Origin of the sequence: Nocardioides sp. P86, assembly GCF_023712465.1 — a bacterium.
Classification (GTDB): Bacteria; Actinomycetota; Actinomycetes; order Propionibacteriales; family Nocardioidaceae; genus Nocardioides; species Nocardioides kribbensis.
Map to the genome: position 1 here is coordinate 1,143,982 of NZ_JAMAYE010000001.1, position 225,374 is coordinate 1,369,355.

The following is a 225,374-nucleotide window of genomic DNA, read 5'->3' on the forward strand; positions in this document are numbered from 1 at the left end:
GCCCTGTCGTCGTGGGTCGAGCGCACCTCCTACGAGGCGGCGGCCGCGGTGATCGCGGTGTCGGCCGCGATGCGCGAGGACGTGCTGCGCTCCTACCCCGCCGTCGACCCCGACCGCGTGCACACCGTGCACAACGGCATCGACACCGACCTGTGGTCGCCCGTGCACGCCCCCGACCGGGTGCGGGCCCAGGGCGTCGACCCCGACCGGCCCTCGGTCGTCTTCGTCGGCCGGATCACCCGGCAGAAGGGGCTGCCGCTCTTCCTGCGCGCGGTGGCGCAGCTGCCGCCCGAGGTGCAGATCGTGCTGTGCGCCGGGGCCCCCGACACCCCGGAGATCCAGGCCGAGGTCGAGACGCTGGTGGCCGGCCTGGCCGCCGAGCGCGACGGCGTGGTCTGGATTCGCGAGATGCTGCCGCGCGCCGACGTGGTCGCGCTGCTCAGCGCCGCCACCGCCTTCGCGTGCCCCTCGATCTACGAGCCGCTGGGCATCGTCAACCTCGAGGCGATGGCCTGCGAGACCGCGGTGGTGGCCACCGCGACCGGCGGCATCCCCGAGGTCGTCGTCGACGGCGCCGGCCCCGACGCCACGGGCCGGCTCGTGCCGATCGAGCAGGCCACCGACGGCACCGGCACGCCCCTCGACCCCGACCGCTACGTCGCCGACTTCGCCGCGGCGCTCGTCGAGGTCGTCTCCGACCCCGACCGGGCCGCCGCGATGGGGCGCGCGGGCCGGCAGCGGGCCATCGAGTCCTTCAGCTGGGGCGCCATCGCGGCCCGCACGGTGGAGGTCTACCGCTCGGTGCTTTGAGCGGCCGAGGCCTCACCAGCCAGCCGCCCCCGCGCGGTACTGCACCGGCCAGTCGACGCCCTCCCCCGGCTCGACGCCGAGCTCGTGGGCCGCGCGCAGCGGCCAGTGCGGGTCGCGCAGCAGCTCGCGGGCCAGCAGCACCACGTCGGCGGAGCCCTCGGCGATGACGTCGTTGGCCTGCTTGGGCTCGGTGATCAGGCCCACCGCACCCGAGGCGATGCCGGCCTCGGCGCGGATCCGGGCCGCGAACGGCACCTGGTAGCCCGGCTCCACCGGGATGTCGACGCGCAGGTTGCCCCCCGAGGAGGTGTCGACCAGGTCGACGCCCGCCTCGCGCAGCAGCCCCGCGAGGCGCACCGAGGAGTCGGCGTCCCAGCCGCCCTCGGCCCAGTCGGTCGCGGAGATCCGCACCAGCAGCGGCACGTCCTCGCCGACGGCCGCGCGGACCCGACGCACGACGTCGAGCAGGAGCCGGGCGCGGTGCTCGAAGGGGCCGCCGTACTCGTCGTCGCGGTGGTTGGAGAGCGGGGAGAGGAACTCGTGGAGCAGGTAGCCGTGGGCGGCGTGGACCTCGACGACGTCGAAGCCGGCCTCGACGGCGCGCACCGCGGCGGCCCCGAAGGCCTCCACGACCTGCTCGATCTCGGCGACCGTCAGCGCGCGCGGGTCGCGCAGGCCCGGGAAGGCCTCGGCCGACGGGCCGACCGGCTCCCAGCCGCCCTCGGCGTCGGAGGCCACCTGGCCCTCGGCCCAGGGGCTGGCCGCGGAGGCCTTGCGCCCGGCGTGGGCGAGCTGGACCGCCGCCGTGGCTCCCTGGCCGTGCACGAAGTCGACGACGCGGCGCCAGGCGTCGCGCTGGGCGTCGTCCCAGATGCCGGCGTCCTGCGGGGTGATGCGACCCTCGGGCACCACGGCCGCGGCCTCGGTCATGACCAGGCCGGCGCCGCCGCGGGCGAAGGAGCCGAGGTGCACCAGGTGCCAGTCGTCGGGCAGGCCGTCGACGGAGGAGTACTGGCACATCGGCGCCACCCAGACCCGGTTGCGCACGGTGACGCCGCGCAGGGTGATCGGGGTGAACAGCTCGGAGGTGGGCACGGGGGGACGCTCCTGGGATCGGTGACGGGGGTACGTCGGGCCAACCCCGGGAGCGTCCCGGGTGTTCCGTGCGGGTCAGTCGCGGGTGGCGCCCAGCGACTCCCAGTAGCGGTTCAGGGCGCCGTTGGTCTTCACGAACCACACGATCGGGCCCACGAGGATGAACATGCCGGGGAAGTACCACAGGCCGGTGAGCCCGCTGACCGGCGGCTCCTGGCCGCGACGCTTGTAGAGCCCGCCGACCTCGCTGGCGGTGAGGTAGGGCATCACGAACCCGACGAAGAGGGCCAGGATCAGGCCCACGCCGCCGCCGACGCCCTGGCCGCTGTGCTGCTTCATCTCCTCGTGGGTCTTGAAGTACCAGTAGAGGGAGTAGATGCCGAAGGTCACGATGGCCAGCACGATGCAGACGCCGGTGCCGCGGACCTTGCCGAGGGGCGCGCCGCCCGGGGCGCCGTAGGCGGCGGGCGCGCCGTAGCCGCCGTACGGCGAGGGCGGCTGCGCGCCGTAGGACGAGGGCGAGCCGGCCGGCGGCGGGGGGCGGTAGCCCTCGGGCGGCGGGGGCGGGGCTGAGGGGGTGCTGTCGCTCATCGGGGATCCTCGTGACCGGGGGCTGGCCCGCGGCGTGGCGCCGCGGGCTGGACGGTCGCAACGTACCGACGCCGCGACGCTCCGTGCGCCGTTCGGCGACACCGACGCCGCGAACGGCTCGACCGCACCCCGCCCACCTCTCCCGGATGACCCGTCCGGGCCATCCGGGCATGGCCCGTCCGGGCCATGCCGCCCGCCTGACGGCCCGTTCTGCAGCCGATCCCTCCGCCTCGGCGCGTCGCGGCCGAAGATCACCGTGTCGCCCCCCTCGACACCCCCCTGCACCCCCCGCCGCACCACCCCACGGATGAGGACCCCCCGCCTCGTGAGTGCCACCTACGCCCCCGGCCGCTACGCCCGCACGCCCGTCCTGGGCGCCGGCGCCCGCCACCTGGTCACCCGCTTCTCCTACGGCGTCACGCCCGAGCTCACCGCCGAGGTCAAGGCCGCCGGCGGCGGGATGGCGTGGTTCCGCGACCAGCTCGCCAGCGCCGACTCCGCCCGCGCCGAGGCCCTCGCCGACTGGTGGCCCGACCTCCACCGCGGACCCGCCGACCTCTGGCAGCGCCAGATCACCGACGTCCGCGGCACGTGGGAGGTCATGTACGACTACGCGCGCCGGGTGATGGCGCGGCGCATCACCTCGCGCCAGCAGGTGCTCGAGGTCATGACGGAGTTCTGGGAGGGCCACCTCCACGTGCCGGCGATCGGCGACGCGCAGGCGGTGTGGCGCGCGCCGTACGGCGAGATCATGCGGCGCCACGCGCTCGGGCGCTTCGACGAGATGCTGGTCGAGGCGATCACCCACCCCTCGATGCTGATCTTCCTCGACGGCGCGACCTCCACCAAGGCCCACCCCAACGAGAACCTCGGCCGCGAGCTGCTCGAGCTGCACACCGTCGGGGTCGGCAACTACACCGAGGACGACGTCAAGGCCTCCGCGCGGATCCTCACCGGCTACCGCGTCGACCTGTGGCGCACCTGGGCCGCCACCTACCGCCCCGAGGACCACTGGACCGGGCCGGTGCAGGTGGCGGGCTTCAGCCACGACAACGCCGCCGCCGACGGGCGCGAGGTCGTGCGGGCCTACCTGGTGCACCTGGCCCACCACCCCGCCACGGCCCGGCGCATCGCGCGCAAGCTGGCGCTGCGCTTCGTCAGCGACACCCCCAGCGACGCGCTGGTGGAGAGGCTCGCCGCGACCTACCTGGCCAACGACACCGCCATCAAGCCGGTGCTGATGAAGCTGGTCAACAGCCGCGAGTTCCGCACCTCGCGGCGCACCAAGCTGCGCGACCCCGCCGAGGACGTCGTCGCGACCTACCGCGCCCTCGGCCTGCCCCTCGAGCCGCCCAGCGACGGCGAGGCCGCCGCCAACGCGATGATCTGGCAGTCGGAGACCATCGGGCTCAAGCCCTTCGCCTGGCCCCGCCCCGACGGGCAGCCGCTCACCAACGCCGCCTGGGACTCCCCGGCCCGCGCCCTGGCCTCGATGGCCATGCACTGGTCGATGTCGGGCGGGTGGTGGCCCGAGCACGGCACGACCTACAAGAAGCCCACCGAGTGGGTGCCGGAGTTCCCGATCGTCTTCCGCGACCTGGTCGACCACATGGCCCGCCGCGTGCACGCCCGTCCGTCCTCCGCCTCGCTCCTCCAGGGCGCGTGCACGGCGACCGGCATCGCCCCCGACGCCACCATCACCGCCGACCACGCGCTGATGAAGTGGCACTTCCCGCGCCTGCTCGCTGCTCTGCTCGACCACCCCGACCACTACCTCCGGTGAGCGTGACGACGATGACGACCTCTGCTGCCCGCACCGCCTCCCGCACCGGCGACCCGTGCGGGTGCCCCGACTACGCCGCCGCCACCGCGCTCTCGCGCCGCGGCTTCCTGCGCGGGCTGGGGCTCACGGGCGCGGCGTACGCCGTGGGCTCGGCGATGGTCACCTACGGCGCCGCGCCGGCCATGGCCGCCGGGGTCGCGCCGGCGCCGAACGGCTCGGTGCTGGTCGTGCTGTCGATGCGCGGTGCCGCCGACGGGCTCTCCCTCGTCGTGCCCCACGGCGACCCGGCCTACTACGCCGCGCGCCCCCGCATCGCCGTGCCCGCGGCCAAGCTGCTGGGCAAGGACGCCTTCTTCGGGCTGCACCCCAACCTCGCGCCCCTGCTGCCGATGTGGCAGTCGGGAGAGCTCGCCGCCGTGCACGCGACCGGCATGGCCGTGGCCAACCGGTCGCACTTCGCGGCCATGGAGCTGGTCGAGGACGCCAACCCGGGCTCGAGCGTGCGCAGCGGCTGGCTCAACCGCCTGCTCGGCGGCCTCGACGGCGACTCGCCGCTCCAGGGCGTCAGCATCGGCTCCTCCTCCCCGCCGGCCTCGCTCTACGGCGAGCAGCCGATCATGTCGCTGCGCAACATCTCCGACGCCGTCGTCGCCGGCAACGACCAGTGGGACACCGACCAGGCCCGGTTGCGCTCGCTGTCGCAGATGTGGGGCTCCTCCACCGCCCCGATGGCCCGTGGCATGCGCTCGGCGATGGCGGCCGTGGCCGACCTCGGCCCCGTGCGCGCCGAGCCGGAGAACCGCGCGGCCTACCCCGACAGCGACCTGGGCCGGGCGCTGGCCGCCGTCGCCCGCACCATCCGCGGCGACGTCGGCGTCTCCCTGGTGACCGTCGACCAGGGCGAGTGGGACATGCACGCCGACCTCGGCACCCTCGACTGGGGCGCGATGAAGTACAACGCCAACGACCTGGCCACCGCGATCGCCGCCTTCTTCGCCGACCTCGGCTCGATGCGCGAGCGGGTCACCCTGCTGACCATCTCGGAGTTCGGCCGACGGGTGTCGGAGAACTCCAACTACGGCCTCGACCACGGCTGGGGCAACGTCATGTTCCTCGCCGGTGCCGGGGTCAAGGGCGGGCGCTACTACGGCCGCTGGCCCGGTCTGGAGAACTCTCTCGACGCCGACCTCACCGTCACCACCGACTTCCGCTCGGTGCTCTCCGAGGTCGTCCTGTCGCGCACCGACGCCTCCGCCGCCCAGGTCTTCCCCGGCTTCACCCCCGAGCCGGTCGGGGTGATGGTCGGGCGCTGACCGGGCTAGCGAGGGGCGGTCGCCGCGAACACTGTCCGCGGAGCCGCCGGACCTGCCACAGTGACGCCATGCGACCCGAGGGCACACCGGAGCTCAACGTGCTCGGGGGCGAGCTCGAGCCCTGCGGCACGGATCCGATGACCGGCTTCCACCGCGACGGCACGTGCACCTGCGGCCCGGCCGACGTGGGCCTGCACGCGGTGTGCACGGTGATGACCGAGGAGTTCCTCGCCCACCAGCGCTCGGTCGGCAACGACCTGGCCACCCCGCGCCCCGAGTGGGGCTTCCCGGGGCTGCACCCCGGCGACCGCTGGTGCGTGGTGGCCGTGCGCTGGCTCCAGGCGCTCCACGACGGCGTCGCGGCCCCCGTCGTGCTCGCCGCGACCAGCGAGCGGGCCCTCGAGATCATCCCCCTCGACGCGCTGCGCTCGCAGTCGGTCGACGTGCCGGCCGACCCCGGCGACCTCGTCTGACCCCTCCCGCGGGGTTTTCCACAGATCGGCGACCGGGGCTGTCGCGGCGCTCCCCCTCGGGTCAGGGTGGTCCTACGACGACCTCTCGGGAGATCCGATGCCCCTCGACGCCCCCGCCGGCACCACCGGCCCCGCCGGCACGCTGGCCCTCGATCACGCGGCCACCGACGCCGCGGTCGCCGACCTGCGCGACACCGCCGCCGACCTCGCCCGCTCGCGGGCCCGCCTCGGCCGCGAGGTCGACGTCCTCCTCGACGCCGTGTGGCGCGGCCGGGCCGCCGACTCCTTCGCGGTCGCCTGGGCCGACTGGGCCGGGGCCGCCGACGCGGTCGTCGCGGCCCTCGACGAGACCGCCGACCGGATCGCGCGGCACCACCGCGACGTGACCGACCTCGACGTCGGTGTGGCCGACGGACTCGCCGCGCTGGCGGCCCGGCTCGACGGGAGCGGCGTCGGAGGCTCCCGGTGAGCGGCTTCCGGGTCGACCTCGCGGAGCTCCAGCGGGTCGTCGACGCGGCCGGTGCGACCCAGCGCGAGCTCGACGCGGCGCTCGACCGCGTCACAGCCCGGGTGGCGCGGCTGGACGCCACGTGGACGGGCGCCGCCGCCGACGCGCACGACCAGGCGCATGCGCGCTGGGCCGCGGCGTACGACGAGATGCGGGGGGCGCTCGCCGACCTGCGCACGGCCGCGGGCGTGGCCCACGACCGCTACGAGGCGGCGGTCGCCTCCAACCTCGCGGCCTGGGGGGCCGTGCGGTGAGGATCGACGTCGACGGCGCGGGCTTCCTCACCGCCGAGCGCGCCCTGGCCACCGGCAACCACCGCTGCGCGGAGCACCTCGACGACCTCACCGACGCCCTCGCCGGTCTCGGCGGCATGGCCGGCGACGACGCCACGTCCGCCGACTTCGCGGCGGCCTACGACACCGCGGCCGCCGAGGTCGTCGCCGGGCTCGGCGACTGCGTGACGGCCCTGGCCTGCCTGGGTCGGCTCACCGCGACGTCACGCGCCGAGCACGAGCGGGCCGAGGCCGGGGCCGTGCTCCGCGGTGTGGTGGTGCCGGGGTCGGTCGTCGCGCCCGACGGCGAGGTCTCCCCCGCCGGCGGGCCGGGCGACCTGGGCTGGGTCGGCGCGATGCCCTCCCCGCCGCCCACCGCCCTCGGCGGCGACTGGTCGGCCGTCCCCACGGGGCTGGGCTGGGTGATCGACCTGATCCAGGGCTTCGCGTGGCCCAGCGCCGACGTCGGCGAGCTGCGCGCCGCGGGCGCCACGTGGGTCGACTGCGCGCGCGCCGTCGCCGACCTGACCGCCGACTGCGACGCCGCGGTCCGGGGCCTCGGGGGCGAGCTGTCCCCCGAGATCCCGCTCGCCGTCGACGCCTGCCAGGAGGTCTCCGACCAGCTCGCCGCGATCGCCGAGGAGGCCTACGGCCTGGGCCGAGCCTGCGAGCAGTACGCCGACCAGGTCGAGTCCCACCGGGCCGAGGTCGTCGCCCTCGTCGTGCAGCTGCTGGCCGAGACCGTCGTCATCCAGGGCGCCGGCATGCTCCTCAACTCCGTCACCGGCGGAGGCGGCACCGTCGGCGCCACCGCCCTCACCGGCACCCGCGTCGCCGCCATCACCCCCGACGTCCTCGCCGTGGCGGCCCGGCTGCGGGCCGCCAACGAGGTGCTCGCCGCCTCCGTGCGCAACGCCGCCGTCCGCGTCACCATCGCCCGCGGCCGGCTGGAGAAGTTCCGCTACGCCCGCTCCGGTGGGCTCTCCGACGAGGCGGGACAGATCCGGGTCATCGCCCCCAGGCCCTGGGACCCCGGCCCAGGGTGGCTGCGCACGCACGAGGTGCGCGGGTCGCACACGATCGAGCGGCACGTGGGCCGCTCGACCGACTGGCTCCAAGGACGACTTGACCGCGAACCGACACGCTCCATGGTCGGGTCCTTCGACGACCTTCCCACGGCCGAGGCGATCCTCCACCGGGTCCTGTCGAAGCACAGCGCCTCGATCGACGATTGGCTCCGCGGTAGCGACGCCACATGGACCTACCGAGGCGTGATGGACGATGTCAGCGGGACGGTCCTGCACCGCGGGGGGCTCCTGGAACGAGTCAGGGGACTCCGGATCGTCCTGCGTCGGGACCCAGAGATGCCTCAGGGTTTTCGTATCCTGACCGCCTTCCCCGAGCCCTGAGAGGCCGCCGCATGCACCCTGCTGTGCCCACCCTGTCCGAGTTCGTAGCTGGCTTCCTGCACCAGGACTGGCCCGATGACTTCGCGACGGTCGACGACGTCGCCCGTGAGTACCTGGCGTTGGAGCCGCACAAGGCGAGCACCCTTGCCAGGGACGTTCGGGCCCTTCTCGACGGCGACCACTCCGAGGACGACCTCCGCCGCATCCTCGAAGGGCTCGGTTCTCAGTACTGGCCCCCGGGCGATGGCATCACGCATCGGGAGTACCTCCAGGGCCTGTTGGGTATCGCCGAAACAGGCGGGCCCGCCAGCAGGGAGTGACAGGGATGCTCGTGGACACAGCAGATCTGCCGACACTGCGAGCCTGCTTCGCCACCTACCTCTACCAGTCCTGGCGCCAGGAGTTCGCCCACGTCGACGACGCCGTCCGGGCCTTCCTCGGTGACGCACCAGGGCGAGCCGCCGCGCTCGCGGACGAGGTACAGGTCCTCCTTGCGGCCACCACTGATGAGGCCGAGTTGGACGCATGGTCGACGGCCGCGGGGGCCGACTACCTCCCCTCCGACGACGGCCGGACATTCCGGGGCTGGCTGGAAGCCGTCGCCGTCACCGCTCGTGGTTTCACACTCCGGCGCCCCCCTCCCCCGGGCTGGGCCTCCCGTCCACCGGTCCGCCGCACCCTAGCGGCGTCGAGGAGGACCGATGAGCGCGCTCGAGCTGCTCGGCGGGGCGTACTTTTACCAGACCTGGAGCTATGACTACCCGACGCCGGAGGCGGTGGTCGCTCACTTCCTCGACGACGAACCCGAGTCCGTGGTCGAGCTGCTGACAGAGGTCGACCGACTCATCGCCTCCGACCTGAGCGAGAGTCAGCTCGACGACGTCCTGGACAAGGCCGGCTTCTGCTACTCGCCACGTCTGGACGGGCGGACCAACCGCGGCTGGCTAAAGGTCGTCGCCGCGATGTCGGCCCGCCGCGTCCTCCGGCTGCCGCCCGAGCACGACTGAGGGGCTCGGCCCCTCGAGGAGCGGTCAGGAGGTCGGCGTCGGTGTGGGGACGGCGCTGGGGGTCGGGGTCGTGGAGGGCACCGTGGTCGGCTCCTCGGTCGGCTCGTCGGTGGGCTCCTCCGTCGGCTCGTCGGTGGCCTCGTCGCTCGGCTCGGCGGTCGGGTCTTCGGTGGGCTCGGCCGTGGGGTCGGCGGTGGGGGTGGAGGCGCCGGACGGGTCGCTGCCCTGGCCGGGGTCCCGGGTGGGCTCGTCGTCGCCGGAGGACGAGCCGCCCGTGAGGCGGGAGATCGTGGTGCCGCCGTCGCGGTCGCTGCCGCCGGTGTAGCTGGAGACCGAGCGTCCCGAGACCACCTCGAAGAGCGACAGCGCCACCATGACGACCAGGAACATGCCGGCGGCCAGGATCGCGATCCGCTTCCACGGCAGGCCGGCGAGCCGGTCGCGCCAGCCGGTGCGCGACTCCAGCACGGCCTCGTCGAGGCCGGCCTTGGCCTCGGCGAGTTTCTCGTCGGCGTGGCCCAGGTGGGCCTCGACGGCCGCGGTGTCGGCGTCGCTGCGCCCGGCGCGGCGTACCTCCGCCTGCGCGATGCCGACCTTCGACAGGGCCGCTTCCTGGGCCTTCGCGGCCGCGGCGCGGCTGCGGGCCAGACCCTCGGAGTAGAGGGCGGTGCCCACGGTCGCGGCCACGGAGCCGACCGCGGCGCCGATGAGGGTGCCGGCGGCACCCAGGGTCGAGAGCAGCACCGCGGAGGACACTGCGGCGAGCGCACCGGCGGCGGTCTTCAGCCAGTCGATGTCGAGCTTCTGGGGTGTGGGGGTCTCGTCAGCCATACGTCTCCCAGTATGGAGCCGACGTCGCGACGCCCAACCCCGTGCGCTGTGTCGATCGACACGGGGGCCCGGCGCAGCCCGGGCGCGTCGCGCCGGTGGCCCGGGGTCAGGCGCAGGTCACGCAGGTCCGTGCCGTGGGCCGTACGGCGAGCCGCTCGGCCGGGATCTCGCTGCCGCAGCGCTCGCAGCGGCCGTAGTCGCCGGCGGCCTCGCGGGCCAGGGCGGCGTCGACCTCGTCGAGGTGGTGGCGCGCCTGCCTGGCCAACGCGTCGACCTGGGAGCGCTCGAAGGCGATCGTGGCGCCCTCGGGGTCGTGCTCGTCGTCGGCGTTGGTGTCGCGGGAGGCCTCGACCACACCGCGGTGGTCGCCCTCGAGGTCGCGCAGACGCGAGGCCACCCGCTCCCGCTCGGCCAGCAGCCGCTCGCGCGGGCCGCTCACCGGGCGGCGTCCGTGCGTGGCTGCAGGCTCTTCCCGTCACCGCGCGGGTCGGTCCCACGCTCGACCCGCGCGAGGTGCACCAGGATCAGCACCGAGGAGACCGCGGCCCAGACGCACCACAGCGAGGCGAAGGCGTCGGCGTAGGCGTAGCCGACGACGAGCAGGCCGACGAGGTTGGCCAGGCCGAAGACTGTGATCCAGCGGTGGCCGGCCAGGACGCAGGCGCCGACCACGGCCACGATGTAGAGGCCGGTGGAGATCTCGGGCTCGCCGAGGCCGACGTAGTAGACGATCGCGTGGTCGCGCACCGTGGTCCGCACCCCGCCCGTCCACAGGTGCCAGGCCATGTAGGCGCCGACGGCTCCCCCGAGCGCCACGAAGGGCGCGACGAGACCCCGCCGGTCGGGCCGGGCGACCAGGAGCACCGCCAGCGGGAGGTAGAGCGGCAGGAAGGGCAGGGCGAAGACGACGTAGGCCAGCGCGGCGCGGTGGGCGGTGGTGTCGGAGACCAGCCCGTCAGCACCGGCCCAGACCAGGGCCTCCACCAGCTGGTGGGCCGCGAAGAGCACCGGCAGCGCGGCCAGCGGCAGCTCGCGGGGCGCGCGCACCTCGCGCAGGGTCAGGGCGCCGAGGGGCAGGACGACGGCGCCGGCGACGAGGTCGGCCTGGAGGGAGAAGCACACGCGACCAGTGGAGCACCCGGGCCGCGCCGTGGTGCTCACCCGGGGGGAGACCGGCGCGGCGACCGGGGCGGCGACCGGGGCGGCGAGCGCCGCCGGGTCAGACCGACTCGACCCAGGCGAAGGGCACGCGCAGCACCGCCCGGCCGGCGCGCAGGTGGTAGCTCGTGCGGCCGACCTTCACCACGACGCCGACCCGGCCGTGGTGCTCCCCCGCGACCGTGACCCGCACCCGGGAGCCGACCGGCAGCCGGGTGGGTCGACCGCCCGTGCGCAGCAGGGCCAGCTCGGCCTCGTAGTTGGGGTGGTGCACCGCCGGGCGGCCGTGGTGGGTCCAGGTCAGCACGTGGGCGAGGTCGAAGCGGCGTGAGCAGCGCCCGCAGGTCATCACCCGCTCGGGGCGGCGGTGGCGCCCCGAGGTGTGTCCCGCCGCGCACACCCCGAGCCAGGCCGGCTCGACGCCCGGGGCGTCGGCGGGCACGCAGCGACGCCCCGAGGAGCCCAGCGCGAGGGCGGTGCGGCGCCAGGTCTCGTCGTGACCGTGGCGCGGGCCCACCAGCGCGTGGGCGATCTCGTGGAGGATCGTGTCGCGGACCTCGGCCTCGGAGTGCAGCACCGTCAGCGGGGCGCTGAGCCCGATCACCCGCGGCCCGAAGCGGCACACCCCGGCCCGACGCTTGGCGGAGTCGAGCTCCACGCTCCACCCCGGCGGCCCGTGTCGCTCGAGCAGGTGCTCGGCGAGGGCGAAGGCGTCGCTCAGGTCCATGGCAGGACCGTACGTCGCGACGCCGACAGGCGGGCGGGGCGATCCACAGGACACCGGCGACCCGGGGGACCTGCCGGCGCCGGCAGGGCCGGACCACGCGCACCACGGTTTCGCTAGCGAAACAGGCTCAGTCGGCTCGTTCGGCCCCGTCGGCTCGCTCGGCCCCGCCGGCCTGGGCCAGCCGCTCGTGCAGCCGGGCGCGGACCTCGTCGGCGCCGAGGGTCGACCGGCGCCGCTGGTCGCGCGCGACGACCACCCCGGTGGCCGCGACCCCGGCGAGCCCGGCGACGCCGAGCAGCCTCCACACCTTCGTCGACCTCATCGAGCAGACTCCTCCTCATGTCCTCGCCGTCCGCCCCGCTGTCCCTCGACGAGGCCGTGGACCTCACGCGCACCGGCGACCTGTGGCTCTTCCGCGGGCGCTCCACCGCCGACCACGCTATCCGGGTGCTGACCAACGCGCCGGTCAACCACGTCGGCATGGCGGTCGTGCTCGACGACCTGCCACCGCTGATGTGGCACGCCGAGCTGGGCAAGGGCCTGCGCGACGTGTGGACCGGGCAGCACCAGCGCGGGGTGCAGCTGCACGACCTGCGCGAGGCGGTGCAGCAGTGGTGCGGGCGCTACGAGCAGCGCGCCTGGCTGCGCCAGCTCGACACCGCGGTGACCCGCGAGATGGAGGACGCCGTGCTGCGCACGGTCGCCCGCCTCGACGGCACGCCGTTCCCCTCGACGGTCGCGCTGGCCGGGCGCTGGGCGCGGGGCCGGATCCGGCGGGCCGCCCCGGCCGAGCTGACCTACTGCGCCGAGGTGGTCGCCGCCACCTACACCGCGATGGGGCTGCTCGACGACGACCGCCCCACGAACTTCTACGACCCGGGCATGTTCTGGTCGGGCGACGAGATGGGGCTGCTGCGCGGCGCGCGGCTCGGCGACGAGATCGCCGTCGCCGTGCCCTGAGCGGCGCTCCGCCGCGCGGCGGGGTCAGTCCAGGGCGTCGGCGGGCAGCTCGGCGCCGCGATCGGTGAGCTGCCACACGCCCGGGCGGGGGGCCACCAGGAAGCCGTCGTCGGCGAGCTCCTTGCGCGCCCACCGCACGGCGGTGCGCCAGCGCACCTCGCCGGTGGGGCCGACCTCGCGGTCGCCCTCGCGCAGCACCTCGGCCATGCGCTCCTCGAGCTCGAGCATCACCAGCTCGGCCTCGCGCTCCCCGCCGACCTCCTGGAGCACCCGGATGATGTAGGGCTTGAAGTCGTCCTGGTGGGTGCGGCGCCGCGGCTTGGCCGGTGCGGCGGCCGGCTTGGAGGAGCCCGGCACCCGCGCGGTGGACCCCGAGGGCGCCGCCGTGCTGCGGCGGCGCACCGGTGTCGCCTGGGGTGGCGCCACGGGCTCGGGGGGACGCTTCGGCATCCCGTGCACACAGGTGCTCAGCGGCAGGTCACACAGCTCGCAGTAGTCCTCGGCCACGCCCCGACCGTACGTCGTGCCCGCCGCTCCCGGCCACACGGGGCCGGGGAGGGGTCACCAGCGGTGGTGCACCTGGGCGCGGAAGCGCGCGTCGTAGAGGTCGCGGACGCCCTCGAGCAGGGCGGGGGCCAGCGGCGGCAGCGCGCCGGCGGCGGCGTTGGCCCGGGCCTGCCCGGGGTTGCGGGCGCCGGGGATCACGGTGGTGACACCGGGCTGCTGCCAGACCCAGGCCAGGGCGACCTGGGCGGGCGTGGCGCCCTCGGGGCCGTGCTCGGCGACCAGGGCGGAGAACTCCTGGGCGGCCCGCACGCCGGTGGCGAAGTCGACCCCGGAGAAGGTCTCACCGACGTCGAAGGCGCTGCCGTCACGGTTGTAGGTGCGGTGGTCGTCGGCGGCGAAGGTGGTGGTCTCGTCGTAGGTCCCGCTGAGCAGGCCCGAGGCCAGCGGCACGCGCGCCAAGATGCCGACGCCGGCCTCCTCCGCGGCGGGCAGCACGGCGTCGAGCGGCTTGAGCCGGAAGGCGTTGAGGATGATCTGCACGCTGGCCACGTGGGGGCGCGCGATGGCGTCGAGGGCCTGGTCGGTGGTCTCGACGCTCAGGCCGTAGGCGGCGATCGCCCCGTCGGCGACGAGGGTGTCGAGGGCCTCGTAGGTGGCGTCGGCGGTCACGGTGGCCGACGGCGGGCAGTGCAGCTGCACCAGGTCGAGCCGGTCGACGCCGAGGTTGCGGCGCGAGCGGTCGACCCAGCCGCGGAAGTGCTCGAGGGTGTAGCTCTCCGGCACCTGCTCGGCGCGGCGGCCCATCTTGGTGGCCACGGTGAGCGCGGCGTCGGGGTGGTCGGCCACGAAGCGGCCGATGACCTGCTCGCTGCGGCCGTCGCCGTAGACGTCGGCGGTGTCGAACAGCGTCACCCCGGCCTCCAGGGAGGTCTCGAGCACGGCGCGGGCGTCGTGCTCGCTCACCTCGCCCCAGTCGGCGCCGAGCTGCCAGGTGCCGAGTCCGACGGTGGAGACGTCACGGCCGGTGCGGCCCAGGGTGCGGTGGTCCATGGCCGCGACTCTAGCCACGCCGGCCCACGCCCCCGACCCGTCGGCGACCCGTCGGTGACCCGTCAGCGGCGCTCGAGCAGCACCATCACCTCGTGGTGGGTGGTCTGGGGGAACATGTCGAACAACCGCGCCCGGCGCGGGGCGAAGGACGGCAGCGCGGCCAGGTCGCGGGCCAGCGAGACGGCGTTGCAGCTGGAGTAGACGACGTGGCCGACCCCGGAGCCCTCCAGCCACGCGCACAGCTCGGGCCCGACGCCGCGCCGCGGCGGGTTGAGCACCACCAGCTCGGGGCCGGCCTCCTGCGCCTGCGCCCACGTCGTGGCGTCGGCGGCCTCGAAGCGCAGGCCCGGCAGCCGGGCGTCCTCGGCGGTGGCGCGGGCGGCGGCGACCGCCTCCTCGCTGACCTCCACCCCGGTGACCAGGCGCCCGGGGGCCGCGACGTGCAGCGCGAAGCCGCCGACCCCGCAGTAGAGGTCCCACACCGAGGCCGGGGCGACCTCCTCGACCCAGTCGCGGCCCTGGCGGTAGAGCGCGGCCGCGACCTCGGTGTTGGTCTGGAAGAAGCCCTGGGGCCGCAGCCGCAGGGTGAGCCCGTTGACCCGCATCGCCAGCGTCTCGCGCGGGCTCAGCGCGATCTCGCGCTCGCCCTCCAGCACGGCCTTGTGCTCGGGCTGCACGTTGGCCGAGACCACCACCAGCTCGGGCAGCGCGGCGTGGAGGGCCGGGAGGTGCTTGCGGATCCGGGTGACCGGCTCGGTGGAGCGCAGCACGAAGCGCACCATGAGCTCACCGTCGGGCGAGCGGGTCACGAGCAGGTGCTTGAGCTCGCCGCGCCGCGTCGCGAGGTCGTACGGCGCCACCGCGGCGCGGGTGACGAAGTCGGCCAGGGCGGGCAGGGCGGCGGCCAGGCCGGGCTCGTGCAGGCCGCAGTCGCGCAGGTCGACGCCGGCCCCCGACGGGTCGAGGATCCCCAGCGTCGGGGCCTCGAGCGTGCCGGCGACCACCATCTTGGCCTTGTTGCGGAAGCCCTCCTCGCGACTGCGGTGGGGCTCCAGCCACGTCAGGTCGGGCCACGCGGCCAACAGCCCGCGGCAGTGACGCTGCTTGGCGGCGACCTGGTCGTCGTAGGACTGACCCATCCAGGCGCACGAGCGGCAGCGACCCGCGTCGAAGTGGTGGCACTGCACGGGGCGAGGCTACGGGCCGGGCCCGCAGGGGTCAGCGCTGGGCGGGCTGCCGGGTGGGCTGCTGGCTGGGCTGCTGGGTGGGCTCCTGGGACGTCTCCTGGCCGGGAGCCACCGTGACCGTGGTCGGCTCGGAGACGCTGCCCTCGGCCAGGGGCCGGTCGGCGAAGCGCCAGCGGTAGGTCGTGGTCTGCTCCGGGGCGACGGTGACCGTGGCGTCGACGGCCTCGGCGGGGACGACCTGCACGGTCTCCCAGCCGCCGGCGACCTGGCGCTCGAGCACGAGCGTGCCGCGCACGACCTGCTCGCCGGAGCCGTCGCGCAGGACGCCGGTGAGCACCGTGCCCCTCGGGGTGGGGCGAGCGGCCATGACGGTCGTGGTGGTGAGGCCCTCGAGGTCGTAGGTGGTCGTGCCGGTGGCGTCGCCGACGCGCAGCGCGTCGAGGGCGAAGCGGTTGCCGTCGCAGCCGAAGCCGACCGTGCGGAAGCCGGGCCCGTCGCCGCGCTCGGCGATCATCGCCGCGAGCGTCGAGGGGGCGGCGGTGGCGCCGCCGACGGCGCGGCGGGTGGCCATGTCGTAGCGCGACCAGGTGTAGGTGAGGCCGGTGGTCTCCACGCTGGTCCACGCCCCGGCGGGCGCCGAGACGTCGGCGCGGCCGAACCAGTAGGTGGTGGTGCCGAAGTCGGCGGGCTCCTGGTAGCCCACCCACGCGACGCCCGCGGCGCCGCGCGGCGCCTGCACCGAGAGTCCGGAGGTCGTGGTCGAGGCCATCGAGCGGGCGTAGCTCAGCGAGCCCAGCGCCGTGCCGCCGGCGAGGTCGTAGCGCAGGCTCCGCTCGCCCGCGGGCGCCTGGTCGGGGCCCAGCCCGACGAACGGCTGCGGCACCTCGGCCGTGCGCTCGTAGAGCCGCGCGCACCCGACGTACGACAGCTCGATCGGGCCGCCCACGGGCAGGTCGGTGCCGCGCACCACGACGGTGGCGTCGCCCGCGGCGGAGGCCGGGGAGGAGAGCGAGGGCACCAGGAGCGCGCCCAGCACGCCGAGGACCACTCCGGACCTGACCAGCACCTGCCGCACCTGCTGCCTCCGCGCACACGAGACCGAGAGCCGGGTGGGGGTGCCCGGTCCTCGGAGTCTAGGGCGGTGCACCCCCCGCGTCTGCGGGAGCCGGCGAACTGATGCCCACATCTGGGGAAACACCCCCCTCCGGGCGAGCGCCGGAGGGGGGTGCGTCGCGGACGAGTGGCCCCGACTGGTGGGCCGGGACGGGCCTGCCGGGCTCAGCGCACCCGGCCGAAGAACCGCTGGTCGGTCCAGATCTTCGTGCGCTCGACGTCGGCCTCGGAGTTGGCGGCGTTCCACATGTAGCCGTCGCCGGCGTAGATGCCGACGTGGTAGACCCCGCCGCCGTCGTAGAAGAAGACCAGGTCGCCGGGGCGGGCCTCGGCGGGGGTGACGCGCTGGGTGCGGTCGACCTGGGCCGCCGAGGAGTGCGGCAGCGCCTCGCCGACGGCGTTGCGGAAGACGAACTGCGTGAAGCCCGAGCAGTCGAAGGCGTCGGGCCCGGCGGCGCCGTAGCGGTAGACGTCGTCGGCCTGGGCGCGGGCCACGCCCAGGATCCGCTCCGCACGGGTCGGGCCGTCGTCACGGCGGGCGTCGGCGGTCCGGGTGGTCCCGGTGGCCTCAGTGGTCTGGGCGGCCTGGGTGGTCTGGCGCTCGGCCGGTGCCGCCTCCGCGGCGCGGGCGGTGTCGAGGGTGAGCCCGGTGCCGAGCACCGTGCTGGTGGCCATGGCGGCGACGAGGGTCGCCCCGAGGGTGCGCATGCGGGTGTGGGTCATCGGTGGTCCTCAGGCATCGCCTGCGGAAGGGGTCCTGTCGGGTTCGGGCGCCTGTGCCCGGCCGGCGCTCCCTCGCGGTCGCTCCGGCTCCACCCCGAGCCGCGGCCTGCGCCGCGGCGTCCTGCTCGGGTCTCCCGCGCCCGTCACTGCGTGCTGCTGGGGTCACCCCGGCGCCGTGACGGGCCTCGGCTCGGGCCGGGTGCCTCCGGTGTGCCGGAGGAGGCACCGAGGCTGCCACGGCCCCCCGGGTGCCGATCAAGCCGACACCCGGTGACCCTTCTCACCGCCGCCCGGCGTCACGCCGATGACTCCACGGGACACCGCCGGTCTGCACACCCGCACACCGGTCGTGCCACCGCCCGACCGCCGCCGACCCGAGGAGCCCCGATGCCGGTCCTGCTGAACCCCTACCTCCACCTCCACGGCACCGCCCGCGAGGCGATGACCCACTACCAGTCGCTCTTCGGCGGCGAGCTCGACGTGATGACCTTCGCGCAGATGGGCGAGCAGGGCGAGCACGCCGACCAGGTCATGCACGCCATGCTGCGCGGCGAGCACGGCGTCACGCTGATGGCCGCCGACGTCCCGCCGGGCATGACCGTGACCCCCGGCGACACCGTGACCCTCAGCCTGAGCGGCGACGACGAGCCCCGGCTGCGCGGATGGTTCGAGGCGCTGGCCGAGGGCGGCCAGGTGCACGTGCCGCTGGAGCGGCAGGTGTGGGGCGACGTCTTCGGCCAGTGCGCCGACCGCTTCGGCGTCACGTGGCTGGTCAACATCGCGGCCCCGGCCTGATCCGGCGCGGCACGACGTACGCCGCTAGCGCTGCGGCTCGAGATCGCGGCTGAACAGCACCGCGCCGGACTGGTCGCGCAGGCTCATGGTCAGCAGCCCGGCGCGGTCGATCGCGGCGTGGCCGAAGAACTGGTTGCCCGCCCGCGGCGACTCCCCCGGCGTGCCCGCGACCTTGCTGAAGACCACCTCGGGCCCGAAGGTGCCGTCGAGGTCGTTGGGTCCGAAGGTGCCCGAGGCGATCGGCCCGGCCACGAACTCCCAGAAGGGGTCGAAGTCGGTGAAGCCAGCGCGTGCCGGGTCGTAGTGGTGGGCCGCGCAGTAGTGCACGTCGGCGGTGATCCACACGGTGTTGCGCACGCCGTGGCGCTTGAAGGCGCTGAGCACCTCGGCGATCTCCTGCTCCTTGCCGAGCGGGGCGCCGCGATCGCGGTTGGCCAGGCCCTCCTGGGCGCTGCCGTCGGGCACGACGAGCCCGATCGGCAGGTCGGCGGAGATCACCTTCCAGGTCGCGGTCGAGCGGCGCACCTCTCGCACCAGCCAGTCGAGCTGCTCGCGGCCCAGGACGCTGGTGCGCTCCTGCTCGAGGCCGGGGGTGTTGGGGTCCTTGAAGGTGCGCATGTCGAGGCAGAAGACGTCGAGGTGGGCCCCGCGCGAGACCTTGCGGTAGATCCGGGCCTCCGCGAAGCCGCTGCCGCGTCCGTGGGCGCGGGGGTCGGCGATCGGCTGCCACTCCTGCCAGGCGCGCCGGGCGCGGGCGGCGAGCACGTCGACGCGACGCTCGGCGGTGTAGCGCTCGTCGGTGAGCACCTCGCCGGGCCACCAGTTGTTGGTGGTCTCGTGGTCGTCCCACTGCGCGACGACGGGGGTGTCGGCGTAGAAGGCGCGCACGTTGTCGTCCATGAGGTTGTAGCGGTGGCGTCCGCGGAACTCCGCGAGGGTCTCGGCGACCTTGGTCACCTCGGGGATGACCAGGTTGCGCCAGACCTGCCCGTCGGGCTCGACGACCTCCGCGGCGATCGGGCCGTCGGAGTAGACGGTGTCGCCGGCGTGGACGAAGAGGTCGGGACGCGTGGCGTGCATCGCGGCGTAGCCCCGCAGCCCGCCGAGGTCGGGGTTGATCCCCCAGCCCTGGCCGCAGGTGTCGCCGGTCCACACGAAGCTGGTGGCCGCCGGGCGCAGCGACGAGGTCGAGAACCGCGCGACCCGGGCCTCGCCGCGCCGGCCCTGCTCGTCCTCGAAGGCCAGCTCCGCCTCCCACTCCCGGCCCGGGGCGAGCCCGTCGAGGGCGATCTTGGCGGTCAGGTCGGAGGCGTCGGTTGCCCAGGGACCGCGGACGACACGGCGTCGTCGACCGCTGCGCAGGTGGGCCACGAGCCGCCCGCGCCCGCTCGAGCGCGCCCACAGCACGGCGGCGCGCGGGGTGACGTCGCCGCTCTGCACGCCCGAGGGCAGCGTCAGGCGCCGCGTCACCAGCCCACCGGCCGACGCGGCCTGCCGCACCTGCGGCGAGGTGGCCGCCACCCCGCTCGTGGCGCCCAGCGTGGTCAGCGCACCGGCGGTGAGCGCGCCCGCACGCAGCACCGCGCGGCGGCCCACCGGCGAGGGGGTGGCGCCGCCGGCGGGGCTGGCGGCGGGGCTGGCGGCGGAGCTGCTGGCGGGGCTGGCGGCGGGGCGTCCGAGATCGGTCATGCCCCGAGGCCACACCACCGAGGTGGCGCGGGGTGGTCCTGCGGGTGAACCTCGCCGGTCGCCTCGGGAAGGCGTCCGGCACACCGGTGCGTCGGCCGGCGCATTCGGTGCGGCTGGCGTCCTCGCCGTACAGTCGAGGGTGAGGGAGCCGGGGCACGGCGCCGCGCGACCACGCCCGACACGTGCCAGCTCCAGTACGGACGTCATGAGCCTCGAGACGACGACCCCTGCCAGCCCGACCGACGTGGAGCCCGACGAGGCCCTCGAGGACGACCGCGACGAGACGGAGACCCCGGACCCGGAGGAGAGCTCCGAGCCGGAGGCGCCCGCCGAGCCCGTGACCGCCGCCGAGGGCGAGGACGTCTGGGTCGCCGCCGCGCGCCCGGTGCTGACCGAGGTGGCCGGCACCTACCACGGCCTGATCACCCACACCGAGTTCGCCGGGCGGCTGCAGGCCGACACCGGCGTGCGCACCCGCAGCAACCCCAGCAACTGGATCGGGCGCGTGCTGGCCCGCGTCGCGGCCGAGGTCCACGCCGCCGGCGAGCCCCCGCTGACCGCCCTGGTGGTCCACGGCGTGCACGGCACCGTCGGCGAGGCCTACGACGAGGTGCTGCGCCTGCAGGACGCCGACCCGATCAGCGACCCGCTGGCCCGCGAGAAGCACGCCGCCCTGGCCCGCATGGAGTGCTACCGCTGGGCCGACGCCACCCTCCCGGCCGACGGCGGCAACGCCGCGCTCTCCCCGCGCTACGACATGGTCGTCACCCGCGAGCGGAAGAAGAACCGCGAGGAGGCGCAGCCCGACATCTGCCCCACCTGCTTCATGGCCATCCCGCCCACCGGCGAGTGCGACAACTGCGCCTGAGCACCACCCCGGCGTGGTCCGCCGGCGCCCGCGGGTCTGCTCAGATCCAGTCTGCTCAGATCCAGCGGCGCCGGCGGAAGACCACGTAGAGCACGACGCTGACCATGAACATCATGACCACGGCCATCGGGTAGCCGAAGCGCCAGTGCAGCTCGGGCATCGAGTCGAAGTTCATGCCGTAGACCGTGCCGACCAGGGTCGGCGCGAAGAGGATCGCGGCCCACGCCGAGATCCGCTTGACCTCCTCGTTCTGGGAGATGCTGACCTCGCTGAGGTTCTTCATCTCCTCGTTCTGCTGCTGGGCCACGAGGGTGGCGTTGACGGTGAGGATGTCACGCAGCAGCTGGCGCAGGCCGTCGACCTTCTCGGTGACGGTGACGAGGTGGTCCTCGACGTCGCGCAGGTAGCGCTGGAGCTCCTCGTCGGTGCGGTACTTCGCGAAGCCCATGGTCAGGCGCCGCACGACGGTGAGCAGCGGGCCGGTGGCCCGCTGGAACTCGATGACCTCGCGGGTCAGCTCGTAGATGCGCCGCGAGACGCCCGGGTCGCCGGTGAAGACCTGCACCTCGATCTCGTCGATGTCGTTCTCCAAGCCAGCGACGACCGGGGCGTAGCCGTCGACGACCCGGTCGAGGATGGCGTAGAGGATCGCCTCCGGTCCCAGCCGCAGCAGGTCGGGGTTGCTCTCCAGGCGCCGGCGCACGGCGGCCAGGTCGGGGGCCTCGCTGTGGCGCACGTTGACCACGAAGTCGGGGCCGACGAAGACGTGCACCTCGCCGAACTCCACCTCCTCCGTGGCGTCGACGTACCTCGCGGCGCGCAGGACGACGAAGAGGGTGTCGTCGTAGCGCTCCAGCTTGGGCCGCTGGTGGGCGAGGATCGCGTCCTCCAGCGCCAGCTCGTGCAGGTCGAACTCCTCGGCCAGCGAGGCCAGGTCGTGCTGGTCGGGGCGGTAGAGACCGATCCAGGCGATGGCGCCGTCGTCGGGGGCCTCGTCGCCGCGCTCGCGCAGGCAGCGGTAGGTGTCGGCGAGGCTGCTCAGCGACTCGACGCGGTCGCCGTCGACGTAGACCGCGGCGTCGACGAGGGTCTCGTGGCCCACCCGCGTGCTGTCGGGGGCCGCCGCGGCGGCGGGCGCGGCGGGCGCGGGGTGGGGCGCACGACGACGGCCGGCGAGGTGGCGCAGGGGCAGGAACGGGCGCTCGGACATGACGGGAGACTCCTCCGCGGACGGGCTGCGCCGGGCGGTGGGCGCGGCGGGCGGGGCTGCCTCAGGCAGCGGGACGGGGACGACTGGGAGGTTCACCGCTCACGGCGACCACCTCCCCCGTCCGTCTGCGCCACGCCCGTGGCTCGTCTGTCTCGGCGTCCACGATAGGCCGCGGCGCGGCTGTGCGGAAACCGCCGCGGCCGCTCCCGCACGCCACGCGGGGCCGGTCGGACGGTGTTCGTCCGGCCGGCCCCGTGCGGTCGTGCGCCGTTCACCCGCGGGTCTGCGGGGCGGCCTCCCCGGGTCAGCCCTGGGGGGTGTAGATGAGCTTCTTGTTGACGAACTCGTCGATGCCGTAGGGGCCGAGCTCGCGGCCCACGCCGGAGCGCTTGGTGCCGCCGAAGGGCAGGTCGGCGGCCGTGCCCTGCGCGCTGTTGATCCACACCATGCCGGTGTCGAGCTGGTCGGCGACCTGCTGGGCCTTCTCGACGTCGTCGCTCCACACCACCCCGCCGAGGCCGAAGGAGGAGGCGTTGGCCAGCTCGATGGCCTCCGCGGCGTCGGCCACGCGGTAGACGACGGCGGCGGGTCCGAAGAGCTCCTCGCCGTAGGCCCGCATGTCGGGGGTGACGTCGGTGAGCACGGTGGCCTCGACGAAGGAGCCCGGGCGGTCGACGCGGTTGCCACCGGTGCGCACGGTGGCACCCTTGGCCTTGGCGTCCTCGAGCTGCTCGACCAGGGTCTGCGCGGCGCCCTCCGAGGACAGCGGACCGAAGCCGGTGCCGTCCTCGAACGGGTCGCCCGGCTGCAGGGCCGACATCCTCTGCGTGAACTGCTCGACGAAGTCGTCGTAGAGGTCGTCGACGACGATCATGCGCTTGGCGGCGTTGCAGGCCTGGCCGGCGTTGCCCATGCGTCCGCGCACGGCGGTCTTGACCGCCGCACCGAGGTCGGAGGCGTCGAGCACGATGAAGGGGTCGGAGCCGCCGAGCTCGAGCACGACCTTCTTCAGGTTGCGGCCCGCGACCTCGGCCACCGCGGCGCCGGCGCGCTCGCTGCCGGTGACCGAGACGCCCACGACGCGGGGGTCGGCGATGATGTCGGCGGCCTGGTCGTTGGTGGCGAAGAGGTTGATGTAGGCGTCGGCCGGCAGGCCGGCGTCGTGGAAGATCTGCTCGATGGCCAGCGCCGACTCCGGGCACTGGGGGGCGTGCTTGAGCAGGATGGTGTTGCCGATCATCAGGTTGGGCGCGGCGAACCGGGCCACCTGGTAGTACGGGAAGTTCCACGGCATGATCCCCAGCAGAGCTCCCACGGCCTCCTTGCGCACGACCGCGTTGCCGCCCATCGACGGGCTCAGCGGCTCGTCGGCCAGCAGGCCCGGGCCCTCGTCGGCGTAGTAGCGGAAGATCGAGGCGACCAGCTGCAGCTCGCCCTTGCCCTCGCGCAGCGGCTTGCCCATCTCGCGGGCGATGATCGCGGCGAGGTCGTCGATGCGCTCGTCGAAGAGGTCGGCCACCTTGTGCAGCACCGCGGTGCGCTCGGACTTGTCGGTGGTGCGCCACTGGCCGTACGCCGCGTGCGAGCGCGCCAGCGCGTCCTGCACCTCGGCATCGGTCGCCGTCGGGTACTCCTTCTCGACCTCGCCCGTCGACGGGTTGACCACCTGGTAGTCGCTCATCTCGCGTCCTCTCCGTGCCGCCGGCGATCACGCCGCACCCTCGTTGGTGCCGCGCTCACCGGCCTTCTCGACGGTAGTCCGCGCGGAGCACGGCGCAAGGGCCCGTCGGGGTGGTCGCAGCCACGACCCCGGGCCCGCCGGCGCGCCGCGTCGCCGGCCCCTCTCAGTCGCTGGGACGGGAGCGCTGCGTCGGCTGCACCGCGTCGGCACCGCCCCGGGCCGCACCCGCCCCGGCACCGTCGGGCCCGCCGCCGGACCGACCGCCCGTCGTCCCGGTGCGGCTGCGGTCCGGGGCCGACGGCTCGTCGGCGTCGCCTGCAGACGAGAGGTAGACCCCGCCCAGGGCCCCGACGACCAGGGTCGCCGCCAGGGCGGCCAGCGAACGGCGGGGACCCGACGGGCCGGGGCGCGGCGGCGCCGTCGTCCTGCCCGGGCCGGGAGTCCGGGCGGGCGGCTGCTTGCGGCGCACGGCCGACCCCCCGGCTCCGAGCGACACGGGCCCACGTGAGACAGACTCGGTCGACACGGGCGCGTGCGACGCGGGCCCGGTCGCTCGTGGCATGGCGCGCAACGCGTCCCAGATCTGGCGGAGCTGCTCGCGCTCGAGCACGGTCGGTCGTGAGAGGAGCATCTCGGTGAGCGTCGAGGTCGAGCAGACCATGACGTCGCGGGCCCAGCCCTCGACCCGCTCCTCGCGGACGAAGCACAGCACCGGCACGGCCAGCTGCGAGCTGACGTGCGGTGTGGCCAGACTGACGGCGATGGCCGCCTCGGCGGCAGCGGCGACCTCCCGCTCGCGCTTCCACCCGCCCTGCCGCAGGACGTCGTCACGCACCTCGACCACCCCCGACCAGTTCTTGGTGTCGATGACGAAGACCCCGCCCGGGCCGAGGACCACGTGGTCGACGTTGGCGAGCTTGCGACCCGGCCACCGGATGTCGTGGAACGCCGTCCACTCCGCCGGGAGCGTCGCGAGCACGTCGGCGGTGGCGCGCTCACCGGCGGCGCCGCGCTCCCACCTCTCCGCGGCGCGCTCGAGTCGGGCGATCTTCTCCCGGTGGCGGCGGGCCACGGCCTCGGCCGACTCCCCGGCGGACGGGTCGGTCATGGTGCTCCCTCGTGGCCTGCGCGGCCGTCGACGTCAAGGTAAAGACGTCATCGGCAGCCGCTCAGCAGGGTTGAGGAACCGCAGGCGCCGCATCGGCGGGGCGTCACCTCGGGCCGCCTCAGGCCCAGCGCGCCTCCTCCCCCGGGTCGAACAGCTCGAGCCCGGGCTCGTCGTCGGGCAGCAACGAGAGCTGGCGCTCGCGCCTCCGGGCCACCACGGGACGCGGCGGGGCGGGCTCCCGCTCGCGGGACTGACGCCACACCACCAGGCGCAGCGCAGCGCGCAGGCCGGCGAGCAGCTCCTCGACGTCCACGCCGGTCACGTCGAGGTGGCCGGCACGCACACCCACGAGGTGGGCCACGATGAGGCGCCGGTCGTGGTCGAACAGCTCGGCCACCAGCTCCGGGGCGAGCCGGGCGTCGGCCATGAGCTCGACCACGGCGGCCAGGGGCGTGGCCTCCGCGAGGTCGACGGCTCCGGGCCCGAGGCGGGCCAGGCGCTCGAAGGCCGCCGTGCGGGCCGCCGGCGCCGGCTCCGTCGGCGGCTGGAGGTAGCGCCGGCCACCGAGCCGCGCCACCGTGTCGCGCGCGGCCTCGTCGATCTCCTGCATGATCCGCGACAGCACGACCCGCAGCTGCATGGGCGCGAAGGGCAGGGCGTGCAGGTCGTGGCCGAACTCGATCTCGCCCTCCACCGCCCGCAGCTGGAGGAACGGCATGCGCGCCGCGAGCAGGGCGACCTCGCGCAGCGCTGCAGCGTGGTCGGGCAGGTCGACGGCCAGCCACCCGAAGAGGCGCACCACCGGCACGTCGTCGAGGACCCGCACGAACACCGTCGACAGGCCGACCCGGACCGGCACGTCGCCGTCCTCGTCGCGCTCGAGCTCCTCGCCCTCCGACAGCTCCAGGAGCACCTCGTCGACCATCTCCTGCAGGTGCTCGACACCCTCGGGCATCGTGGCCAGCGGCGCCGGGGACGTCCGTGTCGGCTCCTGCCCGCCCTCCGACCGGAGGCCCCGGAGGTCGAGATCGGTCGCGAGGAACGCCGGGTCAGGACAACCGAGGACCTCCGTGAGCGCGAGCACGGCCAGCGCCGCCAGCTCGTCGGCCCTCGCTCGCGGGCGGTCGAGGACCCCCAGGACCGCGGCGTCGGGCTCCTCGCCCGGCTCCGCGGCGGGGTCGAGCCACCCGAGGTCGAGCAGACCCCGGCGGAGGGCCGCGTCGGCGCCTGCACCCGCCACCACCTCCGCCCGCACCATGCCCGCACCCCACCCGGTCAGCCTGACGCCCGGCCTCTGGCCCGTGTCCGTGTCCACGACCTCGACCCCGAGGGACACCACCTCGCCGTCCCCGAGCTCGGCCAGCCGGTCGCCCAGTCGCCGGCGGAGCTCCCGCCACGATCCCGTCAGCTGCGTCACCGCACGCCCCGTCCCCGTCGCGCCGCGACCCGGTGCCGCTGCGATGCCCGTCACGCTAGGGGCGACCACCGACAGTCGGGGCCTGCTCGGTCCGGCGGCGTGGCAGGCTCTGGCACGGCCGCCTCCGTGTGACGTGGCCGCGGCCACCGACCCGGGGGTCGACCCCGACCCGAGGAGACCCCCATGGCCCTGGAGCACGGTGAGCGACCACTCGAGGAGGGCATCCGCACCGACCTGCGCGAGGCGCTGGACTACGGCACCTACCTCGACCTCGACCGGCTGCTCTCCGCGCAGCACCCGGTCAGCGACCCGGTCCACCCCGACGAGCTGCTCTTCATCGTCCAGCACCAGACCACCGAGCTGTGGTTCAAGCTCGTCCTCCACGAGCTGCGCGGCGTGCGCGGCTACCTCGAGGCCGACGACGTCGACCGGGCCCGCAAGGCGCTGGCCCGGGTCAAGCACATCTTCCGCACCCTCACCGAGCAGTGGTCGGTGCTGGCCACGCTCACCCCCAGCGAGTACGGCGGGTTCCGCGACGCCCTCGGCCCCTCGTCGGGCTTCCAGTCTCACCAGTACCGCGGGGTGGAGTTCATCCTCGGCAACAAGAACGCCCGCATGCTCGGTGTCTTCGACGCCAAGCCGGCCGTGCGCGCCGAGCTGCAGGACCTGCTCGACACCCCCACCGTCTACGACGCCCTCCTGGCCTTCCTGGCCCGTCACGGCCACGACGTGCCCGCCGACGTCCTGGGCCGCGACGTCCGTGAGGCCTGGGTCGAGCGGCCCGACCTCGTGCCGGTGCTCGCCGCCCTCTACGACGACCCACGCACCCACTGGGAGGGCTACGCGATCTGCGAGGACCTCGTCGACCTCGAGGACGCCTTCCAGCTCTGGCGCTTCCGCCACCTGCGCACCGTGCAGCGCACCATCGGCTTCAAGACCGGCACCGGCGGCAGCTCCGGCGTCGGCTTCCTCCAGCGCGCGCTGGAGCTCACGTTCTTCCCCGAGCTGTACTCCGTGCGCACTGGCATCGGCGGCGGCCCGTCGTGACGTCGCCGCGGCCGCTCCTCGCTGCGGTGTGGGTGGTCACCGGCAGCCTCGGTGGCTACCTGATGATCGACTGGGGTCCCACGTGTGACACCGCCTGGGCCGGCACCTACGCGCCGCTCACCGGGTGGGCAGCGCGCGTGTGCGACGGAGCGTTCCCCTTCACGCCCACCGTGCTCGCCTTCACCACCACCGGCTTCCTGGCCCTCGCCCTGATCGTCCAGCGGCCGGCCGGGAGCCGCGGCACCACGGCCCTCGGCCTCATGGTGGCGGCCCTGCCGCTCGTGACCACCCTGTCCCTGTGGGGGCTCGCCCAGGTCCCGTGACGGTCGGGATTGCTGGGGACGGCTCGGTCGCTGCCTGGACTGCGCGAGCCCATCGTCACCGCACAGCAGCTGGGCCTCGTCTGGTCCGCAACGGCCACCGGCCCGGTCCCTGTGTGCTGGAGGGATCGAGCCGGTGGCGATGCTGGAGGCGTCACGAGGTCTTGGGCGAAGGGCCCCTGTCCCCCCGCATTTCGATCCCCTCGCATGCACCTAGTATCCCCGGTCTCGGGCGGATCGCAGCCCAGACCTGCCGGCCCGACAGCGAGTGGGAGTGATCCCCCGGAAGCAACAGCGAACGGAGCATGGGTGCAACCCTCGAGGAAACCTCGGCCAGTCCTGCACCGGACAGGAGAGTTGATGTCCCCGGCCGGGCGAGCCGTCAGCCTGGCGGTTCCCAACGACCGCGGGCAGGGGACGACCGCGTGGGGACAGGGGTAGACCCCCGGTAGACGCAGCCGCTCAGGTTCGGGCGTGCCGCTCGGCGGCCTCGACTGCGTTTCGGAACAGCATGGCGATCGTTGTCGGGCCGACTCCGCCGACCCGCGGCGTGATAGCACCGGCAACGGCCTCGCAGGACTCGTCGACATCGGGCAGTAGACGTCGCCCTTTATAGCGCACGCCCGCGCCGACGACCGTGACGCCGGGGGTCAGGTGTTCGGGCCGGATCATGCCGGGAACGCCCGCGGCGGCGACGACGATGCTGGCGCGGCGGGTGTACTCGGCCCAGTCGGGTACACCGGTGTGCACGACGGTGACTGCGGCGTTCGCGGCGTCCCGCTTCTGGGAGAGCAACAGCGCCAACGGACGACCGATGGTGGCACCGCGTCCGACGATGCAGACGTCTTGGCCAGCGACAGGGATCTCGTAGTGGGCCAGCAGCGCCTCGATACCAGCCGGTGTGCAGGCGACGGGCGCGGGCAGCCCCAGGGCGAGACGTCCGACGTTGACTGGCTGCATCCCGTCGACGTCCTTGTCGGGGTCGACCGTCGCGAGCGCCGCGTCGTAGTCGATGTGCCGGGGCGCAGGGTGCTGGAAGAGCATGGCGTCCACCGCCGTGTCGGCATTGAACTCCGAGATCACCGCGAGCACGTCGGCCTGGGTCGCGCTGCTCGGTAGGTGCACATGTGGAGAGGTGAAGCCCAGCTCGGCGGCCTTCTCCTGCTTCATCCGAATGTACCCAGCGCTAGCTGGGTCGTCACCGACGAGCAACGTGGCCAGGCCGGGGACGTGGCCAGCAGCGACCAGTACCGCGGCGCGGGCACGGACGTCGGCGAGCACGGCGTCGGCGACGGGGGCTCCGGGCATCATGAGTGCTGACACAGGTCCTCATGATGCCTGGTGGCCCCCCGGCGGCAGTCGTTGGCTCGTGGTGACGCCCGCTCATCAGAATGTCCGGGCGTTCCCACGTTCCGGGAACGCGGTGAACGCGGTTCCAGATCTCACTAGCGGGGAAGTCGTGTGCGGCCGCGTTCCCGCAGGTCACCGCGTTTCGGCGCTTCGCCGCAGCGAACTAGCCGAAACCGGCGGGCAATCGTGACAGGTCGATGAGCCGGGACGTGGTCCCTTTTGCGCCGGTCCAGGGGACGCTCGCCGAGAGCCCGCTCGGCGATGTCGAGGTCTAGGGCCGCGAGCGGTTGCCGGACCTTGACCTCGTGTGCCACGGGATCTCCCCCCGCGACGAACGGTGACCCTGATGAGGAGTCGAACTCGTCAAGATCACCGTAGTTGCGGGGGATCACATCCGGACTACCCAGATGCGGCGTGCCGCCTGTCGAAGTCGGATCAGGGCTGGAGGCGCCAAAGTCTCCGAGGCAGCAGTCGACGCCATCCGAAGCGATACATGATGGCACGTTCCAGCTTGGCGACGTGCGGCCACTGGTCCCCCGGTCCCCAGCCGTTGAGGTTCATCCCGGAGGCGGCTGTGATGGGCGGCTGGTTCCACGCGTCCCCCGTCGCCTGCTTCACCGTTGCGTCGACGGCGGCGAGCGCCTGCTCGAACATGTCCCCGAGGTCCCCGTGCTCGGAGGCCACCCAGGTCCGGCACGCAGCCAACTGCTCCTGCAGGTCATGGCCCCGCTCCACCAGCGCGGCGAGCACGGCAGGGTCATCGGAGACCCGGCGCCGGACCCGGTACGGGTACTCCCCACGCGAGATGAGCGACCGGACTGCGTTCGCGTACCCCTCGCGACGAGCGGTCGCGGCGGCCCGCAGATTCCCGAGCACGCTGGTGATGAGCCCAGCAAGGACGGATGAGCCGAGCAAGGTGATGACGACGAGGAGCCACACGCTCGTCGAGGGGTCTTCACTCCCGGGCGCTGCGGGTGCCCCGCCGGCCTCAGCCACGTGGGTGACGACCTCGGCGGCCAACAGGTGAATGGTCAGGACGCCCATCGTCGCTCCTCCTCGCGCATGAAGGCGCTCCGGATGGGGTGCGCGCCGTTGACAGGCTCAGCGTGCGGGGCGTCCTCGACCGGCCACTGACCCTCGCGGCGGTAGTACTCCTCGAAGAGCAGGTGGCGATGCACACGGGTGACGTACTGCTCCAGGCCGTCGTCCCACTCCCATCGCAGCGCCCGGGGGTCCTTCGGGTACCACAGGCACAGGTCGCCGGCGAGCTTCCCGAACCGGGGCCCGAGCGGGGACGGGTTGCGGTGGTGCCAGGTGCGGTCCGGCCCGAGTGGGAACGCGTAGATGGCGCCGTCAGGTCGGACGCTTACCCGGCCGCGCTCGACGCCGTAGCCGGCCACTCCCAGCTCGGGCAGGGGCGCGAACGTGAGGTCGATGACCAGGCCGCCGTACCGAGGCTCACGAAGGTCGTCGACGGTCACGCCGAACACCTCGTCCTGGAGAACCCGGCGCACGCGCGCCGGGTCGTCCAGGACGTCGCTCAGCGCGAGGGCCACGTGCCCGGCAGGCCGAAGACCGAGCCCTGGCCACCGTCCGGTCCGCGGGTCCAGGAGCGGCCCGGGGCCGCGGCCTGCTGCGCGACCGTCGTGGTGCTCGGACGTCCCGCACTCGACACGCTGCCGGCCGCGAAGGCGGTCATCACGTCGAGGACGGGGCGGATCGGCGCGTCGGGGAACGCGTCCCCGAACAGGGAGTGCCACACGCTGATGGCGCCGTCCATGTCGCCGGCACGCTCGAGCCGGAGCGCCTCGGACGCCTTGCGGGAGGCCTCGGCGTACACCCGGGCAGCGGTCTCCCGCTCCTCGTCGGTCCACTTGATGGTGACGTCGTCCTCTCCGGCCGGCTCAAGAACCGGACCCTTGACGCCGTCCTTGGCGTACGCCAGGACGGCAGCCACCGCGTCCTTGTCGAGCATCTTGCGGCCGACGACTGCGTACGCGAGCGACTCCACGACGATGCCGGAGACGAAGTCGAGCTCCTCGTGGTGCTTCGTGAACGCCTTGACCTCGCGGACCTGGTGGACGAACCGGCCGTCCGTGGCCTGGTTCCGGTCAGAGACACGCTTCAGCTGGATGCGCGTGTTGCTCTGCTCCCAGGTCCCCTCGAAGCGGTCACCGATGAGGACGTAGTCGTTGTCGGTGTCGAAGGCCGGCACGAGGTCGATGGTGAAGTCGACGTCGCTGAGCGTCAGCCGCAGCGCCTTGCCGGACGGCTCGTCACCCACGTCGAACTGGACGTCGGGCCACCGGTCCACGATGGGCGCCTTGAACGACTCCATGGCCCTGCCCGGGCCGTCGGGGCCGCGCAGCTGCTCCCACAGGTAGGGGGGCAGCAGGCACACGATGTCGACGTCCTTTAGCGGCTTCAGCATCGTCTTGCGGGCGAACGACCCCTGCAGGAAGCTGCCCGCGATGAGCCCGGCCTTGGTGAGGTCGTCGCGGATGGTGTTGTGCAGCGTCTGCGCCTTCTGGCGCACGAACGGGTCGAGGTTGAGGTTCTCGTCGAGCTTGATGAACGAGTTGTCCACGGTCCGCTTCATGCGGGCCTCCTAGAGGTTGAAGAGAGTGGTCGTGCCGGACGGCACGGCCGTGGTGGCGGCCCTCCCCGTAGGGAGGGCCGCCGAGAGTCACTTCCGCTTCGGCGTCTGCGACAACGCGCTGGCGGCAGCCGACTTCGCGGCCTTGCCCGCCTTCGGGTTGCTCAGCACCTTGCTGGCAGCCGACGCAGCCTTCGCGCTCGTCTGCCTCGTGTTCCTCTTGGTCATCTCTCTCTTCACCCCCGCCCCTGATGCCGTATGGACAAGCCGGCACCGGGGGTGGTCACATACGGGTGAACGCCCCGCACTCGGCCACTCGGTCGGTGCCCCCGAGGCCCGGTCTGCCAGGACCGGGCCTCGAGTTCTTGTGTGGGCCTCGATGGCCCGCGTGCAGTTGATCACCTCGCACCGACGCTGAACCGTCGGCGAGAGCTTCGTGGGCCAGCGCGATGCGACGACGCAGGCCGCGGCACGAGAGCGGATAGCGCTCGACAGGTGCCAGACGTGGGGCCGGCCCGGCTCCCCACACTGCGGGAGGCCGGGCCGGTCAAGGTTGGGGATGAGTCGGATCGGATCAGCGCCGTCGTTCGAGGCAGCATCCAGCGCCGAGGCGTCGCCCTGGTTCGTGTGCTGGGTCTGGCTGATCACGATGTTCCTCTTCCACCTGGGGTCGTTGACGGAGGTTCGCGGGCCAGTCGGCGACTGGCCCAACCAAGTTCGACCCCGGGGATGCGGTGTCCCACTGTCGGGGAGCTAGCCCCCCAAGGGGGACACCGCATCTTGGTTAGTTCAAGGCAGTTCTCACTTCCTGTTCGAGCAGATCCGGCCCCCGCAGGGGACACGGAACCCTCGGTTGATTTCAGCTGCAGCCGGAGGTGCTGCCGCAGCCCTCGCAGACGTAGCAGGAGCCTGCGGGGCGCATCTTGGTGCCGCAGGTGAAGCACAGCGGGGAGTCGATCGCGGTGCCGGTGATCTTCTCCATCAGCTCGGCGGAGGTGTGGGCCTCCTTGGCCGGCTGGGCCGGGACCTCGCGCTGCGAGGCGCCCTCGGTGTCGTGGGTGACGACACCCTCGACGGTCTCGGGCTCGGCGACCGGCGCCGAGGCGACCGGCTCGTCGATGAGCTCCGCGGCGCCGCCGGTCTCGACGACGGGCTCGTAGGAGCCGGTCTCGAGGTAGCGCTGACGCTCGTCGGCGGAGTAGATCCCCATGGCCTGGCGCTGCTCGAAGGGCAGGTAGTCCAGGGCCAGGCGGCGGAAGATGTAGTCCATGATCGACTGGCTCATCCGCACGTCGGGGTCGTCGGTGAGGCCGGCGGGCTCGAAGCGCAGGTTGGTGAACTTCGAGACGTAGGTCTCCAGCGGCACGCCGTACTGCAGGCCGATGCTGACCGCGATCGAGAACGCGTCCATGACGCCGGCCAGGGTCGAGCCCTGCTTGCCGAGCTTGAGGAAGATCTCGCCGAGCTCGCCGTCGGCGTGCGCACCCGAGGTCATGTAGCCCTCGGCGCCACCCACGGTGAAGGAGGTGGTGCGCGAGACGCGCGACTTGGGCAGGCGCTTGCGGGTCGGGGCGTAGACGACCTTCTCGACGACCTTGGTCTCGACCGGGGCGGCGTCGGCGCTCTTGTTGGAGTCGGTGCCCTTGTTGTCGCCCTTGCCGCTCGACATGGGCTGGCCGACCTTGCAGTTGTCGCGGTAGACCGCGGTGGCCTTGAGGCCGAGCTTCCAGGACTGGAAGTAGACGTCCTCGATCTCCTCGACCGTGGCGGTCTCGGGGAGGTTGACGGTCTTGGAGATCGCACCGGAGAGGAACGGCTGGCAGGCCGCCATCATCCGCACGTGGCCCATCGGGGCCAGGGCGCGGGCGCCCATGGCGGTGTCGAAGACCTCGTAGTGCTCCTGGCGCAGACCCGGGGCGTCGATGACGTGGCCCTCGGCGGCGATGTGGTCGACGATCGCCTCGACCTGCTCGGGCTGGTAGCCCATCTTGCGCAGGGCGCGCGGGATGGTCTGGTTGACGATCTGCATGGAGCCGCCACCGACGAGCTTCTTGAACTTCACCAGCGAGAAGTCGGGCTCGATGCCGGTGGTGTCGCAGTCCATCATGAAGCCGATGGTGCCGGTGGGCGCGAGCACCGAGGCCTGCGCGTTGCGGAAGCCGTGCTTCGCGCCGAGCTCCTGCACCTGGGCCCACGCGGCCGTGGCCAGCTTGTGGACCTGCTCGTCGGCGATGTGGACCGGGCGCACCGTGTCGTTGGCGGCCTGGTGCTTGCGCATGACGCGCTTGTGGGCGTCGGCGTTGCGGGCGTAGCCGGTGTAGGGGCCCACGACGCCGGCGATCTCGGCCGAGCGCTTGTAGGAGGTGCCGGTCATCAGCGAGGTGATGGTGGCGGCCATGGCGCGGCCGCCGTCGGAGTCGTAGCCCAGGCCCATGGCCATGAGCAGCGCGCCGAGGTTGGCGTAGCCGATGCCGAGCTGGCGGTAGTCGCGGGTGGTCTGGCCGATCGACTCGGTCGGGAAGTCGGCGAAGCAGATGGAGATGTCCATCGCGGTGATGATGAACTCCACGGCCTTCGCGAACAGCGCGCCGTCGAAGGTGTCGTCGTCCTTGAGGAACTTCAGCAGGTTGAGGCTGGCGAGGTTGCACGAGGAGTTGTCGAGCGACATGTACTCCGAGCAGGGGTTGGACGCGGTGATGCGGCCGGTCTCGGGGTTGGTGTGCCAGTCGTTGATGGTGTCGTCGTACTGCATGCCCGGGTCGGCGCACTCCCACGCGGCGGTGGCGATCTTGCGCCACAGGTCGCGGGCGTCGACGGTCTCGATGACCGAGCCGTCCTTGCGCGAGCGCAGGCCGAAGTCGGTGCCGTTCTCGACCGCGCGCATGAACTCGTCGGAGACGCGCACGGAGTTGTTGGCGTTCTGGTACTGCACCGAGGTGATGTCGTCGCCGCCGAGGTCCATGTCGAAGCCGGCGTCGCGCAGGGCGCGGATCTTGTCCTCCTCGCGCGCCTTGGTCGCCACGAACTCCTCGATGTCGGGGTGGTCGACGTCGAGCACGACCATCTTCGCCGCGCGGCGCGTGGCACCGCCGGACTTGATGGTGCCGGCGGAGGCGTCGGCGCCGCGCATGAAGGAGACGGGGCCCGAGGCGGTGCCGCCGGAGGAGAGCAGCTCCTTGGAGGAGCGGATGCGGGAGAGGTTGAGGCCGGCGCCGGAGCCGCCCTTGAAGATGAAGCCCTCCTCCTTGTACCAGTTCAGGATCGAGTCCATGGAGTCGTCGACCGAGAGGATGAAGCAGGCCGAGACCTGCTGCGGGGAGGGCGTGCCGACGTTGAACCACACCGGGGAGTTGAACGAGAAGTACTGGTGCACCAGCAGCCAGGTCAGCTCGTGCTCGAAGACCTCGGCGTCGGCCGGGGACGCGAAGTAGCCGTTGTCCTCGCCGCCCTTGCGGTAGGTCTTCACGACCCGGTCGACGAGCTCGCGCAGGCTCTGCTCGCGGGTGTCGGAGCCGACGGCGCCGCGGAAGTACTTGGTGGTGACGATCGTGGAGGCGTTGACCGACCAGAAGTCGGGGAACTCCACGTTCTTCTGCTCGAAGACGGTGGCGCCTGTCTTCCAGTTGGTCTGGACGACGTCGCGGCGCTCCCAGGTGATCTCGTCGTAGGGGTGCACGCCGGCGGTGCTGAACGTGCGCTCGAAGGTCAGGCCCTTGCCCGCCGCCGAGGCGCCGGTCTGGGCCCCGCTCATCGTCTCCGTCATGTGCTGCTCTCCCTGTGTCGCGTGCTTGCTGGTCGTTGTGGTGCGTGGTCGGGCTCGTGTCGATGGTCGCGCTGACCACCGACACTCGGCGGGCGGACCGGCGTGGGGGTCGGTCCGGTGGGGAGGAGGTGGTGCGCCCGGCAGGCAGCTTCCCCACTGCCTGCCGGGCGGTCTGGGTCAGCCCGTGGTGGGCTGGGGGTCGCGCCCCTCGACCAGCTCGGTGAGCTGCTCGGCGCGGTGGGTGCGCAGCTGGGCGATCTCGGCCTCGAAGTCCTCGGCGGACTCGAAGGCCTTGTAGACGCTGGCGAAGCGGAGGTAGGCCACCTCGTCGAGCTCGCGCAGCGGCGCGAGGATGGCCAGCCCCACCTCGTGGGCGGGGACCTCGGCCTGGCCGAGGCCGCGCAGGGCGTCCTCGACGGCCTGGCCGAGGCAGGCCAGGTCGTCCTCGGTGACCGGCCGGCCCTTGCAGGCCTTGCGGGCACCGGCGACGGCCTTCTCGCGGTGGAACGGCTCGGTCGCGCCGGAGCGCTTCACCACGGCGAGCGGCATGAGCTCGACGGTGGTGAACCGCTCCTTGCACGCCAGGCACTGCCGACGCCGGCGCACCGAGCCGCCGTCGTCGCCGACCCGCGAGTCGAGGACCTTGGTGTCGGCGTGGTGGCAGAACGGGCAGTGCACGACAGGTCTCCTCTCGGACGGGTCGAACGGACGGTGCGGGACGGCTGCGGGAGCGTGGCGGCGCGCCTGTGACACCCTCGTCGGATGGCCAGGAGCTGTGGATAAAACGCCCGGTCATGTGGAGAACACCGGGCCTGTTGTGAACCATCCACCCTGGCGCTGTGCACTAGATGTGGATAACTACATCCGTGTAAGTACTAGATGTAGGGGAACCGTACGCCCGTCGCGCACACCGCGCAACCTGTTCGGCGTGTCCCGCCGGGTCGCGTCGGGGGCTCCGCCAAACCCGCAGGTCAGCGGGGTGCGACGGTGACCGCACGGTGGCCGTACCGACCGCGGTCCGGGCGTGTCGCGGCTCCACGGGGCTCGATCGGGCTCCCCGTCCTGCCGCATGGGGTGAGCCGGTCGGCGCCCCGCTCGGCCTAGCGTCCGTGCCATGAGCGAGACGATGCGAGCCATGGTGGTCAAGGCCAAGAGCCAGGAGTTCACCCTCGAGGAGCGCCCGGTGCCGACCCCGGGACCCGGCGAGGCCGTGGTGAAGGTCGCCGCCTGCGGCGTCTGCCACAGCGACATGTTCGCCCGCGAGGGCGTCTACCCCGGCGTCAGCTTCCCCGTGGTGCCCGGCCACGAGGTCGCCGGCTCCGTGCACAGCCTGGGCGAGGGCGTGCAGGGCTGGCGCGAGGGCCAGCGCGTCGGCGTCGGCTGGTACGGCGGAGCCTGCGGCTGGTGCCGCCCCTGCCGGATGGGCGCGCTGATCGCCTGCGAGAACACCCAGATCCCCGGCGTCCAGCGCGACGGCGGCTACGCCGACTACGTGCTGGTGCCCGCCGCGGCCATGGCCGCCATGCCCGAGGAGCTCGCCCCCGAGCTCGCCGCCCCCCTGATGTGCGCAGGCGTCACGACCTACAACGGCCTGCGCCGCACGGGCGCGCGCCCCGGCGACCTGGTCGCCGTGCTCGGCGTCGGCGGCCTGGGCCACCTCGGCGTGCAGTACGCCGCCAAGATGGGCTTCCGCGTCGCCGCCATCGCCCGCGGCACCGAGAAGGCCGACCTCGCCCTGGGCCTGGGCGCGCACACCTACATCGACTCCACTGCCACCGACCCCGGCGAGGAGCTGGCCAAGCTCGGCGGCGCCCGCGTCGTGCTCTCCACCGTCACCAACGGCGACGCCGTCGCCTCGACCATCCCCGGCCTGGGCGTCGACGGCGAGCTGGTCGTGGTCGGTGCGGCCGAGCAGCCGATCCCCGTGCCGGCCGCCGCCCTCATCCCGATCAACGGCTCCGTGGCCGGTCACGCCTCGGGTACTGCGGCCGACAGCGAGGACACCCTGAACTTCAGCGCCCTCACCGGCGTCGAGGCGCAGATCGAGACCATGCCGCTGGAGCAGGCGAACGAGGCCTACGCCCGGATGATGGCCGGCGACGCCCGCTTCCGGATGGTGCTCACCGTCGGCTGACGACTCAGGCGCGACCGGCCAGCTGGGCCAGCTCGCGCCACCACGCGACGCGCGTGGGCCGACCGTCGTAGTCACGACGATGGTTGGCCCCGCTCGTCCCGGGCAGCACGAAGACCTGCGCGGTCCCGACGTACCAGTCGTGGGCGCCGAGACGGGGGTGCGCGCGTCGACCCAGCGCACGCGCGGCCTCGTGGGCGACACCCTTGCTGGTGAAGGCCAGCCAGTCGGGCCGCCAGCGCTCCACCTTGGCGACGAGCTCGTCGACCTCGACCCACCGCGGGTCCCAGTGGCCGACCAGGTCGGTCAGGCCGAGACCGAGGGTGGCCACTTCACGGTCCTCCTCCGGGCGCAACCGACGCGGCGAGAGACCGGACAGGTGCATCGACTCCCAGAAGGAGTTGCCGGGCGAGTCGTAGTAGTGCTCCCGGGTGCGGGTCGAGTCGGCGCCGGCCAGGCCGCAGAACACGATCGCCGGCTCCGTGGCCACGATGTCGGGGAGGACCTCCATGCCCCCACCGTGCCAGCCACCGGGTCAGGGCACCGGGTCAGGGCTTCGGGTCGACGGGCGCGACGCGATGGTGGTGTCGCGCTGCGAAGTCCCTGCCGATCGGACAGAATGAGCCCGTGGCGACAGCGGGCAAGCGAGCGGGCTCGCGCAAGGGCACCCGGGCGCCCCGCCAGCTGCGCCCGCGCCTGCTGGCGCTGGCCCTGGCCGTGACGGCGGCCGTCGTGGCCTGGGGCTACCTCGTCTACGCCGCGATCGACTTCGGCACCGCCGCCCGCGACGGCGACTCCGGCTCGTGGGCGTTCCTCGCCCTGGCCTCGGTCGGAGCGGTGGCGTGCCTCTTCGTGGGCCTCCTGCTGGTGGCACGCCTGCTCCGCGAGCTCGGCATCACCACCGCACCGACCGGTGCCGCCCCGGACGGCAGCGGCGGCGAGGACCTCGAGCCGGCCGCGCCCCGCCCGCCCGGCGGGCGCCGCGCCGCGCGCTGACCGGCCGGCAGCACCCCTGGACGGCAGAGGAGGGCGGGCCCGGTGGGGCCCGCCCTCCTGCACTTTCCCCGCTGCTCACCGGCCGGGGTCGAGGCGACCGGTGATGTCGATGGGGGCGCCGACGACGGCGCCCGAGGTCACGCCAGCGGGATGCGCAGACGCTGGCCCGCGGCGACCATGCCGCCGTCGAGGTCGTTGAGCTGCTGGATCTCGGCGATGGTCGAGCGCACGTCACCGTCGTCGGCGACGTCGGCCGCGATGTCCCACAGCGTCTCGCCGGTGCCGACCACGATCACCTCGGTGGGCTGCGCCTGGGAGGTGGCCACCGACCCGGCGGCCAACCACACGCCGACGGCGAGGATGGCCAGGAGCGAGAGCGTGAACACCACGAGTCGCCCACGCCGGGTCAGCCGCACGTGGTGCGTGGCGACACGGGATGCGGCGGGGTGCTGGATCGTGGTGCTCATGGGGACCTCCTGGGGAAGGGGGCGGTCAGCCGTGGGGTGGAGCTCGAGGTGGACGAGGTGATGTCTAGTGGTGACCACCGACAGTCCTGGAGGACCGCCGTCGCGCACCGGCTCGACCACACGTTCGATCGAACATGTGTACGACGTTAGATCACGCGTTCGAACAGCACAAGGGGTCGAGCGAACATCTGTTCGACCGCCGGCCCGACACGGAGGCCCGGACCTGCTGCCCTGGAGCGGCGCGGACGGTCCGACACGCCGTTCGAACAGGTGTTTGAAACCCTCGGGGCCTCCTGGCATGGTGAGCACATCGCCCGACCGGGCGACCAGCGACACCGATCGGTGGCACCGACCAGCGGAGAGGCAGACGATGGCGACCAAGGACACCCGGGGGCGGACCGGGGGCGGTCCCACGCAGGGCCCGACCGGCGGCACGGCGGACGGCACGGTGACCGAGCTGCCCGACGGCGCGCCCAACGCCACCGGCCTCACGCCGCGGCAGCTGCGGGTGCTGGCCACCATCCGCGACGCGATCGAGAAGCGCGGCTACCCGCCGAGCATGCGCGAGATCGGCAACGCGGTCGGCCTCACCAGCACCTCGAGCGTCGCCCATCAGCTCAAGGTGCTCGAGGAGAAGGGCTTCCTCAAGCGCGACCCCAACCGCCCCCGGGCGCTGGAGGTCTTCCTGCCCGAGGTGATGGCCGCACGCCGGTCGATCTCGGCGGCCGAGGAGAGCGGCTACGACGAGACCGGGGTCGGCGACTCCGTGCCGGCCGCCACCTACGTCCCGGTCGTCGGCCGGATCGCGGCCGGCGGCCCGATCCTGGCCGAGGAGCAGGTGCAGGACGTCTTCCCCCTGCCCAAGCAGCTCGTCGGCGAGGGGCAGCTCTTCCTGCTCGAGGTCGTGGGCGACTCGATGATCGACGCGGCGATCTGCAGCGGCGACTACGTCGTCATCCGCAAGGAGCAGACCGCCGACAACGGCACCATCGTCGCCGCCCTCATCGACGGCGAGGCGACCGTGAAGACCCTGCAGCGCAAGAACGGCCAGGTCTGGCTGATGCCGCACAACGAGGCCTACGACCCGATCGACGGCACCCACGCCACGATCCTGGGCGTCGTCACCGCCGTCCTGCGCAGCGTCTAGCCCGAGGCGCACCCACCCGGGACACCCGGCGCCGGCCCGTCCTCCCCCACGGAGGGCGGGCCGGCGTGCGTGTCGGCGACCCGTGAGAGCCTGGACGGACAGCCGGAACCCTCGACCCACTGGAGTGCCCGACGTGCGCCTTCGTCCCCTGTCCGCCCTGCTCCTCGCGGGCGCCCTGTGCGTCCCGGTCCTGCCCGGCACGGCCGTCGCAGCCCCCCAGGTCGACCTCCCCGGGGTGCCCGGGCTCCCGGGGATGCCTGGACTGCCGGGCCCGGACGAGACCGGGACGCCGGACGAGCAGGCCCTCGCGGCCCTCCAGGTGGTCGAGACGCTGGTCGACCCGGCGACCAGCCCCGCGGAGGCCCAGCAGACCCTGGCGCAGGCCGGCGAGGCCGACCTCACGGGTGCGCTGCGCGACCTCGCGCTGAGCATGGACGCCCTCTCCCCCGACGACCGCGCGGAGGCCGCGGCCTACCTCGCCCGGCCGACCGACAGGCGCGGTGACGGCTACCTCGACTACGAGGGCGACGCCGTGCGGCGCATCTGCACCGACGACCTGTGCGTGCACTACGTCGTCGGCGGCGCCTCGGGCAACAACGTGCCGGCCAAGGACGCGAGCGGGGGCGCCGGTGGTGCGGGCAACGGCGTCCCGGACTACGTCGACTTCGCACTCTCGACGCTCCAGGACGTGCACGACACCTACGCCGGCGCGGGCTACCGCACGCCGCTGCCCGACGGCGCCAAGGGCGGCGACGCCCGCACCGACGTCTACCTGGGCGACGTCGGCAGCATGGGCTTCTACGGCTACTGCACCTCCGACGACGACGTGCCCGACGACGCGCGCGACGTGCCCGCCTACTGCGTGCTCGACAACGACTACCGCACCGGGCAGTTCCCCACGAACCTGCCGACCGAGAACCTCCAGGTGACCGCGGCGCACGAGTACTTCCACGCCGTCCAGTACGCCTACGACGCCGGCGAGGACGGCTGGCTCATCGAGGCCACCGCCACCTGGGCCGAGGACGAGCTCTTCGACTCCGTCGACGACAACGTGCAGTACCTCGCCGACAGCCCGCTCTCCCACCCGCGGCAGTCGATGGACCGCGACGAGGACCTCGCGGTCTACGGCGACTGGATCTTCTTCCGCCACCTCACCGAGCGCCACCCCGCCGCGGTCGGCGGACTGCCCGTGCTGGTGCGCACGATCTGGGAGCGCGCCGGCGCCGCCGCCGGCGACCGTGACGAGTACTCCACCCAGGCCGTCGAGCAGGTGCTGCGCCGCCAGCACGACGTGTCCCTGAGCGAGTCCTTCGCCCGCTTCGCCGACGCCAACCTGCGTCCCGGCCGCGCCTACGCCGAGGGCAGGGCGCAGTCCTACCCCAAGACCCCGCTGTGGAAGCGCACGACCCTGACGGGCTCGAAGCGCTCCGTGGGCGCCCAGCGGGTCTACCTCGACCACCTCAGCAGCGCCAGCCAGCGCTTCACCCCGGGCGCCGGCCTCGGGGGCGGCTGGCGGCTGCGGCTGTCCCTCGACCTGCCGTCACCGACGCGCGGCTCTGCGGCGGTCGTCACCGTCGTGCCCACCTCCGGCACCCCCTCCACCCGGGTCCTGCGGCTCGACCGCGCCGGCGACGCCGTCACCCGGGTCGGCTTCTCCTCGGCCCGCACCTCCTACGTCGAGGTCACGCTGGTCAACGGCAGCGCCCGCTACCGCAACTGCAGCAACGGCGGGACGAGCACGTGGCCCTGCGGTGGTCGCCCGGTCGACGACGGGCTCCGCTTCACCCTCACCGGGAGGGCCGTCCCTGCCGGGTGACGGGACCGCGCCCGGCAGGTGAACGATCGGTGCGGGTAGCCGCGAGGCCGTCACGGCGCCGCCACCGCGTCGTTGAACGAGACGTGACCACGAGCGAGACCACCCCGCAGTCCTCCCCCGTGCCTGACTCGACCGGCCCGGCCCCGCGCCGGCGTACGGTCCTGGCCGGGGGCGCGGTCGGCGTCGGCGCCCTCGGCCTGCGCGTCGGCGCCGACCGCGCCACCGCGGCCCCCTCGCGGCCCGCGGCGCGCCGCGCCCGCGTCTTCCGCCACGGGGTCGCCTCCGGCGACCCGCTGCCCGACGCCGTGGTGCTGTGGACCCGGGTCACCCCGACCCCGGGCAGCACCCCCGGCTCGGGCCGGGGCCCCTCCGTCGAGGTGGTCTGGGAGGTCGCCACCGACCCCCGCTTCCGCCGCGTGGTGCGCCGCGGACGTGTGCGCACCGGGCCCAGCCGCGACCACACCGTCAAGGTCGACGCCACCGGCCTGCGCCCGGCGACCGACTACTACTACCGCTTCCGCCTCGACGGCCAGGCCAGTCGCACCGGTCGCACCCGCACCGCTCCCGCGCCCCAGGCCTCCCCCGACCACCTCCGCTTCGGCGTGGTGTCGTGCGCCAACCTCCAGGCCGGCTTCTTCTCCGCCTACCGCGGGCTCGCCGCGCGCGAGGACCTGCACGCGATCGTGCACCTCGGCGACTACCTCTACGAGTACGGCCCCGGTGAGTACGGCATGGGCGCGGACAACGTCGACGTGCGCCGCCACGTGCCCGACCACGAGATGGTCTCGCTGGCCGACTACCGCCAACGCCACGCGCAGTACAAGCAGGACCCCGACCTCCAGGACGCCCACGCCCGCTACGCCTGGATCGTCACCTGGGACGACCACGAGGTCACCAACGACCAGTGGCGGGGCGGGGCGGAGAACCACACCCCCGGCACCGGCGAGGGCGGTGAGGGCGACTACCGGCGCCGGCGGGCCCGCGCCCACCGCGCCTACGACGAGTGGATGCCCGTGCGCCTGGACGGCACGGCCGCGCTGGGCGACGGCGCCCGGCTCTTCCGGCGGCTGCGCTTCGGCACGCTGCTGGAGATCAGCATGCTCGACCTGCGCACCTACCGGGACCAGCAGGTGGCCACGCCGGCGGTCGACCCGGCCGTGAGCGACCCCGACCGCACGATCACGGGCGCGCGCCAGATGGCCTGGCTCAAGGACTCCCTCAGCCGCGACCACCGGCCGCAGTGGAAGGTCATCGGCAACCCGGTGATGATCGCGCCAGTGACCTTCGCCGACCTGCCCGACGCGCTGGTCCAGCCGGTCAACGACGTGACGGGGCTGCTGCCCGGCGACGGTGCGCCCTACAACGTCGACCAGTGGGACGGCTACACCGCCGACCGCCGTGAGGTGCTGACCCACCTCGACGACCACCAGGTGAAGGACACCGTGTTCCTCACCGGCGACATCCACTCCGCCTGGGCCTGCGAGCTGCCGCTCGACACCTCCACCTACCCGGTGGTCGGCGACTCCCTGGGTGTGGAGTTCGTGTGCACCTCGGTGACCTCCAACAACCTCAAGGACATCACCGGCACCCCGCCGGACACCACCTCCACCCTGGTCGAGCAGGTCATCCTGGCCAACAACCGCCACATCAAGTACCTCGACTTCGACGACCACGGCTTCTCGGTCCTCGACGTCACCCCCGCCCGCGCCCAGATGGACTGGTACGTCATCGGGGCCCGCGACGACCGCGACACCGCGATCACCTGGTCGGTCTCCTTCGCCACCGCCGCCGGCACCAGCCGGATCGAGCAGGTCGACGCCCCCGTCGGGGGTGACGCCTGATGTGCACACCCACCCCCCACGCCGACCACCACGACAGCCACGAGGAGCGCCCCTTCGCCCGCGGCCTCGGCGAGCTGCGCACCGGTCGGCGTACGGCGATCACGGCCGGCGCCGCCGGACTGCTCTTCTCCACCCTCGCCGGCACGCAGGTCGCCCGGGCCGCCGGCGGGGCCGACACCCGCAGGCGGGCCTACGTGCTCGTCGTCGACGGCTGCCGGCCCGAGGAGATCGACAGCGGCCTGACCCCGAACCTCCACGCCCTGCGCGGCGGCGGACTGCGCTTCCCGCGCGCCTCCTCGATGCCGGTCATGGAGACCATCCCCAACCACGTGATGATGATGACCGGCCAGCGCCCCGACCGCACCGGCGTGCCGGCCAACGCGATCCTCGACCGCGAGCTCGGCGCGATCCGCAACATGGACCGCGCCAGCGACATCAAGGTGCCGACGGTGATCGAGCGGCTCAACCGCCGCGGCCTGCGCACGGGCATGGTGCTGTCGAAGGAATACCTCTACGGCGTCTTCGGCGAGCGCGCCACCCACCGCTGGGAGCCGATGCCGATCGTCCCGGTGGCCGGCTACGCCCCCGACGTCTTCACCATGCAGGCCACGCTCGCGATGCTGGAGGAGTTCGACCCGCACCTGGTCTTCGTCAACCTCGGCGACATCGACCGCTTCGGCCACTCCGACCTCACCGGCACGACCCTCCAGCTCGCGCGCCGCACCGCACTGGCGGCCACCGACGCCCTGGTCGGTCGGTTCGTCGAGGAGCTCAAGAGCTCGGGCCGCTGGGAGCACTCGATGCTCGTGGTGCTCGCCGACCACTCGATGGACTGGTCGCTGCCCACCCAGGTCGTCTCGCTGCAGGCCCCGCTCGAGGCCGACCCCCTCCTCGCCGGCAACGTCGTCATCGCCGACAACGGCGGCGCCGACCTCGTCTACTGGACCGGCCCGTCGAGCCGGCGCGCCGAGGCCGTACGCCGCATCCGCGCGATCGCGGAGGAGACCGAGGGCGTGCTGAGGGCGTGGGACCGCCGCGCCGAGTGGCTGCGCCTGGGTCCCGAGGCCGGCGACGTCGTGGTCTTCTGCCGGGCGGGGTGGCGCTTCAGCGACCCCGACCCGCTGACCTCCAACCCGATCCCGGGCAACCACGGCCACCCGGCCACCCGGGCCATCCCGTTCTTCCTCGCCGGCGGCCACCCGCGGGTGCCGCGGGGGAAGGCGTCCTCGGCCCACGCCCGCACCCTCGACGTGGCCCCCACCGTGGCGTCGTTCTTCGGGCTGCCGTCGGGCGCGGCGCTCTACGAGGGTCGCGCCCGGATCTGAGCCCTCAGCCGGCGGCGAGGCGCGCGAGGGCCTTGCGGACCACGGCCGGGTCGGTCGTGGTCCACATCGGCGGCAGGCTGGCCTTGAGGAAGCCGCCGTAGCGGGCGGTGGCCAGCCGGGGGTCGAGCACGGCCACGACGCCGCGGTCGCTGGTGGTGCGGATCAGCCGGCCGGCGCCCTGGGCCATGAGCAGGGCGGCGTGGGTGGCGGCGACCTGCATGAAGCCGTTGCCGCCGGCCTTGTCGGCGGCGCGCTGCCGGGCGCTCATCAGCGGGTCGTCGGGCCGCGGGAAGGGGATCCGGTCGATGAGCACGAGCTGGCAGGTCTCGCCGGGCACGTCGAGGCCCTGCCACAGCGTGAGCGTGCCGAAGAGGCAGGTGTGGGGGTCGGAGACGAACTGCTTGGCCAGCTCGGGCAGCTGGGCGTCGCCCTGCGCCAGCGTGGTCAGGTGCGGCAGCCGCTCGCGCACCGCCTCGGCCGCGGCCTCGGCGGCCCGGCGGCTGGAGAAGAGCCCGAGGGTGCGGCCGTCGGCGGCGTCGACGAGGTCGACGATCTCGTCGAGCTGGGCCTGCGCGAGACCGTCGCGCCCCGGGGGCGGCAGGTGGCGGGCGACGTAGAGGATCGCCTGCTGGCCGTAGTCGAAGGGGCTGCCGACGTCGATGCCGCGCCAGGGCAGCGCTCCCGAGCCGGTGACGTCGCTGCCGACGTCGACGCGCTCGGAGGGCTTGAGGCCCACGCCGGTCGCGACGTTGTTGAAGTCGCCGCCGAGCATGAGGGTGGCGCTGGTGAAGACCACCGTCTTCTCCGAGAGCAGCTTGTCACGCATCGGGCCCCACACCTGCAGCGGCGCGACGTGGAGCCGCGGAGGGATGCGGGAGGCGCCGGCCTGGCCGCCCTCATTGAGCCAGAGCACGTCGTGCTCGGAGAGACCCGCCATCCGCTCGGCGGTGGTGAAGACCTCCTGCACCGAGCCACGGGCCTGCGCGCGCCCGGCGTCGCCGCCCTCGCCGGCCTCCTTCTGCTCGCGGGGGTAGGCCGACAGGCAGGTGCGCGCGGCGTCGCGCACCAGCTCGAGGGCGTCGCCGAGCCGCTGCGGCAGCTGCTCGAAGCGCCCCGGGGTGGAGGCGTCCATGGCGTCGCGCAGCGCGCCGGCGGCGTCGGCGAGGTCGTCGGCCTCGCTGCCGTCGACCCAGCGCTGGGAGCGGCGCGCGGCGCGCTCGACGTCGCCGACGGCCAGCTCGTCGGTGGCGGCCTGGGTGACCCGGGCGGTGAGCTCGTGGGCCTCGTCGATGACCACCGCGTCGTAGTCGGGGATCATCGGCACGCCCTCGATGGCGTCGATGGCCAGCAGCGAGTGGTTGGTGACGATGAGGTGGGAGCGCTGGGCCTTCTCGCGCGCGAGCTCGACGAAGCACTCCTGGCCGAAGGGGCACTTGCTGGCGCCCAGGCAGTCGCGGTGGCCGACGCTGACCTGGCGCCACTCGCGGTCGGTGTGGCGCGGCGCGGCGTCGCGCTCGCCCGACCCGCCCTGCTCGGCCTCCTCCTCGGCCCAGGCCCGCAGCTCGAGCACCTTCTGGCCCATCGAGCCCTCGGGCATCTGCACGAGCGCGCCCTGGTCGTCGGGCACCCCCTCGCGGATGCGGTGGAGGCAGGCGTAGTTGGAGCGGCCCTTAAGCACGGCGTAGGAGGTGTCGACGCCGGGCTGGTCCTTGACCGCCTCGACCAGGCGGGGCAGGTCGCGCTCCACGAGCTGGTGCTGCAGGGCCAGGGTGGCGGTGGCGACGACCACCCGGCCGTCGTGGACCAGGGACGGCACGAGGTAGCCCAGCGACTTGCCGGTGCCGGTGCCGGCCTGGACGAGCAGGTGCTCCTCCGACTCCAGCGCGCGCGAGACGGCCTCGGCCATCTGCACCTGACCCGCCCGCTCCTGCCCGCCGAGCGCGGCCACGGCCGCCGACAGCACCCGGGTGACCGCGCGGGCGTCGCCGGGGCTCGCGGCGGGCGCCGCGGGGGCGGTCTGGCTGGGGGCGGGGGTCTGCGGCACCAGAGAACCCTAACCGCGCTCGCCGACAGCCCGACGGGCCCCGAGCGGCACCGGTGGAGAACCCCCGTCGGGCCGGGGCCGCACCGGCGCCGCACCACCTAGGCTGCCGAGGTGGACACCCTCACCGACACCCTGACGCTGGCCGACGGCCGCACCCTGGAGCACCTCACCGGCGGCGACCCCGACGGCTTCCCGTGGCTCTACCACTCCGGCTCCCCCAGCGCGGCCGTCGCCTACGCCCCCGTCGACGAGGCCGCGCGCCGGGCGGGGCTGCGCCTGATCACCTTCTCCCGGGCCGGCTACGGCGGCTCGAGCCCCCGGCGTCCCGAGCAGGGCCCGCCGCGCATGGCCGACGACGTCGCCGACGCCGTCGAGCTGCTCGAGCACCTCGGCGTCGACGAGCTGGTGACCCTCGGCTGGTCGGGCGGCGGGCCGCGCGCCCTGGCCACCGCGGCGCTGCTGCCCGGGCGCTGCCGGGCCGCGGCCACCCTGGCCGGGGTGGCGCCGCACGACGGCGCGGGGCTCGACTGGTCGGCGGGCATGGCCCCGGAGAACGTCGCGGAGTACACCGCGGCCGCCGCGGGGCCCGAGGCCTACGCCGCCTACCTCGAGCGCGAGTTCCTGCCGGTGCTCCAGGCCTCCCCCGCCGACCTCACCGAGGCCATGGGCGGTCTGCTCACCCCCGTCGACCAGGCGGCCCTCGACGACACCTACGCCGAGTGGCTGGCCGAGACCTTCCGCCGCGCCGGTGCCCAGGGCGTGGTCGGGGTGCGCGACGACGGCCTGGCCTGCGTCGCGCCGTGGGGCTTCGACCTGGCCTCGATCACCGTGCCGGTGGCGGTCTGGCAGGGCCGCGAGGACGCGATGGTCCCCTACTCCCACGGCGCGTGGCTGGCCGAGCACGTGCCCGGGGCGCGGGCGCACCTGTTCGACGACGAGGGCCACCTGTCGCTGGTGGCGCGCCTCGACGAGGTGCTGGCCGACCTCACCGGGCTGGCTGGCCTGCGCTGAGCGCCGCGGCGACGTGGTCGCCGAAGACCCGGTGGCCCTCGGGCGTGAGGTGCAGCCGGTCCGGCAGGTAGGTCAGGTCGAGCCCCGAGGTGGCGACGTACGCCGCTCCGTGGGCGCGGGCCAGCTCGCCCAGCAGCGCGTCGACGCGGGGCACCGCGGCGGCGCGCTCGGGCGCGAGCGGCGGGCCGACCACGACCACGCGGTGGCCCTCGAGACCGGCCAGGAGCCGCTCGAAGCCGGCCGCGATCTCGCCCGAGGGCTGGTCGACGTCGTTGAGGCCGCCCTCGAGCACCACGACGGCGTCGTCGGCGCCGGCGGGGTCGTCGGCGGCGAGGCGGGCCAGCGCCTCGGGGGCGCGGCGGTCGTAGGCGACCCGGGCGCCGCAGGAGGAGGCACCGGGGCTGAAGCCGGAGCCGGAGAAGCCCGCCACGTGCACCTCGCCGGGCAGCCGGGCGGGCCACGACGTGGTGAGGTCGTCGAGGCCGAGACCGGCGGAGTAGGAGTCACCCACGACGAGCACCGGCGCGCCGCTGCCGGAGACGGCCGCGGCGCGGGCGGCCGACTGCGCGGCGAAGGTCTCGCAGCGCGAGGCGCCCTCACCGGTCGCGCCGGCCCCCAGCCACAGCGGCAGCGTCGCCACGACGGCGCCGAGCCCGGCCACGCCGGCGAGCAGGCGCCGACGGCGCGTCTCGAGGATCCCCACGCGACCAGGGTGCGGCACGACCCGGGGGCCGCGCAGCACATCGGGCCCGGTCGTTACCCGATCGTGGCGGTGCCGACGCCCGCGTCGAGGAGGTAGGGCGCGAGCTCGCCGGCCAGCGCCTCGGTCGCGCGGCCGCGCACGAGGGACCCGTCGGCGGTGTGCTCGATGCTGTCGATCTCGCCCTCCTGGTGCAGCCGGTTGACCAGGTCGCCCCGGTCATAGGGCAGCAGCGCCTCGAAGGCGACCTCCGGGTGGGGCAGCTCGGCCTCGATCACGGCCAGGGCCTCGGCGATGCCCTCGCCGGTGCGGGCGGAGACGACCACGGAGTGGGGCTCACGGGCCCGCAGCCGGGCGATGACCATGGGGTCGGCCGCGTCGACCTTGTTGATGACCACCAGCTCGGGCACGTCGCCGGCGTCGATCTCGGCCAGCACCTCCCGCACGGCGGCCAGCTGGCCCTCGGGGTCGGGGTGGGAGCCGTCAACGACGTGGAGCAGCAGGTCGGCGTCGGCCACCTCCTCCAGCGTGGAGCGGAAGGACTCGACCAGCTGGTGGGGCAGGTGGCGCACGAAGCCGACGGTGTCGCTCATCGTGTAGACGCGACCGTCGGAGGTGGTGGTGCGGCGCGTGGTCGGGTCGAGGGTGGCGAAGAGGGAGTCCTCGACGAGCACGCCGGCGCTGGTGAGCCGGTTGAGCAGGGAGGACTTGCCGGCGTTGGTGTAGCCGGCGATCGCGACCGCGGGGATCTGGTGGCGCTTGCGGTCGGCCCGCTTGGTGTCGCGGGTGCCCTTCATCTCCTTGAGCTCGCGGCGCAGCTTGGCGATCTTGGTGTTGATGCGGCGGCGGTCGGTCTCGATCTTGGTCTCACCCGGACCGCGACCACCGATGCCGGCGCCGGCGGCGACCCGGCCACCGGCCTGGCGCGAGAGGTTGCCACCCCAGCCGCGCAGGCGCTGCTTCATGTAGTTGAGCTGGGCCAGCTCGGTCTGGGCCTGGCCCTCCTTGGACTTCGCGTGCTGGGCGAAGATGTCGAGGATCAGCGCCGTGCGGTCGACGACCTTGACCTTGAGCCGGTCCTCGAGGTTCCTCAGCTGGCTGGGGGCCAGCTCGCCGTCGCAGATGACGGTGTCGGCGCCGGTGGCCGCGACGATCTCCTTGAGGCCCTCCACCTTGCCACGACCGACGTACGTCGCCGGGTCGGGCGACTGGCGACGCTGGTAGATCGCGTCGAGGACCTCCGAGCCCGCGGTCTCGGCCAGCAGCGCCAGCTCGGCCATGGAGTTCTCGGCGTCCTGCGTGGTGCCCTCGGTCCACACCCCGACCAGCACGACGCGCTCGAGGCGCAGCTGGCGGTACTCGACCTCGCTGATGTCCTCGAGCTCGGTGCGCAGGCTGGCCACGCGGCGCAGCTGGTGACGCTCGGCGAGGTCCATGGCGCCCGTGGTGGGGTCGTCCTCCGGGTCGGGCCCGTCGGCGGCGTAGCCCGACTCGACGTCGGGGTCCTCCCAGTCGGCCGTCTCGGCCAGCGCGGAGTCGAGCCCGGAGTCGAGCCCGGAATCGAGGCGGGGCGCGAGGTCGGAGTCGAGGGTGAGGTCGTGTGCGTGGGTCATATGCCTCCAGGGTAGGTGTGGGGGAACAACACCGCGAGCGGGTTTACTCCCCCGGCCGCGCCGGATCCGCCCACCGGCGCCCGCGCTGCGCGATCATCGGCGGGTGCCCCACCCGACCGCTGCCGGCCCCGGTGCCGCGAGCCGCCCCGACGCCCCGGGCGCTCCCGGCGTCACCCGGCTGCCCTCCCACGGACCCGCCCTCGACACCGCCCTCGACGCGCTGCTCACGGGCCTGCGCGAGCGTGGGGCGCGGATGCTCGGCCTCACCGGCGCGCCCGGGGCCGGCAAGTCGACCTTCGCCGCGCTGCTGGCGGCGCGCTCGGGCGCGGCGGTCGTGCCGATGGACGGCTTCCACCTCGCCGACGTCGAGCTGCGGCGCCGCGGGCTCCTCGCGCGCAAGGGCGCACCGGAGACCTTCGACCCCGAGGGCTGCGCGGCGCTGCTGACCCGGGTGCGCGGCCGGGAGTCGCTGGTGATGGCACCGGCCTTCGAGCGCGGCTTGGAGCAGCCGCTGGCCGGCGCGCTGCCGGTGCCCGGCGGCGTCGACCTCGTGGTCGTCGAGGGCAACTACCTGCTGCTCGACGGGGCCTGGGCCCGGGTGCACGACCAGCTCGACGCGGTGTGGCACCTGCGCGTCGCAGAGCCGCTGCGGCTCGCGCGCCTGGTGGCGCGTCACGAGGAGTTCGGCAAGTCGCCCGCCGAGGCGCGGGCGTGGGTCGACCGGGTCGACGGGCCCAACGCCCGGCTCGTGGAGGCCGCCGCGTCCCGCGCCGACCTCGTGCTGGACCTCAGCGACCTGCGGCTCGGCTGAGCGGCCGCACCGGGCCGGTCAGGCGGTGACCCACTCCTCGCCGGCGAGGACCTGGGCGACGGGCGGGTCGAGGCGCACGGCGTCGGCGCCGAGCAGGGAGGCGACGCTGAACTGCGCGGCGTAGCCATCGAAGTCCCCGCCGTGGCGCAGCATCGCGTGCTTGCCCTCCGGCACCCGGATGAAGCCCACGTCGGTGGAAGCGGCGATGCGACGGGCGACGGCCTCGGCGTGCGAGGGCTGGGCGATGCGGTCCTGCTGGCCGTGCACCACCAGCACGCGGCGCCCCGGCAGCGGCACGCCGTCGGTCGGGTAGACCCACGGGTTGAGGGCCACCACGCTCACCACGCCGTCCTGCGCGCCGCCGAGGAGGGCGGCACGGCCGCCGAGGGAGTGACCGACCAGGCCGACCGGCAGGTCGCCGTACTGCTCGCGCAGCCGGGCCATCGCCCAGCGCAGGTCGTCGAGGGGGGTGTGGTCGGCGGCCCAGCCCCGGTGGCTGTTGAGCAGTCGTACGACGGCCAGGCGTCGGCCGCCCGCGCGAGCCACCCGCCGCGCGGTCGGCACCATGCGCAGCACCGAGAGCTGGGTGGGGCTGACCCGCGGGTCGCCCTGCCGGTTGGCGCCGCCGTGGAGCACGACCACGACGCCCTCGGGGTCGCGGGGGGCGTGGGTCGCCACGAGGCGGGGGGCGGCTTCCAGGGGACCGGTCACCGCCCCAGTCTCCCGGGAGCGCTCGAGCCGCGCCCCACCCCGCCGGCCGAGGGAGGGCCGCCGCAGCGGCCCGGGAGCGTCACTTCGGAGGCATCCGGATGCCACCGTCGACGCGGATGACCTCGGCGTTCATGTAGGAGTTCGTGATCGTCTCGACCACCATGCTGGCCAGCTCCTCGGGGCGACCCAGGCGGTGCGGGAAGAGCACGCTCTGGCCCAGCTTGGCCTTGAACGCCTCGGCGTCCTCGCCCTCGCCGTAGATCGGGGTGTCGACCAGGCCCGGCGCGATGGTGTTGAGACGGATGCCGGAGGCCGAGAGGTCGCGCGCCACGGGCAGGGTCATGCCGACCACGCCGCCCTTGGAGGAGGAGTAGGCCGCCTGGCCGATCTGGCCGTCGAAGGCCGCGACGCTGGTCAGGTTGGCGATGGCGCCGCGGCAGCCGTCGGCGTCGGGCTCGTTGCGGCTCATCGCCGTGGCGGCGATCCGGGTCATGTCGAAGGTGCCGATGAGGTTGATCGCGATGACGCGGGTGTAGGCCTCGAGGTCGTGGGCGGAGTCGAACTCCCCGTCGCGACCGATCGTGCGCTGCGCCCAGCCGATGCCGGCGGAGTTGACCACCGCGCGCAGCGGCGCGATCTGCGCCGCGGCGGTGACGGCGGCCTTGATCTGCTCGGTGTCGGTGACGTCGACCTGGGCGAAGACGCCCCCGATCTCGTGGGCCAGGGCCTCGCCCTTGTCGGCCTGGAGGTCGGCGACCACGACGACCGCGCCCTTGGCGGCGAGCTGGCGGGCGGCGGCCGCGCCGATGCCCGACGCCCCGCCCGTGACGATGGCACTGCATCCGTTGATATCCATGGCCGCGAGCATAGTGGGCGCGGAGTACCCGCTCCCACCTCCTGGTACTCCCGCGACAGCGCCGCTGTCACGGTCGGCGCGGGTGCTACAGCGCGGTGGTGCCGCGGGCGACCACGACGGCCGGGCCGGTCATCAGCACGCGGTCCTGCGGGGTCCAGGCGATCGTGAGCGTGCCGCCCGGCAGGTCCACGCGGTACTCCGCACCGTTGGCCGGCCCGAGCCCGTCGGCCTCGGCCGCCGCCACCATGACCGCGCAGGCCCCGGTGCCGCACGAGCGGGTCTCGCCGGAGCCGCGCTCGTGCACCCGCATCGCGACGTGCCGCTCCCCCCGTCGTACGACGAACTCCACGTTGACGCCCGCGGGGTAGACCGCGGGGTCGTGCCCGGGGGCCTCGCGCAGGGCCCCGACGGGCCCGGTGGGGGCGAGGTCGTCGACGAAGGCCACCGCGTGGGGGTTGCCCATGTCGACGTGACGCGCCGGCCAGCGGGTCGCGCCGACGGTGACCTCCGTGTGGCCGAGCAGGGCCGGCGGGCCCATGTCGACGGTGACCAGGTCGCCCTCGAGCCGGATGGTCTTGACCCCGTCGCGCGTGGCCACCGGGAGGGGGCGCGCCGGGTCGGCGAGGCCCTCCTCGACCAGGTGGCGGGCGAAGACCCGGATGCCGTTGCCGCACATCTCCGAGACCGACCCGTCGGCGTTGCGGTAGTCCATGAACCACTCCGGGGAGCCCTCCGGTGCGGGCGAGCCGGGGCCGGCCACCCCGCCGTCGAGGGCCGCCGTGCGCACGACGCGCAGCACGCCGTCGCCCCCGATGCCCGCGCGGCGGTCGCACAGCGCCCTGACCCTGGCGGGGTCGAGGTCGCCGTGGACCGTGCCGTCGTGGTCGGGCAGGAGCACGAAGTCGTTCTCGGTGCCGTGCCCCTTGAGGAAGGGGTAGGGCGTGCGGTGCGTGGGCATGGGTCGATCCTCCCGCTCAGCCGGTCGGGTCGAGGACCCGGGCCGAGCCCCCGCCGCGGCGCTCCGGCTCCGCGACGGCGGTGAGCCGCCTGCGGGGGCCGAACTCGATCGCGGTGAGGGCGCCGATCTCGGCCTGCGAGGTGAAGGCGTCGCCGGCGGGCTGGAGGTCGTGGCCGTAGGCCTCCAGGGCGGCGCCGTAGAGGTCGATGAACCCGGGCTCGGCGCTGACGGCGGGGGTGTTGCGCTGGGAGCCGCGCGGGTCGGCGACGACCTCGGTGATCGGCAGGCTGCGGTCGAGGTAGCCCACGATGCTCTGCAGCACCGTGGTGATGATCGTCGACCCGCCGGGCGAGCCGATCGCCAGGACCGGCACGGTGCGCTCCCCCGCGCCGTCGCCGACCTGCTCGGTGATGATCGTGGGCGCCATGGAGCTGCGCGGGCGCTTGCCGGGCTGGAGCCGGTTGGGGTCGGTGCGGTCGAACTCGAGGCTGAAGTCGGTGAGCTCGTTGTTGAGCAGGAAGCCGCGCCCGGGCACGACGATGCCCGACCCGCCGGTCTGCTCGATGGTGAGGGTGTAGGAGACGACGTCGCCCCAGCGGTCGGCGGTGGTGAGGTGGGTGGTCTCGACGTTCTCGTGGTCCTCCGCGACCGCCCCGGCGCGGGCGGTGTCGCAGTCGGCCCCGGTGGCGTCGAGGTCGCCCGCGGCCACGGGCTTCGTCGCGGCGCGGTCGGGGTCGATCAGGCAGGCCCGGGAGGCCGCGAACCCCTCCGAGAGCAGCCGCCGGCGGGGCACGTCGACGAAGGCGGGGTCGCCGACGTACTCCGCGCGGTCGGCGAAGGCCAGGGCGCTGGCCTCGAGGTAGTGGTGGAGCACGTCGACGTCGTCGAGCTCCGGCAGGGGGAACCGCTCGAGCACCTGGAGCGCTTCGCCGACGGTCGTGCCGCCGCTGGAGGACCCGGCCATGCCCCACACGTCGTAGCCGCGGTAGTCGACGCGGGTCGGGGCCCGGTCGACCGCGCGGTAGGCGGCGAGGTCGCGGCGCTGGAGGTGCCCGCGGGGCACCGGCAGGTCGGTCGAGGCCGTGACCGGTGGGCGCCGCGCGGCGCGCACGACGTCGCCGGCCAGGTCGCCGCGGTAGAACTCCCGGGGGCCGCGCCGGCCGACGAGGTCGTAGGTGGCGGCCAGGTCGGGGTTGCGGAAGGTCGAGCCCACGGCCGGGACCTCGCCCCCGGGCAGGAAGAGCCGCCGGGTGGACCGGAAGGCCGAGAAGCGCTCGACGTTGTCCTCGGTCTGGTCGGCGAAGGTCTGGTCGACCTCGAAGCCGGTGCGGGCCAGCCGGGCGGCCGGCCTCAGCGCGCGGCGCAGCGGCACGCTGCCCCACCGCTCGAGGGCCCGCTCCCAGGTGGCGAGGGTGCCGGGCGTGCCGACCGAGACGCCGCTGGTCACCAGGTCGGGGGTGAACGGGTAGGGCTCACCGGTCCCGGGGTCGAGGAAGGCGTCGCGCGGGATCGACAGCGGGGCGGTCTCGCGCCCGTCGACGGTGGACACCTTCCCGGTGCGCCCGTCGAGGTGCACGAAGTAGCCCCCGCCGCCGATGCCGGCGCTGTAGGGCTCGGTCACGCCCAGCGCCGCCGCCGTGGCGACGGCGGCGTCGACGGCGTTGCCGCCGCGCTTGAGCACGGCCATGCCGACGCGGGTGGCGTAGGGGTCGACCGAGGTGACGGCGCCCCCGGTGCCGACCGCGGTGGCCTGCTTGGGCGGCACCCCGGCGCGGGCGGCGGGCGCGTCGGCCGGTCCGACCACGCCGACGGGGCCGACGGGGCCGACGGGGCCGACGGGGCCGACGTCCGAGCCGGTGTCGGGGGCGTCGGGCGCGGCGAGGGCCGGCGCGGCCACCAGGGCGCAGGAGAGCGCCGCGACCGCGGCGGCCAGGCGGGAGGGACGGGGCGGGCGGGGGCGTCGCATCACGGGGCTCCGAGAGGTGGGGTGGTCGGCGGCGGCCCGGGGGCGGCCTGCGGGTGCCGCCCATCCTGCACCAGGTCGCCGACCGACGGCAGGCCTCACCGGCCCGCGGTGGCGACCCCTCGGCGCGGCCTCAGCCGCGCGGGCCCACCACGTCGTAGGTCGCGCAGAGCAGGTCGCCGTTGCGGGCCAGGTCGACCAGCCTGAGGTCGAAGGGACGGGGGAAGAGCGGGCGCCCCGCCCCCAGCGTGACCGGCGCGATCGAGACCACCAGGCGGTCGAGGTGGCCGGCCAGCGCCCACTGCGCCGCCAGGTCGCCGCCGCCGACGACCCACACGTCGCCCCCGGCCGCTCCCGCCACGACCTCGGGCCAGACCTCCTCCACCCCGCCGCCGACGAACCGGACGTCGCCCTCGGCCTCGGGGAAGGTGCGGTGGGTGAAGACCCAGCACGGGATGTCGTAGCCCCACGGCTCGCCGGTGGCGGCGGCGTGGTCGAGCAGCCACTGGTAGGTGGTCGCGCCCATCACCATCGCCCCGATGCCGGCGATGAAGCCGGTGTAGCCCATGGGCCCGTCGGCGTCGGTGTCCTGGGTGAAGAGCCAGTCCAGGGAGTCGTGCTCGTCGGCGAGGAAGCCGTCGAGCGTGGTCGCGGTGTAGTAGGTCACCCGGGTCACGGGGTCGATCCTGCCCCGTCCACGGCGCGGTGCACGGCCTCCAGCGCGCGGTCGAGCCGCTCCGGGTCGTCGTGGCGCACCCAGACGACCCGGGGGTCCTTGCGGAACCACCCGTCCTGGCGCCGCGCGAAGCGCCGCGTCGCGCTCACGGTGCGCTCGCGCGCCTCCTCGAGCCCCAGCTCCCCGGCGAGGTACGCCGCGACCTCGCGGTAGCCGATGGCCCGCACCGCCGTGCGCCCCTCCGCCAGGCCCTCGCCCAGCAGCCGCTCCACCTCGGCCACCAGGCCGCCGGCGAACATCGCGTCGACCCGCTGCTCGATGCGGGCGTCGAGGGTCGGCCGGTCGATGTCCACGCCCACCTGCACGGTCGCGGGCCCGACGTACTCCAGGCGGGGCAGGGAGGCGCTGTAGGGGCGACCGGTGAGCTCGACCACCTCGAGCGCGCGCACCGTGCGCCGACCGTTCTCGACCAGGATGCGGGAGGCGGCCTCCGGGTCGACGGCGGCGAGACGGGCGTGCATCGCCGCCGGCCCGACCTCGGCCAGCTCCGCCTCCAGCCGCGAGCGCAGCGCCTCGTCGGTGCCCGGGAAGTCGAAGCGGTCGAGCACGGCGCGGGTGTAGAGCGCCGAGCCGCCCACCAGCACCGGCACGCGGCGCCGCCCACGGAGGTCGTCGACCACGTCGCGGGCCCACCGCTGGAACTGCGCGACGCTGGCCGACCCGCGCACGTCGAGCACGTCGAGCAGGTGGTGCGGCACACCCCGGCGCTCCCCGACGGGGAGCTTGGCCGTGCCGACGTCCATGCCGCGGTAGACCTGCATGGCGTCGGTGTTGACCACCTCGCCGCCCAGCGCCTCGGCCAGGTCGAGCGACAGCGCGGTCTTGCCCGAGGCCGTCGCCCCGACGACCGCCACCACGGGCACGGGTCCGCACACCCCCTCGGGCGTCCCGTCGGCGCTGGTCATGTCGTTAGTGTGGCAAGCACGGACCGCCCCCGCGGCGACCACCCGGCACGACGCGACATCCCAGCCATCCCGAGGCGACACAGGAGACGACATGGGCCTCTTCGACAAGGCCAGGCTCGACAAGGTCAAGCGCCAGGTCAGCGACGCCGTCGACAAGCACGGCGACAAGATCTCCGGTGGCATCGACAAGGCCGCCGCGGCCGCCGACAAGCGCACCGGCGGCAAGCACAGCGACAAGATCGCCAAGGGCGTGGCCAAGGCCAAGGACGGCCTCGACAAGCTCGACGGCAAGAACGACGACTTCCGCGACGGGCCCGCCGGCCCCGCGGGTCCGACCGGGCCCACCGGCCCCGCAGGAGGCCCCCGATGAGCCAGCCCGTGCCCGAGGAGCGCAACGACGCCTACGACCTCACCGAGGAGCCGCCCGGGGAGCACTCCAGCGACCTGCCCGGCGGCGGCGACGGCGACCAGGCCGCCGAGGCCGCCCAGGAGGAGAACGCCGAGACCTCCCTGGACCAGCCGTCCCAGTGACCACCGCCTCCACCCCGGCCGGCCGCACCCCCCAGGAGCTCGGTCGCTTCGTGGTCGTCCCGGCGGCCTACGTCTTCCTCACCCGCGACGGGGCCCACGGCACCGAGGTGCTGCTGCAGCTGCGCCGGGGCACCGGCTACATGGACGACCACTGGGCTGCGGCCGCCGCCGGCCACGTGGAGCAGGGCGAGACGGCCTACGCCGCCGCCCAGCGCGAGGCCACCGAGGAGCTCGGCGTGAGCGGCCTCGACCTCACCTTCGTCACCGCGATGCACCGCACGCGCGGCGGGGAGCCGATCGACGAGCGCATCGACTTCTTCTTCACCGCGCGCGCCTGGACCGGGGAGCCGCGCGTCGTCGAGCCCGAGAAGTGCGCCGGCCTGCGCTGGGTGGGTCTCGGCGAGCTCGGCGAGCTGCCGCAGCCCGTGGTGCCCCACGAGCGGGCCGTGCTCTCGGCCCTCGGCGCCGGCACGACCACGCCGTACTCGACCTTCGGCTTCTGACGCAGCCGGCGGACCCTCCGCCGCAGCACTCCACCCGACCCCCGCACACCCGACCCCCGACACCCAGGAGGCCCCGATGAGCGAGACCCCCCAGGACCAGACCGACGAGAACACCGCGCAGGACCAGGGCGACCTGGGCCCCATGCCGGAGCCCTCGATCGAGCCCGGCGAGCCCAACCCCGGCGGCGCCGACGCCCTCGACACCGGCGAGCAGGAGGTCATCGTGCCCGACCTCCCCCCGGAGTCGAACCCGGCCACCGAGGACTCCCCCGTGGCCACCCGCGAGCGCGAGGACACCAGCACCAAGGCCACCCGCTCCCCCGGCGGCGAGGACGAGGGTCCCGACGCCGACGACGAGGACGCCCCCGTCTGAGCGTCGCTCCCGCCGGACGTCGCCGGAGACGAACGGGCACAGTGCCGATCAGCCCGGCCCGCACGGTGGTCGACCCGCGACGTCGCGCGGGTCAGGGACGGTTCGGCACCCCGGGCACAGGCACTGTGCCCGTTCGGCTACCCCGCCCGCCGGCGCTGGAGCGGGTCAGCCGCAGGCGTTGACGGGCGGCAGCGGGGCCGGCACGCCGACGCCCGGCATGCCGAGCCCCACGCCGGCGCTCGCGGCGGGGGCGGCGGTGCGGGCCTCCCACGCGTCGCCCGACCGGGTGCGTCGCGAGCCGAGCACGCGGTCGGCGACCAGGTGGTGCGGAGCGGCGTGGGTGATCTCCACCGTGACCCGGTCGCCGGGGCGCACGCGCTCCTCGGGGGCGGCGAAGTGCACGAGACGGTTGTCGGGCGCCCGGCCCGACAGGCGCAGCGTCTCGGCGTCCTTGCGGCCCTCGCCCTCGGCCACCATCAGCTCGACGGTGCGCCCCACGAGGGCCTTGTTCTCCTCCCAGGCGATCTCGTCGACCAGGGCGGCCAGGCGCTGGTAGCGCTCCTTGACGACCGCGGGCGGCACCTGGTCGGGCAGCGTCGCGGCGGGGGTGCCGGGGCGCTTGGAGTACTGGAAGGTGAAGGCGCTGGCGAAGCGCGACTCGCGGACCACGCGCAGCGTCTCGGCGAAGTCGTCCTCGGTCTCCCCGGGGAAGCCGACGATGATGTCGGTGGTGATCGCGGCGTCGGGGATCGCGGCACGCACCCGCTCGATGATCCCGAGGAACTTCGCCGAGCGGTAGGAGCGGCGCATGTCCCTGAGCACCTTGTCGGAGCCCGACTGCAGCGGCATGTGCAGCGAGGGCATGACGTTGGGGGTCTCGGCCATCGCCTCGATGACGTCGTCGGTGAACTCCGCGGGGTGCGGCGAGGTGAAGCGGACCCGCTCGAGCCCCTCGATGCTCCCGCAGGCGCGCAGCAGCTGGGAGAAGGCCTGCCGGTCGCCGAACTCCACGCCGTAGGCGTTGACGTTCTGCCCCAGCAGGGTGATCTCGCTGACGCCCTCGGCCACCAGCGCCTCGATCTCGGCCAGGATCTCCCCGGGGCGGCGGTCCCGCTCCTTGCCGCGCAGCGCGGGCACGATGCAGAAGGTGCAGGTGTTGTTGCAGCCCACCGACACGCTCACCCAGGCGGCGTACGCCGACTCCCGCCTGGTCGGCAGCGTGGAGGGGAAGACGTCGAGCGACTCCAGGATCTCGACCTGTGCCTCCTCCTGCACCCGCGCCCGCTCCAGCAGCACCGGGAGCGAGCCGATGTTGTGGGTGCCGAAGACGACGTCGACGTAGGGCGCGCGCTCGGTGATCGTCGAGCGGTCCTTCTGCGCCAGGCAGCCGCCGACGGCGATCTGCATGCCGGGGTGGCGGGCCTTGACCGAGGCGAGGTGGCCCAGGTTGCCGTAGAGCTTGTTGTCGGCGTTCTCCCGCACGGCGCAGGTGTTGAAGACCACCACGTCGGGCACGGCCTCCGCGGTGGTGCCGGCCTCGCCGGCCCCGGGGCGGGCGAAGGGGGCGTAGCCCGCGTCCTCCAGCAGGCCGGTGAGCCGCTCGGAGTCGTGGACGTTCATCTGGCACCCGTAGGTGCGGACCTCGTAGGTGCGGGTGGCCGTCGCGACGTCGGCCGCGGCCTCGGCGGACTTCTCGGTGGCGGGAACGGTCTCGGGGGCAGCAGTCATGGCCGTCCCAGGGTACGGCGGCACCGTGGCGCCCACCCAACGCGCGCCGCGGCCCCGGGCCCGGCCCCGGCCCGGCCGCCGAGTCAGGAGGCGCGGGCGGGCTTGGGGGTGACCCAGAGCCGGATGACGCCCTCGATGACGACGGTGCCGTCGTCGCGCACCCCGCGCACCCGCACGGGCACCTCGCCCCCGGCGGCGGGCAGCGTCTCGGAGGACCACTGCTCGGGGTCGGTCTCGGCGATGCAGGTGATGTCGCTGGTCGCCTTGGCGGTGTAGCGGACCTCCATGCCCTGGGGGATCCAGCGCTTGTCGGAGGGGATCGAGGCCTCGGCCAGGGCACCCATGGCCGCCTCGAGGCCGTTGCACAGCGCGATGGCGTGCACGGTGCCGATGTGGTTGTGCACGGCGCGACGCTTCGGGATCACGAGCTCGGCGCGGTGGGGCTCCAGCACGGTGAAGCGTGGGCGGATCGAGGCGAAGTAGGGCGCCTTCTGACCGAAGAGGACCGAGAACACCCGGGTGCCGACGCTCCGGCCGATCACGGGGAGGTTGCTGGTGGTGCGCCACAGGGAGAGGACCTGACTCATGGGCCGCACATTACTCGACGGTAACTTCTGCCGCCAGCACCTGTCCCACCGCCCGCGCGGCACGTCCGGGACCGCCGCACCGCAGGTCTCGACCGGTCGGACCGGGAGGCCCCGCCGGTGCTACCGTCGACCGCACCGGCCGGGTCGTGCCCCCACCGCGCCCCGGCACCACGGCCGTCACGGCCGGCGCCGGCGGCGCCGCACGTGGACGGCCCCTCGGGACGGGCTCCCCCCGCCTGGCCCGAGGGGTCGCCCTCGGGCGGCGCTGCCGTCCAGCCCCGGACCCCGGCCAGGCGCCCGGTCAGATCCCCGGTCCGACCCCTCAGTCCGGCCCCGGGGCGAGCAGCTCGACGCGGTTGCCCGCGGCGTCCCTGACGTGCAGGCGCAGGTAGCCGGGGAAGGTGCCGCGCTCGCTGCGGTCGACCTCCAGGCCCAGCGCGGCGACCCGGTCGGCGGCGCCCTCGAGGGCCGCCTCGTCGTCGAGCAGCAGCGCCGGGTGGGCGCGGCGGGCGGGCACCATGTCGGCCTCGGCGCCCACGTGCACCTCGGCGACGACCCGGCCCTGCTCGTCGTAGGAGCGGAACCACGCCCCACCCCGCGCCCGCAGCGCCGGCGGCTTCTCGACCTCGACCAGCCCCAGCGCCCCGACCCAGAGTCGGCGCGCGTCGTCCTCGCCCCCGGGCGGGCACGACACCTGCACGTGGTGGAGCCGGGCGCTCACCGCCGGGCCTCCGGCACCCGCGCGACGGCGAAGACCCGACGGAAGGGCAGCAGCACCGACCCGTCGGCGCGACGGGGGTAGGCGCGGGCCAGGCGACGGCGCAGCTCGGCCTCGAAGTCGGGGCGCAGCGCGTCGGGCAGGGCCTGGAGGGTCGGTCGCGCGCCCGTGCCGGAGATCCAGGTGAAGACGGGGTCCTCGCCGGTGAGCACGTGCACGTAGGTGGTCTCCCACGCGTCGACGTCGACGCAGCCGGCCGCGACCAGCGCGTCGAGGTAGGCGACGGCGTCGTGGCTGGCGGGCGAGGAGACCCCCGCGGTGTGGGCGGCGTACGGCGCCTCCGCGGCGAGCTCGCGGCGCAGCTCGTGGCTGGGCTCGCCGGTGTTGCCCGGCACCTGCATGGCGAACCAGCCGCCCGGGCGCACGCGCGCGACCAGGCGCGGCAGCAGCTCGAGGTGGCCCGGCAGCCACTGGAGCGTGGCGTTGGTCAGCAGCACGTCGACCTGCTCCTCGGCGCGCTCGGCCCAGTCGCGCAGGTCGCCGACCTCGTAGTCGACCGGCCCGCCCCGCTCGCGGGCCGCGGCGACCATCTCGGCGCTGCTGTCGAGGCCGCGCACGGTGGCGTCGGGCCAGCGCCGGGCGAGCAGCTCGGTGAGGTTGCCCGGGCCGCAGCCCAGGTCGAGCACGTCGGCGGGGGCGAGGTCGGGGGTGGTGGCGCCGACGCGGGCGAGCAGCTCCACGAAGGGACGACCGCGCTGGTCGGCGTAGGTGAGGTAGCGCTCGGGGTCCCAGGTCAGGTCGTGCACGTCGTCCTCGCTCCGTCGGGTCGTCACGCGTGAGAAGTGTCTTGACGTCAAGACACTAACACCTCTTGACGTCAAGATTCTCGATGTGGCCTAGGCTGGCCCCATGCGGGACGAGGTCGACGAGCTGATCGAGGCGTGGGCGCGCGAGCGCTCCGACCTCGACCTCGCCCCGGTGGCCGTCTTCAGCCGGATCTCCCGCCTCGCCCGCCACCTCGACCTGGCCCGCCGCGAGGCCTTCACCGCCGCCGACGTGGAGTCGTGGGAGTTCGACGTCCTGGCCGCGCTGCGTCGCGCCGGCGCCCCCTACGAGCTCTCCCCCGGGCGGCTGCTGCGCGAGACCCTCGTGACCAGCGGCACCATGACCAACCGGGTCGACCGGCTCGCCGCCCGCGGCTTCGTGGAGCGCTCCCCCGACCCCGACGACCGGCGTGGGGTCATCGTGCGACTCACCCCGCAGGGGAAGACGGCGGTCGACGAGGCCTTCGGGGCGCTCATCGCCGCCGAGCACGCGCTGCTGGTCGACCTCCCGGTGCGCGAGCGCGAGCAGCTGGCCCGCCTGCTGCGCACCCTGCTCGTGCCCTTCTCCTGACCCGCGCCCGTCCGCGCGCGGACCGGCCCGCGTCAGGCGGCGACCGACGGCTCGGGCCGCTGCGGCGCGACCGGGGCCGCGGGCCCGGTCACCGGGGCCTCGGCCGCCGGGACAGCGACGGGCTCGACCTGGTCGGCCGGCCCGGCCAGGGCGGCGGCGACCGAGGCCCGGCCCAGCGCGATGTGCTCCTCGGTGCGGCGGAAGTCGTGCATCCTCACGCCCAGGTCGGGGGCGGTCAGGTGGTGCACCTCGACGTCGCCGAGGTCGACCGCGGGGCGCACCCGCAACGACTCCGCGAGCCCGGCCAGCAGGGCGTCGAGCGGAGAGCGCACCCGCTCGATGCGGGTCGGGACCGTGGCGTCGAGCACCCAGACCCGGGTCGGCGCCAGCGCGCGGGCGCCGGCGACGGGCACGAGGTCGGCGAGGCCGCCGTCGACGTGAGGCACCTGCCAGCCCGAGGTCGGGTCGGCGAGGCGCACCGGGTCGAAGACACCGGGCAGCGCGGTCGAGGCGAGCAGCACGTCGAGGAGGTCGCCGCGGTCGTGGTAGACCGCCACCCCGCTGTCGAGGCGCGTGGTGACCACCCGCACCGGCACCGGCAGGTCCTCCAGCCTCACGTACGGCGCCCAGCGCCGCACCAGCCGCGCGACCCCGTCGGCGGCGCAGAGCGGGGCCGGGTGTCGCGCGAGGTGTCCCCGACGGGTCCCGTGGCTGACCGCGAAGACCTCACGCGTGTCGATGCCGCGCCAGCGTCGCGCCAGCTGCTCGCCCGCGTCGGGTCCGTCGTGGCTGCCCAGGAAGGTCGCGTTGAGGGCGCCCACCGAGGTGCCGACGTAGGCGGCGGGGCGCACGCCCGACTCGAGCAGCGCCTGCACCATGCCGACCTGCACGGCGCCCCGCGAGGCACCACCGGAGAGCACGAGCACGTCGCGGTGACGGGTGGTCGCCATCGGGCCTCCTCGCGGTCGGGGGTACACCGTCCTCATCGGCGTACCCCCATGAGACCTGAGTGACGCACCTCACGCCAGGAAAATCGGGGCCCGGTCACCCTCCCGGGGGAGAGGGCCACGCGGGTGGCTACTCCAGCACCTCGGCGGCCTCGAGCCACTCCAGCTCGAGCTCGTCGCGCTCGTCGGCCAGCACGGCGAGCTCGGCGCCCAGGTCGGCCAGGCGGGCGTAGTCCTGGGCGTGCTCGACCACCTGGGCGTTGAGGGCGGCCTCCTGCTCGGCGATGCGGGCCAGGCGCTTCTCGATCCGGGCCACCGCCTTGCGGGCGGCGCGCTCCTCGGCCGAGCCCGCCTTGGCGCGGGTGGAGGACGCCGCCGCCGGAGGGGCGCCCGCCGGGGACGCTGCAGCAGCCGCGGCGGTGGCGGCCGTCGCCGCGGCCTCGCTCGTGGTGGGGGTCGTGGAGACCGCGAGGGCCGCGGTGCGCCGCTCGAGGTACTCGTCGACGCCGCGCGGCAGCATCGCGATCTGGCCGTCGCCGAGCAGGGCCCACACCGAGTCGGTGACCCGCTCGAGGAAGTAGCGGTCGTGGGAGACCACGACGAGGGTGCCGGGCCATCCGTCGAGGAAGTCCTCGAGCACGTTGAGGGTGTCGATGTCGAGGTCGTTGGTGGGCTCGTCGAGCAGCAGCACGTTGGGCTCGGTCAGCAGCAGCCGCAGCAGCTGGAAGCGGCGGCGCTCCCCACCGGAGAGGTCGCCGATGCGGGTGGTGAGCTTGTCACCGGTGAAGCCGAAGCGCTCGAGCAGCGAGGTCGCGGTCAGCTCCACCCCGTCGAGGGTCTTGCTGACGCGCCGGATCGACTCCAGCGTGGGTAGCACGCGACCGTCGGGGTCGAGGTCGTCGAGCTGCTGGGTGAGGTGCTGCAGCGCGACCGTGCGGCCGTGCTTGACCTTGCCCGAGGCCGGGGCCAGCGCGCCGGAGAGCAGCGAGAGCACGGAGGTCTTGCCGGCGCCGTTGACGCCGACGATCCCGACGCGGTCCCCCGGGCCCAGGCGCCAGGTGGCGTGGTGGAGCAGACGTCGCTCGCCGCGCACGAGGTCGACGTCCTCGAGGTCGACGACGTCCTTGCCCAGGCGCTGGGTCGCGAAGCGCTGCAGCTCGAGCCGGTCGCGCGGCGGCGGCACGTCCTCGATGAGGGCGTTGGCGGCGTCGATGCGGAACTTCGGCTTCGAGGTGCGCGCCGGCGGGCCGCGGCGCAGCCAGGCCAGCTCCTTGCGGGCCAGGTTGGAGCGACGGGTCTCGGCGGCGGCCGCCTGGCGGGAGCGCTCGGCCTTGGCCAGCACGAAGGAGGCGTAGCCGCCCTCGTAGGCGTCGACCTGGCCGTCGTGGACCTCCCAGGTCCACTGGCACACCTCGTCGAGGAACCAGCGGTCGTGGGTCACCACGACCATGGCCGAGCTGCGCTGCACCAGGTGGGCGGCCAGCCAGGCCACGGCCTCGACGTCGAGGTGGTTGGTGGGCTCGTCGAGCACGACCAGGTCGTGCTCGCCCAGCAGCAGGGCGGCCAGCGAGCAGCGGCGGCGCTCCCCACCGGACAGGCCCGCGACCGAGCGGTCGAGGGTGACGCCCGCCAGCAGCACCTCGACCACCTCGCGGGTGCGGGAGTCGGCGGCCCACTCGTGGTCGGAGCGCCCGCCCAGCACGGCCTCGCGCACGGTGTGGGTGTCGAGCAGCTCGTCACCCTGGTGGAGGTAGCCCACCAGCAGCCCGCGCTGGCGCGACACGCGACCGGTGTCGGGCTCCTCGAGGCCGGTCATGACCTCGAGCAGCGTGGTCTTGCCGTCGCCGTTGCGGCCCACGATGCCGATGCGCTCGCCGGCGCCGATGCCGAGCGAGACGTCGGTGAGCAGGGGCCGCACGCCGTAGGACTTCGAGACGCGCTCGAGGTTGAGGAGGTTGGGCATGTCAGGCGTATTCGACCACGTGGGCGCCGGCGACCGGACCGGGGGCCGCCAGCACGGACTCGTGACCCAGCGCGGTGAGGCCGGCGGTGACCTCCTGGGCGTGGGGCATCCCGTCGCACAGCATGAGGACCGTGGGCCCGGAGCCGGAGAGCAGCGAGGCCAGTGCACCGACCGAGGCGCCTGCCTCGAAGACCGCGGCCAGGTCGGGCCGCAGGTCGAGCGCGGGCGCCTGCAGGTCGTTGGCGAGGGTCTGGGCCAGGCGGCCGGGGTCGCCCTGGCCGAGCGCGACCCGCAGCGCGCCGGGCACCTCGGGCGCCGGCAGGCGCAGGCCGTCGAGCCTCTCGTCGAAGCGCCGGTAGACCTCGGGGGTGGAGAGGCCGCGGTCGCTGAGCACCGCCACCCACCACCAGGCACCGGCGTCGTCGACCGCGCTGACCTGCTCCCCGTGGCCCTCGCCGAGGGCCGTGCCGCCCAGGAGGGCGAAGGGCACGTCGCTGCCCAGCCGGCCGGCCACCTCCAGCAGGTCGTCGTCGGGGGTCTGCAGGTCCCAGAGCCGGTCGAGAGCCACCAGGGTGGCCGCCGCGTCGGCCGAGCCGCCCGCCATGCCCCCGGCCACCGGGATGCCCTTGTGGATCTCGATGCGTGCGGCCCGCTCGAGGCCGTGGTGGGCCAGCAGGGCGCGCCCGGCGCGCACGGTGAGGTTGTCGTCGTCGGCGGGCACGTCGAGCACGCGCACGTGGCGCTCGCCCCGCACCTCCACGGCCCACGAGGGAGCGTCGTGCACGGTGACGTCGTCGTAGAGGCCGATGGCCTGGTAGACCGTGGCGAGCGGGTGGAAGCCGTCGGCGCCGAGCGAGCCGACGCCGAGGTGGAGGTTGATCTTCGCGGGGGCCCGCACCGTGACGCTCACGCCGGCGCCTCCCCCGGGCCCGAGCCGACGGAGCCGTCAGCGCCGGGCCCGGCGACGGCCCCGAGGGCCTCGGCGATCCGCACGAAGTCGGTGACGCGCAGCGACTCACCGCGAGCCATCGGGTCGACCCCCGCGGCCTCGAGCGCGGCGGTCGCGGCCTCCGCTGAGCCGGCCAGGCCCCGCAGGACACCGCGCAGGGCCTTGCGACGCTGGGCGAAGGCGGCGTCGACCACGGCGAAGACCTCGGCGCGGGTCGCGGTGGTGGCGGGCGGCTCGCGGCGGGTCCAGGCCACCAGCCCGGAGTCGACGTTGGGCGCGGGCCAGAACACGTTGCGGCCCACGGAGCCGGCGCGGCGCACGTCGGCGTACCACGCCGCCTTGACCGAGGGCACGCCGTAGACCTTCGAGCCGGGCTCGGCGGCGAGCCGGTCGGCGACCTCGGCCTGCACCATGACCAGGCCGCGCTCCAGGCTGGGCAGCAGCCCGAGCAGGTGCAGCAGCACCGGCACCGAGACGTTGTAGGGCAGGTTGGCCACCAGGGCGGTCGGCGGCGGCCCGGGGATCTCCGCGACGCGCATGGCGTCGGCGAGCACGACCTCGAAGCGGTCGGCCCGGCCGGGCGCGAACTCCTCGATCGTGGCGGGCAGGCGACCGGCCAGCAGGGGGTCGACCTCCACGGCCACGACCCGGCCCGCGGTCTCCAGCAGGGCCAGCGTGAGCGAGCCGAGGCCGGGGCCGACCTCGAGCACCGTGTCGGCGGCGGTGACCTCGGCCGCGCGCACGATGCGACGCACGGTGTTGGCGTCGATGACGAAGTTCTGGCCGCGCTGCTTGGTGGGGCGCAGGTCGAGCTCGGCCGCCAGCAGACGCACCTCCGCCGGCCCGAGCAGTCGTGGGACCGCGGGACCGGCGGGGGGGTGGGACATGCGGGTCAGCGTAGTGCCAGCACTCAGGTCGGCAGGCCGAGGGACGCCGCGCAGCCCGGCCAGGCGCCGTAGCCGCCGGAGGCGTCGCGCACCTTGGTGGCGATGGCGATCTGGGTCTCGCGCGAGGCGCTGCTCGGCAGACCGGTGCCGCCGTAGGCCTGCCAGGTGCCGAGGCTGAACTGGAGGCCGCCGTAGTAGCCGTTGCCGGTGTTGATGGCCCAGTTGCCGCCCGACTCGCACTGGGCGAGGCTGTCCCACACGGTGCCGCCGTCGCTGTAGACGGGGGCGGCGGGCTCGGGCTCCGGGGCGGGGCGCTCCTTCGTGCCGACCGCGACGACGCGGTCGACCGGCGCCGAGGTGAGGGTGCTGCGCACGAGCTTGCGGGCCACGACCTCGCCGTTGCGGATGGTCACGGCGTAGGTGGCGTTGCGGCTGCCGGCGCGGCCCTCGCGGACCACCGAGGTCTGGTCGTCGTAGAGCGAGGAGTCGGAGCGCTCGACGGTGCCGAAGGGCAGGCTCTCGCCCTTGACCGTGCGCTCGACACGTCGGATGTCGGTGAAGACGAGCTTGTCGCCGTCCTCGAGCGCGGTGTCGAGGGAGGGACGGACCTTGTCGCTCCGGTCGACCTCGACGCCGAGCTCGTCGAGGGCGTCCTCGACGGTGAGCGCGGTGATCTCGCGCTCCACCGGCTTCTTGCCGGCCAGCGCCAGCGTGAGGCGCTTGGGCGTGACCACCTCGAGCGAGGCGCCGCTGCGGTCGATGAAGCCGCCGCGGCTCAGCGACAGGTCGGCGTCGGTGAACCCGCGGCCGATCTGGTCCAGGGCCCCGGCGACGTCGGTGGCGGTGACCCAGTAGGTCTCCTCCTCGCCGTCGACGCTCACCTCGAGCGGGCGGCCGAAGCGCACGCTGATCGCGCTGCCGTCCTCGACGGACTCCCCGAGGTCGGGGGCGACCTCGTCGTGCTGGCCCACCTCGATGCCCTCGGCCTCGAGGACCTCGCCGACGGTGCCGGCGCGCGAGGTGATCTCGCGCTCCTGGCCGTCGAGCGAGACCGTCACCGACTTGCCGAGGGAGGCGTAGCCGAGGGTCGTGCCGGCCACGGCCAGCACCACCACGGCGGTGAGTCCGACGACCAGGGCGCGGCTGCGCCCTGCTGCGGCGATGAGGGCGCCCACACGGTGGGCGAGGCTGCTCGTCTGCTGGGAAGGCACACTGCTCCGAACGTCGTGCTCTCCGGTTCTCGGGAGGCCCGGCCTGCTCCCGCGCGCCACTCCCGCGCGGCGGCGAGAGGGGTGCGGGGGCGCTGCCCGCGCTCGCTGTGCGAGCGTCGGAGGCCCGGCCGGATCGGTCCCGATCCCGGCGGTCTGTGCTCCAGAGGACCAGCCGGCACGGGGGTCACGCAAACCCGTCGGGCGGATCTTGCGGAAAACGTGAGCAGGCTCTCCCCGGGTCGGGGCCCGGGTAGGGACCGGTCTCAGCCCGCCTCACCAGGCAGAACGCCGTGACCCGCCCGGTGGGGCGGGGCGGAAGGTAAAAACGCTCACCAGGAGCCGCCGAAGGCGGCCTCGGTGGCCGCGTCGAGCGCCGCGCAGAGCTGCTCGAGGTCGTCGCCGCGCACCTGCGCCATCGTCCGCACGGTCAGCGGCACGAGGTAGGAGGCGTTGGGTCGACCCCGCCACGGCGTCGGGGTGAGGAAGGGCGCGTCGGTCTCCACCAGGAGGCGGTCGCGCGGCACCACGACGAGCGCCTCGCGCAGCGCGTCGGCGTTCTTGAACGTCACGGTGCCGGCGAAGCTCAGGTGGGCGCCGCGGTCGAGGCAGGCCCGGGCGAAGGCGGCGTCGCCGGAGAAGCAGTGCATCACCCAGCGCTCCGGCACCCCCTCGGAGTCGAGCACGTCGAGGACGGCCTGGTGGGCGTCGCGGTCGTGGATGACCAGGGTCTTGTCGAGCCGCTTGGCCAGGTCGACGTGACGGCGGAAGGACTCCTCCTGGGCCGCCCGGCCGTCCTCGCCGGTGCGGAAGAAGTCGAGGCCCGTCTCCCCCACCGCGCGGACCTTGTCGTGGGCCCGCGCCAGCTCCTCGATCTCGGCGAGGGCCTCCTCCAGGCGCCCCTCCGCGGCCAGGCGCGGGGCCTCGTTGGGGTGCAGCGCGACGCCGGCGACGAGCGCGTCGTGCGCGGCGGCGGCCTCCACCGCCCAGCGGGCACCGGGCAGGTCGCAGCCGATCTGCACGATGCGCGTCACGCCCACCTCCGCGGCCGCGGCCAGGGCGTCGGCGGTGGAGAGCCAGTCGTCGCCCTCGCCCGCGTCGGCGATGTCGAGGTGGCAGTGGTTGTCGACCACCGGGTGCGGCAGCGGGTCGGGAGCCGGCGGCCGCTCGCGGTTGCGCCGGCTGCCCCGCTCGTCGACCGCGGCCCGGGCACGGGTGGGGCCCGCCGGCCCCGCCGCGGGGTCGGGCCCGGTCACGAGGCCTCGGCGCGCGCCAGGATCGCGGCCGCGGCGGGCTCCGGGGCCTGCGTCGGGATCCAGTGGGTGACCCCCGGCATCACGACCAGGCGGTAGGGCGCGTCGACGTGGCGACCGCAGCGCTCGACCGCGCCGCGGTCGATGAAGGAGTCGCCGTCGCTCCACACCATCGTGGTCGGCACGGTGACCTGCTGCCGGGCGGCGTCGCGGTCGGTCCAGGGCAGCGCGCGGTACCACGCCAGGCCCCCGGGCAGGGCGCCGTCGTCGAGGATCTCGCGGCGGAAGCGGGCCACCTCGTCGGCGCTCATCCCCCCGCGGCGCAGCAGCCGCTCGAACGTGCCGCGTCCCGCCAGCCACTCCGCACCGCCCGGGAGCTGGAAGGCCCCGACGTACCAGCTGCGCAGGCCCTGGCGCGAGGAGACGAGCGAGGAGACGAAGGCAGCGGGGTGGGGCACGGAGAAGGCGGTGAGCGAGCGCACCAGGTCGGGGCGGGTCGTGGCGACGTGCCAGGCCACGATGGCGCCCCAGTCGTGGCCGACGACGTGGACCTTGCTCTCCTGGCCGCGCACGCCGCCGGGCCCGGGCTCGCCCACCAGCAGGTCGAGCAGGGCGGTGACGTCGGCGGAGAGCTCGGCGACGCGGTAGGCGCGGCGGCCGCGGGGACGGGCGCGCGGGGAGTAGCCGCGCTGGTCGAGGGCGAAGGTGCGCAGGCCCTGCGCGTGCAGCAGCGGAGCCACCGAGCGCCAGCAGGTGGCGCGCTCGGGGAAGCCGTGCAGCAGCACGACGGGGTCGCCGTCGAGGGGGCCCTCGTCGAGGACGTCGAGCACCAGCCCGTCGCGGTGGACCTCGGTGACGCGGTCGGGGTGGCGGGTGCTCACCGGACCCCACCCCCGGCGGGTCCGTGCTGCTCCCCGGACCGCTCCCCGGTCTGCTGGGGGACCTGCTTGTGGACGAGGTCGTAGACCTCGCGCTTGGGCACTCCGGCCATGCGGGCCACCTCCACGATCGCCTCCTTGCGGCGGGTGCCGCCGGCCTCGAGGTCCGCCACGGCGGCCCGCAGGCTGGCGGGGTCGTTGTCGACGGCCATGGTGACAGCCGCCCCCGACACCACGATCGTCACCTCGCCCCGCACGCCCTCGGCGGCCCAGGTCACCAGCTCGCCGAGCGGCCCGCGCCGGACCTCCTCGTGGGTCTTCGTCAGCTCGCGACACACCGCGCCGGCGCGGTCCTCGCCCCAGGCCTGCGCCATCGCGGCGAGCGCGGCCTCGGTGCGGTGGGGGGCCTCGAAGAACACCATCGTGCGCTCCTCGGCGGCCAGCGAGGCCAGGCGACGGGCCCGCTCGCCGGCCTTGCGCGGCAGGAAGCCCTCGAAGCAGAACCGGTCGACCGGCAGCCCGCTCACCGCGAGCGCGGTGAGCACGGCGCTCGGTCCCGGCACGGCGGTCACGAGGACCCCGGCCTCCACGGCGGCCGCCACGAGGCGGTAGCCCGGGTCGGAGACGCTCGGCATGCCCGCGTCGGTCACCAGCAGCACGCGGTCGCCGGCCAGCAGGCTCTCGAGCAGCGCGGGGGTGCGGGCGCTCTCGTTGCCCTCGAAGTACGACACGACGCGCCCGGTCACCGTCACCCCGAGGTCGGTGGTGAGGCGCCGCAGCCGGCGGGTGTCCTCCGCGGCGACGACGTCGGCGTCGGCCAGCTCCTGCGACAGCCGGGGCGGGGCGTCGGCGACGCGACCGATCGGGGTCGCGGCCAGCACGAGCACTCCCGGCTCCCCCGGCTCCCGGGGCGGCCCGGTGCGGGCGGGGTCGGGGGCGGCAGGCATGGGCCGATCATGCCCGATCCCGCACCCCGTCGCGGTCGCCCCTCGGCCCCGAAGCCCCACGGCGCCGGGGTGGCGCCCCGTAGAGTCCACCCCCGTGACGACCACGCAGGCGCCGCACCCGGGAGCGGCACGCGGGCTCTCCGGCACCGCGGCGGGCGAGACCCTCCCGACCGCGTGGCAGCGGGCCAGGGGCCGGCTGGGCGTCGAGGACCCCTTCATCGGCTGGTCGGCCGCGCTGGGCCTCGCCCTGCTCGCTCTCGTGCTGCGGCTGTGGCGCCTGGGCGAGCCGAAGGTCTTCGAGTTCGACGAGACCTACTACGCCAAGGACGCCTGGTCGCTGGTCAACCACGGCTACGTCCGCGAGTACGTCGACGGTGCCGACGAGAAGATCCTCGCCGGCACGACCACGGGGGTGTGGAAGGGCGATCCGTCGATGATCGTGCACCCCGAGGTCGGCAAGTGGCTGATCGGGCTGGGCGAGAAGGTCTTCGGCATGGAGCCCTTCGGCTGGCGGGTCGCCTCGGCCGTCGTGGGCGCCCTCATGGTGCTCGTGATGTGCCGCCTGGCGCGACGGGTCACCGGGTCGACCGTGCTCGGTCTGGTCGCGGGGCTGCTGCTGATGCTCGACGGGCTGCAGTTCGTGCTGTCGCGCCTGGCGCTCCTGGACATCTTCCTGGCCTTCTTCACCCTCTGCGCGGTGGCGTGCCTGGTCAACGACCGCGACTGGCACCGCGCCCGCATGGCCCGCCTGCAGCCCGTGCCGCTCACCGGGGGGTGGGGACCCGTGCGCGGGCTGCTGCTGCGCCCGTGGCTGCTGCTGGGCGGGATCTGCTTCGGCCTGGCGATCGGCACCAAGTGGACCGCGCTCTACCCCCTCGCCGCACTCGGCGTCCTGGTGTGGCTGTGGAGCAGCGGGGCGCGGCGCTCCTTCGGCGTGCGCGCGGCCGTGCTCCGCTCGGCGGTGGTCGACGGCCTGCCGGCCTTCGTGCAGCTGGTCGGCGTCGCCGCGGTGGTCTACGTCGGCACGTGGGGCGGGTGGCTGGTGCACGCCGGGCAGTACGAGGAGGCGCTCTCCTCCACGCAGTACACGCAGTTCACCGGCCAGGGCCACTGCGAGGGCGACTCCTTCGTCTCCGACGACCCCGACCCCGACGCGCGCTGGCCCACCGCCACCGAGCCCGACGCCTCCGGCCCGGCCGAGGTCGTGCAGTCGCTGCGCTCGCTCTGGTACTACCACCAGGACGTCTACACCTTCCACACCAACTTCCTCGACTGCTCCACCCACAGCTACGCCTCGAAGCCCGCGGGGTGGCTGCTGCTCAACCGCTCGGTCGGCGTGGCCGCCGACACCGGCATCCAGCCCGGCACGCGCGGCTGCACCGCCCCGGAGGGCAGCGACTGCCTGCGTCAGGTGCTCCTGCTGGGCACCCCGACGATCTGGTGGGCCGGCATCCTGGCCCTGGTGTTCTCGGCCGCGATGTGGCTCGGGGCCCGCGACTGGCGCCACGGCCTCGCCGTGGTCGGCGTGGCCTCGACCTGGCTGCCGTGGCTGGCTTACGACGACCGGCCGATCTTCTCCTTCTACGCCATCGTCACCCTGCCCTTCATCGTCCTGTCGTTGACGCTGGCCATCGGGGCGCTGGTCGGCCGGCGGCGCGGCCCCTCCACCCGCCGCACCGTCGGCGTCGTCGTCGCCGGGGCCTTCCTCGTGCTGACCCTGGTCAACTTCGCGTGGTTCTGGCCGATCTGGACCAACGGGCTGCTCACCAACGGCGAGTGGCTGGACCGGATGTGGTTCGCCCGCTGGATCTGAGGTCGGGCCGGCCACGGTGGCCGGCGACGCCTAGGCTGCCCGTCATGAGCGCCTTCACCCCCGGCTGGGACAGCCTGCCCGAGCCGCTGCTGGCCTTCTGGACCGAGCGCCACCTGTGCACGCTGACCACCCTGCGGCCCGACGGGCGCCCGCACGTCGTGCCGGTGGGGGTCGCGCTCGACCCGGAGCGCGCCTGTGCGTGGGTGATCACCTCGGTGACCAGCCGCAAGGCGCTCAACCTCGCCGACCCGGCCGGCTCCCGGCTGGTGGCCGCCTGCCAGGTCGACGGCGCGCGGTGGTCGACCGTGGAGGGCACCGCCGAGGTGGTCGACGACCGCGAGCAGGTCGCCCGGGCCGAGGAGCGGTACGCCGCGCGCTACCGCCAGCCGCGGGAGAACCCCGCCCGCGTGGCCCTGCGGATCGAGGTCGCCCGCTTCGTCTTCGGCCCCGGCCTGCTGCGCGCCGCCTGACCCGGGCGCCGCCGCGCCGAGGGTCCCCCGCCCGGCTCACCGAGCGCGCGGCGGTTAGCGTGGTGGCCAGTGAGCCCGTCCCCCGCGCGCGCAACGCACCTGCGCACCGACGTCCAGGGACTGCGTGCCGTCGCGGTCGTCACCGTCGTCCTGGGCCACCTCGGCCTCGGCCCCCTCACCGGGGGGTTCGTCGGCGTCGACGTGTTCTTCGTCGTCTCGGGCTTCCTCATCACCCAGCTCATGCTGCGCGAGGTCGCCCGCACGGGCGGCCTCTCGCTCACCGACTTCTACGCCCGCCGCGCCCGACGGATCCTGCCGGCGGCATCGCTGGTCCTGGTGGCCACCGCGGTCGCCTCGGCGCTGTGGCTGGGCCCGCTGCGCGCCCCCGAGGCGTTCGTCGACGTCGTGTGGGCCGCGGCCTTCGCGGCCAACGTCCGCTTCGCCGAGCGCGGCACCGACTACTTCGCGCTGGACCTCTCCCCCTCGCCGGTCCAGCACTACTGGTCGCTGGCGGTCGAGGAGCAGTTCTACGTCGTGTGGCCGCTGCTGCTGCTCGCCGTCGTGCTCCTGGCCCGGCGCCGGCACCGGGCCCGTGCCTCCGACCGGGCCGCCGGGCCCGACCAGCCCGCCCAGCCCGCCCAGCCGGTGCCGCTGGGAGCGCTGGCCGGTGTGCTGGTGGTCGTGGCCGCCGCCAGCCTGGCCTGGTCGGCGCACCGCACGGGCGAGACCCCGACGGCGGCGTACTTCTCGAGCCTCACCCGCGCGTGGGAGCTGGCTCTGGGGGCGCTCGGTGCGGTGGCCGTCGCCGCCTGGCCCGCGAGGCGCACCCTGCCCCGCGCGGTCGTCGAGCCGCTGGCGCTGGCCGGGCTGGCCGCCGTCGGCTGGGCCTGCCTGCGGCTGACGCCGGCCACCCCCTTCCCCGGCACCGCCGCGCTGGTGCCCGTGCTCGGCACCCTCGCGGTGCTGCTCGCCGGCGCGACGGCCACGCGCTCCCTGGTCGACCGGGCGCTGTCGCTGCGTGCGCTGCAGCTGCTCGGCGGCTGGTCGTACTCGATCTACCTGTGGCACTGGCCGCTCGTCGTCATCCCCTCCGTGCACGTCGACCGGGCGCTCACGCTCGGCGAGAAGATCGCCCTGGCCGGGCTCACCCTGCTGCTCGCCGCGCTCACCACGCGCCTCGTCGAGGACCCCGTACGCCGCGCCCGCGGCCTCGCGCTGCCGTGGCGCGGGCTGGTGCTCTACCCCACCACGCTGGCCCTCGTCGTGTCCTCGGCGGTGGCCGCCGGCGCCTACGTGCAGCGCACGCAGGGCGAGGTCGGCCGCGGCGCGGCGATCACGCTGCCCGACGACTGGCGGCGCGAGCTCGGCACCGACGACCCGGCCACCGCCCTGGTGCGCGCCTCGGCGCGGGCCAGCCGTGAGGGGCGCGCCGTGCCGCGTCGCCTCAGTCCCCCGCTGACCCGCCTGCTCGACTCCACCGCCGACCTCGCCGGCTGCGACTACCGCGACGACACCAACCGCGAGCTGTGTCCCCGCGGCGACCAGGACGCCGAGCGCACCGTGGTGCTGCTGGGCGACTCCCACGCCCGCCACTGGATCCCGGCGCTCGAGCCGATCGCGGAGCAGGCCGGCTACCGCGCCTACTACCTGGCCAAGCCCCAGTGCGTGCCGTGGCTGGTGACCTCGCTGCGCGGCGGCACCACGGAGCCCTTCACCGCCTGCGACGACTTCAAGCGCTGGGCGCTGGAGCAGGTCGAGCGGCTCCGGCCCGACCTCGTGGTCGTCTCGAGCTCACCGGGCACCAGCAGGGGCGTGCTCGTCGACGGCGAGGTGGTCGACGACCCCGAGGAGACCGCCCGCGCGGTGCGCCGCGGCACGACCGCCCTGCTGGAACGACTCGACGCCGCGGCGGGGCGGACGGTGCTGCTGGCCGACGTGCCGATCCTGGCCGACGACCCGGGGCCGTGCCTGTCCTCGCGCCCGCGGTCGCTGCGGGCCTGCCTGACCCACGAGCGTCCCGACCACCGCGCCGCGGCCGCCGCACAGGTGCGGGCGGCGGACGCCGTCGGTGTCGCTTCGGTGCGCACGCGGCAGTGGTTCTGCGCGGGCGACGACTGCCCCGCCGTGGTCGGCTCGACCGTGCCCTACCGCGACGGCGGGCACGTCACCACGCAGTACGCCGAGCAGCTGGCCCGCCCGCTGGGGTTGTCGCTGGGCCTGCTCAGGCGCAGGAGTTCGCGAAGCGCACCAGGTCGAAGGCGCTGTAGTGCGACGGGTCGTCGTGGGGGCCCTGCACCGGCCGCACCGTGACCTCGGCGCCGGCCTCGCGCAGCCGCCCCGCCATGACCTCGGTGTTGTCCTCGAAGGGCACGTAGGGGTCGACGGGCGAGGCGACGAAGCGGTAGCGCACGTCGGCGGGGAAGCGCGAGGCGTTGTCCACGGGGTTGCGGACGAAGGGCCACGGCTCGCCGTCGTAGGCGGCGCGGATGAAGCCGTCGGCGCCCGGCACGTTGCCCATCGTGCGCATGTCGACGGCGGCCTTCACGCCGTACCAGCACGGCGGCGACTCGATGCCGTGCACGACGGCGTTGAGCGAGGTGGTGGCGCCCATCGAGGTGCCGATGAAGAGCTTGACCTCCGCGCCGCCCTGCTCCTCGGCCCACGCGATGAGGCGCTCGGTGTCCTCGGTGGAGGCGGGGTTGCCCCAGGCCTCCCGGTGGAAGAGGGACGAGGCGACCACCCAGCCGTCGCGCCGCAGCGCGTCGAGCCACGGACCGTCCATCTTGTCGTTGACGTTGCCGCCCTGGCCGTGGAAGAAGACGGCCACGCCCTTGGGCTCGTCGGTGGGCGGCAGGTTGAGGCGCACCGGCTGTCCCGCCAGCACCGAGGTGACCTGCTCGCCGGGGTGCTCGCCGCTGGCCCCGGTCGTGGCGAGCACGAGCCCCAGGGCGAGGACCCCGGCGAGCACGGCCTGGGCCACGCGCTTGGGCACCGACGAGCGACGCCGAGGGGCTCCGGGGATCGTCGACGGCGAGGTCATGGCGTCGATTATCAACCGCGGCGGGCCGTTTCCCACATCGATCCGGCAGATCGGTGGCAGCGTTCCTGTCGACCCCACCGGTCCGGCGCCGCGGATCGAGACCGGATCGTGATGGCCGCCCGCTGGGATCCGCGGGTCCAGGGGCGGGTCGCCGGGTAGGAAGGGAGGCGTCGACGCGGGAGCTGCTCGGAGCCCCCGCACGGGCCGAGGAACGGCGGTGGCGGATGCTCTCGCGACGCACGCGCACCCAGGTGCCGGCCCTCGTGCTCGCACTCGCCGCGGCGCTCGCCGGGTGCGCACCGGCGGGTGAGGAGGGCGCGGCCGGCGACCTGACGGTGCCGGTCGGAGCCCCGACCTACGACGTCGCCGCGCCGGCGTGGGCCGTCGGCCGGTCGCTGCACGTGGGTGACGTCGAGCTCGACGTGCGCCCCGCGCCCGAGGCGTTCGTGGTGACGACCGCCGGCGTCTACTACCTGGCCCGCGGCACGCTGTGGTTCACCGACGGCGCCGACCCCGTGGCGGTCGCGGAGGTGGACACCGACCGGCTGGCCCTGTCCACCGACGGGCGGCACCTGGGCCTGCTCGACCGGGTGCACGGGCCCACCGACGCGGCCGGCGTCGCGGCGGCGGTCGCCGTCGTGCTCGACGTGACCACCGGCAAGGAGGTGCTGCGGACCCGTCCCGCGCGGCCCACGGTCGACGTCGCCGCGCTCTACGCCGCGCAGCCCCCGACGTTCGTCGGGTTCGACGAGGACGCCGCCTACGTCGCCGACCCCCTGGTCGAGGGCGTCACCCGGCTGCCGCTCGACGGCGGGCCGGGCGGGCCGGCCCCCGACGACCTGCGGGTGGACCGCTCCCTGGGCTCCGAGGTCGACGTCGTGCGGACGACGGCGGGCCACCTGAGGCTGGCCCGCGACGGTGAGCGGCCCGACGCCCGCGCCCTGCTGTCGCCGGCCGGCGACCTGATCCACCCCCTGGGCGCAGCGACCCCGCCCCGGGCCTACGACGCCGCCTCGGGGGTGCCGGTGCGCTTCGACCCGGGCGAGCGGTGGTTCCAGCTCGGCGGCTGGATCGACCAGGACACCTACTACGGCGCGGCGAGCGCCGACGGCTCCTCGGCCGGGCCCAGCGGGCGCACCGTGGTCGTCGCCTGCGACGTCAGGGCACCGCGGTGCCGACCGGTCAGCGCGGAGTTCCAGCTGCCGACCGGCCCGGAGCTGGTCTTCGGCACCGGCAGCCCCGCGACCGCTCGCTGAGCCGTCCCGGGGCCGCGCCCCGGGACGACTCTCAGCCGCGCGCCTGGAGCGCCTCGGTCAGGAGCGCCACCAGCGCCTCGAGCTGCACGTCGACCGAGCTGGACACCTCGTCGTCGGAGCCGTCGAGCGCCCGGGCGGCCAGGCCGGCCTTGCTGTCGATGAGCTCGGCGACCTTGGTGTCGATGGTCTGCGCCGCGATGATCCGCCACGCCGTCACCGGCTCGGCCTGGCCGATGCGGTGGATCCGGTCGATGGCCTGGGTCTGCTCCGCGTCGGTCCACGACAGCTCGGCGAGCACCAGGTTGGAGGCCACCTGGAGGTTGAGCCCCACGCCGGCCGCCATCAGCGAGCAGACGACGATCTGGACGTCGGGGTCCTCCACGAAGGCGTCGATGTTCTTCTGCCGCACGCGCGGGGTCTGGTCGCCGCGGATCGAGGCGTAGCTGATGCCCCGCTTGGCGAAGGTCTCCTCCGCGACGTCCATGACGTCGAGGTGCTTGGCGAAGAAGACGACCTTGCCGACGTTGCGCGCCAGCTGCGCGGCGTAGTCGGCCGCGAGACCGGCCTTGGCCTGGCCGATGCGCCGCATCATCGAGAACACGTTCTCGTCGGTCTTCGTGGTCGTGGTGTCCTCGCGCTCCCACGTCGCGACCCGGCGCACCAGCTCGTGGTCGATGCCGGCCACGGTGCGGCCCGAGGTGCGGGTGGCCAGCGCGGTGTCGTAGCGCGCGACCATGCGGCGGGCCAGCTCGCGCTCGGCCTCGCGGATGGAGCGGCCGATCTCGTCGTCGAGCTCGACGGGCAGGTCGGCGACGCGACGTGCGGGGATGTCGGAGGCCACGTCGACCTTGCGGCGCCGCACGATGCCCATGTCGACGACGGCCGCGCGGGCCGCGGGGTAGAACGCCGGGTCGGCCGGGGTCATCCCGGTCTCCTCCAGCTTCTCCATCAGCCGGGCGCGCGGGGTCTTGTCGTCGGTCCAGCCGAGGAACTGCCAGATGGCGCGGAAGTCCTCGATGTCGTTGATCAGCGGCGTGCCGGTGAGCGCCATCAGCAGCGGCCGGGCGATGCGGGCGCGGATCCGCTCGGAGAGCTGGAGCACGTGCTGGGAGCGCTGGGAGGTCTTGTTCTTGATGAAGTGGGCCTCGTCGACCACCATGCCGCGGAAGCCGAGGTCGCCCAGCCAGCCCACGTGGCGGTCGAGGATCTCGTAGTTGACCACCACGATGTCGGCGAAGCCGTCGACGGTGTCGCCGTTGCCGTGGACCACCGTGACCGCGCGGTGCGGCGTCCAGCGCTCGGCCTCGCGGGCCCAGTTGGTCTTCACCACGTTGGGCACCACGACGAGCAGCGGGTAGGCCCCCGCCGCCTGCGCGGCCAGCAGCGCCTGGGCGGTCTTGCCCAGGCCCGGCTCGTCGGCCAGCAGGAAGGTGCGGTGGCCGTCGGCGGCGGCCTGCACGACCTGCGCCTGGTGGTGCATCAGCTCCAGGCGGCCCGGCGCCGCGACGGACGCGGTGTCGGGCAGCGGCATGCACGCGGAGTGGCCGCCGGCGTACTCGAAGGAGCGCAGCAGGGGGCCGATGAGCTCCCAGCCGGCCAGGCGCCGCGGGCGCGGCTCGGTGGGCTCGGCGTTGGCGAAGTCGGGCACCAGGAAGGGGTTGGCCAGCTTCCGGGCGATCACCGACTGCGGCACGATCCGCTTCTCGGCCAGGCCGGTCGCCGGGGTCTCCTCGCGGTCGGCCACGACGCGCTGCTCGATGCCGGCGGCCTCGAGCATCTCGCGCTTGAGCAGCGCGGCCGACTCCGAGAGCCGCGCGTCCTCGGCGAGCAGCTGCAGCAGGGAGGTGTCGCGCGCCGCGGTCTTGGCCAGGATGGTGGCCACGCCGTCGAGGCGCTTGAGCTGCTCGGCGCGCTGGGCCTCGGTGACCTCCTCGTCGGCCTTGACGCGGGCCCGCTCCTCGCGCACCAGGATCGCGACGACCTGGAACTTCGTGCGCAGCGAGGAGGCGACCGACCCGCGGGCCACGCCGTTCTCGACCTCGCGCACGGCACGCGCCAGCACCGGGATGATGCCCTCGTTGTCGATGTCGCGCACGCGCCGTTGGCGCGTCGCGGTGCGGGACCCGCCTGAGCGGCGCTGGTCTCGTCGAGCCACGTACTCCTCCTCTGGAGCGCCCGGCGTGCACGACCCCGTCGCGGGGTGGCGGCCCGCGCCGGCGGCGCGGCGACCGTCTCGGACGCACGGGCCGGGCGGCCGCTGCGTCACGTGTCCATCGCGTGTCTCGGCCCCGACCCGACCACGGGGGTTCGGGACGCCGAGGGGCTGCTGCCGGTCTCGGCGTGGAGCCGCGGTCACCGGGTGGTGACCGCCTGGCGGCTGCGGGCCGCCCCTGGCGCCACGGGCGCCGGGGCACCCGGAGGCGCCGCGACCATGGTAGCCGCACCCGGGCCGGTTGAGCACTCGGGCTCAGGCGCGGCGCGGCGGGCGCCGCCAGGCTGGTGGGCACACCGGCCACCCCGGCCCCGACCAGGAGGACCACCATGAGCTCGCCGAACCCCCGCAGCACCCAGAACACCGCGGCCTTCTTCGCCCAGGCCGCGATCTCCTTCGGCGCCGCCCTGCTCGGCCTCGCGATCGCCGTGCTCTACCTGCCGGTCGACCCGTGGGTGCGGGCCTTCCTCGCGATGACCACGCTCTTCCTGGTCTCCTCCTCCTTCACCCTGGCCAAGGTCGTGCGCGACAACCAGGAGAACAGCGCGGTCACCACCCGTCTCGACCAGGCCCGCGTCGACAGGCTGCTCGCCGAGCACGACCCCTTCCGCGCCGTCTCCTGAGGCTCCCGACCCGGGGCGGCACCGGTCGGCGCGGCGCGCGCGTCGTTCAGCGCGGCGCGCGCGTCATCACGTGCTTGAAGCGGGAGTAGTCGTCGATCGAGCGGGTCGACAGCTCCGCGCCGTAGCCCGACGCACCGAATCCGCCGAAGGGCATCTCCGAGACCGTCGTCAGGTGGTCGTTGACCCACACCGTGCCGAAGTCGAGGCCTCGGGTGAAGCGGTCGGCCCGGGCCAGGCTCGCGGTCCACACGCTGGCCGCGAGTCCCTGCTCGACGTCGTTGGCCATGGCCAGCAGGGCCTCGTCGTCGGGGGCTCGCTGCACCGTCACCACCGGGCCGAAGACCTCGCGCTGCACCACCTCGTCGCGCTGCCCGACCCCGGTCAGCACGGTGGGCGCGTAGAACCAGCCGGGGCGCTCGAGCCGGCGCCCGCCCACCTCGACCCGGGCCCCGCCCGCGACCGCGCGGTCGACGAAGCCGGCCACGCGCTCGAGCTGGCGCCGGCTGACCAGCGGGCCCAGCCGGGTGTCCTCGTCGGCGGGGTCGCCGACGCGCAGGTCGCGCACGGCCTCGACGTACGCCGCCAGGAAGGCGTCGTGGACGGAGTCGGCCACCAGCACCCGGCACGCCGCGGTGCAGTCCTGGCCGGCGTTGAGGAAGCCGGCCGGCACCAGGGTGGCGACGGCGTCGTCGAGGTCGGCGTCGTCGCAGACCACGACGGGCGCCTTGCCGCCCAGCTCGAGGTGCACCCGGGTCAGCGACTCGGCCGCGGTCGCCGCGACCGCGCTGCCGGTGGCGCTGTCACCGGTCAGCGAGACCAGACGCACCCGCGGGTCGCGCACGAGGGCCTGGCCCACCTCTGCCCCGCCGAGCACCACCCCGAGCACCCCCGCGGGCAGCACGCGGGAGGCCAGCTCGACCAGTCGCAGCGTCGAGCGCGGGGTCAGCTCGGAGGGCTTGACCACCGCGGTGTTGCCGGCGGCCAGCGCCGGGGCGACCTTCCAGACGGCCTCGAGCAGCGGGTAGTTCCACGGCGTGACGAGGGCGACCACACCGAGCGGCTCGCGGCGCAGCGTGGAGGTGCGACCGGCGGCGTACTCCCCGGCGGAGCCGGCGCTCGGCACCCGGGACGCGCCGGCGAGGAAGCGCAGGTTGTCGACCACCCCGGGCAGCTCCTCGCGGGCGTGGTGGACCGGCTTGCCGACGTCCTCGGAGTCCAGCAGCGCCAGCTCCTCGGCGTGCTCCTCCACGAGGCCGGCGAGGGCGAGGAGCGCGTCGGCACGTGCCCCCGGCGTGCTGCGCGACCAGTCGGGGAAGGCCGCGGCGGCGGCGTCGACCGCGCGGGTCACCGCAGCGGTGTCGCTGGTCGCCAGGCTCGAGCGCACGCCGCCGGTCGCGGGGTCGACGAGGTCGAGCAGCGGCATCAGCTGATCAGCTCGTCGATGCGCGAGTAGGCCTGCGCGTCGCCGCGCAGCACCCGGCTGCGACGCCCGTCGATGCTCACCGGCACGTCACCGGCCACGGTGATGCGGCGCATCTCGCGGTAGGCCGTGCCGAAGTCGGCCACGGCGTAGTGCTGGGTGGCGCGGTTGTCCCACATGGCCACGTCACCGGGCTGCCAGGTCCAGCGGATCGTGTTCTCCAGCCGGGTGATCCTGTTCTGGAGCAGGGTGAAGACCGCCACGGACTCCGCGGAGCTGAGGCCGCTGAAGGCCTTGACGAAGTGGCCCAGCACCAGCGAGCGCTCCCCCGTCTCGGGGTGCACGCGCACCACGGGGTGCTCGGTCTCGAAGAGCTGGGAGGTGAAGTCGGCGCGGGTGTAGCGCGCGTCGGGCTCCTCGGAGTCCTCCTCGTGCTGGGCGTAGTCGTAGGAGTTGGTGTGGACGGCCCAGAGGTCGTCGACCAGGGCGCGCAGCGAGGCGGGCAGCGCGTCGTAGGCGGCCACCGTGTTGGCCCACACCGTGTTGCCCCCGAAGGGCGGGAGCGCCACGGCGCGCAGGACGCTGATCGCGGGCACCCGGTCGACGAAGGTCACGTCGGTGTGCCAGGCGTTGGCGGCCATGCCCTTGTCGGCACTGACCGTGAAGACCCGGGCGCTACCGGTGTTGACGGTCGGGTGGGCGGTCGTGAGGGGGCCCATGGTCTCGGCGAAGGCCTGGTGCGCGGCGTCGTCGAGGTGGTCCTGGCCGCGGAAGAAGACGACCTTGTGACGCAGGAGGGCCCCGCGCACGGCCGCGACCGTCGCCGCGTCGAGGTCGCCCCCGAGGCGCACGCCGTCGACGCGCGCCCCGATGCGGGCGCCGAGCTGGTGGAGGTCGAGCCGGTGGACGTCGAGCCGGTCGCCGCCGAGGGCGGCCTCGGGGCGGTCGAGGGTGCTGGTCATGGCTGCTCCTGCGCGCGTCGGGTCGGGTGGCGTACCAAACCATAGTGACACACGTGAGTTACTCGGGTTCGACTCACGGCGGGGCCGGGACGCACGACCCCCGACGTCAGGACGTCCGCCCCTGCCCCGCGGCGCACGGTGCGTCGAGGCTGGGGGCATGGACCTCTCCCCTCGCCCCGACGACCAGACCCTGCCCGCCGCGAGCGCCGGCGAGACCGCCCACGTGCCACCGGGCAGCATCGTCGTGGGCGTCGACGGGTCGGAGACCGCGGCCCAGGCGCTGGTGTGGGCCTGCGACCAGGCCGACCTCGAGCAGCGCCCGCTGACCCTGGTGCACGTGCTCGAGCCCGTGCAGGTGCCGGCGTCCGGCATGTACGCCACCACGGCGATCGACTACGGCCTGCTGCTCGACCAGGTGCGCGAGGGCGGGGTCGCGCTGCTGGCCGCCGCCGAGGCCACCGCCCACGAGCGGGCGCCCGGCGTGGTCGTGCACCGCGTGATGTCGAGCGCGGACCCGCGTGGCGTGCTGCTCGGGCTCTCGCGCCAGGCCGCGATGGTCGTCCTCGGCTCCCGCGGCCGCGGCCCGCTGCGCAGCCTGCTCCTCGGCTCGGTGAGCGTCTCGGTCTCCAAGCACGCCTCCTGCCCGGTGGTGGTGCGCCGACCCGACCACCCGCAGCGCCCGCGGACCGGCGTGCTGGTCGGTGTCGACGGCACCGCGCGCTCCCTCCCGGCCGTCGAGTTCGCCTTCCGGATGGCGTCCTTCCGCGGGCGCCCCCTGATCGTGCAGCACTCCTACTTCGACGCCACCGAGGCCCTGGCGATCCAGCGCGGGCTGCCCGCCCCCGAGCTCGCCGACGAGCAGGCCCTGGTGGCCGAGTCGCTGGCCGGGATGGCCGAGAAGTTCCCCGAGGTCGACGTGGAGGTCAGGCTGGGCCGGGGCTTCGCCGACCACAACCTCGTCGAGGCCTCACGCGACGCCGACCTGGTGGTCGTCGGCCACCAGGTCGACGGACCGCTGGAGGACCTCCTCTACGGCTCGGTGGCCCCCATCGTGGTCGAGCACGCCCTCGGAGCCGTCGCCGTCGTGCCGGTGTCGGCGCCCTGAGCCGGCCCCCTCGCGGTCAGGTGGTCGCGGTGCTGGGCGAGCCCGGCCAGCGGCGGACCGCCGGGGGCACCGAGGGCCGACGGTCCTGCCGCCGCGCCCTGGAGGTCACCTGCTCGACGGACCCGGCGGACCCCGGGCGAGGGCGGGCCGGGCGGTGCGGCGGGCGCGGGGCGGCACCCACGCGTCAGCCCTCCGTCACGGCAGCGTCACGCCGGTGGCGGCGGGCCACGGCGGCTCGGCGAGACGCGTACGGTCGCACGATGAGGCTCACCTGCACCTACCGACCGCGCGACGCGGGGGGCGAGGAGGTCGAGCGCCACGTGGAGGGCCCGGACCCCCGCTCCGCCGCCGACTTCCTGGCCCTGCTCGACGCCGAGGCCCCCGACGGCCACGAGCTGGTCAGCGTGAGGATCGTGCAACGCTGAGGACGTGAGGCCCAGCCCCGACATCCACTGGTCAGCCCCCGTGCCCGCGGCTGACTGCGGCACCGGCGTGCTGGTGCTCGCCGGCTCCAGCGGCCGCCTCGACACCGGGCGCGCCGACCTCCTCGCCGCCCGCGGCGCCACCGCGGTGGCGCTGCGGTGGTTCGGCGGGCAGGGCCAGCCGGCCCAGCCGTGCGAGGTGCCCCTGGAGACCTTCGCCGGCGCCCTCGACCGGCTCGCCGCGTCGTGCCGGCGGGTGGCCGCGCTCGGCACGTCGTACGGCGCGGAGGCCGCGCTGCTGCTGGCCTGCCACGACGAGCGCATCGACGCCGTGGTGGCGCTGGCGCCCACCGACGTGGCCTGGGAGGGCGCCCGGGAGAGCGACGACGACCCGCCGCGCACGAAGTGGACACTCCGGGGCGAGCCGGTGCCGTTCGTGCCGCTCGACCGCACCTGGACCCCGCTGCCCGACCCGGCCTTCCTGGAGGTCTACGAGCGCAGCCGCGCGCGGGCGGCCCCCGAGGCGGTGGCCGCGGCCACCCTCCCGGTGGAGCGGATCGGCGGCGACGTGCTGCTCGTGGCCGGCGGCGACGACCGGGTGTGGGACAGCGAGGGGCAGGCCCGGCGGATCGCCGCGCGCCGCGCCTCGGCCGGACTCACGACCACGGTGCTGGTCGATCCCGCCGCCGGTCACCCCGTGGTGCTGCCCGGCGAGGACGCGCCCGACCTGCGCCGGCCCTACCAGGTCGGCGGCGACGCGGGCGCGCCGCAGCGGCTCGGGGCGCTGGCCTGGCCCGCGATCGCCGACGCCCTGCGCCTGGCACGACGAAGGCCCGCAGCCTGAGGGCTGCGGGCCTTGCGTCGATCGGTGGAGCTGAGGGGATTCGAACCCCTGGCCTTCTCATTGCGAACGAGACGCGCTACCAACTGCGCCACAGCCCCGGGTGCGTCACCGCCGACGAGCGGCGGGCGATGCGGTGGGAAACGTTAGCACCGTCGCGGCGTCGTCACGAATCCGATGCCCGTCAGGAGCCCGTGCGGCGGGAGGACCCCTCCGCGCGGGCGGCCTTGGCCGCGCGGGCCTGGTCGTCGGCCTCGCGGGCCAGCGCCGAGTCGGCCTCGGAGCGCCCGGAGGTCCACACGCCGGTGTCGTCGAGATCGATGGTGCGCACCGTGCGGCGGGCCGCGGCGGGCTTGGAGACGTAGGTGGGCAGCGTGACCGGCACGGGGTCCCACAGGGCGGCGTCCGGGGTGGGGTCGGCCTGCACGGCGCTGATCTCCTCGGTCACCTCGCCGGGCAGCTCGAACTCCTCGCGCGGCTCGGGCGCGGGCGCCTCGAGGGGCCCGGCGGCCAGGGCCACGTCGAGCACGACCTCGGAGACGAAGGTGACGGCGGCGTGGGGGGCGTCCTCGGTCGCGCCGGTCCCGCCGGTCTCGGCAGCGGTGCCGGCCGGGGTGGCGGGCGCGCGGCGGGCGCGGCCCAGACCGCGCTCCTGGCGCACCATCAGCCGGCAGGCCACCAGCCAGGCCACCAGCAGGGCGCCGGGGGCGGTGAGCGACCACCAGGAGACCACCGCGGTCGCGGCGAGCACGCCGACCACGACGAGGGCCAGCAGCAGGACGGCCAGCACGTTGCGACGGCGGCGCGCGGCGCTGCGCGCGGCCGCGCGACGGGCCACCGGCGACGGCGTACGGGTCGGAGCACCGGCGGCGTCGACCGTCGCGTCGGTCGGGGGCGCGGGTGCCGGGGAGGAGACGGACACCGTGGACTCCAGGCGCACGGCCTCGCCGGCGGGGCCGGCCGCGGCACCGCCCTTGGTGGTCACCACGGGGCCCGAGGGGGCCCGGCCGGGCTGCACCACCAGGCGTGCGTCGCGCCGGTCGACCGGCTCGCGCCGGGCCAGCACCCGCATGCTCTGGGAGAAGCGCTCCACCGAGCGGCTCCGCGTCACCTCGTCGTGGTGGCGCAGGGCCTTCGGGACCAGGTAGACGGCCCACGCCACGGCGAGGGCGAGGAAGATGAATGCGCTCAGGTCCACCCCCGCAGCCTAGGTTCACTGCCTCAGGGGCTCTCGGATGTCAACCCGTGTGTCGCAGATCAGCTGCTGGGAGCGGGCTCAGACCACCCGGCGCAGCAGCCCGTCGGGGCAGTCCTCGGCGGTGATGGCGTAGAGCCGGTGGTCGCGCCAGGCGCCGTCGATGTGGAGGTAGCGCGGGGCGTAGCCGACCTCGGTGAGCCCCAGCTTCTCGACCACGCGCAGGGAGTTGGAGTTCTCCGGGCGGATCGCGACCTCGATGCGGTGCAGGCCCAGCCCGGTGAAGCAGTGGTCGATGACCATCGCCACCGCGCGCGGCATGATGCCGCGACCCGCGGCGTCGCGGTCGAGCCAGTAGCCGACCGAGGCGAAGAGCGCGGAGCCCCGCACCACGTTGTTGACGGTCACCTGGCCCACGAAGCGGCCGTCGACCTCGACCACGAAGGGGTACGTCGTGTCGTGGCGGGCCTGGCGGTGCAGCCGGCGCACCAGCGCCCGGAAGGTCGTGGGCCGGTCGTCGCCGCCCGGCGGCACCGTGGCGTCCCACGGCATCAGCCAGGCGGCGTTGCGACGCCTCGTCGCGCGCCAGGCGTCGGCGTCGCCGCGGCGCAGCGGACGCACGGTGACCTCCTCGTGGCGCAGGGCCACGGGCCAGGCCGACCGCGGGGGTCGCTGGTCACGGCTCAATGGTCGCTCCCCACGACCTGCTCGGCCGCGTGCACCAGCACGGGCGTCAGCACCGCCAGGCCGTCCTTGACGCCGCCGCGCGAGCCGGGGAGGTTGACGACCAGGGTGGTGCCGACGACGCCGGCGAGCCCGCGCGACAGCATCGCCGTCGGCACGCCCTTGGCCACGCCGTGCGCACGGATGGCCTCGGCGATGCCCGGCACCTCGCGCTCCACCACGCTGCGGGTGGCCTCCGGGGTGCGGTCGGTGGGGGTGAGGCCGGTGCCGCCGGTGGTGAGAACCACGCGGGCCCCCGCCTCGACCGCGGCGCGGATCGCCGCGGCCACCGGCTCCCCGTCGGGCACGACCGCCGGCTCACCGACTTCGAAACCCAGCCCGAGCAGCGCCTCGACGATGAGCGGGCCCGTGGTGTCGGCGTACACGCCGGCGGAGGCGCGGTTGGAGGCCACGACCACCGCGGCGGGGAGGCCGTGGGCGGGCGCGGGTGCGGCGGGCGTCGTCGGCTCGGGGGTCATCGCGCCCAGTCCCCCGACTTGCCGCCGGTCTTGGTCTCGACGCGCACGTCGGTGATCACCGCGCCCTTGTCGACCGCCTTGACCATGTCGACGACCGTGAGCGCGGCGACCGAGACCGCGGTGAGCGCCTCCATCTCCACGCCGGTGCGGTCGGTGGTGCGCACGGTCGCGAGGATCTCCACGGCGTCGTCGGCCACGGCGAGGTCGACGGTGACGCCGGAGACCGCGAGCGGGTGGCACAGGGGGATCAGGGCGGGGGTCTGCTTGGCGCCCATGATGCCGGCGATGCGGGCCACGGCCAGCGCGTCGCCCTTCGGCACGCCCTCCCCGCGCAGCAGGCCGACCACCTCGGGCGAGACGAGCACACGCCCCGAGGCCGAGGCCGTGCGGGCGGTGACGGCCTTGGCCGAGACGTCGACCATGCGCGCGGCGCCGGTCTCGTCGACGTGGGTGAGCCCGCCCGGGCGCTCGCCCATCAGAACTCCTCGTCGAGCCGGATGACCTGCACCGGCTCGCCGGCGCCGATCGACAGCGTGTCCTCGGGCACCACGATGAGCGCGTCGGAGGCCGCGAGGTCGCCGACCAGGTGCGAGCCCGACCCGCCGACCGGCGTGACGGTGGCCTGCCCCGAGGCGGCGTCGTACTCCCCGCGCAGGAACTGGCGCCGACCCGGCGGCGAGGTGATGGCGTGGGTCAGCCGGGCCTGCACCAGGGGGCGGGAGTGGGGGGTGATCCCCATCATCTTGCGCAGCGCCGGCAGCACGAACATCTCGAAGGAGATGTAGGAGGACACCGGGTTGCCCGGCAGGCAGAAGATCGGCGTGGCGTCGTCACCCACGGTGCCGAAGCCCTGGGGCTTGCCCGGCTGCATCGCCACGGGGCCGAACCACACCGTGCCCAGCGGCCGCAGCGCCTCCTTGACCACGTCGAAGTCGCCCATCGAGACCCCGCCCGAGGTCACCACGACGTCGGCGCGCACGAGCTGGTCGGCCAGCGCGTCGAGGAAGGCGCGCGGCTGGTCGGGCACGATCCCGACGCGGTAGGCCAGCGCCCCGGCGCGACGCGCGGCGGCGGCCAGGAGGTAGGAGTTGCCGTCGTAGATCGAGTCGTGGCCCAGCGGCTGCCCGGGCTCGCGCAGCTCGGTGCCGGTGGAGAGGATGACCACCCGCGGGCGGGGCCGGGAGGCGACGCTGGCGCGGCCCACCGAGGCGAGCAGCCCGAGGTGGCGCGGGCCCAGGACGGTGCCCTCCTCGATGAGCAGGTCGCCCACCGAGACGTCGTCGCCGGCCACCCGCACGTGCTGGCCCGGCGAGGGCGAGCGCTCGATGCGCACGCGCGCGACCCCGTGGTCGGTCCACTCGTAGGGCACGACGCAGTCGGCGCCGCTGGGCACCGGCGCGCCGGTCATGATCTTGGCCGCCGTGCCGGGGGGCAGCGTCAGCAGCTGGGCGTTGCCGGCGCCGATCTCGCCGACCACGGGCAGCTCGACGGGCGACTCCTCGCCGGCGTCGGCGACGTCGGCGTGGCGCACGGCGTAGCCGTCCATGGCGGAGTTGTCGAAGGAGGGCAGCGCGATGCCGGCGGTGACCGACTCGGCGGCCGCGAGGCCGAGGGTCTCCATCAGCGGCTGCTGCACGTGGCCCAGCGGGGTGATCGCCTCCAGCACCCGCGCGAGGTGCTGCTCGACGGTGATCGGGGCGTCAGCCACGGGCACGACCGTCGGTGGCGCCGGCCGTGGAGCCCTCGCCGGTGAGGACCTCGCCGCCGGGCAGGCGCTGCGCCGAGCGCGCGGAGAGCGCGACGTCGCCGACGACCTGCACGCCCTTGCCGAAGGTGAAGTCGCCCTCGACGCGCAGCGAGGAGGCTGCCTTCATCGAGGGCGCGCCCTCGGGGAAGCGCTTGTCGAACTCGCCGACCAGCTTGTAGAAGTCGCCGTCGAGGTCGACGAAGGGCACCTCGTCGGCGGTCTGGTCGAGCACGAAGTCGCGCCCCAGGTCGTAGACGTCGGAGCGCAGCACCAGCAGGTCGTTGGTTGTCTTGACCGGCACGAAGCGGTCGCGACCGACCTCGATGAGCGTGGAGCCCTCGAAGACCTCGATCGCGGCGCCCATCGCGGTCTCGATCTGCACGACCTCGGTGGTGGACTTGTCGCCGGGGTCGACGTTCTTGACGTTGCGGATCATGGGCAGGCCGAGGATGCCGTCGCGCTGGTCGAGGGCCGCCTTCATCGCGGCCAGGTCGAACCACAGGTTGTTGGTCGAGCAGAACCGGTGCCGGTCGAGGTCGGCCAGGGCGTCCTTGTCGGCGTCGAGGGTCTGCGCGGTCTCGCGCAGCACGATCCGGCCGTCGGAGCGACGGCGCGCGAAGTGGCCGCCCTTGCGGTCCGAGGGGGTGCGGCGCACGGCCTCGATGGCGAAGGGCGCGCCGCTCGCGGCGAACCAGCCGGCGACCCGGGCGTCGGGCACGGCGCCGAGGTTGTCGGAGTTGGAGACGAAGACGCGCTCGTAGCCCGCCGCGATCAGCTCGTCGAGCAGGCCCGTGCCCCGCAGCGCGGTGTAGAGGTCACCGTGCCCGGGCGGACACCACTCCAGGTCGGGGTCCTTGGGGTACTCGACCGGGGCGAGGTCCTTGAGCCGCAGCTTGGGCTCCTTGTTCTGCAGGAACTCCAGCGGCAGACCGGCGACCGGCAGGTCGTCGTAGCGCGCGAGGGCGGCCATGGTGTCGCCCGAGGTGCGGAAGGAGTTCATGAAGATCAGCGGCAGGGTGGCGTCGTACTGCGTGCGCAGGTGCAGCACCTGGCGGGCGATGATGTCGAGGAAGGACAGCCCGCGGCGCACGCACAGCAGCGACTTGGCGCGGTCCATGCCCATCGAGGTGCCGAGGCCGCCGTTGAGCTTGATCACCGCGGTGGTGCGGATGGCCTGCGCGGCGACCTCGTCGGAGACCTCGACGTCGGCCAGCGACTCCATGTCGACCGGCTCGATGGTCGACTCCGGGATCATCCCGGTCTCGCCGTGCTCGAGGAGGCGGTAGTAGTGGGAGAACGTGTCGATCGCGACCTCGTCGACCCCCGCGGCGGCCATCTTGTCGCGCGCCATGTGCAAGCCAGGTGAACCCATGATGTCGATCGTAGGCTTCCGGGGTGGCCGCCTCGCAACCTCCCGCCCGATCCGCGGCCAAGACCGCCCTGCGCGACCGGCTCGTCACCGCCCGTCGTCGGCGCCCGCTGAGCGAGCGGGCGGAGGTCGCGGCGGCCGTGGCGGCCCACCTGCTGGCCGCGCCCGAGGTGCGCCGCGCGGCCACGGTCGCGGCCTACGTCGCGGTCGGCGACGAGCCCGGCACCGCTCCCCTGCTCGACGCCCTCGAGGCCTCGGGGCGCCGCGTGCTGCTGCCTGTGCTGCTCCCCGACGACGACCTCGACTGGGCGGCGTACGCCGGGCCGGGCTCGCTCGCCCGCGCCGGCCGGGGCCTGCTGGAGCCCGTGGGCCGGCGGCTGGGCCCCGAGGCCGTCGCGACCGCCGACGTGGTGCTCGTGCCGGGCCTGGCCGTCTCACCGCGCGGGGACCGGCTCGGCCGCGGGGGCGGCTCCTACGACCGGGCGCTCGCACGGGTGCCGGTCGGCACCGTCACCTGCGTGCTGCTGCACGACGAGGAGGTCGGCCTCGACGTGCCCGTCGACGCCCACGACCTGCCCGTCACCGCCGCCGTCAGCCCCGCCGGCGTGGTGCGACTGCGCTGAGCCCCGGCCTGCTCCACCGGCCTGGTCTCCGGTCTACTCCTCGGCGGGCGCCAGCGTCATCGTGTCGTCGGCGGCGGCGCGCACGGCGTTGGGGCTGAATGCCCAGGCCAGGGTCTCCCCGCGCGCCCACAGGTCGGTCTGGTCGGTGTAGTGGGGGTGGAAGGGGTGGCCGCTGACGCCGGTGAGGTTGATCCACCGCGAGTCGTCGAGGTCGGCCAGCGACACCACCATCCGCATCGAGGGGGCCGCGGTCACGGTGTAGCCCTCGGCCGCGTCCCACGCCGTGGCGTCGACCGCGGAGCCGCCGCCACCGGCCTTCCACCCGCCACGGTTGACCAGCCACTCCACCGGCGCGATGCCGGAGTCGCCGAGGGTCTGCTCGCGCAGCTCGAGGCGGTGCAGGTGGCCCCACTCCCAGTCGTCGGCGTCGTGGGCGTCGAGGCGCGTCAGCTCGTCGCGGGCGTCGAGCATCGACTGGCGCAGCACGTCGTCGCGGGTCTCGACCACGTCCTCGGTGGTGACGTCGTCCCACCACGGGTCCCGGGGCTCGCGCAGCAGCCGCTCCATGACGGCCCACCAGCGCTGGCCGCCGTCGGGGCGCACCTCGGGCGAGAGCTCGTCGTCGAAGGTCTGCTGCAGCACCGTGCGCCACACGACGTTGAAGTAGGCCGCCGCCGCGCTCTGCGGGCCCTCGGCGGGCTGGGTGAAGTCCCAGTCGCGCAGCTGGCGCTGCCCGCCGGTGTAGTAGCCGCCGGGCATCCGCTGCTGGAGCAGGTACGGCGTGAGCACCGGCCCCAGCGCGCTGGCGGTGTCGAGCTGCAGGTCGGTCATGTCGGCCACCGACACCGTGCCGCCGTCGGCGAAGCGGTCCTCCAGCACGTCGCGGATGCGCTGGGAGCGGTAGCCGCGGTCCCAGTCGTCGGTGAAGAAGGAGGGGAAGTCCTGCGCGACCACGGCCTGGTTGGCGGTGACGACGAAGCCGTCCTCGGGGTCGAGCACGTGGGGCAGCGAGCTGAAGGGCAGGTAGTCACCGGTCCAGTCGTTCTCCGAGCGCCAGCCCGCGGCGGGCAGCCGCCCGTCGTTGCCCGACTTGCGGATCGGGATCCGCCCCGGCGCCTGGTAGCCGATGTGGCCCTCGCGGTCGGCGTAGACGAGGTTCTGCGCCGGCACGGCAAAGGAGGAGGCCGCGGCCCGGAAGGAGTCCCAGTCGGTGGCCAGGTTCAGCTGGAGGATCGCGTCGGCGGTCGGGGCCGGGCGCAGGGCAGTCCACTGCAGCGACACCGCGAGCTCCTCGCCCTCGCGCACCGCTCCCCCGGGCGGGTCGGCCGCCTCGGCGTCGGCGACCCGGCCGATCGCCTCGGAGACGTCGGAGAGGATCGGCCCGTGGGCGGTGGCGCGCACCTCGAGGGTGATGTCGTCGCCGTCGCGCACCTCCACGGTCTCGGTGCGCGTGCGCAGCGGGCGGCGCTCGCCGTCCTGGATCCAGCTGTCGCCGTCGATGCGCTCGAGGTAGAGGTCGGTGACGTCGGGGCCGAGGTTGGTGAAGCCCCAGGCGATGTCGGCGTTGTGGCCGATCACCACCCCCGGCACCCCGGAGAAGGTGAAGCCGGCGACGTCGAGGGCGCAGGCGGGCGACACCGTGCGGCAGTGCAGGCCCATCTGCATCCAGACCCCGGGCAGCCCGACCCCGAGGTGGGGGTCGTTGGCCAGGATCGGCGCGCCGGTCGTGGAGTGCTCGCCGTCGACGACCCAGGAGTTGCTGCCGACGCCGTCGCCGCGCCCCAGCCACGCCGGCAGGTCCTCCAGACCGCGACCGACCGCGCGCAGGGCCGCGACCTGGTCGGCGCGCCACGGCGGGCGGACCGGGTTGCGGGAGCCGCCCCGCTCGGCGTCCTGCTCGAAGACGTCGTCCACCACCGCCCCCTGGTCGACGATCGGCGCGTGCTCGTCGTACGGGTAGGGCGGCCAGAGCTCGGCGGCGCGCTCCGGGCCGACGTCGGCGGCGGTGAGCACCCGGTCAATCTCGTCGGACATGTTGCCGCGCAGGTCCCAGGCCATGGCCTTGAGCCAGGCCAGGGAGTCCACCGGCGTCCAGTCGGCGGGGCGGTAGTCGAGGCCGCTGAGGTCGAGCAGGGTGTACTCGATCGCGATCTCGGAGGGGTCGTGCTGGTCGAGGTAGGCGTTGACGCCCTCGCTGTAGGCCTCGAGCGCGGCGCGGGTCTCGGGCTCGAGCAGGCCGAGCTCCTCCTCGGCCACCCGGCGCCAGCCCATCGTGCGCACCACCAGGTCGCTCTCCAGGGCGGCCTCGCCGAAGAGCTCGGCCAGCCGGCCGGCGGTGGCGTGGCGGCGCACGTCCATCTCGTAGAAGCGCTCCTGGGCCTGCACGTAGCCCTGGGCGCGCACGAGGTCCTCCACCGAGTCGCCGTAGAGCTGCGGCACGCCGTGGTCGTCGCGCACGACCTCCACCTCGCCCTCCAGGCCCGGCAGGCTGGCCTCGCCCGTGGTCTGCGGGAAGGGCCGGCGCACCACGACCGTGGCCGTCACCAGGCCCGCGAGCAGCACCAGCACGAGACCCACCACGACGTACGTCGAGACGCGCAGCGAGCGGGGCAGGCCGCGGAAGACGCCCCAGCCGGAGGCCCAGGCCCGGCGGGTGCGCCGCGGCCACGAGGCCGGGCCGACCTGGGTCGGATCGGGCGAGGACGGGGCGGCGGGGTCGGTCATGGTGGACCTCATTGTGCCTTGACGTAGCATTGGCAGTCGCCGGGTCGGAGTGCCAATCCCTCCCCCGGAAGCCGTCGAGTCCGACCGGGGAGAACCGTGCCGACCTACCAGTACGCCTGCACCGAGTGCGGGCACGCCTTCGAGCAGTTCCAGAGCTTCTCCGACGCCTCGCTCACCGAGTGCCCCCAGTGCCACGGGCGCCTGCGCAAGGTGTTCAACGCCGTGGGCGTCGTCTTCAAGGGCTCCGGCTTCTACCGCAACGACAGCCGCTCCACCACGACCTCCTCCGACGCCGGGTCGTCCTCGACCACGCCCGCCGCGCCGGCCGCCTCGGGCGGGTCGGGCTCGTCGAAGGGGTCGGACTCCGGCTCGTCCTCGTCGGGCTCGTCCTCCACGCCGTCGACCTCGTCGTCGTCCTCGTCCTCGTCCGCGAAGCCGGCCGCCAGCTCGAGCTGACCCGGGCCGACCGGCCCGCACCGCGCCTGTGGAGAGGCCGCCGCACAGCCCGGTGATCCGGCCTAGCGTCGGGTCATGCGCTCCTTCCCGGCTCCCGTCGCCGACCGGTCACGCACGACGGCTGCCGACGGGCCCCACGGCCCGTCGCGTCGCCGGTGGCGGGAGCCGTTGCGCGCCGTCCGGCGCTCCGTGCTCGCCCGCCGCCGGGGGTTCGCCGCGCTGCTGACCGCGATCGCGGTGGTCGCCGGCCTCCGGGCCGCGACCGCCCCGGCGGCGCCGACCCGCCCGCTGCTCGTGGCGGCGCACGACCTGCCGGCCGGCACCGAGCTCACCGCCGCCGACCTGGTGCGCGTCGAGCAGGTGCCGGGCACGCAGCCGGCCGGCCTGGCGCCCGACCCGGTGGGGCGGGTGCTCGCGGCGCCGCTGCGCCGCGGCGAGGCCGTGACCGACGTGCGCCTGGTCGGGCCCGCCCTCGCCCCCGAGGGCCTCACCGCGGTGCCGGTGCGGCTGCCCGACGCCGAGATGGCCGGGCTGCTGCGCGTGGGCGACCGGATCGACCTCATCGCCACCGACCCGCAGGGCGCCGAGCCCCGGGTGGTGGCTCCGGGCGTGCAGGTGGTCGCGCTGCCGGGCGACGGGTCGGCCGGCGCCGGCGGCCAGACGGGAGCGGGCCTGGGCACGACGGGTCGCGTGGTGGTGGTCGCAGCCCCCGACGTGCTGGTCGCGGGCCTGGCCGACGCGGCCGTGCGCACCTTCCTCACCTGGGCCTGGGCCCGCTAGCGTGCCGCCCGGGGGCGGGACCGGCCCGTCCCGCGCACCCGAGGGAGAGCCCATGCTCGGTGGATTCAAGAACTTCCTGCTCCGCGGCAACCTGGTCGAGCTGGCCACGGCCTTCATCATGGCCGCCGCCTTCGCTGCCGTGGTCACCGCGACCGTCGACGTGCTGATGGACCTGATCGGCAAGATCGGGGGCACGCCGAACTTCTCCAGCTACGAGCCCGGCGGCGTCTCCGTCGGCGCGTGGCTGACCGCGCTCATCTCGTTCGTGATCATGGCCGCGGTCGTCTACTTCTTCATCGTCACGCCCTTCACCAAGGCCAAGGAGCGCTACTTCCCCAGCGCCCCTCCCGGCACGCCCGAGGACACGATGCTGCTGCGCGAGATCCGCGACGCGCTCAAGGGCCAGCAGACCCCCGGCGTCTGACCCGGGCCCGGCCCGCCCGGCGGGCCGGGACCCGTCGGTCAGGACCCGTGGTGCGGCGGCACCTGCTCGCGCAGCCAGGTGTCGCCGTCGCGGCGCTCGCGCTCCCCCGAGGCGTCCCGCTCGTCGCGGGTCGTCTCGGGGAGCGCGTCGCCGAAGATCTCGGCCAGGCGCTTGCGGCGCTGCCACGCTGTCTCGGCCGGGAGGTCGCCCGGCGTGTCGCCCGCGGTCGCCATCAGGCGCACAGACCGGCGGCGCGCAGCTCCTCGGCCTTCGCCTCGGCGCCGGCCCCGCCGCCGCTGCCGCCGGAGCCGCCGGCCCCGGTCGTGCCGGGCACGTTGCCGGCGCTGATCGCGGTGCTGCTGAGCTCCTTGGTGAGGGGCTCGTCCTTGCGCAGCGCGTTCCAGACGTCGTTGGCCTGATCGGTCCACACCAGCCGGTTGGGGTCGGTGGGGTCGACGGTGTTGGGGATGGTGAGGAACTGGATCTTGTCCAGCCCGATGTCGCGGAACTCGTAGCCCAGCTTGGCGATCTTGGCCAGGCTGCCCATGTCGTCGTCGAGGGTGAGTGACTCCGTGGCGGCCTCGAGGAAACCGAGCAGCCGCGCGGGGTTGGCCAGGGTGTTGGCCGAGACCACGGTGTGGGCCATCGAGGCGATGAACGCCTGCTGGCGCTTCATGCGACCGATGTCGCTGCCGCCGGAGACGGCGTAGCGCTCGCGCACGTAGTTCAGCGCCTCGCGGCCCTCGAGCTCGCGGGTGCCGGCCTCGAGGTAGATCCCGTGGGCCCGGTCGTCGATGGTCTCGGGGATGCACATCTCGACGCCGCCCACGGCGTCGACCATGTCCTCGAAGCCCTCGAAGTCGACGACGACGAAGTGGTCGAGGCGGATGTCGGTGAGGTGCTCGAACTGCTGGACCGTGCAGGCGGGCCCGGCGAGCTCGAAGGCGGTGTTCCACATCTGGTAGGACGCCGCCGGGATGGTCTCGCCGTCGCCGGTCTTGCAGCTGGCGCGGTCGACCATCGAGTCGCGCGGGATGCTCACGCCGTAGGCGCGCTCGCGGTCGGCCGAGAGGTGCAGGAAGATCGTGGTGTCGGAGCGCTCGCCCCCGCCGGTGAGCCCGTCGATGTTGTTGCCCTCACCGTCGCGGCTGTCGGAGCCCATGACGAGGATGTTGAGCGGCTCCTGGGGTCCGGCCACCTCGACCTTGTCAGGGCGCTCACCCACGATCTGGTCGTCGATGTCGAGCACCGTGAGGTTGCCGCTGAGGTGGCGGTAGAGGTAGGTGACCGACAGCCCCGACACCATGCCGAGCACGAGCACCGTGGTGAGCACGACCTTGAGGACCGTGTGGGATCGGCGTCGTCGTGCGCGTCGCTTCCCGGTGCGGGTCACGGCGGTGTCGGGAGTCGCCACGTCGGGCTGGCCGGTCGAGCCGTGCTCGGTCTGGTCGGGCACTGTCACCTCGGGAGTCGGGGATGCGGACCCACGGTAGACGGGTCGACCTAGTGTGCGGCGACAGCCGCGTTACACCCAAATCACCTCGCGCGCCCAACCGCCGCGCCGGACGTGCCGCACATCGCGGTCTGCGCGCGGACGGAGGTCGGTGACGTGGCAGGATGTCGGCGCGCACGACGCACCCGCCCCAGTAGCTCAGTGGATAGAGCAGCCGCCTCCTAAGCGAAAGGTCGCAAGTTCGACTCTTGCCTGGGGCACCCACGGCTCGCCGGTCGGCGGTCCACACGACCGGCCGTCCGGCCACGGCGCCGCGCTGGCAGCGGCGACCTAGGCTCGGCGCATGGACCTGGGACTCTCGGGCGCCCGAGCGCTCGTCACCGGCGGCAACCGCGGCATCGGCCTGGCGACGGCGCGTCGCCTCAGCGCGGAGGGGGCGCGGGTGGCGCTGCTGGCCCGCGACGGCGAGGCGCTGGAGCGGGCCGCGGCCTCCCTCGAGGGGGCGGTGACGGTGCAGGCCGACACCACCGACGACGCCGCCGTGCGGGCCGCGGTGGAGCGCGCCGCGGGCGGGCTCGGCGGCCTCGACGTGGTGGTCAACGCCGCCGCTCCGCGGGCGAGCGGCGGGCGCACCCCGGGGCTGGCCGGCCTCGACGACGCGGAGTTCCTGGTGGAGATGGACACCAAGGCGCTGGGCTACGCCCGCGTCGTGCGCGCGGCGGCGGCGTACCTGCTCGACGGGGGCGGGCGGATCGTCAACGTCTCCGGCATGAACGCCCGCAAGACCGGCTCGATCACCGGCTCCGTGCGCAACATCGCCGTCGTGGCGCTCACCAAGAACCTCGCCGACGAGCTCGGGCCGCAGGGCGTCAGCGCCGTGTGCGTGCACCCCGGCCTCACCGTCACCGAGCGCAACGCCGACGACGGCGACTACCTGGTCAAGGCCGCCGACAACGCGCTGGGGCGTGCGATCACCGCCGACGAGGTGGCGACGGCGGTGACGTTCCTCTGCTCGCCCCACGCCGCGATCGTCAACGGCGGCGTGGTCACCCTCGACGGGGGCCGCCCCGGGTCGCTGTGGGCCTAACCGCCGGCGCACCCCGCCGAGGCGGGGCTCAGGCCACGACCTCGAAGGTGAGGCCGGCGGCGACCAGCCTCGCGATGAGCGCGTCACCCATCGCCTGGGCCGTGGTGACGCAGCCGGCGGTGGCGGGCAGCTCGTCGAGCACCAGGCACAGCGCCGACTCGGCGAGCATCTTCGCGGTCTCGGAGTAACCCGGGTCGCCGCCGGACACGCGGGTGTGGATCGAGCGTCCCTCGCTCTCGGCGACGAAGTCGACGGTGAACCACGACCGCGCACGGCGGCTCTCGTCGGGGCCCTCGCCCTGCTTGATCCGGCCGAGGAGCGCGTTGCGCAGCGGGCGCACCTGGGCGGCCAGGCCGATCGCGGAGACGCCGAGCGCACCGCCGGCGGCGTAGCGCAGCGTCTTGGTGCCGGCGAAGTGGGAGTAGCGGAACTCCGGCCCGTAGGCCTCCAGCGCCGCCCCGCTGCGCGCGACGACCTGGGGGTCGATGGTGGGCATCGGCAGCAGCCACAGACCGAGGGCCTTGTCGCGGTGGGGCTTGCCGGCGACCGCGCGCGAGGAGCGGCCCTCGGGTCGCGGCTCGGCACGGCGGCGGGCCTTGAGGGCCTCGCTCATCTGCTTGGCCCGGGCGAAGGCGCCGATGGCGGAGTGGAAGGTGCCGCCCGAGACCATGCCGCTGGCGCGGACCACGCCCCGCATGGCCACCGGGCCGCTGGCCCGCAGCTGCTGCACGGTGTAGAGCGCACCGAGGTCGTGCGGGATCGAGTCGAAGCCGCAGGCGTGCACGATCCGGGCACCGGTGCGGGCAGCCGTGGCGTGGTGGGCGACGTACATGCGGTCGACGAACTCCGGCTCGCCGGTCAGGTCGACGTAGTCGGTGCCGGCCTCGGCGCAGGCGCGCACCAGCGGCTCGCCGTGCTGGAGGTAGGGCCCGACGGTGGTGACGACCACCTTGGTGCGTGCCGCCAGGTCGGCCAGGCCCGCGGCGTCGGTGGCGTCGGCCTCGAGGAGCGGCAGGTCGGCGAGGGCGGGGTCGATCCTGACCAGGCGGGCGCGCACGCGCTCGAGCTTGTCGCGGCTGCGACCCACCAGGGCCCAGCGCAGCCCGGTGGGCGCGGTGCGGGCGAGGTACTCGGCGGTGAGGCCCCCGGTGAAGCCGGTGGCGCCGAAGAGGACGAGGTCGAGCTCGCGGGAGTCGGGCATGCCCGTCATCCTCGCACCGCGTCGTCGCCGGGAACCAGCGCGGGCCACCCGCCGTCACAGCCCCGTGCCCGTCACCCCCACGCCCCGCCTCCTCCGTCCCGTCGTCGCGCCCCGTCGGGCCCGCGCCGGGCGGCCCGGCTCCGCGGTCGCGACGCTGCTCGCCGTGCTGCTCACCGGCGCGCTCGCCGCAGGGTGCGGCGCAGCGCCGGCGGGCGACGGGCCCGCCGGCCCGGCCGGCCCCGACCTCGGGACCGGCGGCCTCCGAGCCACCGGCGACGGGGCCGCACGGGCCACCTGGCTCGGCGGCGACCTCGCGCCCGCCGACTCGTGCGCCGACCTCGCGGCGGCGTACGCCGACCTGGGCGAGGACCTCGTCGGCCCCCACGGCTGGGAGGACCCGTACTTCTTCCTCGACTCGCCCTTCTTCGCGGCGCGGGACGGCGCGCTGGAGCTCGCCGCGTCGACCCGGACGGCGAGCGGCCCCACCGCGGGCATGACCCGGGCCGACCCCAGCGCCACCGGCACGACGGTGCAGGAAGCCGGCGTCGACGAGCCCGACACGGTCAAGACCGAGGGCTCCCTGCTGGTGCGCGTCGCCGGCGGCACGCTGAGCACCCACGACGTGGGCGGCTCGGAGGTCGTCGGGCTCGGCTCGCTCGACCTGACCGCGACGTCGCTGGTCGACCCCGAGCTGCTGCTGGTGGGCGACACCGTCGTGGTCGTGGGTCGCGACCGGGGCGCGGCGACCACCCCGCGGATCGCCGGCACGCCGACCTCGACCTCGACCGCGACGTCGACCAGGGTCCTGACCGTCGACGTCTCCGACCCGACCGACCCGCGGGTGACCGCGTCGACGGCGTACGACGCCGGGCTCGTGCGGGCGGTGCAGCACGGCACGGTGGTGCGGCTCGTGCTGTCCTCCGACCGGCCGGACCTGCCCTTCACCACGCCGCGCCGCGCGGGCGGGAGGACCGCGGCCACCCTGGCCAACCGCGAGGTCGTGCGCGCCGCCACCGCGGCCGACTGGCTGCCCGGGGCCACCGTGGACGACCTGACGGCCGACGGCGCGTCGACCACCGCGCCCGCCGTGGCCTGCGACGACGTCGCCGTGCCGTCGCAGGAGGCCGGTCTCGGCACGCTGGCGGTGCTCGGCCTCGACGCGGCCACCCCGGAGTCGGCGGCGCGGAGCCTGGTCGACCCGAGCGGCTCCGGCCTGCTGGTCGACACCGACCTCGCCTACGCCTCCGCCGAGCGGCTCTACGTCGCCACCGCCCCCGCCTGGGCGGGCTGGGACCCCACCGGCGCGGCCGGCGCCGGCCTCACCACGGTGCACGAGCTCGACCTCGAGGGCGTCTCCACCTCCTACGTCGCCTCCGGCGAGGTGCTCGGCACCCTCGCCGACCGGTGGGCCATGGACGAGGTCGACGGGGTGCTCCGCCTGGCCCTCGGACCGGCCCAGGGCACCGGGCCGGCCAACGCCGTGGCCACCCTGCGCCGCGACGGCGACCGGCTCGTCGAGGCCGGCCGGGTCGACGGGCTGGGCCGCTTCGAGAGCATCGAGTCGGTGCGGTGGTTCGACGACCTCGCGATCGTGGTGACCTTCCGCCGGGTCGACCCGCTCCACACCGTCGACCTCTCCGACCCCGACCGGCCGCGGCTGCTCGGGACCCTGACGGTGCCCGGGTTCTCCGCCCACCTCCACCCGCTCGGACCGCGCCGGCTGCTGGGGATCGGCGAGGGGCCCGACCGCGGCGCGTGGGGTGCGCAGGTCGGCCTCTTCGACCTGGGCGACCTCGCGGACCCCCGCCCCTTGGGCGTCCACCACTTCGCCGCCGGCACCACGCTGGGCGCGTCGGTCGACCCGCGGCAGCTGACCTGGCTGCCCGGTGCCCGGACCGCGCTGAGCGTGGTCTACGGACCAGGACGCACCCGACCGCACCTGGCCGTGGTGTCGCTCGCCGACGGTCGCGTCTCGGCCCGCACCCTGCCCCTGCCGCGTGGCGTCGAGGCCCGCGGCGTGCGCACGGTGCTGCTGGCCGACCGCCGGGTCGTGCTGCTCACCGACCGGTCCACGACCCTGCTCGATGCGGCCCGGCTCGCCCCCGTGCCCGGTCCGGCACCGGGCTCCGAGCAGCCGCCGGCCCGCTGAGGGCGGCGTAGGCTCGTCGCATGTGCCGCAACATCCGCCAGCTCCACAACTTCGAGCCGCCGGCCACGCGAGACGAGGTCACGGCGGCGGCGCTGCAGTACGTGCGCAAGGTGAGCGGCAGCTCCAAGCCCTCGCAGGCCAACCAGGAGGCCTTCGACCGCGCCGTGCGCGAGATCGCCCACGTGACCCAGCACCTCCTCGACGACCTCGTGACCGCCGCGCCGCCCAAGGACCGCGAGGTCGAGGCGGCCAAGGCGCGTGCGCGGGCCGAGGTGAGGTACGCCCGGTGAGCCTGCTGCCCACCCGCTCCCCCGCCGCGACCTCCCCGTCGCAGCAGCGCGACCCCGACGCGACCGCCCACGACCCGGCCACCCGTGCCGCCGCGCTCGACCTGCTCGCCGACCGCGACCTCGTCGTGCTGACCGGCGCCGGGCTCTCCACCGACTCCGGGATCCCCGACTACCGCGGGCCGCAGGCGCCGACCCGCACCCCGATGACCTACCAGGAGTTCGTGGCCACCCCCGAGGCCCGCCGCCGCTACTGGGCCCGCAGCCACCTGGGCTGGGGCCGGATGCGTCACGCCGACCCCAACACCGGGCACCGCGCGCTCGTCGAGGTCGACCCCGACCTGCTGATCACCCAGAACGTCGACGGACTGCACGAGCGTGCGGGCAGCCCGCGCCTGGTGGCCCTGCACGGACGCATCGCCGACGTGGTCTGCCTGGGCTGCCGCCGCACGACCTCGCGCGCGGCGCTGCACGAGCGGCTCAGCGCCCTCAACCCCGAGTTCGGCGCCGGGCACGACGACGCCGAGACCCGGCCCGACGGCGACGTCGAGCTCGAGGCGTCGCTCACGGAGTCCTTCGTCGTGCCCGACTGCGACTGCGGCGGCACCCTGAAGCCCGACGTGGTGTTCTTCGGCGAGAACGTGCCGGCCCCGCGGGTGCAGCGCTGCTACGACGCCGTCGACGCGCTGGGCGCGGGAGGTGCGCTGCTGGTCGTCGGGTCGAGCCTGACGGTGATGAGCGGGTTCCGGTTCGTGCGCCGGGCGGCGCGCGCCGGCACCCCGGTGGTCGTGGTCAACCGCGGCGCCACGCGCGGCGACGCGCTCGCGACGTACGCCGTGGAGGCCGGGTGCTCGGGCTTCCTGGCCGACCTCGCCGCGCGGCGCGTCGGCTGAGCCCCGGGGCGGACCCGGGTCGGGCCCTGCGCCCGGTCAGTCGCGCTGGTCGCGGTCGCGCAGGTCGCCCAGCAGGTCGAGCAGCGACTGCACCGACTCGCCCGACCCGGCGGCGGGGCCGCGCGGCGCGAGGCCGTCGCCCTGCTCGAGGCGCTCCCAGGCCAGCTCGGGGGGCATCCGCACGCCGCGGCGCAGGACGTAGCGGGTGTCGGCCAGGTCGAACTCCAGGTCGACCACGCGGGCGCTGAGGAACTCGCCGTCGGCGGTGAGCACGACGACCTCCTCGTCGATCTCCAGGCCGCGCGTCAGGCGCGTGCCGACGTGGCTGACCACGATGTCTCCCTCGAGCACACCGAGCTCGAGCGCCGTCGCCGGCACCTCCACGAGCTCCATCTCGAGCACTCCCCTCGCCATGCTCATGGCGACCTCCCTCAGGTCCAGGCGTGTGCGTGTGTGCAGGGACAACGAGGGGGGACGCCGGCGGTCACGGCGCACCGCACCGGTCTGGACCAGTGCTCCGAGAGTCGTGCGTCGAGCACCATCATGCCCGCCCGACCCTGAGCGCGCCGCGATTTCGGCCACCCGACACCGCAGGTGGTGCGCGTTCCGCAGCACGGGGGTAAAGCAACGGGCCATCCCCACGGTGCGGGGACGGCCCGGTCGGCGACGGCCGAGGCTCAGAGCCGCTTGACGAAGATGTGGTCGGCGGCGTCGAGGAGGACCTCCGCGGTCTCGCCACCGGAGCCGACCAGCACGCCCTCGCCGGTCTGCACCACCGTGACGGTCTTGTCGGGCAGGGCGCCGACCCGGCGCAGGGCGCTCATCAGCGCCTCGTCCTTCTGCATCTCCTCGGAGATGCGCCGCACGAGCACGCGGCCCTCCTCGGCCGAGGCGACGTCGGCCAGCGACTCGACCCCGGCCATGAACTCCTCCCCGACCCGGCTCTGGCCCAGCTCCTCCAGGCCCGGGATCGGGTTGCCGTAGGGCGACTCGGTCGGGTGGTCGAGCAGCTCCAGCAGCCGGCGCTCCACCGTCTCCGACATCACGTGCTCCCAGCGGCAGGCCTCCTCGTGCACCAGCTCCCAGTCGAGGCCGATCACGTCGATGAGCAGCCGCTCGGCGAGGCGGTGCTTGCGCATGACACGGGTGGCGAGCCGGTCGCCCTCCTCGGTCAGCTCGAGGTGGCGGTCGCCCTGCACCGTCAGCAGGCCGTCACGCTCCATGCGCGCCACGGTCTGCGAGACGGTGGGCCCGCTCTGGTGCAGCCGCTCGGCGATCCGCGCGCGCAGCGGGACGATGCCCTCCTCGACGAGCTCGTAGATCGTGCGCAGGTACATCTCGGTGGTGTCGATGAGGTCGCTCACACCCCCATTGTCCCCCATCGCGCACCTCGTCCCGACCGGCGCCCGGCACGGCGGAACGGGACCGGAGGGGGGAGGCCACGGCGACGCGGGGGTGGCAGGGTCGCCGGGTGGCTGACTCGACGACCTCCGTGATGTGGTTCCGCCGCGACCTGCGCCTGGGCGACAACCCCGCGCTGCTCGAGGCCGCCTCCGACGGGGCGGTGCTCCCGCTCTTCGTGCTCGACCCGCACCTGTGGGGCCCGGCCGGGCCGAGCCGCCGCGCCTACCTCGGCGCGTCGCTGCGCGCCCTCGACGCGCAGCTGCGGCAGCGGCACACGCGGCTCTCGGTGGTGCGGGGCGACCCGGTGCGACGGGTGGTGCTGGCCGCGAAGGCGGTCGGCGCGCGGCGCGTGCACGTCGCGGCCGACTTCGGGCCCTACGGCCGCGAGCGCGACGAGCGGGTGGAGGAGGCGCTCGGCGAGGCCGGGATCGAGCTGGTGCGCACGGGCTCGCCGTACGCCGTGGCGCCGGGGCGGGTCGTCAACGGCTCCGGCAAGGCCTACCAGGTCTTCACGCCCTTCTCCCGCGCCTGGAACGACCACGGCTGGCGGGCGCCGGTCGACCCGCCGTCGGGCGGCGGCTGGGTCGAGCTCGAGGACGGCACCACCGACGTGCCCGACCCCGACCTCCCCGCCGGGCTCGAGCTGCCCGAGGCCGGGGAGAGGGCCGCCCGCGCCCGCTGGGAGGAGTTCCTGGACCGCGTCGACGACTACGACGACGACCGCGACCGCCCCGGGGTGGAGGGCACCAGCCGGATGTCGGTGCACCTCAAGTACGGCGAGGTCCACCCGCGCACGCTGCTGGCCGACCTGGCGCAGCGCCGCTCGCGGGGCGCGGCGACCTACCGCACCGAGCTGGCGTGGCGCGACTTCTACGCCGACGTGCTGGCGCGGCGCCCCGAGACGGCGCGCGAGTACCTCAAGCCGGAGTACGCCCGGATGGCCTACGACTCCCCCGGCGAGCAGCTCGCCGCCTGGCAGGAGGGCCGCACGGGCTTCCCCATCGTCGACGCCGGCATGCGCCAGCTGCGGGCGACCGGCTGGATGCACAACCGGGTGCGGATGATCACCGCGAGCTTCCTGGTCAAGGACCTGCACCTGGAGTGGCAGCTGGGCGCCGGCCACTTCCTGCACTGGCTCGTCGACGGCGACCTGGCCAGCAACAACCACGGCTGGCAGTGGACCGCCGGCAGCGGCACCGACGCCTCGCCCTTCTTCCGGGTCTTCAACCCCACGACCCAGGGCCGCAAGTTCGACCCGCAGGCGGACTACGTGCGCCGCTGGGTGCCGGAGCTGGCCGACGCCGCCGACCCGCACGAGCCGTCCTCGCAGGACCGGGAGGCGGCGGGCTACCCCGAGCCGATCGTCGACCACAAGGCGGAGCGGCTGGAGGCGCTGGACCGCTACGGGGCGATCAAGGACCGCTGACCACGGGGCCGCCCGGCCCCGGCGCGAGGGCTGGGCACGGGGCCGGATCGTGTGATGGACTTGTGGGCATGACTTTGAACGATCCAAAGAGCTCCGAGGCCCCGGAGTGGTGGCGCCACGCCGTCATCTACCAGGTCTACCCCCGCTCGTTCGCCGACAGCGACGGCGACGGCATCGGCGACCTCCCGGGCATCACCTCGCGGCTGCCCTACCTGCGCGACCTCGGCGTCGACGCGCTGTGGATCTCGCCCTTCTACACCTCGCCGCAGAAGGACCACGGCTACGACGTGGCCGACTACCGCGACATCGACCCCCTCTTCGGGACCCTCGAGGACGCCGACCGTCTCGTCGCCACCGCGCACGAGCTCGGCCTCAAGCTGATCGTCGACCTCGTGCCCAACCACACCTCCGACGCCCACGTGTGGTTCCAGGCCGCCCTGGCCGCCGGGCCGGGCAGCGCGGAGCGCGCCCGCTACCTCTTCCGCGAGGGCAGGGGCGAGGACGGCTCGCAGCCGCCGAACAACTGGAGCTCGGTCTTCGGCGGGCCCGCCTGGACGCGGGTCGAGGACGGGCAGTGGTACCTCCACCTCTTCGACTCCACCCAGCCCGACCTCGACTGGCGCAACCCCGAGGTCGGCGACATGTTCGAGGACGTCCTGCGCTTCTGGCTCGACCGCGGCGTCGACGGCTTCCGGGTCGACGTGGCCCACGGCCTGGTCAAGGAGGAGTCGCTGCGCGACCAGGTCGTCGACGAGGGCGACACCCCGGCCAGCGGCGAGATCAACCCCGAGGCGGTCTCCAGCATGGTCGAGCGGACCATGCGCGACGAGCCGATGTGGGACCAGCCCGAGGTGCACGAGGTCTACCGCCGCTGGCGCACGGTCCTCGACTCCTACGACGGCGACCGGATGATGGTCGCCGAGGCCTGGACGCAGTCGGCCGAGTCGATGGCCCGCTTCGTGCGCCCCGACGAGATGCACCAGTCCTTCAACTTCTCCTGGCTGCTGGCCCCCTGGTCGGCCGAGGAGTTCGCCTCGGTCGTCACCGGCACCCTCGAGGCGCTCTCCGGCGTGGGTGCGAGCCCCACCTGGGTGCTGAGCAACCACGACGTCGTGCGCCACGTGACCCGCTACGGCGGCGGTGCGGTCGGCCTGGCGCGGGCGCGTGCCGCGACCCTGGCGATGCTGGCGCTGCCGGGCTCGTCGTACCTCTACGAGGGCGAGGAGCTGGGCCTGGAGCAGGTCGACGTCGAGCCCGAGCACCGCCAGGACCCGTCGTGGTTCCGCACCGGCGAGGTCGGCCGCGACGGCTGCCGCGTGCCGGTGCCGTGGAGCGGCGACGCCGCCCCCTACGGCTTCGGCCCCGGCGACGCCCAGCCGTGGCTGCCGCAGCCCGACGACTGGGCCCCGCTGACGGTGGCCGCCCAGCAGGCCGACCCCGACTCGACGCTGGCGTTCTACCAGAAGGCGCTCGCGGCACGCCGCGCCTTCGCCGAGACCGCGGGCGACCAGGTCGAGCTGCTCGACCTCGGCCGCGACGTGCTGGCCTTCCGCCGCGGCCCGCTCACCGTCGTGGTCAACTGCGGCGCGACGCCGGTGACCCGCCCCGCCGGCGACGTCGTGGCCAGCAGCGGTCCGGTCTCCGACCTGCTGCCGGTCGACACCGCGGTCTGGCTCACCACCGGCGACTGAGCAACAGGCCACGGGCCGCCGACCCCGCGCCGGGGTCGGCGGCCCGCGTGCCTTCGCTCAGCGGTCGGTCGGCTGGTTGAGAGCGCTGTTGTAGCGGTGGAGGACCTCGGCGAAGGCCGCCAGCTCGCTCTCGTCCCAGTCGCCGAGCCGCTCGTCGAGGAACTTGCGGCGGTGCTCCTGCACGTCGGTGAGGCGGCGCACCGCCTCGTCGGTCGCCGCGACCAGCGAGGCCCGGCCGTCCTCGGGGTCGCGGGTGCGCTCCACGAGACCCAGGTCGGCGAGGTGCTGCACCTGGCGGCTGATGGCGCCCTTGTCGATGTGGAAGGCCTCCGCCATCGACGAGGAGCGCATGGCGCCGTGGTCGGCGAGGTAGCTGAGCATGAGGTAGGAGGCCGGCTGCAGCTCCTCGTGGACGGCGAGCGCGCGCTCGCCGATCACGCGGCGGACCCGGCGGATCAGCACGCCGACCTCCTGCTCGAGCTTCATCAGGTGCTCCGTGCGCGCGGTCATCAGGACCGCAGCGTAGTGGGCTGCTCGCGCTCGACCAGCGACCCGGGCGTGGTGTCGGCGCCGGTGGCGGCACCGGCCGCCCGGCGCGTCGAGGCCTCGAGCAGGTCGCTGCCCTCGTCGGCTCCGGGCGCCGTGTCGGGCACCAGGTCGTTGGTGGTGCGCAGCGGCACCTCCTCGATGAAGAGCACGCAGACCAGGGCGAGCACCGCGAAGGGCGTGGCGACGAGGAACAGGTGGCCGAAGGACTCACCGAAGGCCGACTGGAAGATCTCGCGCACCGGCCCGGGCAGCGTGTCCAGGTCGGGGATGGAGTGGCTCTCGGTCTCACTGCCCCCGCTCACGCCGATGGCCGCGAGGCCGCTGGCGACCTTGTCGGCCACCTGCACGCTCAGCAGCGCGCCGAGGGCCGAGACGCCGGCGGAGCCACCGAGGGAGCGGAAGAAGGCGACGACGGAGCTGCCGGCGCCCATGTCCTTGAGCGCCACGTTGTTCTGCACCGCGAGCACGAGGTTCTGCATCGTGGCGCCCAGGCCGACGCCCAGGACGGCCATGAACAGGCCGATGACGACCAGGCTGGTGGTGTCGTCGATGGTGCCGAGCAGGCCGAGGGCCACCACGACCAGGACCATGCCCCCGACGAGGTAGCGCTTCCACAGGCCCGTCTCGGAGATGATCCGGCCGGTGACGATGCTGGAGACCAGCAGGCCGCCGACCATGGCGATCGACATCAGGCCGGCCTCGGTGGGGCTCATGCCCCGGGCGACCTGGAAGTACTGGCTGAGGTAGACGGTGGAGCCGAACATCGCCACGCCGATGAGGGTGGAGGCGACGGTGGCCAGGGCGATGGTGCGGTCCCTGAACAGGTGCAGCGGGATGATCGGCTCCGCCGCGACCCGGCCCTCGACGTAGAGGGCGGCGGCGATGACCAGCAGACCGCCCACGACCATGGCGGCGGTGGTGGCCGAGGCCCAGGCGAACTGGTTGCCGGCGAGGCTGACCCAGATCAGCAGGATGCTGACGCCGGCCATGATGAGGGTGGCGCCGAGGTAGTCGATGGAGACCTGGCGGCGCACGACGGGCAGGTGCAGGGTCTTCTGGAGCAGCACGAAGGCGAGCGCGGCGACGGGCAGACCAACGAAGAAGCAGCCGCGCCAGCCCAGGGGCGAGTCGACGATCAGGCCACCGATGAGGGGCCCGCTGACCGTGGCCAGCGCGAACGTGGCGCCGATGTAGCCGGAGTAGCGACCGCGCTCGCGCGGCGAGACCATGCTGGCGATGACGACCTGCACCAGCGCGGTCAGGCCGCCGACACCGAGGCCCTGGATGACGCGGGAGCCGATCAGCACCTCCATCGACGGCGCGAAGGCGGCGATGAGCGAGCCGACCGAGTAGACCACCAGCGCGAGCTGCACCAGCAGCTTCTTGCTGAACAGGTCGGCCAGCTTGCCCCAGATCGGGGTGGTGGCGGTCATGGCCAGCAGCGTGGCGACGACGACCCAGGTGTAGCCGGTCTGGCTGCCGTCGAGGTCGGCGACGATGGTGGGCAGCGCGTTGGTGACCACCGTGCTGGAGAGCATCGCCACGAACATCGCCAGCAGCAGGCCGCTCATGGCCTCCAGGATCTGGCGGTGCGTCATCGGAGCGTCCGCCACGGGCGGGGAGGCCGGGGAGGCCGGGGTGGACGGGGACGTCTGGGTCACGGGGTCTGCTCGCTTCACGACGGGTAGAAGGTTGTCGGGGGCAACGGTATTCCCGACCGTTGTCCCCGACAACCATTCCTCGTGTGGGTCGGGTCACCCGACCCCGGCGTCGTCTCCTCCTCAGACCTGGAAGCGGGCCACGAGGGCTTTGAGCTCGGTGGCCATGGTGGCCAGGGCGGTGGCGGACTCGAGGGTGTTGTGGGCGCCGTGGCGGGTGTCGTCGGCGGCGGAGGCGACTTGGGCGATGTCGTCGGCGATGCCGTTGGCGCCGCCGGCGGCTTCGGTGACGGAGCGGGCGATCTCGTTGGTGGTGGCGGTCTGTTCCTCCACGGCGGAGGCGATGGTGGTCTGGATGTCGTTGATGCGTCCGATGACTTCGGAGATCTCGGCGATGGCGGTGACGGCGCCGGTGGTGTCGCCTTGGATGGCCTCGATCTTGCGGCCGATGTCCTCGGTGGCGCGGGCGGTCTCCTTGGCGAGTTCCTTGACCTCGTTGGCCACGACGGCGAAGCCCTTGCCGGCGTCGCCGGCGCGGGCGGCCTCGATGGTGGCGTTGAGGGCGAGGAGGTTGGTCTGTTGGGCGATGGAGGTGATGACCTTGATGACTTGGCCGATCTCGGCGGAGGACTCGCCGAGGGAGGCGACGGTGCCTTGGGCGGAGGAGGCGACGGTGACGGCGCCGGTGGCGACGGTGGCGGCTTCGGTGGCGTTCTGGGCGATCTCGCGGATGGAGGCGGTCATCTCTTCTGCGGCGGAGGCGACGGTCTGGATGGAGGCGGAGACCTCGCCGGCGGAGCCGGTGGCCGAGGCGGCGCGATCCGAGGTGAGGGTGGCGCCGTCGCCCATGCCTTGGGAGAGGATGGTGAGTTGTTCGGCGGCGATGGCCAGGGAGTCGGCGGTGCGGCCGATGGCGATCATGGAGTCGCGTTGGGCGGTGAGCAGGGTGGAGAGGCCGGCGGCGAGCTGGCCGATGGCGTCGGTGCCGGTGAGGGTGACCTCGCGGGTCAGGTCGCCGGCGGAGGCGGCGCGCACGACCTCGAGCACCTGCTCGACCCTCGCCGCCATCTCGGCGGCCCGCTCGCGCTCGACCTGCTCGGCGGCGAGCCTCTCGAGCGTGGAGGAGACCAGGCGGCCCACGTTGCGCAGGGCGTCGAGCCGCTGGGGCGAGGGCGAGAGGGTCTCGGTGGCGAAGAAGTCCATGGTGCCGACCACCTGGCCCGACTCGGTGACGGGGAAGCAGACCCCCGACTTCACGCCGACCCGCTGCGCCACGGGGGCGCGCACGCAGTCGGTCATCTCACCCAGGTCGGGGGTGAAGAACAGGTCGCGGCTGCGCCAGGCCCGCCCCGAGAGCCCCACACCCTCTGCGAAGGAGGCCTCGAGGGTGACGGCACGGAACTCGGGCCCCGCGTCGCCGGACTCGAGGGCGAACTTCAGGGTGCGGTCGGCCTCGTCGATCCTCCAGTACGACCCGTAGGCCCACCCGAACTCCTCGCGCACCGCGTCGAGGGCCGTACGGACGGCGTCGTCGACGCTCTGGGCGGCGGAGAGGCCGGCGAGCACCTTGTTGACCGCGGCCGCGTCGGCCATCGACTCGGCCAGCTCGCGCTCGCTGCGCAGCTTGTCGGTGATGTTCTCCCACGTCGCCATGGCCCCGACGTACTGGCCGTCCTCGTCGTGGATGGCGTGCACCTGGAGGTCGAGGGTCTCCGGGCCGACGCTGATGTCGGCCCGGCGCGGCAGCAGGCTGGGGTCGGCCAGGATCATGCGCTGGTAGGCGGGGTTCTTGTGGAAGATGTCGAGGTTGGCCCCGACGATCTGGTCGGGGCGGATCGGCAGCCAGTCGGCCAGGCGGACCAGGCCCTCGCGCGTCGCCTCGTTGACGTAGGTGATGGTGAAGTCGCGGTCGGCGAGCATGACCCGGCTCGGGATCGCGGCGAGCACGCCGGGCAGGCTCGCCAGGTCGACGCCGGCGCCGGGGGCCGGCGCCGTGGCGGCCTCCTGCTGCGGCACCGCGCCCACGTGGGCGTGGGGGCTCTGACCGTGGGGGGCCTGTCCGTTCGGGCTGGGTGCGACGTCGAGCTCGGTCATGACGGGGTTCCTCCGGTGGTGAGGTGGGACGAGACGTCGACCGCGCGGTCGGCGTCGACGACGAGCAGGATGGAGCCGGCCAGGGGCAAGACGCCGGTGACGACGTCCTGCACACCGGGCGGCAGGTTGGCGGGTGTGGGCTGGAGCAGGTGGTCGTCGGTGTCGATGACGTCGCCGATGTCGTCGACGAGCAGCGAGACCACCTCGCCGCGGCTGCGGACGATGACGTTCATCGGCAGGTCCTCCCCTGCCCGCGGCGGCAGCCCGAGCCGGCAGCGCAGGTCGAGGGCGGTGACGATCTGCCCGCGCAGGTTGATGAGGCCGAGCACGGCGGCGGGTGCGCGCGGCACGACGGTGAGCTGCTGGTAGCGCAGCACCTCCTGAACGTGCTCGACGCTGATGCCGAGGAAGAGCCCGTCGACCCAGAAGGTGCACATCTGACGGGTGGCCACGGGGGTCGGCGTGGTGGTCGCGGTCATCGGGCACCCACCAGCTCGCGGGAGCCGAGCACCGGCCGCACGACGGCGTCGAGGTCGACCAGGTCGGTGACCCTGTCCTGCACGACGGCGGAGCCGAGCACGCCGGGCCGGCGGCCGACCTCGGTGAGGACGACGTGCTCCTCGACCACGTCGAGCACGCGGTCGATGACGATGCCGACGCGACGGCCCTCCTCCTCGTGCACCACCACGGAGAGCTGCTCCTCGGGCGGCGGCGACTCGGGCAGCCCGATGGCCGCGGCCAGGCGCACCAGCGGCAGGATGCCGTCGCGGTACTGCACGACCTCCACCGCCCCGGAGCGCTCGACGCGGTCGAGGTCGAACTCCTCGAGCCGCGAGACCGCGGTGAGGGGCAGCGCCGCGCGCCGCCCGTGGGAGATCTCCAGCACCAGCAGCGCTCGGCTGTCGGCCTCGTCGACGCGGGCGACCGGCTCGACGGTCTCGACCGAGGTCAGCGCGCGCTCGCGGGCGATGCCCCCGACGTCGAGGATCAGCGCCACCCGGCCGTCGCCCATGATCGTGGCGCCGGCGTACATGGCCAGCTGCTTGAGTTGCCGCCCGATGGGCTTCACCACGATCTCCTGGGTGTCGTGCACGTCCTGGACGCACAGGCCGAAGCGGACGTCGTCGGACTGCACCACGACGACGGTGAGCGGGTCGGTGGCGGACCGGACGCCGGAGCCGACGCCAGCGCCGTCGCGCCCGAGGGTCTCGGACAGCGACACCAGCGGCAGCAGCCGTCCGCGCAGCCGCAGCACCGGCGCGCCGGCCAGCACCTCGACGTTGTCGCGCAGGTCCTGGCCCTCCAGGCGCACCAGCTCGACCAGGTTGGCCTGCGGGATGGCGTAGCGCTCGTCGGCCTCGCCGATGACCAGTGCGGGGATGATGGCCAGGGTCAGCGGGATCCGCACCCGGCAGGTCGTGCCGGAGCCGACCACCGAGAGCATGTCGACGCTGCCACCGATGCGCTCGATGGAGGTGCGCACCACGTCCATGCCGACGCCGCGCCCCGAGACGTTGGTGACCTGCTCGGCGGTCGAGAAGCCGGGACGGAAGATCAGGTGGAGCACGTCGCGCGGCTCCATGCGGGCCAGCTGCTCGCGCGTGACGACGCCGCGCGAGACCGCGGCCGCGCCGATGACGGCAGGGTCGATGCCGCGACCGTCGTCGGAGATCTCCACGACCACCTGGCCGCTCTCGTGGAAGGCCCGCAGGTGCAGCCGCCCGGCCGCCGGCTTGCCCAGCGCGACCCGCTGCTCCGGGGGCTCCAGGCCGTGGTCGAGGGCGTTGCGCACGAGGTGGGTGAGCGGCCCGCGCAGCGCCTCGAGCAGCGAGCGGTCGAGCTCGGTGTCGTGGCCCTCCATCTCCAGGGCCACCTCGCGACCGAGCAGGTGGGCGAGGTCGCGCACGATCCGCGGCATCTTCGACCAGACCTGGCCGATCGGCTGCATGCGGGTGCGCATCACGCTCTCCTGCAGCTCGCTGGCGACCAGGTCGAGGCGCTGCGCGGCGCGCACCAGCTCCGCGTCGCCGGCCGCGGCCGTCGTGGCGTCGGTGCGCTGCATGATCTGGTTGCGCGTGAGCACCAGCTCCCCCACCAGCTGCACCAGGCCGTCGAGCAGCTCGATGTCGACCCGCACCGAGGAGTCCACGACGCCGCGGGGCGCCGGGTCGGCGTCGGGGTCGAGCGGCTCCGCGACGACGGCCGGCGCGGGCGGCGCGACGGGTGCGGGCGCAGGTGCGGGCGCGGGTGCCGCTGCTGGGGCGACGGCGGCGGGCGGGGCGGGTGACGACGCGGGAGCTGCGGCTGCGGGCAGCTGCTGCGCCGCCGTCGGCGCGGCGGGCGCCGGGTCGACGTACGACGGCGCCACGGGCTCGGGCGCGACCGGGGCCTGCGCCGGGGCTGCGACCGGGTCGGGGGTCGGGGCGGGGGCGCTGCCGCCGGCGAGGACCCGCTCGAGCTCGGCCACGACCACCTGCACGTCGACGGTCGGGTCCTGGTCGGTGCCGGAGCGCTCGATGACCTCCAGCAGCGCCCGCACCGTGTCGACGGTGCGCAGCAGGACCTCGGTGACCTCGGTCGTCAGGTCCATCTTGCGGTCGCGCAGGCGGGAGAGGAGGTTCTCCCCCGCGTGGGTCAGCGCCTCGAGCCGGCCGAGGGCCAGGAAGCCGCTCGTGCCCTTGATGGTGTGGATCGTGCGGAAGATGCTCGAGAGCAGCTCGCGCGACCCGGGCTCCTGCTCGAGGGCGACCAGGTCGCGGTCGAGCTGGTCGAGGTTCTCGTGGCTCTCCACGAGGAACTCGGCCACGATCTCGGCGTCGTCATCCATGCCCGCCCCATCGGCGGGGCCGGGGGCGAACTGAGCGGTCGTCCGCGGTCGCGGACGGATGGGCCGGGGTGGACCGGACCAGCTCAGGTGCGCTCGCGCGCCGCCGATCCCGACGGGCCGGCCGGGCGCGTGCGCAGCGCCTGGGCCAGCGAGGCGACGGCCTCCTCGCTGGGCGAGGCGGCCGCCTGGTTCGACGACTCGAGCTCGGCCAGCAGCTCGGCGCGGTTGACCGCGACCGAGCGGGGCGCGTCGATGCCGACCCGGACGACGTCGCCACGGACCTCGAGGATCGTGACGGTCACGTCGTCGCCGATGACGACGCTCTCGCCGACGCGGCGGCTCAGGACCAGCATGGGGCCACGCTACCCGCACCCGGCCGGGCCGCGGCGCAAGACGTCGCGGCCCGCGCCCTGCCGTCGTGCGCGGTGCGCGCGGGGATCACGCGACGAGCGGGGTGCTGACCGAGAGCGAGGTGTCGTCGAGGATCACCTGGCACGCACGCCGGTTGACGGTGTTGACCAGCACCGGCGCGAGCAGGTTGGCGGTCGTGCCGGCCAGGGTCTGCGCCGGCGTCACCACCGCCAGCACGAGGACGTCGCCGGGCGCGTCGATGGCGAGGTCGGCCACCACCGCGTCGTCGACCTCGGGGGCGTAGTCGGGGAAGAAGGCCTGCGGCGGCACGACCAGGAAGCGCAGCTCGGGGTCGTCGAGGGAGCGCAGTGCGCACAGCAGCCCGTCGTCGTCGAGCTGCACCAGCGCGAAGCGCTGCCGGTCGGGGAACCCCGGCATCGGGTGCACGAGCTCGATCACGGGGATGTCGAGCACCGCGGCGTCGGGGGCGGGCGCCTCGGGCATGGGGGTCCTCACGGTGACGGGCTGGGTGACGGGCTGGGTGTCGGGCTGGCTCGTGGATCGGGTCGGAGCGACGGTGGCGATCATCGCAGGAAGTCCACGAGGCTCGGCTGCATGACGCGCGAGGTCGAGGCCAGCGCCGCCTGGTAGGCGACCTCCTGGAGCTTGAGGTCGACCATGGCCTTGGGCAGGTCGGTGTTCTCGATCTCCGACAGCGACGCCGACAGCGACACCACCTGGCCCTTCGCCGACTCCACCGCCCCCTCGATGCGGTTGTACGCCGCACCGACGCCGGCCTGCACCGTGGCGACCGTGGTGAGGCGGGTGGCGAGCGCGTCGAGACCCGCCCGCATGCCGGCCTCGTCGCCGCTGGTGAGGGCGGTCGAGAGGGCGTCGAGCTCCGCGAAGAGCGACGTCGCCCCGTCGCCGAACACGTCCGGGCCGGGCACGTCGACACGCACCTGCACGCCGGCCCCGACGGTGCGGTTGACCGCGCCCGGGGCGCCCACCCAGGAGCCGGTGGCGTCGTAGGCCGCGCCTCCCGCGGTGACCCCGCCGAAGACGGGGCGGCCCAGGTAGCCGGTGTTGGCGTCGGCGAGGGCCTGCTCGCGCAGCTGGTCGACCTCGGCGGCGAGCGCCGCGCGGGCCGTGGGGCTGCTGCTGGCCGAGACGCCCTGGAGGGCGAGCTCGCGCGCGCGGCGTACGGAGTCGCTGACGCTGGAGAGGGTGGTGTCGGCGGCGCCGAGCCACCCGAGACCGTTCTCGGCGTTGCGCACGTACTGCTGCTGGTCGGCGATCGACCCGCGGAAGCGCATGGCGGCGCCGGCCGCGGTCGGGGAGTCGGAGGCACGGTTGACGACCTTGCCGGTCGCCAGCTGCTCCTGGATCTTGGCCAGGCGGGTCAGGCTGCCCTGCAGCGAGCCGACCGACCGGTCGGCGAGCATCGACTGGGTGACGCGCGAGATGCCCATCAGCGCAGCAGCCCGGTGCGGTTGATCAGCGTGTCGAGCACCGAGTCGACGACGGTCATCACGCGGGCCGCCGCCTCGTAGGAACGCTGGGCCGAGAGCATGGAGACCATCTCCTCGTCGAGGTTGACGCCCGAGAGCTGCTCCCGGGCGGAGTCGACCTGTGCGGTGAGCAGCTGCTGGGTGGTGGCGAGCCGCTGCACCGAGGCGACCTCGGTGCCGAAGCCGGTGACCAGGCGCGCGTAGGCGCCCTCGGCGGCGCCGGCGGTGGCGAGCCGGTCGGCCTGGGTGCCGTCGAGCCCGCCGCCCGCGGCGGCCGAGGCGGCGACGCCCGAGGCGGAGGTGACCGCGACGGCCAGGCTGCCGGCCGGGTCGGCGGGGTCGAAGGAGAAGAACGGCCCGCCTGCGGCGCCGCCCTGGTCGTAGCCGGCCTGGTGCAGCGCGTTGACCTCGCCGGCCAGCGTGGCCACGACCGCGCCGAGCCCGGCGGCGTAGGCCGGCAGGGTGGTGGTCAGCAGGTCGGCCACCGCGCCGGTCTCGCCCTTGAGACCGGCCGGCACCGCCGTGGTGGTCGGCGCGGCCCCGCCGGTGGTGATCGAGAAGGTGACCGGCTGGCCGTCGTCGCCGCCGCCGGCCGTGACGCCGCTGGCGATCTGCAGGGTGTGGGCCGTGCCGCCCTCCACCAGCGGCACGCCGCCGAGGGAGACGTCGAAGCCGCCGTCGCTGCGCGGGCTCGCGGTGCCGCCGGTGAGCGAGGCCAGGCGCAGGGCCAGGGCGTCGCGCTGGTCGGCCAGGTCGGAGGTGTCCACGCCGTCGAGGGAGGCGGCGGCGAGGGCACGGTTGGTGGCGGCGAGCTCGGTGGCGGTGGTGTTGACGTCGGCGACGACCCCCTGGAGACGCACCCGCTGGTCGGCCTGCTCGTCGGAGACCTGGCGGGCCTGGGCGTGCACGGAGTCGACCAGCGCCGTGGCGCGGGCCAGCACGACCTCGCGGGCCGCCGCGCTGCCGGGGTCGTTGGCCAGGTCGTGCCAGCTGCTGCGGAAGGAGGTCAGCGCGGCCGAGACCCCGGAGTCGCCGGGCTCGCCGATGCCGCTCTCGACGCGCTGGAGGGTGGCCGAGCGCACGTCGAGGTAGGACTGGTTGGCGTTCTCCCGGCGCGAGCGCGCGTCGAGGAGGTCGTCGGTCATGCGGTCGACCGAGCGGGTCGTCACGCCCGCGCCGACGCTGCCCGAGGCGCCCTCGTAGCGCGACCACAGCGCCGGCACGGAGGCGCTGCCGATGGTCTCGCCGACGACGCGGCGCCGCGTGTAGCCCTCGGTGGTGGCGTTGGCGACGTTGTTGCTGGCGACGTCGAGGGCGACGCGCTGGTAGCGCAGCGCCGTGAGGGCGGTGTTGAGGGAGGACAACGAGCCGCTCACGTCAGATGCTCCGGTCGACCAGGCGCGCCGTGCCGCTCGCCGCGACGGCGGCGCCGGCCGGGGTGTAGCTGTGGGTGGAGTCGTCGAGGGAGAGCAGCGTCTCCCGGGCGGCGCGGTAGCCGCTGGTGATGAGGTCGCGGTTGGAGTCGGCCAGCTCGGTGACCTGGCGGGTCACCGAGACGAAGGCCTCGCGGTGGTCGAGCAGGATCGTGCGCCACGGCTCGTGGGTGGCCTCGGCCAGCGCCTTGAGGGAGGGGTTGTCGGGGCAGCCGACCTGGGCCGCCGCCTCGTCGGCGGCGACCGCGCGCAGCACCTCGGTCTCGCGCAGCACCTGCAGCGTCGCCTCGACCTCGCGGGCGGCCCGCATCAGCCACGCCGTGCGCCCGCTCGCCAGGACCAGCTGCTCCACCTCGAGGCGGTAGAGCAGCGTGTCGAGCAGCTCACGCTCGCGCCACAGCGTGAGGGAGAGTCTCTCCACCGCGTCGACCACGTCATCGCCTCCCGGCACCGTGCGGGCCCGACCGGGGTGGTCGTGCCTCGTCGACGGAGCAGATCGGCGCAGGCGGCGACCACCTGAGCGGAACGACGGGACCAACCGGACGGATGAGTCCCTACCTCAGTCGATCGGCGACCCGGTATAGCCCCCTCGGGTCATTCGTGCCGGATCGCCTTTCAGACCCGTCCCCGGGACGGCAGGGTTCGAGCCGTCGCACGTCAGGGAGGGCGCGCGCCGCAGGACGAGGGGGAACACCGTGAGCACTCACGACCACACGCAGGACCGGTCCGTCGACCAGGAGCAGGCGCTCCACGGTCTCGACACGCCCACGGGCACCGCCGACTCCGAGCAGATGATCGTCGACCACATGGGGCTCGTCGGCCACATCGTCCGCGAGACCATGAGCCGGGTGCCGAGCCACGTCAACCGCGACGACCTCCACTCCGCCGGCCTCACCGCGCTCGTCAAGGCCGCCCACGCCTTCGAGGCCGACCGCGGCGTCCCCTTCACGCGCTACGCCGCGAGCCGCGTGCGCGGAGCGATCCTCGACGAGCTGCGCCAGATCGACTGGGCCTCGCGCTCGGTGCGCCGCCGCGGTCGCGACCTCGACCAGGCCCGCACCCGCCTGGCCGCCACCCTCGGCCGCGTGCCCGACAACGCCGAGGTCGCCGCCTCCCTGGGCCTGACCCTGGCCGAGGTCGAGAGCAACGACGGCGACGTCGCCCGCGCCAACGTCCTCTCCCTCCAGGGCGGCAGCGAGACCCCCTACGAGGAGATGCTCGTCAGCACCTCCCCCTCCCCCGAGGCCGCGGTCGAGCACCAGGAGCGCCTGGACTACCTCGCCGAGGCCATCGAGGAGCTGCCCGAGCGGCTCCAGGTCGTCGTGCGCGAGTACTTCCTCGCCGAGCGGCCCATGGCCGAGATCGCCGAGACCCTCGGCGTCACCGAGTCGCGGGTCTCCCAGATCCGCGCCGAGGCCCTCGTGCTGCTGCGCGACGCCCTCAACAGCGCCCTCGACCCCGAGCTCGTCACGCCCCACCCGCGCCCCGACGGCTGCGCCGCCCAGCGCCGCGCCGCCTACTTCCAGGCCGTCGCCGCCCGCCACGCCGCCACCCGCCAGCCGGCCCGCGTCACCGCCCGGCTCAGCGGTACCGCCTGAGCCCTGCGCTCCCGGCCGGCACCGGCCGGCACCGGCCCGCGCCGTCCCGTCGTACGACGGAGCCGGCGGCCTCGCGGTGCGCCCGCGCAGCGCCCCCACCGACCCGCCGAAAAAGATCGGCGAACCGCTCAGGCCCGGACCGTCCGGGCCGATCAGCACCCCGTGAGCCCATGGACGGGCTCCACGACTCGACACCCAGGAGGGACCCATCATGAGTCTTCGCATCAACACCAACACCGACGCCTTCAACTCGTACCGCAACCTGTCGGTCACCCAGGGCCAGATGTCCAAGTCCCTGGAGAAGCTGTCCAGCGGCTTCCGCATCAACCGCGCCGCCGACGACGCCGCCGGCCTCGCGATCTCGGAGGGCCTGCGCGCCCAGACCGGTGGCCTCAAGGTCGCCGTGCGCAACGCGCAGGACGGCATCTCGGTCGTGCAGACCGCTGAGGGCGCGCTCAACGAGGTCCACTCGATCCTCCAGCGCATGCGCGACCTGGCCGTCCAGGGCGCCAACGACACCAACTCGGCCGACGCTCGCACCGCGATCGCCACCGAGGCCACGCAGCTCCAGTCGGAGCTGACCCGGATCGCCGACTCGACCAACTTCAACGGCAAGAACCTCCTCGACGGCAGCGCCGGCACGATGAGCTTCCAGGTCGGCGCGGGCACCGGTGCCGACAGCCGGATCGCGGTCGACTTCAACTCCGCCGACGTCTCCGCCGTGGCCACCGCCCTCGGGTCGGTCTCCAAGGGCACCAACAACGTCAACGTCTCCGACATCACCGCCGGCGACGTCGTGACCGTCACCAACGGCACCACGACCTACAACCTCACCACCGCGGCCGTGCCCGCGTCGCTGGGCGAGCTGGTCGACACCCTCAACGCCGACTCCACCTTCACCGACAACTTCTCCGCGTCGGTGAACGGTCAGGGTCAGCTCGAGGTCGTCTCCAAGGCCGGCGGCACGGTCGACGTGTCCAGCGACGGTGCCGGCTTCGACACCACCACCGCCACCTCGGCCGCCATCGGCTTCGGGTCGCACACCGCGGCCCAGAGCGCCATCGGCGTGATCGACCAGCAGATCAAGTCGATCTCGGAGGCCCGCGCCAACCTCGGTGCCGTGCAGAACCGCTTCGAGCACACCATCAACAACCTCAACGTGGCCGTCGAGAACCTGTCGGCCTCCGAGAGCCGCATCCGCGACACCGACATGGCCCAGGAGATGATGAGCTTCACCCGCTCGCAGATCCTCTCCCAGGCCGGCACGGCGATGCTCGCCCAGGCCAACTCGGCCCCCCAGGGCGTGCTCAGCCTGCTGCGCGGCTGACGCACCCGCACCACCCGCGGGCTGAGCGCCCGCTCATCCGGACGGCCGGTGCGGGGTCGGCACCCCCGACCCCGCACCGGCCCCCGGCACCGCACCACCCGACACACCCGAGGCACCCGCACCGACCCGAGGAGGTCCGATGGCCACCAGCAGCATCAGCGGCCTGGCCTCGGGCCTCGACACAGCGACACTCGTCGACCAGTTCATGCAGCTCGAGGCGGCGCCGCAGACCCGTCTCAAGGCGAAGGTGAGCAGCGAGCAGTCACTGGTGACGACGCTGCAGACCCTCAACACCAAGGTCGCGCTGCTGGCCAGCAAGGCCGAGGCCCTCGCGAAGCCGTCCGCCTGGTCGCCGCTCACCGCGACCTCGAGCAACGCCGCGGTGTCGGTGACCGCCGGCACCAGCGCCGGCCCGGCCTCGCTGTCGGTCACCGTCACCTCGGTGGCCCGCAGCCACCAGCTCGGCTTCGCCCAGGCCCACGCCCTGACCGACCAGGTCACCGGGGCCTCCACGAGCGTGCGCCTCGACCGCTTCGACGGCTCGCCCGTCGACCTGGCCACCGACGGCACGCTGTCGGGCCTGGCCCGGGCGATCAACGACCCGGCCAACGCCACCGGCCTCGCCGCGAGCCTGGTCAAGGTCGCCGACGGCTCCTACCAGCTGCTCGTGGAGTCGACCGCCACGGGCGCCGCGCAGGACTTCACGCTCACCGGCTCCGACGGCTCGGCTCTGCTCGGCGGCGCCACGGTGCGCGCCGGCAGCGACGCCTCGATCGACCTCGGCGCCGGCATCGTCGTCACCTCGACGACCAACACCTTCACCGACGTGCTGCCCGGCGTCACGCTCACCCTCGGCGCCGCGGCCACCACGGGCACGACCTCCTCGGTCGCCCTGGCCCGCGACACCTCGAAGCTGGCGACGTCGGTCAAGGACCTGGTCGACACGGTGAACTCGCTGCTGGCCGACATCGACGCCCAGACCTCCTACGACAGCGCCACCAAGAAGTCGGGCGCCCTGGCCGGGGACGCGACCGCCAGGTCGCTGCGCTCGGCGCTGCTCAACGCCGTCTACCCCAGCGACGGCACCTCGCTGGCCTCGCTCGGCATCCAGGTGTCGCGCACCGGCACCCTGACCTTCGACCAGAGCGCCTTCACCCAGGCCTACGCCGCCGACCCGGCCGGGGTCGCCGAGCGCTTCTCCACGGCCGGCGACGGCTTCGCCGCCCGGGTCGCGACCGTCGCCAAGGGCGCCAGCAACAGCACCACCGGCACCCTGACCGCGGCCATCACGGGGCGCCGCACCGGCATCGAGCGGCTCCAGGACGGCATCGAGGCGTGGGACACGCGCCTCGAGCTGCGGCGTACGACGCTCCAGCGCCAGTTCACCGCCCTCGAGACCGCGCTGGGCCAGATGAGCAGCCAGTCCAGCTGGCTGGCCGGCCAGATCTCCTCGCTGCCCTCGAGCTCCTCGTGACCCGCGCGTGCGCCACCTCCTGCACCGCCCCCGGCACGACGCCGGGGTCCGACCCGACATCGACCAGCAGCCAAGGAAGGCACTGAGATGATCAACGCCCGCAGCACCTACATGGACGCCTCCATCGCCACCGCGAGCCCCGCCCGCCTGCTGGTGATGCTCTACGAGCGCCTCGTGCTCGACGTCACCCGCGGTCTCGACGCCCAGCGCGCCGGCGACGTGCAGGCGGCGCACCAGCAGCTGCTGCACGCCCAGGACATCGTCCTCGAGCTGCGCTCCAGCCTGCGCACCGAGGAGTGGGACGGCGGCCCGGGCCTGGCCTCGATCTACGACTTCCTCCACACCCAGCTCGTCCGCGCCAACGTGGGCAAGGACAGCACCGTCACCGAGAGCTGCCTGGCCCTGGTCACCGACCTGTGCCAGACCTGGCGCGCGGCGGCCCTGCAGGCCGCGTCGGTGGCCTGAGCCGGCCATGCCCTACGACGCCGGACCCGTGCTCGGCGGCGCGCGCCGCACGCTGCGGCCGCGCGACCCCGACGCCGACCTGAAGTCGTGGCAGATCGAGCTCGACCGCGTCGAGCTCGACGTCATGCGCGCCGAGCGTGGGCTCGCCCACGGCACCGTCCTGCAGACCGACCCGTGGCACGTGCCCGACGACCACGGTCCGCTGCCCGAGGCCCTGCGCGAGCGGGCCGAGGAGATCCACGCCCGCCAGCAGGTCGTGCTCGCCGCGATCGCCGAGACCCTCGGTCGCACACTGCGCCAGCAGGCCGTCGCCACCGCCCTGGACCGCTCCTCAGCGCGCCACAGCGGCCCCGTCTACGTCGACGTCTCGGCCTGAGCCACCGGCCTCCGGGCCCACCAGACCACTCTCCTCCCCCCGCCGCCGCCCGGCGTCCCCGTCCAGGGGGCGCCGGGTGTCGTGCGTCCGGTGCACGGCCGGCTGCGTCAAGAGGCCGGCGAGGCTGCGAAAGGACCGTGGACAGCTCAGGGAGCAGGGGTGAGGGCGCGGCCGGCGAGGCCGGTCAGGGCGCCGGCGATCCGGTCGAGCGGGAGCACCTCGTGGGCGAGGCCCGCGCCGGCGACGGCGCCCGGCATGCCCCAGACCACCGAGGTGGCCTCGTCCTGCACCACCACGCGGCCGCCGGCGTCGACGACCGCGCGGGCGCCCTCGAGGGCGTCCTGGCCCATGCCGGTGAGCACCAGGCCGAGCACGCCGGGGCCGTGGACGCCCGCGGCGCTGCGGAAGAGCGGGTCGGCGGCGGGGCGGCAGAAGTTCTCGCGCGGCCCCTGGTCGAGCTGCGCGCGCACCGAGGCCCCGCGCCGCACGAGGGTCAGGTGGTGGTCGCCGGGGGCGATCAGCACCAGCCCGGGGCGCGGCTGGTCGCCGTCGGCGGCCTCGCGCACCTCCAGCGGCGAGACCCGGTCGAGGCGCTGCGCGAACTGGGTGGTGAACACCGGGGGCATGTGCTGGGTGACCAGCACCGGCAGCGGGAAGGCGGCCGGCAGCGCCGCGAGCACCCGGGAGAGGGCGTCGGGCCCACCGGTCGAGCAGGCCACGACGAGCACCTGCGGCGGCGCGGCGGCGCGCGGCGCGGCGCGGCGTACGACGGGGACGGCGGCGACCATGCGGCGGGCGCCGACCAGGGCCTTGAGGCGCGGCACGAGGTCCTCGCGCACGCGGGCCATCGACTCCCCCACGTTGCCGGCCCCGGTGGGCTTGGCGACGTAGTCGGACGCACCGTTGGACAGCGCCTGCAGCGTCGCTGCGGCGCCGCGCTCGGTGAGCGTGCTGAACATGACGACCGGCAGCCGGGGGTGGTTGCGGTGGATGACCTCGACCGCGCCGATGCCGTCGAGACGGGGCATCTCCACGTCGAGGGTGACCGCGTCGGGGGCCAGCTCGTCGACCTTCTCGATCGCCTCGAGGCCGTCGACGGCGGTGCCGACCACCTCGATGTCGGGATCGGCGGCCAGCACCGTGGTGATGAGGCGGCGCAGCACGGCGGAGTCGTCGACGACCAGGACCCGGATCACGCAGGGACGATCGGCCGGAGCGCACCCACCCTGAGCAGTACGCCGACGCCACGGGGTGGGCCCCTGCCCGGGGCCGTCGCGGCGGCGGGGTGGTCCGGTCCGGTGGGTGCGAATCTGGGGCGGACCGCTCAGGTGCGGGGCCTGCGTGGTCGATGGGTGCGGCGTGATCTCCGAGTCCAGCTTCGCCTACGTCGCCGACCTGCTGCGGCGCGAGACGGCCATGCTCTGCGACCCGGGCAAGGAGTACCTCGTCGAGGCGAGGCTGCTGCCCCTCGCCCGGTCCGCCGGCGACGCCGACGTCGACCGCTACGTCGCCCGGCTCCGCACCGGGCCCGACGCCGTCGCCGAGCGCGCCCGCGCCGTCGACGCCCTGACCATCAACGAGACCTCGTGGTTCCGCGACCTCGCGCCCTACCAGGCCTTCACCGACGTCATGCTGGCCCACCTGCTCCAGGCGCGGGCCGCGACCCGTCACCTGGAGATCTGGTCGGCGGCCTGCTCGAGCGGGCAGGAGGCCTACAGCCTCGCGATGCTGCTCGACGAGTCGCTGCCGCCGGGCTGGACCTGGCGCATCCACGCCACCGACGTCTCCCCGACCATGCTGGAGCGGGTGCGCGCGGGCCGCTACAGCCAGGTCGAGATGAACCGCGGCATGCCGGCCACCCGCCTGGTGCGCTACTTCTCCAGGGTCGGCAGCGAGTGGGAGGTCGGCGCCGAGCTGCGCTCCCACGTCACCACGGCCCCGCTCAACCTCGCCGCGGCCTTCCCGCCGATGCCGGTCTTCGACGTGGTCTTCCTGCGCAACGTGCTCATCTACTTCGACCTCGACACCAAGCGCGACATCCTGCGTCGGGTCAGCCCGCGCGTCGCCCCCGACGGCTACCTGCTGCTCGGCTCCTCCGAGACCACCCTCGACCTCGACGACGCCTGGGTCCGCGAGCCCGCGGGCCGTGTCGCCCTCCACCGCCCGCGCGCCGCCGTCCGCCGCTCGGCACCCGCCGCCGCGGCGTCCAGTCCAGCCTCCGCCCTGTCCACCGCACTCCCAGGAGCCCGCGCATGCACGCCCTGATCATCGACGACTCCCGCACGATGCGGACGATCCTGCGCCGGATCGTGACCGAGCTCGGCTTCGAGACCACCGAGGCCGGCAACGGCCAGGAGGCGCTCGACGCCCTCGAGGCCGGGCTCGAGCCCGAGCTGTGCCTCATCGACTGGAACATGCCGCTCATGGACGGCTACACCTTCGTCACACGGGTGCGCGCCGACCCGCGCTGGCGCAACGTGACCCTGATGATGGTCACCACGGAGTCCGAGCACGGCCAGATCGTGCGGGCACTCGCCGCCGGGGCCCACGAGTACGTCATCAAGCCCTTCACCCCCGACGCCATCGTCGAGAAGCTCGAGCTGCTCGGCCTGGTCGTGCAGGAGGTGCCGGCGTGATCGCCGCCGTCGAGCCCGAGATCGGCGACGTCTACGCCGTCGTCGAGGAGGTCTGGTCGACCTTCCTCGGCACCGACGAGCCGATCCTGCCCGAGGTGGCCCCCGTAGACCGCCCGCAGGAGTGGACGGCCATGACGACCGTCGGCGGGGCCTGGGAGGGCGCGGTGCTCGTCGCCGTCACCGACCGCCTCGCCCGCGACGTCGCCGCGGCGATGCTCGCCCTCGACCCCGCCGACCTCGCCCCCGAGGACGTCAGCGACGCCCTCGGCGAGCTCGTCAACGTGATCGGTGGCAACGTCAAGAGCCTCATGCCCGGGCCGAGCACCCTCTCGCTGCCGCTGGTGGCCAGCGGCGCCGTGCCGGCCTCCCACCAGCGCCGCGAGGTCTGCCGCCTCGACCTGAGCTGGCGGCGCCAGTCGCTGTGCGTCTCCGTCTGCGTGCCCACCGGCGCGAGCCCCGAGCCCGGTCCCACCCCCGACTCCAGCACCAGCACCAGCACCAGCACCAGCACCTCCGAGGAGACCCGATGAAGATCCTGGTCGTCGACGACAGCCGCGTGATGCGGCAGATCGTCATCCGCACCCTGCGCCAGGCCGGCCACGGCGGCCACGACGTCGTGGAGGCCGAGAACGGCCGCGACGGCCTGGAGAAGGTGCGCGCGGAGGCGCCCGACCTGGTGCTCTCGGACTGGAACATGCCCGAGATGACCGGCATCGACTTCCTCGACGCGCTGCGCGCCGGCGGCAGCGCCGTGCCCTTCGGCTTCGTCACCTCCGAGGGCTCCCCCGACATGCGGGCGCGCGCGGAGGCGTCGGGCGCCGCCTTCCTCATCGCCAAGCCCTTCACCCCCGAGGCCTTCGACGCCGCGCTCGCGCCCGTCGTGGGAGCCCTGTCGTGACCGCGGCGACCACCGGCCTGCCCACGCACCTGCCGGGCCCCAAGGAGGTCCGCGACCTCCTCGGCGACCTGGTCGACAAGCAGGTCGACCTGCGGCCCGGCCCGCCCTTCGCGGTGAGCGCCTACTACCCCGCGAGCGTCGCGAGCTACGTCGACGACTCCCTGGTGGTGCGCGCCGTCGTCGCCTGCGACCTGCCCCTCTCGGCGTACGCCGGGGCCGCGCTGGCGCTCGTGCCGCCCGGGGCGGCGACCACCGCCATCGAGGAGGGCCGGCTGTCGGCGTCGATCGCGGAGGCGCTGGGCGAGGTCTTCAACGTGATGGCGTCGCTCTTCAACGCCCCCGGCTCGGCGCACCTGCGCCTCTACGCCAGCGTGCCCGCCGGGCAGGCCCTCCCGGCCGACGCCCGCGCCCGGACGCAGGTGCTGGGCCGGCGGGGCGACTTCGTCGTCGACGTCGCCGGCTACGGCACGGGGCGGCTCGCGGTCGTCCTGACCTGAGTCGCGCCACCCGTCTGCACCACCCGTCCGGACCACCTGGGAAGCGGTCCGGACTTTTCCTCAGGTCCCCCCGGAGGGGACCGATCAGACCCCGCGAGCAGGGACTGCTCGCTCGCCCTCGCCGACGGACCGGCACTGACTCGCCTCACAGCGGGAGGTTCACCGTGTCCGTACCGTCCTACGCCTCCGTCGACTCCGTGTCGTCGGTGCTGGGCTTCGCCCTCGACGGCCTGGCCCTGCGCCAGCGCACCATCGCCGACAACCTCGCCAACGTCGACACCCCCGACTTCCGGGCCACCTCGGTCGACTTCGAGAGCACGCTGGCCGCCGCCATCTCCGGGGCCGGCGGCGGTGCCGACGCCGACGCGGCGATCACCGGACGCCTGGCGGGCGCCGTGCCGTCGATGGTCGCCACCGACACCCCGGTGGGCGCCAACGGCAACAACGTCGACCTGCGCAAGGAGACGCTGGCCGCGATGCAGTCGCAGTTCCAGTACCAGATGGTCGCCCGTGCGGTCACCGACCGCTTCGAGCTCGTGCGCACCGCGGCAGGCGCCTGATGGGCGCCTTCGACGTGCTGCGCATCGCCGGCTCCGGCCTGGGGATGCACCAGACCTGGCTCGACGCGCTGGCCTCCAACATCGCCAACGCCAACACGGTGGTCTCCACCGACCAGACCGCCTTCCAGGCGCAGCTGGTCATGGCCGGCGCCCGGCAGGACGGCGGCGTCGACGTCACCGGCATCGCCCTCAGCGACCCCGAGGGGATGCTCGTGCACGACCCCGACCACCCGCTGGCCGACGCCGAGGGCTACGTGCGCGCCCCCGCCATGGACATGAGCGCCCAGATGAGCGAGCTGATCATGGCCCAGCGCGGCTTCCAGGCCTCGGCGCAGGTCACCAAGTTCGCCCAGGACACCTACTCCACCGCCATCGGCATCGGGAGCCGTTGATGAGCGTCAGCGGGATCGAGTCCCTCGGCGCCGCCGGCTTCACGCCGTACGCCGCCCCCACGGTCGCCGCCAGCGCCGCGCCCTCCCCCACCGGCACCTCGGCCGCGGGCGGTGCCGGCAGCGACTTCGGCCGCATGGTCGTCGACGGCCTCGACCGCCTCGACGCCACCCAGCGCACCGCCGACGGCATGGCCGTGCAGGCCGCCACCGGTCAGCTGGAGAACCTCCACGACTACACGATCGCGGCCACGCAGGCCCAGGTCACCACGCAGGTCACCGTGGCCGTGCGCAACAAGGCCGTCGAGGCCTTCACCGAGATCATGCGGATGCAGGTCGGATGAAGGACACGATCACCCGGACGCTGGGCGGTTGGCGCCAGTCGTTCGCCGGCTTCACCGCGGGCCAGAAGGTCGTCGCGATCGTCGGCACCCTGGCCCTGCTGCTGGGCGGCTTCCTGGTCTTCCGCTGGGCCTCGGCCCCGACCTACTCGCCCCTCTACTCCGACCTCTCGGCCAGCGACGCCTCGGCCGTGGTCGAGCAGCTCGACTCCCAGGGCGTGCCCTACGAGCTCGCCGACGGCGGCGCGACGGTCATGGTGCCGCGCGACGCGGTCTACAAGGCCCGCATCGACCTCTCCGGCGAGGGCCTGCCCTCCGAGAGCGACGGCGGCTACTCCATCCTCGACGACAACGGCCTGTCGACCTCGGAGTTCCAGGAGCAGACCGACTACAAGCGGGCCATGGAGGGCGAGCTCTCGGCCACCATCGAGGGCATCGACGAGGTCGACACCGCCGTGGTCCACCTGGCCATGCCGGCCAAGGACGTCTTCGCCGACGAGCAGGACCCGCCCACCGCGTCGGTGCTCGTCGAGACCGGCGCCGGCACCCGCCTGGGCGCCCAGCAGGTGCAGGCCATCGTGCACCTGGTCGCCTCCAGCGTGGAGGGCCTCGACCCCGCCGACGTGACCGTGAGCGACACCGAGGGCCTGCTCTCGGGCGCCGACGGCACCGGTGTCGACGCCACGACCCGCAACCAGGAGATCGAGGCCCGCCAGGAGGAGCTGCGCCAGGACATCCAGGCCACCCTCGACCGGGTCGTGGGCCCCGGCAACTCCACCGTGCAGGTCGCCGTCGACCTCGACTTCGACAAGCGCACCACCCAGACCACCACCTTCACCCCCGAGGAGGACAACCCCGCGACGTCCTCCTCCACCAGCACCGAGACCTACGCCGGACCGGGCTCGCCCACCGGCGGCGCGGAGGGTGTGGTCGGCCCCGACGGGCAGATGGACACCGGCGCCACGGGCGGCTCGGCGGACTCGTCGTACGAGAAGGAGGTCACGACCACCGACCGTGCCGTCGGCAGCACCGTCGAGCACGTCGAGTCCACCCCGGGCTCGGTGGAGTCGATGCACGTCGGCGTGGTGCTCGACACCAACAGCACCCAGGCCATCTCCACCGCCGACGTGCGCGGCCTCGTCGAGGACGCGGTCGGTCTCGACCAGGCCGCCGGCGACTCGGTGCGCGTGGTGACCATGCCCTTCGACCGCACCGCCGAGGAGGCCGCCGCCGCCGAGCTGGAGGCCGCCGCCGCCGCCGACGCCAGCGCCGCGCGCAACGACCTGATTCGCAAGGTCGGCCTGGCCCTGCTGGTCGCCCTGGTGCTGCTGCTCGCCGTGCTCAAGGGCCGCAAGCGCGCCAAGCAGCGCGAGCAGGCCACGACCTACGTCGTGGAGCAGCTGCGCGAGCAGTCCGCCGCACGCCAGCTCACCGAGGCCGTGCCCGCCGCCCTGGCGCTGGAGGAGTCCGAGCGCAGCGAGGAGAACGACATGCGTGACGAGCTCAACGCGCTCATCGAGCGCCAGCCCGAGGACGTCGCCGCGCTGCTGCGCGGCTGGCTGACGGAGCGCGGCTGATGGGCGGCGCACTGGCCAGCACCCTGGCCGGCGTGGGGGCCCGCAAGGCCGCCGTGCTGCTCGTGCAGATGGGCAAGACCCGCGCCGCGACCGTGCTCAGCCACCTGGAGGAGCACGAGGTCGAGGCCATCACCGCCGAGATCGCCCGGCTCGACTCGATCTCCGCGGCCGAGTCGGAGGCCGTGCTGGTGGAGTTCCGCGACACCATGACCGCCCGCGAGCACATCAGCCGCGGCGGCCTGGCCTTCGCCCAGCAGGTGCTCGAGCAGTCGATGGGCTCCGAGCGCGCCGCGCAGATCATCGAGCGGCTCCACGCCGCCGCGGTGCAGATGCCCTTCCAGTTCCTGCACCAGGCCGACCCCGCGCAGCTGCGCTCCTTCATCGTCGACGAGCACCCGCAGGTCATCGCCCTGGTGCTGGCCCACATGACCGCCGACAAGGCCTCGCTGCTGCTCTCGGGGCTGCCCCCGGAGCAGCAGGCCCAGGTCGCCCACCGCATCGCGGTGATGGACCGCACCTCCCCCGACATCGTCCGGGCCGTCGAGGCCACCCTGGAGCGCAAGCTCTCCTCGATGCTGCAGCCCACCGACATGTCGCGCGTCGGCGGCCTCGACCCGCTGGTCAACATCATCAACGCCTCCGACCGCTCCACGGAGCGCCAGATCGTCGAGGGCCTCGAGGTGCTCGACGCCGCGCTGGCCGACGAGGTCAAGAGCCGGATGTTCATGTTCGAGGACGTCGTGCACCTCGACGACCGCTCCGTGCAGCAGGTGCTGCGCCAGGTCGACACCGCCCAGCTGGCGCTCGCGCTCAAGGGCGTCGCCGACGCCGTGCGGGACAAGATCACCCGCAACCTCTCCAGCCGCGCCGCCGAGGGCCTGGTCGAGGAGATCGAGCTGCTCGGCCCGGTGCGCCTGACCCAGGTCGAGGAGGCCCAGCAGGGCGTCATCCGCACGATCCGCCAGCTCGAGGAGCGCGGCGAGATCATGGTGCGGCGAGGGGGCGACGTTGAGTTCGTCGACTGAGGCCCTGCTGCGCGGCGCCGCCGCCGAGACCGCCACGGTCGCGGCCACCCCCGAGCTGCGCGACGGCTCCTGGACCCGCCTCGGCGGGAGCAGCGTGCTCGGAGACCTGGTCACCGAGCAGGCGCTGGCCGGGCTGGCCGAGAGCACCCGCACCGCCGCCCGCGCCCAGGGCTACGCCACCGGCTGGGCCGAGGGACGCCGCGAGGCCGCCGCCGAGGCCGCCGCCGTCGCCGCCCGGGCCGAGCAGGAGCGCGTGGCCGCCGAGACCCGCCGCGAGGTCGAGCACCGCGCCGCGCTCGCCGGGCTCGAGCGCGCCGCGAGCGCCCTGCAGCGCACGAGCGCCACGGTGGCCGCCGAGCTCGAGGAGCAGGCGCTGCGCCTGGCCCGCGAGCTGACCCGGGAGCTGGTCGGCCACGAGCTGCGCACCTCCCCCGACCCCGCCGCCGACGTCGTGCGGCGCGCGCTGGCCGTGCTGCCCTCCGGCGTGCCGGTCACCGTGCGCCTGCACCCCGAGGTCGCCGCCAGCACCGTGGCCGCCGACCTCGCCGGTCTGGCCGGCCCGGCCGGCCAGCAGCTCACCGTCGTGCCCGACGCCGGGCTCGAGCGCGACGACGCCGTCGTCGAGACCGCCGAGCAGGTCGTCGACCTGCGCGTCGGCGCCGCCCTCGAGCGCGTCGCGGAGGCCCTGCGATGAGCACCGTCACGACCTCCCCCGTCACGACCTCCCCCGTCGCGCACCCCGTCGCGCACCCCGCCGGCGCCACATCGCTGCGCGAGCGCCTCGACCTCGGCCGCGAGCAGGCCCTGCGCGCCGCCGCACCGCTGCGGCTGGGCCGGGTCAGCGAGACCGTGGGCCTGCACCTGCGCGTGGTCGGCCTGCGCGGCGCCGTGGGCGACCTGCTCGAGGTGCGCCCCGCCGACCGTGCGCCCGTGCTGGTCGAGGTGGCCGCCAGCTCCACCGAGGGGCTGGTCTGCCTGCCGCTGGGCCGCACCGCCGGCATCGAGGTCGGTGCGCCGGTGCACCACACCGGCGGGCCGCTGCGGGTGCGCGTCGGCGACGCCCTGCGCGGGCGGGTGCTCGACGGCCTCGGCCGCCCCGTCGACGGCGGCCCCGTGCTCGAGACCCTCCCCGGGCTGGCGCTGGTCGACGTCGACCACGCGGCCCCCGACGCGCTCTCGCGACCGCGGATCGACCGGCAGCTCGGCCTCGGCGTACGCGCCCTGGACACGCTGGTGCCCTGCGGCCTGGGCCAGCGCCTGGGCATCATGGCCGGCTCCGGGGTCGGCAAGTCGAGCCTGCTGTCGATGATCGCCCGCGGCACCGACGCCGAGGTCTCGGTGATCGCGCTGATCGGCGAGCGCGGCCGCGAGGTCCGCGAGTTCATCGAGAACGACCTCGGCCCCGAGGGCCTGGCCCGCTCGGTGGTGGTCGTCGCCACCTCCGACGCCCCGCCCGTCGAGCGGCTGCGCGCCGCCTTCGTCGCCACCCGCATCGCGGAGTCCTTCCGCGAGGCCGGCCGCCACGTCGTGCTGATGATGGACAGCCTCACCCGCGTGGCCATGGCCCAGCGCGAGATCGGGCTCTCGGCCGGCGAGCCGCCCGCCACCCGCGGCTACCCGCCCAGCGTCTTCGCCCTGCTCCCGCGCCTGCTCGAGCGCGCCGGCACCGCCCCCGGCGGCTCCATCACCGGGCTCTACACCGTGCTGGTGGAGGGCGACGACCTCCAGGACCCCATCGGCGACACCGCGCGCTCGATCCTCGACGGCCACGTCGTGCTCACCCGCCGCCTGGCCACCGCCGGGCACTTCCCCAGCATCGACGTGCTCGAGTCGATCTCGCGCACCACCGGCGCCGTCACCGGCCCGGCCCAGCGCGCCGACGCCGTGGCCCTGCGCCGCATGCTGGCCGCCCACCGCGACGTGCGCGAGCTGGTCGAGATCGGCGCCTACGTCGCCGGCACCGATCCCGACGCCGACGCCGCCCTGGCCCGGATGCCCCGCATCGAGGCCTTCCTGCGCCAGGACATGGAGGACAGCACCCCGCTGCCCGAGGCCTGGTCCCGACTCCAGGAGCTGGTGGCGCCGTGAGCCGCACCGTCCACGACCCCGGGCTGCGCGCCGTCGCCCGCGTGCGCGGCGTGCGCGAGCGCGACAGCCGCCTCGGCCTCCAGACCGCCCTGCGCGAGCAGCGCACCCACGAGCGGCGCGTCGCCGAGCTCGAGCAGGCCGTGCGCGACCACGCCGGCTTCGTCTCCGGCGACCTCGCGGAGTTCGTGGCGCTGCGCCAGTCGCTGGCCGCGCTGCGCCACGCCGCGGTCGAGGCCCGCGCCGATCTCGACACCTCCCGCCGCCTGGCCCTGGACGCCGGCGCCTGGTGGCGCGCCGACAAGGCCCGCCTCGGCGCCGTGGAGGGCCTGCTGGAGCGGCGCGCCGACGAGCGCGCCGCCGAGACCGCCCGCGGCGAGGCCGTCGAGCTCGACGAGGTCGCCGGCCGGCTGTGGCTGCGCGCCGAGCAGGCCGATCAGGCCGCGCAGGCCTGCGAGCCCGGCGCCGCCACCACCGCCAGCACCCCCAGCACCGCCAGCACCGAGAGGGCCGCGTCGTGAGCGTCAGCGAGATCACCTCCCGGATCGCCCAGATCCAGTCGCAGCTCGCCCTGCTCGGCCCGTCGCAGAGCAGCGGCAGCGCCTTCGCGGCGAGCCTCAGCGCGGCCTCCTCCGCGGCGGGCGCCTCGGCCACCGGCGCCGCGGGGTCCGGCTCGTCGTCCGGCGGCGGCTCGGCCCTGGCCGCCGACGTCATCGCCGAGGCCAAGAAGTACGTCGGCATGCCCTACGTCTGGGGCGGCAGCAGCCCGGCCGCGGGCGGCATGGACTGCTCGGGGCTGGTGCAGTACGTCTACGGCAAGTTCGGCGTCGACCTGCCCCGGGTCTCGGCCGACCAGGCCCGTGCCGGGCAGCCGGTGGCCTCGATGGCCGAGGCCCGCCCCGGCGACCTCATCGCCTGGGACAACTCCAGCCGCAACAACGGCGCCGACCACATCGCCATCTACCTCGGCGGCGGCAAGATGCTCGAGGCACCGCGCACCGGCCTCGACATCCGCATCGTCGACGTGCCGAGCACGCCCGACTACATCCGCCGGGTGCTGCCCGACGCCCCCGTCGGGGCGGCCGGCGCTCCCGCCGCCGCGGGCAGCAGCCGAGTCAGCGGCGTCCCCTTCAGCGACCTCTTCAACGCCGCGGGCCAGCGCTACGGCGTCGACCCCGTGCTGCTGGCCTCCGTGGCCCGCCAGGAGTCGGGCTTCGACCCGAAGGCGGTCAGCCCCGCCGGTGCGCAGGGCCTCATGCAGCTCATGCCCGGCACGGCCGACGGCCTCGGCGTCACGAACTCCTTCGACCCCGCCCAGGCCGTCGACGGCGCCGCCCGGCTGCTGCGCGACCTGCTCGACCGCTTCGGGCGCACCGACCTGGCCCTCGCCGGCTACAACGCCGGGCCCGGAGCGGTGCTGCGCTACGACGGCATCCCGCCCTACCCCGAGACGCAGAACTACGTGCGCTCGGTCATGGCCATGGTGCGTGCCGCATGAGCGTGATGCCCCAGGGCGCCGCCCTGCCCGCCACGGCCCGCGCCGCCTCCCGCCCCGGTACGCCGACCAGCGCCACGACGCCCGGCCCGGCCGGCCCGGCCGGCGCGGGTGCGGCCGACGGCGCCACCGCCGGCGGGGGCTTCGCCGCCCTCGTCGCCGGCCTCGTCGACGCCATGGCCGGGCAGGACGGCGGCGGACGCGGTGCGCCCGGGACCGCCACCGCGGCAGGTCGTGCCACCGGCACCGGCACCGGCACCGGCACCGGCACCGGCACCGGCACCGGCACCGACAGCGGCGGCGAGGGCGAAACCGACGGCGAGACCGGGGCCGAGCAGGCGGGCACCCCGGCCGTGGTCGACCCCACCGCGGTGCTCCTCGCCGCCCTGCCGCTGCCGCAGCAGCCCGGGGCCACCGGGCAGCAGGCGACGACCGACGCGGCCGCGACGACCACCGGCTCGAGCGCCGACGGGTCCGCCCCCACCGACCTCATCGAGCTCACCGCCCCCACCGCCCCCACCGCCCCCGAGGCGCCCACCGCCGCCGGGCCGCAGCAGCACGGGCCGCAGCACGGGGCGGAGACCGCGGCCCCGGCGCAGACCGGACCGCAGGACACGGCGTCCACCCGTGCCGACCGGGCCGACCGGGCCGACCGGGCCGACCGGGCAGCGCAGCCGGGACCGGGAAGGGCGGACCTCGCGGCGCTCGACGGCGCGTCACCCGCCACCGCCCCGGACGCCGCGGGAGCCACGACCGCCACGACCGCGCCGGCCGGCACGACGCCGGCCCCGCCGTCCCCGTCGACTCGCCAGGTGACCCGCCAGGTGACCGGCCAGGTCTTCCCCGAGGTGGTGCGGCTCGCGCAGACCCAGGCCGGCCCGGGGCAGCGCACCACCCAGCACCTCACGCTGCGTCTCGACCCCGGCACGCTGGGCGAGGTGCGGGTGACGCTGAGCATGGGCGAGCACGGCCTGCGGGTGCGGATGGTGGCGGCCCACGAGGGCGCGCGCGACGCGCTCCAGCAGGGCGCGCCCGAGCTCCAGCGGCTGCTCGAGCACCTCGGCGAGACCCGCGTGAGCGTGCGCGACGCCGCCGGTGCGCCGGCAGCCGCGGCAGCCACCCCCGGGAGCGCGAGCGCGCAGGACGCGCGCGGCGACGCCCCCGGCTCCTGGTCGGGCTCCGACCACACCGACTCCGGAGAGCGTCCCTCGGGCGACGCGAGCCGGCAGCAGGAACGGCAGGCACGGACGTCTGCCGACCACATCGCCAGGGATGGCACCACGAGACCGGCCCACCCAGGATCCCTGGGAGCCGGCTCAGCCGACCCGCAGACGTCAGGGGCCCGTCGGTCCCTCGATGTCAGCATGTGAGGAGGACCCGTGTCGATCTCGGCCACGGAGGCGGTCACCGGGGGTGGTCTGCAGGCGCTCGCGCCGGCGACCACGTCCGCGTCGTCGCCCGACAAGGACATGTTCCTGCAGCTCCTCGTGGCGCAGCTGCGCTACCAGGACCCGATGAACCCCGCCGACACCGGGGAGTTCCTCTCCCAGTCGGCGCAGTTCACCGCCCTGGAGAAGATGCAGGACGTCGCCGACCAGACCGCGCTCGTGCTCGGCGCGCAGATGGCCTTCGGGGCCAGCAGCCTGGTCGGGCGCGAGGTCAGCTACACCCTCGCCGACGGCACCGAGGGCACCGGCACCGTGCAGGGCGTCACGTTCGAGGCCAGCGGCCCCGTGCTCGACGTCGACGGCACCGACGTACCCCTCGTCAACGTCCTCACCGTCGCGGGCGGAGCCTCCGCCGCGACGTCCGCCGGCAGCGGCACCAGCTCCGCCAGCACGTCCGCCACCCCCGCCCGACCCTGACCAGCACCTCCGAGAGGACCCCCTCATGCTTCGCTCGCTCTTCGCCGGCATCTCCGGCCTGCGCGTCAACCAGACGATGCTCGACGTCACCGGCAACAACATCGCCAACGCCAACACCACCGGCTTCAAGTCCAGCACCACCGTCTTCAGCGACACCCTCAGCCAGATGCTGACCGGCGCGTCGGGCGCCAACGCCAACCGCGGCGGCACCAACCCGATCCAGGTCGGCCTCGGCGTGCAGGTGGCCGGCACCGCCAGCAACCTCGGCCAGGGCTCGGCGCAGATGACCGGCCGCTCGACCGACCTGATGATCCAGGGCGACGGCATGTTCGTGGTGCGCTTCGGCAACGAGCAGCTCTACACCCGCGCCGGCGCCTTCACCTTCGACGAGGCCGGCACCCTGGTCACCCCGTCGGGCGCCCGCGTGCAGGGCTACGAGCTCGACGCCGCCGGCAACCGCACCGGCGGCCTGGTCGACATCACCCGCGACACCGCGGGCCTGACCCCCGCGGTGCCCGCGGGCGTGGAGCTCACCTCCTACTCCTTCGGCAGCGACGGCAAGCTCCGCGGCGTCTTCTCCGACGGCGTGCAGCGCGACATGGCCCAGCTGGCGCTGGCCGACTTCAACAACCCGATGGGCCTCGAGCGCGTCGGCGAGACGGCCTTCCGCGAGTCGGCCAACTCCGGCCCGGCCGACCTCGGCGTCTCCGGCGAGGGCAGCCGCGGCACGCTCATGGCCGGTGCGCTGGAGATGTCGAACGTCGACCTCGCCGCGGAGTTCACCAACCTGATCCTCGCCCAGCGCGGCTTCCAGGCCAGCAGCCGCGTCATCACCACCTCCGACTCGGTGCTCGAGGACCTCGTCAACATCAAGCGCTGACGCGCCCGCGCCGTCGCACGGCGCGCTCGTCCCCGCCCCGGCCCGCGGCCGGTCGCCCACCCGGGCGGCCGGCCGCGGTCGCGGCAGGACCGCACTGATCCCGCGCCGACCCCTCAGGTCGGCCCCGCCCCGACCGATGGACATCGTGACGGCCACGGACGGCTGTCGCTCGACCGCACTAAGGATGGTGCCCCGCATGATCTCGCTGACCCGTCTCTCGGGCTCGGTGTTCGCCCTGAACTCCGACCTGATCGAGCGCATCGACTCCACCCCCGACACCGTCATCACGCTGGTCGACGGGTCCAAGTACGTCGTCGCGGAGAGCATGACCGCTGTCGTCTCGATCATCCGGCACCACCGCGCCGAGCTCATCGCCCTCAGCGGCTACGTGCGCATCGGGGAGCAGACCCCCGAGGCCCTCGGCAGCGCCCGGGCCGCCCTCGACGTCGACCTCGGCGAGCAGCTCGCCGGCCGTCGCCCCGCCCTGAGCGTGGTGGCCCACCACGCGCCGCGCGCCGCCGAGACGGGGCCCGACGCCGGGCTGGCCACGGGTCTCGACACGGGGCTCGACGTCGGCGCGGACCACTCGGCGCTCGCGCCGCTCGGACCGGGAGCCACCCGATGAAGGACGCCGCCACAGCCATCGGCATCGGCCTGGGCCTGGTGGTCATCGTGACCGCCAACGTGCTCGAGGGCGGCAACCCGATGAGCCTGCTGCTGCTGCCGCCGATGCTGCTCGTCTTCGGCACCACGCTGCTGGTCACGGTGGCCGGCGGCACCATGGCCGACGCCAAGGGGGCCGTGGCCTCGCTCAAGCGCGCCTTCACCGGCGGCGACGTCAAGCCCGCCGGCGACGTCGTCCCGGCGGTCGTCTCCCTGGCCGAGAAGGCCCGCCGCGAGGGCCTGCTGGCGCTGGAGGACATGGTCAAGGACGTCGACGACCCCTTCCTGGTCAAGGGCGTCACGATGGCCATCGACGGCACCGACCCCGACGAGGTCCGCGACATCCTCGAGGCCGAGGTGGCCGCGAAGCGCAAGGCCGACAAGCAGTCGGCGAAGTTCTGGGCCGACGCGGGCGCCTACGCCCCCACCATCGGCATCATCGGCACCGTCATGGGCCTCGTGCACGTGCTGGAGAACCTCGCCAGCCCCGAGGAGCTCGGCCACCTCATCGCCGCGGCCTTCGTCGCCACGCTGTGGGGCGTCATGTCGGCCAACGTGCTCTTCCTCCCCCTCGGCAACCGGCTCAAGCGCCTCGGCGAGCTCGAGGTCGCCCGCATGGAGATCGTCATCGAGGGCGTCGCCGCCATCCAGGCCGGCTCCAACCCCCGCGTGATCGCCGCCAAGCTCACCTCGCTGCTGCCCGCCGGCGAGCAGCCCGCGGCCGTCGCCCCCGGCCAGGCCCAGGCGGCCTGAGCCGTGTCGGCCCGACGCAAGCGCCACGAGGAGCACGAGGAGCACGAGAACCACGAGCGGTGGCTGGTGACCTACGCCGACATGGTCACCCTGCTCATGGTGCTCTTCATCGTCATGTTCGCGATGAGCCAGGTCGACGAGAAGAAGTTCGCCGAGCTCAAGGAGGGCCTCGCCGCCGGCTTCGGCGCCAGTGACCAGGTGCTCCAGGGCGCCTCGTCGATCCAGGAGCAGCCCGGCTCGGCCGCCGTGGCCCCGGTGCGTCCGCAGCTGGCGCTGGCCGACCTGTCGGAGAAGGACCGCGCCGTCGTCGAGGAGGCGCTGGCCGAGACCGAGCGCCTCGAGCAGGACCGCCGCCGCGCGGAGGCCCGGTCGGAGGCCGAGCGCCTCGACGAGGTGCGCGAGCGCCTCGAGCGGGCGCTGCGGGCCCAGGGCCTGCAGGACGACGTCAAGGCCACCTACGACGAGCGCGGCCTGGTGCTCAGCCTGGTCTCGCGCCACGTCGTCTTCGAGTCCGACCTCGCCACCCTCACCGCCCGCGGCGAGGAGGTCGTCGACACCCTCGCCCCGGTGCTGCTGGCCATCCCCGACCGGCTGCAGATCGACGGGCACACCAACCAGGTCGACGTGCAGCCGAAGTACTTCGCCACCGACTGGGACCTCTCCGCCGCCCGCGCCCTCACCGTGCTGCGTCGGCTCGACGAGCGCTTCGGGGTGCCGGCCGAGAGGCTCTCCCTGGCCGCCTACGGCCACGAGAAGCCGCTGGTCGACCCGTCGGAGCCCGGCTCCCAGGCGGTCAACAAGCGCGTCGACATCGTCGTGCTCACCCGCCTGCCCCGCGAGGTCGCGCAGCTGCTGCCCGACGCCGCCGGGGCCCTGCCCCGCGACGGCGCGCCCGGCGGTGACCGGCGCGGGGCGGGCGAGCCCCGCGAGGAGGACGCCACCCCGACCCCCGGCGGGTCCACCGACGACGGCGCCGTGCGCGCCGACGGCCTGCCCGCCGATCCCACCGACCCGACCGACCCCTCCCAGGGAGCCCCCCGATGACCACCACGACACTGCCGGCGGCCGAGGCGACCGCGGCCGAGCCGAAGAAGAGCAAGAAGAAGCTGATCGTGATCGCCCTCGTGCTGGTGCTGGCCGCGGGCGCGGCGTACTGGTTCGTCCTCAAGCCCTCGGGCGCCGAGGCCGCGCCGGAGCCCGGCGAGGTGCTCGTGCTCGAGCCGGTGCAGGTCAACCTCGAGTCGGGGCACTACCTGCGCGTCGGCATCGCGCTGCAGCTCACCGCCGACGCCCCCGAGGCCGACGGCAGCAAGGCCCTCGACGCCACGATCGAGCTCTTCAGCGGCCGCACGGTCGAGGAGCTGGCGGTGGGCGAGGACCGCGAGAAGCTGAAGGAGAAGCTCAACCACACGCTGGAGGAGGAGTACCACGGTGACGTGATGGAGGTGTACTTCACCGAGTTCGTCACCCAGTAGCCCCGCCGCTCCACCCTCCTCAGACGGCCGTCGCGACGACGGCCGGGGGTCCGTCGACCCGTTTCTCCTCAGGTGCTCCCACGCGCCGCCGATGGGCGGGGCGTGAGCCTGCCGACCGCGTTGCCGTCCTCCCCGGTCGCCGACCCCCGACGGCTCGGAGCGACGGGTCGCTCGCGCCGCCGCGACCGCGCCGCCACGGCCGTGCCCTACGACTTCCGTCGCCCGATCCAGCTCTCGCGCGAGCACCTGCGCATCCTCCAGGTGGGCTTCGACGGCTTCGCCCGGCAGGCCACCACGGTCTTCACCTCCGCGCTGCGCTCGGTGTGCCAGGTGAGCCTGGCCGGCATCGACCAGCGCACCTACGCCGAGTACGTCGACAGCCTCGCGCCGACCACCTACCTCACGCTCTTCGCCCTCGACCCGGTGCCGGGCCGCGGGGTGCTCGACCTCCCGCTCAACGCGGTGATGTCGTGCGTCGACCACATGCTCGGCGGGCCCGGCCAGGCCGACCAGCCGCAGCGCCCGCTCACCGAGATCGAGAGCGGCGTGATCGCCGGCCTGGTCGAGCGCCTGCTGGCCGAGATGCGCTACTCCCTGGCCGCCATCGTCACCCTCGACCCCGAGGTGACCGGCGTCGAGTACAGCCCCCAGTTCGCCCAGGTCGCCGGCGCCGCCGACGTCATGGTCTCGGTGGGCCTCGACCTGCGCATCGACGAGCGCGCGCACCGGATGTCGCTGTGTCTTCCCTTCGGCGGGCTGCTGCCGCACCTCACCGCGGCCGCCGCGCCCGCGCCCGTCTCCAGCCGTGAGCGGACCCAGCGCGCCGAGGCCGCCGCGCTGCTGCACGAGACCTTCCAGGAGGTGCCGGTCGACGTGGCCGTGCGCTTCCGCAGCACCGCGGTCGACCCCGCCACGCTGTCCGACCTGCGGCCCGGCGACGTGCTGCGCCTGGCCCACCCGGCCTCGGCCCCGCTCGACGTGACCGTCGACGAGCAGGCCTTCGCCCACGCCACCGCGGGCACCCAGGGCGCGCGTCTGGCCGCCCTCATCGTCGCGGCCGGCGCCGCTCACACCCAGGAGAACCGATGACCAGCACCCTGCCCGCCGGGGGCTCCCCCGCCGACGCCCTCGCCCTGGCCGCCGCGGAGGCCTGCGCCACCGTGCTCCCCGCCAGCGAGCCGCTCTCGGCCGGCGACCCGCAGCCCGGCACCGAGCACGTCGTGGGCGTCTTCGCGGGCGCGGCCGTCGCCGACCTCAGCGGCCCGGCCGGCGGCCGGGTCTCGGTGCTCGTGGGCGAGGAGCTCGTCTCCGCGCTCCAGGCCAGCCCGCTCGGCGGCCTCGACCTCGGCGCCGCCGTGCAGCCGGCGCTCGACGCCGCCGCCGCCGCGCTGGGTGCCACCGCCCAGGCCGCCCGCTCGGTCGACCTCGAGCTGCTCGTCCCCGAGCTGACCGGGCCCACCGGCGGCGGCTTCACCGCCGTGCCGCTGCTCGGCGCCGGCATCGTCGCCGCCCTCCTGGTGCCCGACACCACCCTGGCCGCCGCGCTCGCCGCCCAGGCGGCCCAGGCGTCCCAGGCCGGCCAGGCGGGCCAGGCGGGCCAGGGCTCACCGGCCGGCGGCCCGGCGGCCACCACGGTGGACCCCTTCGGCCAGCCCGTGGCCGGCCGCCCCCTGCCCGCCACCGGCCGGGCCGACAACGTCCGCTCCATCGCCGACGGCCGCCGCGGCATCGAGATGCTCCACGGTGTGGAGATGGAGGTCACCGTCGAGCTCGGTCGCACCCGCATGCCCGTGCGCGACCTCCTCGCGCTGGCCCCCGGCGCCGTGCTCGCCCTCGACCGGGCCGCCGGCAGCCCCGCCGACCTGCTGGTCAACGGCCGCCTCATCGCCCGCGGCGAGGTCGTCGTCGTCGACGAGGACTTCGGCCTGCGCGTCACCGAGATCCTCGACCAGGGCGCGGTGGGCTGAGCATGGCCGAGCTCGCCCTCCGGATGGTGGTGTCGCTGGCGGTGGTCGTGGGGCTGCTGCTGCTCATCGCCCACCTCGGCGCGCGCCGCTTCTCCGGCCGCGCCGGCGCCGCCGTGCAGGTGCTCCACCGCCAGCAGCTGGGCCGCGGCTCCGCGCTCACCGTGGTCACCGTCGGCGGCCGCACCCTGGTCCTCGGCACCACCGAGCAGCAGGTGCGCGTGCTCGCCGAGCTCGACGCCGACGAGGCCGCCACCGTCGCCGGCCAGGACGGCGCCGCGCTCGACACCGACGCCGACGCCGACGCCGGCACCGGCACCGGCGACGGCGACCGCGAGGACGTGACGACGCGGTCGCCCCGGCTCGCCACCGTGACCGCGCTGCCCTCGCTCAGCGTCGTGCCCGCCCCCGCCGACGAGCCCGAGCCCGCCACCGAGCAGCCCGAGCAGACCTCCCCCACCGACCTCGGGGACCCGGTCGACCACAGGAGCGAGGGCCCGCAGCAGCAGGGGACGGCGGTCACCGTCGTCACCGACGACGCCGCTCCGGTCCCGTCCGCCCCGTCCGCGTCGACCGCTCCGGCCGTCGCGGCGGTCCTGCCCGCCCTCGGCGAGCAGCCGGGCCCCTACGCCGGCCACGCCGCCGCGATCCTCGGCCGTCTCGCCCCGGCCGGCACCAGCGCCGGAGCCGGCCCCCGCCCCTCGGGCGAGGCCACCGTCGGGACGGCCGCCGAGGCCGCCCACGACCTCACCGGCGACCTCACCGGCGACCTCACCGGCGGGCTCACCGCTCCGGACACCGCCGTCAACACCGGGTCGCTCGCCGCGGCCGCTGTGTCGGGCCGCCACCGCTCCGACCACCCGGCCCTCACCGGCCCGGCCCCCGCGGCCGCCTTCGAGCCCGTGCGCCCCGACCCGACCGCGCCTCGCGTCGTCGCCCGTCACCGGGTCGCCACCACCGCCCCGGCCCTCGGCGCCGGCGCCACCCCGGTCGCTCCCGCCGTCGCGGCACCCGCAGACGTGCCCGCAGACGCGCCGGCGGTCGTGCCCGCGGCGGGCACCGCCGCCGTCCCCGCTACCCCGCTCGGAGCCACCGCGCCTGCCACGGTCTCCGGGCTCCCCGCGGCCGCGGCCGTGGCGGTCCCGGCCGTCAACCCCGCCGAGCTGCTGCTCGCCCAGGAGACCGCGACCGCCGCCACCACGGCAGCCACCGTCACCGTCGACACAGCGACCCCGGCCACCGCGGCCCCCGCGGCCGACGACTTCGCGGCCCAGCTCGCCGCGTGGCTGGCCGACCCCACGCCCCTCACCACCACCGCGGCCGACGCGACCGGCACCGCCACCACCGGCGCCACGCCCGGCACCGAGGCACCGGCGGCCGGCCCCGGGCGCGCGACCCGCGCCGAGCGCCGCTCGGCCCGCGGCCTGGTGCGGCGCGCGCGCCGTACGGTCCCGGAGCCCGCCGCGACCCCGGCCGCCCCCGCGACCCCCGCGCCGGCCCCCGCCCCCGCCCGGCCCGCTGCCCGCGGCACGGCCCCGGCGACGCCCACCACGTCGGGCCCGCTGGCCGGATCGGTCCTCTCCCCCCAGACCTGGCGGCAGGCCCTCGCCGCGGTGTCGGGGCGCGCGTCGTGACCCCGGCGCGCCTCGGGCGCGCGACCCGGGCCCCCCGACGGGTGGGCGCGCTGGTCGCCGCTGCCCTCGTGACCGGTCTCGTCACCCTCGCCGCGACCGCCGTGCTGCTGCTCGGCGCGTCCGCTCCCGCCTCGGCCACCGACCTCGCCCCGGCGCCGACCGCCCCGGCCTCCCCCGCCCCGACCGCCGGAGCCACCGACCCCGCACCGGCGGGCACGGGCGCCCAGCGGCCCGGCGCCGGGCCCACCGGCCCCGCCGGCCCGACCGCCGACCCCGGCGGCGACGTCACCATCGACCTCACCGGCCTCACCGACAAGCCCAGCTCCTCGGTGACCCTGCTGGTCACGCTGACCCTGCTGTCGCTGGCGCCGGCGATCCTGCTGACCTGCACCAGCTTCACCAAGATCCTCATCGTGCTGGGCCTGACCCGCAACGCGCTGGGCCTGCAGCAGACCCCGCCCAACCAGGTGCTCGCCGGGCTGGCGCTCTTCCTCAGCCTCTTCATCATGACCCCGACGCTGTCGGCCATGAACGACGCGGGCGTGCAGCCCTACCTCGACGGCGACAAGACCTCGGCGCAGTCCTTCGAGGACGGCATCGAGCCGCTGCGCGAGTTCATGCTCGACCAGACCGGCGACGAGGAGCTGCGGCTGCTCACCAACGTCGCGCGCCGCGACCTGCCGGACAACCGCGACGACGTCGGCATGACCACCCTCGTGCCGGCCTTCATCCTCAGCGAGCTCAAGGCCGCCTTCATCATCGGCTTCATCATCTTCATCCCCTTCCTCGTCATCGACATCGTCGTGAGCGGGGCGCTGATGGCGCTGGGCATGATGATGATGCCGCCGGTGATGGTCTCCCTGCCCTTCAAGCTGCTGCTCTTCGTGCTGGTCGACGGCTGGGCCCTGGTGATCAAGGCGCTCGTGTCGAGCTACGGCACCACCTAGCTGCCCCCACCGCCCCGCGCCCACCACCCCGCCACCACCCCGCGCGCCACCGCCGCCTGTCCGAGGGACCCACGCCGATGACCGACACCGCCATCATCGAAATCGCGATGCAGACCATGATGGTCGCGCTCAAGCTCTCCGCGCCGATCCTGGTGACCGCCCTCGCGGTCGGCTTCGCGGTCTCGCTGTTCCAGTCGATGACCCAGATCCAGGAGTTCACGCTCGCCTTCGTGCCGAAGGTCGTGGCCGTCGGCATCGCCATCCTGGTCAGCGGCAACTGGATGCTCCACACGCTCGTGGTCTTCACCCAGGACCTCTTCGACATGATCCCGCGCCTGCTCGCCTGAGCCGGCCACCGGACCAGCCCCCGACCCGCACCAGACCCCGCCCCAGACCGAGACCCAGACCGAGACCGAGCGAGCACCAGATGACCGTCACCGTCGCGGGCGAGCCGCTGCTGGCCTTCGTGCTGGCCGCGGTGCGCATCGTCGCGTGGCTGGTGGTCGTGCCGCCCTTCGCGTCGCGGTCGATCCCGACCACGGCCAAGGTCGTCCTCAGCCTGGGGCTGGCCTTCGCCGTGGCGCCGCTCATGGCCGACTCCACCATCCCGGTCGACACCTTCGGGCTCCTCACCACCGTGCTGACCCAGGTGATGATCGGGCTGTCGATGGGCTTCCTGACCTCGCTGCTGTTCGCCGCCGTGGCGGCGGCGGGCAGCATCATCGACGTCTTCGGCGGGTTCGCGCTGGCCGCCGCCTTCGACCCGCTGGCGATGAACATGAACACCGTCTTCGGCAAGTTCCACCAGATGCTGGCCACGGTGCTGCTCTTCGTCAGCGGCGGCCACCTGCTCGTCGTGGGCGGGCTGCTGCGGACCTTCGAGATGCTGCCCATCGGCCGGACGCCCGACCTCGACGGCGGCGCCGACCTGCTGCTGCGCGCCTTCGGGGTCTTCTTCGTCACCGCCGTGCAGGTCGCCCTGCCGATGATCGCGGTGCTCTTCGTCGCCGACCTCGGCCTGGCCCTGATGACCAAGGTCGCGCCGCAGCTCAACGCCATCAACGTGATGTTCCCGGCCAAGATCGGCCTGACCCTCATGCTGCTCGGCCTGTCGTTCCCGGTGCTGCCGGGCCTGGTGCGCCGCCTGGTCGAGCTCTCCCTCGAGCTCACCGCGGCCTTCGCGGGAGGAGGCTGAGGTGAGCGGGTCCAGCGGGGAGAAGACCGAGAAGCCGACACCGAAGAAGCTCAAGGAGTCGCGCAAGGAGGGCCAGGTCGCGCGCACCCAGGAGCTCGGCCCGTGGATCGCGCTGACCCTGGCCGCGATGGTGATGCCGCTGCTGCTGACCCGCGAGCTCGACGCGATGCAGCGGCTGATGACCGCCTGCCTGCGCGCGGTGGAGGACCCCTCCCCGGAGCGGGCGATGGCGCTGCTGGGCGAGGGCGTGGGCGGGGCCTTCCTGGCCCTGGTCGTGCTCGCCTCGGCCGTCGCGGTCGTCAGCGTCGCCGGCACCCTGGCCCAGGGCGGCTTCTACCTCGCCACCAAGGCGGTCAAGCCCACCTTCTCCAAGCTCGACCCGATCAAGGGCGCCAAGCGCATCTTCGGCCCGCAGGCGCTGTGGGAGGGCGTGAAGATGCTGGCCAAGTGCTCGGTCGTCGCGATCCTGGTCTGGTCCTCGATCAAGGCGCTGATGCCGCTGCTGGGCGGCATGGTGCCGATGGGCGTCGTGCTCACCGCGGGCGGCGAGCACGCGCTCGCCCTGCTGCGCAACGTCGCCGTCGCCGGCGTGCTGCTGGCCGGCGTCGACTACGGCATGCAGCGGCGCCGGGTCGGCAAGCAGACCCGCATGACCAAGGACGAGGTCAAGCAGGAGCACAAGATGTCGGAGGGCGACCCGCTGGTGAAGAGCGCCATCCGCGCCCGCCAGCTCGCCGCCGCCCGCAACCGCATGATCGCCGACGTGCCCACCGCCGACGTCGTGCTCGTCAACCCCACCCACGTCGCCGTGGCCCTGAGGTACGACGCCCAGCGCGGCGCCCCCCTCGTGGTGGCCCGCGGGGCCGGCGCGGTCGCGGCGCGCATCCGCGAGGTCGCCACCGAGGCCGAGGTGCCGCTGGTGCAGGACGTGCCGCTGGCCCGGGCGCTGCACGCCTCCTGCGAGGTCGGCCACGAGATCCCCGCCGAGCTCTTCGGCGCGGTGGCCCACGTGCTGGCCTTCGTGATCAGCCGCAAGCGCCAGGGCCGCCGCGGCGGCAGCCACCGCAGCCCGCGCCTCGACGCCGCGCTGCCCACCGTGCCCCGGGCGGGCCGGCGCCGGCGGCGTACCGCTCCGGTCGTCCCGGCCATTTCCTCAGGCCCGGCGCCAAGCAGCCGATAGGCCGGGCGACGCCAGGACGGTGTCGGCTGCGCCACGGACGGCGGGGACCCGCGATCGACCCGATCGCCCCTGACGCAGACGACCCCGGAAGGCGGCTCCATGGACGGCTCGCTCAAGCGGCTGACCCAGCTCGGCGTGCCCGTCGGCATCGTCATGATCGTCGTGATGCTGGTCATCCCGCTGCCGGCCGCCGTGCTCGACCTCCTCATCGCCGCCAACATCACCGGCGCGCTGCTCATCCTGCTCACGGCGATGTTCGTGACCCGCCCGCTCGACTTCGCGTCGTTCCCGGCGCTGCTGCTGGTGATGACGCTCTTCCGCCTGGCACTCAACGTGAGCGCGACCCGGCTGGTGCTCATCGACGGCTACGCCGGCAAGGTGATCGAGACCTTCGGCCACTTCGTGGTGGGCGGCTCGCTGATCGTCGGGCTGATCATCTTCTCGATCCTGCTGATCATCCAGTTCGTCGTCATCACCAACGGCGCGGGCCGCGTCGCGGAGGTCGGCGCCCGCTTCACCCTCGACGCGATGCCCGGCAAGCAGATGGCCATCGACGCCGACCTCAACTCCGGTCTCATCGACGAGGACCAGGCCCGCCAGCGCCGCGCCGAGGTACACGCCGAGGCCGACTTCTACGGCGCGATGGACGGCGCCTCGAAGTTCGTCAAGGGCGACGCGATCGCGGCCATCATCATCACGCTGGTCAACCTCGTCGGCGGCTTCGCCGTCGGCATGGCCCAGATGGGCATGTCGGCCGGCGACGCGGTGACGACGTACTCGCTGCTGACGGTCGGCGACGGCCTGGTCTCCCAGATCCCCGCCCTGCTGCTGTCGGTGGCCACCGGCCTGGTCGTCACCCGCAGCGCCGGCGAGGGCGACATGGGCTCCGACATCGTCCGCCAGATCACCGCCAACCGGATGCCGCTGCGCATCGCCGGCTTCGCGGGCATGGCGCTCTGCCTCATCCCGGGCCTGCCCAAGATCCCCTTCCTGCTCACCGGCGGGGCGCTGCTGCTGCTGTCGACGCGCGTGCCCGACGACGCCCCCGCCACCCCCGGCAGCCCGGCCGCGCTGGCCGCCGCCGCGGAGGCCGCCGCGATCGAGGCGCCCTCGCGCGACCACCCCGAGACCCTCGCCGAGGAGATCCAGGTCGACCCGCTGGGCCTGGAGCTCTCGGCCGACATCATCGACCTCGTCGACGTCGGCTCCGGCGGCGACCTGCTCGAGCGGGTCAAGGCGCTGAGGCGCAAGGTCGCCGGCGAGCTCGGCGTGGTGGTGCCGCTCGTGCGCACCCGCGACAACCTCGACCTGCCCTCGCGCACCTACGTCATCAAGCTCTTCGACATCGAGGTCGCGCGCGGCGAGGCGCCCCCGGGCACCGTGCTGGCCATCGGCGACTTCCTGGGCTCGCTGCCCGGCGAGCCCACGCAGGAGCCGGTCTTCGGCCTCGACGCCAAGTGGATCCCCGCCGAGCTGCGCAGCCAGGCCGAGCTCAGCGGCGCCACCGTCGTCGACCGCAGCGCCGTCATCACCACCCACCTGGCCGAGGTGGTCTCCTCCCACGCCGCGCGCCTGCTGGGCCGCGAGGACGTGCGGATGCTCACCGACGTGGTCAAGCGCAGCCACCCCAACGTCGTCGAGGAGCTCACCCCGGGCGCCCTGTCGCTCGGCGAGGTGCAGCGGGTGCTCCAGCACCTGCTCGACGAGGGCATCTCGATCCGCGACCTGGTGCGCATCTACGAGGCGCTCTCGCTCAAGGCGCAGTCGAGCAAGGACCTCGACGGCCTCGTCGAGGCCGCCCGGGCCGCGCTCGGCCCGGCCGTGGTCGCGCCGCACCTGGTCGACGGCGTCGTGCACGTCATCAGTTTCGAGCCGCAGTTCGAGCAGCGGATGCTCGAGTGCCTGCGCATCACCGAGCAGGGCGCGATGATCGCGCTCGACCCGGTGACCCTCCAGACGGTCATCGGCGGGCTGGCGCAGCTGCTGGTCGACGCCGAGAACCGCAACGTGCGCCCCGTGCTGGTGTGCGCGCCCGGGCTGCGGCCCGCCGTACGCCGTCTCATCCGACCGGCGGTCGACCGGCTGCCCGTGCTGTCCTACCCCGAGCTCACCGGCACCGCCCAGGTCCGCTCCGCGGGCGTGGTCAGCGGCGAGCGCGTCATGGAGGTCACCTCGTGAACCTGCTCTCCGGCCCGGTGCTCGGCGCCGCGGCGCTCGTCGCGTCCCCCGCGCTCTACGGCGGGTTCGTCTCGGGCGCGGTCACCGTCGACGTGGCCGTCACCCGCTGGCTCGTGGCCGTCGTGGTCTGCTGGGTCGCGATCTCGCTGGTGGCGATGATGGTCGGCGAGCCGTCGGCCGCGCAGCCGGCCGTCGTGCCGGCCGACGAGGCGCCGACCGAGGAGCTGCCCGCCCAGTGAGTGGGTCCGGTGGAGTGGGTCCGGTGGAGTGGGTCCGCTGAACGGGCCCGGACATGGGACGACCCGCAGGTGTGGCTCCGGGGAGCCGCTCCGGCGGACGTGCGACCGGATCACCTGCGGGTCGGGTGACTGCTGAGGATTCACCAGCAGCCGGAGGGACTTCCACCCCTCGTTGGCGCTGGGCTGCTAGCGGGCAGCCACCTCACGCGTCCTGGAAGAACTCATTCTTCGGACCACCTCCTTTCCCGTGTGCGACCACGGTAGGTCGACGTCGGCGGCGTCACAAGGGGTTTTCGTCGGGCCCCTGGACCGACCCCCGGACCGCCCCCTGGACGGCCCCGTCGGCCGGGGCCTCGACCGCCGCGAACTGGCTGGCGTGCAGCCGGGCGTAGGCCCCGGCGGCGGCGAGCAGCTCCTCGTGGGTGCCCTGCTCGACGATGGCCCCGTCCTCCATCACCAGGATGAGGTCGGCGTCGCGGATGGTGGAGAGCCGGTGGGCGATGACGAACGACGTGCGGTCGGCGCGCAGCGCCGCCATCGCGTGCTGCACCAGCACCTCGGTGCGGGTGTCGACCGACGACGTCGCCTCGTCGAGGATGAGCAGCGCGGGCGCGGTGAGGAAGGCCCGGGCGATCGTGACGAGCTGGCGCTCCCCCGCCGAGAGGTTGGAGCCCGACTCGTCGACGACGGTATCGTAGCCCTCGGGCAGCGAGCGCACGAAGCGGTCGACGAAGGTCGCCCGCGCGGCCTCGAGCACGTCGTCGGCCGACGCCCCCGGCCGGCCGTAGGCGATGTTGTCGCGGATGGTGCCCTCGAAGAGCCAGGTGTCCTGGAGCACCATGCCGATCTGCCCGCGCAGCCGCGCCCGCGACATCGACGACACGTCGACGCCGTCGAGGGTGATCCGGCCGCCGTCGAGCTCGTAGAAGCGCATGACGAGGTTGACCAGGGTGGTCTTGCCCGCCCCGGTGGGCCCGACGATGGCCACGGTCTGGCCCGGCCGGGCCACGAGGGAGAGGTCGGTGATGAGCTCGCGGTCGGGGCTGTAGGAGAACGACACGTGCTCGAAGGCCACCTCACCGCGTCGTACGCCGGAGCCCGCGGCCACCGCCGTGCCCCCGGCCCCGGCCTCGTCCCCGGCCTCGTCCGGGTCGGGGCGCTCGAGGTCGGCGTCGAGGAGCTCGAAGACCCGCTCGGCCGAGGCGACGCCCGACTGCAGCAGGTTGGCCATCGAGGCGACGGTGGTGAGCGGCTGGGTGAACTGGCGGGTGTACTGCACGAAGGCCTGCACCTCGCCCAGGGTCAGCGAGCCGCTGGCCACGCGCAGGGCGCCCGCGACGGCGACGACGACGTAGTTGAGGTTCCCGATGAACATCATCGCCGGCATGATCAGGCCGCTGACGAACTGCGCGCGGAAGCTGGCGTCGAAGAGCGCGTCGTTCTCCTCGGTGAAGCGCTGCTCGACCTCGCGGCGACGACCGAAGACGCTGACCAGCTCGTGACCGGAGAAGGCCTCCTCGACCTGGGCGTTGAGCTGGCCGGTGCGCTTCCACTGGGCCACGAACTGGCCCTGCGAGCGGCGCATGATGGCCCGGGTCACCAGCAGCGACAGCGGCACCGACACCAGCGCCACGAGGGCCAGCAGCGGGGAGATCCACAGCATCATCGCGAGCACGGCGACCACGGTCATCAGCGAGGTGAGCAGCTGGCTCATCGTCTGCTGGAGGGTCTGGCTGACGTTGTCGATGTCGTTGGTGACCCGGCTGAGCAGCTCGCCGCGGGGGCTGCGGTCGAAGTAGGTGAGGGGCAGCCGGTGGAGGGTCTCCTCGACCTCCTCGCGCATCCGGTAGACGGTGCGCTGCACCACCCCGTTGAGCACGTAGCCCTGCAGGAAGGCCAGCAGCGAGGCCGCGACGTAGACCCCGAGGGCCAGCAGCAGCACCTGGCCGACGGCGTCGAAGTCGACGCCGCGCCCGGGCACGACGTCGAGCCCGCGGGCTGCGTCGGGGAGGTCGGCCGCGTCGGCCCCGGCGTACTGACGGCCCAGCAGGCCCGCGAAGACGAGGTCGGTGGCGCGCCCGAGGATGCGCGGTCCGACGGCCATGAGCAGCACGCTGACCACGCCGAGGGCGACGACGAGCAGCGCCGCGGCGCGCTCCGGGCGCAGCCGCGCGACCAGGCGCCTGGCCGACGGGCCGAAGTCCATGGCCTTCTGCGCCACGCCCCCGCCGCCCATCGGGCCGCGGCCGGGGCCTCCCGCCGGCGGCGGGGGCCGGTCGGTCGCGCGCAGCTGGCCCGGGCGCTCCTCGGTCGTGCTCACGCGCCCACCCCCGCGGTCGCGCTCTCCTGCGAGGCCACGATCTCCTGGTAGGTCGGGCACGAGGCGAGCAGCTCCTCGTGGGTGCCCTGGCCGACCACCCGCCCGTCGTCGAGCACGACCACGAGGTCGGCGTCGCGCACCGTCGAGATCCGCTGCGCCACGACCACGACGGTGGCGTCGCGGGTCACGGGCCGCAGCGCGGCGCGCAACCGCGCGTCGGTGGCCAGGTCGAGGGCGGAGAAGGAGTCGTCGAAGAGGTAGAGCCCGGGGCGGCGCACCACGGCGCGCGCGATGGCGAGGCGCTGGCGCTGCCCCCCGGAGAAGTTGGTGCCGCCCTGGGCCACCGGCGCCTCCAGGCCCTCGGGCAGCCGCTCGACGAAGTCGCGAGCCTGGGCGATCTCGAGCGCGCGCCACAGCTCCTCGTCACCGGCGTCGGCGCGGCCGTGCCGGAGGTTGGAGCGGATGGTGCCGCTGAAGAGGTAGCCCTGCTGGGGCACGAGCCCGATCTGCTCCCACAGCACGTCGGGGTCGAGGTCGCGCACGTCGACGCCTGCCACCCGCACCTGGCCGGCCGTGGCGTCGACCAGGCGGGGCACGAGATTGACCAGGGTGGACTTGCCCGAGCCGGTCGAGCCGACGACGGCCACCACCTGCCCCGGCCGGGCCGAGACGGTGACCCCCGCGAGCACCGGCGACTCCGCGCCGGGGTAGGAGAACCCGACGTCGACCAGGTCGAGGTGGCCGCGGCGGGCGGGGTCGGGCGTGGTCGGCGCGGCCGAGGGCACCACCGAGCTCGACGTGCCGAGCACCTCCGCGATCCGGTCGGCGCACACCGCCGAGCGCGGCACCTGCATGAGCATGAAGGTCGCCATCATCACCGACATCAGGATCTGCATCAGGTAGGACAGGAAGGCCGTCAGCGCCCCGACCTCCATCTGGCCGCTGTCGACGCGCTGCCCGCCGAACCAGATGACCGCCACACTGGAGACGTTGACCACGATCATCACCAGCGGGAACATCGCGGCCAGCCAGCGCCCGGCCCGGGTCGCCACGGCGGTCAGGTCGGCGTTGGCGCCCGCGAAGCGCTCGGTCTCGTGGGGCTCGCGCACGAAGGCGCGCACCACGCGCACCCCGGTGATCTGCTCGCGCAGCACGCGGTTGACCTCGTCGATGCGCGACTGCATCAGCCGGAAGCTCGGCACCATGCGGCTCACCACGAAGCCGACCGTCACGAAGAGCGCCGGCACGACCACGGCGAGCACCCAGCCCAGCCCGACGTCCTCGCGCAGCGCCATCACGACGCCGCCCACCATCATGATCGGGCTCGACACCGCGATGAGGCAGGCCATCAGCACGAGCATCTGCACCTGCTGCACGTCGTTGGTGCCGCGGGTGATCAGCGAGGGCGCACCGAAGTGGTCGACCTCGCGCTTGGAGAAGGTGCCGACCCGGGCGAAGAGCTCCCCGCGCAGGTCGCGACCGAGGCTCATCGCCGTACGCGCCCCGAACCAGGCGGCGCCCACCGAGCACACGATCTGCACCACCGAGACCGCGAGCATGATGGCGCCGACGCGCCAGATGTAGGCGGTGTCGCCGGTGGCGATCCCGCGGTCGATGATGTCGGCGTTGAGGCTGGGGAGGTAGAGCATCGCCAGCACGCCGACGAACTGGAGCCCGACCACGGCGAGCAGCCAGGGCCGGTACGCCGCGAGGCGCTCGCGCAGCAGCGGGATCAGCACGACGTCTCCTCACGCACCGGCCGCGCGGGCCGCGTCGGCGTGGTGGCGCGCTCGGCCGGGCCGACAGGGTCGGCGCAGGTCGGCCTCGCAGCGGGGGCGAGCAGCCCGGTCAGCACGGTGTCGACGATCTCCTCGGGGCTCAGCAGGCGGCCGTCGGCCACCTGCTCGTGGCTGCCGGCGAAGGTGAGCAGGCGCAGCCGGTGCACCATCTCCCCCGGCTCGACGCTCAGGTGCTCGGCGTCGGCGCCGACCAGCTCGACGCACGCCCGCTCGAGCCGGGCCCGCACGGCGTCGGCCTCGGCGGAGTCGTGCAGGTGGGCGGGCGGCCCGAGCATCCCGACCTTGCGGATCAGCCCGAAGGTCGCGCGGAAGCGCTGCTGCAGGATCGACACCAGGCGCACCATCCGGTCGCGCAGGTCGAGCGCCGGGTCGATCTCGGCGATGCGGTCGAAGATCGCGCCGTGGTGGAAGGCCCGCGCGAGCGCGGCGTCGACCAGCTCGTCCTTGCTGGCCACGACCCGGAAGATCGTGCCCTCCGCGATCCCCGCGGCCTCCGCGATCTGCTTCGTGGTCACCGCGCGCCCGTGCTCGCGCAGCAGGCGCAGGGTGACGTCGACCAGCTGGTCGTGGCGCTCCTGCGGGGTCATCGGCGCGGCGCGGGGAGGCATGCCGTCGAGCGTAGATGAGTGAGCGCTCACTCACAAGGAGGTCCGCGGCCCCTTCGGAGGCACCGCGGCCCAGGACGGCTCGAGGCCGCCGACCCGCCGTACGCCGCCCCTCCGCCACCCGCCGCGACCACCCGCCGGAGCAGTGGCGCGCCGGGTCCCACGGCGGACGACCCCCGCCGGGGCCGGCGCGAGACCCGCGGTGGGGTCGCGTCGCCCACGACGGACGCCCGCGGCTGCCGGCGCGCGCCGACACCCCCGACGAAGTGGCGGCAAACGACGAGCCGGAGCGTCACCAGCCTGTCGTTCGCCGCCACTTCCTGACCAGCGGACGATCCCCACCGGGTCCGGCGAGCCCCGACACCCACCGCGGCGCGGCGCGGCGCGGCGCGCCAGCAGTGGAGTCGACGGACGCCCGCGGCGGCCGGCGCATCACCGCACCCGCGGCAAGTGGCGGCAAACGACGAGCCGGAGGGTCACCAGCCTGTCGTTCGCCGCCACTTCCTGACCAGCGGACGACCTCCACCGGGGCGGGCGCACCCCGACACCCACCGCGGCGCGGCGCGCCAGCAGTGGAGTCGCGGCGCCCCCAAGGGACGCCCGCAGCTGCCGTGCCCGCCGACACCCGCGGCAAGTGGCGGCAGACGACGAGCCAGAGGGTCACCAGCCTGTCGTTCGCCACCACTCCGCGACTCCGCAGCCCCGCTACTCCGCGGCCCCGCGGCCCCGCAGCCCAGCGGAGGACGGTGCGACACGGTCCGCGCACGTCGACGCGGGGTCAGCCACCCCGGCGCCCGCGGCGCCGGAAGGCGCGACGCGTCAGGCGGACGCCCCGCCGGCGTCGCGGACCGCCGCGTCGACCAGCACCTCGGCCACGGCCCGACCGGGTCCGCCGGCCCCGTCGCGCAGCCGCATGGCGAGCGCACCGGACACCACGAGCAGCAGCGCCTCGGCGAGCCCCTCCGCCGCCGCGGGGCCGACCAGCGGCGCGGCCCGCGCCTGCAGGCGGGCCCGGAGGGCGTCGGTGTCGCGACGCACGGCCGCGTCGATCTCGAGCGGGGCCTCGGCGTACTCCGCCGCGGTGCCCAGCACCGCGCACCAGCGCGCACCGTCGGGGCGCGCCCGGAACCGGTCGAGCGCCTCGAAGACGGCCAGCAGCCGACCCCGGTCGTCGGCGGCCTCGGCCACCGCCTCGTCCCAGACCGCCAGCCACCGCTCGTGGCGGCGGGCGAGCGCGGCGGCGACCAGGCCCTCCTTGCTGCCGTAGGCCCGGTAGAGCGTGGCCGGGGAGGCGCCGGCCAGCTCGAGCACGCGGTCGACGGGCGTCGCCGCCACGCCCCTCCGGAAGAGCAGCGCGTCGGCGGCGTCGAGCAGTCGGGCCTCGGTGCTCGCGCGGATCGCCATGACGAGACCCTAGACTCCCAAGAATGAAACGGTCGTTATCGTCAGCGTCGTCGCACGACACCTCCCTCGTCATCGCCGCGACCTGCTTCATCGCGGCGACCTACGGCTTGGTGCGGCTGGCCTACGGACTGTTCCTCCCCGACGTGCAGGCCAGCCTGGGGCTGACGACCGCCACCGCGGGAGCGGTCTCCTCGGCCGCCTCCGTCGCCTACTGCGTCGGCGCCCTGTGCGGCTCCGCGGCCGGACGCCGTCGTCGCGTCCTGGTCGCCGCCGCGCTGACGACCGCGGTCGCCGGCTCGCTCGGCATGGCCACCGCGAGCGGGGTGACGAGCTTCGCGCCCGCGGCCGTCGTGGCCTCGACCTCCGCCGGCCTCGCCTCCCCCGCCCTCGTCGCGGTGGTGCAGCACCACCTCGACGGACCCCGGGGAGACCGGGCCCAGGGCGTCGTGAACTCCGGGACCGGCCCCGGCCTCGTCGCGGCCGGCGTGCTCGCCGCGGCCCTCTCGCCCGACTGGCGCACGGCCTTCGTCGTCAGCGCCGCCGTCTCGGCGGCGGCCGGCCTCGCCGTCCTGCTGCTCGACGGACCGCGCGGAGCCCGGGCGCGCGCCCACGGCCCCGAGGCGCGGGGCGTCCTCGCCCCTCGCCCGCAGCGGACCGGGCCGGCCGCGTGGTCCCGCCTGGCGCGACCCGCGGGAGGGGCCCTGCTCCTCGGGGCGGCCTCGGCCGCCCTGTGGACCTACGGTCGCAGCCTCCTCGTCGGGGCCGGTCTCGGCGCGGGGTGGTCCACGGCGGCCTGGATCGGAGTCGGCGTGGGCGGCACGGTGACCGCTGCCACCGCCGGCCTGCTGTCACGCCGCCCCGCCCCCACCGCCTGGACGCTCACCTGCACGGGGCTCGCCGCCGCGCTCGGCCTGCTCGGCGTCGCCCCGTCGTCACGGACGGCGGCGCTCCTCGCGTGCGTGCTCGCGGGCTGGTCCTTCGTCGCAGCGACCACAGCGCTCATCAGCTGGTCCGGGGAGGTGCTGCCGGGGTCGGTGGCCGGAGCCACCGCGACCCTGTTCGTCACCCTCGTGCTGGGCCAGGCCGTGGGCTCGACCCTCGTCGGGGCGGCCGCGGGCGGTCACGGGCTCCCGGCGGCCTTCGTGGGCGCGGCGGTCGTGGCACTGGGCGCCTCCACCTGCGGTTGGGCCAGCTCACCGGGCGCACCGGCCCCCCGCACCGACCGAGGGGCCGAGGGGGCGCGGGGCCCGTGGGGCAGGTCCGGCCCGCCGGAGGTCCTGACCGGGCCCACGACGCCGACGCCGGGCCGTCGGCGTCGGGACGGCGCATGACCGCCGGCCTCACCGGACCGCGTGCGACCGCCCGACGACCGAGGTCGGCGCTGCGTCGGCGTGGGCACCCTCGCCGGCGCCGAGCTCGTCGGCCACCGACACGACCAGCCCACCCAGGATGAACGCCGCGATGACCGCCACCAGCGTCGAGGTGGGCGGGTCGGGGATCCACCGGCGACGGCCCACGACCTGCGCGCCGTGGAACCGGTGGGTGAGGGCGTGGCCCTTGCCGCGGGCCAGCAGCCAGCGGTTGACCGGGAGCGCCGCCACGAAGGCGGCCGCGAGCGAGAGGGTCATGCCGATCCAGAAGACACTGTTGACCAGGCCGGCGCCCATCGCGCCGGGCAGCAGCGCCATCACCAGGTTGTCGACGACCTCCATGGTCGCGATCGACACGGTGTCGGCGGCCACCACGGTGCCGAGAGCGGCGAGGACGCCCAGGCCGGCACGGACGAGGGGCAGCGAGGACAGCGCGAAGCCGAACACGAACGCCAGCGCGACGCTCAGGACGACGGTCGGCAACGTCGCGAGGCCGAGGGCCGTGCCGACCAGGAGCCCGACGATCTCGCCGATCGCGCAGCCGGTGAGGCAGTGCAGCGTCGCACTCACGGCCATCGAGCGCGACCCGAGGTCGTGCCCCGCGTCGCCCTGGTGGTCGTGCTGGTGGTCGTGCTGGTGGTCCTGGGTGGTGCTCATCGTCTCCTCCTCGGGTGGTCCCACGCACCGAACATATACCCCTAGGGGGTAGGAGCGGTCTACCCTCGAGGCGTGGAGGACACCAGCGCCGCGGAGCGGTCGAGCGACGCGACCGACCACGTCGTGGCCCACGGCCTCGTGGAGCGCAGCGGGCGGTACCTCCTGCTCAGGCGTCGTGAGGGGCGCTATCTCGGCGGGCAGTGGGACGTGCCCGGCGGCACGGTCGAGCCCGGCGAGTCACCGGCCGCGGCCGCGGTCCGGGAGTGCTGGGAGGAGGCGGGGCTGCGGGTGCGCGCCGGCGCCGAGGTCAGCCACCACCGCAACCGAGACACCGAGGGCCGCGACCTGGTCTTCCACACCCTCACCTACGCGCTGGAGGAGACCGGACCGCCCGTCGAGGTGCGGCTCAGCGCGCACGAGCACGACGCCCACCGGTGGGCCACGCCGCAGGAGGCGGGGTCGCTGCCCCTGGTGTGGCACGTCGCCCTGACCCTCGCCGCCCTCAGCGCCGCACCCGAGGCCTGAGCGACGGCACGGGTCGGCTCAGGCGGGCGCCGAGGTGCCCTGCCAGCTGGCCAGCATCGGCAGCACCCGCGCGGTGCGCGAGTCGGGCTGCGCGGTGTAGACGACCAGGCGCTGGTCGGGGTCGTGGGGCGAAGAGACGATCTCGATGTCGAAGGCCAGGTCGCCCGCCACCGGGTGCGCGATCTGCTTGGCCACCGAGGCGTAGTCGCGCACGGCGTGGTCGACCCACCAGCGCTCCACGTCGGCGTCGCGGCGCAGCTCGGCCACCAGGTCGCGCAGCCGCGCGTCGTGGGGATGGCGGCCGAGGTCACGGCGCAGCGCGGCCACGGCGGTGGCGGCGAAGTGCTCCCAGTTCACGATTCGCTCCCTGGCGAGCGGATCGAGGAAGAGGAAGCGCACGAACGACGTGCCCGGCGCCAGCGGTCTCAGCACCGCAGCCAGCAGCGCGTTGGCGGCCAGCACCTCGGTGCGCTGGCCCAGCAGCACCACGGGCAGGTGGTCGAGCGCGGTCATCAGCCGCAGCAGTCCCGGGTCGGGACGCTGCGACGCGGTGGTGGACCGCGCGGTGCGGGCGGGCGGTCCCGCCAGGTCGGCCAGGTGGGCCTGCTCGGTCTCGTCGAGTCGCAGCGCCCGGGCGAGCGCGTCGAGCACCTCGCGCGAGACGTTGGCCTGCCGCCCCTGCTCGAGGCGGCTGTAGTAGTCGGGGCTGACCCCGGCCAGCACGGCCAGCTCCTCCTTGCGCAGGCCCGGCACGCGCCGCGGCCCCGGGAACGGGTCCATCCCCGCCTGCGCCGGGGTCAGCCGGTCACGCCGCGAGCGCAGGAACGCCCCCAGCTCCGCCCGGTCCCGTCCCATCACCCCAGCCTAGGCGCGCCGCCCGGCCCCTGCCTGGTCCTGGCGTGCCCAGGTCGGAGCCGCCCTGGCGCACGGCCCACCGAGCCCGTTGGCTGGCGCCGTGACCACCACCGGACCCACCAGCGCCCCCACGTCCCCCGCCACCGACCCCGACCCCGACCCCGACCCCGACCCCGCCACCGACCCCGACCGCTTCCTCGCCGGCCGCACCGCCCTCGTCACCGGCTCCAGCAGCGGCATCGGCGCGGCGATCGCGACCGACCTGGCCGCCGCCGGGGCCCACGTCGTCGTCAGCGGTCGCGACGTCGCCCGCGGCACGGCCGTGGTCGAGCGGCTGCGTGCCGCCGGCGGCCGCGCCGACTGGGTCGCGGCCGACCTCACCGCGTCGTACGCCGTCCTGCGCCGCTTCGCCGGCGAGGTCACCGAGGTGCTCGGCGGGGGTGTCGACGTCCTCGTGCACAACGCCGCGGTGTGCCCGCCGGTGGACACGCTCGGCCTCACCGACGAGGACCTCGACACCGCGCTGGCGGTCAACGTCCGCGCGCCGCACGTGCTGACGGCCGCCCTGGCGCCGGGCATGCTCGGGCGCGACGGCGCCTGCATCGTGGTGATCGGCTCCTGGATGGCCGGCGTGGGGCACCCCTTCGTCGGCCTCTACTCCGCGACCAAGGCCGCCGAGGCGCAGCTGGCGCGCAGCTGGGCGGCCGAGTTCGGCCCGCGCGGCGTCCGGGTCAACACCGTCTCACCGGGCCCGACCCGCACCCCGATCAACGACTCCGACGGCGACGTCATCGCCTTGATGGTCGCGGGCACCCCCGCCGGTCGCGCGGGGCGACCGGAGGAGGTCGCCGCCGCGGTCACGTGGCTGGTCTCCCCCGCAGCCGCCTACCTCCACGGGGTCGACCTGCCGGTCGACGGCGGCATCACCGCCACCCGCCCGGTCTGAGACGACCGGGCGGCACGACCGTGGGGCCACGGCCGGGCGAGAGACGCTCAGGGTGCGAGGCGCCGCGTGGTCCAGCCGGCGCCCTCGCGCCGGTAGACCAGCCGGTCGTGCAGGCGGCTGGGCCGGCCCTGCCAGAACTCCACGACCTCGGGGCGCACGACGTAGCCGCCCCACTCCTCCGGCACGGGCACGTCGCCGCCCGCGAAACGCTGCTCGGCGGCGGCGTAGGCCCGCTCCAGCTCGGCGCGGTCGGCCACCTCCGAGGACTGGTGGGAGGCCCAGGCGCCCAGCTGGGAGCCGCGCGGGCGCACCGCGAAGTAGGCCTCGACCTCGGCCCGCGGGAGCCGGGCGGCCGTGCCCTCCACGCGCACCTGGCGCTCCAGGTCGTGCCAGGGGAAGAGCAGCGCGCAGCCGGGGCGGGCGTCGAGGTCGCGGCCCTTCGCGGAGGAGTGGTTGGTGTAGAACACGAAGCCCCCCTCGCGGCCGTCCCCGTCGGCGCCGTTCAGGCCCTTGAGCAGCACGGTGCGCGAGGTCGGGGTGCCGGCGGCGGTGACGGTCGAGACGACGACGGCGTTGGGCTCGCCGATCCCGGCCGCCACGGCCTCCTCCAGCCAGGTGCGGAAGAGCTCGAGCGGGTCGTCGGTCAGCTCGGTCTCGGCGAGGCCGCGGGCGGCGTACTCGTGGCGGAGCGTTCGCAGGTCGGTGGCCATGTACCTGACAGTAGGACGGCTGACACAATGCCGAGGTTGCCCACCGCGGCGACCCCCTCTGACCACCCGACACAGGAGTCGAACGCATGCCCGAGGTACACCACGGACTGGAAGGCGTCGTCGCCTTCGAGACGGAGATCGCCGAGCCCGACAAGGAGGGGTCCGCGCTCCGCTACCGCGGCGTCGACATCGAGGACATCGTCGGCCGGGTGCCGTTCGAGAACATCTGGGGCCTGCTGATCGACGGCACCTACGCCCCCGGCCTGGCCCCCGCCGAGCCCTACAACCTGCCCGTGCACACCGGCGACGTGCGCGTCGACGTGCAGGCCGCCGTGGCCATGCTGGCGCCGGCCTTCGGCTTCGGCCAGACCTACGACATCTCCGACGAGCAGGCCCGCGAGGACCTCGGCCGCGTCGCCGTGATGGTCCTCTCCTACGCCGCGCAGTCCGCCCGCGGCCTGCACGCCCCCGTCGTGCCCCAGAAGCTCGTGGACGAGGGCAGCACCCTCGCCGAGAAGTTCCTCCTCCGCTGGAAGGGCGAGGCCGACCCGCAGCACGTCAAGGCCATCGACGCCTACTGGAGCAGCGCCGCCGAGCACGGCATGAACGCCTCCACCTTCACCGCCCGCGTCATCACCTCCACCGGTGCCGACGTCGCCGCCGCCTTCTCCGGAGCCATCGGCGCGATGAGCGGCCCGCTGCACGGCGGCGCCCCGAGCCGCGTGCTCGGCATGATCGCCGACGTCGAGGAGTCCGGCGACGCCGAGGCCTACGTCAAGGGCCTGCTCGACCGCGGCGAGCGGCTGATGGGCTTCGGCCACCGCGTCTACCGCGCCGAGGACCCCCGCGCCCGCGTGCTGCGCCGCACCGCCAAGGAGCTCGACGCCCCCCGCTACGAGGTGGCCGAGGCCCTGGAGAAGGCCGCCCTGGCCGAGCTGCGCGAGCGTCGCCCCGACCGTGTGCTCGAGACCAACGTGGAGTTCTGGGCCGCGATCGTCCTCGACTTCGCCGAGGTCCCGGCCACCATGTTCACCTCGATGTTCACCTGCGCCCGCACCGGCGGCTGGTCGGCGCACATCCTCGAGCAGAAGCGCACGGGCCGCCTCATCCGCCCCTCGGCGATCTACACCGGCCCCGCCGCCCGCGGCGCCGACGAGGTCGACGGCTGGAAGGCCGAGTGGGCCGGCTGAGCCCGCTCCGCACCTCCTGACGGGCGCCCGGTCACGCCGCGCCGCCCGTCCCCGAGCCCCCCGCCCCGACAGGGACGGGGGGCTCAGTCCTTCGCGGGGAGCCGGCCGTCGTACCAGCTGGTGAGGCCGCGCCCGGCCCGGCGGGTGAGGGAGACGTGCACGTGGTCGCGGTGGCGCAGCGTCTGGCTGCACTTCTTCTTCGTGGCGCACGACGAGCTGAGGTAGGGCTCGGGCTCGAAGGCGTTCCACGCGCTGTAGATCTCGTCGTCCCAGATCAGGTACATGATGCCCATCCGGCGCGCCCAGGCGTCCTCGCGCCCGGCCTGGTCGGCGCGGAAGAGCCGCTCGAAGACCTCCTTCACCTCGCGGCGGTCGGCCTTGGTCCGCGCGCTCATCATCCAGTCGAAGGCGCGGCCCTCCTGGTGCTCGGAGGTGGTGTGCTTCGAGCAGGTCGACCCGATCCGCCCGAAGCCGCCGCCGTGGTGGCGCACCAGCCAGCGCCCCAGCGCCACCGTGCCCGGCTTGGCCCCGGGCGCGCAGCGGGTCTGCGGCTGGTAGGAGGCGTAGTCCTCCAGCGGGCGGGGCTCGGCCTGCGCCGCGCCCGGCACGAGCGCGGCGCCGAGCAGGACGACGAGGGTCACGAGGGCCACCGCGGCGGCCCTCAGGTGGCGGTGCTGATGCGCGTGCGTGTGCTGGTGCTGGGTCATGGTCGGTCCAGGGAGGGGGCGGCGCGGGGGCGCCGGGTGGCGGGTGTCGGTGACCGTCACTACGGTCGCGGCGTGGACGACCTGAGCGGACCGCCCCGATCCGAGCCGGCCGACGACCCCGGGCTGGCCGGGCGCATCGCGGTGTGGGACGCCGAGGCGGCGGCCTACGACGACCCCGCCGACCACGGCCTGCGCGACCCGGCGGTGCGCGCCGCGTGGTCGGCGCTGCTGCTGCCCCTGCTGCCGCCGGCCCCGGCCCGGGTGGCCGAGCTCGGCTGCGGCACCGCCACCCTCAGCGCGCTGCTCGCCCGCGCCGGTCACCGTGTCGACGCCGTCGACTTCTCCCCCGCCATGCTCGAGCGGGCCCGGGCCAAGGTGGCCGGGCTGCCCGGGTCGCCCGTGCGGGTGCTCGCCGGCGACGCCGCCCACCCGCCCCTGACGGCCGACTCCTACGACGTCGTCCTGTGCCGCCACGTGCTGTGGGCCCTGCCCGACCCGGCGGCGGTGCTGCGGCGCTGGACGGCGCTGCTGCGCCCCGGCGGCGTGCTCGTGCTGGTCGAGGGCAGCTGGTCGACCGGAGCCGGCGTCACCGGCGCGGAGTGCGTGGCGCTGGCCGAGGCGGCCGACCTCGAGCCGGCCCACACCCCGCTCGTCGACCCCGCGCTGTGGGGCCGCGAGATCAGCGACGACCGCTACCTCGTGGTGGCGCGCCCGCGCAGGTCGGTGGCGAAGCAGCGCGAGAGCGGCGAGTCGCGATAGTGGCCGAAGCCGGGCACCGGCACGTAGCCCGCCGAGGTGTAGAGCGCGATCGCCTCGGGCTGCAGCGTGCCGGTCTCCAGCACCAGCACCTCCACGCCGGCCTCGGCCGCGGTGGCCTCGAGGTGGGCCAGCATCCGGCGGGCCAGGCCCCGGCGCTGGGCGCGCGGCACGACGTACATCCGCTTGACCTCGGCGGTGACCGCCGATCCCAACACCTCCACCGGGCTGCGGCGCCAGGCGCCGGTGGCGACCGCGTCACCGTCGAGGTAGCCCACGAAGAAGGCGCCCGAGGGCAGCACGAAGACCTCCTGGTCGAAGGGGCTGGCGTCGGGCGAGCCGTAGCGCGCGACGTACTCGGCCTGGACCTCCTCGACCAGCCGCACCGCATCGGGGTGGTCGGCCGGCACGCGCACGACCTCGAGGTCGTGGGGGCTCGCGGTGGGGGTCCCGTCGTGGGTCACGGGCTGGGTCACGGGCTGGGCGGGCTGGGTCACGGGCTCTCCCGAGGGTTGGCGGCGCGAGGGGCCGGGGGTGGCGCGGTGACAGAATAGGACCGGCCGATCCACCGGCCGATCCACCGGGCGGCCCCGGCCGTGCCGCCCTCGACGGAAGAAGCACATGACCCGCTCGCCGCGCATCCCCGACCACCTGCTGCCCGCCGACGGGCGCTTCGGGTCGGGCCCCTCCAAGGTGCAGCAGTCCCACCTCGACGCCCTGGCCGCCACCGGGTCCACGCTCATGGGCACCTCGCACCGCCAGGCGCCGGTGCGCGGCCTGGTCGGCCGGGTCATGGAGGGCGTCGCAGGTCTCTTCGACCTGCCGGAGGGCTACGAGGTCGTGCTGGGCAACGGCGGGTCCACCGCCTTCTGGGACGTCGCCACCCACGGCCTGCTCACCCGCCGCAGCCAGCACCTGGTCTGCGGGGAGTTCTCCTCCAAGTTCGCCACGGCCGCCACGGCCGCACCCTGGCTCGAGGAGCCGTCGGTGATCTCCTCCGCGCCGGGCTCGCGGCCGGCCCCGGCCGCCGAGGCCGGCGTCGACGCCTACGCCTGGGCCCACAACGAGACCTCGACGGGCGTGATGACCCCGGTGCTGCGACCCGAGGGCACCGACCCGGGGTCGCTGGTGCTCGTCGACGCCACCTCGGGTGCGGGCGGGCTGCCCGTCGACGTCGCCCAGAGCGACGTCTACTACTTCGCGCCCCAGAAGGGGTTCGCCTCCGACGGCGGGCTCTGGGTGGCCCTGATGTCGCCGGCGGCCCTGGCGCGGGCCGAGGAGATCGCGGCGGGCGGGCGCCACGTGCCGGCGTTCCTCGACCTGCCCACCGCGATCAGCAACTCGCGCAAGCAGCAGACCTACAACACCCCCGCCGTCGCCACGCTCTTCCTCATGGCCGAGCAGCTGGACTGGATGCACGCCCGGGGCGGGCTCGACGCCATGGTCGCGCGCACCACGGAGTCCTCGGGCGCGCTCTACGCCTGGGCCGAGGCCTCGTCCTACGCCACGCCGTTCGTCGCCGACCCCGACCACCGCTCGCTGGTCGTCGGCACGATCGACCTCGACGAGGCCGTCGACGCCCCCGCGGTGATCGCGACGCTGCGCGAGCACGGCGTGGTCGACGTCGACCCCTACCGCAGCCTGGGCCGCAACCAGCTGCGCGTGGCGATGTTCCCCGCGATCGACCCCGACGACGTGCGCGCCCTCACCGCCTGCGTCGACTGGGTCGTCGAGCACTCCTGAGCAGACGCGCCTAGCGGCCCAGCACCGAGCGCACGTCGACGTAGGCCGTGCGGCCGAAGGCGACGATGGTGGCCGTCTCCACCTGAGTGGGGGTCGCGCGCAGGGTCTCGATCGCCGCGGCCACGGCGTCGGCGCGGGGCCAGCCGTAGACCCCGGCGCTGACCAGCGGGAAGGCCATCGTGCGCACCCCGAGCTCGTCGGCGACCTCGAGCGCACGGCGGTAGCAGGACTCGAGAAGCCCGCGGTCGGTCTGGCCCGCCGCGTGGTCGGGACCCACGACGTGGATGACCCAGCGGGCGGGCAGGTCGCCGGCGGTGGTCCAGCCGGCGTCGCCGGTGGCCAGCCCGTCGGGGAAGCGCGCGACGCAGTCGGCGAGCACCGCGGGCCCGCCGACGCGGTGGATGGCGCCGTCGACGCCTCCCCCGCCGCGCATCGCGGTGTTGGCGGCGTTGACGACCGCGTCGACGCGCTGGGTGGTGAGGTCGCCCTCGACGACGTTGAGCTGCATGGTGCTCCGTCCTGCCGCCCCGGTAGCCGGGACGGTCGACCAGGAGCGGCCCCCCGACGGGGGGCTCAGCTCTCCTTGATCAACCTCAGGGTCGCACGCTCCAGGGCGGCCTGCCGCACGTCGGGGCTGTCGTGGTGGCGCCGGGTGGTGCCGACGATGGTGCGGCCGTCCTCGTAGGCCTCGATCACGCGGGGGTCGACGTAGGAGGAGCGCGCCAGCGTGGGGGTGTTGCCGAGGAAGGAGGAGACCTCCTTCATCGCCCCCGACACCGCCCGCTTCTGCGAGGCCCGGGTCTCCCCATGCTCGGGGGTCTCGGCCAGGGCGGCCGCGGCCAGCACGGTCGCGTGCCAGGTGCGGAAGTCCTTGGCCGTGGCCTCGATCCCCGTCGAGGAGCGGACGTACTCGTTGACCAGCTCCGGCAGCACCGAGCGCCACGAGCGCCCGGTGCGGTAGGACAGCAGCCGCAGGTCCTCGCCGCGGCGGCGCCGCATCACCTCGATCGCCTCGATGACCACGGCGTCGTCGATGCGGATCTCGTGGGAGACCCCCGACTTGCCCACGAAGGTGAACACCAGCTGCTCCTGGCGCCGTCGCACGTGCCGACGCTCGAGGGTGGTGAGCCCGAAGCTGCCGTTGGTGTCGGCGTAGACGTCGTTGCCGATGCGGAAGTAGCCCAGGTCGATCAGCCGGACGGCGGCGGCGCACGCGCGCTCCAGCGGCATGCCCTCGCGGCCGAGGTCGGCCACCACCAGCTCGCGGGCCCGGGTCAGGGCCTTCCCGAACTCCAGCATCCGGTCGAACTTCTCCGCGTCGCGCCGGGTGCGCCACTCGGGGTGGTAGAGGTACTGCCGGCGCCCGGCCTCGTCGGTGCCGACCGCCTGCAGGTGGCCGTTGGCGTGGGGGGTGACCCAGACGTCCTGCCACGCCGGCGGGATCACCAGGTCGCGCACCCGCTGGGCGTCGTCGGCCGGCAGCCGGTCGCCGGCCGCGTCGAGGTAGCTGAAGCCGCTGCCCGCGCGGCGACGCGTCCACCCCGGCTGGTCGGGTGAGGTGCGGCGCAGGCGGACCATGGCCCGAGACTAGGAGCGCCCCCGCGCCCGCGGCTCACCCTCAGCGGCGACGGCGCAGCAGCACCACGAGCCCCACCAGCAGGCCCAGCACCGCCAGCGCGCCCCCGAGCATCCAGCCGGTGAGCAGGGTCAGCTCCGCGGTGTCGGTCACGGTGACGAGGTCGGGGTCGCGCCCGGCCTCCCGCCCGGCGCGGTCGGCCTGGTCGCCGCGGTCGGCCCGGTCGGCGACGGTGCCGTCGACGACGGCCCGCACGTCCGCGGGCAGGTCGAGCTCCAGCACCTCGGCGTACTGCCCCTCGCTGGAGAGCAGCACCCGCCCGTCCTCGTCGACCGCGATCCCCTCGCCCTGCTGCTGCGTGGGCAGGTCGAGGTCGGCGACCTCCTCCATCGAGGGCCAGGCGTAGACGACCGCGCCGCCGTAGCCGCGCACCACGAGGTGGCGCCCGTCGGGGAAGAAGGCGCCGTCGGTGGCGATCGACAGCACCGAGCCGACCGGCTCGAGCCGGTTGGGGGCGTCGGGCGAGAGCCGCGCCGGGGCGCGGTAGAGCGTGCCGCCCAGGAAGGCCTTGGAGGCCACCAGCAGCCGCCCGCTGCGCGGCTCCACCAGCAGCGTCTCGGCGTCCTGCCCGCCGTCGGGGTAGACCAGCTCGTACGTCGTGCCCGCGGCCCCCAGCGCGCCCCGGCCCACGGCCACGCGGGTCACCGACACCGAGGTCCGCTCGCCGGGGTTGTCGCCGATGTCGCCGACCCAGACCTCGCCGGGTCGCGCGCCGGGCCCGTCGGCGGGGGCGAGCGCCTCGACGTCGACGGGGTCCTGGCTCCAGGTGGTGACCCCCACGGTGCGGCCCGTGGCGGGGTCGACGGCGAAGACGCGCCCGGTGTCGCCGGAGTCGTTGGTGGTGAGCACGAGCCCGTCGCGGGCGACCAGGCCGCTCGACTCCACGACGGCGGGGTCGCGGAAGGCGAAGGCGACCTCGGCGTCGGGTCCGCCCGGCCCGACCCCGAGGCCCACGGCGAAGGGCAGCGCGACCGCTGCGGCGAGCAGGCCGTCGATCACGCGCTCACGCACCGGCCCGGTCGGCCTCGAGCAGCTCGGCGAGGCGGGGCCGGACGCCCCAGGCGCCCACGAGCTCGTCGTACTCCTCGCGCGCCTCGGGGGCCTCGCCCCCGGTGCGCACGGCGCGCAGCATGGTGTTGCGCGGGGTGTGCTGGCTCTCCACGAACTGCACGACGTCGACGCGGTAGCCGCGCTGGCGCAGCAGCGAGGCGCGCAGGCCGTCGGTGAGGGTGTCGGCGAGGCGCTCGCGCAGGATGCCGTGGCGGGTGAGCATGGCCCAGGGCGCCGGGGTGGGCAGGCGTCGCAGCTGGGCGGCGACGTCGTGGTGGCAGCAGGGCGCGGCGAGCACCAGCGGCGCCTCCCAGCCCACGGCCCGCGCCAGCGCCTCGTCGGTGGCGGTGTCGCAGGCGTGCAGCGCCAACACCACGTCGGGCGGCTGCGGGAGCTCGACGTCGGCGATCGAGCCGACCACGAACTCCGCGTCGACGCCGAGGCGGGCGGCCACGGCGCTGTTGTGCTCGCGCGACTGCTCCTTGACGTCGGCCCCCGTGACGACCACCGGCAGGCCGCGGGTGGCGGTGAGGAAGCGCTGGGCGGCGAAGGTGAGATAGGCGTTGCCGCAGCCGAGGTCGACGATCCGCAGCGGGTCCTCGGGCGTCGGCCGGCGCAGGTGACCCTTGGACCGGGCCTCGGTGATCGAGGCGTCGAGCAGCCGGAGGAACTCCTCGACCTGGCGGTACTTCGCCTGTCGGGTGGGCTTGAGCCGGCCCTGGGCGTCGGTCAGGCCGAGCTCGCGGAAGACGGGGTCGTCCTCGGCCAGCAGCCGGGGCTTGTCGCGGTCGTGGGCGCGGTCGACCGCGACGGCCTCGTCACGGCGCGCGGTGTGCACGACGGCGTCGAGCTTCTTGGTCACCCGCAGCTGCACCGTCTCGGTCGTGGTCTCGACGTGCCAGTTGCCGAAGGGCAGCGCCAGCAGCGCGTCGAGGGCGTCGGCGGCGTCAGCTCCGGTGAGGGCGTGGTTGGAGGTGTGGGCCTGCGTGGCGTCGTACGCCGTGACCTGCAGGTGGGGCCCGGCCTTAAGGTCGACGTGGCGCAGCTCGAGGCGCCGCCACCGCGGCGGCTCCTGGCCCTTGCGCCGGCCCGACGCGACCGCGCGCACGAGCCGCTCGGGGTCGAGCAAGGGCGCCCGCAGGCGCGCGAGCGCCTCCTCCAGGGCCCCTCCCGTCGCGCCGCTCACCGGTCGAGGACCGAGGTCACGACCACGATGAGCAGCAGCGCGGCGAGGGCGACCGGGATGATCCAGCGGCGCTGGCGGGGGCTCACGCGCGGTCCCCGCGGGCGCCGGCCGGCAGCCGGGAGGCCCACAGCTCGGCCAGGTGCATCGTCGGCACGTCGGCGAGGTCGTCGAGCTGGACCCGGCACGACATGCCGTCGGCGAGCACGACGGCGTCGGGGTGCGAGCGCACCGCCGGCAGCAGGTGGGTCTCCGCCACGGCCACCGACACCTCGTAGTGGCCCTTCTCCATGCCGAAGTTGCCGGCCAGGCCGCAGCAGCCCGACACCTTCGTCACCGAGGCCCCGGCCCGCTCCAGCAGGGAGCGGTCGGCCTCCCAGCCGAGCACGGCGTGCTGGTGGCAGTGGGGCTGGGCCACGACCTCGACGCCCGTGAGGTCGGGCAGCGGCAGGTCGAGGCGGGTGGCGAGCTCGGCGAAGGTCAGCACCCCGGCGGCGACCTCCGCGGCCCGCGGGTCGGCGGTCAGCTCGGTCGCGTCGCTGCGCAGCGTGGCCAGGCACGACGGCTCGAGCCCGACGACCGGCACCCCGGAGGCGACGTACGGCGCGAGCGTGGCCACCGTGCGCTCCATGATCGCCCGGGCCTTGTCGAGCTGACCCGTGGTGATCCAGGTCAGCGCGCAGCAGGCGTCGTCGGAGATCACCCGCACCCGCAGCCCGGCGGCCTCCAGCACCTCGATGGCCGCGAGGCCGCTGCGCGGGAAGAAGTGGTCGGTGAAGGAGTCGGCCCACACCCACACGTCGGGCGCCCGGTCGCCGCCGCGGCCCCTGGTCGTGCGGCGCAGCGTCTTCGGGGCGAAGGCCGGGATCGAGCGGCGCTGGTCGATGCCGGCGCTCGCCCGCGCGGCGCTGGCGACGGGGCGCAGGCGCATCATCGCGTTGGCCACCGGCGCCACGGGCGCGGCGAGGGCGGCCCAGCGCGGCAGCCGACCGAGCAGGTAGTGGCTGCGCGGGCGGCGGGCGGTCGCGTCGGGACCGTCGTACTTCTGGTGGAGCGCCTCGGCCTTGTAGGTCGCCATGTCGACCCCGGTCGGGCAGTCCGACGCGCAGCCCTTGCAGGCCAGGCACAGGTCGAGGGCCTCGGAGACCGCAGGGTCGCCCAGGCCGCCGACCAGGGAGCCGTCGACGGCCTCCTGGAGCACGCGTGCGCGGCCGCGGGTGGAGTCCTTCTCGTCGCGGGTGGCCTGCCACGAGGGACACATCACGCCGGTCGCCGAGGGCGCCACGCACTTGCCGACGCCGGTGCAGCGGTGCACGGCGTCACCGAAGGACCCGCCGTCGTGGGCCAGCCGCAGCAGCGGGCGCACCCCCGCGCGCGGCCGGGCCGGGCGCAGGGAGGCGTCGAAGGGGTCGGGGTCGACCAGCACGCCCGGGTTGAGCAGGCCGTCGGGGTCGCAGACGGCCTTGGCCGCGCGGAAGAGCCGCAGCGACTCCTCGTCGTACATGTGGGTCAGCAGCTCCGAGCGGGCGCGGCCGTCGCCGTGCTCGCCCGAGAGCGAGCCGCCGTGCTTTGACAGCTCGCGGGCGCAGTCCTCCACGAAGGCCCGGAAGCGGCGCGGGCCGGCGGCGGCGTCGCTCTCGCGGTCGGTGAAGTCGAAGTCGATGCGCACGTGCACGCAGCCGTCGCCGAAGTGGCCGTAGGGCACGCCCTGCAGGCCGTGCTCGAGCAGCAGCGCGTCGAAGTCGCGCAGCCACGCCCCGAGCCGGTCGGGGGGCACGGCCGCGTCCTCCCAGCCCGAGAGGGCCTGACGCTGTGTGCTCCGCGCGGCGAGGCCGGCTCCGTCCTCGCGGATCCGCCACAGCGCGGCGGCCTCGCGGGGGTCGGTGACCAGGCGGTGGTCGAGGGCCCCGGAGACCGCGACCAGCGGCGCGACCAGACCCGGGTCGGTGACCTCGACGAAGAGCCAGCCTGCCCCGCGGGGCAGGTCGGGCACGGCGCCGCGGGCGCGCACCAGGTCGACGATGCGAGCGTCGATGCCCTCGCAGGCGACGAGCCCGGCGCCCGCGGTCTCCATGCCGGCGGGGCTGTCGACGGGGGTGCCGGCGGCGGCCAGCAGGGCCGGCACGGCGTCGGCGGCCTCGACCATCGAGGGGTAGCCGAGCACGACCAGCTGGCGCGAGGTCTCGTCCACGACCAGCCGCACGGTGGCGTCGAGCACCAGGCCCAGGGTGCCCTCCGAGCCGGTGAGGAACCGGTCGAGGCGGCGACCGTTCTCCGGCAGCAGCTGCTCCATGGCGTAGCCGCTGACCTGGCGGGTGAACCGGCCGAAGGAGGTGCGCACGTGCTCGAGGCTGGCGTCGGTGATCGCGGCCAGGCCGTCGGCCACCGCACCGCCGCCGCCCGACCAGACCTCGCCGGTGCCGAAGGCGACCCGCAGCGACTCGACGTTGTCGGAGGTGCGGCCGTAGCCCAGGGCGCGCGAGCCGCAGGCGTTGTTGCCGATCATGCCGCCGATGGTGCAGCGGGTGTGGGTGGAGGGGTCGGGGCCGAAGCGCAGTCCCTGGGCCTGGGCCTGCTTCTGCAGCGTCGCGTGCACCACGCCGGGCTCGACGCGCGCCGTGCGGGCCTCGGCGTCGATCTCCAGCACGCGGCCGAGGTGGCGGGAGGTGTCGACGACGATGCCGGGACCGACCGCGTTGCCGGCGATCGAGGTGCCGGCACCGCGCATCGTCAGCGGGGTGCCGCTCGCCCGGGCGACGTCGAGCACGGCGAGCAGCTCGTCGGTGTGGCGCGGCCGGGCCACCACCTGGGGCAGCACGCGGTAGAGCGAGGCGTCGGTGGAGTAGAGCGCCCGGGTCAGCACCGAGTCGTCGACGTCGGTGACGCCCCGGCGGCGCAGCTCGCCGAGCAGGTCGCCCACCCCTGCGCCCCCGGAGGTGCTGTCGGGGCCGGCGTGGTCGGGGAGGTGCAGGGTCACCAGTGCTCCATCGAGCCGCGGAACACCGCGGCCAGGTCGTCGGGGGTCGCCTCGCGCGGCGCGGTCGCGAGCAGGCGCTGCTGCTGCAGGGCTCCGCCCACGAGGTCGTCGACGTCGCCGTCGCCGTAGCCGACCTCGGCCAGGCCGCTGGGCAGGCCGATGTCGCGCATCAGGGTCGAGATGACGTCGGGCAGGACGTCGGGGCCGGTGCCGGTGGCCGAGGGGTCGAGCAGGCGGGCGGCGGCCAGGTGGCGCTCGGGCGCGGCCTCGTAGGTGAACCGGAAGGCCTCGGGCGCGGTGAGCGAGACGGCCATGCCGTGCGGCACCATCGCCTCGTCCTGGGGGTAGCCGGCGGGGCGGTAGTCGCGCACGCGCCCGGCGATCGGGTAGGCGTTGGCGTGGGGGATGTGCACGCCGGCGTTGCCGAAGCCCAGCCCGGCGAAGGTCGCGGCCATCGCCATCTGCTCGCGCGCCAGCTGGTCGGTGCCGTCGGCCACCGCGGCGCGGAAGGAGCCCGCCAGCAGGCCCATCGCGCGCTCCGACCACAGGTCGGCGATCGGGTTGGCGCCGCAGTAGGGCACCCGCTGCTCGGGGCGCTTGGCGTCGAAGTCGGCGTACCACTTCGCGGTGTAGCTCTCCAGGGCGTGGCACAGGATGTCCATGCCCGAGGCGGCCGTGACCATCGACGGCTGGCCCAGCGTGAGCTGCGGGTCCACCACGGCCAGGGTGGGGCGCAGGGCGGGGTGGCTGATGCCGGTCTTGACGTGGAGGCTCAGGACGTCGAGCACGCAGATGGTGGTGCTCTCGCTGCCGGTGCCGGTGGTGGTCGGCACCGCGACGAGCGGCAGCAGCCGGTTGACCGGGGCGAGCGCCTTGCCGACGGGGGCGTTGATGTAGTCCATCAGCTCGCCGGGGTTGGTGGTGAGCAGGTTGACCGCCTTGGCGGTGTCGATCGACGACCCGCCCCCCACGGCCACGACGGCGTCGAAGGGCCCGGCGTCGCGCGCGAAGTCGATCGCCAGCTGCAGCGACTCGTCGGTGGGCTCGACGTGGGCCTGGTCGAAGACGACGACCTCGATGCCGCTCGCCCGGACCTGCTCGGCGATGCGCTGGGGGTGGCCGGTGGCCGCGAGGCCGGGGTCGGTCACCAGGATCACGCGACGCGCGCCGAAGCCGGCGAGGTCGTGGCCGACCTCGGCCGAGGACCCGCTGCCGAACTTCAGGGCCGGTGCGGCGTAGGTGAAGATGGTCTCGCTCAAGGTGTGCCTCCTGGGTCCAGGCCACGATATCCGCCGGGTCCCACCAGGCCGGCACCGTCTCGGCCGTCCGCGCCGTGGAGCGCCTCAGCGGCGGGTCAGCGGCGGGTCAGCGGCGGGTCAGCGGCGGGTCAGCGGCGGGTCAGCGGCGGGTCAGCGGCGGGTCAGCGGCGGGTCAGCGGCGGGTGAGCGCGGCGCGCACGACCTCGAGCACGTCGACCGCTCCGGCCTCGACCTCGGCGACGTCGACCCAGGCCACGGCGTCGGTGGTGCCGTCGGCCTCCACGACCCGCGGCGCGACGTCGGGGTCCACCTCGGCCCGGAAGACCAGGTGCACGCCGTGGAAGTCCTCGTGGCGCCCCGAGGGCGCGGTGCCGGCGAGGTGCACGTCGTCGACGGCCACCACGTCGCCGACCACGCCCACGAGCCCGCACTCCTCGGCCAGCTCGCGGCGCACGGCGTCGCGCGGGGCCTCGCCGTGGTCGACGCCGCCGCCCGGCAGGGTCCAGCAGCCGGCGTGGTGCCCGCGCGCGGAGATCCGGGTCAGCAGCACCTGGGCGCCGCCGGCGCGGGTGACCAGCGCGTAGGCGCCGACCCGCTGCCGTCGGGCGGGGGTGTGGTCGACGAGGGCCTCGCGCACCAGCGCGCTGACCCGCACCCGTCCCGAGCGCACCGCCGCGAGGGGGTGCCAGGCGGCGTCGACGGTCGTGCCGTCGACCTCGACCACGCGCGGGGCCGGTGCGTCGCGCGGCACCCAGCCCTCGTAGACGATGCGGAGCGACCAGGAGTCGACCCGGCGCCCGCCCCGGCGGTCGCGGCGCTGGCGCTGGGAGTAGACCCGGGAGGTGTCACCGACCCGCACGTCGAGGCCGGTCTCCTCGTGCACCTCGCGCACGACCGCGTCACGGGGGTCCTCGCCGTGCTCCAGACCCCCGCCGGGCAGCGTCCAGAGCTCGGAGCGGCTCAGGCGCGGCGCGAGGCGGCTGAGCAGGACCTGCTCGTCGCGCACGACCACGGCGTAGGCCGCGACCCGTTGCGTGCGCGGCAGACCCCCCATGTCCTCACCGTAGCCGCGCGCGGCCCCCGGGCTCCGTGCCGGGCCCCCAGGTGGGCGCGAGCGCCGCGCGGGGCACCGAGTCCCAGGCCCGCGCCGCCTCCCGGTCGGGCGCGGCGCCGCCGAGGTGGGCCGGGTGCCACACGGCACGCTCGCCGGGCCGCGGCCGGTGCTCGGGGCGCTGCTGGAGGTCCTCCAGCAGCCCGGTCAGCACGTGGCCGAGCCGCCGGGTCGTCGTGACCAGGTCGTCCTCCGGCGCCACCCTCATCGGCTCGCCGAAGGACACGTCCACCACCCGCCCCCGGCGCAGGCTCGGCGCGGGCTTGCGCCCGTCGACCGGCAGGCCCACCGACCACATCCGCTGCGTGCCCCACACGGCCACCGGCACCAGTGGCGCCCCGGTCTCGCGGGCCAGGGCGGGCAGGCCGCGCATCAGGGAGCGCACGGTGTAGGACCACGAGATGCCGGCCTCGGGGAAGCCGCACACCACCTCCCCCGCGCGCAGCAGCCGGCGGGCCTGCAGGTACGCCGCCGCCGGCGCCTCCCGGTCGACGGGCACGTGGCCCATGGCCGTCATGGGAGCCGCGACCGGGCTGTGCCAGATGTCGTGGCGGCACAGGAAGCGCACGTGGCGCCCCTGCTCGAGCCCGGCCTTGCCGACGAAGAGGAAGTCGGGGTAGCCCACGTGCACGCTGGCCATCACGGCCGGGCCGGTGCGAGGCAGGTGCTCGGCGCCGCGGACGCGGGTGGTGACGTCGAGGGCGCGCAGGGCCACCCGGCCCAGCGCGATCGTCAGGTCGTAGGTGCGATCCCCCACCGCCGGCTCCCGACGGCTCAGGAGAAGGGCGGACGGTGGTCGACCGCCAGCGAGCGCCGCCCGGCCCAGCGCCACACGCGCGCGGCCCGGTCGCGGTCGTCGTCGGTGACCAGGTTGCCCATCCAGCGCAGCGCCAGCGTCATCAGCCAGTCCGAGCGCATGCCCGCCGGCCCGAGCGTCGGCAGCAGCCGGGGCACCGTGACCAGTCCGGCCAGGCGCCGGGCGATGGAGAAGGACTCGCCGTAGTGCTCGCGCAGCAGCGCCGGCCAGCCGGCGGCGAGGTCGCCGCCGTCGGCGATCATCTCCGCCACGAGGCGACCGGTCTCCAGGCCGTAGTCGATGCCCTCGCCGTTGAGCGGGTTGACGCAGCCCGCGGCGTCACCGATCAGCGCCCAGTTGGGGCCGGCCACGTGGCTCACCGCGCCGCCCATGGGCAGCAGCGCCGAGGTCGGGGCGCGCAGGTCGCCGTCGAGGTCGAACTCCTCGCGGCGCTGCTCGGCGTAGAAGGCCATGAGGGGCTTCACGGCGATGTCGGCCGGCCGCTTGGCCGTGGCGAGCGTGCCGACGCCGAGGTTCACCTGGCCGCCGCCGAGCGGGAAGATCCAGCCGTAGCCGGACAGGATCGCCCCGTCCTCGCCGCGCAGCTCGAGGTGGGAGCTGATCCAGGGGTCCTCCGAGCGCGAGGAGTCGACGTAGGACCGCCCGGCGACGCCGTAGACGGTCTCGCGGTGCCACTCGCGGCCCAGGACCTTGCCCAGCGGCGAGCGCACGCCGTCGGCGACCACGAGGTGGCGGCAGCGCACCTCGAAGCGCTCGCGGCTGCCGTCGCCGCGGCGCTCGAAGACGACGGCGGCGACCCGGTCACCCTCACGCCGCACGTCGACCGCGCGGACGCCGTCGAGGGCCGAGGCGCCCCAGGAGACCGCGGTGGTGCGCAGGTGGTCGTCGAGCTCGGTGCGCGGCACCGCGCTGCCCCAGTCGGGCAGGGTGCCGCCGGGCCAGGGCAGGTGGAGGGTCTGGCCGAAGCCGTGGGCGCGCAGGCCCCGGCTGGTGACCCGCTCGCGCAGCCAGGGCTCCAGGCCCAGGCGCTGCAGCTCGCCGACCGCACGCGGGGTCAGGCCGTCGCCGCAGGTCTTGTCGCGCGGGAAGGTCGCCGCATCGGTGAGGAGGACGTCGAGGCCGGCACGCGCGGCCCAGGCCGCCGCGGCGGACCCCGCCGGCCCTGCGCCGACCACGAGGACGTCGGTCTCGACCGGAGTGGTGCTCACGCCCCGATTCTCGCAGGCGGGTGGGCACCGGGCCACGCCGCCTCGACCCGCTGCGGGGTCGGGGTGGCGTGCGCGGGCTCAGGTGTCCTGCTCCTCCACCGGCGGGAACACCGCGGGGGCCTCGTCGTAGCCCTCGGCGTCGGTGAACATCGCCTTCTCGGCGTCGAACTCCCGGTCGGTGTTGTCGACCTCGGCGTTCTCCGGGCGGTGGTCGGGGTCGAGGCGCTCGTCGCGCTCGGCGGCCACCTCCTCGGGGCTCGCCTCGGCGGTCGGCTCGTCGTGGGGCTGGCTCATGGGGCCATCGCCTCACGCGCCCTGCTGCGTGTCAACCGTCACGGTCGACGGAAGGAGCGGTGCGACAGCAGGTGCACCTCGTCGTCGCGGCACCCGGTGGTGGCGTGCTCGACGAACTGCGACCGGGTCGCGTCGGGCACGTAGACCCGGAAGCCGTCGACCGCGGTGGGGCGGCACTCCTTGCGCGGGAAGTTCGCGGCGTCGAGCTCGTCGACCCGGCTCACCACCCGCTGACCGGGTCGCAGGGTCACCGCGGGAGCGGCCTCGCCCGTGCGGTCGGCGGCCGCGCCCACCTGCGTGCCGTCACCTCCGCCGACGTACGACAGACCGCCGAAGCCGCCGACGCGGCAGCTGCGGTCGGAGGTGTTGGTGAGCCGGATCCGGCCGTAGGTGTGACCGGCCGCGCCCTCCCCGCCGCGGTAGGACGCGGTGAGGTCGGCGTTGCCGCACGTGCGCACCGCCGGTGCGGGGGACGCGCCGGCGGGTCCGGCGAGGACGACCGTGCCGGCGGCGAGAGCCGCGGCGAGGACGAGCCGGAACGAGCTGCGGGGGGTTGTCATGGTGCCTCCTTCGACAGTGGGTGACCTTCACCCACTGACATGGGACGCCCCGAGGTGCGGGCTGGTTGGCGCAGGAGCCTGAGAAGACGCGAAGAACCCCCGCCGCCCGGGTGGGCGACGGGGGTCCGTCGGTGGTGCGGGACTACGCCGGGGTCAGTTCTGGTACGACCCGAAGTCGAAGTCGTCCAGGGCGACGGCCTGGCCGGCTCCGGCGTTGCCGAACTCGTAGTCGTAGGAGTCGTAGCCGGTGACGGAGTACGCCGCGGCCCGTGCCTCCTCGGTGGGCTCGACCCGGATGTTGCGGTAGCGCTCCAGGCCGGTGCCCGCCGGGATCAGCTTGCCGATGATCACGTTCTCCTTCAGGCCGCGCAGCGAGTCGGAGCGGCCGTGGATCGCGGCGTCGGTGAGCACGCGGGTGGTCTCCTGGAAGGAGGCCGCCGAGAGCCACGACTCGGTCGCGAGCGAGGCCTTGGTGATGCCCATGAGCTCGGGACGACCCGAGGCCGGCTTGCCGCCCTCGGAGACCACGCGACGGTTCTCCTCCTCGAAGAGCACGCGGTCGACCAGGTCGGAGGGCAGCAGGTTGGTGTCGCCCGACTCGATGACCGTGATCCGGCGCAGCATCTGCCGCACGATGATCTCGATGTGCTTGTCGTGGATCGACACGCCCTGGCTGCGGTAGACCTGCTGGACCTCGTCGACGAGGTGCTGCTGGGTGCGACGCACGCCGAGGATGCGCAGCACCTCCTTCGGGTCGGGCGTGCCGAGCGTCAGCATCTGGCCGACCTCGATGTGGTCGCCGTCGCCGACGAGCAGGCGCGAGCGGCGGCTCACGACGTACTCGATGACGTCGGAGCCGTCGTCGGGGGTCACCAGCACCTTGCGCGCCTTGTCGGTCTCCTCGATCTCGACGCGGCCGGCGGCCTCCGAGATCGGGGACAGACCCTTGGGCGAGCGGGCCTCGAAGAGCTCGACCACGCGGGGCAGACCCTGCGTGATGTCGTCGGCCGAGGCCACACCACCGGTGTGGAAGGTGCGCATGGTCAGCTGCGTGCCGGGCTCACCGATCGACTGGGCCGCGATGATGCCGACGGCCTCGCCGATGTCGACGAGCTTGCCGGTCGCCAGCGAGCGGCCGTAGCACTTGGCACAGGTGCCGGTGCGGGCGTCGCAGGTCAGCACGGAGCGGACCTTGACCGACTCGATGCCGGCCTCGACCAGCTCACCGATCTTGACGTCGCCCAGGTCCTCGCCCGCGGTGGCCAGCACCTCGCCGGTCTCCGGGTGGGTGACCTCGGTGGCCGCCGAGCGGGCGTAGGCCGCGGTCTCGGCGTTCTCGTGCTTGACCACGGTGCCGTCGGGACGGCGCTCGCCGATGACCTTGGGCAGACCGCGCTCGGTGCCGCAGTCGTCCTCGCGGATGATGACGTCCTGCGAGACGTCGACCAGACGACGGGTGAGGTAGCCCGAGTCGGCGGTGCGCAGGGCGGTGTCGGCCAGACCCTTGCGGGCACCGTGGGTGGAGATGAAGTACTCCAGCACGGTCAGGCCCTCGCGGAAGTTGGCCTTGATCGGGCGCGGGATGATCTCGCCCTTCGGGTTGGCCACCAGACCACGCATGGCGCCGACCTGACGGATCTGGTTCATGTTTCCGGACGCACCCGAGTCGACCATCATGTAGATGGGGTTCGACTTCGAGAACGCCTTCTCCATGGCGTCTCCGACCTTCTTCGAGGCCTCGGTCCAGATCTCGACGAGCTCCTGACGACGCTCGTCGTCGGTGACCAGACCGCGCTCGAACTGCTTCTGCACCTTGGCGGCCTGCGCCTCGTAGCTCTCGAGGATCTGGAGCTTGTCGGCGGGGGTGGTGACGTCGTCGATCGAGACGGTGACACCCGAGAAGGTCGCCCAGCGGAAGCCGGCGTCCTTCAGCGCGTCGAGCGAGGCGGCCACCTCGACCTTGGTGTAGCGCTCGGCGAGGTCGTTGACGATCGCGCCGAGCTGCTTCTTGCCCACCTCGTAGTTCACGAAGGGGTAGTCGGCGGGCAGCGTGTCGTTGAAGAGGGCGCGACCCAGCGTCGTCTCGACGATGAGCGGCTGACCCTGCTCCCAGCCCTCGGGCAGGGCCTGGTCGGCGGCCGGGACGATGTCGTCGAGGCGGATGCGGACCTTGCTCTGGATCGAGATCTCGCCGCGGTCGAAGGCCATGATCGCCTCGGCCGGGGAGGAGAAGACCCGGCCGTCGCCGACCTGGTCCTCACGGTCGGTCGTCAGGAAGAACAGGCCGATGATCATGTCCTGGGTGGGCATGGTCACCGGACGGCCGTCCGACGGCTTGAGGATGTTGTTGGTCGACAGCATCAGGATCCGGGCCTCGGCCTGGGCCTCGGCCGACAGCGGCAGGTGCACCGCCATCTGGTCGCCGTCGAAGTCGGCGTTGAAGGCCGAGCAGACGAGCGGGTGGATCTGGATGGCCTTGCCCTCGATCAGCTGGGGCTCGAAGGCCTGGATGCCGAGGCGGTGCAGCGTGGGCGCACGGTTCAGCAGCACCGGGTGCTCGGTGATGACCTCCTCGAGCACGTCCCACACGACCGGACGGGCGCGCTCGACCATGCGCTTGGCCGACTTGATGTTCTGCGCGTGCGACAGGTCGACCAGGCGCTTCATCACGAAGGGCTTGAACAGCTCGAGCGCCATCTGCTTGGGCAGACCGCACTGGTGCAGCTTGAGCTGCGGGCCCGAGACGATGACCGAGCGGCCCGAGTAGTCGACGCGCTTGCCGAGCAGGTTCTGACGGAAGCGGCCCTGCTTGCCCTTGAGCATGTCGGACAGCGACTTCAGCGGCCGGTTGCCCGGACCGGTGACGGGACGACCGCGGCGGCCGTTGTCGAACAGCGAGTCGACGGCCTCCTGGAGCATCCGCTTCTCGTTGTTGACGATGATCTCGGGCGCGCCGAGGTCGAGCAGCCGCTTGAGGCGGTTGTTGCGGTTGATGACGCGGCGGTACAGGTCGTTGAGGTCGGAGGTCGCGAAGCGGCCACCGTCGAGCTGCACCATCGGGCGCAGGTCCGGCGGGATCACCGGGACGGCGTCGAGGACCATGCCCTGGGGCTTGTTGCCGGTCTTGCGGAAGGCGTCGACGACCTTGAGGCGCTTGAGCGCCCGGACCTTCTTCTGGCCCTTGCCGTTGGCGATGGTGTCGCGCAGCGACTCCACCTCGGCGGGGATGTCGAAGTCCTGGAGGCGCTTCTGGATCGCCGTGGCGCCCATGTGGCCCTCGAAGTACTTGCCGAACCAGTTCTTCATCTCGCGGTAGAGCATCTCGTCGCCCATCAGGTCCTGGACCTTGAGGGACTTGAAGGTGTTCCACACCTCGTCGAGGCGGTCGATCTCGCGCTGCGCACGGTCGCGCAGCTGCTTCATCTCGCGCTCGGCGCCGTCGCGCACCTTCCGACGGGCGTCGGCCTTGGCGCCCTCGGCCTCGAGCGCGGCGAGGTCCTCCTCGAGCTTCTTGCTGCGGTCCTCCAGCGACTGGTCGCGACGCTTCTCGAGGCGCTCGCGCTCCAGGCCGACCTTGTTCTCCAGCGAGGAGAGGTCGCTGTGGCGGGCCTCCTCGTCGACGGAGGTGATCATGTAGGCCGCGAAGTAGATGACCTTCTCGAGGTCCTTCGGGGCCAGGTCGAGCAGGTAGCCCAGCCGGCTGGGCACGCCCTTGAAGTACCAGATGTGCGTCACGGGAGCGGCCAGCTCGATGTGGCCCATGCGCTCGCGACGCACCTTGGAGCGGGTCACCTCGACGCCGCAGCGCTCGCAGATGATGCCCTTGAAGCGCACGCGCTTGTACTTGCCGCAGTAGCACTCCCAGTCCCGGGTGGGACCGAAGATCTTCTCGCAGAAGAGGCCGTCACGCTCGGGCTTGAGCGTGCGGTAGTTGATGGTCTCCGGCTTCTTGACCTCGCCGTGGCTCCAGGTGCGGATGTCGTCCGCGGTGGCCAGGCCGATCTGAAGCTGGTCGAAGAAGTTCACATCGAGCACGGTGGCTGTTGTCCTTCGTTAGATCTGTGTGAAACGAGTCGTGGACTGGCGGGGGCGGGGCGCCGCTGGGGGCGCCCCGCCGTCACGCTCAGACTTCTTCGACGCTGCTGGGCTCGCGACGCGACAGGTCGATGCCCAGCTCCTCGGCGGCGCGGAAGACGTCCTCCTCCGCGTCGCGCAGCTCGATCGACGAGCCGTCCTGGCTCAGGACCTCGACGTTCAGGCAGAGCGACTGCATCTCCTTGACGAGCACCTTGAACGACTCGGGGATGCCCGAGTCGGGGATGTTCTCGCCCTTGACGATCGCCTCGTAGACCTTGACGCGTCCGGGGACGTCGTCGGACTTGATCGTGAGCAGCTCCTGCAGGGCGTAGGCGGCGCCGTAGGCCTCCATCGCCCAGACCTCCATCTCGCCGAACCGCTGGCCGCCGAACTGGGCCTTACCGCCCAGGGGCTGCTGCGTGATCATCGAGTAGGGGCCGGTGCTGCGCGCGTGGATCTTGTCGTCCACGAGGTGGTGCAGCTTGAGGATGTACATGTAGCCGACCGAGACCGGGTCGGGGAACGGCTCGCCGGAGCGGCCGTCGAACAGGTCAGCCTTGCCGGTCTCGTCGATCATCCGCACGCCGTCGCGGTTGGGGATGGTCGCACCGAGCAGGCCGGTGATCTCGTCCTCCCGCGCACCGTCGAAGACCGGGGTCGCGACCTTGGAGTTCGCGGCGGCCTTGTCGGCGTGGATCTTGATCAGGCGCTGCTTCCAGTCGGCGTCGTTCTTGTCGTCCGACAGGTCGAGGTCCCAGCCCTGCTTGGCCAGCCAGCCGAGGTGGAGCTCGAGGATCTGGCCGATGTTCATGCGTCGCGGCACACCCAGCGGGTTGAGCACGACGTCGACGGGGGTGCCGTCCTCCATGAACGGCATGTCCTCGATCGGCAGGATCTTGGCGATGACGCCCTTGTTGCCGTGACGACCGGCGAGCTTGTCGCCCACCGAGATCTTGCGCTTCTGGGCGACGTAGACGCGGACCAGCTGGTTGACGCCCGGGGGCAGCTCGTCGCCGTCCTCGCGGTCGAAGACACGGACGCCGATGACCGTGCCGGACTCACCGTGGGGCACCTTCATCGAGGTGTCGCGCACCTCGCGCGCCTTCTCGCCGAAGATCGCGCGCAGCAGGCGCTCCTCGGGGGTCAGCTCGGTCTCGCCCTTCGGGGTCACCTTGCCGACGAGGATGTCGCCGGTCTGCACCTCGGCGCCGATGCGGATGATCCCGCGCTCGTCGAGGTCGGCCAGCATCTCCTCGGAGACGTTGGGGATGTCGCGGGTGATCTCCTCGGGGCCCAGCTTGGTGTCGCGGGCGTCGACCTCGTGCTCCTCGATGTGGATCGAGGTGAGGACGTCCTCCTGCACCAGGCGCTGGCTGAGGATGATCGCGTCCTCGTAGTTGTGGCCCTGCCACGGCATGAAGGCGACGAGCAGGTTGGTGCCCAGCGCCATCTCCGCGTCGTCTGTGCAGGGGCCGTCGGCGATGGGGCTGCCGACCTCGAGGCGGTCGCCCTCGGCGACCAGCGGGCGCTGGTTGATGCAGGTGCCCTGGTTGGAGCGGCGGAACTTCGCCAGCTTGTAGCTGGAGTAGGTGCCGTCGTCGTTCATGGTCTCGATCAGGTCGGCCGAGACCGACGAGACGACACCGGCGGCGGTCGCGGTGACGACGTCACCGGCGTCGACGGCGGCGCGGAACTCGATGCCCGTGCCGACGAAGGGCGAGTCGCTCTTGATGAGCGGCACGGCCTGGCGCTGCATGTTGGCGCCCATGAGCGCGCGGTTGGCGTCGTCGTGCTCGAGGAACGGGATCAGTGCGGTCGCGACCGACACCATCTGGCGCGGCGAGACGTCCATGTAGTCGACCTCGTCGGCCAGGATCTCCGAGACCTCGCCGTCGCGCTGGCGCACCAGCACGCGCTCCTCGACGAACTTCCCGGCGTCGTCCATGGCCGCGTTGGCCTGGGCGATGACGAAGCGGTCCTCGTCGTCGGCGGTGAGGTAGTCGATCTGGTCGGTGACGGTGCCGTCGACGACCTTGCGGTAGGGCGTCTCCACGAAGCCGAACGGGTTGATCCGGCCGTAGGAGGCCAGCGAGCCGATCAGACCGATGTTGGGACCCTCAGGGGTCTCGATCGGGCACATGCGACCGTAGTGCGACGGGTGGACGTCGCGGACCTCCATGCCGGCGCGGTCACGGGACAGACCACCGGGACCCAGCGCGGAGAGGCGACGCTTGTGCGTCAGGCCCGCGATCGGGTTGGTCTGGTCCATGAACTGGCTCAGCTGCGAGGTGCCGAAGAACTCCTTCAGCGCCGCGACGACGGGGCGGATGTTGATCAGCGACTGCGGGGTGATGGCCTCGACGTCCTGGGTCGTCATCCGCTCGCGCACGACCCGCTCCATGCGCGCCAGGCCGGTGCGGAGCTGGTTCTGGATCAGCTCGCCCACGGTGCGCATGCGGCGGTTGCCGAAGTGGTCGATGTCGTCGGGGGAGATCGGGAGCTCGCCCTGGGGCGTCTCCAGCTGCTCCTGGCCGTCGTGCAGCGCGACGATGTACTTGATCGCGGCGACGATGTCCTCGACGGTCAGCGTCTGCTGGTCGAACGCCTGCGTCAGCCCCAGCTTCTTGTTGATCTTGTAGCGACCGACCTTGGCCAGGTCGTAGCGCTTGGGGTTGAAGTAGTAGTTGTTCAGCAGCGTCTGGGCGGCCTCGCGCGTCGGCGGCTCGCCCGGGCGCAGCTTGCGGTAGATGTCGAGCAGCGCGTCGTCCTGGCCCTGGGTGTTGTCCTTCTCCAGGGTCAGCATCATCGACTCGTACTGCCCGAACTCCTCGCGGATCTGCTCGTTGGTGTAGCCGAGCGCCTTGAGGAGCACCGTGACGTTCTGCTTGCGCTTGCGGTCGAGGCGCACGCCGACCATGTCGCGCTTGTCGATCTCGAACTCCAGCCACGCGCCGCGGCTCGGGATCATCTTGGAGGTGTAGATGTCCTTGTCGGACGTCTTGTCGGCCGAGCGCTCGAAGTACACGCCCGGCGAGCGGACGAGCTGGCTGACGACGACACGCTCGGTGCCGTTGATGATGAACGTGCCCTTGTCGGTCATCAGGGGGAAGTCGCCCATGAAGACCGTCTGGCCCTTGATCTCACCGGTGTCGTTGTTGGTGAACTCGGCGGAGACGTAGAGCGGTGCGGAGTAGGTGAAGTCCTTCTCCTTGCACTCGTCGACGGTGTACTTGGGGTCGTAGAAGACCGGGTTCTCGAACGAGAGCGACATGGTCTCGGAGAAGTCCTCGATCGGCGAGATCTCCTCGAAGATCTCCTGCAGACCGGACTTGCTGGAGACGTCCTCGCCCTCGGAGCGGCGACGCTCGACGACGGCGTCCCACTTCTCGTTGCCGACGAGCCAGTCGAAGCTGTCGGTCTGGAGGGAGAGGAGCTGCGGCACCTCGAGCGGTTCGGTGATCTTCGCGAACGAGATGCGGGACTTGCTTGCGACGGAGGAGGCAGTGGTGCTGCGCGCGGCCAAGAGGGAGTCCTTCGAGAGAACGCTGGGCGAGAGGCGCCGACCGACCACACGTCAGCCACCGGGAAGGCTGAGGGCATCTGAGGGCAGGCGCAAAGCGCAACAGTACCCGAACAGAGGGCGCGCGACAACTGCGGCAGGCACCTCGCAGGTGAGCGTTCGCGACGATGATGACTGCCGGCACCGGCGAGGTCAAGCACCGCCGCGGCGAGGCTGTGGACGGTCCGGTCGCCGACGGCTGCGCGCTACTCCCCCGCGGCCGGGCCGGCGCCGGTGGTGACGAGCTTGTCGATGAGCCAGTCCTCGCCGTCCTTGACCATGGTGACGACCACCCGGTTCTGGTAGGTCTGCGGCTCGGTGAAGCGCACGTTGGTGGTGGGCTGGTCGACGAAGAGCAGCACCTCGACGCGGTCCTCGCCGGTGCGCACGACGCCGGAGTCGACGACCTCGGCCTCGACCACGGTCTCGGTCTCGGCGACGTTCTCCTGGAGCACCGCGAAGAGCGGGTCGTAGTCGCGCGTCTTGAACGCCGAGGTCATGTAGGTGCTCGCCGCCGCCGCGCTCTCGTCCATCGACCGGTAGTCGTAGGACAGCACCGGCACGATCGCGCGGACCGCCACCTCGCGGGCCTCCTCCGCGTCGGCCTCTCCCGAGGCGGCCGGGCTGACGAGGGCCAGCACGGTCAGCGCCGCCAGCGCCACCGCGAGCACCCCCGCCACCACGAGCGACCAGCCCGGGACGACCCGGGGGCTGCGCGGCGGGCGCGGCCCCGAGGGCCCACGGGCGGTGACCGGCGCAGCGGTGCCGCCGTCCGCTGCGTCGGTGTCGGTGTCGGCGTCGGCGTCGGCGTCGGGCTCGAGCGTGGCGTCGTAGGCGGCGCGGCGCTCGGGGTCGAGCAGCACCTCCGCGGCCTGGTTGAGCGAGCGGAAGCGCCGGTCGGCGGGGTCGAGGTCGGCGATGGCCGCGCGCCAGGCGGCGCGCACCTCGTCGGTGCTCGCGTCGGGGTCGACGCCCAGGACGTCGTACCAGCTCGGGGTCACGGGGTGGCTCCTCCGCTCGGTCGTCCGCTGCCGCCGCCCTGGCCCGGCGACGGCGCGGTGGAGGCGCCGGGAGCCGCGCCCGAGGGCAGCTCGACGCCGTCGCCGGTCGCGGGGACGAAGTCGTCGACCAGCCACTCGCCGTCGACCAGGAGCACGGTGACGACGAGGCGGAACTGCGCCGGCCGGTCCTGGAAGGGCTCGCCGTCGTCCGCCTGGGTGTAGGTGTTGGTGAACTCCCCGGCGACGAGCACCTCGGCGGAGTCCTCGTCCATCGAGGAGACCCCCGAGGCGAAGACGTCGCACGTGCGCTCGAGGTCGGCCTGGGCCACGGTCTGCTCGGCGAGGTTGACGCTCTGCTCGAACTCCGTGCGGAACTTCGGCGTGATGACCTCCGACACCGAGGCGCGGTAGCCCGGCATCTGACCGGAGTCGTCGAGGTCGTCGGGGCCGTAGCTGTTGAGGCGGAGCACGAACTGGGTCGCGGCGTCCATGACCTCCTCGCGCTGGGCCTGCTCGCCGTCGTTGGAGGACCCGACGAGGCTGCCCAGGCGCTCGCCCAGGCCACCGTCGGCGCGGGTCGCCGCCAGCGTCACCAGCGAGGCGACCGAGGCCAGCGCGACCGCGACGAGGACCACCAGCAGGGCGAACCGGAACCGGGCCGACGCGCGGGAGGGCGCCGCCGGTGCCGGCTGGGTGCGTGCGGGGTCGTCGGTGCGGCTGTCGTCCATCAGTCCTGAGACATCAGGGGCTGGAGGAACAGCCACTTCCACGACTCCTCTCCCAAGGTCGGAGGCGCCACCGTACCCCGGCTCTCCAGACGCTGCGCACGCTCGGCGCCCCAGACCAGCTCGCCGGTCGCGGGGTCGTAGGTCGCGGCGGGAGCCGAGTAGTCGGCGGCCGGGCGGGGCGCGTTCTGCGCACCGCGGGGGTTGGTGACCGTCGGGGGCTCGTCGCAGCGCGCGTCGACGTTGAGCGGCCGGTTGCCCCGGTCGTCGGGCGGGCGGGTGTCGGTGCCCTGGTAGCCGCGCTCGCAGAGCTGCGCCGGGGTCAGCACCAGGCCGAAGTGGGCGTCGTAGAGACCCGTGTCGGGCGACTTGGAGACCACCGTGACACCGCCCTCGACGACGTAGGGGTAGATCACCAGGAGCTGCTCGATGCCGTCGAGGTGTCGCGTGACCACCTCGCCGGTGGTGATGAGGTTGTTGATGAGGTCGCCGAGCTCGACCTGGTTGTCCTCGATGAGACGCCGCAGCTGGGTGGCCGCCGGGCTGGCGTTGTCGATGAGGCGGCGCAGGTCGGGGTCGGCGTCGGCGAGGGTGTCGCTGAAGAGGCCGAGCTGGTCGGCGAAGGTGCGGATCGAGCTCTCGGAGTCGATCTGGGTGCCGAGCACCGTGTTGGCGTCGCGGATGAGGTCGGTGGTGACCTCGAAGTTGTCGTCGGCGGCCTGGATGAAGGAGTTGCCGGTGTCGAGGATCCGCTGGAGGTCCTCGCCGGTCCCGGAGAACGCCGCACCCAGCTCGGTGATCGTCGTCTTGAGGGCCGGCCGGTCGACGGAGGAGACGGTGTCTGAGAGGTCCTCCAGCAGCTTCTCGGTGCGGATGGGCGTCTCGGTGTCGGCGACGTCGATCTGGGAGTCGTCGGAGAGGTAGGGCTTGGAGTCGGTCCGCGGCTGGAGCTCGACGTACTGCTCGCCCACGGCGGAGCGGTTGCCCACCAGGGCGAGGGTGTCGGCCGGGATCGAGTCGTAGCGGTTCTCGATGTCGAGGTAGACGTCGACGCCGCTGTCGGTGAGCTCGAGCTTCTCGACCTTGCCGATGCCGACGCCGCGGTAGGTCACCTCGCCGCCGGCGAAGATGCCGCCGGACTCCGGGAAGTGCGCCACGACGGTGTAGGAGCTGTCGTAGAACAGCCGGTCGAGACGCGCGTAGCGGGCCCCGACGTAGCTCACGCCGACGATGGTGATGATGACGAAGACCAGCAGCTGGATCTTCGTGCGACGGGTGATCACCGGACCACCGCCGCGGGCACGAGCAGCTGGACCAGGCCGGGATCGAACATCTGCGTCATCTCCTGCATGGTCGGGCCGCGCTCGCCGAAGGCCTGCGAGGCGGTGCCGTCGCCGGGCAGCGCGCCCGGGCGCAGCAGGCCGTCGAGCAGGCCGCCACCGCCGGTGCTGCCACCGAGGCCGGGGAGGTCGGGCAGCCCGGGGAGCTCGGGCAGCCCGGGCACCTGGTTGAGCAGCGTGCACACGGCCTTGTCCTTGTTCTTCGGCTTGCGGCACAGCTCGCGCAGCTCCAGCAGCGCGGCCGGGGTGTTGAGCACGTCGCGACAGGCCTTGCTCGTGAGGTCGCCGCTCTGCAGGCACTTGAGCACGTTGTCGACGATCGCGGTCGGGTCGAGCTCGGTGGGCAGCAGGGTCGGCAGCTCGGTGGGGATGCCGGTGATGCCGAGGGAGAGGTCGAGGTCCAGCTGCACCGACAGGTTGGTGTAGTCGCCGACCTGCAGGTTGCGTGCGACCTGCGGGTCGCGGCCGACGACCTCGTCGACGAAGGGGTAGGTGAGGAAGACGTTGAAGGCCTTGACGAAGTTGTCGCCCGAGGCGGCCAGCTGCCCCAGCACGGGCTGGAGCTGGCGCACCACCTCGATGGTGTCGGCCTTCGAGGCGCGGATGACCCGCACGCCCACGTCGCCCAGCCGGTTCAGCGACTGCAGCATGCGCACGAGGTCGTCGCGCTGGCGGTCGAGCGAGGTGATCGCGCTCGGCAGCTCCTCGAGCGCGGCGTTGATCGTCGGCTGCTCCTTCTTCACCGCGAGCGCGAGCCGGTTGAGGGACTCGATCGCGTCGACGATCTCGGCCTTGTTGTCGTCGAGGTTGCTCACCAGCGTGTCGACCTGGGTCAGCACGGAGCGGGCGGAGTCCTCGCGGCCCTCGAGGGCGTTGTTGAGCTCTCCCGCGATGGTCTTGAGCTGGGCGACGCCGCCACCGTTGAGCACCAGGCTCAGCGCACCCAGCACCTCCTCGACCTCGGGGTTCTGCCCGGTCCGCTCGATCGGGATCTCGTCGCCGTCCTCGAGCCGGCCGCTGCCGCCGTCGGTGGGAGCGGCCAGGGAGACGAACTTCTCGCCGAGCAGGCTGGTCTGGCGGATGGTGGCCACGGCGTCGGCCGGCAGCTCGGTGTCGTCCTGGATCTCCAGCGTCACCGTGGCGGCGTAGTCCTCCAGCTCGATGTCCTTGACCTGGCCCACCGTGACGTCGTTGACCTTGACCGTCGACTGGGGCACGAGGTCGAGCACGTCGGAGAAGACGACCTCGATCTCCATCGGGTTGTCGCCCACGTCGGGGCCGCCGGGCAGCGGGATCTGGTAGACGTCGAAGTCGCAGCCGCTCAGCAGCATCGAGCCGAGCGCCAGGCCCACCAGGGCCCGGGCGCCGCGGCGCACCGGGCGACGGCGCTCGGCGGGCCGTGTCGCGTGTCGCCTCATCAGGGCACCTCCACCAGTCCACCGAGCGAGGAGTCGAACAGCGGACCGCTGCGGGCGGCCCCGTCTCCCCCGCCGCGCAGGGCCTTGAGCGCCCCCGGGCGCGGGAGCACCCCGTCGAGGAGGTCGCACAGGCCCCCGGTGTCGTCGACCTGGTCGACGACGGTGCAGAGGAAGAGCGCCGGGTCGTTGGTCACCTGACCGAGCAGGTTCTGGATGTTGGCGCTGACGTCGAGGGTGCCGGCCTGCGGGTTGTAGGTCAGGGCGAGGTTGTTCAGCGCCAGCGGCGCGACCTCGAGGGCCTCCTCCAGCGCGGCCCGCTGGCGCACCAGGACCTTGGCCACGCGGTTGAGGCCCTCGATGTCGCGGCCGAGCACCTCGCGGTTGGTCTCAACGAAGGTCGACACCTCGCCGAGAGCGGTCGACAGGTTGGCCAGCGAGGAGGCCAGCTCCTGGCGCTCCCCGGCGAGGACCTCGGAGACACCCGCGAGGGACTGGTTGAAGTCGCGCACCGTCTGGTCGTTGCGGGCCAGCGTGCCGATGAAGCTCTCGAGCTCGTTGACCGAGGCGAAGAGCTCCTCCTTGTTGTCGTCGAGGGTGGTCGACAGCTTGCCGAAGTCGGAGATGGTCTGGTTGAGCTGCTCGCCCTCGCCGCCGAAGTTGCGGGCGGTGACCTGGAGCAGGTCGGTGAGGGCGCCCTCGGCGTTGGCGCCGTTGGGGCCCAGGGCCACGGTGAGCTCGTCGATGCTGGAGTAGATCTGGTCGAGCTCGAGCGGCACGCCGGTGCGGTCCTCGCCCAGGATCTCCTCGTCGCCGATCTCCTGGTCGCCCTCGGCGAAGGTCGGGGTCAGCTGGATGTAGCGGTCACCCACCACCGCCGGGGCGACGATGAGGGCCTTCGCGTCGGCCGGGATCTTCACCTCGGCGTCGTAGGACATCGTGACGACCACGTCGGTGCCCGACGGGGTCACGGTGTCGACCGTGCCGACCGGCACGCCGAGCACGCGCACGTCGCTGCCCTCGTAGATCGACACGGTGCGCGGGAAGTGGGCGGTGAGGGTCTTGAGCTCCTCGCGACCGGTCAGGAACACCACGGCGGTGACCACGACGAGCAGCAGGATCACGGGGGCGATGAGCCGCTGGAGGACGTTCATCCCAGACCACCTCCGTTGGCGAGGTCGGGCACGGGCGGGAGGTTCTGGATGTAGGTGTCGAACCAGGGGCCGTTGCCGAGGGTGTTGGCGAAGACGCGGTAGAAGGGCGCCGCGAGTCGGATCGCGTTGTCGATGTTGTCCTCGTTCTTGTTGAGCACGGCCAGCACGTCCTCGACCTGGTCGAGGGCCGGCTTGAGGTCGCTGCGGGTGTCGCGCACGAGCGTGGTCAGCTCGCGCGAGAGCGTCGAGGTCGAGACCAGCAGCCGGTGCACGGCATCACGGCGGGCGATGAGGGCCCGGAAGAGGACGTCGCCGTCCTGCATGAGCGCGACGATGTCCTCGTCGCGGTCGTCGAGCACCGACGAGACCCGCTGGAGGTTCTTGAGCAGGCTGTTGATCTGGTCGTTCTTCGCGGCGATGTTGGTCGAGAGCGCCGAAACGCCGTCGAGGGCCCCCTTGAACTCCTCGGGGGTGTTGCGGGTGAGGTCGGCCAGGGTGGTGAGCGACTGGGCGAGCTGGTCGGTGTCGATGCCCTCGGAGGTCTCGGCCAGGCCCTCGAAGGCGTCGACCACGTTGAAGGGCGAGCTGGTGCGCGCGACCGGGATGGTCGAGCCCTCCTCGAGCTGGCCGGAGCCGGCCGGCTCCAGCGACACGAACATCGCCCCCAGCAGGGTCTTGACCTTGATCGCGGCCCGGGTCTCGGGGCCGAACTCCGAGGGGGTGTCGACCCGCATGCCGACCCGCACCTGGTCGCCGTCGAGCTCGATGCTCTCGACCTTGCCCACGCGGACGCCCGCGATCCGCACCTCGTCGTTGACCTTGAGACCGCCGGACTCGGAGAAGGCGGCGTAGTAGGTGTCGCCCCCGCCGATGAGCGGCAGGTCCTGCGCACGGAAGGCGGCGAGCACCATGAGCACGATCACGGACATGCTGATCGCGCCGATCATCACGGGGTTGCGCTCCCGGAAGGGCTTGCTCATCGCCGGGCTCCCCTCGTGGTCGTGTCGCTGGTCGGTGTCGGTGTCGGTGTCGGTGCGTGGGCGGCGGGACTCATCCGAGGTCGCACCTCGCTCCCCCGGTGTTGTAGGTGAGCGGCACGCTCGAGCCGCCCGGCAGTCGCACCCGGCCCTGGAACTGGCACAGGTAGAAGTTGAAGTACGAGCCGTAGGTCGCCGTGCGGCCGACCTTGTTGAGCTTGATCGGCAGCACCTGGAGCGCCCGGTCGAGCTCGCCGCGGTTGGCGTTGATGTTGCCGGCGAAGCGCCGCAGCTGCTCGACGTCCTCGGTCAGCGGCTCACGGATGCCCGAGACCAGGCCCGCGGTCTGCACCGACAGCTCGGAGATCTGGTCGAGGGAGTCGAGGATGGCCACGCGGTCGTCCTTCAGCCCGCCGACGAGCTGACGGAAGTTGATGATGAGCTGGCTCAGCTGCTGGTCGCGGTCGCCGAGGTTGTCGAGCACGCCGTCGAGGTTCTCGATGAGGGCGCTGATGACGTCGTCGCGTGCGGCCAGCGTCTTGGTCACCGAGGCGGTCGAGGCCAGCAGGCTCTCGAGCGTGCCGCCCTCGCCCTGGAAGACCTGGACGACCTCGTAGGAGAGCTTGTTGATGTCGGAGGGCGACAGCGCCTGGAAGAGGGGCTTGAAGCCGTTGAAGAGCACGGTCAGGTCGAGGGCGGGCGAGGTGTTGGCGACCTCGATGGTGTCGCCGTCCTCGAGCGGCTGGGTGTCACCGACGCCCTCGGTCAGCGAGATGTAGCGCTGCCCGACGAGGTTGCGGTAGCGGATGCTGGCCTGGGTGGCCCCGGTCAGGCGCACGTCCTCCTCGACCGAGAAGCTGACGACCGCGCGGGTGCGGTCGACGATCTGCACGTCCTTGACCGAGCCGACCTTGACGCCGGCGACACGGATGTCGTCGCCCTTGACCACGCCGGTGGCGTCGACGAAGACCGCGCGGTAGTCGGTGCTGGGCTTGAAGGAGATGTTGCCGATCGTGATGACCAGCAGGCCCGTGGCCAGGGTCGTCACCACGATGAAGATCAGCAGTCGGACGAGGTCGCCCGTGGTCTTCTTGTCCAGCAGCTTCATCGCAGCTCCACCTCCGCGCCGCGCGCCAGCGGACCGACGAGCAGGCCGCCGAGGTCGGGCACGTCGTCGGCCGCCACACCCATGCCGGGCGCCAGCAGCGAGTTGATCAGGTCGGTCTCGGCCGCGCTGCCGGCGTAGCCGTCGCCGGAGCGCAGCCAGTAGCTCGGCGCGACGCGCGAGGTGCCCTTACCGGTCGGCTCGTCGACACCGTCGTCGAAGTTCGGCACCGAGCGCAGCGGGTTGTCCTGGTCCCAGGGCGGGTTCGGCAGGTTGAGGCAGCTCGGGCCTCGCGACTCGCCGTAGCGGGGCGCGTCGGCGGCGGTGTACTTGCGGGGCTGGTTGGGGATCGTCTCGAGCACGATGTGGAGGGTGTAGTCGCGGAAGGCCTCGGCCTGCCGCGAGCCGGCGTTGACGACTCCACCCAGCAGGCAGGGGAACTCCGGGGCGTACTTCGCCAGCAGCCCGACCTGGGGCACGGAGAGGTCGGCGAGACGGATGAGGTTGTCGCCGTTGGTCTCCAGGAAGCCGCGGGTGGTGTCGGAGAAGGCGGTGACGTCGGTGAAGACCGCCTGCAGCCGCTCCTCGCGGTCCTCCAGGGTCGAGGTGGTCGTGATCGTGTTGCGCAGGATCTGACCGACCTCCGGGAGCACGTCGGAGTAGATGTCGGAGACCTCGGCCGTCAGGCGCAGGTCCTCGACGAGGGCCGGGACCTGGGGGTTGAAGCGCTTGAGGTAGGCGTCGAGGGTCTCGATCGTCTCGCCGAGGTCCTCGCCGCGACCCTCGAGCGCGGTGGCGAGCGCGTTGAGCGTCATGTTGAGCTCGGCCGGCTGCACGGTGCGCAGCAGCGGGTAGAGGTCGGAGAGCACCCGCTCGACCTCGGTGGAGACCACGGTGCGGTCGATGGTCGCGCCGGCCTCGATGTGGTCGCGGGCGGGGTCCTGGGGCACCACCAGGGAGACGTACTTCTCGCCGAAGAGGGTCTTGGGCACGATCGAGCCGGTCACGTCGGCGGGGATGGTGTCGATCTCGTCGGGGAAGATCCCGAGCGTAAGCGTGGCTCCCGAGGCGGTGGTCTCGGCGTCGAGCACCTCGCCCACGATGACGCCGCGGATCTTCACGTCGGCGCGGTTGGGCAGCTGCAGGCCGATGCTGGAGGTCTCCAGCGAGACCTCCTGGTAGTCGGTGAACTTCTTGGTGAAGACGGCGTAGGTCAGCCACACCGCCCCCACGGCGAGGGCCAGGAAGACCACGCCGAGGACCTTGACGTACTTGAGGATCGCCATCAGCCCGCCAACCTCACCGTCGTGGTCGTGCCCCAGATCGCCATGGACAGGAAGAGGTCGATGACGTTGATGGCCACGATGCTCGTGCGCACCGCGCGGCCCACGGCCACGCCCACGCCGGCGGGTCCGCCGGAGGCGTTGTAGCCGTGGTAGCAGTGCACCAGGATCACCACGACGGCGAAGATCAGCACCTTGCCGAAGGACCACAGCACGTCGCCGGGTGGCAGGAAGAGGAAGAAGTAGTGGTCGTAGGTGCCGGTGCTCTGGTCGAAGAACTGCGTGATCGTCAACCGCGTCGCGAAGTACGACATGAACAGGCCCACGACGTAGAGCGGCACGATGGCGATGAGCCCGGCGACGATGCGGGTGGTCACCAGGAAGGGCAGCGACGGGATCGCCATGACCTCGAGCGCGTCGACCTCCTCGGAGATCCGCATGGCCCCCAGCTGCGCGGTGAAGCCGCAGCCGACGGTGGCCGCCAGCGCGATCGCCGCCACCACGGGCGCGATCTCGCGGGTGTTGAAGTAGGCCGAGACGAAGCCCGACAGCGCGGCGGTGCCGATCTGGTTGAGCGCGGCGTAGCCCTGGAGGCCGACCTCGGTGCCGGTGAAGAAGCACATGGCGGTGATGACGCCGACGGTGCCGCCGATGACGGCCAGCGAGCCGGAGCCGAGGGTCACCTCCGCGAGGATGCGGAGGATCTCCTTCTTGTAGCGCCGGATCGTGCGCGGGGTCCAGGCCAGTGCCTTGATGAAGAAGGCGAGCTCGGAGCCGAGGTTGTCGAGGGTCTTGAGCGGGCGCTCGTAGACCGATTTCACGGAGGCCATGGGCTATCCCGTCTTCGGGGGGACGAGCTGGAGGTAGATCGCGCTCATCACGAAGTTGACGAGGAACAGGAGCATGAAGGTGATGACGACCGACTCGTTGACGGCGTCGCCGACGCCCTTGGGGCCGCCACCGGCGTTCATGCCCTTGTAGCAGGCCACGATGGCGGCGATCAGCCCGAAGACCAGCGCCTTGATCATGCCCTGCCACAGGTCGGGCAGCTGGGCGAGCGCGGTGAAGCTCGCTAGGTAGGCCCCTGGTGTGCCGTCTTGGAGGACGACGTTGAAGACGTAGCCGCCGGCCACCCCGACCACGCTGACCAGGCCGTTGAGGAAGACCGCGACGAGCATGCACGCCAGCACCCGGGGGACGACCAGGCGCTGGATGGGGTCGATGCCCAGCACCATCATCGCGTCGAGCTCCTCGCGGATCTTGCGGGCGCCCAGGTCGGCCGCGATGGCCGACCCGCCGGCCCCGGCGATGAGCAGCGAGGTGGCGATGGGCCCGGCCTCCCGCACCACCGCCAGGACGGCCGCGGAGCCGGTGAACGACTGCGCACCGAACTGCTTGATCAGGCCGCCCACCTGCAGCGCGATGACCGCGCCGAAGGGGATGGCCACGAGCGCCGTCGGGATGATGGTGACCGAGGCGATGAACCACGCCTGCTGCAGGAACTCGCGCAGCTGGAAGGGACGTCGGAAGAGCCCGCGCCCGACGTCGAGACCGAAGGCGAAGAGCTTGCCCGCGGTGCCGATCGGGGCGAGGACCCGGGTGGCGGTGCCAGATGCCACCTCAGACCCCGGTGACCATGGACATGTTGTCCTCGAAGGAGCCGGGGGGCGGGGTGATGCCGTTCTCCCGGCACCAGGCGCCCGGCTCGCGCTGGGAGCGCCGGGCGATGCCGTTGGAGGGCTCGAGCTGCATGGGGATCGGCGGGATCGGCGGGAGCTCCTGGTCGGCCTCGGCGGCGAGCTCGTCGGCGTCCTTCTCCTCCGACATGCCGATCGGGCCGACCCGCTGGGCGTTGAGGAACTGGCGCACGACCGGCTCGTCGGAGCTCAGCAGCATCTCGCGGGGCCCGAACATCGCCAGGTGCTTGTGGTAGAGCAGGCCGATGTTGTCGGGCACCGTGCGGGCGGTGTTGATGTCGTGGGTGACGATGAGGAAGGTCGCGTCGATCTGGGCGTTGAGGTCGACGATGAGCTGGTTGAGGAACGCGGTGCGCACGGGGTCGAGGCCGGAGTCGGGCTCGTCGAAGAGCACGATCTCGGGGTCGAGGACCAGGCCGCGCGCGATGCCCGCGCGCTTGCGCATGCCGCCGGAGATCTCACCGGGCAGCTTGTCCTCGGTGCCGATGAGGCCGACGAGGTCCATCTTCTCCATGACGATCGCGCGGATCTCCGACTCCGACTTCTTGGTGTGCTCGCGCAGCGGGAAGGCGATGTTGTCGTAGAGGTTCATCGAGCCGAACATCGCGCCGTCCTGGAACAGCACGCCGAAGAGCTTGCGGATCTCGTAGAGCTCGCGCTCGGAGCACGAGGCGATGTCGGTGCCCTCGATGATGATCGAGCCCCGGTCGGGCTTGAGCAGCCCGATCAGGGTCTTGAGGAAGACCGACTTGCCGGTGCCGGAGGGGCCCAGCATGACGCAGATCTCCCCGGCCGGGATGGTGAGCGTGACGTCGCCCCAGATGAGCTGCTTGCCGAACGACTTCGTGAGCTCGTTGACCTTGATCTCCACGCCCATGACGTGCATCTCCCCTCGACCGTCCGACCGCTGCCTCCGCGTGACGCGCGTCCCAATCCGCGCAGCACACTGATGAGTAACAACGGGGTTACCGCGGTGAGGTTACGCAATATTGTCACCTCCGTCACGGCGAACCCAGGAACCGAGACCGACCCGAGACCCGGTGCACGACCGTGCACCCGACCGGTCGGCACACCGGACCGGTCCCGCCTCGCGCGAGGGCGCCGGGCGCGACGGCGGAGACGTCGCTGAACGACGCTGGGGGCGACCCCGCGCACGTCGTGCGCGGAGCCGCCCCCAGCGGGTGCAGCGGTGCCGGCCGGGGCCGGCGGTGGCGTGACCACAGGGGTCACGCCGAGGTCACTTCAGGGAGACGGTGGCCCCGGCGCCCTCGAGGGCCTCCTTGGCCTTGTCGGCGGTGGCCTTGTCGACCTTCTCGACGACGGCCTTCGGCGCGGCCTCGACCAGCTCCTTGGCCTCCTTCAGGCCGAGCGAGGTGAGGGCGCGCACCTCCTTGATGACGTTGATCTTCTTGTCGCCGGCAGCCTCGAGGATGACGTCGAACTCGTCCTGGGCCTCCTCGGCCGCACCGCCGGCGGCGCCGCCGGCAGCGGGGGCGGCGGCCACGGCGACCGGGGCCGCAGCGGTGACGCCGAAGGTGTCCTCGAACTGCTTCACGAACTCGGAGAGCTCGATGAGGGTCATCTCCTTGAACGCGTCGAGGAGCTCGTCGGTGGTGAGCTTCGCCATGGTGGCGGTTCCTTCCATTCGGTGGCTCGGCGCTCGCGCGCCGGGCCGGGTTTCAGGTGGTGGGTAGCCGGAGCCGGATCCTGGACGGATCAGGCCTCGGTGGCGTCGCCCTCGTCAGAGACGTCCGCGGCAGCGGGCGCCTCGTCGGCGGGGGCATCGGCGTCGGCCGGAGCCTCGGCCGGGGCCTCCTCGGCGGCGGCCGGCGTGCCGGCACCACCTGCGAGGATCGAGGGGTCCTGCTCGGCCTTCGCCTGGAGCGCACCCGCGACGCGGGCGGCCTGGGCGAGGGGGGCGTTGAGCAGGTAGACGGCCTGGCTGAGGCTGGCCAGCATGGCGCCGGCCATCTTGCCCAGGAGCACCTCGCGCGACTCGAGATCGGCCAGCTTGGCGATCTCGGCGGCGTCGAGGGGCTGTCCGTCGAGGACACCGCCCTTGATGATCAGGGCGGGGTTGGCCTTGGCGAAGTCACGCAGACCCTTGGCCGCCTCGACGACGTCGCCCTGGATGAAGGCGATCGCGGTCGGGCCGGCGAGCAGGTCGTCGAAGCCGGAGATGCCCACCTCGTTGGCGGCGATCTTGGCCAGCGTGTTCTTGACCACGGCGTAGTTGGCGTTCTCGCCGAGGGAGCGCCGCAGTTCCTGCAGCTGCTTCACGGTGAGACCGCGGTAGTCGGTCAGCACGGCGCCCGCGGCGTCGTTGAACGACTCCACGATCTCCGCGACAGCCGCCTGCCTGTCAGCTCGCGACATGGGTCTCCTTCCGATCTGGGAGACCACCGCCCGATCCCCGGAAAAGACGAACGCCCCGAGCGCAGGCTCAGGGCGAGGATCGTGACGATCAGCTGCTCTGCATCCTGCGCGGGTCGTCCGCTCTCGCGGAGCCTTCGATCGTGCTGCTGGTGCGACACGACAACCGGCGGTCTCTGGTTACAAGGCAGGACAGTACGCCGCCCGGCGGGGCGCACCCAAATCGCGGGTGGCCCGTCGCTGCGCCGCTACCGCACCCCTCCCGCCGCGGACCGCGCGTGCCCGCGGACCGCGACGCTGGCAGGATCGGGGCATGACCCAGCGAGCCCCGCTCAGCACCCTGTCCGCCGACGACCTCGCGGCCTACCGCTCGGCACGCGCCGACGACTACGCCGCCCTCCAGGCCCGCGGCCTGAAGCTGGACCTGACCCGCGGCAAGCCGTCGAGCGAGCAGCTCGACCTCTCCGACCGGCTGCTCTCGCTGCCGACCACCACCACGGACCGGTCCGGCACCGACGTGCGCAACTACGGCGGTCTCGAGGGCCTCCTGGAGCTGCGTGAGATCTTCGCCGACCTCCTCGGCGTCGAGACCGCCCAGGTGCTGTGCCAGGGCAACTCGAGCCTGACCCTGATGCACCAGGTCGTCACCGACCTGCTGCTGTGGGGGGCGCCGGGCGTCGACCGCCCCTGGAAGGACGAGGAGGTCGTGAAGTTCGTCTGCCCGGTGCCCGGCTACGACCGCCACTTCTCCATGCTGGCCGACTTCGGCATCGAGATGGTGACGGTGCCGATGCACGAGGACGGCCCCGACGTCGACGCCGTCGCCGCCTTGGTCGCCGACGACCCGAGCGTCAAGGGGCTGTGGATCGTGCCCACCTACGCCAACCCCTCGGGCTCGGTGTGCTCCCAGGAGGTCGCGGCGCGACTCATGGCGATGCCGACCGCCGCGCCCGACTTCCGCGTCTTCTGGGACAACGCCTACGCGGTGCACCACCTCACCGACGCCGAGGTCAAGAGCGCCGACGCCTTCAGCCTCGCCGCCGCCTCCGGCCACCCCGACCGCCCGATCATGTTCGCCTCGACCTCCAAGATCACCTACGCCGGCGCCGGTGTCGCCGTCGTGGCGCTCTCGGAGGCCAACAAGGCGTGGTTCCTGCGCCACCTCGGCATGGCCTCCATCGGCCCCGACAAGGTCAACCAGCTGCGCCACGCCGAGTTCTTCGGCGACGCCGACGGGGTGCGCGCGCACATGCGCAAGCACCGCGAGATCATCGCGCCGAAGTTCGCCGCCGTCGACGCGGCCCTCACCGCCGAGCTCGAGGGCCTCGACGTCGCGGAGTGGACCCGTCCCACCGGCGGCTACTTCGTCAACCTCGACGTGCTCGACGGCACCGCGTCGCGGGTGGTGGAGCTGGCGAAGGCGGCCGGCATCGCCCTGACCCCGGCAGGGGCGTCCTTCCCCCACGGCCGGGACCCCCGCGACCGCAACATCCGCCTGGCCCCCACCTTCCCCTCGCTGGGCGAGGTCGAGACCGCGATGGCCGGCGTCGCCACCTGCGTGGCGCTCGCGGCCGCCGAGTCGCTCAGCGGCTGAGCCGGCGCTCCCGGCGTACGACGAAGGCCCGGTGCCCCCCCGCGGGGGCGCCGGGCCTTCGTCGTCAGGCCGGTCGCGCGCCAGCGGCGCGCGGGACCGCAGCGCTCAGGCCGTGGCCTCGTCGTCGGAGGCGACGTTCTTCACGCGGTTCGGGTCGACCTGGACACCGGGGCCCATGGTCGTCGAGACGGTGACCTTCTTGATGTAGCGGCCCTTGGAGCTGGCGGGCTTGAGCCGCAGCACCTCCTCGAGCGCCGAGGCGTAGTTCTCGGCCAGCTGGGTCTCGGAGAACGAGGCCTTGCCGATGATGAAGTGCAGGTTGGCGTGACGGTCCACGCGGAACTCGATCTTGCCGCCCTTGATGTCGGTGACGGCCTTGGCCACGTCGGGGGTGACGGTGCCGGTCTTCGGGTTCGGCATGAGGCCGCGGGGGCCGAGCACGCGGCCGAGGCGGCCGACCTTGCCCATCATGTCGGGGGTCGCCACGACGGCGTCGAAGTCGAGCCAACCGCCGGAGACCTTCTCGATGAGGTCGTCGCCGCCGACGACGTCGGCGCCGGCCTCGCGGGCGGCCTCGGCCTTGTCGCCGTTCGCGAAGACGAGGACGCGGGCGGTCTTGCCGGTGCCGTGGGGCAGGTTGACCGTGCCGCGGACCATCTGGTCGGCCTTGCGGGGGTCGACGCCGAGGCGCATCACGACGTCGACGGTCTCGTCGAACTTCTTCTTGCTGGTGGTCTTGGCGATCTTGATCGCGGCCAGCGGGGCGTGGATCTCGTCCTTGTCGAACGACTCGGCCGCCGCGCGGTAGGTCTTGCTGCGCTGCATGTCTGGGTCTCTTTTCGTCGAATGCCAGGTGTGGTCAGGTGGGCCAGCGCGGCCCTGCCACGTGGTGCGTGGAGGTGGTGCGTCAGTCGGTGGTGATGCCCATGGAGCGGGCGGTGCCCTCGACGATCTTGATCGCGGCGTCGATGTCGTTCGCGTTCAGGTCGGGGAGCTTGGTCGTGGCGATCTCGCGCACCTGGTCCTTGGTCAGCTTGCCGACCTTCTCCTTGTGCGGGACGCCCGAGCCCTTCTTGAGGCCGGCGGCCTTCTTGATCAGCTCGGCGGCCGGAGGGGTCTTCGTGATGAAGGTGAAGGACCGGTCCTCGTAGATGGTGATCTCGACCGGGATCACGTTGCCGCGCATGGCTTCGGTCTGGGCGTTGTAGGCCTTGCAGAAGTCCATGATGTTGACACCGTGCGGACCGAGGGCGGTACCGACCGGCGGGGCCGGCGTCGCGGCGCCGGCCTGGAGCTGCACCTTGACCAGTGCGGCGATCTTCTTCTTCGGAGGCATCTCTACTTCTCTCTTCCGTGGTCATGACGGGGGCGGTCCCCCTGCCACATGTGCGTGGTGCTGGCCGCCTCGGGGGCGGCCGGGCCTCAGACCTTCTGGATCTGGCTGAAGCTCAGCTCGACCGGGGTCTCCCGGCCGAAGATCTCGACGAGGGCCTTGACCCTCTGCGACTCACCGTTGATCTCGGTGATCGTGGCGTGGAGCGTGGCGAACGGACCGTCGACCACCATGACGGAGTCGGACACGTCGAAGTCGGCGACCTCGACGGGCTTCTTCGCGGTGGTGGCGCTGCCGGGGGTCGAGGTGCCGGTCGCGACGGCCTCGGCCTCGGCGCGGGCCACGACGGCGGGGGCGAGCATGTCCTCGACCTCGCTCATGGTCAGCGGCACGGGCTGGTGGCTGTTGCCGACGAAGCCGGTGACCGACGGCGTGTGGCGCACGGCCGACCACGACTCGTCGGTGAGGTCCATGCGCACGAGGACGTAGCCCGGCAGGACGGTGCGTCGCACCATCTTGCGCTGGCCGTTCTTGATCTCCGCGACCTCCTCGGTGGGGACCACGATCTCGTGGATGTAGTCCTCCATGTTGAGGGAGATGATGCGGTTCTCGAGGTTGGACTTCACCCGGTTCTCCATGCCGGAGTAGGTGTGCACGACGAACCAGTCGCCGGGCTTGGCCCACAGCTCGCGGCGGAAGCGCTCGAGCGGGTCGTCCTCGTCGGGCTCGTCACCGTCGGACCCGCCGTCGGCCTCATCGGCTGCGTCGGCCTCGGCGTCGTCACCGGGGAGGCCCTCGGAGTCGCTGGTGTCCTCGACCACGTCCACGGGCTCGGTCGCCTGGAGGGGCAGACCCAGCTCGTCGACGGCGCCGGGCGCCTCGTCGGGGTTGCCCGACGTCTCGAGGGCCGCGTCGGTCTCCTCGGTCTCGATCGAGTCGTGCTGCTCCGTCACAAGTGCTCCATCAGGTCTGTGTCTCGTCGTCGGCACGGCGTCGGCCGGTGCCGGGTGCCCGCCCCGGGGGGCCAGCGGTGGGTGCGCGTCGCTACTGCGCGGCGTTGCCGGTGAAGACGGCGAACGCCAGGCGGCCCAGGCCGAGGTCGAGGGCCGACACGAGCGCCATCATCACGAGGACGAACACCATCACCACGAAGAAGTAGGTGACCAGCTGCTCCTGGGTCGGGTAGACGACCTTGCGGAGCTCGGCGACGACCTGGCGGTAGAACGTCGGCAGGCTCGTGCGCTTCGCGGTGCTGCTGTCGCCCGGGTCGCGGACCGCCTTGCTGTCCGACACGACCGTCACCTCTCCTCGTTGAGTCCGACCGGTCGGGTCCGACCGGTTGTCCTGCAGGGCACGAGGGACTTGAACCCCCAACCTTCGGTTTTGGAGACCGATGCTCTGCCAGTTGAGCTAGTGCCCTCCGGCGGACCGCGGGCATGCCGAAGCATGTGGACAGACCGCCAGACGAGAACTCTACGCACTGCACCCGGCAGGCGCCAAAAACCGGTCCGGGCGCCCTGGGCGACCAGCCCTACGATGGCCGGCGTGCGCGACCTCCAGGCCCTGCCCAAGGCCCACCTCCACCTGCACTTCACGGGGTCGATGCGCCACGCCACGCTCCTGGAGCTGGCCGAGCGCGACGGCATCGCACTGCCCGACTCCCTGGTGGAGGACTGGCCGCCCCGGCTGAGCGCCGCCGACGAGAAGGGGTGGTTCCGCTTCCAGCGGCTCTACGACGTCGCGCGCTCGGTGCTGCGCACCGAGGCCGACGTGCGCCGGCTCGTGCGCGAGGCCGCGGAGGACGACGTGCGCGACGGCGGCCGGTGGCTGGAGATCCAGGTCGACCCGAGCGGCTACGGCGCCCGCTTCGGGGGCATCACCGCCTTCACCGACCTGGTGCTCGACGCCGTGGCGGAGGCCTCGCGCGCCACGGGCCTGGGCATCGGCGTGGTCGTCGCCGCCAACCGCACCCGCCACCCGCTCGACGCCCGCACCCTGGCCCGGCTCGCCGCGCAGTACGCCGGGCGGGGCGTGGTCGGCTTCGGGCTCTCCAACGACGAGCGCCGCGGGGTGACCGAGGACTTCGGCCCGGCCTTCGCCATCGCCCGCCGCGCCGGCCTCCTGCTCGCCCCCCACGGTGGGGAGCTGCTGGGGCCGGCATCGGTGCGCCGCTGCCTCGACGCCCTGGGGGCCGACCGCCTGGGCCACGGCGTGCGCTCGGCCGAGGACCCGCGCCTGCTCGACGAGCTGGTCGCGGCCGGTGTGGCGCTGGAGGTCTGCCCGGTCTCCAACGTCGCCCTGGGCGTCTACAGCGACCTCACCTCGGTGCCGCTGCCCACCCTGCTGGCCGCCGGTGCCCAGGTCGCCCTCGGCGCCGACGACCCGCTCCTCTTCGGCTCGCGCCTGGCCGGGCAGTACGCCACGATGCGCGCCGCCCACGACCTCGACGACACCCGGCTGGCCGACCTGGCCCGGATGTCGCTGCGGGCCTCCCGGGCTCCCGGCGACCTGCGCGAGCGCGCGCTCGCCGAGGTCGACGACTGGCTGCGGGCCCCTGCGCCCTAGGCTCCCGCGCCCGGCACCCGGTCGGCTGCTCCCGGCCACCCGGTCCCGATCGCCGCGGCGGCCCCCGCGAACGCGCCCCGGATGGGAGGATCGCCCCGTGAGCGACCCCGACGAGACGATGCCCCCCACGCACCAGCCCTACGGCGGCGCGGGACGGTCAGGCGACGCTCCGGCGTCCGGGCAGGGCCGGCCGCCCGAGCCGCAGGCCCCCTACGGACAGGCCTCCTCCGCCCAGGGCCCCTACGGCCAGCCGCCCGCGACCCAGCCCTACGGCCAGCAGCCCTACGGCCAGCCGTACGGACAGCAGCCCTACGGCCAGCCCTACGGGTATGCAGCCCCGACGACCACCCACCCCCAGGCCAACACCGCCCTCGTGCTCGGCATCGTGGCGATCGGCGGCATGTTCGTGTGCGGCCTGCCCGTGCTGGTGTCGCCCTTCGCGTGGTACGTCGGGGCGAAGGCCAAGCGGGAGATCGAGGCCGAGCCGGGCCGCTGGAGCGGGCGCAGCGAGGCCAACACCGGCATGGTCCTCGGCATCGTCGGCACCGTGCTGCTCGGCCTGGGCGTGCTCGCGGCAGTGCTGCTGGTCACGCTCGCGGTCGCCGGCTCCTCGGTCTGAGGACCCGGCGCGGGGTCACAGCGAGCAGCCCACCAGCACCGGCTCGTTGACCAGGCGTACGCCGAAGCGCGCCTCGACGCCGTCGCGGACCTCGCGGGCCAGCTCCAGGACGTCGGCCGCCCGCGCCGCACCGCGGTTGGTGACGGCGAGGGTGTGACGCGTCGACAGCGTCGCGGGGCCCGAGCCGTGGCCCTTGCCGAAGCCGGCGTGCTCGATCAGCCAGGCCGCCGACGTCTTGACGCGGCCGTCGGGCTGCGGCCAGGCCGGGGCGCCCTCGGGGAGGTCGCCGGGGGCCACGACGGGGTTGGTGAAGAACGAGCCGGCGCTCCACGTGTCGTGGTCGGCGGCGTCGAGCACCATCGCCTTGCCGCGGCGCAGTCCGAGCACGGCCGCACGCACGTCGACGAGCGGGGCGCGCTGGCCGACCTCGACGCCGAGGGCGCGCGCCAGCTCGGCGTAGCGGACCGGCTCGCCGAGGGTGCCGACGCGCAGCTGGAAGGTCACGCTGAGCACGACGAAGCGCCCGGGCTCGGCCTTGAAGCGGGAGTGGCGGTAGCCGAAGCCGCACTCGGCGTTGGCCAGCGTGAGGACCCGGGAGTCGACCCGGTCCCAGACGCGCACCGAGGCGATGGTGGAGGCGACCTCCTGGCCGTAGGCGCCGACGTTCTGGATCGGGGTGGCGCCGACCGCGCCGGGGATGCCGGCGAGGGCCTCGATGCCCGCCCACCCGGCCTCGACGGCACGGGCGACGAGGGCGTCCCAGCCCTCCCCCGCGGCGACCTCGACCATGACCCCGCCGCAGGAAGCGGCCTCCTCGGGGTCGACGTCGGGTCGCACGCCGCGGGTGGCGACGGCGACGACCGTGCCCGCGAAGCCCTCGTCGGCGACGACCAGGTTGCTCCCGCCGCCGAGCACGAGCACCGGGGTGGCGTCCGCGTCGGCCTCGCGCACGGCGGCGAGGAGCTCCTCCTCGGTGGTCGCGGTGACGAAGCGCTGCGCCGGGCCCCCGACGCGCAGGGTGGTGTGGTCGGCCAGCCGCTCGCTCATGCGCGCACGACGGCACGGGGCATGCCGAGCACCTTCGTGCCCCCGCAGGTGACCTCGAGGGCGAGGGTGACCAGACCGTCGGCGACGTCCTTGACGCTCGCGCCCACCACGACCTCGACCCCGTCCTCGTCGTCGGGCACGACGACCGGCTGGGTGAACTTGCAGCCCAGCTCGACGACCTCGGCACCGTCGGTCCAGTCGGCCACCGCCCGCGCGGCGAGGGCCATCGTGAACATGCCGTGCGCGATGACCCCCGGCAGACCCACCGACGTCGCCACGCGCTCGGACCAGTGGATCGGGTTGAAGTCGCCGCTGGCGCCGGCGTAGCGCACCAGGTCGGCACGGGTGACGGAGAAGGTGCGCGGCTCCAGCACGGCGCCCTTCTCCAGGGCACCCGCCCCCGGCGCCGCGCTCACGCCTCGCCCCGGTGGACGAGGGTGGCGGTGGCGGTGCAGACGAGCGCACCGTCGGCGTCGGAGATGTCGCTGCTGGTGCCGATGATGTCGTTGCCGCCGATCTGGCGCAGCGTGGCCACGGTCAGCGTCGCGGTGAGCACGTCGCCGGCGACCACCGGGCGGGCGTAGGTGAAGCGCTGCTCGCCGTGGACGATGCGGCGCAGCTCGACCTGCTCGGCCTCGAGGAAGTCGTTCATGGCGTCGAAGGCGAGCACGATCGGGAACGTCGCGGGGGCCGGGCCACCCTCCCAGGAGCCGCCCGAGGCCTCCGCGAAGGCCCGGAGGCGCTCCTCCGAGACCGGGTAGGGCCGGGTGGGCGGGTAGGCACGACCGACGAGCGAGGAGTCGACTGGCATGCGCCCCAACCTAGTCGCAGCCGGCGGCCGGGACGACGCGGCGTGACCCTGGAGGGTGGCCCGTGGAAAGCAGACGACCCGCCCGGTCGGACCGGGCGGGTCGTGGAGCGTCGGGGACGCGGTGTCAGCGGGTCTCGCGGTGAGCCTGGTGCTGACGGCAGCGGGGGCAGAACTTCGCCAGCTCGAGCCGGTCGGGGTCGTTGCGGCGGTTCTTCTTGGTGATGTAGTTGCGCTCCTTGCACTCGACGCAGGCGAGCGTGATCTTGGGGCGAACGTCGGAGCTCTTGCTGGCCACGGGAAGTCCTTGCGGGTCGTCGATGGGTGCGGAGATTGGTAGCGGGAGCGGGACTCGAACCCGCGACACCACGATTATGAGTCGTGTGCTCTAACCACCTGAGCTACCCCGCCACACGGGCAGGAGTGCGCCCCCCAGAGTAGCCCGGGGGGCGTCACGCCTGTGCCAGAGCCCCTTTACGGAATCGAACCGTAGACCTTCTCCTTACCATGGAGACGCTCTGCCGACTGAGCTAAAGGGGCAACGACCGAGAACCATACACACGCCGGGCGGGATCGAAAAATCGGCCCGCGGCGACGCTCAGGACACGGCCCCGGGAGCCGCTCCAGACCCCCTCACGGAGGCGAACGGACGGGCCTGCTCGAGCTCCAGCGACAGCTCGAGCAGCAGGGCCTCGCGCCCCGCGCCGGCGGACAGCACGACCCCCTGCGGGAGCCCTGAGGAGGTGGTCGCCAGGGGCAGCGACACGGACGGGTCGCCGGTGACGTTCTGCACCGGGGTGAAGGCCACCCAGGCCAGCAGCCGCTCCACGATCGTGGCGTGGTCGAGGGTCGGTGACAGGTGTCCCAGGAGCGGCGTCTCGTGGGCCACGGTGGGGGTCAGCAGGACGTCGTGACGGGCGAAGAAGGCCGCGGAGCGGTCGGGGGCCCGGCGCATCCGCAGCAGTGACGCGGGCAGGTGGTGCACGTGGCGGCGCAGGTGGCGGTCGAGCCCGCGGGTGAGGTGGTCGAGCCGCTCGGGTGCCAGTCGCGGCGGTGGGCCAGGCGGCCGGTGCGGACCACGGCGCAGGCGAGGAAGGCCCAGTAGAGCAGGAAGTCGTCGGGGAGGGAGGCGTCGGCGGGCACCTCGGCGACCTCCTCGACGTGGTGGCCCAGCTCCTCCAGGAGCGCACCCACGCCCCGCGTCAGCGCCGCGACCTCGGGGCTGGCGCCGTGGCGCATGCCGGTGGTGTTCAACGCCACACGCAGCCGGGCACGGCCGGGGCGGGTGATGTCGCCGACGGGCGGGAGGTGGAGCGCGCGGTAGACCCGCTCGGCCTCGCGCAGGAAGGCGGCGGTGTCGCGCACCGAGCGCGTCAGCACCCCGTCGCTGACGATGCGCACGGGCATGCCGCGGTGCACACGGTCCTGGGCCAGCCGGTCGCGCGTGGGCTTGAGGCCGACCAGGCCGTTGACCGAGGCGGGGATGCGGATGGAGCCGCCTCCGTCGTTGGCGTGGGCCAGCGGCACGGCCCCTGCGGCCACGAGCGCAGCGGCGCCGGCCGACGAGGCCCCGGCCGGGTGGTCGGTCGACCAGGGGCTGCGCACGGGCCCCAGACGCGGGTGCTCGGCGACGGCGTTGAAGCCGAACTCCGAGAGCCGGGTCTTGCCCAGCACGACGAGCCCCGTCGCACGGACCATCCGGGCCACGTCGCCGTCGCGCCTGGCCACCGGCGCGGTGTAGGCGTCGGTGCCGTCGCCCGTGGGCATCCCCGCCGCCGCCACGTTGTCCTTGAGGTACGTCGGCACCCCGGCGAAGAAGCCCGGCCGGGGGTCGAGCGCCTCGGCGCGGGCCCGGTCGTGGGCGGCGTGGGCGACCGCGCCGAGGACCGGGTCGACCCGCTCCACCCGGGCGACGGCCGCGTCGACGACCTCACGCACCGAGACCTCGCCACTGTGCAGCGCGGCGACCAGGCCGACGGCGTCGTGGTCGGCCAGGGCGTCGTCGGTGAAGGCGTGCACGCGCATGCCGGGACGCTACTGCGTGACCTCGCCCCTGCGGTGGCAACCGAGCAGGTGGGGGTCGAAGACGCCGACGGCCTCCATGAGGGCGAACATCGTGGTCGGCCCCACGAAGGCGTAGCCGTGCCGCTTCAGCGCCTTCGACAGCGCCGTGGACTCCGGCGAGGTGGTCTGCTGCTCCCCGGTGTCGTGCGGGGCCGGAGGAGCCTGCGGAGCGTGCTCGAGCACCAGCGCCTCCAGGCCACCGGAGGAGCGCAGCGCGACCGTCGCCGCGGCGTTGGTGAGCGCGGCCTCGATCTTGCGGCGGTTGCGCACGATGCGGGCGTCGGCCATCAGCCGCTCGGTGTCGGCGACGTCGAAGGCGGCCACCCGCTCGGCGTCGAAGCCGAGGAACGCCTCGCGGAAGGCCGGACGCTTGGCCAGGATCGTCGACCACGACAGACCCGACTGGAAGGCCTCCAGCGTGAGCCGCTCGAAGTACGCCGACTCCCCGGACACCGGCCGACCCCACTCCTGGTCGTGGTAGTCGCGCATCGTGCCGGGCGCACCCGCCCACGGGCACCGCGCCACGCCGTCCTCCCCGACGACGGGCCCCACCCCGGTGCCGCTCACCGGCGCTCGCGCAGCCGCACCCGCGGCAGGTCGGGGGCCGGGATCGGCGCCAGCGACTCATCGGGCACCACGCCGAAGGGACCGTCGGCGGCGTGGTCGGGGGCGCCGTCGGGGCCCGCGCCGGCCTCGACCTGGGCCTGCCAGGCGGCGCGGTGGGCGACGACCTCGTCGTGGTCGCGGCCCACGAAGTTCCACCACATCACGATGGCCTCCCCGAAGGGCGGGCCGCCGAGCACCAGCAGGCGCGCCCCCTCGGCACCGGCGTGCAGGGGCAGGGCGCCCGCCCCGGGTGGCACGTAGGCGAGCTCGTGGGCCTCGACCGCCTCCCCCGCGGCGTGGACCGAGCCGGTGTCGACCAGCACCCCGTGCTCGAAGGAGGGGTCGACGTCGAGGTCGAGCCGCGCCCCGGGCTCCAGCAGCAGCTCGGCGCCCAGCAACGGGGTGTGGGTGGAGACCGGGGAGGTCTCCCCCAGCAGCGACCCGAGGAACACCCGGGCCACCCAGCCGTCCCCGGTGCGCGGTGCGGGTGCGTGGTGGGCGAAGGCGGGGTCGACGGAGCGGGCGCCGTCGGGCAGGGCCACCCACAGCTGCGCGCCGTGGAGGGTGGTCGTGCCGGGAGGCGACACCTCGGAGTGGCTGATGCCCCGACCGGCGGTCATGAGGTTGAGCTCACCGGGTCGCACCATCGCGGCCGTGCCGAGGCTGTCGCGGTGCTGCACCTCGCCGGTGAACAGCCAGCTCACGGTCTGCAGGCCGGTGTGGGGATGGGGTGCGACGACCATGCCGCCGGTGGCGGCGACGTCGTCGGGCCCGTAGTGGTCCAGGAAGCACCACGCGCCGATGAGGGAGCGCCCCCGCTGGGGCAGCGTGCGGCGCACCGTCATGCCCCGCGGGCCGCCGAGCGGCACCAGCCGCGGGGCGACGACCTCCACGGTCGTCGACCCCGCGGCGCAGGTGACCTCGTCGGGTCGCTCCTCGAGGTTGCTCACGGCTGCTGCGTCCTGGACCGCGCCGGTCAGGAGAGCTGGTCGGGCTCGACCCAGTGCTTGGTCTCGTCGTCGGCGTCGACGCTGGGGTCGAAGAGCACCCCGGCGTTGCTGTTGACCTCGTCGCCGGCGACCGCGTCGGTGGGCCGCAGCGTGACGATCACGGACTTGAAGGCCGGCTGGTTGCTGCCGAGCGCCTTGGACTCCAGCGGGACCAGGGGGTTGGTCTCGGGGTAGTAGGCCGCCGCGCAGCCGCGGGGCTGCTCGTAGGAGACGACCCGGAAGGCCGGCGCCTCGCGCCGCGAGCCGTCCTCCCACTCGCTGCACAGGTCGACCATCTGGCCGTCGACCAGCCCCAGCTCGGTGATGTCCTCGGGGTTGACGAACACGACGCGGCGACCGTTCTTGACGCCGCGGTAGCGGTCGTCGAGACCGTAGATCGTGGTGTTGAACTGGTCGTGCGAGCGCATGGTCTGCAGCAGCAGCCGGCCCTGCGGCACCTCGAGGATCTCCGTGGGGATCGCGGTGAAGACGGCCTTGTCGACCTTCGTGGGGAAGGTGCGGGTGTCACGGGGCGGGTGCGGCAGGACGAAGCCGCCGGGCTGCGCGACCTTCTCGTCGTAGGACTCGCAGCCGGGCACGACCCGCGCGATGCGGTGGCGGATCTCGCTGTAGTCGGAGCGGAACGCGTCCCAGGGGAGGTCGTGGCGATCGCCGATGGTGGCCTGGGCCATCGAGCAGATGATGTCGACCTCGCTGCGCAGGTGCTCCGAGGCCGGCTTGAGCGGGCCCTTGGAGGCGTGCACGGCCGACATCGAGTCCTCGACGGTGATGCGCTGCTCGCGGCCGCCGGTGTGGTCCTTCTCGCTGCGGCCCAGCACGGGGAGGATGAGGGCCTCCGTGCCGTGCACGACGTGCGAGCGGTTGAGCTTGGTCGAGACGTGCACGGTCAGGTCGGCGTTGCGCATGGCCGCCTCGGTGACCGTGGTGTCCGACATCGCCGAGACGAAGTTGCCGCCCATGCCGAAGAAGACCTTGATCTTGTGGTCGCGCATCTCGCACACGGCGGCGACCGCGTCGACGCCGTGCTCGCGGGGCGGGTCGAAGCCGAACTCCGCCTGGAGGGCGTCGAGGAAGTGCGCCGGCGGGCGCTCCCAGATGCCCATCGTGCGGTCGCCCTGCACGTTGGAGTGCCCGCGCACCGGGCACAGACCCGCACCGGGCTTGCCGATGTTGCCCTGCAGGAAGGCGAGGTTGGAGATCTCCTTGACCGTGGCCACGCCGTTGCGGTGCTGGGTGATGCCCATGGCCCAGCAGATCGTGGTGGCGTCGGACTCGGCGAACATCCGCGCGGCCGCCTCGATCTGCTCGCGGCTCAGGCCGGTGGCGCGCAGGACGAGGTCCCAGTCGAGCGCGCGGGCGGTCTCGGCCCAGGCCTCGAAGCCGGTGGTGTGGCGCTCGATGAAGTCGTGGTCCAGGGCGTCCCACTCCAGGAGCAGCGAGCCGATGGCCTGGAAGAGCGCCTGGTCGCCGTTGATTTTGACCGGCAGGTGCATGTCGGCCATCTCGGTGCCGTTGAGCGCCATGCCCTTGGGCGTCTGGGGGTTCTTGAACCGCACCAGGCCGGCCTCGCGCAGCGGGTTGATCGCGAGGATCTTCGCGCCGTTCTTCTTGGCGATCTCCAGCGCGCTGAGCATGCGCGGGTGGTTGGTGCCGGGGTTCTGGCCGGCGATCACGATGAGCTTCGCGACGTGGATGTCCTCCAGGCTGACCGAGCCCTTGCCGATGCCGATCACCTCGGCCAGGCCGACCGAGGTCGACTCGTGGCACATGTTGGAGCAGTCGGGGAGGTTGTTGGTGCCGAAGGCGCGCACGAAGAGCTGGTAGGCGAACGCCGCCTCGTTGGAGGTCTTGCCCGAGGTGTAGAAGACCGCCTCGTCGGGGCTGTCGAGACCCGTGAGGTGGCCGCCGATGAGGGCGAACGCGTCGTCCCAGCTGATCGGCTCGTAGTGGGTGCCGCCGGCCCGCACGACCATCGGCTCGGTGAGGCGTCCCTGCTGGCCCAGCCAGTAGTCGGTGCGCTCACGCAGCTCCGCCAGGGGGTGGGCGGCGAAGAACTCCCGGCCGATGGTGCGCTTGGTGGCCTCCTCGGTGACCGCCTTCGCGCCGTTCTCGCAGAACTCGGCGGTGTGGCGGTGCGACGGGTCGGGGTCGGGCCACGCGCAGCCCTGGCAGTCGAAGCCGTCGGCCTGGTTGAGCTTGAGGAGGGTCTGCGCGGTGCGCACGACACCCATCTGCTCGATGGAGCGCTTCATGGAGACCGCGACCGCGGTCTTGCCGGCGGCGGCGTGGGCGGTGCCGCCGACCTCGAGGTCGGATTCGTCGATGTCGTGGCGGGGGGCGGTGCGGCTCATGGGCACCATCATGCTCCGGCGCACCAGCGCCACCACACCTGCCCGGGTGGCAGACCTGGCTCACGCCCGCGCCGCGCCGCTAGATTGCGGGCTCCGAGGTGTGCGAGCACCCACCGAGCCCCACCCAGGAGAGACCATGTCGTCCTACGACCCGCCGAACCCCCCGAACCCGCAGGACCCCTACGGCCAGCAGGGCGCCGGCCAGCCCGGCTACGGCGCCCCGCAGTACGGCGCACCCCAGTACGGGGCTCCCCAGTACGGCGCGCCGCAGTACGGCGGCCAGCCGGGCGGCCCGGTGCCCGCGGGTCTGCTCGAGCGCTTCCTGGCCCGGCTCATCGACGGTGTGCTGATGGGCATCGTCAGCTTCATCATCGGCCTGGTCTTCGGCGGCGCGGTGGTCGCCACCGGCGGCACCGGCACCGACGGCCAGAGCTACGCCGCCGCCGCGGCCGCGACCCTGCTGGGCGTCATCGTCAACCTCGCCTACTTCGGCTTCCTGGAGTCCTCCCGCGGCGCCACGCTGGGCAAGCAGCTGCTCAAGCTGCGCGTGGTCGCCCCCGAGGGCGGCAACCCGACCCTCGCCACCGCGGTGAAGCGCAACATCTTCCTCGCCTTCGGCCTGGCCGGGCTGGTGCCGTTCCTCGGGATCATCGGCAGCCTGGCGACCCTCGTGGCCGTCATCGTCATCGCCGTGCAGATCAACGGCGACAAGGCCCAGCGCCAGGGCTGGCACGACAAGTTCGCCGGCGGCACCCACGTGGTCAAGGTCGGCTGACCCGACAGCACCAGCAGCACCCAGCAGCACCCAGCAGCACCCAGCAGCACCGCCTCGGGGCGGGTCAGGCCGACAGCCTGGCCCGCCCCGACACGCGTGCGTGCACGGCGAGCATCGCCTCGACCGTCTGTGGCCAGGTGAAGAGCTCGGCGCGGGCCCGGGCGGCCGCCCGGCGCGCACCCTCCGGCCGGGCGGCGAGCTCCAGCACCGCGTCGGCCAGGGAGGCGGCGTCGGGCGCGCCCCAGGCGCCCGAGGCGGCGTCGACCAGCTCGCGGGCGCCACCGCGGTCGGCGGTGACGACCGGCGTGCCGCAGGCCAGGGCCTCGAGCACGGCCAGCCCGAAGGTCTCCCCCGGGCAGACCGACAGGGCGACGTCGGCCGCGGCCAGCCGACCGGCGACCTCGGCGCGACCGGCGACGTAGCCGTGCAGGCGCACCGGTGAGGCGCCGGCCAGCGCCTCCAGCTCGTCGCGGTGCGGGCCCTCGCCGTAGACGTCGAGACGCACGGGCACCCCGCGACGGTGGAGCTCCACGGCGGTGGCGACGGCCAGGTGCGGCGACTTCTCCCGCGAGAGCCGGCCGACGTGCACCAGGCGCAGCTCCGGCCCCGCGGGGGCGCGCGACGGGTCGGGGCGGAAGGTCGCGAGGTCGACCCCGAGCGGCACCTGCGCGACGGGGCAGCCGGCGGCCGCGGCGACCTGCGCGAACTCGCGGCGCGCGTAGTCGGAGGTCACCACGAGGGTGTCGACACTGCGCACGAGCAACCGGTTGAGCACGCGCACCGAGGCCTTGGCCCCGAGGTCGAGGCCCGTGCGCAGGGCGAGCATGTCGTCGAGGCGCTCGTGGGAGAAGAGCACGCTGCCGACCCCACGGCGACGGGCCCAGCGCGCCACGGGCAGCAGCGTCGTCTTGTCGCTGAGCTCCACCGAGGTGGGCGCGAAGTCCTCCAGCACGTCGGTGACGCGCCAGGGCTCGACGATCAGGCGGTAGCCGCCACCGACACGCGGCGCGCGCAGCTGCACGACGTCGCCCTCCGGGGTCTCGGTGCGGGCGTCGACCGGGCCCGGCACGACGAGCAGCCGTCGCGCGCCGGCCGCGGCGTACCCCTGCCCGAGCGCGGCGACGGCGGTCCGCATGCCGCCGGAGGACGGGCCGATGAAGTTGGCCAGCTGGGCGATGCGCACGCGGGTCACCGTGGCGGCACGCGGTGAACGGACGGCGACGTCGCCGTGGCCCCGGCGTGGCCGGCTCCGGCCCTCTAGGCTGCCGGTCGTGCCCGCACCGTGGACCCACGCCCTCGCCGACACGGTCGTGAGCGACCCCGCCCTCCCCCCGTCGTACGACGAGCGCCTCGGCTCCCTGCCGGGCGCGGCGCTGGTCGCCGACACCGACCTGCCGCGGCTGGCGCTGCCGCAGGAGGGCCGGCTCGCCGTGGCCGTCGCGGTCACCGGCGGGGCCGGCCAGCTGGCCGGCCCGGCCGGGTGGTGCGCGCGCCGGCCGCAGGTGCGCCTGACGAGGCTGGCGGTGACGCTGCGCGACCTCGACGACCTGGCCGGCAACGCCCGCCGGGTCGTCGCCGCGGTCGACGCGGCGCGCGGGGAGGGCGCCCTCGCCGACGACGTCGTCGTGCAGGTGGGCGTGCCGGCGGGCGACCTCGGCCCCACCGGCCCCACGGCCGCCTGGCTGGCGGCGCTCGACGAGCTGGCCGCCGCCGAGCTCGGCCTGCTGCTGCCCGCCGCCACGGAGCCCGGGCTGCTCGTGGCGCTGGTCGACGCCGCCCTCGACCGCGAGACACCGTGGCACGCCGGCGGGTGCGGCGCCGCCCCCGTGCCCGCCCCCGGTCCGCTGGCGCTGCTGGCCGCCACCCGCCTGGCCTTCGACGGCGCCTCGCGCGGCGAGGTCGTCGAGGCGCTCACGACGGCCGACGCGGCCGCGCTGCTCGGCCTGGACGGGCTCGCGGGGGCCCGACGCTGGCTCACCGGCGCCGACCTCGCCTCACCGGCCGAGGTCGAGGCCCTCGGCGCGGCCCTGCGCGACCTGGGCGTGGCCCTGTGAGCCCTGTGAACCCTGTGAGCCCTGTGAGCCCCGACGGCGCCGGGGACGGCGCGGCGGACGGCTTCGGCCTCGACCACCTGCCCTACGGCGTCTTCTCCCGCGACGGCGGTCCGCGCCGCGTCGGGGCGCGGCTGGGCGACCGGGTGGTCGACCTGGCCAAGTCCACCGGGCGTCCCGAGCTCGCCACGGCGTCGCTGAACGCGCTGATGGCCCTGGGGCCGGCGGTGTGGGCCGAGACCCGGGAGCAGGTGCGCGACCTGGCCGCCACCGGGGTCGCGCCCTCCCACGACCTGGCCGACGTCGTGCTGCACCTGCCCTTCGAGGTGGCCGACCTGGTGGACTTCTACGCCTCCGAGCACCACGCCACCCGCGTGGCGGAGATCCTGCGGCCCGGTCAGGACCCGCTGCCCCCGCAGTGGCGCCACCTGCCGGTGGGCTACCACGGCCGCGCGGGCACCGTGGTCGTCAGCGGCACCCCGGTCGTCCGCCCCCGCGGCCAGGGTCGTCCCTCCCGCGAGGAGCCCGACCGGCCGGCCTTCGGCCCCACGCGGCGCCTGGACCTCGAGGCCGAGCTCGGCTTCGTGGTCGGGGTCCCGAGCGCCCTGGGGAGCACGGTGGGCGTGGACGCCCTGGCCGACCACGTCTTCGGCGTCGTGGGCGTCAACGACTGGTCGGCGCGCGACCTCCAGGCGTGGGAGTACGTGCCGCTCGGTCCGATGCTCGGCAAGTCCTTCGCCACCTCGGTCTCGGCGTGGGTGACCCCGCTGGCGGCGCTCGACGCGGCCTGGTGCGACCTCCCGGGCCAGGAGCCCGCCCCGCTGCCGCACCTGCGCCACGCCGACGGCTCCACCCCGCGGGGGCTCGACGTCCAGGTCGAGGTCGAGGTGGCGGGCACGGTGGTGAGCCGGCCGTCGTACGCCACGACCTACTGGGCGCCCGCGCAGATGCTGGCCCACCTGACCTCCAACGGCGCCGCGCTGCGCACCGGCGACCTGTTCGCCTCGGGCACGATCAGCGGCCCCGGTGACGACGAGCGGGGCTGCCTGCTCGAGCTGACCCGGGGCGGGCGCGTGGAGGTCGCGGGGCGCGGCTTCCTCGAGGACGGCGACGAGGTGGTGCTGCGCTACTCCGCGCCGTCGACCACCGGCGGTCGGATCACGCTCGGCGAGGTGCGCGGCACCGTCGCTCCCGCCGCGGGCTGAGCGCCCGACGCGGGCCCCGCACCCCGGGCGGGCGCGCGCGCCGGGCTGGCGTGGGCGATGCGCCCGAGCCGGGCGCGGGCGCGGCGGGTGAGCAGGAGCACCGGCAGCAGCGCCGCCACGAGCAGGCAGCCCAGCACGATCGCGAGGTAGGCGCCGTGCAGCGAGGAGTCGAGGGGGGCGACCAGCCCGAGCACGGTGGAGGCCGCGAGCAGCGCGACCATCCCGAGCCGGTCGAGGCGCAGCACGGCGAGGAAGGGTGCGGCCCACAGGAAGTACCACAGGTGCACGACGGGGCTGAGGACCACCGTGGCCCCGACCACCAGGGCGACGGTGGCCACCGCCGAGGCGCGGTCGCCCGCGGGCCGGCGCAGCAGCGCCCACACGCCCAGCAGCAGGGCGGCCAGCGTGCCCGCCGTGCGCAGCACGTCGACGAGGTCCAGCGGGCCCGGGCCGAGCCCGACCAGTCCGGCGACGCGGTCGAGCGCGCCGCCCACCAGCGTGGTCGTCGACAGCGGGGTGCTCACGGTGCCCGGCACGCCCAGCGCGGCGACCCATCCGAGTCCGAGTCCGGTCACGGCGCCGAGGCCCACCAGCGTGCCGACCGCGACGCCGGCCACCGCCACGGCGCGGCGCACCCGCTCGAGCGTCCCCGCGGCCGCGGGCAGCCCGACCAGGACGACGCCCAGGCACACCAGGCCGCCCGGCACCTTGACCGCGGCGGCGAGTCCGCCCAGCACCGCACCGGCCGCCCAGCCGTGCTCGGCGGCCACCACCAGGGCCGCGGCCATCAGGCCGACCATCAGCAGGTCGTTGTGCAGGCCGCCCACGCCGTTGGCCAGCATCAGCGGCGACACGAGCACCACCGCGCTGGCCAGGGCGGGGTCGACCCCGCTCCAGCGGGCCAGCCGCGGCACCGCCCAGGCCAGCAGGAGCAGCCCCACCAGCGCCACGCCCCGGTGGGCGACCACCAGCACCCACGGGTTGCCGGTGTGGGCGGCGGCGAGGTCGCCCAGCGCGAGCGGCAGCGGGCCGTAGGGCGCGGGGGTGTCGAGCCACATCGGGTCGACGGCCTCGACCACCGGGCCCGAGAGCACCGACGGGCCGTGGTCGTAGGGAGAGAGCCCGAGGTGGGCCAGCGTGCCCTGGGCGGCGTAGGACCAGCCGTCGCGGGAGAACAGGGGCGGTGCGAGCACCAGCGGGGCCGACCAGACCACGCACGCGTGGCGCACCAGCGCCAGCCGGTCGGCGGCGCTCTCACCGTGGGGCAGCGCGACGCGACGGCACAGGCGCAGCCAGGAGGCGGCGAGCAGCCCCAGACCGGTGAGCACCACGGCCAGGCCGAGCATGCGCCCGGCCGGGTGCGCGCGCAGCGCCACCAGCGCGTCGGCGTCGAGCACGGGCGAGCTGGCCGGCAGCGTCGAGACCACCAGGCCCCCCAGGAGCACGAGCAGGCTGCCGGCGAGCCCTCGAGTCAGCACCAGCGCAGGCTAGGGAGCCCGGAGGGCCGCCGCCCGCACACAGGTCGACCCCGCGAGGAGCGGTCGGTGAACGTCAGCCGAACTCGCTCCCCGCGGGGTCGCCGGGGGTGCTGCGTGGTCGAGCGGGTGGTGCGGTCGTGCAGGTGGGACCGGGGGTCAGCGACCCGCGGGCACCGGGGCCTCGGTGAGGACGACGTAGAACGGCTTGCGGGTGCCGTCGGTGGTGACGGAGCCGTCGCTGTTGCGCGGGGAGACCACGAAGCTCTGGGCGTTCTGGGCGCCGGCGGGCGCGCAGTTGGTCGGGCCCGAGGGCGGGGTGGTCGGCGCGCCGACGTTGCAGCGGCTGACCGAGATCTCGCCGGAGAACTCCGGGTTGGCGTCGGCGCCGGGGGCGCGGCCGGTGGTCACGCCGTCGCCGTTCTGGTCCACCGTGTTCTGCAGCGAGATGGTGGCGACCAAGCCGCTGTCGGAGATGTCGTCGCCGGCGCTGATGTAGACGTTGCCGTTGGCGCGCAGGCTGTTGTCGGGCGAGCCGGCGGGCGCGGTGTTGGGGAGCGTGGGGTAGGCCGCCACGATCGAGAAGCCGCCCGACTGGTCCACGATGCTGCCGTCGGCGCCCACGAGCACCCAGCGGCCCGCACCGTCGGCCCCGGCGGGACCCGCCGGGCCCTGGACCAGGGTGCCGTCGCGGAAGTCCTTGGCCTGCAGCGTGCCGTTCTTGACGTCGATGGAGGCCACCGAGTCGTTCTTGATGTCCTGGCCGGTCAGCGAGTTGTTGACGACGTCCTCGGAGCTGATCTTGACCGCGGCGTAGGAGGTGCCGCCCATGGCGACGACGAGTGCCATCACGGAGACGGCCATGGAGGGGGTGGGGCGACGCAGGCGAGGGAGGTTCACAGGACGGCCTTTCGAGGAGGGTGTGATCCGGGCCACGGAGGCGTGACTGACCCTGCTTCGGAGCCGCCGTCGTCACGGATGGGTGCCGCCGGCGTGTCGCCGCCCAGAGGTCTGGTCCGGCTCCGCCCCGTCGCCTCCGGCCCACCCCTCGGGGCGGGGGAGGTCGCGGCGCACGCGGGTAGCGTCGGGGACGACCCGTCCCCTCGTGCGGAGGTCCGCATGTACCCCACGCACGATCCCTCGCCCGGCCCGTCCACCGAGGCCCCCGGGCGCCCGTCGTCGGGCAGGCCCGGCGGCCTGAGCGGCGACCACCGCGCCGCCCGCCCCGCCGTGCTCGTCGTCGGGGCCTCCTCCGGCATCGGCCTGGCCACGGCCCGGCGGCTGTCGGCCCGTGGCGCCCGCCTCGTGCTGGCCGCCCGCGACCCCGCGGCGCTCGACCGCACCGCTGCCGCCTGCCGCGACGCCGGGGCCGCCGCCACCCTGGTGGTGCCCACCGACCTCACCGACCCCGCCCAGGTGGAGGCGTGCGTGAGGGCCGCGGTGGCGGCGTACGGTCGGCTCGACGCGGTGGTCACCACCGCGCAGGGCATGGCCTACGGCACCGTCGAGCAGGTGCCGCGCGAGGTCTTCGAGCACGTCGTCGAGACCGCGGTGCACGGCACCGCCCACCTCGTGCGGGCGACGCTGCCCGTCTTCCGCGCCCAGGGCGCGGGCACCCTCGTCGTCGTCAGCTCCCTGCTGGCCGAGGTGGCCGTGCCCTCGATGAGCACCTACGTCACCGCCAAGTGGGGCCAGCTCGGGCTGGTGCGCTCGCTGCAGCTCGAGCTGCGCGACGAGCCGGGCCTCCACGTGTGCCTGGTCTCCCCCGGCGCCATCGACACCCCCATCTACGACGAGGCGGCGACCTACGCCGGCAGCCGCGGCTCGGCCCCGCCGCCGGTGGTCGGGCCCGACCGGGTGGCCCGTGCGGTCGAGCGGTGCCTCGACCACCCGCGCCGTCGTCACGTCGAGGTCGGCCCCGCCAACCTGGCCACGATCCTCGGCTTCCGGCTCGCGCCCTTCGTCTACGACCGCGTCGTCGGCCCCGCCGTGCGCGCCGTGGTGCTGCGCGGGCCCGCCGTGGGCCCCGACGGCGGCAACGTCCTCGAGGCCGCCCCCGGCGGCCACACCGAGCGCGGCGTCTGGACCCTCCTCGGTCGCCGCCGCACCCGCGAGGGCAGCGGGGCCCGCTGGCGGCGCTGAGCCCGCCACGCAACCGGCCCGCCCCCCGCACCGTCCCGGCACCACCCGCAGCCCGAACCCACCGCACCAGGAGTCCCCGTGCCGCCCCTCCCCTCCTTCCTCCCCCAGCTCCCGCGACTGCCCCTACCGCTGCTCCTGCCGGCCCCGGCCGCCGTCGCCCGCGCCGCCGGGCTGCTGCGCCGCTCCGACGCCGGACCCCACCCGCGGGTCGTGGTGGTCACCGGCGCCTCGAGCGGCATCGGCCGCGCCACCGCCCTGGAGCTGTCGCGCCGCGGCGACCACGTCGTGCTCGTCGCGCGCCGCGAGGAGGTGCTCGACGAGGTCGCCGAGGTGTGCCGCGACGAGGGCGCCGCCTCCGCGCTGGTGCTGCCCGCCGACCTCGACGTCGACGAGGACGTCGCCGCGCTGGTCGACCTCGTGCTCGAGCGCCACGGCCGCGTCGACGCCCTCGTGCACTCCGCGGGGGTCGTGGCCTACGGGCGCGCCGAGGAGCTCGACGCCGAGACCTTCGACGCCGTCGTGCGCACCAACCTGCTGGCCTCGGCCAACGTGGCCCGCCACACCATGCGCGTGCTGCGACGCCAGGAGCGTGGCGTGCTGGTGCTGGTGGGCTCCCTGCTGGGTCACGTCGCCGTGCCCGACATGACGCCCTACGTCGTGAGCAAGTGGGGGGTGCGCGCCCTGGCCCGCCAGCTGCAGATCGAGAGCTCCGACCTCCCGCACGTGCACGTCTGCCACGTCTCGCCGGGCAGCGTCGACACCCCGATCTACGACAGCGCCCTCGACTCCGCCGGCATGGTCAACCGGCCCCCGCCGCCGAGCATCAGCCCCGAGCGGGTGGGCCGCCAACTCGTCGCCTGCCTCGACGCCCCCGGGCCGCGGGCCCAGACCGGCCTGACCAACTACGCCCTGGTCGCGGCCTTCACCCTCGCCCCGGCGGTGTGGGACCGAGCGATCGGGCCGGCCTTCGACCTGCTCTCGCGGCGCCCCGCCGGCACGCAGGACTGACCCGGACGGCGCCGGGCCGACCAGGGCCGGGCCGCAGACGAGGAACGCCCCCGGTCGGTGGAGACCGGGGGCGCTCGTGGCAGGTGAAGGATTCGAACCTTCGAAGGCAAAGCCGACGGATTTACAGTCCGCTCCCATTGGCCGCTCGGGCAACCTGCCGGGCGTCGCTCGCCCCGGCTTGGCCGGAGGACGACGAGGCGAAACAATAGCGCAGCCCCCGGCACAGGAGGAAAACACCGGCCGGGGCCGACCCGATCACCCGCAGCGACCAGCTGCCACCAGCGCAGAGGACCGACATGGCCGACTCGTCGTTCGACATCGTCAGCAAGCTCGACCGCCAGGAGGTCGACAACGCCCTGGGCCAGACCGCCCGCGAGATCGCGACCCGCTTCGACTTCAAGGGCACCGGCGCCACCATCGAGTGGCAGGGCGACCAGGCCATCGAGATCAGCGCCTCGGCCGACGACCGGGCCAGCGCCGTGCTCGACGTCTTCAAGGGCAAGCTCGTCAAGCGCGACGTCAGCCTCAAGGTGCTCGACGCCTCCGAGCCGCGCCAGTCGGGCCAGCAGAGCAAGATCGCGATCGCGCTCAAGGAGGGCATCACCTCCGAGGACGCCAAGAAGATCTCCAAGCTGATCCGCGACGAGGGACCCAAGGGCGTCAAGGCCCAGATCCAGGGCGACGAGCTGCGGGTGTCGTCGAAGAAGCGCGACGACCTCCAGGCCGTGCAGGCTCTCGTGCGGGGCCAGGACTACGACTTCGCGGTGCAGTTCACCAACTACCGCTGACGCACGGTCCGGGCACGGGGCCCGGAGGAGGAACCCGGTCGCGGATGGGAGGGTGCGTTCCCACCCGCGACCGGGAGTATCAGACCCCCGAGGTGACGGCCGCGCGGCGACCGGCCGGCGCCATCGACGAGACCGTCGTGGCGCCGGAGGCCGGCGTCAGCCACACCTGCGTGCCGGCGTCGAGGCCGAGCTGGCGGGCGTGGGTGCGGGTCAGCACCACGGTGGTGTCGGGGCTGGCCTGGGCCGAGACCGCGGTCGGGTCACCGTCACCGGTGCGCACCGTCACGCGGACCTCGAAGCCGACCCGCAGCACGCGGGTGACCGTGCCGCGCACCGCGCCGGCGAGGCCGGGCTGGAGCGCGACCTCGATGTCGTGCGGGCGCAGCACCACGCCGCCCAGCGTGGTGACCTCGCCCAGGAAGCCCATGACGAAGTCGTTGGCCGGCTCGTCGTAGAGCTGGTCGGGCGAGCCCACCTGCTCGACGCGGCCCTCGTTGATCACCACGATCTCGTCGGCGACCTCGAGGGCCTCCTCCTGGTCGTGGGTCACGAAGACCGTCGTCACGTGCACCTCGTCGTGCAGCCGGCGCAGCCAGTCGCGCAGCTCCTTGCGGACCTTGGCGTCCAGCGCGCCGAAGGGCTCGTCGAGCAGCAGCACGCTCGGCTCCACCGCCAGGGCCCGGGCCAGGGCCATCCGCTGCCGCTGGCCGCCGGAGAGCTGGGAGGGCAGGCGGTGGGAGAACTGCGAGAGGTGGACGAGCTCGAGCAGCTCCTCCACCCGGTGGGCGATCTCCGCCTTGGGCCGCTTGCGGATCTCCAGGCCGAAGGCGACGTTCTTGGCCACCGTCATGTGCTTGAAGACGGCGTAGTGCTGGAAGACGAAGCCGACGTTGCGCTTCTGCGCCGGCAGCCCGGTGGCGTCGACGCCCTCGATCGAGACGGTGCCGGAGTCGGCGGTGTCGAGGCCCGCGATGATGCGCAGCAGGGTCGACTTGCCGCCGCCCGAGGGGCCGAGCAGCGCGGTGAGCTGGCCCGTGGGCAGCGAGACCGACACGTCGTCGAGGGCGACGAAGTCGCCGAACTTCTTGGTGAGACCTGAGACTTCGATGCTCATGGGTGGCTCCTTCGGGAGGTCACGAGTCGTGCTTGGGGCGGAGGAAGGCGACGACGAGGAGGCAGGCGATGCTGACCAGGATCAGCAGGAAGGACGTCGCGTAGGCCGTCTCCTGCTGGAAGTTCTGGTACTTCTGCTCGACGACGAGGGTGGCGGTCTGCGTGCGGCCGGTGATGTTGCCCGAGACGATCTTCACCGCGCCGAACTCGCCGACCGAGCGGGCGAGGCTGAGCACCACGCCGTAGACCACGCCCCACTTGATGCTGGGCAGGGTGATCCGCCAGAAGGTCTGCGGCGCGTTGGCGCCGAGGCTGCGCGCGGCCTGCTCCTGGTCGTCGCCGACCTCGACCAGCACCGGCACGACCTCGCGGATGACCAGCGGCAGCGCCACGAAGCAGGTGGCCATGATCATGCCCGGGGAGTCGAAGATGACCTGCACGCCGCGGGCCTCCAGCTCGGGCCCGACCAGGCCGTTGCGGCCGTTGTAGGCCAGCACCAGCGCCAGGCCGACCACGACCGGCGACACCGACAGCGGCAGGTCGATGAGAGCCGAGAGCACCCGCTTGCCGGGGAACTCGTAGCGCACCAGCAGGATCGAGATCGTCACGCCGAAGACCAGGTTGATGACCACGGCCCAGAAGGCGATCATCGCCGTCAGCTGCAGCGCCCCGGTGACCTGCTCGTCACCGAGCGCGTCGACGAGGTTGCCCAGGCCGTTGCCGAAGGTCTGGCGCACCAGCAGCGCCAGCGGCCAGGCCACCAGGAAGAACACGTAGCCGACGGCCAGGACCCGCAGGCCCCACTTCACCGGCGGCGAGACCATCGCGGTGGTCGTGCCCCGGCTAGCCACGGCGCGACACCCGTCGCTGGAGCACGTCGAGCAGCACGATGACCACCAGCGCGATCGCCAGCATCACAGAGGCCAGCGCCGCCGCGGAGGCGGTGTTGCCGTTCTCGATGAAGGTCAGCACCCGCACCGAGACCACCTCGGTCTCGTAGGGCTTGTTGCCGCTCAGCAGGACCAGCGAGCCGTACTCCGAGATCGCGCGGGCGAAGGACAGCGCCGCACCGGCGGTGATGGCCGGCACGAGGCTGGGCAGGATGATGCGCCGGAAGATCGTCGAGCGCTTGGCCCCCAGCGAGGCGGCCGCCTCCTCGACGTCGGTCTCGAGCTCCTCGAGCACCGGCTGCACCGTGCGCACGATGAAGGGCAGCGTCACGAAGGCCAGGGCCAGCGTGACGGCGTTGGGCGTGAAGGCCCAGTGCAGGCCCAGCGGGCTGTTCGGCCCGTAGAGCGAGAGCAGCACGAGCCCGGCGACGATGGTGGGCAGGGCGAAGGGCACGTCGATGACCACGTCGAGGGCGCGCTTGCCCCAGAAGCGGTCGCGCACCAGCACCCAGGCGATGACGGTGCCGACCACGACGTTGACCAGCGTGACCAGGACGGCCTGGGAGACGGTCAGGGTGACCGCGGCCCAGGTCTGGTCGTTCTGCAGGACCGAGAGGTAGCGGCCCCAGCCCCCCTCCGCGGCCGCGGCGACCACGGCGGATAGCGGGAGCAGCACCAGGATGCTGAACCACAGCATCGCGATGCCCAGGCCCAGGCCCGCACCACGCGTCAGCGTGCTGCGGGGCGTCGTACGGCGCACGCGCCGGGGCCGGCGTCCCTCGGGGGACGCCGGCCGCTCGAGCACAGGGGTGCTGGTCACTCCTCGCCGACCTTGCCGGTCTCCTGCTGCAGCTCGGTGATGATGCCGA

Annotated in this window: 224 protein-coding genes and 6 tRNA genes (2 of these 230 only partly in view); 97 read left to right on the forward strand and 133 right to left on the reverse strand. The window is 74.1% G+C overall.

Translation table 11 applies throughout. The annotated features are described in order from the left end of the window. Positions 1-810: the 3' portion of a glycogen synthase gene (gene glgA, locus M3673_RS05340; protein WP_251532480.1), read on the forward strand. 393 nt of this gene lie to the left of the window's left edge; the window shows 810 of its 1,203 coding nt (coding positions 394-1,203); its start codon lies off the left edge, out of view; its stop codon occupies positions 808-810. 12 nt (positions 811-822) lie between these two features. On the opposite strand, the gene M3673_RS05345 is transcribed toward glgA, so the two are convergent. Both M3673_RS05345 and M3673_RS05350 read right to left on the reverse strand, forming a co-directional pair. Then, positions 823-1,905 carry an NADH:flavin oxidoreductase/NADH oxidase gene (locus tag M3673_RS05345; protein ID WP_251532481.1) on the reverse strand — a complete coding sequence of 361 codons (1,083 nt, stop codon included), beginning with the start codon at positions 1,903-1,905 and terminating at the stop codon, positions 823-825. Between the two features lie 75 nt (positions 1,906-1,980). Further along, positions 1,981-2,496 carry a DUF4234 domain-containing protein gene (locus tag M3673_RS05350; RefSeq protein ID WP_227489019.1) on the reverse strand — a complete coding sequence of 172 codons (516 nt, stop codon included), beginning with the start codon at positions 2,494-2,496 and terminating at the stop codon, positions 1,981-1,983. Between the two features lie 307 nt (positions 2,497-2,803). Between M3673_RS05350 and M3673_RS05355 the strand changes: the two genes are divergently transcribed. The 9 genes from M3673_RS05355 to M3673_RS05390 all read left to right on the forward strand — a co-directional run bounded on the left by M3673_RS05355 (position 2,804) and on the right by M3673_RS05390 (position 9,261). After that, positions 2,804-4,279: a DUF1800 domain-containing protein gene (locus tag M3673_RS05355; protein ID WP_193662898.1), complete on the forward strand. Its 1,476-nt coding sequence runs from the start codon at positions 2,804-2,806 to the stop codon at positions 4,277-4,279. An 11-nt stretch (positions 4,280-4,290) separates the two neighbouring features. Beyond that, positions 4,291-5,592, forward strand: coding sequence for a DUF1501 domain-containing protein (locus M3673_RS05360; RefSeq protein ID WP_251532482.1), 1,302 nt, complete (start codon positions 4,291-4,293; stop codon positions 5,590-5,592). A gap of 68 nt (positions 5,593-5,660) precedes the next feature. Further along, complete coding sequence (locus M3673_RS05365) at positions 5,661-6,065, forward strand: DUF2237 family protein (protein WP_251532483.1); 405 nt, start codon at positions 5,661-5,663, stop codon at positions 6,063-6,065. 97 nt (positions 6,066-6,162) lie between these two features. After that, positions 6,163-6,534 carry a WXG100 family type VII secretion target gene (locus M3673_RS05370; RefSeq protein ID WP_251532484.1) on the forward strand — a complete coding sequence of 124 codons (372 nt, stop codon included), beginning with the start codon at positions 6,163-6,165 and terminating at the stop codon, positions 6,532-6,534. Further along, positions 6,531-6,827: a WXG100 family type VII secretion target gene (locus tag M3673_RS05375; protein WP_251532485.1), complete on the forward strand. Its 297-nt coding sequence runs from the start codon at positions 6,531-6,533 to the stop codon at positions 6,825-6,827. Before M3673_RS05370 ends, M3673_RS05375 begins: the two co-directional genes overlap by 4 nt. Next, positions 6,824-8,254: an RNase A-like domain-containing protein gene (locus M3673_RS19585; RefSeq protein WP_251532486.1), complete on the forward strand. Its 1,431-nt coding sequence runs from the start codon at positions 6,824-6,826 to the stop codon at positions 8,252-8,254. Before M3673_RS05375 ends, M3673_RS19585 begins: the two co-directional genes overlap by 4 nt. A 23-nt stretch (positions 8,255-8,277) precedes the next feature. Beyond that, positions 8,278-8,574 carry a contact-dependent growth inhibition system immunity protein gene (locus M3673_RS05385; protein ID WP_251532487.1) on the forward strand — a complete coding sequence of 99 codons (297 nt, stop codon included), beginning with the start codon at positions 8,278-8,280 and terminating at the stop codon, positions 8,572-8,574. 5 nt (positions 8,575-8,579) lie between these two features. Then, complete coding sequence (locus tag M3673_RS19805) at positions 8,580-9,011, forward strand: contact-dependent growth inhibition system immunity protein (protein ID WP_374108177.1); 432 nt, start codon at positions 8,580-8,582, stop codon at positions 9,009-9,011. Continuing rightward, on the forward strand, positions 8,956-9,261 hold the full coding sequence (locus M3673_RS05390) for a contact-dependent growth inhibition system immunity protein (RefSeq protein ID WP_251532488.1): 306 nt from the start codon (positions 8,956-8,958) through the stop codon (positions 9,259-9,261). The genes M3673_RS19805 and M3673_RS05390 overlap by 56 nt, the downstream gene beginning before the upstream one ends. Before the next feature lie 24 nt (positions 9,262-9,285). Here M3673_RS05390 and M3673_RS05395 read toward each other — a convergent pair whose 3' ends face one another. The 5 genes from M3673_RS05395 to M3673_RS05415 form a co-directional block, all read right to left on the reverse strand. Then, positions 9,286-10,092 (reverse strand): PT domain-containing protein, encoded by an 807-nt coding sequence (locus M3673_RS05395; protein ID WP_251532489.1) that lies wholly within the window; start codon positions 10,090-10,092, stop codon positions 9,286-9,288. 106 nt (positions 10,093-10,198) lie between these two features. Further along, positions 10,199-10,531 (reverse strand): TraR/DksA C4-type zinc finger protein, encoded by a 333-nt coding sequence (locus tag M3673_RS05400; RefSeq protein WP_251532490.1) that lies wholly within the window; start codon positions 10,529-10,531, stop codon positions 10,199-10,201. Next, complete coding sequence (locus M3673_RS05405) at positions 10,528-11,214, reverse strand: DUF6629 family protein (RefSeq protein ID WP_251532491.1); 687 nt, start codon at positions 11,212-11,214, stop codon at positions 10,528-10,530. Before M3673_RS05405 ends, M3673_RS05400 begins: the two co-directional genes overlap by 4 nt. 97 nt (positions 11,215-11,311) lie before the next feature. Further along, positions 11,312-11,977: a SprT-like domain-containing protein gene (locus M3673_RS05410; protein WP_056865771.1), complete on the reverse strand. Its 666-nt coding sequence runs from the start codon at positions 11,975-11,977 to the stop codon at positions 11,312-11,314. 127 nt (positions 11,978-12,104) lie between these two features. Continuing rightward, entirely contained in the window at positions 12,105-12,299 is a 195-nt protein-coding gene (locus M3673_RS05415; RefSeq protein ID WP_251532492.1) for a hypothetical protein, read from the reverse strand. Between the two features lie 17 nt (positions 12,300-12,316). Between M3673_RS05415 and M3673_RS05420 the strand changes: the two genes are divergently transcribed. Continuing rightward, a complete protein-coding gene (locus M3673_RS05420; protein WP_056904870.1) occupies positions 12,317-12,937 on the forward strand; it encodes a hypothetical protein in 621 nt (206 codons plus the stop codon). 24 nt (positions 12,938-12,961) lie between these two features. On the opposite strand, the gene M3673_RS05425 is transcribed toward M3673_RS05420, so the two are convergent. From M3673_RS05425 to M3673_RS05445, 5 genes are all read right to left on the reverse strand, one after another. Next, positions 12,962-13,387: a winged helix-turn-helix domain-containing protein gene (locus tag M3673_RS05425; protein WP_251532493.1), complete on the reverse strand. Its 426-nt coding sequence runs from the start codon at positions 13,385-13,387 to the stop codon at positions 12,962-12,964. A 111-nt stretch (positions 13,388-13,498) separates the two neighbouring features. Then, positions 13,499-14,494, reverse strand: a complete 996-nt coding sequence (locus M3673_RS05430; protein WP_228941126.1) for an aldo/keto reductase — start codon at positions 14,492-14,494, stop codon at positions 13,499-13,501. Positions 14,495-14,556: 62 nt separating this feature from the next. Further along, positions 14,557-15,681, reverse strand: coding sequence for a 23S rRNA (uracil(747)-C(5))-methyltransferase RlmC (gene rlmC / locus M3673_RS05435; protein WP_251532494.1), 1,125 nt, complete (start codon positions 15,679-15,681; stop codon positions 14,557-14,559). 31 nt (positions 15,682-15,712) lie between these two features. Continuing rightward, entirely contained in the window at positions 15,713-16,747 is a 1,035-nt protein-coding gene (locus tag M3673_RS05440) for a hypothetical protein (RefSeq protein ID WP_251532495.1), read from the reverse strand. A gap of 212 nt (positions 16,748-16,959) precedes the next feature. Next, positions 16,960-17,517: a C40 family peptidase gene (locus M3673_RS05445; protein WP_251532496.1), complete on the reverse strand. Its 558-nt coding sequence runs from the start codon at positions 17,515-17,517 to the stop codon at positions 16,960-16,962. Positions 17,518-17,904: 387 nt separating this feature from the next. On the opposite strand from M3673_RS05445, the gene M3673_RS05450 reads away from it, so the two are divergent. After that, entirely contained in the window at positions 17,905-18,312 is a 408-nt protein-coding gene (locus M3673_RS05450; protein WP_251532497.1) for a VOC family protein, read from the forward strand. A 24-nt stretch (positions 18,313-18,336) separates the two neighbouring features. Here the strand turns inward: M3673_RS05450 and M3673_RS05455 are convergent, their stop codons facing one another. After that, positions 18,337-20,001, reverse strand: coding sequence for an alkaline phosphatase (locus tag M3673_RS05455; protein WP_251532498.1), 1,665 nt, complete (start codon positions 19,999-20,001; stop codon positions 18,337-18,339). A gap of 205 nt (positions 20,002-20,206) precedes the next feature. Between M3673_RS05455 and M3673_RS05460 the strand changes: the two genes are divergently transcribed. Further along, a complete protein-coding gene (locus M3673_RS05460) occupies positions 20,207-20,869 on the forward strand; it encodes a hypothetical protein (RefSeq protein WP_251532499.1) in 663 nt (220 codons plus the stop codon). A 55-nt stretch (positions 20,870-20,924) separates the two neighbouring features. Here M3673_RS05460 and M3673_RS05465 read toward each other — a convergent pair whose 3' ends face one another. The 4 genes from M3673_RS05465 to M3673_RS05480 all read right to left on the reverse strand — a co-directional run bounded on the left by M3673_RS05465 (position 20,925) and on the right by M3673_RS05480 (position 26,582). Further along, positions 20,925-22,079, reverse strand: a complete 1,155-nt coding sequence (locus M3673_RS05465) for a magnesium and cobalt transport protein CorA (protein WP_193663203.1) — start codon at positions 22,077-22,079, stop codon at positions 20,925-20,927. A 304-nt stretch (positions 22,080-22,383) separates the two neighbouring features. Further along, the gene (locus M3673_RS05470) at positions 22,384-23,760 is read right to left on the reverse strand and encodes an NAD-dependent succinate-semialdehyde dehydrogenase (RefSeq protein WP_251532500.1); all 1,377 of its coding nucleotides are present in this window, start codon (positions 23,758-23,760) and stop codon (positions 22,384-22,386) included. Between the two features lie 163 nt (positions 23,761-23,923). Further along, a complete protein-coding gene (locus M3673_RS05475) occupies positions 23,924-24,868 on the reverse strand; it encodes a nuclease-related domain-containing protein (RefSeq protein ID WP_251532501.1) in 945 nt (314 codons plus the stop codon). A gap of 118 nt (positions 24,869-24,986) precedes the next feature. Further along, positions 24,987-26,582, reverse strand: a complete 1,596-nt coding sequence (locus M3673_RS05480; protein WP_374108178.1) for a hypothetical protein — start codon at positions 26,580-26,582, stop codon at positions 24,987-24,989. On the opposite strand from M3673_RS05480, the gene M3673_RS05485 reads away from it, so the two are divergent. Together M3673_RS05485 and M3673_RS05490 are read left to right on the forward strand one after the other, a co-directional pair. After that, positions 26,469-27,332, forward strand: coding sequence for a tryptophan 2,3-dioxygenase (locus M3673_RS05485; protein ID WP_251532503.1), 864 nt, complete (start codon positions 26,469-26,471; stop codon positions 27,330-27,332). The two genes, M3673_RS05480 and M3673_RS05485, sit on opposite strands and share 114 nt — an antisense overlap. Further along, positions 27,329-27,655 (forward strand): hypothetical protein, encoded by a 327-nt coding sequence (locus M3673_RS05490; RefSeq protein ID WP_251532504.1) that lies wholly within the window; start codon positions 27,329-27,331, stop codon positions 27,653-27,655. The genes M3673_RS05485 and M3673_RS05490 overlap by 4 nt, the downstream gene beginning before the upstream one ends. Before the next feature lie 459 nt (positions 27,656-28,114). Here the strand turns inward: M3673_RS05490 and M3673_RS05495 are convergent, their stop codons facing one another. The 6 genes from M3673_RS05495 to nrdR all read right to left on the reverse strand — a co-directional run bounded on the left by M3673_RS05495 (position 28,115) and on the right by nrdR (position 36,039). Further along, the gene (locus M3673_RS05495; RefSeq protein ID WP_308196112.1) at positions 28,115-28,963 is read right to left on the reverse strand and encodes a tetrahydrofolate dehydrogenase/cyclohydrolase catalytic domain-containing protein; all 849 of its coding nucleotides are present in this window, start codon (positions 28,961-28,963) and stop codon (positions 28,115-28,117) included. A gap of 474 nt (positions 28,964-29,437) precedes the next feature. Continuing rightward, positions 29,438-30,046, reverse strand: coding sequence for a hypothetical protein (locus M3673_RS05500; RefSeq protein ID WP_251532505.1), 609 nt, complete (start codon positions 30,044-30,046; stop codon positions 29,438-29,440). Next, the gene (locus tag M3673_RS05505) at positions 30,034-30,558 is read right to left on the reverse strand and encodes a hypothetical protein (RefSeq protein WP_251532506.1); all 525 of its coding nucleotides are present in this window, start codon (positions 30,556-30,558) and stop codon (positions 30,034-30,036) included. The genes M3673_RS05500 and M3673_RS05505 overlap by 13 nt, the downstream gene beginning before the upstream one ends. Continuing rightward, positions 30,543-31,601, reverse strand: coding sequence for a nucleotidyltransferase (locus M3673_RS05510; protein WP_193663213.1), 1,059 nt, complete (start codon positions 31,599-31,601; stop codon positions 30,543-30,545). The genes M3673_RS05505 and M3673_RS05510 overlap by 16 nt, the downstream gene beginning before the upstream one ends. Before the next feature lie 856 nt (positions 31,602-32,457). Continuing rightward, positions 32,458-35,361, reverse strand: coding sequence for a vitamin B12-dependent ribonucleotide reductase (locus M3673_RS05515; RefSeq protein WP_056904882.1), 2,904 nt, complete (start codon positions 35,359-35,361; stop codon positions 32,458-32,460). Between the two features lie 177 nt (positions 35,362-35,538). Continuing rightward, positions 35,539-36,039 (reverse strand): transcriptional regulator NrdR, encoded by a 501-nt coding sequence (gene nrdR / locus M3673_RS05520; protein WP_056904883.1) that lies wholly within the window; start codon positions 36,037-36,039, stop codon positions 35,539-35,541. Positions 36,040-36,475: 436 nt separating this feature from the next. Here nrdR and M3673_RS05525 point away from each other — a divergent pair, with 436 nt between their 5' ends. Then, the gene (locus M3673_RS05525) at positions 36,476-37,495 is read left to right on the forward strand and encodes an alcohol dehydrogenase catalytic domain-containing protein (protein ID WP_251532507.1); all 1,020 of its coding nucleotides are present in this window, start codon (positions 36,476-36,478) and stop codon (positions 37,493-37,495) included. A 4-nt stretch (positions 37,496-37,499) separates the two neighbouring features. On the opposite strand, the gene M3673_RS05530 is transcribed toward M3673_RS05525, so the two are convergent. Continuing rightward, positions 37,500-38,003 carry a mismatch-specific DNA-glycosylase gene (locus M3673_RS05530; RefSeq protein WP_251532508.1) on the reverse strand — a complete coding sequence of 168 codons (504 nt, stop codon included), beginning with the start codon at positions 38,001-38,003 and terminating at the stop codon, positions 37,500-37,502. A 116-nt stretch (positions 38,004-38,119) separates the two neighbouring features. On the opposite strand from M3673_RS05530, the gene M3673_RS05535 reads away from it, so the two are divergent. Then, positions 38,120-38,488, forward strand: a complete 369-nt coding sequence (locus M3673_RS05535) for a hypothetical protein (RefSeq protein WP_056904885.1) — start codon at positions 38,120-38,122, stop codon at positions 38,486-38,488. Positions 38,489-38,625: 137 nt separating this feature from the next. On the opposite strand, the gene M3673_RS05540 is transcribed toward M3673_RS05535, so the two are convergent. Beyond that, complete coding sequence (locus M3673_RS05540; protein ID WP_056865751.1) at positions 38,626-38,955, reverse strand: LysM peptidoglycan-binding domain-containing protein; 330 nt, start codon at positions 38,953-38,955, stop codon at positions 38,626-38,628. A gap of 370 nt (positions 38,956-39,325) precedes the next feature. On the opposite strand from M3673_RS05540, the gene lexA reads away from it, so the two are divergent. From lexA to M3673_RS05560, 4 genes are all read left to right on the forward strand, one after another. Next, positions 39,326-40,102, forward strand: a complete 777-nt coding sequence (gene lexA, locus M3673_RS05545) for a transcriptional repressor LexA (protein WP_251532509.1) — start codon at positions 39,326-39,328, stop codon at positions 40,100-40,102. A 133-nt stretch (positions 40,103-40,235) separates the two neighbouring features. Next, positions 40,236-41,918 (forward strand): MXAN_6640 family putative metalloprotease, encoded by a 1,683-nt coding sequence (locus M3673_RS05550; protein WP_251532510.1) that lies wholly within the window; start codon positions 40,236-40,238, stop codon positions 41,916-41,918. Between the two features lie 119 nt (positions 41,919-42,037). Continuing rightward, positions 42,038-43,759 carry an alkaline phosphatase D family protein gene (locus tag M3673_RS05555; RefSeq protein WP_251532511.1) on the forward strand — a complete coding sequence of 574 codons (1,722 nt, stop codon included), beginning with the start codon at positions 42,038-42,040 and terminating at the stop codon, positions 43,757-43,759. Next, positions 43,759-45,084 (forward strand): alkaline phosphatase family protein, encoded by a 1,326-nt coding sequence (locus tag M3673_RS05560; protein WP_251532512.1) that lies wholly within the window; start codon positions 43,759-43,761, stop codon positions 45,082-45,084. Before M3673_RS05555 ends, M3673_RS05560 begins: the two co-directional genes overlap by 1 nt. A 4-nt stretch (positions 45,085-45,088) precedes the next feature. Here M3673_RS05560 and M3673_RS05565 read toward each other — a convergent pair whose 3' ends face one another. Continuing rightward, the gene (locus M3673_RS05565; RefSeq protein ID WP_374108188.1) at positions 45,089-47,131 is read right to left on the reverse strand and encodes an ATP-dependent DNA helicase; all 2,043 of its coding nucleotides are present in this window, start codon (positions 47,129-47,131) and stop codon (positions 45,089-45,091) included. A 108-nt stretch (positions 47,132-47,239) separates the two neighbouring features. On the opposite strand from M3673_RS05565, the gene M3673_RS05570 reads away from it, so the two are divergent. Beyond that, entirely contained in the window at positions 47,240-48,139 is a 900-nt protein-coding gene (locus M3673_RS05570) for an alpha/beta fold hydrolase (RefSeq protein WP_251532513.1), read from the forward strand. Here M3673_RS05570 and M3673_RS05575 read toward each other — a convergent pair. Beyond that, on the reverse strand, positions 48,114-48,842 hold the full coding sequence (locus M3673_RS05575) for an SGNH/GDSL hydrolase family protein (protein ID WP_251532514.1): 729 nt from the start codon (positions 48,840-48,842) through the stop codon (positions 48,114-48,116). The genes M3673_RS05570 and M3673_RS05575 overlap by 26 nt on opposite strands. A gap of 53 nt (positions 48,843-48,895) precedes the next feature. Then, positions 48,896-50,452: a GTPase HflX gene (hflX, locus tag M3673_RS05580; RefSeq protein WP_374108179.1), complete on the reverse strand. Its 1,557-nt coding sequence runs from the start codon at positions 50,450-50,452 to the stop codon at positions 48,896-48,898. A gap of 103 nt (positions 50,453-50,555) precedes the next feature. Between hflX and M3673_RS05585 the strand changes: the two genes are divergently transcribed. Continuing rightward, complete coding sequence (locus M3673_RS05585; protein ID WP_251532515.1) at positions 50,556-51,263, forward strand: nucleoside/nucleotide kinase family protein; 708 nt, start codon at positions 50,556-50,558, stop codon at positions 51,261-51,263. 18 nt (positions 51,264-51,281) lie between these two features. On the opposite strand, the gene M3673_RS05590 is transcribed toward M3673_RS05585, so the two are convergent. The 6 genes from M3673_RS05590 to miaA all read right to left on the reverse strand — a co-directional run bounded on the left by M3673_RS05590 (position 51,282) and on the right by miaA (position 57,392). Next, entirely contained in the window at positions 51,282-51,974 is a 693-nt protein-coding gene (locus tag M3673_RS05590; RefSeq protein WP_251532516.1) for an alpha/beta hydrolase, read from the reverse strand. A gap of 79 nt (positions 51,975-52,053) precedes the next feature. Further along, positions 52,054-52,830, reverse strand: a complete 777-nt coding sequence (locus M3673_RS05595) for an SDR family NAD(P)-dependent oxidoreductase (RefSeq protein WP_056865811.1) — start codon at positions 52,828-52,830, stop codon at positions 52,054-52,056. A gap of 85 nt (positions 52,831-52,915) precedes the next feature. Then, positions 52,916-53,788 carry a diaminopimelate epimerase gene (gene dapF / locus M3673_RS05600; protein WP_251532517.1) on the reverse strand — a complete coding sequence of 291 codons (873 nt, stop codon included), beginning with the start codon at positions 53,786-53,788 and terminating at the stop codon, positions 52,916-52,918. Between the two features lie 16 nt (positions 53,789-53,804). Next, the gene (gene ggt, locus M3673_RS05605) at positions 53,805-55,754 is read right to left on the reverse strand and encodes a gamma-glutamyltransferase (protein WP_251532518.1); all 1,950 of its coding nucleotides are present in this window, start codon (positions 55,752-55,754) and stop codon (positions 53,805-53,807) included. 130 nt (positions 55,755-55,884) lie between these two features. Beyond that, positions 55,885-56,427, reverse strand: a complete 543-nt coding sequence (locus tag M3673_RS05610) for a dihydrofolate reductase family protein (RefSeq protein ID WP_193663381.1) — start codon at positions 56,425-56,427, stop codon at positions 55,885-55,887. After that, the gene (miaA, locus tag M3673_RS05615; RefSeq protein ID WP_251532519.1) at positions 56,424-57,392 is read right to left on the reverse strand and encodes a tRNA (adenosine(37)-N6)-dimethylallyltransferase MiaA; all 969 of its coding nucleotides are present in this window, start codon (positions 57,390-57,392) and stop codon (positions 56,424-56,426) included. Before miaA ends, M3673_RS05610 begins: the two co-directional genes overlap by 4 nt. Before the next feature lie 91 nt (positions 57,393-57,483). Between miaA and M3673_RS05620 the strand changes: the two genes are divergently transcribed. From M3673_RS05620 to M3673_RS05635, 4 genes are all read left to right on the forward strand, one after another. After that, entirely contained in the window at positions 57,484-57,762 is a 279-nt protein-coding gene (locus tag M3673_RS05620) for an antitoxin (RefSeq protein WP_056865743.1), read from the forward strand. Beyond that, a complete protein-coding gene (locus M3673_RS05625) occupies positions 57,759-57,923 on the forward strand; it encodes a hypothetical protein (protein WP_156718300.1) in 165 nt (54 codons plus the stop codon). The genes M3673_RS05620 and M3673_RS05625 overlap by 4 nt, the downstream gene beginning before the upstream one ends. Then, positions 57,920-58,426, forward strand: coding sequence for an NUDIX domain-containing protein (locus M3673_RS05630; protein WP_251532520.1), 507 nt, complete (start codon positions 57,920-57,922; stop codon positions 58,424-58,426). Before M3673_RS05625 ends, M3673_RS05630 begins: the two co-directional genes overlap by 4 nt. 76 nt (positions 58,427-58,502) lie before the next feature. Then, the gene (locus tag M3673_RS05635; protein ID WP_251532521.1) at positions 58,503-58,799 is read left to right on the forward strand and encodes a hypothetical protein; all 297 of its coding nucleotides are present in this window, start codon (positions 58,503-58,505) and stop codon (positions 58,797-58,799) included. 165 nt (positions 58,800-58,964) lie between these two features. Here the strand turns inward: M3673_RS05635 and miaB are convergent, their stop codons facing one another. The 4 genes from miaB to M3673_RS05655 form a co-directional block, all read right to left on the reverse strand. After that, positions 58,965-60,527, reverse strand: coding sequence for a tRNA (N6-isopentenyl adenosine(37)-C2)-methylthiotransferase MiaB (gene miaB / locus M3673_RS05640; RefSeq protein ID WP_285838979.1), 1,563 nt, complete (start codon positions 60,525-60,527; stop codon positions 58,965-58,967). Between the two features lie 83 nt (positions 60,528-60,610). Further along, on the reverse strand, positions 60,611-61,114 hold the full coding sequence (locus M3673_RS05645) for a hotdog fold domain-containing protein (protein WP_193663416.1): 504 nt from the start codon (positions 61,112-61,114) through the stop codon (positions 60,611-60,613). 322 nt (positions 61,115-61,436) lie between these two features. Next, positions 61,437-61,835, reverse strand: a complete 399-nt coding sequence (locus M3673_RS05650; RefSeq protein WP_251532522.1) for a VOC family protein — start codon at positions 61,833-61,835, stop codon at positions 61,437-61,439. Continuing rightward, complete coding sequence (locus M3673_RS05655) at positions 61,832-62,665, reverse strand: methyltransferase domain-containing protein (RefSeq protein WP_251532523.1); 834 nt, start codon at positions 62,663-62,665, stop codon at positions 61,832-61,834. The genes M3673_RS05650 and M3673_RS05655 overlap by 4 nt, the downstream gene beginning before the upstream one ends. A 76-nt stretch (positions 62,666-62,741) precedes the next feature. Between M3673_RS05655 and M3673_RS05660 the strand changes: the two genes are divergently transcribed. Next, positions 62,742-63,227, forward strand: a complete 486-nt coding sequence (locus M3673_RS05660) for a MarR family winged helix-turn-helix transcriptional regulator (RefSeq protein WP_056865738.1) — start codon at positions 62,742-62,744, stop codon at positions 63,225-63,227. A 32-nt stretch (positions 63,228-63,259) separates the two neighbouring features. Here the strand turns inward: M3673_RS05660 and M3673_RS05665 are convergent, their stop codons facing one another. From M3673_RS05665 to rsmI, 8 genes are all read right to left on the reverse strand, one after another. Then, positions 63,260-64,177, reverse strand: coding sequence for a patatin-like phospholipase family protein (locus M3673_RS05665; protein ID WP_251532524.1), 918 nt, complete (start codon positions 64,175-64,177; stop codon positions 63,260-63,262). 127 nt (positions 64,178-64,304) lie between these two features. Continuing rightward, positions 64,305-66,137, reverse strand: coding sequence for an ABC-F family ATP-binding cassette domain-containing protein (locus M3673_RS05670; RefSeq protein ID WP_193663570.1), 1,833 nt, complete (start codon positions 66,135-66,137; stop codon positions 64,305-64,307). Between the two features lies 1 nt (position 66,138). Then, positions 66,139-67,047: a 4-(cytidine 5'-diphospho)-2-C-methyl-D-erythritol kinase gene (locus tag M3673_RS05675; protein WP_251532525.1), complete on the reverse strand. Its 909-nt coding sequence runs from the start codon at positions 67,045-67,047 to the stop codon at positions 66,139-66,141. Next, complete coding sequence (gene rsmA / locus M3673_RS05680; protein ID WP_251532526.1) at positions 67,044-67,973, reverse strand: 16S rRNA (adenine(1518)-N(6)/adenine(1519)-N(6))-dimethyltransferase RsmA; 930 nt, start codon at positions 67,971-67,973, stop codon at positions 67,044-67,046. The genes M3673_RS05675 and rsmA overlap by 4 nt, the downstream gene beginning before the upstream one ends. A gap of 23 nt (positions 67,974-67,996) precedes the next feature. Further along, entirely contained in the window at positions 67,997-69,184 is a 1,188-nt protein-coding gene (locus M3673_RS19115; protein WP_308196100.1) for a ubiquitin-like domain-containing protein, read from the reverse strand. A 329-nt stretch (positions 69,185-69,513) separates the two neighbouring features. Beyond that, positions 69,514-70,437 carry a TatD family hydrolase gene (locus M3673_RS05695; protein ID WP_251532527.1) on the reverse strand — a complete coding sequence of 308 codons (924 nt, stop codon included), beginning with the start codon at positions 70,435-70,437 and terminating at the stop codon, positions 69,514-69,516. After that, positions 70,434-71,315: an alpha/beta fold hydrolase gene (locus M3673_RS05700; protein ID WP_056904899.1), complete on the reverse strand. Its 882-nt coding sequence runs from the start codon at positions 71,313-71,315 to the stop codon at positions 70,434-70,436. Before M3673_RS05700 ends, M3673_RS05695 begins: the two co-directional genes overlap by 4 nt. Next, a complete protein-coding gene (gene rsmI / locus M3673_RS05705; RefSeq protein WP_251532528.1) occupies positions 71,312-72,259 on the reverse strand; it encodes a 16S rRNA (cytidine(1402)-2'-O)-methyltransferase in 948 nt (315 codons plus the stop codon). The genes M3673_RS05700 and rsmI overlap by 4 nt, the downstream gene beginning before the upstream one ends. A 94-nt stretch (positions 72,260-72,353) precedes the next feature. On the opposite strand from rsmI, the gene M3673_RS05710 reads away from it, so the two are divergent. The 3 genes from M3673_RS05710 to M3673_RS05720 all read left to right on the forward strand — a co-directional run bounded on the left by M3673_RS05710 (position 72,354) and on the right by M3673_RS05720 (position 76,852). Continuing rightward, positions 72,354-74,072 (forward strand): phospholipid carrier-dependent glycosyltransferase, encoded by a 1,719-nt coding sequence (locus tag M3673_RS05710; RefSeq protein WP_251532529.1) that lies wholly within the window; start codon positions 72,354-72,356, stop codon positions 74,070-74,072. Between the two features lie 44 nt (positions 74,073-74,116). Continuing rightward, positions 74,117-74,542: a pyridoxamine 5'-phosphate oxidase family protein gene (locus M3673_RS05715; RefSeq protein ID WP_251532530.1), complete on the forward strand. Its 426-nt coding sequence runs from the start codon at positions 74,117-74,119 to the stop codon at positions 74,540-74,542. A gap of 69 nt (positions 74,543-74,611) precedes the next feature. Further along, a complete protein-coding gene (locus M3673_RS05720) occupies positions 74,612-76,852 on the forward strand; it encodes an acyltransferase family protein (RefSeq protein ID WP_251532531.1) in 2,241 nt (746 codons plus the stop codon). On the opposite strand, the gene M3673_RS05725 is transcribed toward M3673_RS05720, so the two are convergent. Continuing rightward, positions 76,764-77,582 carry a S9 family peptidase gene (locus M3673_RS05725; protein ID WP_193663785.1) on the reverse strand — a complete coding sequence of 273 codons (819 nt, stop codon included), beginning with the start codon at positions 77,580-77,582 and terminating at the stop codon, positions 76,764-76,766. The genes M3673_RS05720 and M3673_RS05725 overlap by 89 nt on opposite strands. Before the next feature lie 224 nt (positions 77,583-77,806). Between M3673_RS05725 and M3673_RS05730 the strand changes: the two genes are divergently transcribed. After that, the gene (locus tag M3673_RS05730; RefSeq protein WP_251532532.1) at positions 77,807-78,838 is read left to right on the forward strand and encodes a hypothetical protein; all 1,032 of its coding nucleotides are present in this window, start codon (positions 77,807-77,809) and stop codon (positions 78,836-78,838) included. Positions 78,839-78,869: 31 nt separating this feature from the next. Here M3673_RS05730 and M3673_RS05735 read toward each other — a convergent pair whose 3' ends face one another. Continuing rightward, entirely contained in the window at positions 78,870-80,993 is a 2,124-nt protein-coding gene (locus M3673_RS05735) for a DEAD/DEAH box helicase (protein WP_193663789.1), read from the reverse strand. Positions 80,994-81,379: 386 nt separating this feature from the next. Between M3673_RS05735 and M3673_RS05740 the strand changes: the two genes are divergently transcribed. Beyond that, entirely contained in the window at positions 81,380-81,673 is a 294-nt protein-coding gene (locus M3673_RS05740) for a YiaA/YiaB family inner membrane protein (protein ID WP_251532533.1), read from the forward strand. A 46-nt stretch (positions 81,674-81,719) separates the two neighbouring features. Here M3673_RS05740 and M3673_RS05745 read toward each other — a convergent pair whose 3' ends face one another. Together M3673_RS05745 and M3673_RS05750 are read right to left on the reverse strand one after the other, a co-directional pair. Beyond that, the gene (locus M3673_RS05745; RefSeq protein ID WP_251532534.1) at positions 81,720-83,096 is read right to left on the reverse strand and encodes an aldehyde dehydrogenase family protein; all 1,377 of its coding nucleotides are present in this window, start codon (positions 83,094-83,096) and stop codon (positions 81,720-81,722) included. Further along, positions 83,096-84,055, reverse strand: a complete 960-nt coding sequence (locus M3673_RS05750) for a TauD/TfdA family dioxygenase (RefSeq protein ID WP_251532535.1) — start codon at positions 84,053-84,055, stop codon at positions 83,096-83,098. The genes M3673_RS05745 and M3673_RS05750 overlap by 1 nt, the downstream gene beginning before the upstream one ends. A gap of 157 nt (positions 84,056-84,212) precedes the next feature. Between M3673_RS05750 and M3673_RS05755 the strand changes: the two genes are divergently transcribed. The 3 genes from M3673_RS05755 to M3673_RS05765 all read left to right on the forward strand — a co-directional run bounded on the left by M3673_RS05755 (position 84,213) and on the right by M3673_RS05765 (position 86,426). Further along, positions 84,213-85,160 carry a universal stress protein gene (locus M3673_RS05755; RefSeq protein ID WP_251532536.1) on the forward strand — a complete coding sequence of 316 codons (948 nt, stop codon included), beginning with the start codon at positions 84,213-84,215 and terminating at the stop codon, positions 85,158-85,160. A gap of 260 nt (positions 85,161-85,420) precedes the next feature. After that, positions 85,421-85,585, forward strand: coding sequence for a hypothetical protein (locus M3673_RS05760; RefSeq protein ID WP_251532537.1), 165 nt, complete (start codon positions 85,421-85,423; stop codon positions 85,583-85,585). Between the two features lie 4 nt (positions 85,586-85,589). After that, the gene (locus M3673_RS05765; RefSeq protein ID WP_251532538.1) at positions 85,590-86,426 is read left to right on the forward strand and encodes an acyl-CoA thioester hydrolase/BAAT C-terminal domain-containing protein; all 837 of its coding nucleotides are present in this window, start codon (positions 85,590-85,592) and stop codon (positions 86,424-86,426) included. Positions 86,427-86,451: 25 nt separating this feature from the next. On the opposite strand, the gene M3673_RS05770 is transcribed toward M3673_RS05765, so the two are convergent. The 7 genes from M3673_RS05770 to M3673_RS05800 form a co-directional block, all read right to left on the reverse strand. Beyond that, positions 86,452-86,524: transfer RNA gene (locus M3673_RS05770), tRNA-Ala, on the reverse strand. 83 nt (positions 86,525-86,607) lie between these two features. Further along, complete coding sequence (locus M3673_RS05775; protein ID WP_251532539.1) at positions 86,608-87,621, reverse strand: hypothetical protein; 1,014 nt, start codon at positions 87,619-87,621, stop codon at positions 86,608-86,610. 78 nt (positions 87,622-87,699) lie between these two features. Beyond that, on the reverse strand, positions 87,700-88,266 hold the full coding sequence (locus tag M3673_RS05780) for a GNAT family N-acetyltransferase (protein WP_251532540.1): 567 nt from the start codon (positions 88,264-88,266) through the stop codon (positions 87,700-87,702). 35 nt (positions 88,267-88,301) lie between these two features. Then, positions 88,302-88,820 carry a molybdenum cofactor biosynthesis protein B gene (locus M3673_RS05785; RefSeq protein WP_251532541.1) on the reverse strand — a complete coding sequence of 173 codons (519 nt, stop codon included), beginning with the start codon at positions 88,818-88,820 and terminating at the stop codon, positions 88,302-88,304. Next, entirely contained in the window at positions 88,817-89,296 is a 480-nt protein-coding gene (moaC, locus tag M3673_RS05790; protein WP_193663813.1) for a cyclic pyranopterin monophosphate synthase MoaC, read from the reverse strand. Before moaC ends, M3673_RS05785 begins: the two co-directional genes overlap by 4 nt. Further along, entirely contained in the window at positions 89,296-90,528 is a 1,233-nt protein-coding gene (gene glp, locus M3673_RS05795) for a gephyrin-like molybdotransferase Glp (RefSeq protein WP_056865806.1), read from the reverse strand. Before glp ends, moaC begins: the two co-directional genes overlap by 1 nt. After that, positions 90,521-91,939 carry a UTP--glucose-1-phosphate uridylyltransferase gene (locus M3673_RS05800; RefSeq protein ID WP_251532542.1) on the reverse strand — a complete coding sequence of 473 codons (1,419 nt, stop codon included), beginning with the start codon at positions 91,937-91,939 and terminating at the stop codon, positions 90,521-90,523. The genes glp and M3673_RS05800 overlap by 8 nt, the downstream gene beginning before the upstream one ends. 23 nt (positions 91,940-91,962) lie before the next feature. Between M3673_RS05800 and M3673_RS05805 the strand changes: the two genes are divergently transcribed. Continuing rightward, on the forward strand, positions 91,963-92,559 hold the full coding sequence (locus tag M3673_RS05805) for a 5-formyltetrahydrofolate cyclo-ligase (protein ID WP_251532543.1): 597 nt from the start codon (positions 91,963-91,965) through the stop codon (positions 92,557-92,559). Between the two features lie 33 nt (positions 92,560-92,592). On the opposite strand, the gene M3673_RS05810 is transcribed toward M3673_RS05805, so the two are convergent. Continuing rightward, the gene (locus tag M3673_RS05810; RefSeq protein ID WP_251532544.1) at positions 92,593-95,283 is read right to left on the reverse strand and encodes a penicillin acylase family protein; all 2,691 of its coding nucleotides are present in this window, start codon (positions 95,281-95,283) and stop codon (positions 92,593-92,595) included. Between the two features lie 96 nt (positions 95,284-95,379). Between M3673_RS05810 and M3673_RS05815 the strand changes: the two genes are divergently transcribed. The 3 genes from M3673_RS05815 (at position 95,380) to M3673_RS05825 (ending at position 96,943) form a co-directional block, all read left to right on the forward strand. Beyond that, positions 95,380-95,739, forward strand: a complete 360-nt coding sequence (locus tag M3673_RS05815) for an FmdB family zinc ribbon protein (RefSeq protein ID WP_193663882.1) — start codon at positions 95,380-95,382, stop codon at positions 95,737-95,739. A gap of 75 nt (positions 95,740-95,814) precedes the next feature. Beyond that, on the forward strand, positions 95,815-96,519 hold the full coding sequence (locus tag M3673_RS05820; protein ID WP_251532545.1) for an SAF domain-containing protein: 705 nt from the start codon (positions 95,815-95,817) through the stop codon (positions 96,517-96,519). 52 nt (positions 96,520-96,571) lie between these two features. Next, a complete protein-coding gene (locus tag M3673_RS05825; RefSeq protein WP_251532546.1) occupies positions 96,572-96,943 on the forward strand; it encodes an MscL family protein in 372 nt (123 codons plus the stop codon). Between the two features lie 38 nt (positions 96,944-96,981). Here M3673_RS05825 and M3673_RS05830 read toward each other — a convergent pair whose 3' ends face one another. Both M3673_RS05830 and M3673_RS05835 read right to left on the reverse strand, forming a co-directional pair. After that, complete coding sequence (locus tag M3673_RS05830) at positions 96,982-97,176, reverse strand: hypothetical protein (RefSeq protein ID WP_056865804.1); 195 nt, start codon at positions 97,174-97,176, stop codon at positions 96,982-96,984. Further along, on the reverse strand, positions 97,176-98,405 hold the full coding sequence (locus tag M3673_RS05835; RefSeq protein ID WP_251532547.1) for an LCP family protein: 1,230 nt from the start codon (positions 98,403-98,405) through the stop codon (positions 97,176-97,178). Before M3673_RS05835 ends, M3673_RS05830 begins: the two co-directional genes overlap by 1 nt. A gap of 178 nt (positions 98,406-98,583) precedes the next feature. Between M3673_RS05835 and M3673_RS05840 the strand changes: the two genes are divergently transcribed. Both M3673_RS05840 and M3673_RS05845 read left to right on the forward strand, forming a co-directional pair. Beyond that, positions 98,584-98,656: transfer RNA gene (locus M3673_RS05840), tRNA-Arg, on the forward strand. An 83-nt stretch (positions 98,657-98,739) separates the two neighbouring features. Beyond that, the gene (locus M3673_RS05845) at positions 98,740-99,483 is read left to right on the forward strand and encodes an SDR family NAD(P)-dependent oxidoreductase (RefSeq protein WP_251532548.1); all 744 of its coding nucleotides are present in this window, start codon (positions 98,740-98,742) and stop codon (positions 99,481-99,483) included. A 28-nt stretch (positions 99,484-99,511) separates the two neighbouring features. Here the strand turns inward: M3673_RS05845 and M3673_RS05850 are convergent, their stop codons facing one another. After that, positions 99,512-100,684 (reverse strand): trans-acting enoyl reductase family protein, encoded by a 1,173-nt coding sequence (locus M3673_RS05850; RefSeq protein ID WP_056905476.1) that lies wholly within the window; start codon positions 100,682-100,684, stop codon positions 99,512-99,514. Here M3673_RS05850 and M3673_RS05855 point away from each other — a divergent pair. Genes M3673_RS05855 through M3673_RS05865 form a run of 3 tightly spaced genes read left to right on the forward strand, consistent with a single transcriptional unit; the run spans position 100,683 to position 104,013 of the window. Continuing rightward, entirely contained in the window at positions 100,683-102,833 is a 2,151-nt protein-coding gene (locus M3673_RS05855; protein WP_251532549.1) for a beta-propeller domain-containing protein, read from the forward strand. The two genes, M3673_RS05850 and M3673_RS05855, sit on opposite strands and share 2 nt — an antisense overlap. Positions 102,834-102,853: 20 nt before the next feature. Next, positions 102,854-103,123: a DUF2277 domain-containing protein gene (locus tag M3673_RS05860; protein ID WP_251532550.1), complete on the forward strand. Its 270-nt coding sequence runs from the start codon at positions 102,854-102,856 to the stop codon at positions 103,121-103,123. After that, a complete protein-coding gene (locus tag M3673_RS05865) occupies positions 103,120-104,013 on the forward strand; it encodes an NAD-dependent protein deacetylase (protein WP_251532551.1) in 894 nt (297 codons plus the stop codon). The genes M3673_RS05860 and M3673_RS05865 overlap by 4 nt, the downstream gene beginning before the upstream one ends. Positions 104,014-104,049: 36 nt before the next feature. On the opposite strand, the gene M3673_RS05870 is transcribed toward M3673_RS05865, so the two are convergent. After that, positions 104,050-104,433 carry a hypothetical protein gene (locus M3673_RS05870; RefSeq protein ID WP_193663927.1) on the reverse strand — a complete coding sequence of 128 codons (384 nt, stop codon included), beginning with the start codon at positions 104,431-104,433 and terminating at the stop codon, positions 104,050-104,052. Between the two features lie 257 nt (positions 104,434-104,690). Next, positions 104,691-105,377, reverse strand: coding sequence for a metal-dependent transcriptional regulator (locus M3673_RS05875; protein WP_193663929.1), 687 nt, complete (start codon positions 105,375-105,377; stop codon positions 104,691-104,693). Positions 105,378-105,484: 107 nt separating this feature from the next. On the opposite strand from M3673_RS05875, the gene M3673_RS05880 reads away from it, so the two are divergent. Both M3673_RS05880 and M3673_RS05885 read left to right on the forward strand, forming a co-directional pair. Then, on the forward strand, positions 105,485-106,843 hold the full coding sequence (locus M3673_RS05880) for a deoxyribodipyrimidine photo-lyase (RefSeq protein ID WP_251532552.1): 1,359 nt from the start codon (positions 105,485-105,487) through the stop codon (positions 106,841-106,843). Between the two features lie 68 nt (positions 106,844-106,911). After that, positions 106,912-108,534: an alpha-amylase family glycosyl hydrolase gene (locus M3673_RS05885; RefSeq protein ID WP_251532553.1), complete on the forward strand. Its 1,623-nt coding sequence runs from the start codon at positions 106,912-106,914 to the stop codon at positions 108,532-108,534. Between the two features lie 57 nt (positions 108,535-108,591). Here M3673_RS05885 and M3673_RS05890 read toward each other — a convergent pair whose 3' ends face one another. The 10 genes from M3673_RS05890 to M3673_RS05935 all read right to left on the reverse strand — a co-directional run bounded on the left by M3673_RS05890 (position 108,592) and on the right by M3673_RS05935 (position 119,378). Continuing rightward, positions 108,592-109,044, reverse strand: coding sequence for a MarR family winged helix-turn-helix transcriptional regulator (locus M3673_RS05890; protein ID WP_227489023.1), 453 nt, complete (start codon positions 109,042-109,044; stop codon positions 108,592-108,594). Beyond that, positions 109,044-110,681 (reverse strand): MDR family MFS transporter, encoded by a 1,638-nt coding sequence (locus M3673_RS05895; RefSeq protein WP_193663933.1) that lies wholly within the window; start codon positions 110,679-110,681, stop codon positions 109,044-109,046. Before M3673_RS05895 ends, M3673_RS05890 begins: the two co-directional genes overlap by 1 nt. Before the next feature lie 183 nt (positions 110,682-110,864). Continuing rightward, a complete protein-coding gene (locus M3673_RS05900; RefSeq protein WP_285838980.1) occupies positions 110,865-112,835 on the reverse strand; it encodes a methyl-accepting chemotaxis protein in 1,971 nt (656 codons plus the stop codon). Then, the gene (locus M3673_RS05905) at positions 112,832-113,314 is read right to left on the reverse strand and encodes a chemotaxis protein CheW (RefSeq protein ID WP_251532554.1); all 483 of its coding nucleotides are present in this window, start codon (positions 113,312-113,314) and stop codon (positions 112,832-112,834) included. The genes M3673_RS05900 and M3673_RS05905 overlap by 4 nt, the downstream gene beginning before the upstream one ends. After that, positions 113,311-115,662, reverse strand: coding sequence for a chemotaxis protein CheA (locus M3673_RS05910; protein WP_251532555.1), 2,352 nt, complete (start codon positions 115,660-115,662; stop codon positions 113,311-113,313). Before M3673_RS05910 ends, M3673_RS05905 begins: the two co-directional genes overlap by 4 nt. 83 nt (positions 115,663-115,745) lie before the next feature. Then, positions 115,746-116,015: a carbon storage regulator CsrA gene (gene csrA / locus M3673_RS19120; protein ID WP_285838981.1), complete on the reverse strand. Its 270-nt coding sequence runs from the start codon at positions 116,013-116,015 to the stop codon at positions 115,746-115,748. Between the two features lie 85 nt (positions 116,016-116,100). Next, on the reverse strand, positions 116,101-116,601 hold the full coding sequence (gene fliW, locus M3673_RS05920) for a flagellar assembly protein FliW (RefSeq protein ID WP_251532556.1): 501 nt from the start codon (positions 116,599-116,601) through the stop codon (positions 116,101-116,103). Continuing rightward, the gene (locus M3673_RS05925; RefSeq protein ID WP_251532557.1) at positions 116,598-117,485 is read right to left on the reverse strand and encodes a flagellin; all 888 of its coding nucleotides are present in this window, start codon (positions 117,483-117,485) and stop codon (positions 116,598-116,600) included. Before M3673_RS05925 ends, fliW begins: the two co-directional genes overlap by 4 nt. Continuing rightward, positions 117,485-118,900: a flagellar hook-associated protein FlgK gene (flgK, locus tag M3673_RS05930; RefSeq protein WP_193662058.1), complete on the reverse strand. Its 1,416-nt coding sequence runs from the start codon at positions 118,898-118,900 to the stop codon at positions 117,485-117,487. The genes M3673_RS05925 and flgK overlap by 1 nt, the downstream gene beginning before the upstream one ends. Position 118,901: 1 nt before the next feature. Further along, complete coding sequence (locus tag M3673_RS05935; protein WP_056865214.1) at positions 118,902-119,378, reverse strand: flagellar protein FlgN; 477 nt, start codon at positions 119,376-119,378, stop codon at positions 118,902-118,904. Between the two features lie 274 nt (positions 119,379-119,652). Here M3673_RS05935 and M3673_RS05940 point away from each other — a divergent pair, with 274 nt between their 5' ends. The 5 genes from M3673_RS05940 to M3673_RS05960 all read left to right on the forward strand — a co-directional run bounded on the left by M3673_RS05940 (position 119,653) and on the right by M3673_RS05960 (position 124,197). Beyond that, a complete protein-coding gene (locus M3673_RS05940) occupies positions 119,653-120,555 on the forward strand; it encodes a sigma-70 family RNA polymerase sigma factor (protein ID WP_251532558.1) in 903 nt (300 codons plus the stop codon). A gap of 211 nt (positions 120,556-120,766) precedes the next feature. Then, positions 120,767-121,882: a flagellin gene (locus M3673_RS05945; RefSeq protein WP_193662057.1), complete on the forward strand. Its 1,116-nt coding sequence runs from the start codon at positions 120,767-120,769 to the stop codon at positions 121,880-121,882. Between the two features lie 139 nt (positions 121,883-122,021). Further along, positions 122,022-123,356, forward strand: coding sequence for a flagellar filament capping protein FliD (gene fliD / locus M3673_RS05950; RefSeq protein ID WP_251532559.1), 1,335 nt, complete (start codon positions 122,022-122,024; stop codon positions 123,354-123,356). An 87-nt stretch (positions 123,357-123,443) separates the two neighbouring features. After that, positions 123,444-123,821, forward strand: coding sequence for a flagellar export chaperone FliS (gene fliS, locus M3673_RS05955; RefSeq protein WP_251532560.1), 378 nt, complete (start codon positions 123,444-123,446; stop codon positions 123,819-123,821). A 7-nt stretch (positions 123,822-123,828) separates the two neighbouring features. Then, positions 123,829-124,197 (forward strand): hypothetical protein, encoded by a 369-nt coding sequence (locus tag M3673_RS05960; protein ID WP_193662054.1) that lies wholly within the window; start codon positions 123,829-123,831, stop codon positions 124,195-124,197. Positions 124,198-124,343: 146 nt separating this feature from the next. Here M3673_RS05960 and M3673_RS05965 read toward each other — a convergent pair whose 3' ends face one another. Further along, complete coding sequence (locus tag M3673_RS05965; protein WP_251532561.1) at positions 124,344-125,393, reverse strand: chemotaxis response regulator protein-glutamate methylesterase; 1,050 nt, start codon at positions 125,391-125,393, stop codon at positions 124,344-124,346. Between the two features lie 163 nt (positions 125,394-125,556). On the opposite strand from M3673_RS05965, the gene M3673_RS05970 reads away from it, so the two are divergent. From M3673_RS05970 to M3673_RS06115, 30 genes are all read left to right on the forward strand, one after another. Next, positions 125,557-126,462, forward strand: coding sequence for a CheR family methyltransferase (locus M3673_RS05970; protein ID WP_251532562.1), 906 nt, complete (start codon positions 125,557-125,559; stop codon positions 126,460-126,462). Further along, positions 126,450-126,833, forward strand: coding sequence for a response regulator (locus tag M3673_RS05975; RefSeq protein WP_056864729.1), 384 nt, complete (start codon positions 126,450-126,452; stop codon positions 126,831-126,833). Before M3673_RS05970 ends, M3673_RS05975 begins: the two co-directional genes overlap by 13 nt. Then, positions 126,830-127,363, forward strand: coding sequence for a chemotaxis protein CheX (locus M3673_RS05980; RefSeq protein ID WP_251532563.1), 534 nt, complete (start codon positions 126,830-126,832; stop codon positions 127,361-127,363). Before M3673_RS05975 ends, M3673_RS05980 begins: the two co-directional genes overlap by 4 nt. Continuing rightward, positions 127,360-127,731, forward strand: coding sequence for a response regulator (locus M3673_RS05985; protein WP_056905378.1), 372 nt, complete (start codon positions 127,360-127,362; stop codon positions 127,729-127,731). The genes M3673_RS05980 and M3673_RS05985 overlap by 4 nt, the downstream gene beginning before the upstream one ends. After that, complete coding sequence (locus M3673_RS05990; RefSeq protein WP_251532564.1) at positions 127,728-128,228, forward strand: hypothetical protein; 501 nt, start codon at positions 127,728-127,730, stop codon at positions 128,226-128,228. Before M3673_RS05985 ends, M3673_RS05990 begins: the two co-directional genes overlap by 4 nt. Before the next feature lie 164 nt (positions 128,229-128,392). Then, entirely contained in the window at positions 128,393-128,788 is a 396-nt protein-coding gene (gene flgB, locus M3673_RS05995; RefSeq protein ID WP_056864733.1) for a flagellar basal body rod protein FlgB, read from the forward strand. Beyond that, entirely contained in the window at positions 128,788-129,180 is a 393-nt protein-coding gene (locus M3673_RS06000) for a flagellar basal body rod protein FlgC (RefSeq protein ID WP_056864734.1), read from the forward strand. Before flgB ends, M3673_RS06000 begins: the two co-directional genes overlap by 1 nt. Then, on the forward strand, positions 129,180-129,521 hold the full coding sequence (gene fliE / locus M3673_RS06005) for a flagellar hook-basal body complex protein FliE (protein WP_251532565.1): 342 nt from the start codon (positions 129,180-129,182) through the stop codon (positions 129,519-129,521). Before M3673_RS06000 ends, fliE begins: the two co-directional genes overlap by 1 nt. Next, on the forward strand, positions 129,518-131,095 hold the full coding sequence (gene fliF, locus M3673_RS06010; RefSeq protein WP_251532566.1) for a flagellar basal-body MS-ring/collar protein FliF: 1,578 nt from the start codon (positions 129,518-129,520) through the stop codon (positions 131,093-131,095). Before fliE ends, fliF begins: the two co-directional genes overlap by 4 nt. Further along, on the forward strand, positions 131,095-132,120 hold the full coding sequence (gene fliG, locus M3673_RS06015) for a flagellar motor switch protein FliG (protein WP_056864737.1): 1,026 nt from the start codon (positions 131,095-131,097) through the stop codon (positions 132,118-132,120). The genes fliF and fliG overlap by 1 nt, the downstream gene beginning before the upstream one ends. Next, positions 132,104-132,814, forward strand: a complete 711-nt coding sequence (locus M3673_RS06020; RefSeq protein ID WP_251532567.1) for a FliH/SctL family protein — start codon at positions 132,104-132,106, stop codon at positions 132,812-132,814. The genes fliG and M3673_RS06020 overlap by 17 nt, the downstream gene beginning before the upstream one ends. Next, positions 132,811-134,208: a FliI/YscN family ATPase gene (locus M3673_RS06025; RefSeq protein WP_251532568.1), complete on the forward strand. Its 1,398-nt coding sequence runs from the start codon at positions 132,811-132,813 to the stop codon at positions 134,206-134,208. The genes M3673_RS06020 and M3673_RS06025 overlap by 4 nt, the downstream gene beginning before the upstream one ends. Beyond that, entirely contained in the window at positions 134,205-134,726 is a 522-nt protein-coding gene (locus tag M3673_RS06030; protein WP_251532569.1) for a flagellar export protein FliJ, read from the forward strand. Before M3673_RS06025 ends, M3673_RS06030 begins: the two co-directional genes overlap by 4 nt. After that, positions 134,723-135,703, forward strand: a complete 981-nt coding sequence (locus M3673_RS06035; protein WP_251532570.1) for a transglycosylase SLT domain-containing protein — start codon at positions 134,723-134,725, stop codon at positions 135,701-135,703. The genes M3673_RS06030 and M3673_RS06035 overlap by 4 nt, the downstream gene beginning before the upstream one ends. Next, a complete protein-coding gene (locus M3673_RS06040; protein WP_251532571.1) occupies positions 135,700-137,070 on the forward strand; it encodes a flagellar hook-length control protein FliK in 1,371 nt (456 codons plus the stop codon). Before M3673_RS06035 ends, M3673_RS06040 begins: the two co-directional genes overlap by 4 nt. Before the next feature lie 9 nt (positions 137,071-137,079). Next, complete coding sequence (locus M3673_RS06045) at positions 137,080-137,565, forward strand: flagellar hook capping FlgD N-terminal domain-containing protein (protein ID WP_251532572.1); 486 nt, start codon at positions 137,080-137,082, stop codon at positions 137,563-137,565. Positions 137,566-137,590: 25 nt separating this feature from the next. Next, positions 137,591-138,445 (forward strand): flagellar hook-basal body complex protein, encoded by an 855-nt coding sequence (locus M3673_RS06050; RefSeq protein WP_251532573.1) that lies wholly within the window; start codon positions 137,591-137,593, stop codon positions 138,443-138,445. 196 nt (positions 138,446-138,641) lie between these two features. Further along, the gene (locus tag M3673_RS06055; protein ID WP_082503341.1) at positions 138,642-139,070 is read left to right on the forward strand and encodes a flagellar FlbD family protein; all 429 of its coding nucleotides are present in this window, start codon (positions 138,642-138,644) and stop codon (positions 139,068-139,070) included. Beyond that, entirely contained in the window at positions 139,067-139,861 is a 795-nt protein-coding gene (locus M3673_RS06060; RefSeq protein ID WP_056864743.1) for a motility protein A, read from the forward strand. The genes M3673_RS06055 and M3673_RS06060 overlap by 4 nt, the downstream gene beginning before the upstream one ends. A gap of 3 nt (positions 139,862-139,864) precedes the next feature. Further along, on the forward strand, positions 139,865-140,905 hold the full coding sequence (locus M3673_RS19590) for a flagellar motor protein MotB (RefSeq protein ID WP_251532574.1): 1,041 nt from the start codon (positions 139,865-139,867) through the stop codon (positions 140,903-140,905). Beyond that, positions 140,902-141,336 carry a flagellar basal body-associated protein FliL gene (gene fliL, locus M3673_RS06070; RefSeq protein ID WP_251532575.1) on the forward strand — a complete coding sequence of 145 codons (435 nt, stop codon included), beginning with the start codon at positions 140,902-140,904 and terminating at the stop codon, positions 141,334-141,336. Before M3673_RS19590 ends, fliL begins: the two co-directional genes overlap by 4 nt. A gap of 102 nt (positions 141,337-141,438) precedes the next feature. Further along, a complete protein-coding gene (locus M3673_RS06075; RefSeq protein ID WP_251532576.1) occupies positions 141,439-142,425 on the forward strand; it encodes a flagellar motor switch protein FliM in 987 nt (328 codons plus the stop codon). Continuing rightward, positions 142,422-143,303 carry a flagellar motor switch protein FliN gene (gene fliN, locus M3673_RS06080; protein ID WP_251532577.1) on the forward strand — a complete coding sequence of 294 codons (882 nt, stop codon included), beginning with the start codon at positions 142,422-142,424 and terminating at the stop codon, positions 143,301-143,303. Before M3673_RS06075 ends, fliN begins: the two co-directional genes overlap by 4 nt. A gap of 2 nt (positions 143,304-143,305) precedes the next feature. Then, positions 143,306-144,934 carry a flagellar biosynthetic protein FliO gene (locus M3673_RS06085; RefSeq protein ID WP_251532578.1) on the forward strand — a complete coding sequence of 543 codons (1,629 nt, stop codon included), beginning with the start codon at positions 143,306-143,308 and terminating at the stop codon, positions 144,932-144,934. Further along, the gene (gene fliP / locus M3673_RS06090) at positions 144,931-145,881 is read left to right on the forward strand and encodes a flagellar type III secretion system pore protein FliP (RefSeq protein WP_235558766.1); all 951 of its coding nucleotides are present in this window, start codon (positions 144,931-144,933) and stop codon (positions 145,879-145,881) included. The genes M3673_RS06085 and fliP overlap by 4 nt, the downstream gene beginning before the upstream one ends. A 77-nt stretch (positions 145,882-145,958) precedes the next feature. After that, positions 145,959-146,228, forward strand: coding sequence for a flagellar biosynthetic protein FliQ (locus M3673_RS06095; protein ID WP_056864749.1), 270 nt, complete (start codon positions 145,959-145,961; stop codon positions 146,226-146,228). Positions 146,229-146,308: 80 nt separating this feature from the next. Beyond that, positions 146,309-147,076 carry a flagellar biosynthetic protein FliR gene (locus tag M3673_RS06100; protein ID WP_056864750.1) on the forward strand — a complete coding sequence of 256 codons (768 nt, stop codon included), beginning with the start codon at positions 146,309-146,311 and terminating at the stop codon, positions 147,074-147,076. 1 nt (position 147,077) lies between these two features. Next, positions 147,078-148,256, forward strand: a complete 1,179-nt coding sequence (locus M3673_RS06105) for a flagellar biosynthesis protein FlhB (RefSeq protein WP_056864751.1) — start codon at positions 147,078-147,080, stop codon at positions 148,254-148,256. A 99-nt stretch (positions 148,257-148,355) separates the two neighbouring features. Beyond that, a complete protein-coding gene (flhA, locus tag M3673_RS06110; protein WP_056864752.1) occupies positions 148,356-150,434 on the forward strand; it encodes a flagellar biosynthesis protein FlhA in 2,079 nt (692 codons plus the stop codon). Then, positions 150,431-150,673: a hypothetical protein gene (locus M3673_RS06115; RefSeq protein WP_193662038.1), complete on the forward strand. Its 243-nt coding sequence runs from the start codon at positions 150,431-150,433 to the stop codon at positions 150,671-150,673. The genes flhA and M3673_RS06115 overlap by 4 nt, the downstream gene beginning before the upstream one ends. A gap of 280 nt (positions 150,674-150,953) precedes the next feature. On the opposite strand, the gene M3673_RS06120 is transcribed toward M3673_RS06115, so the two are convergent. The 4 genes from M3673_RS06120 to M3673_RS06135 all read right to left on the reverse strand — a co-directional run bounded on the left by M3673_RS06120 (position 150,954) and on the right by M3673_RS06135 (position 156,801). Next, positions 150,954-152,909 (reverse strand): ABC transporter ATP-binding protein, encoded by a 1,956-nt coding sequence (locus M3673_RS06120; protein WP_251532786.1) that lies wholly within the window; start codon positions 152,907-152,909, stop codon positions 150,954-150,956. An 80-nt stretch (positions 152,910-152,989) separates the two neighbouring features. Then, complete coding sequence (locus M3673_RS06125; protein ID WP_251532579.1) at positions 152,990-154,732, reverse strand: ABC transporter ATP-binding protein; 1,743 nt, start codon at positions 154,730-154,732, stop codon at positions 152,990-152,992. Further along, complete coding sequence (locus tag M3673_RS06130; protein WP_251532580.1) at positions 154,726-155,400, reverse strand: TetR/AcrR family transcriptional regulator; 675 nt, start codon at positions 155,398-155,400, stop codon at positions 154,726-154,728. Before M3673_RS06130 ends, M3673_RS06125 begins: the two co-directional genes overlap by 7 nt. An 816-nt stretch (positions 155,401-156,216) precedes the next feature. Further along, complete coding sequence (locus M3673_RS06135) at positions 156,217-156,801, reverse strand: TetR/AcrR family transcriptional regulator (RefSeq protein ID WP_251532581.1); 585 nt, start codon at positions 156,799-156,801, stop codon at positions 156,217-156,219. 23 nt (positions 156,802-156,824) lie between these two features. On the opposite strand from M3673_RS06135, the gene M3673_RS06140 reads away from it, so the two are divergent. After that, complete coding sequence (locus M3673_RS06140) at positions 156,825-158,132, forward strand: MFS transporter (protein ID WP_251532582.1); 1,308 nt, start codon at positions 156,825-156,827, stop codon at positions 158,130-158,132. A 9-nt stretch (positions 158,133-158,141) separates the two neighbouring features. Here M3673_RS06140 and M3673_RS06145 read toward each other — a convergent pair whose 3' ends face one another. Then, entirely contained in the window at positions 158,142-158,828 is a 687-nt protein-coding gene (locus M3673_RS06145; RefSeq protein ID WP_251532583.1) for a DUF4396 domain-containing protein, read from the reverse strand. Between the two features lie 72 nt (positions 158,829-158,900). On the opposite strand from M3673_RS06145, the gene M3673_RS06150 reads away from it, so the two are divergent. After that, positions 158,901-159,353, forward strand: a complete 453-nt coding sequence (locus M3673_RS06150; protein ID WP_251532584.1) for an NUDIX domain-containing protein — start codon at positions 158,901-158,903, stop codon at positions 159,351-159,353. A gap of 18 nt (positions 159,354-159,371) precedes the next feature. On the opposite strand, the gene M3673_RS06155 is transcribed toward M3673_RS06150, so the two are convergent. After that, on the reverse strand, positions 159,372-160,208 hold the full coding sequence (locus M3673_RS06155; RefSeq protein ID WP_251532585.1) for a helix-turn-helix transcriptional regulator: 837 nt from the start codon (positions 160,206-160,208) through the stop codon (positions 159,372-159,374). Positions 160,209-160,308: 100 nt separating this feature from the next. On the opposite strand from M3673_RS06155, the gene M3673_RS06160 reads away from it, so the two are divergent. Further along, on the forward strand, positions 160,309-161,154 hold the full coding sequence (locus tag M3673_RS06160; RefSeq protein WP_308196102.1) for an SDR family oxidoreductase: 846 nt from the start codon (positions 160,309-160,311) through the stop codon (positions 161,152-161,154). 47 nt (positions 161,155-161,201) lie between these two features. On the opposite strand, the gene pdxH is transcribed toward M3673_RS06160, so the two are convergent. Beyond that, entirely contained in the window at positions 161,202-161,864 is a 663-nt protein-coding gene (gene pdxH / locus M3673_RS06165; protein ID WP_251532586.1) for a pyridoxamine 5'-phosphate oxidase, read from the reverse strand. Between the two features lie 86 nt (positions 161,865-161,950). Between pdxH and M3673_RS06170 the strand changes: the two genes are divergently transcribed. Next, entirely contained in the window at positions 161,951-163,054 is a 1,104-nt protein-coding gene (locus M3673_RS06170; protein WP_056905361.1) for a citrate synthase 2, read from the forward strand. 83 nt (positions 163,055-163,137) lie between these two features. Here the strand turns inward: M3673_RS06170 and M3673_RS06175 are convergent, their stop codons facing one another. Continuing rightward, positions 163,138-163,704: a hypothetical protein gene (locus tag M3673_RS06175; RefSeq protein ID WP_251532587.1), complete on the reverse strand. Its 567-nt coding sequence runs from the start codon at positions 163,702-163,704 to the stop codon at positions 163,138-163,140. Between the two features lie 129 nt (positions 163,705-163,833). Here M3673_RS06175 and M3673_RS06180 point away from each other — a divergent pair, with 129 nt between their 5' ends. Next, positions 163,834-164,520 carry a class I SAM-dependent methyltransferase gene (locus M3673_RS06180; RefSeq protein WP_251532588.1) on the forward strand — a complete coding sequence of 229 codons (687 nt, stop codon included), beginning with the start codon at positions 163,834-163,836 and terminating at the stop codon, positions 164,518-164,520. Here the strand turns inward: M3673_RS06180 and M3673_RS06185 are convergent. After that, on the reverse strand, positions 164,454-165,014 hold the full coding sequence (locus M3673_RS06185) for a GNAT family N-acetyltransferase (RefSeq protein WP_251532589.1): 561 nt from the start codon (positions 165,012-165,014) through the stop codon (positions 164,454-164,456). The genes M3673_RS06180 and M3673_RS06185 overlap by 67 nt on opposite strands. Positions 165,015-165,138: 124 nt before the next feature. On the opposite strand from M3673_RS06185, the gene serC reads away from it, so the two are divergent. After that, entirely contained in the window at positions 165,139-166,260 is a 1,122-nt protein-coding gene (gene serC / locus M3673_RS06190) for a phosphoserine transaminase (RefSeq protein WP_251532590.1), read from the forward strand. A gap of 10 nt (positions 166,261-166,270) precedes the next feature. Here the strand turns inward: serC and M3673_RS06195 are convergent, their stop codons facing one another. From M3673_RS06195 to rplJ, 26 genes are all read right to left on the reverse strand, one after another. Then, positions 166,271-166,768, reverse strand: a complete 498-nt coding sequence (locus M3673_RS06195; RefSeq protein WP_056864763.1) for a macro domain-containing protein — start codon at positions 166,766-166,768, stop codon at positions 166,271-166,273. Positions 166,769-166,833: 65 nt separating this feature from the next. After that, positions 166,834-167,838 carry a DNA topoisomerase IB gene (locus M3673_RS06200; protein WP_056864764.1) on the reverse strand — a complete coding sequence of 335 codons (1,005 nt, stop codon included), beginning with the start codon at positions 167,836-167,838 and terminating at the stop codon, positions 166,834-166,836. Between the two features lie 40 nt (positions 167,839-167,878). Further along, positions 167,879-168,907, reverse strand: a complete 1,029-nt coding sequence (locus M3673_RS06205) for a hypothetical protein (protein ID WP_251532591.1) — start codon at positions 168,905-168,907, stop codon at positions 167,879-167,881. Next, positions 168,900-170,132 (reverse strand): SAM-dependent methyltransferase, encoded by a 1,233-nt coding sequence (locus M3673_RS06210; RefSeq protein WP_251532592.1) that lies wholly within the window; start codon positions 170,130-170,132, stop codon positions 168,900-168,902. Before M3673_RS06210 ends, M3673_RS06205 begins: the two co-directional genes overlap by 8 nt. Before the next feature lie 82 nt (positions 170,133-170,214). Then, a complete protein-coding gene (locus M3673_RS06215; protein ID WP_251532788.1) occupies positions 170,215-173,100 on the reverse strand; it encodes an FAD-binding and (Fe-S)-binding domain-containing protein in 2,886 nt (961 codons plus the stop codon). 2 nt (positions 173,101-173,102) lie between these two features. Continuing rightward, positions 173,103-174,365 carry a hydroxyacid-oxoacid transhydrogenase gene (locus M3673_RS06220; RefSeq protein ID WP_056864767.1) on the reverse strand — a complete coding sequence of 421 codons (1,263 nt, stop codon included), beginning with the start codon at positions 174,363-174,365 and terminating at the stop codon, positions 173,103-173,105. Positions 174,366-174,537: 172 nt separating this feature from the next. Next, a complete protein-coding gene (locus M3673_RS06225) occupies positions 174,538-175,419 on the reverse strand; it encodes an NUDIX domain-containing protein (protein ID WP_285838983.1) in 882 nt (293 codons plus the stop codon). Positions 175,420-175,423: 4 nt separating this feature from the next. Then, positions 175,424-176,233 (reverse strand): lysophospholipid acyltransferase family protein, encoded by an 810-nt coding sequence (locus tag M3673_RS06235; protein WP_251532593.1) that lies wholly within the window; start codon positions 176,231-176,233, stop codon positions 175,424-175,426. Positions 176,234-176,250: 17 nt separating this feature from the next. Further along, positions 176,251-177,501: a geranylgeranyl reductase family protein gene (locus M3673_RS06240; protein WP_056864770.1), complete on the reverse strand. Its 1,251-nt coding sequence runs from the start codon at positions 177,499-177,501 to the stop codon at positions 176,251-176,253. 78 nt (positions 177,502-177,579) lie between these two features. Next, complete coding sequence (locus M3673_RS06245) at positions 177,580-177,795, reverse strand: hypothetical protein (RefSeq protein ID WP_228942315.1); 216 nt, start codon at positions 177,793-177,795, stop codon at positions 177,580-177,582. Between the two features lie 38 nt (positions 177,796-177,833). Continuing rightward, the gene (locus M3673_RS06250) at positions 177,834-178,355 is read right to left on the reverse strand and encodes a DUF4232 domain-containing protein (protein ID WP_251532594.1); all 522 of its coding nucleotides are present in this window, start codon (positions 178,353-178,355) and stop codon (positions 177,834-177,836) included. A gap of 153 nt (positions 178,356-178,508) precedes the next feature. Then, positions 178,509-182,390: a DNA-directed RNA polymerase subunit beta' gene (locus tag M3673_RS06255; RefSeq protein ID WP_056864773.1), complete on the reverse strand. Its 3,882-nt coding sequence runs from the start codon at positions 182,388-182,390 to the stop codon at positions 178,509-178,511. Positions 182,391-182,478: 88 nt separating this feature from the next. Then, positions 182,479-185,955 (reverse strand): DNA-directed RNA polymerase subunit beta, encoded by a 3,477-nt coding sequence (gene rpoB / locus M3673_RS06260; protein WP_228942312.1) that lies wholly within the window; start codon positions 185,953-185,955, stop codon positions 182,479-182,481. Positions 185,956-186,197: 242 nt separating this feature from the next. After that, a complete protein-coding gene (locus M3673_RS06265) occupies positions 186,198-186,992 on the reverse strand; it encodes a J domain-containing protein (protein WP_251532595.1) in 795 nt (264 codons plus the stop codon). Continuing rightward, positions 186,989-187,720, reverse strand: a complete 732-nt coding sequence (locus tag M3673_RS06270; protein WP_251532596.1) for a hypothetical protein — start codon at positions 187,718-187,720, stop codon at positions 186,989-186,991. Before M3673_RS06270 ends, M3673_RS06265 begins: the two co-directional genes overlap by 4 nt. Further along, positions 187,720-189,000 (reverse strand): MCE family protein, encoded by a 1,281-nt coding sequence (locus M3673_RS06275; RefSeq protein ID WP_056864777.1) that lies wholly within the window; start codon positions 188,998-189,000, stop codon positions 187,720-187,722. The genes M3673_RS06270 and M3673_RS06275 overlap by 1 nt, the downstream gene beginning before the upstream one ends. Then, complete coding sequence (locus M3673_RS06280; protein WP_251532597.1) at positions 188,997-190,475, reverse strand: MCE family protein; 1,479 nt, start codon at positions 190,473-190,475, stop codon at positions 188,997-188,999. The genes M3673_RS06275 and M3673_RS06280 overlap by 4 nt, the downstream gene beginning before the upstream one ends. After that, complete coding sequence (locus M3673_RS06285) at positions 190,475-191,626, reverse strand: MCE family protein (RefSeq protein ID WP_251532598.1); 1,152 nt, start codon at positions 191,624-191,626, stop codon at positions 190,475-190,477. The genes M3673_RS06280 and M3673_RS06285 overlap by 1 nt, the downstream gene beginning before the upstream one ends. After that, positions 191,623-192,606, reverse strand: coding sequence for an MCE family protein (locus M3673_RS06290; RefSeq protein ID WP_056864780.1), 984 nt, complete (start codon positions 192,604-192,606; stop codon positions 191,623-191,625). Before M3673_RS06290 ends, M3673_RS06285 begins: the two co-directional genes overlap by 4 nt. 70 nt (positions 192,607-192,676) lie before the next feature. Next, complete coding sequence (locus tag M3673_RS06295) at positions 192,677-193,711, reverse strand: MCE family protein (RefSeq protein WP_251532599.1); 1,035 nt, start codon at positions 193,709-193,711, stop codon at positions 192,677-192,679. Continuing rightward, on the reverse strand, positions 193,708-194,994 hold the full coding sequence (locus M3673_RS06300) for an MCE family protein (RefSeq protein WP_056864782.1): 1,287 nt from the start codon (positions 194,992-194,994) through the stop codon (positions 193,708-193,710). The genes M3673_RS06295 and M3673_RS06300 overlap by 4 nt, the downstream gene beginning before the upstream one ends. Continuing rightward, complete coding sequence (locus tag M3673_RS06305) at positions 194,994-195,821, reverse strand: ABC transporter permease (protein ID WP_056864783.1); 828 nt, start codon at positions 195,819-195,821, stop codon at positions 194,994-194,996. Before M3673_RS06305 ends, M3673_RS06300 begins: the two co-directional genes overlap by 1 nt. Positions 195,822-195,824: 3 nt before the next feature. Further along, on the reverse strand, positions 195,825-196,610 hold the full coding sequence (locus M3673_RS06310; RefSeq protein ID WP_056864784.1) for an ABC transporter permease: 786 nt from the start codon (positions 196,608-196,610) through the stop codon (positions 195,825-195,827). Between the two features lies 1 nt (position 196,611). Further along, a complete protein-coding gene (locus M3673_RS06315; protein WP_056865225.1) occupies positions 196,612-197,565 on the reverse strand; it encodes an ABC transporter ATP-binding protein in 954 nt (317 codons plus the stop codon). A 360-nt stretch (positions 197,566-197,925) separates the two neighbouring features. After that, positions 197,926-198,315 (reverse strand): 50S ribosomal protein L7/L12, encoded by a 390-nt coding sequence (rplL, locus tag M3673_RS06320; RefSeq protein ID WP_056864785.1) that lies wholly within the window; start codon positions 198,313-198,315, stop codon positions 197,926-197,928. Positions 198,316-198,404: 89 nt separating this feature from the next. Further along, positions 198,405-199,064, reverse strand: coding sequence for a 50S ribosomal protein L10 (gene rplJ / locus M3673_RS06325; RefSeq protein WP_251532600.1), 660 nt, complete (start codon positions 199,062-199,064; stop codon positions 198,405-198,407). Between the two features lie 310 nt (positions 199,065-199,374). Between rplJ and M3673_RS06330 the strand changes: the two genes are divergently transcribed. Continuing rightward, positions 199,375-200,655: an aminotransferase class I/II-fold pyridoxal phosphate-dependent enzyme gene (locus M3673_RS06330; protein WP_251532601.1), complete on the forward strand. Its 1,281-nt coding sequence runs from the start codon at positions 199,375-199,377 to the stop codon at positions 200,653-200,655. Positions 200,656-200,760: 105 nt separating this feature from the next. Here the strand turns inward: M3673_RS06330 and rplA are convergent, their stop codons facing one another. The 5 genes from rplA to M3673_RS06355 form a co-directional block, all read right to left on the reverse strand. After that, positions 200,761-201,480, reverse strand: coding sequence for a 50S ribosomal protein L1 (rplA, locus tag M3673_RS06335; RefSeq protein ID WP_056864788.1), 720 nt, complete (start codon positions 201,478-201,480; stop codon positions 200,761-200,763). An 82-nt stretch (positions 201,481-201,562) separates the two neighbouring features. Then, positions 201,563-201,991, reverse strand: a complete 429-nt coding sequence (gene rplK / locus M3673_RS06340) for a 50S ribosomal protein L11 (RefSeq protein WP_056864789.1) — start codon at positions 201,989-201,991, stop codon at positions 201,563-201,565. 86 nt (positions 201,992-202,077) lie between these two features. Next, positions 202,078-202,941, reverse strand: a complete 864-nt coding sequence (gene nusG / locus M3673_RS06345) for a transcription termination/antitermination protein NusG (RefSeq protein WP_162242282.1) — start codon at positions 202,939-202,941, stop codon at positions 202,078-202,080. A 91-nt stretch (positions 202,942-203,032) separates the two neighbouring features. Further along, positions 203,033-203,281, reverse strand: coding sequence for a preprotein translocase subunit SecE (secE, locus tag M3673_RS06350; protein WP_056865227.1), 249 nt, complete (start codon positions 203,279-203,281; stop codon positions 203,033-203,035). A 54-nt stretch (positions 203,282-203,335) separates the two neighbouring features. After that, a tRNA-Trp gene (locus M3673_RS06355) sits at positions 203,336-203,408 on the reverse strand. Positions 203,409-203,524: 116 nt separating this feature from the next. On the opposite strand from M3673_RS06355, the gene M3673_RS06360 reads away from it, so the two are divergent. Beyond that, a complete protein-coding gene (locus M3673_RS06360; RefSeq protein ID WP_251532602.1) occupies positions 203,525-204,553 on the forward strand; it encodes an adenosine deaminase in 1,029 nt (342 codons plus the stop codon). A 97-nt stretch (positions 204,554-204,650) separates the two neighbouring features. After that, positions 204,651-205,172 (forward strand): hypothetical protein, encoded by a 522-nt coding sequence (locus M3673_RS06365; RefSeq protein ID WP_251532603.1) that lies wholly within the window; start codon positions 204,651-204,653, stop codon positions 205,170-205,172. Positions 205,173-205,187: 15 nt separating this feature from the next. On the opposite strand, the gene M3673_RS06370 is transcribed toward M3673_RS06365, so the two are convergent. The 11 genes from M3673_RS06370 to M3673_RS06420 form a co-directional block, all read right to left on the reverse strand. Beyond that, a complete protein-coding gene (locus tag M3673_RS06370) occupies positions 205,188-206,219 on the reverse strand; it encodes a UDP-N-acetylmuramate dehydrogenase (protein WP_251532604.1) in 1,032 nt (343 codons plus the stop codon). Beyond that, on the reverse strand, positions 206,216-206,635 hold the full coding sequence (locus M3673_RS06375; RefSeq protein ID WP_251532605.1) for a MaoC/PaaZ C-terminal domain-containing protein: 420 nt from the start codon (positions 206,633-206,635) through the stop codon (positions 206,216-206,218). Before M3673_RS06375 ends, M3673_RS06370 begins: the two co-directional genes overlap by 4 nt. After that, positions 206,632-207,030, reverse strand: a complete 399-nt coding sequence (locus M3673_RS06380; RefSeq protein ID WP_056864793.1) for a MaoC family dehydratase N-terminal domain-containing protein — start codon at positions 207,028-207,030, stop codon at positions 206,632-206,634. Before M3673_RS06380 ends, M3673_RS06375 begins: the two co-directional genes overlap by 4 nt. A 124-nt stretch (positions 207,031-207,154) precedes the next feature. Beyond that, complete coding sequence (rpmG, locus tag M3673_RS06385; protein WP_056864794.1) at positions 207,155-207,325, reverse strand: 50S ribosomal protein L33; 171 nt, start codon at positions 207,323-207,325, stop codon at positions 207,155-207,157. A 36-nt stretch (positions 207,326-207,361) separates the two neighbouring features. Beyond that, a tRNA-Met gene (locus tag M3673_RS06390) sits at positions 207,362-207,438 on the reverse strand. A 56-nt stretch (positions 207,439-207,494) separates the two neighbouring features. Beyond that, positions 207,495-207,567, reverse strand: a tRNA-Thr gene (locus tag M3673_RS06395). A 58-nt stretch (positions 207,568-207,625) separates the two neighbouring features. Then, positions 207,626-208,012, reverse strand: a complete 387-nt coding sequence (locus M3673_RS06400; protein WP_374108180.1) for an amidase family protein — start codon at positions 208,010-208,012, stop codon at positions 207,626-207,628. Then, positions 207,925-209,052, reverse strand: a complete 1,128-nt coding sequence (locus M3673_RS06405) for an amidase (RefSeq protein ID WP_251532607.1) — start codon at positions 209,050-209,052, stop codon at positions 207,925-207,927. The genes M3673_RS06400 and M3673_RS06405 overlap by 88 nt, the downstream gene beginning before the upstream one ends. A gap of 9 nt (positions 209,053-209,061) precedes the next feature. Continuing rightward, positions 209,062-209,658, reverse strand: coding sequence for a DNA-3-methyladenine glycosylase I (locus tag M3673_RS06410; RefSeq protein WP_308196105.1), 597 nt, complete (start codon positions 209,656-209,658; stop codon positions 209,062-209,064). After that, entirely contained in the window at positions 209,655-210,647 is a 993-nt protein-coding gene (locus M3673_RS06415; RefSeq protein ID WP_251532608.1) for a pirin family protein, read from the reverse strand. Before M3673_RS06415 ends, M3673_RS06410 begins: the two co-directional genes overlap by 4 nt. Before the next feature lie 26 nt (positions 210,648-210,673). Further along, positions 210,674-213,058, reverse strand: coding sequence for an FdhF/YdeP family oxidoreductase (locus tag M3673_RS06420; RefSeq protein ID WP_251532609.1), 2,385 nt, complete (start codon positions 213,056-213,058; stop codon positions 210,674-210,676). 136 nt (positions 213,059-213,194) lie between these two features. Between M3673_RS06420 and M3673_RS06425 the strand changes: the two genes are divergently transcribed. After that, positions 213,195-213,833 carry an RDD family protein gene (locus tag M3673_RS06425; protein ID WP_251532610.1) on the forward strand — a complete coding sequence of 213 codons (639 nt, stop codon included), beginning with the start codon at positions 213,195-213,197 and terminating at the stop codon, positions 213,831-213,833. 64 nt (positions 213,834-213,897) lie between these two features. Here M3673_RS06425 and M3673_RS06430 read toward each other — a convergent pair whose 3' ends face one another. Then, positions 213,898-215,025 (reverse strand): glycosyltransferase, encoded by a 1,128-nt coding sequence (locus tag M3673_RS06430; RefSeq protein WP_193662002.1) that lies wholly within the window; start codon positions 215,023-215,025, stop codon positions 213,898-213,900. Positions 215,026-215,104: 79 nt separating this feature from the next. Between M3673_RS06430 and M3673_RS06435 the strand changes: the two genes are divergently transcribed. Together M3673_RS06435 and M3673_RS06440 are read left to right on the forward strand one after the other, a co-directional pair. Beyond that, positions 215,105-215,887 (forward strand): hypothetical protein, encoded by a 783-nt coding sequence (locus M3673_RS06435; protein ID WP_251532611.1) that lies wholly within the window; start codon positions 215,105-215,107, stop codon positions 215,885-215,887. Between the two features lie 14 nt (positions 215,888-215,901). Then, complete coding sequence (locus tag M3673_RS06440) at positions 215,902-217,089, forward strand: fumarylacetoacetate hydrolase family protein (RefSeq protein ID WP_251532612.1); 1,188 nt, start codon at positions 215,902-215,904, stop codon at positions 217,087-217,089. Here M3673_RS06440 and mptB read toward each other — a convergent pair. Continuing rightward, complete coding sequence (gene mptB, locus M3673_RS06445; RefSeq protein ID WP_251532613.1) at positions 217,011-218,567, reverse strand: polyprenol phosphomannose-dependent alpha 1,6 mannosyltransferase MptB; 1,557 nt, start codon at positions 218,565-218,567, stop codon at positions 217,011-217,013. The genes M3673_RS06440 and mptB overlap by 79 nt on opposite strands. Before the next feature lie 156 nt (positions 218,568-218,723). Beyond that, positions 218,724-219,464, reverse strand: coding sequence for a hypothetical protein (locus M3673_RS06450; protein WP_251532614.1), 741 nt, complete (start codon positions 219,462-219,464; stop codon positions 218,724-218,726). A 219-nt stretch (positions 219,465-219,683) separates the two neighbouring features. Here M3673_RS06450 and M3673_RS06455 point away from each other — a divergent pair, with 219 nt between their 5' ends. Both M3673_RS06455 and M3673_RS06460 read left to right on the forward strand, forming a co-directional pair. Continuing rightward, a complete protein-coding gene (locus tag M3673_RS06455; RefSeq protein WP_251532615.1) occupies positions 219,684-220,706 on the forward strand; it encodes an SDR family oxidoreductase in 1,023 nt (340 codons plus the stop codon). Positions 220,707-220,784: 78 nt separating this feature from the next. Continuing rightward, positions 220,785-221,714 (forward strand): SDR family oxidoreductase, encoded by a 930-nt coding sequence (locus M3673_RS06460; protein ID WP_251532616.1) that lies wholly within the window; start codon positions 220,785-220,787, stop codon positions 221,712-221,714. Between the two features lie 77 nt (positions 221,715-221,791). Here M3673_RS06460 and M3673_RS06465 read toward each other — a convergent pair. Then, positions 221,792-221,873, reverse strand: a tRNA-Tyr gene (locus M3673_RS06465). Positions 221,874-222,010: 137 nt separating this feature from the next. Between M3673_RS06465 and M3673_RS06470 the strand changes: the two genes are divergently transcribed. Further along, a complete protein-coding gene (locus M3673_RS06470) occupies positions 222,011-222,502 on the forward strand; it encodes a YajQ family cyclic di-GMP-binding protein (protein WP_056864805.1) in 492 nt (163 codons plus the stop codon). 79 nt (positions 222,503-222,581) lie between these two features. Here M3673_RS06470 and M3673_RS06475 read toward each other — a convergent pair whose 3' ends face one another. The 4 genes in view from M3673_RS06475 to M3673_RS06490 are tightly spaced (at most 19 nt apart) and all read right to left on the reverse strand, a layout consistent with a single transcriptional unit that may run on beyond the window. Continuing rightward, entirely contained in the window at positions 222,582-223,616 is a 1,035-nt protein-coding gene (locus tag M3673_RS06475; RefSeq protein WP_228943172.1) for a sulfate/molybdate ABC transporter ATP-binding protein, read from the reverse strand. Positions 223,617-223,635: 19 nt separating this feature from the next. Beyond that, positions 223,636-224,466, reverse strand: coding sequence for a sulfate ABC transporter permease subunit (locus M3673_RS06480; protein ID WP_251532617.1), 831 nt, complete (start codon positions 224,464-224,466; stop codon positions 223,636-223,638). Beyond that, the gene (gene cysT, locus M3673_RS06485) at positions 224,459-225,325 is read right to left on the reverse strand and encodes a sulfate ABC transporter permease subunit CysT (protein WP_056864808.1); all 867 of its coding nucleotides are present in this window, start codon (positions 225,323-225,325) and stop codon (positions 224,459-224,461) included. The genes M3673_RS06480 and cysT overlap by 8 nt, the downstream gene beginning before the upstream one ends. Next, positions 225,322-225,374, reverse strand: partial view of a sulfate ABC transporter substrate-binding protein gene (locus M3673_RS06490; protein WP_056864809.1) — the final stretch only. Its footprint extends 997 nt past the window's final position; only the last 53 of its 1,050 coding nucleotides appear in the window; the start codon falls outside the window, past its right edge; the stop codon is at positions 225,322-225,324. The genes cysT and M3673_RS06490 overlap by 4 nt, the downstream gene beginning before the upstream one ends.

Excerpts from the sequence above, each read along its gene's own strand:
- M3673_RS06225 (WP_285838983.1), bottom strand. The coding sequence starts at position 175,419 with ATGGGGGGTCTGCCGCGCACGCAACGGGTCGCGGCCTACGCCGTGGTC.
- M3673_RS06315 (WP_056865225.1), bottom strand. The coding sequence starts at position 197,565 with ATGGGCGTGGAGATCAAGGTCAACGAGCTCACGAAGTCGTTCGGCAAG.
- fliS (WP_251532560.1), top strand. The coding sequence starts at position 123,444 with ATGATCAACGCCCGCAGCACCTACATGGACGCCTCCATCGCCACCGCG.
- dapF (WP_251532517.1), bottom strand. The coding sequence starts at position 53,788 with ATGCCCACGCACCGCACGCCCTACCCCTTCCTCAAGGGGCACGGCACC.
- M3673_RS05810 (WP_251532544.1), bottom strand. The coding sequence starts at position 95,283 with ATGACCGACCCCGCCGCCCCGTCCTCGCCCGATCCGACCCAGGTCGGC.
- M3673_RS06155 (WP_251532585.1), bottom strand. The coding sequence starts at position 160,208 with ATGGGACGGGACCGGGCGGAGCTGGGGGCGTTCCTGCGCTCGCGGCGT.
- M3673_RS06120 (WP_251532786.1), bottom strand. The coding sequence starts at position 152,909 with ATGGGCGGCGGGGGCGTGGCGCAGAAGGCCATGGACTTCGGCCCGTCG.
- M3673_RS05725 (WP_193663785.1), bottom strand. The coding sequence starts at position 77,582 with ATGACCTCGCCGTCGACGATCCCCGGAGCCCCTCGGCGTCGCTCGTCG.
- M3673_RS05750 (WP_251532535.1), bottom strand. The coding sequence starts at position 84,055 with ATGACCAGCACCCTCGACCGCCCCGAGGCCGCCCTCGGCGGCGACCGG.
- moaC (WP_193663813.1), bottom strand. The coding sequence starts at position 89,296 with ATGGGCGAGCGCCCGGGCGGGCTCACCCACGTCGACGAGACCGGCGCC.
- M3673_RS06055 (WP_082503341.1), top strand. The coding sequence starts at position 138,642 with ATGATCTCGCTGACCCGTCTCTCGGGCTCGGTGTTCGCCCTGAACTCC.
- M3673_RS05445 (WP_251532496.1), bottom strand. The coding sequence starts at position 17,517 with ATGACCCACACCCGCATGCGCACCCTCGGGGCGACCCTCGTCGCCGCC.
- fliL (WP_251532575.1), top strand. The coding sequence starts at position 140,902 with ATGACCACCACGACACTGCCGGCGGCCGAGGCGACCGCGGCCGAGCCG.
- M3673_RS06280 (WP_251532597.1), bottom strand. The coding sequence starts at position 190,475 with ATGAGGCGACACGCGACACGGCCCGCCGAGCGCCGTCGCCCGGTGCGC.
- M3673_RS05850 (WP_056905476.1), bottom strand. The coding sequence starts at position 100,684 with ATGCCCGACTCCCGCGAGCTCGACCTCGTCCTCTTCGGCGCCACCGGC.
- M3673_RS05905 (WP_251532554.1), bottom strand. The coding sequence starts at position 113,314 with ATGACCGCGACCACCACGCCGACCCCCGTGGCCACCCGTCAGATGTGC.
- M3673_RS05670 (WP_193663570.1), bottom strand. The coding sequence starts at position 66,137 with ATGCCCAACCTCCTCAACCTCGAGCGCGTCTCGAAGTCCTACGGCGTG.
- M3673_RS05485 (WP_251532503.1), top strand. The coding sequence starts at position 26,469 with ATGGCCCTGGAGCACGGTGAGCGACCACTCGAGGAGGGCATCCGCACC.
- M3673_RS05755 (WP_251532536.1), top strand. The coding sequence starts at position 84,213 with ATGGACCTCTCCCCTCGCCCCGACGACCAGACCCTGCCCGCCGCGAGC.
- M3673_RS06455 (WP_251532615.1), top strand. The coding sequence starts at position 219,684 with ATGTACCCCACGCACGATCCCTCGCCCGGCCCGTCCACCGAGGCCCCC.
- M3673_RS05530 (WP_251532508.1), bottom strand. The coding sequence starts at position 38,003 with ATGGAGGTCCTCCCCGACATCGTGGCCACGGAGCCGGCGATCGTGTTC.
- M3673_RS05540 (WP_056865751.1), bottom strand. The coding sequence starts at position 38,955 with ATGAGCACCACGATCCAGCACCCCGCCGCATCCCGTGTCGCCACGCAC.
- fliN (WP_251532577.1), top strand. The coding sequence starts at position 142,422 with ATGACCAGCACCCTGCCCGCCGGGGGCTCCCCCGCCGACGCCCTCGCC.
- M3673_RS05645 (WP_193663416.1), bottom strand. The coding sequence starts at position 61,114 with ATGAGTCAGGTCCTCTCCCTGTGGCGCACCACCAGCAACCTCCCCGTG.
- M3673_RS06380 (WP_056864793.1), bottom strand. The coding sequence starts at position 207,030 with ATGCCAGTCGACTCCTCGCTCGTCGGTCGTGCCTACCCGCCCACCCGG.
- serC (WP_251532590.1), top strand. The coding sequence starts at position 165,139 with ATGACCCGCTCGCCGCGCATCCCCGACCACCTGCTGCCCGCCGACGGG.
- M3673_RS05350 (WP_227489019.1), bottom strand. The coding sequence starts at position 2,496 with ATGAGCGACAGCACCCCCTCAGCCCCGCCCCCGCCGCCCGAGGGCTAC.
- M3673_RS06025 (WP_251532568.1), top strand. The coding sequence starts at position 132,811 with ATGAGCACCGTCACGACCTCCCCCGTCACGACCTCCCCCGTCGCGCAC.
- M3673_RS05625 (WP_156718300.1), top strand. The coding sequence starts at position 57,759 with ATGAGCCAGCCCGTGCCCGAGGAGCGCAACGACGCCTACGACCTCACC.
- M3673_RS05730 (WP_251532532.1), top strand. The coding sequence starts at position 77,807 with ATGCTCTCGCGACGCACGCGCACCCAGGTGCCGGCCCTCGTGCTCGCA.
- M3673_RS05925 (WP_251532557.1), bottom strand. The coding sequence starts at position 117,485 with ATGGGCATCTCGCGCGTCACCCAGTCGATGCTCGCCGACCGGTCGGTC.
- M3673_RS05410 (WP_056865771.1), bottom strand. The coding sequence starts at position 11,977 with ATGGACCTGAGCGACGCCTTCGCCCTCGCCGAGCACCTGCTCGAGCGA.
- M3673_RS05420 (WP_056904870.1), top strand. The coding sequence starts at position 12,317 with ATGTCCTCGCCGTCCGCCCCGCTGTCCCTCGACGAGGCCGTGGACCTC.
- lexA (WP_251532509.1), top strand. The coding sequence starts at position 39,326 with ATGGCGACCAAGGACACCCGGGGGCGGACCGGGGGCGGTCCCACGCAG.
- M3673_RS05470 (WP_251532500.1), bottom strand. The coding sequence starts at position 23,760 with ATGAGCGACTACCAGGTGGTCAACCCGTCGACGGGCGAGGTCGAGAAG.
- M3673_RS06170 (WP_056905361.1), top strand. The coding sequence starts at position 161,951 with ATGCCCGAGGTACACCACGGACTGGAAGGCGTCGTCGCCTTCGAGACG.
- M3673_RS05800 (WP_251532542.1), bottom strand. The coding sequence starts at position 91,939 with ATGGGTTCACCTGGCTTGCACATGGCGCGCGACAAGATGGCCGCCGCG.
- fliF (WP_251532566.1), top strand. The coding sequence starts at position 129,518 with ATGAAGGACACGATCACCCGGACGCTGGGCGGTTGGCGCCAGTCGTTC.
- M3673_RS05975 (WP_056864729.1), top strand. The coding sequence starts at position 126,450 with ATGCACGCCCTGATCATCGACGACTCCCGCACGATGCGGACGATCCTG.
- M3673_RS05960 (WP_193662054.1), top strand. The coding sequence starts at position 123,829 with ATGCCCTACGACGCCGGACCCGTGCTCGGCGGCGCGCGCCGCACGCTG.
- M3673_RS06085 (WP_251532578.1), top strand. The coding sequence starts at position 143,306 with ATGGCCGAGCTCGCCCTCCGGATGGTGGTGTCGCTGGCGGTGGTCGTG.
- M3673_RS05365 (WP_251532483.1), top strand. The coding sequence starts at position 5,661 with ATGCGACCCGAGGGCACACCGGAGCTCAACGTGCTCGGGGGCGAGCTC.
- M3673_RS05395 (WP_251532489.1), bottom strand. The coding sequence starts at position 10,092 with ATGGCTGACGAGACCCCCACACCCCAGAAGCTCGACATCGACTGGCTG.
- M3673_RS06000 (WP_056864734.1), top strand. The coding sequence starts at position 128,788 with ATGGGCGCCTTCGACGTGCTGCGCATCGCCGGCTCCGGCCTGGGGATG.
- M3673_RS06305 (WP_056864783.1), bottom strand. The coding sequence starts at position 195,821 with ATGGCCTCCGTGAAATCGGTCTACGAGCGCCCGCTCAAGACCCTCGAC.
- M3673_RS06200 (WP_056864764.1), bottom strand. The coding sequence starts at position 167,838 with ATGGTCCGCCTGCGCCGCACCTCACCCGACCAGCCGGGGTGGACGCGT.
- M3673_RS06475 (WP_228943172.1), bottom strand. The coding sequence starts at position 223,616 with ATGAGCATCGAAGTCTCAGGTCTCACCAAGAAGTTCGGCGACTTCGTC.
- M3673_RS06425 (WP_251532610.1), top strand. The coding sequence starts at position 213,195 with ATGTCGTCCTACGACCCGCCGAACCCCCCGAACCCGCAGGACCCCTAC.
- rplK (WP_056864789.1), bottom strand. The coding sequence starts at position 201,991 with ATGCCTCCGAAGAAGAAGATCGCCGCACTGGTCAAGGTGCAGCTCCAG.
- M3673_RS05895 (WP_193663933.1), bottom strand. The coding sequence starts at position 110,681 with ATGACGCACCGCCAGATCCTGGAGGCCATGAGCGGCCTGCTGCTGGCG.
- flhA (WP_056864752.1), top strand. The coding sequence starts at position 148,356 with ATGGACGGCTCGCTCAAGCGGCTGACCCAGCTCGGCGTGCCCGTCGGC.
- rplA (WP_056864788.1), bottom strand. The coding sequence starts at position 201,480 with ATGCAGCGCAGCAAGACCTACCGCGCGGCGGCCGAGTCGTTCGACAAG.
- rsmI (WP_251532528.1), bottom strand. The coding sequence starts at position 72,259 with ATGCCTGCCGCCCCCGACCCCGCCCGCACCGGGCCGCCCCGGGAGCCG.
- M3673_RS05945 (WP_193662057.1), top strand. The coding sequence starts at position 120,767 with ATGAGTCTTCGCATCAACACCAACACCGACGCCTTCAACTCGTACCGC.
- M3673_RS06100 (WP_056864750.1), top strand. The coding sequence starts at position 146,309 with ATGACCGTCACCGTCGCGGGCGAGCCGCTGCTGGCCTTCGTGCTGGCC.
- M3673_RS05500 (WP_251532505.1), bottom strand. The coding sequence starts at position 30,046 with ATGGGCGTCCTGACCATTCACCTGTTGGCCGCCGAGGTCGTCACCCAC.
- M3673_RS05985 (WP_056905378.1), top strand. The coding sequence starts at position 127,360 with ATGAAGATCCTGGTCGTCGACGACAGCCGCGTGATGCGGCAGATCGTC.
- M3673_RS05715 (WP_251532530.1), top strand. The coding sequence starts at position 74,117 with ATGAGCGCCTTCACCCCCGGCTGGGACAGCCTGCCCGAGCCGCTGCTG.
- M3673_RS05465 (WP_193663203.1), bottom strand. The coding sequence starts at position 22,079 with ATGTCCGAGCGCCCGTTCCTGCCCCTGCGCCACCTCGCCGGCCGTCGT.
- rsmA (WP_251532526.1), bottom strand. The coding sequence starts at position 67,973 with ATGTCCCACCCCCCCGCCGGTCCCGCGGTCCCACGACTGCTCGGGCCG.
- M3673_RS06420 (WP_251532609.1), bottom strand. The coding sequence starts at position 213,058 with ATGAGCCGCACCGCCCCCCGCCACGACATCGACGAATCCGACCTCGAG.
- M3673_RS06250 (WP_251532594.1), bottom strand. The coding sequence starts at position 178,355 with ATGACAACCCCCCGCAGCTCGTTCCGGCTCGTCCTCGCCGCGGCTCTC.
- fliG (WP_056864737.1), top strand. The coding sequence starts at position 131,095 with ATGGGCGGCGCACTGGCCAGCACCCTGGCCGGCGTGGGGGCCCGCAAG.
- M3673_RS05370 (WP_251532484.1), top strand. The coding sequence starts at position 6,163 with ATGCCCCTCGACGCCCCCGCCGGCACCACCGGCCCCGCCGGCACGCTG.
- M3673_RS05745 (WP_251532534.1), bottom strand. The coding sequence starts at position 83,096 with ATGCCGCTGCTCGACCTCGTCGACCCCGCGACCGGCGGCGTGCGCTCG.
- M3673_RS06145 (WP_251532583.1), bottom strand. The coding sequence starts at position 158,828 with ATGAGCACCACCCAGGACCACCAGCACGACCACCAGCACGACCACCAG.
- M3673_RS05425 (WP_251532493.1), bottom strand. The coding sequence starts at position 13,387 with ATGCCGAAGCGTCCCCCCGAGCCCGTGGCGCCACCCCAGGCGACACCG.
- M3673_RS06270 (WP_251532596.1), bottom strand. The coding sequence starts at position 187,720 with ATGGACGACAGCCGCACCGACGACCCCGCACGCACCCAGCCGGCACCG.
- M3673_RS05660 (WP_056865738.1), top strand. The coding sequence starts at position 62,742 with ATGCGGGACGAGGTCGACGAGCTGATCGAGGCGTGGGCGCGCGAGCGC.
- M3673_RS06060 (WP_056864743.1), top strand. The coding sequence starts at position 139,067 with ATGAAGGACGCCGCCACAGCCATCGGCATCGGCCTGGGCCTGGTGGTC.
- M3673_RS05355 (WP_193662898.1), top strand. The coding sequence starts at position 2,804 with ATGAGGACCCCCCGCCTCGTGAGTGCCACCTACGCCCCCGGCCGCTAC.
- M3673_RS05900 (WP_285838980.1), bottom strand. The coding sequence starts at position 112,835 with ATGACCGAGCTCGACGTCGCACCCAGCCCGAACGGACAGGCCCCCCAC.
- M3673_RS06195 (WP_056864763.1), bottom strand. The coding sequence starts at position 166,768 with ATGCAGCTCAACGTCGTCGAGGGCGACCTCACCACCCAGCGCGTCGAC.
- M3673_RS06360 (WP_251532602.1), top strand. The coding sequence starts at position 203,525 with ATGGCCGGCGTGCGCGACCTCCAGGCCCTGCCCAAGGCCCACCTCCAC.
- M3673_RS06285 (WP_251532598.1), bottom strand. The coding sequence starts at position 191,626 with ATGAACGTCCTCCAGCGGCTCATCGCCCCCGTGATCCTGCTGCTCGTC.
- pdxH (WP_251532586.1), bottom strand. The coding sequence starts at position 161,864 with ATGGCCACCGACCTGCGAACGCTCCGCCACGAGTACGCCGCCCGCGGC.
- M3673_RS05430 (WP_228941126.1), bottom strand. The coding sequence starts at position 14,494 with ATGGACCACCGCACCCTGGGCCGCACCGGCCGTGACGTCTCCACCGTC.
- M3673_RS05560 (WP_251532512.1), top strand. The coding sequence starts at position 43,759 with ATGTGCACACCCACCCCCCACGCCGACCACCACGACAGCCACGAGGAG.
- M3673_RS05760 (WP_251532537.1), top strand. The coding sequence starts at position 85,421 with ATGAGGCTCACCTGCACCTACCGACCGCGCGACGCGGGGGGCGAGGAG.
- M3673_RS05785 (WP_251532541.1), bottom strand. The coding sequence starts at position 88,820 with ATGACCCCCGAGCCGACGACGCCCGCCGCACCCGCGCCCGCCCACGGC.
- M3673_RS05495 (WP_308196112.1), bottom strand. The coding sequence starts at position 28,963 with ATGATGCCCGGAGCCCCCGTCGCCGACGCCGTGCTCGCCGACGTCCGT.
- M3673_RS05415 (WP_251532492.1), bottom strand. The coding sequence starts at position 12,299 with ATGAGGTCGACGAAGGTGTGGAGGCTGCTCGGCGTCGCCGGGCTCGCC.
- fliW (WP_251532556.1), bottom strand. The coding sequence starts at position 116,601 with ATGATCGCCACCGTCGCTCCGACCCGATCCACGAGCCAGCCCGACACC.
- miaB (WP_285838979.1), bottom strand. The coding sequence starts at position 60,527 with ATGACTGCTGCCCCCGAGACCGTTCCCGCCACCGAGAAGTCCGCCGAG.
- ggt (WP_251532518.1), bottom strand. The coding sequence starts at position 55,754 with ATGCGACGCCCCCGCCCGCCCCGTCCCTCCCGCCTGGCCGCCGCGGTC.
- M3673_RS05665 (WP_251532524.1), bottom strand. The coding sequence starts at position 64,177 with ATGGCGACCACCCGTCACCGCGACGTGCTCGTGCTCTCCGGTGGTGCC.
- M3673_RS06290 (WP_056864780.1), bottom strand. The coding sequence starts at position 192,606 with ATGAGCAAGCCCTTCCGGGAGCGCAACCCCGTGATGATCGGCGCGATC.
- M3673_RS05595 (WP_056865811.1), bottom strand. The coding sequence starts at position 52,830 with ATGGATATCAACGGATGCAGTGCCATCGTCACGGGCGGGGCGTCGGGC.
- M3673_RS05845 (WP_251532548.1), top strand. The coding sequence starts at position 98,740 with ATGGACCTGGGACTCTCGGGCGCCCGAGCGCTCGTCACCGGCGGCAAC.
- M3673_RS06300 (WP_056864782.1), bottom strand. The coding sequence starts at position 194,994 with ATGGCGATCCTCAAGTACGTCAAGGTCCTCGGCGTGGTCTTCCTGGCC.
- M3673_RS05855 (WP_251532549.1), top strand. The coding sequence starts at position 100,683 with ATGCCCGTCATCCTCGCACCGCGTCGTCGCCGGGAACCAGCGCGGGCC.
- hflX (WP_374108179.1), bottom strand. The coding sequence starts at position 50,452 with ATGACCCACGCACACGACCTCACCCTCGACTCCGACCTCGCGCCCCGC.
- M3673_RS05455 (WP_251532498.1), bottom strand. The coding sequence starts at position 20,001 with ATGACCGATCTCGGACGCCCCGCCGCCAGCCCCGCCAGCAGCTCCGCC.
- M3673_RS06295 (WP_251532599.1), bottom strand. The coding sequence starts at position 193,711 with ATGAAGCTGCTGGACAAGAAGACCACGGGCGACCTCGTCCGACTGCTG.
- M3673_RS06330 (WP_251532601.1), top strand. The coding sequence starts at position 199,375 with ATGACCCAGCGAGCCCCGCTCAGCACCCTGTCCGCCGACGACCTCGCG.
- fliE (WP_251532565.1), top strand. The coding sequence starts at position 129,180 with ATGAGCGTCAGCGGGATCGAGTCCCTCGGCGCCGCCGGCTTCACGCCG.
- csrA (WP_285838981.1), bottom strand. The coding sequence starts at position 116,015 with ATGCTGGTCCTGAGCCGCCGCGTCGGCGAGAGCGTCGTCATCGGCGAC.
- M3673_RS06040 (WP_251532571.1), top strand. The coding sequence starts at position 135,700 with ATGAGCGTGATGCCCCAGGGCGCCGCCCTGCCCGCCACGGCCCGCGCC.
- M3673_RS06245 (WP_228942315.1), bottom strand. The coding sequence starts at position 177,795 with ATGAGCCAGCCCCACGACGAGCCGACCGCCGAGGCGAGCCCCGAGGAG.
- M3673_RS05635 (WP_251532521.1), top strand. The coding sequence starts at position 58,503 with ATGAGCGAGACCCCCCAGGACCAGACCGACGAGAACACCGCGCAGGAC.
- M3673_RS06130 (WP_251532580.1), bottom strand. The coding sequence starts at position 155,400 with ATGCCTCCCCGCGCCGCGCCGATGACCCCGCAGGAGCGCCACGACCAG.
- M3673_RS05475 (WP_251532501.1), bottom strand. The coding sequence starts at position 24,868 with ATGACCGACCCGTCCGCCGGGGAGTCGGCCGAGGCCGTGGCCCGCCGC.
- miaA (WP_251532519.1), bottom strand. The coding sequence starts at position 57,392 with ATGACCAGCGCCGACGGGACGCCCGAGGGGGTGTGCGGACCCGTGCCC.
- M3673_RS05910 (WP_251532555.1), bottom strand. The coding sequence starts at position 115,662 with ATGGATGACGACGCCGAGATCGTGGCCGAGTTCCTCGTGGAGAGCCAC.
- rplL (WP_056864785.1), bottom strand. The coding sequence starts at position 198,315 with ATGGCGAAGCTCACCACCGACGAGCTCCTCGACGCGTTCAAGGAGATG.
- M3673_RS06370 (WP_251532604.1), bottom strand. The coding sequence starts at position 206,219 with ATGAGCGAGCGGCTGGCCGACCACACCACCCTGCGCGTCGGGGGCCCG.
- M3673_RS06050 (WP_251532573.1), top strand. The coding sequence starts at position 137,591 with ATGCTTCGCTCGCTCTTCGCCGGCATCTCCGGCCTGCGCGTCAACCAG.
- M3673_RS19805 (WP_374108177.1), top strand. The coding sequence starts at position 8,580 with ATGCTCGTGGACACAGCAGATCTGCCGACACTGCGAGCCTGCTTCGCC.
- rplJ (WP_251532600.1), bottom strand. The coding sequence starts at position 199,064 with ATGTCGCGAGCTGACAGGCAGGCGGCTGTCGCGGAGATCGTGGAGTCG.
- M3673_RS05885 (WP_251532553.1), top strand. The coding sequence starts at position 106,912 with ATGACTTTGAACGATCCAAAGAGCTCCGAGGCCCCGGAGTGGTGGCGC.
- M3673_RS05870 (WP_193663927.1), bottom strand. The coding sequence starts at position 104,433 with ATGAGCATGGCGAGGGGAGTGCTCGAGATGGAGCTCGTGGAGGTGCCG.
- M3673_RS06405 (WP_251532607.1), bottom strand. The coding sequence starts at position 209,052 with ATGCGCGTGCACGCCTTCACCGACGACGCCCTGGCCGACCACGACGCC.
- M3673_RS05620 (WP_056865743.1), top strand. The coding sequence starts at position 57,484 with ATGGGCCTCTTCGACAAGGCCAGGCTCGACAAGGTCAAGCGCCAGGTC.
- M3673_RS05525 (WP_251532507.1), top strand. The coding sequence starts at position 36,476 with ATGAGCGAGACGATGCGAGCCATGGTGGTCAAGGCCAAGAGCCAGGAG.
- M3673_RS05460 (WP_251532499.1), top strand. The coding sequence starts at position 20,207 with ATGAGCCTCGAGACGACGACCCCTGCCAGCCCGACCGACGTGGAGCCC.
- fliD (WP_251532559.1), top strand. The coding sequence starts at position 122,022 with ATGGCCACCAGCAGCATCAGCGGCCTGGCCTCGGGCCTCGACACAGCG.
- M3673_RS05890 (WP_227489023.1), bottom strand. The coding sequence starts at position 109,044 with ATGACCGCGCGCACGGAGCACCTGATGAAGCTCGAGCAGGAGGTCGGC.
- M3673_RS06140 (WP_251532582.1), top strand. The coding sequence starts at position 156,825 with ATGAAACGGTCGTTATCGTCAGCGTCGTCGCACGACACCTCCCTCGTC.
- M3673_RS05390 (WP_251532488.1), top strand. The coding sequence starts at position 8,956 with ATGAGCGCGCTCGAGCTGCTCGGCGGGGCGTACTTTTACCAGACCTGG.
- M3673_RS05510 (WP_193663213.1), bottom strand. The coding sequence starts at position 31,601 with ATGAAGCGGACCGTGGACAACTCGTTCATCAAGCTCGACGAGAACCTC.
- M3673_RS06470 (WP_056864805.1), top strand. The coding sequence starts at position 222,011 with ATGGCCGACTCGTCGTTCGACATCGTCAGCAAGCTCGACCGCCAGGAG.
- M3673_RS05515 (WP_056904882.1), bottom strand. The coding sequence starts at position 35,361 with ATGACGGAGACGATGAGCGGGGCCCAGACCGGCGCCTCGGCGGCGGGC.
- M3673_RS05450 (WP_251532497.1), top strand. The coding sequence starts at position 17,905 with ATGCCGGTCCTGCTGAACCCCTACCTCCACCTCCACGGCACCGCCCGC.
- M3673_RS06095 (WP_056864749.1), top strand. The coding sequence starts at position 145,959 with ATGACCGACACCGCCATCATCGAAATCGCGATGCAGACCATGATGGTC.
- M3673_RS05740 (WP_251532533.1), top strand. The coding sequence starts at position 81,380 with ATGAGCTCGCCGAACCCCCGCAGCACCCAGAACACCGCGGCCTTCTTC.
- M3673_RS06135 (WP_251532581.1), bottom strand. The coding sequence starts at position 156,801 with ATGGCGATCCGCGCGAGCACCGAGGCCCGACTGCTCGACGCCGCCGAC.
- M3673_RS05820 (WP_251532545.1), top strand. The coding sequence starts at position 95,815 with ATGCGCTCCTTCCCGGCTCCCGTCGCCGACCGGTCACGCACGACGGCT.
- M3673_RS05360 (WP_251532482.1), top strand. The coding sequence starts at position 4,291 with ATGACGACCTCTGCTGCCCGCACCGCCTCCCGCACCGGCGACCCGTGC.
- M3673_RS05830 (WP_056865804.1), bottom strand. The coding sequence starts at position 97,176 with ATGGCGACCGCGGGCGACACGCCGGGCGACCTCCCGGCCGAGACAGCG.
- M3673_RS05825 (WP_251532546.1), top strand. The coding sequence starts at position 96,572 with ATGCTCGGTGGATTCAAGAACTTCCTGCTCCGCGGCAACCTGGTCGAG.
- M3673_RS05860 (WP_251532550.1), top strand. The coding sequence starts at position 102,854 with ATGTGCCGCAACATCCGCCAGCTCCACAACTTCGAGCCGCCGGCCACG.